Origin of the sequence: Staphylococcus sp. SB1-57 (assembly GCF_017086425.1) — a bacterium.
Lineage (GTDB): Bacteria > Bacillota > Bacilli > Staphylococcales > Staphylococcaceae > Staphylococcus > Staphylococcus warneri_A.
In genome coordinates this window covers 807,399-1,038,084 of record NZ_CP070964.1, presented here as the reverse complement: position 1 = coordinate 1,038,084, position 230,686 = coordinate 807,399, and the positions used below count along the sequence as shown (strand labels likewise).

Annotated in this window: 205 protein-coding genes, 37 tRNA genes, 3 rRNA genes, 6 pseudogenes and 2 riboswitches (2 of these 253 only partly in view); of the genes and pseudogenes, 60 read left to right on the top strand and 191 right to left on the bottom strand. The window is 32.4% G+C overall.

The features are described 5' to 3' along the window. The 3 genes from JX000_RS05190 to tyrS all read right to left on the bottom strand — a co-directional run. Window positions 1-795: the 5' portion of a DHA2 family efflux MFS transporter permease subunit gene (locus JX000_RS05190; RefSeq protein ID WP_124227854.1), read on the bottom strand. 630 nt of this gene lie to the left of the window's left edge; 795 of the gene's 1,425 nt are visible here — the first part of the coding sequence; it begins with the start codon at window positions 793-795; its stop codon lies beyond the left edge, outside the window. A gap of 122 nt (window positions 796-917) precedes the next feature. Beyond that, window positions 918-1,382, bottom strand: a complete 465-nt coding sequence (locus JX000_RS05185; RefSeq protein ID WP_075778990.1) for a MarR family winged helix-turn-helix transcriptional regulator — start codon at window positions 1,380-1,382, stop codon at window positions 918-920. 33 nt (window positions 1,383-1,415) lie between these two features. Then, window positions 1,416-2,678, bottom strand: coding sequence for a tyrosine--tRNA ligase (gene tyrS, locus JX000_RS05180; protein ID WP_124227855.1), 1,263 nt, complete (start codon window positions 2,676-2,678; stop codon window positions 1,416-1,418). A gap of 460 nt (window positions 2,679-3,138) precedes the next feature. Here tyrS and JX000_RS05175 point away from each other — a divergent pair, with 460 nt between their 5' ends. After that, on the top strand, window positions 3,139-4,050 hold the full coding sequence (locus JX000_RS05175; RefSeq protein WP_002452180.1) for a biosynthetic peptidoglycan transglycosylase: 912 nt from the start codon (window positions 3,139-3,141) through the stop codon (window positions 4,048-4,050). A gap of 51 nt (window positions 4,051-4,101) precedes the next feature. On the opposite strand, the gene JX000_RS05170 is transcribed toward JX000_RS05175, so the two are convergent. Then, window positions 4,102-5,769, bottom strand: a complete 1,668-nt coding sequence (locus JX000_RS05170) for a formate--tetrahydrofolate ligase (protein WP_206140960.1) — start codon at window positions 5,767-5,769, stop codon at window positions 4,102-4,104. Between the two features lie 263 nt (window positions 5,770-6,032). Here JX000_RS05170 and JX000_RS05165 point away from each other — a divergent pair, with 263 nt between their 5' ends. Beyond that, window positions 6,033-6,707: an IS6-like element IS257 family transposase gene (locus tag JX000_RS05165; RefSeq protein WP_001106022.1), complete on the top strand. Its 675-nt coding sequence runs from the start codon at window positions 6,033-6,035 to the stop codon at window positions 6,705-6,707. A gap of 118 nt (window positions 6,708-6,825) precedes the next feature. On the opposite strand, the gene acsA is transcribed toward JX000_RS05165, so the two are convergent. Beyond that, on the bottom strand, window positions 6,826-8,535 hold the full coding sequence (acsA, locus tag JX000_RS05160; protein WP_124227856.1) for an acetate--CoA ligase: 1,710 nt from the start codon (window positions 8,533-8,535) through the stop codon (window positions 6,826-6,828). Window positions 8,536-8,707: 172 nt separating this feature from the next. Between acsA and JX000_RS05155 the strand changes: the two genes are divergently transcribed. Together JX000_RS05155 and JX000_RS05150 are read left to right on the top strand one after the other, a co-directional pair. Continuing rightward, window positions 8,708-9,340: a GNAT family N-acetyltransferase gene (locus JX000_RS05155; RefSeq protein ID WP_002452177.1), complete on the top strand. Its 633-nt coding sequence runs from the start codon at window positions 8,708-8,710 to the stop codon at window positions 9,338-9,340. 21 nt (window positions 9,341-9,361) lie between these two features. After that, complete coding sequence (locus JX000_RS05150) at window positions 9,362-10,522, top strand: acetoin utilization protein AcuC (protein WP_124227857.1); 1,161 nt, start codon at window positions 9,362-9,364, stop codon at window positions 10,520-10,522. Window positions 10,523-10,557: 35 nt separating this feature from the next. Here JX000_RS05150 and ccpA read toward each other — a convergent pair whose 3' ends face one another. The 10 genes from ccpA to JX000_RS05100 all read right to left on the bottom strand — a co-directional run bounded on the left by ccpA (window position 10,558) and on the right by JX000_RS05100 (window position 23,568). Then, window positions 10,558-11,547: a catabolite control protein A gene (gene ccpA / locus JX000_RS05145; protein WP_206140959.1), complete on the bottom strand. Its 990-nt coding sequence runs from the start codon at window positions 11,545-11,547 to the stop codon at window positions 10,558-10,560. A gap of 305 nt (window positions 11,548-11,852) precedes the next feature. Next, on the bottom strand, window positions 11,853-12,944 hold the full coding sequence (locus JX000_RS05140; protein WP_206140958.1) for a bifunctional 3-deoxy-7-phosphoheptulonate synthase/chorismate mutase: 1,092 nt from the start codon (window positions 12,942-12,944) through the stop codon (window positions 11,853-11,855). Between the two features lie 338 nt (window positions 12,945-13,282). Beyond that, entirely contained in the window at window positions 13,283-14,737 is a 1,455-nt protein-coding gene (locus JX000_RS05135) for a coiled-coil domain-containing protein (RefSeq protein WP_206140957.1), read from the bottom strand. 77 nt (window positions 14,738-14,814) lie between these two features. Next, the gene (locus tag JX000_RS05130; protein ID WP_002467416.1) at window positions 14,815-15,306 is read right to left on the bottom strand and encodes a DUF948 domain-containing protein; all 492 of its coding nucleotides are present in this window, start codon (window positions 15,304-15,306) and stop codon (window positions 14,815-14,817) included. Window positions 15,307-15,380: 74 nt separating this feature from the next. Continuing rightward, entirely contained in the window at window positions 15,381-16,694 is a 1,314-nt protein-coding gene (murC, locus tag JX000_RS05125) for a UDP-N-acetylmuramate--L-alanine ligase (protein WP_002452171.1), read from the bottom strand. 21 nt (window positions 16,695-16,715) lie between these two features. After that, window positions 16,716-20,564, bottom strand: coding sequence for a DNA translocase FtsK (locus tag JX000_RS05120; RefSeq protein ID WP_206140956.1), 3,849 nt, complete (start codon window positions 20,562-20,564; stop codon window positions 16,716-16,718). A gap of 20 nt (window positions 20,565-20,584) precedes the next feature. Next, window positions 20,585-21,187 carry a YtpR family tRNA-binding protein gene (gene ytpR / locus JX000_RS05115; protein WP_049425501.1) on the bottom strand — a complete coding sequence of 201 codons (603 nt, stop codon included), beginning with the start codon at window positions 21,185-21,187 and terminating at the stop codon, window positions 20,585-20,587. 14 nt (window positions 21,188-21,201) lie between these two features. Then, a complete protein-coding gene (locus tag JX000_RS05110; protein WP_124227860.1) occupies window positions 21,202-22,062 on the bottom strand; it encodes a DUF1444 domain-containing protein in 861 nt (286 codons plus the stop codon). 99 nt (window positions 22,063-22,161) lie between these two features. Then, entirely contained in the window at window positions 22,162-22,473 is a 312-nt protein-coding gene (locus JX000_RS05105; protein ID WP_037552591.1) for a thioredoxin family protein, read from the bottom strand. Between the two features lie 18 nt (window positions 22,474-22,491). Next, window positions 22,492-23,568 (bottom strand): M42 family metallopeptidase, encoded by a 1,077-nt coding sequence (locus tag JX000_RS05100; protein WP_107536082.1) that lies wholly within the window; start codon window positions 23,566-23,568, stop codon window positions 22,492-22,494. Window positions 23,569-23,653: 85 nt separating this feature from the next. Between JX000_RS05100 and JX000_RS05095 the strand changes: the two genes are divergently transcribed. Further along, window positions 23,654-23,968 (top strand): PepSY domain-containing protein, encoded by a 315-nt coding sequence (locus JX000_RS05095; RefSeq protein ID WP_124227862.1) that lies wholly within the window; start codon window positions 23,654-23,656, stop codon window positions 23,966-23,968. A gap of 92 nt (window positions 23,969-24,060) precedes the next feature. On the opposite strand, the gene JX000_RS05090 is transcribed toward JX000_RS05095, so the two are convergent. The 8 genes from JX000_RS05090 to JX000_RS05055 all read right to left on the bottom strand — a co-directional run bounded on the left by JX000_RS05090 (window position 24,061) and on the right by JX000_RS05055 (window position 32,112). Beyond that, window positions 24,061-24,897, bottom strand: coding sequence for a YtnP family quorum-quenching lactonase (locus JX000_RS05090; RefSeq protein WP_206140955.1), 837 nt, complete (start codon window positions 24,895-24,897; stop codon window positions 24,061-24,063). A gap of 175 nt (window positions 24,898-25,072) precedes the next feature. After that, window positions 25,073-25,717, bottom strand: coding sequence for a tRNA (guanosine(46)-N7)-methyltransferase TrmB (gene trmB, locus JX000_RS05085; protein ID WP_107532489.1), 645 nt, complete (start codon window positions 25,715-25,717; stop codon window positions 25,073-25,075). Between the two features lie 13 nt (window positions 25,718-25,730). Beyond that, window positions 25,731-26,522, bottom strand: coding sequence for a phosphotransferase family protein (locus JX000_RS05080; RefSeq protein WP_206141003.1), 792 nt, complete (start codon window positions 26,520-26,522; stop codon window positions 25,731-25,733). Between the two features lie 360 nt (window positions 26,523-26,882). Further along, the gene (gene dat / locus JX000_RS05075) at window positions 26,883-27,731 is read right to left on the bottom strand and encodes a D-amino-acid transaminase (RefSeq protein ID WP_107532491.1); all 849 of its coding nucleotides are present in this window, start codon (window positions 27,729-27,731) and stop codon (window positions 26,883-26,885) included. A gap of 3 nt (window positions 27,732-27,734) precedes the next feature. Further along, entirely contained in the window at window positions 27,735-29,144 is a 1,410-nt protein-coding gene (gene pepV, locus JX000_RS05070; protein WP_002452160.1) for a dipeptidase PepV, read from the bottom strand. A 170-nt stretch (window positions 29,145-29,314) separates the two neighbouring features. Beyond that, the gene (locus JX000_RS05065) at window positions 29,315-29,740 is read right to left on the bottom strand and encodes a YtxH domain-containing protein (RefSeq protein WP_002452159.1); all 426 of its coding nucleotides are present in this window, start codon (window positions 29,738-29,740) and stop codon (window positions 29,315-29,317) included. A 21-nt stretch (window positions 29,741-29,761) separates the two neighbouring features. Beyond that, window positions 29,762-30,454 carry a pseudouridine synthase gene (locus JX000_RS05060; RefSeq protein WP_124227864.1) on the bottom strand — a complete coding sequence of 231 codons (693 nt, stop codon included), beginning with the start codon at window positions 30,452-30,454 and terminating at the stop codon, window positions 29,762-29,764. Beyond that, on the bottom strand, window positions 30,451-32,112 hold the full coding sequence (locus tag JX000_RS05055; RefSeq protein ID WP_206140954.1) for a putative polysaccharide biosynthesis protein: 1,662 nt from the start codon (window positions 32,110-32,112) through the stop codon (window positions 30,451-30,453). The genes JX000_RS05060 and JX000_RS05055 overlap by 4 nt, the downstream gene beginning before the upstream one ends. A gap of 318 nt (window positions 32,113-32,430) precedes the next feature. Between JX000_RS05055 and JX000_RS05050 the strand changes: the two genes are divergently transcribed. Then, the gene (locus JX000_RS05050) at window positions 32,431-33,699 is read left to right on the top strand and encodes a BaiN/RdsA family NAD(P)/FAD-dependent oxidoreductase (protein WP_145506631.1); all 1,269 of its coding nucleotides are present in this window, start codon (window positions 32,431-32,433) and stop codon (window positions 33,697-33,699) included. A 43-nt stretch (window positions 33,700-33,742) separates the two neighbouring features. Here the strand turns inward: JX000_RS05050 and JX000_RS05045 are convergent, their stop codons facing one another. From JX000_RS05045 to JX000_RS05025, 7 genes and pseudogenes are all read right to left on the bottom strand, one after another. Next, on the bottom strand, window positions 33,743-39,292 hold the full coding sequence (locus JX000_RS05045) for a DUF1542 domain-containing protein (protein ID WP_206140953.1): 5,550 nt from the start codon (window positions 39,290-39,292) through the stop codon (window positions 33,743-33,745). A 250-nt stretch (window positions 39,293-39,542) separates the two neighbouring features. Next, window positions 39,543-43,943 (bottom strand): annotated as a pseudogene (locus tag JX000_RS12270) (DUF1542 domain-containing protein). An 18-nt stretch (window positions 43,944-43,961) separates the two neighbouring features. Further along, window positions 43,962-45,626 (bottom strand): annotated as a pseudogene (locus JX000_RS12310) (SasC/FmtB family protein); the annotation flags it as partial. A 401-nt stretch (window positions 45,627-46,027) separates the two neighbouring features. Continuing rightward, window positions 46,028-46,118: pseudogene (locus tag JX000_RS12305) on the bottom strand (YSIRK-type signal peptide-containing protein); the annotation flags it as partial. Between the two features lie 304 nt (window positions 46,119-46,422). Then, complete coding sequence (locus JX000_RS05035) at window positions 46,423-46,734, bottom strand: rhodanese-like domain-containing protein (RefSeq protein ID WP_002452153.1); 312 nt, start codon at window positions 46,732-46,734, stop codon at window positions 46,423-46,425. Window positions 46,735-46,758: 24 nt separating this feature from the next. Beyond that, complete coding sequence (gene leuS, locus JX000_RS05030) at window positions 46,759-49,173, bottom strand: leucine--tRNA ligase (protein WP_206140952.1); 2,415 nt, start codon at window positions 49,171-49,173, stop codon at window positions 46,759-46,761. A gap of 283 nt (window positions 49,174-49,456) precedes the next feature. Further along, window positions 49,457-50,647: an MDR family MFS transporter gene (locus JX000_RS05025; RefSeq protein ID WP_206140951.1), complete on the bottom strand. Its 1,191-nt coding sequence runs from the start codon at window positions 50,645-50,647 to the stop codon at window positions 49,457-49,459. 106 nt (window positions 50,648-50,753) lie between these two features. On the opposite strand from JX000_RS05025, the gene mnmL reads away from it, so the two are divergent. Beyond that, window positions 50,754-51,707: a tRNA modification radical SAM protein MnmL/YtqA gene (gene mnmL, locus JX000_RS05020; protein ID WP_002452150.1), complete on the top strand. Its 954-nt coding sequence runs from the start codon at window positions 50,754-50,756 to the stop codon at window positions 51,705-51,707. Next, window positions 51,704-52,267 carry a tRNA 5-(aminomethyl)-2-thiouridylate-methyltransferase MnmM gene (mnmM, locus tag JX000_RS05015; protein WP_049425517.1) on the top strand — a complete coding sequence of 188 codons (564 nt, stop codon included), beginning with the start codon at window positions 51,704-51,706 and terminating at the stop codon, window positions 52,265-52,267. Before mnmL ends, mnmM begins: the two co-directional genes overlap by 4 nt. Window positions 52,268-52,319: 52 nt before the next feature. Here the strand turns inward: mnmM and JX000_RS05010 are convergent, their stop codons facing one another. Together JX000_RS05010 and JX000_RS05005 are read right to left on the bottom strand one after the other, a co-directional pair. Next, window positions 52,320-52,721 (bottom strand): transcriptional regulator, SarA/Rot family, encoded by a 402-nt coding sequence (locus tag JX000_RS05010; protein WP_002452148.1) that lies wholly within the window; start codon window positions 52,719-52,721, stop codon window positions 52,320-52,322. A gap of 402 nt (window positions 52,722-53,123) precedes the next feature. After that, a complete protein-coding gene (locus JX000_RS05005) occupies window positions 53,124-53,951 on the bottom strand; it encodes an alpha/beta fold hydrolase (RefSeq protein WP_206140950.1) in 828 nt (275 codons plus the stop codon). 231 nt (window positions 53,952-54,182) lie between these two features. Between JX000_RS05005 and JX000_RS05000 the strand changes: the two genes are divergently transcribed. Continuing rightward, window positions 54,183-55,184, top strand: a complete 1,002-nt coding sequence (locus JX000_RS05000) for a proline dehydrogenase family protein (RefSeq protein ID WP_206140949.1) — start codon at window positions 54,183-54,185, stop codon at window positions 55,182-55,184. 265 nt (window positions 55,185-55,449) lie between these two features. Here JX000_RS05000 and ribH read toward each other — a convergent pair whose 3' ends face one another. The 7 genes from ribH to JX000_RS04965 all read right to left on the bottom strand — a co-directional run bounded on the left by ribH (window position 55,450) and on the right by JX000_RS04965 (window position 62,446). Further along, window positions 55,450-55,908: a 6,7-dimethyl-8-ribityllumazine synthase gene (gene ribH / locus JX000_RS04995; protein ID WP_002452145.1), complete on the bottom strand. Its 459-nt coding sequence runs from the start codon at window positions 55,906-55,908 to the stop codon at window positions 55,450-55,452. A gap of 12 nt (window positions 55,909-55,920) precedes the next feature. Further along, window positions 55,921-57,102 (bottom strand): 3,4-dihydroxy-2-butanone-4-phosphate synthase, encoded by a 1,182-nt coding sequence (ribB, locus tag JX000_RS04990; protein ID WP_124227870.1) that lies wholly within the window; start codon window positions 57,100-57,102, stop codon window positions 55,921-55,923. A gap of 14 nt (window positions 57,103-57,116) precedes the next feature. Then, window positions 57,117-57,749 (bottom strand): riboflavin synthase, encoded by a 633-nt coding sequence (ribE, locus tag JX000_RS04985; protein WP_002452143.1) that lies wholly within the window; start codon window positions 57,747-57,749, stop codon window positions 57,117-57,119. Window positions 57,750-57,755: 6 nt separating this feature from the next. After that, the gene (gene ribD, locus JX000_RS04980; RefSeq protein WP_002452142.1) at window positions 57,756-58,799 is read right to left on the bottom strand and encodes a bifunctional diaminohydroxyphosphoribosylaminopyrimidine deaminase/5-amino-6-(5-phosphoribosylamino)uracil reductase RibD; all 1,044 of its coding nucleotides are present in this window, start codon (window positions 58,797-58,799) and stop codon (window positions 57,756-57,758) included. A gap of 161 nt (window positions 58,800-58,960) precedes the next feature. Next, a riboswitch (FMN riboswitch) is annotated at window positions 58,961-59,091 on the bottom strand. Window positions 59,092-59,292: 201 nt separating this feature from the next. Beyond that, window positions 59,293-60,789, bottom strand: coding sequence for an FAD/NAD(P)-binding protein (locus JX000_RS04975; protein ID WP_206140948.1), 1,497 nt, complete (start codon window positions 60,787-60,789; stop codon window positions 59,293-59,295). A gap of 317 nt (window positions 60,790-61,106) precedes the next feature. Beyond that, on the bottom strand, window positions 61,107-61,961 hold the full coding sequence (sagB, locus tag JX000_RS04970; RefSeq protein WP_206140947.1) for a peptidoglycan release complex glucosaminidase SagB: 855 nt from the start codon (window positions 61,959-61,961) through the stop codon (window positions 61,107-61,109). Window positions 61,962-62,221: 260 nt separating this feature from the next. Beyond that, window positions 62,222-62,446, bottom strand: a complete 225-nt coding sequence (locus JX000_RS04965) for a hypothetical protein (RefSeq protein WP_002452139.1) — start codon at window positions 62,444-62,446, stop codon at window positions 62,222-62,224. Between the two features lie 192 nt (window positions 62,447-62,638). On the opposite strand from JX000_RS04965, the gene JX000_RS04960 reads away from it, so the two are divergent. Both JX000_RS04960 and JX000_RS04955 read left to right on the top strand, forming a co-directional pair. Then, a complete protein-coding gene (locus JX000_RS04960; RefSeq protein WP_002452138.1) occupies window positions 62,639-63,127 on the top strand; it encodes a sigma-70 family RNA polymerase sigma factor in 489 nt (162 codons plus the stop codon). 4 nt (window positions 63,128-63,131) lie between these two features. Beyond that, the gene (locus JX000_RS04955; protein WP_206140946.1) at window positions 63,132-63,578 is read left to right on the top strand and encodes a competence protein ComK; all 447 of its coding nucleotides are present in this window, start codon (window positions 63,132-63,134) and stop codon (window positions 63,576-63,578) included. On the opposite strand, the gene JX000_RS04950 is transcribed toward JX000_RS04955, so the two are convergent. After that, window positions 63,553-64,008, bottom strand: coding sequence for a hypothetical protein (locus JX000_RS04950; RefSeq protein ID WP_002452136.1), 456 nt, complete (start codon window positions 64,006-64,008; stop codon window positions 63,553-63,555). The genes JX000_RS04955 and JX000_RS04950 overlap by 26 nt on opposite strands. A 204-nt stretch (window positions 64,009-64,212) precedes the next feature. Then, window positions 64,213-64,926, bottom strand: a complete 714-nt coding sequence (locus tag JX000_RS04945) for a transaldolase (protein ID WP_002452135.1) — start codon at window positions 64,924-64,926, stop codon at window positions 64,213-64,215. A 255-nt stretch (window positions 64,927-65,181) separates the two neighbouring features. Between JX000_RS04945 and JX000_RS04940 the strand changes: the two genes are divergently transcribed. From JX000_RS04940 to JX000_RS04930, 3 genes are all read left to right on the top strand, one after another. Next, a complete protein-coding gene (locus tag JX000_RS04940) occupies window positions 65,182-65,487 on the top strand; it encodes a hypothetical protein (protein WP_124227873.1) in 306 nt (101 codons plus the stop codon). Between the two features lie 138 nt (window positions 65,488-65,625). Next, window positions 65,626-65,988: a fluoride efflux transporter CrcB gene (gene crcB, locus JX000_RS04935; RefSeq protein WP_075778778.1), complete on the top strand. Its 363-nt coding sequence runs from the start codon at window positions 65,626-65,628 to the stop codon at window positions 65,986-65,988. After that, on the top strand, window positions 65,988-66,344 hold the full coding sequence (locus JX000_RS04930) for a fluoride efflux transporter FluC (RefSeq protein ID WP_241005001.1): 357 nt from the start codon (window positions 65,988-65,990) through the stop codon (window positions 66,342-66,344). Before crcB ends, JX000_RS04930 begins: the two co-directional genes overlap by 1 nt. A 58-nt stretch (window positions 66,345-66,402) precedes the next feature. On the opposite strand, the gene JX000_RS04925 is transcribed toward JX000_RS04930, so the two are convergent. From JX000_RS04925 to metK, 3 genes are all read right to left on the bottom strand, one after another. Next, window positions 66,403-67,239: an aldo/keto reductase gene (locus tag JX000_RS04925; protein ID WP_124227874.1), complete on the bottom strand. Its 837-nt coding sequence runs from the start codon at window positions 67,237-67,239 to the stop codon at window positions 66,403-66,405. 151 nt (window positions 67,240-67,390) lie between these two features. After that, window positions 67,391-68,299, bottom strand: a complete 909-nt coding sequence (locus JX000_RS04920) for an NERD domain-containing protein (RefSeq protein ID WP_002452130.1) — start codon at window positions 68,297-68,299, stop codon at window positions 67,391-67,393. Between the two features lie 119 nt (window positions 68,300-68,418). Beyond that, window positions 68,419-69,618 carry a methionine adenosyltransferase gene (gene metK / locus JX000_RS04915; protein WP_206140944.1) on the bottom strand — a complete coding sequence of 400 codons (1,200 nt, stop codon included), beginning with the start codon at window positions 69,616-69,618 and terminating at the stop codon, window positions 68,419-68,421. 108 nt (window positions 69,619-69,726) lie between these two features. Continuing rightward, a riboswitch (SAM riboswitch) is annotated at window positions 69,727-69,842 on the bottom strand. A 153-nt stretch (window positions 69,843-69,995) separates the two neighbouring features. Here metK and pckA point away from each other — a divergent pair. Next, on the top strand, window positions 69,996-71,588 hold the full coding sequence (gene pckA / locus JX000_RS04910; RefSeq protein WP_075778776.1) for a phosphoenolpyruvate carboxykinase (ATP): 1,593 nt from the start codon (window positions 69,996-69,998) through the stop codon (window positions 71,586-71,588). 32 nt (window positions 71,589-71,620) lie between these two features. On the opposite strand, the gene JX000_RS04905 is transcribed toward pckA, so the two are convergent. Together JX000_RS04905 and ytkD are read right to left on the bottom strand one after the other, a co-directional pair. Next, on the bottom strand, window positions 71,621-72,370 hold the full coding sequence (locus JX000_RS04905; protein WP_185291332.1) for an alpha/beta hydrolase family protein: 750 nt from the start codon (window positions 72,368-72,370) through the stop codon (window positions 71,621-71,623). Window positions 72,371-72,380: 10 nt separating this feature from the next. After that, window positions 72,381-72,854, bottom strand: a complete 474-nt coding sequence (gene ytkD, locus JX000_RS04900) for an RNA deprotection pyrophosphohydrolase (protein ID WP_002452126.1) — start codon at window positions 72,852-72,854, stop codon at window positions 72,381-72,383. Between the two features lie 60 nt (window positions 72,855-72,914). On the opposite strand from ytkD, the gene yidD reads away from it, so the two are divergent. Then, a complete protein-coding gene (gene yidD, locus JX000_RS04895) occupies window positions 72,915-73,154 on the top strand; it encodes a membrane protein insertion efficiency factor YidD (RefSeq protein ID WP_002452125.1) in 240 nt (79 codons plus the stop codon). Here yidD and menC read toward each other — a convergent pair. Together menC and menE are read right to left on the bottom strand one after the other, a co-directional pair. Then, entirely contained in the window at window positions 73,138-74,151 is a 1,014-nt protein-coding gene (menC, locus tag JX000_RS04890; RefSeq protein ID WP_206140943.1) for an o-succinylbenzoate synthase, read from the bottom strand. The genes yidD and menC overlap by 17 nt on opposite strands. Further along, entirely contained in the window at window positions 74,138-75,550 is a 1,413-nt protein-coding gene (gene menE / locus JX000_RS04885) for an o-succinylbenzoate--CoA ligase (RefSeq protein ID WP_206140942.1), read from the bottom strand. The genes menC and menE overlap by 14 nt, the downstream gene beginning before the upstream one ends. Window positions 75,551-75,801: 251 nt before the next feature. Between menE and JX000_RS12300 the strand changes: the two genes are divergently transcribed. After that, window positions 75,802-75,870, top strand: a complete 69-nt coding sequence (locus JX000_RS12300; protein ID WP_100066984.1) for an epsilon family phenol-soluble modulin — start codon at window positions 75,802-75,804, stop codon at window positions 75,868-75,870. An 857-nt stretch (window positions 75,871-76,727) separates the two neighbouring features. Here the strand turns inward: JX000_RS12300 and JX000_RS04875 are convergent. The 12 genes from JX000_RS04875 to hemE form a co-directional block, all read right to left on the bottom strand. Next, window positions 76,728-76,816: transfer RNA gene (locus JX000_RS04875), tRNA-Ser, on the bottom strand. A 52-nt stretch (window positions 76,817-76,868) separates the two neighbouring features. Beyond that, window positions 76,869-76,940 (bottom strand) — tRNA-Glu (locus JX000_RS04870). A 1-nt stretch (window position 76,941) separates the two neighbouring features. Continuing rightward, window positions 76,942-77,016, bottom strand: a tRNA-Asn gene (locus JX000_RS04865). A gap of 7 nt (window positions 77,017-77,023) precedes the next feature. Further along, window positions 77,024-77,097 (bottom strand) — tRNA-Gly (locus JX000_RS04860). A gap of 21 nt (window positions 77,098-77,118) precedes the next feature. Beyond that, window positions 77,119-77,194 (bottom strand) — tRNA-His (locus tag JX000_RS04855). Window positions 77,195-77,207: 13 nt separating this feature from the next. Then, window positions 77,208-77,280: transfer RNA gene (locus JX000_RS04850), tRNA-Phe, on the bottom strand. 13 nt (window positions 77,281-77,293) lie between these two features. Next, window positions 77,294-77,369 (bottom strand) — tRNA-Asp (locus JX000_RS04845). A 15-nt stretch (window positions 77,370-77,384) separates the two neighbouring features. After that, window positions 77,385-77,458: transfer RNA gene (locus tag JX000_RS04840), tRNA-Met, on the bottom strand. A 440-nt stretch (window positions 77,459-77,898) separates the two neighbouring features. Further along, a complete protein-coding gene (locus tag JX000_RS04835; RefSeq protein ID WP_002452122.1) occupies window positions 77,899-78,453 on the bottom strand; it encodes an RBBP9/YdeN family alpha/beta hydrolase in 555 nt (184 codons plus the stop codon). Between the two features lie 132 nt (window positions 78,454-78,585). Next, window positions 78,586-79,983 carry a protoporphyrinogen oxidase gene (gene hemY, locus JX000_RS04830; protein WP_206141002.1) on the bottom strand — a complete coding sequence of 466 codons (1,398 nt, stop codon included), beginning with the start codon at window positions 79,981-79,983 and terminating at the stop codon, window positions 78,586-78,588. 21 nt (window positions 79,984-80,004) lie between these two features. After that, complete coding sequence (gene hemH / locus JX000_RS04825; protein ID WP_124227918.1) at window positions 80,005-80,928, bottom strand: ferrochelatase; 924 nt, start codon at window positions 80,926-80,928, stop codon at window positions 80,005-80,007. Window positions 80,929-80,989: 61 nt separating this feature from the next. Further along, window positions 80,990-82,027 carry a uroporphyrinogen decarboxylase gene (hemE, locus tag JX000_RS04820; protein WP_002452119.1) on the bottom strand — a complete coding sequence of 346 codons (1,038 nt, stop codon included), beginning with the start codon at window positions 82,025-82,027 and terminating at the stop codon, window positions 80,990-80,992. Between the two features lie 334 nt (window positions 82,028-82,361). Here hemE and traP point away from each other — a divergent pair, with 334 nt between their 5' ends. After that, window positions 82,362-82,865 carry a signal transduction protein TRAP gene (gene traP / locus JX000_RS04815; protein WP_002452118.1) on the top strand — a complete coding sequence of 168 codons (504 nt, stop codon included), beginning with the start codon at window positions 82,362-82,364 and terminating at the stop codon, window positions 82,863-82,865. A gap of 56 nt (window positions 82,866-82,921) precedes the next feature. On the opposite strand, the gene ecsB is transcribed toward traP, so the two are convergent. Beyond that, window positions 82,922-84,145, bottom strand: coding sequence for an ABC transporter permease EcsB (gene ecsB / locus JX000_RS04810; protein ID WP_124227919.1), 1,224 nt, complete (start codon window positions 84,143-84,145; stop codon window positions 82,922-82,924). Then, entirely contained in the window at window positions 84,138-84,878 is a 741-nt protein-coding gene (ecsA, locus tag JX000_RS04805; RefSeq protein WP_002452116.1) for an ABC transporter ATP-binding protein EcsA, read from the bottom strand. Before ecsA ends, ecsB begins: the two co-directional genes overlap by 8 nt. 131 nt (window positions 84,879-85,009) lie before the next feature. Here ecsA and JX000_RS04800 point away from each other — a divergent pair, with 131 nt between their 5' ends. From JX000_RS04800 to prsA, 4 genes are all read left to right on the top strand, one after another. Then, complete coding sequence (locus JX000_RS04800; protein ID WP_049424853.1) at window positions 85,010-85,435, top strand: HIT family protein; 426 nt, start codon at window positions 85,010-85,012, stop codon at window positions 85,433-85,435. A gap of 77 nt (window positions 85,436-85,512) precedes the next feature. Further along, window positions 85,513-85,884: a YtxH domain-containing protein gene (locus tag JX000_RS04795; protein WP_002452114.1), complete on the top strand. Its 372-nt coding sequence runs from the start codon at window positions 85,513-85,515 to the stop codon at window positions 85,882-85,884. A gap of 193 nt (window positions 85,885-86,077) precedes the next feature. Next, window positions 86,078-86,635 carry a DUF3267 domain-containing protein gene (locus tag JX000_RS04790; RefSeq protein WP_002452113.1) on the top strand — a complete coding sequence of 186 codons (558 nt, stop codon included), beginning with the start codon at window positions 86,078-86,080 and terminating at the stop codon, window positions 86,633-86,635. 419 nt (window positions 86,636-87,054) lie between these two features. Then, the gene (gene prsA, locus JX000_RS04785; RefSeq protein ID WP_124227921.1) at window positions 87,055-88,047 is read left to right on the top strand and encodes a peptidylprolyl isomerase PrsA; all 993 of its coding nucleotides are present in this window, start codon (window positions 87,055-87,057) and stop codon (window positions 88,045-88,047) included. A 151-nt stretch (window positions 88,048-88,198) separates the two neighbouring features. Here the strand turns inward: prsA and JX000_RS04780 are convergent, their stop codons facing one another. The 9 genes from JX000_RS04780 to JX000_RS04740 form a co-directional block, all read right to left on the bottom strand. Then, window positions 88,199-88,294 (bottom strand): type I toxin-antitoxin system Fst family toxin, encoded by a 96-nt coding sequence (locus JX000_RS04780; RefSeq protein WP_015364873.1) that lies wholly within the window; start codon window positions 88,292-88,294, stop codon window positions 88,199-88,201. 151 nt (window positions 88,295-88,445) lie between these two features. After that, window positions 88,446-89,387: a 3'-5' exoribonuclease YhaM gene (gene yhaM, locus JX000_RS04775; RefSeq protein ID WP_002452110.1), complete on the bottom strand. Its 942-nt coding sequence runs from the start codon at window positions 89,385-89,387 to the stop codon at window positions 88,446-88,448. Further along, the gene (locus JX000_RS04770; RefSeq protein ID WP_206140941.1) at window positions 89,387-92,320 is read right to left on the bottom strand and encodes an ATP-binding protein; all 2,934 of its coding nucleotides are present in this window, start codon (window positions 92,318-92,320) and stop codon (window positions 89,387-89,389) included. Before JX000_RS04770 ends, yhaM begins: the two co-directional genes overlap by 1 nt. Next, window positions 92,310-93,506 (bottom strand): metallophosphoesterase family protein, encoded by a 1,197-nt coding sequence (locus JX000_RS04765; RefSeq protein ID WP_002452108.1) that lies wholly within the window; start codon window positions 93,504-93,506, stop codon window positions 92,310-92,312. The genes JX000_RS04770 and JX000_RS04765 overlap by 11 nt, the downstream gene beginning before the upstream one ends. A 244-nt stretch (window positions 93,507-93,750) precedes the next feature. Continuing rightward, on the bottom strand, window positions 93,751-94,095 hold the full coding sequence (locus JX000_RS04760) for a YlbF/YmcA family competence regulator (protein ID WP_002452107.1): 345 nt from the start codon (window positions 94,093-94,095) through the stop codon (window positions 93,751-93,753). Between the two features lie 69 nt (window positions 94,096-94,164). Further along, window positions 94,165-95,295: a DUF445 domain-containing protein gene (locus JX000_RS04755; protein ID WP_124227923.1), complete on the bottom strand. Its 1,131-nt coding sequence runs from the start codon at window positions 95,293-95,295 to the stop codon at window positions 94,165-94,167. Window positions 95,296-95,569: 274 nt separating this feature from the next. Then, complete coding sequence (xdrA, locus tag JX000_RS04750; protein WP_002452105.1) at window positions 95,570-96,034, bottom strand: XRE family transcriptional regulator XdrA; 465 nt, start codon at window positions 96,032-96,034, stop codon at window positions 95,570-95,572. A gap of 250 nt (window positions 96,035-96,284) precedes the next feature. Further along, window positions 96,285-96,908, bottom strand: a complete 624-nt coding sequence (locus JX000_RS04745) for a response regulator (RefSeq protein ID WP_002452104.1) — start codon at window positions 96,906-96,908, stop codon at window positions 96,285-96,287. Between the two features lie 20 nt (window positions 96,909-96,928). Beyond that, window positions 96,929-98,041, bottom strand: coding sequence for a GAF domain-containing sensor histidine kinase (locus tag JX000_RS04740; protein ID WP_002452103.1), 1,113 nt, complete (start codon window positions 98,039-98,041; stop codon window positions 96,929-96,931). Between the two features lie 177 nt (window positions 98,042-98,218). Here JX000_RS04740 and JX000_RS04735 point away from each other — a divergent pair, with 177 nt between their 5' ends. Then, complete coding sequence (locus JX000_RS04735; protein ID WP_049425061.1) at window positions 98,219-99,049, top strand: RluA family pseudouridine synthase; 831 nt, start codon at window positions 98,219-98,221, stop codon at window positions 99,047-99,049. 59 nt (window positions 99,050-99,108) lie between these two features. On the opposite strand, the gene fumC is transcribed toward JX000_RS04735, so the two are convergent. From fumC to bcp, 44 genes are all read right to left on the bottom strand, one after another. Beyond that, window positions 99,109-100,494, bottom strand: coding sequence for a class II fumarate hydratase (fumC, locus tag JX000_RS04730; protein ID WP_107533114.1), 1,386 nt, complete (start codon window positions 100,492-100,494; stop codon window positions 99,109-99,111). A gap of 154 nt (window positions 100,495-100,648) precedes the next feature. After that, complete coding sequence (locus JX000_RS04725; RefSeq protein WP_002452100.1) at window positions 100,649-101,041, bottom strand: hypothetical protein; 393 nt, start codon at window positions 101,039-101,041, stop codon at window positions 100,649-100,651. A 159-nt stretch (window positions 101,042-101,200) separates the two neighbouring features. Continuing rightward, window positions 101,201-101,374 carry an SAS053 family DNA gyrase inhibitor gene (locus JX000_RS04720; protein WP_107533115.1) on the bottom strand — a complete coding sequence of 58 codons (174 nt, stop codon included), beginning with the start codon at window positions 101,372-101,374 and terminating at the stop codon, window positions 101,201-101,203. Between the two features lie 27 nt (window positions 101,375-101,401). Further along, on the bottom strand, window positions 101,402-102,001 hold the full coding sequence (locus JX000_RS04715) for a 6-phosphogluconolactonase (protein ID WP_002452098.1): 600 nt from the start codon (window positions 101,999-102,001) through the stop codon (window positions 101,402-101,404). A 180-nt stretch (window positions 102,002-102,181) separates the two neighbouring features. After that, window positions 102,182-102,652 (bottom strand): tRNA (uridine(34)/cytosine(34)/5-carboxymethylaminomethyluridine(34)-2'-O)-methyltransferase TrmL, encoded by a 471-nt coding sequence (gene trmL, locus JX000_RS04710; protein ID WP_002452097.1) that lies wholly within the window; start codon window positions 102,650-102,652, stop codon window positions 102,182-102,184. After that, the gene (gene queG / locus JX000_RS04705) at window positions 102,653-103,783 is read right to left on the bottom strand and encodes a tRNA epoxyqueuosine(34) reductase QueG (protein ID WP_124227924.1); all 1,131 of its coding nucleotides are present in this window, start codon (window positions 103,781-103,783) and stop codon (window positions 102,653-102,655) included. 257 nt (window positions 103,784-104,040) lie between these two features. Beyond that, on the bottom strand, window positions 104,041-104,763 hold the full coding sequence (locus JX000_RS04700; protein WP_206140940.1) for an amino acid ABC transporter ATP-binding protein: 723 nt from the start codon (window positions 104,761-104,763) through the stop codon (window positions 104,041-104,043). Further along, window positions 104,756-106,216, bottom strand: a complete 1,461-nt coding sequence (locus JX000_RS04695; RefSeq protein ID WP_206140939.1) for an ABC transporter substrate-binding protein/permease — start codon at window positions 106,214-106,216, stop codon at window positions 104,756-104,758. The genes JX000_RS04700 and JX000_RS04695 overlap by 8 nt, the downstream gene beginning before the upstream one ends. A gap of 117 nt (window positions 106,217-106,333) precedes the next feature. Beyond that, a complete protein-coding gene (locus JX000_RS04690; RefSeq protein ID WP_206140938.1) occupies window positions 106,334-107,398 on the bottom strand; it encodes a PTS sugar transporter subunit IIC in 1,065 nt (354 codons plus the stop codon). A gap of 172 nt (window positions 107,399-107,570) precedes the next feature. Continuing rightward, window positions 107,571-107,653: transfer RNA gene (locus JX000_RS04685), tRNA-Leu, on the bottom strand. 37 nt (window positions 107,654-107,690) lie between these two features. Further along, a tRNA-Gly gene (locus JX000_RS04680) sits at window positions 107,691-107,765 on the bottom strand. 13 nt (window positions 107,766-107,778) lie between these two features. After that, a tRNA-Gly gene (locus JX000_RS04675) sits at window positions 107,779-107,853 on the bottom strand. A gap of 14 nt (window positions 107,854-107,867) precedes the next feature. Beyond that, window positions 107,868-107,942, bottom strand: a tRNA-Gly gene (locus tag JX000_RS04670). Between the two features lie 12 nt (window positions 107,943-107,954). Next, window positions 107,955-108,028 (bottom strand) — tRNA-Cys (locus JX000_RS04665). Window positions 108,029-108,033: 5 nt separating this feature from the next. After that, window positions 108,034-108,105: transfer RNA gene (locus tag JX000_RS04660), tRNA-Gln, on the bottom strand. Window positions 108,106-108,116: 11 nt separating this feature from the next. Next, a tRNA-His gene (locus JX000_RS04655) sits at window positions 108,117-108,189 on the bottom strand. Between the two features lie 2 nt (window positions 108,190-108,191). Continuing rightward, window positions 108,192-108,265: transfer RNA gene (locus JX000_RS04650), tRNA-Trp, on the bottom strand. Between the two features lie 7 nt (window positions 108,266-108,272). After that, window positions 108,273-108,356, bottom strand: a tRNA-Tyr gene (locus JX000_RS04645). 6 nt (window positions 108,357-108,362) lie between these two features. Beyond that, window positions 108,363-108,438 (bottom strand) — tRNA-Thr (locus JX000_RS04640). An 8-nt stretch (window positions 108,439-108,446) separates the two neighbouring features. Further along, window positions 108,447-108,519: transfer RNA gene (locus tag JX000_RS04635), tRNA-Phe, on the bottom strand. A 14-nt stretch (window positions 108,520-108,533) separates the two neighbouring features. Next, window positions 108,534-108,609, bottom strand: a tRNA-Asp gene (locus tag JX000_RS04630). A gap of 9 nt (window positions 108,610-108,618) precedes the next feature. After that, window positions 108,619-108,692, bottom strand: a tRNA-Met gene (locus JX000_RS04625). A gap of 20 nt (window positions 108,693-108,712) precedes the next feature. Continuing rightward, window positions 108,713-108,802: transfer RNA gene (locus JX000_RS04620), tRNA-Ser, on the bottom strand. 32 nt (window positions 108,803-108,834) lie between these two features. Next, a tRNA-Asp gene (locus JX000_RS04615) sits at window positions 108,835-108,910 on the bottom strand. Between the two features lie 10 nt (window positions 108,911-108,920). After that, window positions 108,921-109,010: transfer RNA gene (locus tag JX000_RS04610), tRNA-Ser, on the bottom strand. A gap of 9 nt (window positions 109,011-109,019) precedes the next feature. Beyond that, window positions 109,020-109,093: transfer RNA gene (locus JX000_RS04605), tRNA-Ile, on the bottom strand. 27 nt (window positions 109,094-109,120) lie between these two features. Next, window positions 109,121-109,194 (bottom strand) — tRNA-Met (locus JX000_RS04600). 24 nt (window positions 109,195-109,218) lie between these two features. After that, window positions 109,219-109,294 (bottom strand) — tRNA-Ala (locus tag JX000_RS04595). Between the two features lie 20 nt (window positions 109,295-109,314). Then, window positions 109,315-109,388 (bottom strand) — tRNA-Pro (locus JX000_RS04590). A gap of 9 nt (window positions 109,389-109,397) precedes the next feature. After that, a tRNA-Arg gene (locus tag JX000_RS04585) sits at window positions 109,398-109,471 on the bottom strand. A gap of 15 nt (window positions 109,472-109,486) precedes the next feature. Further along, a tRNA-Leu gene (locus tag JX000_RS04580) sits at window positions 109,487-109,575 on the bottom strand. 8 nt (window positions 109,576-109,583) lie between these two features. Then, window positions 109,584-109,658 (bottom strand) — tRNA-Gly (locus tag JX000_RS04575). A gap of 3 nt (window positions 109,659-109,661) precedes the next feature. Continuing rightward, a tRNA-Leu gene (locus tag JX000_RS04570) sits at window positions 109,662-109,743 on the bottom strand. A gap of 8 nt (window positions 109,744-109,751) precedes the next feature. Next, a tRNA-Lys gene (locus JX000_RS04565) sits at window positions 109,752-109,827 on the bottom strand. Window positions 109,828-109,833: 6 nt separating this feature from the next. Then, window positions 109,834-109,909, bottom strand: a tRNA-Thr gene (locus JX000_RS04560). Window positions 109,910-109,915: 6 nt separating this feature from the next. Next, window positions 109,916-109,991: transfer RNA gene (locus JX000_RS04555), tRNA-Val, on the bottom strand. A 9-nt stretch (window positions 109,992-110,000) separates the two neighbouring features. After that, a 5S ribosomal RNA gene (gene rrf, locus JX000_RS04550) occupies window positions 110,001-110,115 on the bottom strand. A 70-nt stretch (window positions 110,116-110,185) separates the two neighbouring features. Continuing rightward, a 23S ribosomal RNA gene (locus JX000_RS04545) occupies window positions 110,186-113,107 on the bottom strand. 163 nt (window positions 113,108-113,270) lie between these two features. Continuing rightward, window positions 113,271-113,346 (bottom strand) — tRNA-Ala (locus JX000_RS04540). Window positions 113,347-113,363: 17 nt separating this feature from the next. Continuing rightward, window positions 113,364-113,440, bottom strand: a tRNA-Ile gene (locus JX000_RS04535). A 93-nt stretch (window positions 113,441-113,533) separates the two neighbouring features. Continuing rightward, a 16S ribosomal RNA gene (locus JX000_RS04530) occupies window positions 113,534-115,086 on the bottom strand. Together the 16S, 23S and 5S rRNA genes with 29 tRNA genes alongside form the textbook arrangement of a ribosomal RNA operon. Window positions 115,087-115,749: 663 nt before the next feature. Beyond that, window positions 115,750-116,202, bottom strand: a complete 453-nt coding sequence (gene perR / locus JX000_RS04525; RefSeq protein WP_002452366.1) for a peroxide-responsive transcriptional repressor PerR — start codon at window positions 116,200-116,202, stop codon at window positions 115,750-115,752. Between the two features lie 94 nt (window positions 116,203-116,296). Then, the gene (locus JX000_RS04520; protein ID WP_206140937.1) at window positions 116,297-117,247 is read right to left on the bottom strand and encodes a phosphoglycerate dehydrogenase; all 951 of its coding nucleotides are present in this window, start codon (window positions 117,245-117,247) and stop codon (window positions 116,297-116,299) included. A gap of 5 nt (window positions 117,248-117,252) precedes the next feature. Then, on the bottom strand, window positions 117,253-117,708 hold the full coding sequence (bcp, locus tag JX000_RS04515; RefSeq protein ID WP_002452364.1) for a thioredoxin-dependent thiol peroxidase: 456 nt from the start codon (window positions 117,706-117,708) through the stop codon (window positions 117,253-117,255). A gap of 79 nt (window positions 117,709-117,787) precedes the next feature. Between bcp and JX000_RS04510 the strand changes: the two genes are divergently transcribed. Together JX000_RS04510 and JX000_RS04505 are read left to right on the top strand one after the other, a co-directional pair. Then, window positions 117,788-119,077, top strand: a complete 1,290-nt coding sequence (locus tag JX000_RS04510; RefSeq protein WP_206140936.1) for a glutamate-1-semialdehyde 2,1-aminomutase — start codon at window positions 117,788-117,790, stop codon at window positions 119,075-119,077. Between the two features lie 387 nt (window positions 119,078-119,464). Beyond that, entirely contained in the window at window positions 119,465-120,559 is a 1,095-nt protein-coding gene (locus tag JX000_RS04505; protein WP_206140935.1) for an FUSC family protein, read from the top strand. Window positions 120,560-120,647: 88 nt separating this feature from the next. Here JX000_RS04505 and JX000_RS04500 read toward each other — a convergent pair whose 3' ends face one another. The 3 genes from JX000_RS04500 to mutY form a co-directional block, all read right to left on the bottom strand. After that, entirely contained in the window at window positions 120,648-122,384 is a 1,737-nt protein-coding gene (locus tag JX000_RS04500) for an ABC transporter ATP-binding protein (protein ID WP_124227738.1), read from the bottom strand. 296 nt (window positions 122,385-122,680) lie between these two features. Then, the gene (gene ntdP, locus JX000_RS04495; protein ID WP_002452360.1) at window positions 122,681-123,223 is read right to left on the bottom strand and encodes a nucleoside tri-diphosphate phosphatase; all 543 of its coding nucleotides are present in this window, start codon (window positions 123,221-123,223) and stop codon (window positions 122,681-122,683) included. Window positions 123,224-123,336: 113 nt separating this feature from the next. Further along, the gene (mutY, locus tag JX000_RS04490) at window positions 123,337-124,380 is read right to left on the bottom strand and encodes an A/G-specific adenine glycosylase (protein ID WP_124227739.1); all 1,044 of its coding nucleotides are present in this window, start codon (window positions 124,378-124,380) and stop codon (window positions 123,337-123,339) included. A 152-nt stretch (window positions 124,381-124,532) separates the two neighbouring features. Here mutY and JX000_RS04485 point away from each other — a divergent pair, with 152 nt between their 5' ends. Continuing rightward, complete coding sequence (locus JX000_RS04485; protein WP_002452358.1) at window positions 124,533-125,510, top strand: metal-dependent hydrolase; 978 nt, start codon at window positions 124,533-124,535, stop codon at window positions 125,508-125,510. Window positions 125,511-125,565: 55 nt separating this feature from the next. On the opposite strand, the gene JX000_RS04480 is transcribed toward JX000_RS04485, so the two are convergent. The 7 genes from JX000_RS04480 to JX000_RS04450 all read right to left on the bottom strand — a co-directional run bounded on the left by JX000_RS04480 (window position 125,566) and on the right by JX000_RS04450 (window position 131,090). After that, on the bottom strand, window positions 125,566-126,426 hold the full coding sequence (locus JX000_RS04480; RefSeq protein WP_107532904.1) for a hypothetical protein: 861 nt from the start codon (window positions 126,424-126,426) through the stop codon (window positions 125,566-125,568). Between the two features lie 8 nt (window positions 126,427-126,434). Next, complete coding sequence (locus JX000_RS04475) at window positions 126,435-127,943, bottom strand: ATP-binding cassette domain-containing protein (RefSeq protein WP_206140934.1); 1,509 nt, start codon at window positions 127,941-127,943, stop codon at window positions 126,435-126,437. Window positions 127,944-127,957: 14 nt separating this feature from the next. Then, on the bottom strand, window positions 127,958-128,272 hold the full coding sequence (locus JX000_RS04470; protein ID WP_015364863.1) for a YfhH family protein: 315 nt from the start codon (window positions 128,270-128,272) through the stop codon (window positions 127,958-127,960). Then, complete coding sequence (gene recX, locus JX000_RS04465; protein ID WP_206140933.1) at window positions 128,250-129,068, bottom strand: recombination regulator RecX; 819 nt, start codon at window positions 129,066-129,068, stop codon at window positions 128,250-128,252. The genes JX000_RS04470 and recX overlap by 23 nt, the downstream gene beginning before the upstream one ends. Window positions 129,069-129,237: 169 nt before the next feature. Continuing rightward, complete coding sequence (gene sgtB / locus JX000_RS04460; RefSeq protein WP_075778666.1) at window positions 129,238-130,047, bottom strand: monofunctional peptidoglycan glycosyltransferase SgtB; 810 nt, start codon at window positions 130,045-130,047, stop codon at window positions 129,238-129,240. A gap of 237 nt (window positions 130,048-130,284) precedes the next feature. Then, entirely contained in the window at window positions 130,285-130,803 is a 519-nt protein-coding gene (locus tag JX000_RS04455; RefSeq protein WP_049423323.1) for a type 1 glutamine amidotransferase domain-containing protein, read from the bottom strand. 125 nt (window positions 130,804-130,928) lie between these two features. Next, the gene (locus JX000_RS04450) at window positions 130,929-131,090 is read right to left on the bottom strand and encodes an SE1561 family protein (RefSeq protein ID WP_001830395.1); all 162 of its coding nucleotides are present in this window, start codon (window positions 131,088-131,090) and stop codon (window positions 130,929-130,931) included. A gap of 233 nt (window positions 131,091-131,323) precedes the next feature. Between JX000_RS04450 and yfkAB the strand changes: the two genes are divergently transcribed. After that, window positions 131,324-132,466 (top strand): radical SAM/CxCxxxxC motif protein YfkAB, encoded by a 1,143-nt coding sequence (gene yfkAB, locus JX000_RS04445; RefSeq protein ID WP_107541020.1) that lies wholly within the window; start codon window positions 131,324-131,326, stop codon window positions 132,464-132,466. 117 nt (window positions 132,467-132,583) lie between these two features. Here yfkAB and JX000_RS04440 read toward each other — a convergent pair whose 3' ends face one another. The 3 genes from JX000_RS04440 to JX000_RS04430 are packed head-to-tail and all read right to left on the bottom strand — an operon-like array spanning window position 132,584 to window position 134,630. Next, window positions 132,584-133,114 (bottom strand): acyl-CoA thioesterase, encoded by a 531-nt coding sequence (locus JX000_RS04440; RefSeq protein WP_002452295.1) that lies wholly within the window; start codon window positions 133,112-133,114, stop codon window positions 132,584-132,586. Between the two features lie 58 nt (window positions 133,115-133,172). Beyond that, window positions 133,173-134,414, bottom strand: coding sequence for an aminopeptidase (locus tag JX000_RS04435; protein WP_206140932.1), 1,242 nt, complete (start codon window positions 134,412-134,414; stop codon window positions 133,173-133,175). A 12-nt stretch (window positions 134,415-134,426) separates the two neighbouring features. Then, complete coding sequence (locus JX000_RS04430; RefSeq protein ID WP_002452293.1) at window positions 134,427-134,630, bottom strand: DUF1128 domain-containing protein; 204 nt, start codon at window positions 134,628-134,630, stop codon at window positions 134,427-134,429. 146 nt (window positions 134,631-134,776) lie between these two features. Here JX000_RS04430 and JX000_RS04425 point away from each other — a divergent pair, with 146 nt between their 5' ends. From JX000_RS04425 to JX000_RS04415, 3 genes are all read left to right on the top strand, one after another. Next, window positions 134,777-135,241 carry a low molecular weight protein-tyrosine-phosphatase gene (locus JX000_RS04425; protein ID WP_049423330.1) on the top strand — a complete coding sequence of 155 codons (465 nt, stop codon included), beginning with the start codon at window positions 134,777-134,779 and terminating at the stop codon, window positions 135,239-135,241. A 6-nt stretch (window positions 135,242-135,247) separates the two neighbouring features. Continuing rightward, a complete protein-coding gene (locus JX000_RS04420) occupies window positions 135,248-135,532 on the top strand; it encodes a YtxH domain-containing protein (protein ID WP_002466132.1) in 285 nt (94 codons plus the stop codon). Between the two features lie 228 nt (window positions 135,533-135,760). Further along, on the top strand, window positions 135,761-136,996 hold the full coding sequence (locus JX000_RS04415; RefSeq protein WP_107532731.1) for a YihY/virulence factor BrkB family protein: 1,236 nt from the start codon (window positions 135,761-135,763) through the stop codon (window positions 136,994-136,996). Between the two features lie 57 nt (window positions 136,997-137,053). Here the strand turns inward: JX000_RS04415 and vraR are convergent, their stop codons facing one another. The 5 genes and pseudogenes from vraR to map all read right to left on the bottom strand — a co-directional run bounded on the left by vraR (window position 137,054) and on the right by map (window position 140,714). Beyond that, entirely contained in the window at window positions 137,054-137,683 is a 630-nt protein-coding gene (gene vraR / locus JX000_RS04410) for a response regulator transcription factor VraR (RefSeq protein ID WP_002452289.1), read from the bottom strand. Continuing rightward, complete coding sequence (gene vraS, locus JX000_RS04405) at window positions 137,673-138,716, bottom strand: sensor histidine kinase VraS (protein ID WP_206140931.1); 1,044 nt, start codon at window positions 138,714-138,716, stop codon at window positions 137,673-137,675. The genes vraR and vraS overlap by 11 nt, the downstream gene beginning before the upstream one ends. After that, window positions 138,713-139,414 (bottom strand): cell wall-active antibiotics response protein VraT, encoded by a 702-nt coding sequence (gene vraT, locus JX000_RS04400; RefSeq protein ID WP_002452287.1) that lies wholly within the window; start codon window positions 139,412-139,414, stop codon window positions 138,713-138,715. Before vraT ends, vraS begins: the two co-directional genes overlap by 4 nt. Before the next feature lie 14 nt (window positions 139,415-139,428). Continuing rightward, window positions 139,429-139,815: pseudogene (locus JX000_RS04395) on the bottom strand (DUF2543 family protein). A gap of 143 nt (window positions 139,816-139,958) precedes the next feature. After that, window positions 139,959-140,714 carry a type I methionyl aminopeptidase gene (map, locus tag JX000_RS04390; RefSeq protein WP_124227744.1) on the bottom strand — a complete coding sequence of 252 codons (756 nt, stop codon included), beginning with the start codon at window positions 140,712-140,714 and terminating at the stop codon, window positions 139,959-139,961. Window positions 140,715-140,877: 163 nt separating this feature from the next. Here map and JX000_RS04385 point away from each other — a divergent pair, with 163 nt between their 5' ends. Then, window positions 140,878-141,867: an FUSC family protein gene (locus JX000_RS04385; RefSeq protein WP_171970102.1), complete on the top strand. Its 990-nt coding sequence runs from the start codon at window positions 140,878-140,880 to the stop codon at window positions 141,865-141,867. 54 nt (window positions 141,868-141,921) lie between these two features. On the opposite strand, the gene gatD is transcribed toward JX000_RS04385, so the two are convergent. Together gatD and murT are read right to left on the bottom strand one after the other, a co-directional pair. Continuing rightward, window positions 141,922-142,647 carry a lipid II isoglutaminyl synthase subunit GatD gene (gene gatD / locus JX000_RS04380; protein ID WP_206140930.1) on the bottom strand — a complete coding sequence of 242 codons (726 nt, stop codon included), beginning with the start codon at window positions 142,645-142,647 and terminating at the stop codon, window positions 141,922-141,924. Further along, window positions 142,647-143,960 (bottom strand): lipid II isoglutaminyl synthase subunit MurT, encoded by a 1,314-nt coding sequence (gene murT / locus JX000_RS04375; protein ID WP_206140929.1) that lies wholly within the window; start codon window positions 143,958-143,960, stop codon window positions 142,647-142,649. Before murT ends, gatD begins: the two co-directional genes overlap by 1 nt. A 193-nt stretch (window positions 143,961-144,153) precedes the next feature. On the opposite strand from murT, the gene ftnA reads away from it, so the two are divergent. Next, window positions 144,154-144,654: an H-type ferritin FtnA gene (gene ftnA, locus JX000_RS04370; protein WP_002452281.1), complete on the top strand. Its 501-nt coding sequence runs from the start codon at window positions 144,154-144,156 to the stop codon at window positions 144,652-144,654. Window positions 144,655-144,877: 223 nt separating this feature from the next. After that, window positions 144,878-145,432 carry a 3'-5' exonuclease gene (locus JX000_RS04365; protein ID WP_124227747.1) on the top strand — a complete coding sequence of 185 codons (555 nt, stop codon included), beginning with the start codon at window positions 144,878-144,880 and terminating at the stop codon, window positions 145,430-145,432. A gap of 32 nt (window positions 145,433-145,464) precedes the next feature. On the opposite strand, the gene dinB is transcribed toward JX000_RS04365, so the two are convergent. The 7 genes from dinB to gatC form a co-directional block, all read right to left on the bottom strand. Then, the gene (gene dinB, locus JX000_RS04360) at window positions 145,465-146,535 is read right to left on the bottom strand and encodes a DNA polymerase IV (RefSeq protein WP_206140928.1); all 1,071 of its coding nucleotides are present in this window, start codon (window positions 146,533-146,535) and stop codon (window positions 145,465-145,467) included. Between the two features lie 144 nt (window positions 146,536-146,679). Next, complete coding sequence (locus JX000_RS04355; protein ID WP_049423345.1) at window positions 146,680-147,222, bottom strand: DUF3267 domain-containing protein; 543 nt, start codon at window positions 147,220-147,222, stop codon at window positions 146,680-146,682. 155 nt (window positions 147,223-147,377) lie between these two features. Then, window positions 147,378-148,739 carry a 23S rRNA (uracil(1939)-C(5))-methyltransferase RlmD gene (gene rlmD, locus JX000_RS04350; RefSeq protein ID WP_049423347.1) on the bottom strand — a complete coding sequence of 454 codons (1,362 nt, stop codon included), beginning with the start codon at window positions 148,737-148,739 and terminating at the stop codon, window positions 147,378-147,380. Window positions 148,740-148,814: 75 nt separating this feature from the next. Further along, window positions 148,815-149,789, bottom strand: coding sequence for a diacylglycerol kinase (locus JX000_RS04345; protein ID WP_002452276.1), 975 nt, complete (start codon window positions 149,787-149,789; stop codon window positions 148,815-148,817). A 313-nt stretch (window positions 149,790-150,102) separates the two neighbouring features. Continuing rightward, window positions 150,103-151,530 (bottom strand): Asp-tRNA(Asn)/Glu-tRNA(Gln) amidotransferase subunit GatB, encoded by a 1,428-nt coding sequence (gene gatB, locus JX000_RS04340; RefSeq protein WP_124227748.1) that lies wholly within the window; start codon window positions 151,528-151,530, stop codon window positions 150,103-150,105. A 12-nt stretch (window positions 151,531-151,542) separates the two neighbouring features. Next, window positions 151,543-153,000 (bottom strand): Asp-tRNA(Asn)/Glu-tRNA(Gln) amidotransferase subunit GatA, encoded by a 1,458-nt coding sequence (gene gatA, locus JX000_RS04335; protein WP_206140927.1) that lies wholly within the window; start codon window positions 152,998-153,000, stop codon window positions 151,543-151,545. 1 nt (window position 153,001) lies between these two features. After that, window positions 153,002-153,304, bottom strand: coding sequence for an Asp-tRNA(Asn)/Glu-tRNA(Gln) amidotransferase subunit GatC (gatC, locus tag JX000_RS04330; RefSeq protein ID WP_002452273.1), 303 nt, complete (start codon window positions 153,302-153,304; stop codon window positions 153,002-153,004). A gap of 420 nt (window positions 153,305-153,724) precedes the next feature. Here gatC and putP point away from each other — a divergent pair, with 420 nt between their 5' ends. Further along, entirely contained in the window at window positions 153,725-155,263 is a 1,539-nt protein-coding gene (gene putP / locus JX000_RS04325; RefSeq protein WP_124227749.1) for a sodium/proline symporter PutP, read from the top strand. A gap of 56 nt (window positions 155,264-155,319) precedes the next feature. Here putP and JX000_RS04320 read toward each other — a convergent pair whose 3' ends face one another. The 10 genes from JX000_RS04320 to JX000_RS04275 form a co-directional block, all read right to left on the bottom strand. Next, on the bottom strand, window positions 155,320-156,522 hold the full coding sequence (locus JX000_RS04320) for a CamS family sex pheromone protein (RefSeq protein WP_124227750.1): 1,203 nt from the start codon (window positions 156,520-156,522) through the stop codon (window positions 155,320-155,322). A gap of 9 nt (window positions 156,523-156,531) precedes the next feature. Continuing rightward, window positions 156,532-158,538, bottom strand: coding sequence for an NAD-dependent DNA ligase LigA (gene ligA, locus JX000_RS04315; RefSeq protein WP_206140926.1), 2,007 nt, complete (start codon window positions 158,536-158,538; stop codon window positions 156,532-156,534). 3 nt (window positions 158,539-158,541) lie between these two features. Continuing rightward, on the bottom strand, window positions 158,542-160,734 hold the full coding sequence (gene pcrA / locus JX000_RS04310; protein ID WP_002452269.1) for a DNA helicase PcrA: 2,193 nt from the start codon (window positions 160,732-160,734) through the stop codon (window positions 158,542-158,544). Next, window positions 160,731-161,423, bottom strand: coding sequence for a heptaprenylglyceryl phosphate synthase (gene pcrB / locus JX000_RS04305; RefSeq protein WP_124227752.1), 693 nt, complete (start codon window positions 161,421-161,423; stop codon window positions 160,731-160,733). The genes pcrA and pcrB overlap by 4 nt, the downstream gene beginning before the upstream one ends. 175 nt (window positions 161,424-161,598) lie before the next feature. Continuing rightward, window positions 161,599-161,901: a YerC/YecD family TrpR-related protein gene (locus JX000_RS04300; RefSeq protein ID WP_002452267.1), complete on the bottom strand. Its 303-nt coding sequence runs from the start codon at window positions 161,899-161,901 to the stop codon at window positions 161,599-161,601. Between the two features lie 108 nt (window positions 161,902-162,009). Continuing rightward, window positions 162,010-163,305, bottom strand: a complete 1,296-nt coding sequence (purB, locus tag JX000_RS04295; RefSeq protein WP_002452266.1) for an adenylosuccinate lyase — start codon at window positions 163,303-163,305, stop codon at window positions 162,010-162,012. A 233-nt stretch (window positions 163,306-163,538) separates the two neighbouring features. After that, window positions 163,539-163,715: an NETI motif-containing protein gene (locus JX000_RS04290; RefSeq protein WP_124227753.1), complete on the bottom strand. Its 177-nt coding sequence runs from the start codon at window positions 163,713-163,715 to the stop codon at window positions 163,539-163,541. Continuing rightward, complete coding sequence (locus tag JX000_RS04285) at window positions 163,705-164,298, bottom strand: DUF2179 domain-containing protein (protein WP_002452264.1); 594 nt, start codon at window positions 164,296-164,298, stop codon at window positions 163,705-163,707. The genes JX000_RS04290 and JX000_RS04285 overlap by 11 nt, the downstream gene beginning before the upstream one ends. A 165-nt stretch (window positions 164,299-164,463) precedes the next feature. Continuing rightward, window positions 164,464-165,285, bottom strand: a complete 822-nt coding sequence (gene nadE, locus JX000_RS04280) for an ammonia-dependent NAD(+) synthetase (RefSeq protein ID WP_049423364.1) — start codon at window positions 165,283-165,285, stop codon at window positions 164,464-164,466. After that, a complete protein-coding gene (locus JX000_RS04275; protein WP_075777797.1) occupies window positions 165,278-166,747 on the bottom strand; it encodes a nicotinate phosphoribosyltransferase in 1,470 nt (489 codons plus the stop codon). The genes nadE and JX000_RS04275 overlap by 8 nt, the downstream gene beginning before the upstream one ends. A 236-nt stretch (window positions 166,748-166,983) precedes the next feature. Here JX000_RS04275 and JX000_RS04270 point away from each other — a divergent pair, with 236 nt between their 5' ends. Together JX000_RS04270 and JX000_RS04265 are read left to right on the top strand one after the other, a co-directional pair. Continuing rightward, complete coding sequence (locus tag JX000_RS04270) at window positions 166,984-168,051, top strand: nitric oxide synthase oxygenase (protein WP_206140925.1); 1,068 nt, start codon at window positions 166,984-166,986, stop codon at window positions 168,049-168,051. A 21-nt stretch (window positions 168,052-168,072) separates the two neighbouring features. After that, a complete protein-coding gene (locus JX000_RS04265; RefSeq protein ID WP_124227756.1) occupies window positions 168,073-168,879 on the top strand; it encodes a prephenate dehydratase in 807 nt (268 codons plus the stop codon). 55 nt (window positions 168,880-168,934) lie between these two features. Here JX000_RS04265 and JX000_RS04260 read toward each other — a convergent pair whose 3' ends face one another. Then, window positions 168,935-170,029, bottom strand: coding sequence for a glycosyl hydrolase family 28-related protein (locus JX000_RS04260; RefSeq protein WP_206140924.1), 1,095 nt, complete (start codon window positions 170,027-170,029; stop codon window positions 168,935-168,937). A 175-nt stretch (window positions 170,030-170,204) separates the two neighbouring features. Here JX000_RS04260 and JX000_RS04255 point away from each other — a divergent pair, with 175 nt between their 5' ends. The 3 genes from JX000_RS04255 (at window position 170,205) to JX000_RS04245 (ending at window position 173,311) form a co-directional block, all read left to right on the top strand. Further along, complete coding sequence (locus tag JX000_RS04255) at window positions 170,205-170,759, top strand: cysteine hydrolase family protein (protein ID WP_124227757.1); 555 nt, start codon at window positions 170,205-170,207, stop codon at window positions 170,757-170,759. Window positions 170,760-170,828: 69 nt separating this feature from the next. Then, window positions 170,829-171,758 (top strand): manganese-dependent inorganic pyrophosphatase, encoded by a 930-nt coding sequence (locus JX000_RS04250; RefSeq protein WP_124227758.1) that lies wholly within the window; start codon window positions 170,829-170,831, stop codon window positions 171,756-171,758. A 173-nt stretch (window positions 171,759-171,931) separates the two neighbouring features. Further along, complete coding sequence (locus JX000_RS04245) at window positions 171,932-173,311, top strand: aldehyde dehydrogenase (RefSeq protein WP_124227759.1); 1,380 nt, start codon at window positions 171,932-171,934, stop codon at window positions 173,309-173,311. 42 nt (window positions 173,312-173,353) lie between these two features. Here JX000_RS04245 and pglS read toward each other — a convergent pair whose 3' ends face one another. The 6 genes and pseudogenes from pglS to JX000_RS04215 all read right to left on the bottom strand — a co-directional run bounded on the left by pglS (window position 173,354) and on the right by JX000_RS04215 (window position 177,602). After that, a complete protein-coding gene (gene pglS, locus JX000_RS04240) occupies window positions 173,354-174,382 on the bottom strand; it encodes a 6-phosphogluconolactonase (RefSeq protein ID WP_075778954.1) in 1,029 nt (342 codons plus the stop codon). A gap of 463 nt (window positions 174,383-174,845) precedes the next feature. Continuing rightward, window positions 174,846-174,989, bottom strand: a complete 144-nt coding sequence (locus JX000_RS04235) for a hypothetical protein (protein WP_181876035.1) — start codon at window positions 174,987-174,989, stop codon at window positions 174,846-174,848. Between the two features lie 24 nt (window positions 174,990-175,013). Then, window positions 175,014-176,068, bottom strand: a pseudogene (locus tag JX000_RS04230) (methyltransferase domain-containing protein). Window positions 176,069-176,087: 19 nt separating this feature from the next. Then, window positions 176,088-176,972 carry a permease gene (locus JX000_RS04225; RefSeq protein ID WP_206140923.1) on the bottom strand — a complete coding sequence of 295 codons (885 nt, stop codon included), beginning with the start codon at window positions 176,970-176,972 and terminating at the stop codon, window positions 176,088-176,090. 88 nt (window positions 176,973-177,060) lie between these two features. After that, window positions 177,061-177,381, bottom strand: a complete 321-nt coding sequence (locus JX000_RS04220; RefSeq protein WP_206140922.1) for an ArsR/SmtB family transcription factor — start codon at window positions 177,379-177,381, stop codon at window positions 177,061-177,063. 29 nt (window positions 177,382-177,410) lie between these two features. Beyond that, entirely contained in the window at window positions 177,411-177,602 is a 192-nt protein-coding gene (locus tag JX000_RS04215) for a hypothetical protein (RefSeq protein WP_081583071.1), read from the bottom strand. Between the two features lie 148 nt (window positions 177,603-177,750). Here JX000_RS04215 and JX000_RS04210 point away from each other — a divergent pair, with 148 nt between their 5' ends. Further along, window positions 177,751-178,164, top strand: coding sequence for a YolD-like family protein (locus JX000_RS04210; RefSeq protein WP_115395586.1), 414 nt, complete (start codon window positions 177,751-177,753; stop codon window positions 178,162-178,164). Window positions 178,165-178,265: 101 nt separating this feature from the next. Here the strand turns inward: JX000_RS04210 and JX000_RS04205 are convergent, their stop codons facing one another. Genes JX000_RS04205 through JX000_RS04195 form a run of 3 tightly spaced genes read right to left on the bottom strand, consistent with a single transcriptional unit; the run spans window position 178,266 to window position 181,826 of the window. Further along, on the bottom strand, window positions 178,266-178,631 hold the full coding sequence (locus JX000_RS04205) for a DUF6262 family protein (protein ID WP_115395587.1): 366 nt from the start codon (window positions 178,629-178,631) through the stop codon (window positions 178,266-178,268). A gap of 8 nt (window positions 178,632-178,639) precedes the next feature. Next, window positions 178,640-180,712: a tyrosine-type recombinase/integrase gene (locus JX000_RS04200; RefSeq protein ID WP_206140921.1), complete on the bottom strand. Its 2,073-nt coding sequence runs from the start codon at window positions 180,710-180,712 to the stop codon at window positions 178,640-178,642. A gap of 10 nt (window positions 180,713-180,722) precedes the next feature. Continuing rightward, window positions 180,723-181,826 carry a tyrosine-type recombinase/integrase gene (locus JX000_RS04195; protein ID WP_206140920.1) on the bottom strand — a complete coding sequence of 368 codons (1,104 nt, stop codon included), beginning with the start codon at window positions 181,824-181,826 and terminating at the stop codon, window positions 180,723-180,725. 174 nt (window positions 181,827-182,000) lie between these two features. Here JX000_RS04195 and JX000_RS04190 point away from each other — a divergent pair. Beyond that, a pseudogene (locus JX000_RS04190) lies at window positions 182,001-182,303 on the top strand (YolD-like family protein); the annotation flags it as partial. An 80-nt stretch (window positions 182,304-182,383) separates the two neighbouring features. Here the strand turns inward: JX000_RS04190 and JX000_RS04185 are convergent. Further along, complete coding sequence (locus tag JX000_RS04185; RefSeq protein ID WP_002466153.1) at window positions 182,384-182,554, bottom strand: hypothetical protein; 171 nt, start codon at window positions 182,552-182,554, stop codon at window positions 182,384-182,386. A gap of 386 nt (window positions 182,555-182,940) precedes the next feature. Between JX000_RS04185 and JX000_RS04180 the strand changes: the two genes are divergently transcribed. Then, window positions 182,941-183,981, top strand: a complete 1,041-nt coding sequence (locus JX000_RS04180) for a C45 family autoproteolytic acyltransferase/hydrolase (protein ID WP_206140919.1) — start codon at window positions 182,941-182,943, stop codon at window positions 183,979-183,981. Between the two features lie 54 nt (window positions 183,982-184,035). Here JX000_RS04180 and JX000_RS04175 read toward each other — a convergent pair whose 3' ends face one another. The 3 genes from JX000_RS04175 to JX000_RS04165 all read right to left on the bottom strand — a co-directional run bounded on the left by JX000_RS04175 (window position 184,036) and on the right by JX000_RS04165 (window position 185,981). Then, a complete protein-coding gene (locus JX000_RS04175) occupies window positions 184,036-184,878 on the bottom strand; it encodes a DUF4097 family beta strand repeat-containing protein (protein ID WP_124227762.1) in 843 nt (280 codons plus the stop codon). Beyond that, window positions 184,875-185,432, bottom strand: coding sequence for an HAAS signaling domain-containing protein (locus JX000_RS04170; RefSeq protein WP_002452237.1), 558 nt, complete (start codon window positions 185,430-185,432; stop codon window positions 184,875-184,877). The genes JX000_RS04175 and JX000_RS04170 overlap by 4 nt, the downstream gene beginning before the upstream one ends. Before the next feature lie 63 nt (window positions 185,433-185,495). After that, a complete protein-coding gene (locus tag JX000_RS04165) occupies window positions 185,496-185,981 on the bottom strand; it encodes a hypothetical protein (RefSeq protein WP_002452236.1) in 486 nt (161 codons plus the stop codon). A 166-nt stretch (window positions 185,982-186,147) separates the two neighbouring features. On the opposite strand from JX000_RS04165, the gene JX000_RS04160 reads away from it, so the two are divergent. Continuing rightward, a complete protein-coding gene (locus JX000_RS04160; protein WP_206140918.1) occupies window positions 186,148-186,711 on the top strand; it encodes a thioredoxin family protein in 564 nt (187 codons plus the stop codon). A gap of 132 nt (window positions 186,712-186,843) precedes the next feature. On the opposite strand, the gene pmtD is transcribed toward JX000_RS04160, so the two are convergent. The 7 genes from pmtD to JX000_RS12100 all read right to left on the bottom strand — a co-directional run bounded on the left by pmtD (window position 186,844) and on the right by JX000_RS12100 (window position 191,050). Further along, window positions 186,844-187,578 (bottom strand): phenol-soluble modulin export ABC transporter permease subunit PmtD, encoded by a 735-nt coding sequence (pmtD, locus tag JX000_RS04155; protein WP_002452234.1) that lies wholly within the window; start codon window positions 187,576-187,578, stop codon window positions 186,844-186,846. Then, window positions 187,578-188,450 (bottom strand): phenol-soluble modulin export ABC transporter ATP-binding protein PmtC, encoded by an 873-nt coding sequence (gene pmtC / locus JX000_RS04150; RefSeq protein WP_002452233.1) that lies wholly within the window; start codon window positions 188,448-188,450, stop codon window positions 187,578-187,580. The genes pmtD and pmtC overlap by 1 nt, the downstream gene beginning before the upstream one ends. Window positions 188,451-188,462: 12 nt before the next feature. Continuing rightward, window positions 188,463-189,134: a phenol-soluble modulin export ABC transporter permease subunit PmtB gene (pmtB, locus tag JX000_RS04145; RefSeq protein WP_002452232.1), complete on the bottom strand. Its 672-nt coding sequence runs from the start codon at window positions 189,132-189,134 to the stop codon at window positions 188,463-188,465. After that, window positions 189,131-190,030, bottom strand: a complete 900-nt coding sequence (gene pmtA / locus JX000_RS04140) for a phenol-soluble modulin export ABC transporter ATP-binding protein PmtA (protein WP_124227765.1) — start codon at window positions 190,028-190,030, stop codon at window positions 189,131-189,133. The genes pmtB and pmtA overlap by 4 nt, the downstream gene beginning before the upstream one ends. Further along, on the bottom strand, window positions 190,030-190,407 hold the full coding sequence (pmtR, locus tag JX000_RS04135) for a PSM export ABC transporter transcriptional regulator PmtR (protein ID WP_002452230.1): 378 nt from the start codon (window positions 190,405-190,407) through the stop codon (window positions 190,030-190,032). Before pmtR ends, pmtA begins: the two co-directional genes overlap by 1 nt. A gap of 185 nt (window positions 190,408-190,592) precedes the next feature. After that, window positions 190,593-190,775 (bottom strand): SE1626 family protein, encoded by a 183-nt coding sequence (locus JX000_RS04130; protein WP_002452229.1) that lies wholly within the window; start codon window positions 190,773-190,775, stop codon window positions 190,593-190,595. Between the two features lie 179 nt (window positions 190,776-190,954). Next, window positions 190,955-191,050, bottom strand: coding sequence for a Trp-rich small protein (locus tag JX000_RS12100; protein ID WP_100066986.1), 96 nt, complete (start codon window positions 191,048-191,050; stop codon window positions 190,955-190,957). A gap of 199 nt (window positions 191,051-191,249) precedes the next feature. Between JX000_RS12100 and JX000_RS04125 the strand changes: the two genes are divergently transcribed. Beyond that, entirely contained in the window at window positions 191,250-192,536 is a 1,287-nt protein-coding gene (locus JX000_RS04125) for an aminotransferase class I/II-fold pyridoxal phosphate-dependent enzyme (RefSeq protein WP_206140917.1), read from the top strand. Window positions 192,537-192,604: 68 nt separating this feature from the next. On the opposite strand, the gene JX000_RS04120 is transcribed toward JX000_RS04125, so the two are convergent. The 4 genes from JX000_RS04120 to groES all read right to left on the bottom strand — a co-directional run bounded on the left by JX000_RS04120 (window position 192,605) and on the right by groES (window position 201,275). Next, window positions 192,605-192,913: a hypothetical protein gene (locus JX000_RS04120; RefSeq protein WP_124227767.1), complete on the bottom strand. Its 309-nt coding sequence runs from the start codon at window positions 192,911-192,913 to the stop codon at window positions 192,605-192,607. A gap of 70 nt (window positions 192,914-192,983) precedes the next feature. Then, the gene (locus tag JX000_RS04115; RefSeq protein ID WP_206140916.1) at window positions 192,984-198,983 is read right to left on the bottom strand and encodes a SasC/FmtB family protein; all 6,000 of its coding nucleotides are present in this window, start codon (window positions 198,981-198,983) and stop codon (window positions 192,984-192,986) included. A 327-nt stretch (window positions 198,984-199,310) separates the two neighbouring features. Next, complete coding sequence (groL, locus tag JX000_RS04110) at window positions 199,311-200,933, bottom strand: chaperonin GroEL (RefSeq protein ID WP_075778764.1); 1,623 nt, start codon at window positions 200,931-200,933, stop codon at window positions 199,311-199,313. Between the two features lie 54 nt (window positions 200,934-200,987). Then, window positions 200,988-201,275, bottom strand: coding sequence for a co-chaperone GroES (gene groES / locus JX000_RS04105; protein ID WP_002451577.1), 288 nt, complete (start codon window positions 201,273-201,275; stop codon window positions 200,988-200,990). A 174-nt stretch (window positions 201,276-201,449) separates the two neighbouring features. Here groES and mroQ point away from each other — a divergent pair, with 174 nt between their 5' ends. Next, entirely contained in the window at window positions 201,450-202,193 is a 744-nt protein-coding gene (gene mroQ, locus JX000_RS04100; protein WP_124227769.1) for an intramembrane glutamic endopeptidase MroQ, read from the top strand. A gap of 59 nt (window positions 202,194-202,252) precedes the next feature. Here mroQ and JX000_RS04095 read toward each other — a convergent pair whose 3' ends face one another. Beyond that, the gene (locus JX000_RS04095) at window positions 202,253-203,875 is read right to left on the bottom strand and encodes an SdrH family protein (protein WP_145506678.1); all 1,623 of its coding nucleotides are present in this window, start codon (window positions 203,873-203,875) and stop codon (window positions 202,253-202,255) included. A gap of 197 nt (window positions 203,876-204,072) precedes the next feature. Here JX000_RS04095 and JX000_RS04090 point away from each other — a divergent pair, with 197 nt between their 5' ends. Together JX000_RS04090 and JX000_RS04085 are read left to right on the top strand one after the other, a co-directional pair. Next, on the top strand, window positions 204,073-204,699 hold the full coding sequence (locus tag JX000_RS04090; protein ID WP_002451574.1) for a nitroreductase family protein: 627 nt from the start codon (window positions 204,073-204,075) through the stop codon (window positions 204,697-204,699). Between the two features lie 116 nt (window positions 204,700-204,815). Next, on the top strand, window positions 204,816-205,601 hold the full coding sequence (locus JX000_RS04085) for a carbon-nitrogen family hydrolase (RefSeq protein WP_002451573.1): 786 nt from the start codon (window positions 204,816-204,818) through the stop codon (window positions 205,599-205,601). A 413-nt stretch (window positions 205,602-206,014) separates the two neighbouring features. Here JX000_RS04085 and JX000_RS04080 read toward each other — a convergent pair whose 3' ends face one another. Both JX000_RS04080 and JX000_RS04075 read right to left on the bottom strand, forming a co-directional pair. Then, window positions 206,015-206,092: a delta-lysin family phenol-soluble modulin gene (locus tag JX000_RS04080; protein ID WP_015364841.1), complete on the bottom strand. Its 78-nt coding sequence runs from the start codon at window positions 206,090-206,092 to the stop codon at window positions 206,015-206,017. A gap of 66 nt (window positions 206,093-206,158) precedes the next feature. Further along, the gene (locus JX000_RS04075; protein ID WP_015364840.1) at window positions 206,159-206,236 is read right to left on the bottom strand and encodes a delta-lysin family phenol-soluble modulin; all 78 of its coding nucleotides are present in this window, start codon (window positions 206,234-206,236) and stop codon (window positions 206,159-206,161) included. Between the two features lie 316 nt (window positions 206,237-206,552). Here JX000_RS04075 and JX000_RS04070 point away from each other — a divergent pair, with 316 nt between their 5' ends. From JX000_RS04070 to agrA, 4 genes are read left to right on the top strand one after another with little or no spacing between them, the layout of a single operon-like run. Next, complete coding sequence (locus tag JX000_RS04070; RefSeq protein ID WP_002451572.1) at window positions 206,553-207,116, top strand: accessory gene regulator AgrB; 564 nt, start codon at window positions 206,553-206,555, stop codon at window positions 207,114-207,116. Between the two features lie 4 nt (window positions 207,117-207,120). Further along, complete coding sequence (gene agrD / locus JX000_RS04065) at window positions 207,121-207,261, top strand: cyclic lactone autoinducer peptide AgrD (protein ID WP_124227772.1); 141 nt, start codon at window positions 207,121-207,123, stop codon at window positions 207,259-207,261. Window positions 207,262-207,283: 22 nt separating this feature from the next. Then, window positions 207,284-208,573 (top strand): quorum-sensing sensor histidine kinase AgrC, encoded by a 1,290-nt coding sequence (gene agrC, locus JX000_RS04060; protein ID WP_145506672.1) that lies wholly within the window; start codon window positions 207,284-207,286, stop codon window positions 208,571-208,573. A gap of 12 nt (window positions 208,574-208,585) precedes the next feature. Next, on the top strand, window positions 208,586-209,302 hold the full coding sequence (agrA, locus tag JX000_RS04055; protein ID WP_002466277.1) for a quorum-sensing response regulator AgrA: 717 nt from the start codon (window positions 208,586-208,588) through the stop codon (window positions 209,300-209,302). Window positions 209,303-209,360: 58 nt separating this feature from the next. Here the strand turns inward: agrA and JX000_RS04050 are convergent, their stop codons facing one another. From JX000_RS04050 to JX000_RS04020, 7 genes are all read right to left on the bottom strand, one after another. Continuing rightward, window positions 209,361-210,317 carry a carbohydrate kinase family protein gene (locus JX000_RS04050; RefSeq protein WP_206140915.1) on the bottom strand — a complete coding sequence of 319 codons (957 nt, stop codon included), beginning with the start codon at window positions 210,315-210,317 and terminating at the stop codon, window positions 209,361-209,363. Next, complete coding sequence (locus JX000_RS04045; protein WP_002452010.1) at window positions 210,314-211,798, bottom strand: sucrose-6-phosphate hydrolase; 1,485 nt, start codon at window positions 211,796-211,798, stop codon at window positions 210,314-210,316. The genes JX000_RS04050 and JX000_RS04045 overlap by 4 nt, the downstream gene beginning before the upstream one ends. A 301-nt stretch (window positions 211,799-212,099) precedes the next feature. Continuing rightward, window positions 212,100-213,050 carry a LacI family DNA-binding transcriptional regulator gene (locus JX000_RS04040; RefSeq protein ID WP_206140914.1) on the bottom strand — a complete coding sequence of 317 codons (951 nt, stop codon included), beginning with the start codon at window positions 213,048-213,050 and terminating at the stop codon, window positions 212,100-212,102. Between the two features lie 139 nt (window positions 213,051-213,189). Further along, window positions 213,190-213,414 (bottom strand): sulfurtransferase TusA family protein, encoded by a 225-nt coding sequence (locus JX000_RS04035; RefSeq protein ID WP_002452012.1) that lies wholly within the window; start codon window positions 213,412-213,414, stop codon window positions 213,190-213,192. Window positions 213,415-213,426: 12 nt separating this feature from the next. Further along, complete coding sequence (locus JX000_RS04030; protein WP_002452013.1) at window positions 213,427-214,515, bottom strand: YeeE/YedE family protein; 1,089 nt, start codon at window positions 214,513-214,515, stop codon at window positions 213,427-213,429. Window positions 214,516-214,687: 172 nt separating this feature from the next. After that, complete coding sequence (locus JX000_RS04025; RefSeq protein WP_002452014.1) at window positions 214,688-214,993, bottom strand: hypothetical protein; 306 nt, start codon at window positions 214,991-214,993, stop codon at window positions 214,688-214,690. Between the two features lie 27 nt (window positions 214,994-215,020). Beyond that, window positions 215,021-215,665 (bottom strand): redox-sensing transcriptional repressor Rex, encoded by a 645-nt coding sequence (locus JX000_RS04020; RefSeq protein WP_002452015.1) that lies wholly within the window; start codon window positions 215,663-215,665, stop codon window positions 215,021-215,023. A gap of 252 nt (window positions 215,666-215,917) precedes the next feature. Here JX000_RS04020 and JX000_RS04015 point away from each other — a divergent pair, with 252 nt between their 5' ends. After that, entirely contained in the window at window positions 215,918-217,852 is a 1,935-nt protein-coding gene (locus tag JX000_RS04015; RefSeq protein ID WP_206140913.1) for an ABC-F family ATP-binding cassette domain-containing protein, read from the top strand. A 350-nt stretch (window positions 217,853-218,202) separates the two neighbouring features. Next, window positions 218,203-219,825: a MutS-related protein gene (locus JX000_RS04010; RefSeq protein WP_075777905.1), complete on the top strand. Its 1,623-nt coding sequence runs from the start codon at window positions 218,203-218,205 to the stop codon at window positions 219,823-219,825. Window positions 219,826-219,878: 53 nt separating this feature from the next. On the opposite strand, the gene tsaD is transcribed toward JX000_RS04010, so the two are convergent. Genes tsaD through tsaE form a run of 4 tightly spaced genes read right to left on the bottom strand, consistent with a single transcriptional unit; the run spans window position 219,879 to window position 222,451 of the window. Next, a complete protein-coding gene (gene tsaD / locus JX000_RS04005; protein ID WP_075777904.1) occupies window positions 219,879-220,916 on the bottom strand; it encodes a tRNA (adenosine(37)-N6)-threonylcarbamoyltransferase complex transferase subunit TsaD in 1,038 nt (345 codons plus the stop codon). Then, a complete protein-coding gene (gene rimI / locus JX000_RS04000) occupies window positions 220,909-221,373 on the bottom strand; it encodes a ribosomal protein S18-alanine N-acetyltransferase (protein ID WP_002452019.1) in 465 nt (154 codons plus the stop codon). The genes tsaD and rimI overlap by 8 nt, the downstream gene beginning before the upstream one ends. Further along, window positions 221,346-222,008, bottom strand: a complete 663-nt coding sequence (tsaB, locus tag JX000_RS03995) for a tRNA (adenosine(37)-N6)-threonylcarbamoyltransferase complex dimerization subunit type 1 TsaB (protein WP_002452020.1) — start codon at window positions 222,006-222,008, stop codon at window positions 221,346-221,348. The genes rimI and tsaB overlap by 28 nt, the downstream gene beginning before the upstream one ends. Continuing rightward, on the bottom strand, window positions 222,005-222,451 hold the full coding sequence (gene tsaE, locus JX000_RS03990; RefSeq protein WP_206140912.1) for a tRNA (adenosine(37)-N6)-threonylcarbamoyltransferase complex ATPase subunit type 1 TsaE: 447 nt from the start codon (window positions 222,449-222,451) through the stop codon (window positions 222,005-222,007). Before tsaE ends, tsaB begins: the two co-directional genes overlap by 4 nt. Before the next feature lie 441 nt (window positions 222,452-222,892). Here tsaE and ilvD point away from each other — a divergent pair, with 441 nt between their 5' ends. The 7 genes from ilvD to leuC form a co-directional block, all read left to right on the top strand. Then, window positions 222,893-224,581 (top strand): dihydroxy-acid dehydratase, encoded by a 1,689-nt coding sequence (gene ilvD / locus JX000_RS03985; protein WP_206140911.1) that lies wholly within the window; start codon window positions 222,893-222,895, stop codon window positions 224,579-224,581. An 82-nt stretch (window positions 224,582-224,663) separates the two neighbouring features. Next, window positions 224,664-226,394: a biosynthetic-type acetolactate synthase large subunit gene (ilvB, locus tag JX000_RS03980; RefSeq protein ID WP_454368270.1), complete on the top strand. Its 1,731-nt coding sequence runs from the start codon at window positions 224,664-224,666 to the stop codon at window positions 226,392-226,394. Next, window positions 226,394-226,636: an ACT domain-containing protein gene (locus JX000_RS03975; RefSeq protein ID WP_206140909.1), complete on the top strand. Its 243-nt coding sequence runs from the start codon at window positions 226,394-226,396 to the stop codon at window positions 226,634-226,636. Before ilvB ends, JX000_RS03975 begins: the two co-directional genes overlap by 1 nt. 136 nt (window positions 226,637-226,772) lie before the next feature. Next, a complete protein-coding gene (gene ilvC / locus JX000_RS03970; protein ID WP_002452025.1) occupies window positions 226,773-227,777 on the top strand; it encodes a ketol-acid reductoisomerase in 1,005 nt (334 codons plus the stop codon). Between the two features lie 27 nt (window positions 227,778-227,804). Continuing rightward, complete coding sequence (locus JX000_RS03965) at window positions 227,805-229,340, top strand: 2-isopropylmalate synthase (RefSeq protein ID WP_124227783.1); 1,536 nt, start codon at window positions 227,805-227,807, stop codon at window positions 229,338-229,340. Next, on the top strand, window positions 229,337-230,380 hold the full coding sequence (gene leuB / locus JX000_RS03960; RefSeq protein WP_075777899.1) for a 3-isopropylmalate dehydrogenase: 1,044 nt from the start codon (window positions 229,337-229,339) through the stop codon (window positions 230,378-230,380). The genes JX000_RS03965 and leuB overlap by 4 nt, the downstream gene beginning before the upstream one ends. Window positions 230,381-230,395: 15 nt before the next feature. Beyond that, window positions 230,396-230,686, top strand: partial view of a 3-isopropylmalate dehydratase large subunit gene (gene leuC / locus JX000_RS03955; RefSeq protein ID WP_206140908.1) — the start only. 1,080 nt of this gene lie beyond the right edge of the window; only the first 291 of its 1,371 coding nucleotides appear in the window; it begins with the start codon at window positions 230,396-230,398; its stop codon lies beyond the right edge, outside the window.

Genomic DNA, 230,686 nt, shown 5'->3' with positions numbered 1-230,686 from the left:
TAAAGGTAGTACCGTATTAAAATCGCATAGTTTGTTATAAAAAATATAAGCAACAATAGCTGCAACTCCAATGAATATAAATGTCATAACTTTACTATCTATAAATGAACCTATAGTACCAGCTAGACTGATACCATAGATCACTGTTGCACTCGTAATGCATAATAAAAGAATGCCCCATATATCTAACTTTTTATGCTTTTCAAATGGTTTGAATGATGGTACATATTTCATCATGAGTGGTACAGAAATGAGTGAAACTACTATATTAATAAAAAACATCCAACGCCATGAGGCAAAATGAATTATAAATCCACCTAATGTTGGGCCGAGAATTGGTCCAAAGATCATAGGTGTACTGACGATAGCCATTACCCTTCCTATATGATCTTGTCCAGCAGTCTTTACCAGTAAAGTGAACATAAGTGATGTAATAACTCCCGCACTAAATCCTTGAAAGATTCTAAATAGAATAAATATACTCACTGTCGGACTGATTCCTACAAATAATGAAGTAATACCAAAAACTAGCATAGCTATAATAAAAGTATATTTACTATTAAAATGATTCATTAACCATCCAGAAAAAGGAATAGCTATAGCAAGGGCTAAAATATATCCAGTAATCCCCCATTGGACAATATCTATATTAGTATGAAATGTTTGATTAAGTTGTTGAATACCAATATTTATCATAGTTGAATCTAACATAGGTGCAATGGCTCCAATCGCTATTGCCCATGCCGCATTCATTGTATCTTTTGGAATCTGATGTTGTGTCGCTTTCTTTGACATAAAACGTCTCCTTTTTGTTTCTTCGTCAACAAACTTACACCCTTTTAGTTTCCTTGTCAACAAAATTCCGATAAAAAAAGTACTCTAAAATTAATTAGAGCACTTTTTTCGAAATATCATACTTAATGTTGTAATCTTTTATTTTTAATTTCTTTATCCAAATGTTGATTATACTTTTCTATAAAATGTTGAATGCTTTCGAACTCTTGTTGTGTTAAACTTTCAAAAACATCTTGATCTCGTGCATCAAATTTTGCATGAAGTTGTTGATGTGTGTGATAAACTTGTTGTCCTTTAGGCGTAAGTCGAAAATAAATTTCTTTTTTATTATGCTCATTTTGATAACTTTCAATTAACTTTTTAGATTGTAATCGTTTCGTTAATTTACTAATTGCACCTCTTGTCATAAATAGCTGCTCCGTTAAACTTCTAACATTTGGATTGTCTAATTCATGTATCGCTTCAATGCAATGCACTTCACTAGACTTATAATCCTTTAATGCCTCTTGCATTTCACTTTTATTTAGCCATGCTATTTTATTAAACACGTTACGTAATCCTGTCATGATGACTTCTTCTTTATTCACGCTTTACCTCCTAGACACAACATATTGCAACTACTATTTATAGTTAACCATGAAGTATTTCTTTTTACCTCTACGAATAATCGTAAACGCACCTTCGATTTTATCTTCATCAGTTAATTCGTAGTTAACATCTTGTTGGCGTACACCATTAATATAAATCGCACCATTATTAACATCTTCACGAGCTTGACGTTTAGATGATCCAATGCCTGTTTCAATCAATGCATCAATAATATTAGTTGTATCCTTAGATAATTCAACTTGAGGTACGTCTTTAAAACCTTCTTTTAATTCTTTTGCTGATAAAGATTTTAAATCACCGCTAAATAATGCTTGTGAAATTCTAATCGCATCATTCAAGGCGTCTTCACCATGGATAAAGCGTGTCACATTTTCAGCTAAAGCTTTTTGAGCTTCACGTTTGTGAGGTGCTTCTTCTTTAGACTGCTCTAACTGATCGATTTCTTCTTTACTCAAGAATGTAAAGTATTTTAAGAACTTGATAACATCTTCATCTGATTGATTAATCCAGAATTGATAAAATTCATATGGGCTTGTTTTATCAGCATCTAGCCAAACAGCACCTGATTCTGATTTACCGAATTTCTTACCATCAGATTTTGTTACTAAAGGAATTGTTAATCCATAAGCTTCAGTTTGACCATACATACGTCTCATCAATTCGATACCACTTGTAATGTTACCCCACTGGTCTGAACCACCGACTTGAATTTTACAATTTAATTCACGATTCAAGTGTCCGAAATCGATAGCCTGTAAAATAGTATACGTAAATTCAGTATATGAAATACCATGTTCTAACCGCGTTTGGATAGAATCTTTACCTAACATGTAATTGACACCGACATGCTTACCATAATCGCGTAAGAAACTAATTAACGAAATTTGGCCTAACCAGTCTTTATTATTTACTAATACTGCTCCTTTATCGGTACCAAATTCAAATAATTTATGCATTTGATTACTAATACCTTGCACATTGGCTTCTACTTGTTCTTCTGTTTGTAACACACGTTCTTCTGATTTACCTGATGGGTCCCCAATCATACCTGTTCCGCCACCAATTAAAACAATAGGACGATGCCCGTGTTCTTGGAAACGTCTTAATGTTAAGAACGGAAGCAAATGACCAATATGTAAACTATCTGCAGTTGGATCTGCACCACAATATAGCGTTACTTGCTTTTTATTTAATAATTCCTCTATACCCGCTTCATCTGTTTGTTGATAAATCAGTCCACGCCACTTTAAATCTTCAATTAATGCATTTGTCATATTTCTCTTCCTCCTATATATTATGTATTTTCATAAGTTAAGATGAACGTAAAACTTAGAATTAAAGACCAATTCTAAAAATTTGTATAAGTATGATTTATAGATTTATTTAATCAACAAAAAAAGCACCCTTACATCATATTTAAATGTAAGGGCGCAATTGCACGGTACCACCATACTTGAATTAAAGGTATATACAGATTTTATAATTAAACCCATTTATACCTCTTTTCTCTTTACTAATGATACGTTCATTAATCAAACGTCAGACTGTTATATAAGGTGTATTCACTAGTTAGATCATGTTAGTTCTCAGCAACCACTAACTCTCTAAAAATCTCTAAAAAGCTACTTGTCCTTCATCTGAAACTTATGTATTTGCCATTAATTATAGTTAACATTATTTTAAAAGTCAACTTTACGACTATGGTATAATAAGTCTACATAAAGGAGGTTTGCTATGGATAAAATCATGAAACAACAACAACAAGATAAAATGTTTCAATTTGAAAAGAAATATAAGCAGCTCAAACATATCATCGTTACCATCTTTCTAATTGGTTTGATGTTTATGATTATTATCCTGCTAGCAGCCATCATATACTTTCATCAATTGACTAAAGATGCTTCATCTATAAGTGATCATGCACTTAAACATAAGGTCATTCACTTTGCAGGAGATGACTTAATTAATTATAAAAACAATGACATTTTAGATGAATATGATCATTCTTTAAATTCATTAATTGTTGGTCCAAAACATGTTAGTCCAGACGTCATTAAAGCATTAACTTCTTCAGAAGACACCTTATTCTTTCAACATAATGGCATTTTACCTAAGGCCATTATACGAGCAATGTTTCAAGATATAATGCAAAATGATCAAAGTTCTGGTGGCAGCACGATAACACAACAATTGATTAAAAACCAAGTACTTTCTAATGAAAAAACTTATAGTCGTAAAGCTAATGAAATTATATTAGCACAAAGACTTGAACGTATACTCTCTAAAGAAGAAATTATTTATACGTATTTAAATATTGTACCTTTTGGTAGAGATTATAACGGTGCCAATATAACAGGTATCTCTTCGGCGTCTTATAGTTTATTTGGAATTCCACCTAAAGATTTAAATGTTGCACAATCAGCTTATTTAATTGGCTTATTACAAAGCCCTTACGGTTATACACCATATAAGGAAAATGGTGACTTAAAACCAGACAATCAAATAGATTATAGTATTCAGAGACAACATTATGTACTAAAACGTATGTTGGTCGAAGAAAAAATATCTAAAAAAGAGTATAAAGAAGCGTTAAAATACCATATTAAATCACATTTACTTACAAAACCTAATAAAAATGCTGGTTAAATCATAAATACCCGGTAATGATCAATACATTACCGGGTTTGTTAATTAAATTTAGAATAAGCCTACTGCATGTCCATCATCTGTAACATCCATATTTAATGCTGCTGGTTTTTTAGGTAAGCCAGGCATTGTCATAATTGCACCTGTTAATGCAACTATAAATCCTGCACCTGTTTTCGCTTCTAATTCACGAATCGTAATTTCAAAATCACTAGGTGCACCTAAGGCTGTTTGATCATCGCTAAATGAGTATTGTGTTTTAGCCATACAAATTGGATAATGGTCCCAACCATTGTCTTTAAATTGTTTTAATTGTTTTTGAGCCTTACTTGAGAATGTTACTTTTGAACCACCGTAGATTTCTTTAACGATTGTTTCAATTTTATCTTCTAAAGGTTGATTTAATTCATAAAGTGGTTTGAAGTTTTGAGGTTGATCAATGACTTCTAATACTTCATTAGCTAGATCAACGCCACCTTTACCACCTTTTTCCCAAACTTCAGTCAATGCAATTCTCACGCCATTTTCTTTGGCCCATGATTTAACAAACTCAATTTCTGCATCTGTATCGTGAATAAATGCATTGATAGCTACAACTGGTTCAACACCAAACTTCTTAATATTATTTACATGACGTTCTAAGTTAACGATACCTGCTTTAACAGCATCCACATTCTCTTCTTTTAAATTATCTTTCGCAACGCCACCATGCATTTTTAAGGCACGCACAGTTGCTACCACTACAACTGCTGATGGTTCGAAACCTGCTTCACGTGCTTTGATATCCATGAATTTTTCAGCTCCTAAATCAGAACCGAATCCTGCTTCAGTAACCACAATATCAGCTAATTCACGTGCAGTTTCTGTCGCTAAAATTGAATTACATCCGTGAGCGATATTAGCGAATGGTCCACCGTGTACAAGTGCTGGCGTTCCTTCAATTGATTGTACTAAGTTTGGCTTAATAGCATCTTTTAAAATCATTGCTAAAGCACCTTCAACTTTTAAATCAGCAACAGTCACAGGCTTACGATCACGTGTATAACCGATTGTGATTTTACTAATTTTTTCTCTTAAGTCTTTAATGCTTCGGCTAAGACATAAGATAGCCATAATTTCAGATGCAACTGTAATATTAAAGCCATCTTCACGTGGTACACCATTAGTTGGACCACCTAGTCCAACGTTAACATGACGTAAAGCACGATCGTTCATATCTAATACACGTTTCCATTCAATACGACGTTGATCAATGCCTAATTCATTACCTTGATGTAAGTGGTTATCGATAAATGCTGATAATGCATTATTCGCTGTAGTAATCGCATGGAAGTCACCGTTAAAGTGTAAATTGATATCTTCCATTGGTAATACTTGTGCATATCCACCACCAGTAGCGCCACCTTTTATACCAAATGTTGGTCCTAACGCTGGTTCACGTAATGCTACCATGACATTCTTTTTTAATTCATGAAATGCATCTGATAAACCAACTGTAACTGTCGATTTACCTTCCCCTGCTGGTGTTGGACTCATTGCTGTTACTAATACAACTTCACCCTTATTATCTTTAGGTTTTATTTGGTTAATATCAATTTTAGCTTTGTAATGTCCATATTGCTCTAAGGCTTCTGCTGGAATCCCTGCTTCTTTAGCTATTTCACTAATAGGTCTAATTTTTGATTGATTCGCAATTTCTAAATCTGATAAATGTGCCAACTTATTTCAACCCCTTGTAAATAATATAAATAGAAAAATAAGTGTAAGAATGTTTGATATGTAATGACTCTCATTCTCTTACAACTTTAATAATAACCGACTCAATCAATGATGTCGAATATTTGTTAACGTTTACATTACTATTATCAGAAATATTCAAAAAATATGATTGAGTCTAGAAAAACTAAACTCAATCATATTTATCTTGGTTCTGTTGCAAAGTTGAATTTATAGTATAATTTTAACAAAAAGGAGTCTTCTGTATGAACTATTTCAGATATAAACAATTTAACAAGGATGTTATCACTGTAGCCGTTGGCTACTATCTAAGATATGCATTGAGTTATCGTGATATATCTGAAATATTAAGGGGACGTGGTGTAAACGTTCATCATTCAACGGTCTACCGTTGGGTTCAAGAATATGCCCCAATTTTATATCAAATTTGGAAGAAAAAGCATAAAAAAGCTTATTACAAATGGCGTATTGATGAGACGTACATCAAAATAAAAGGAAAATGGAGCTATTTATATCGTGCCATTGATGCAGAGGGACATACATTAGATATTTGGTTGCGTAAGCAACGAGATAATCATTCAGCATATGCGTTTATCAAACGTCTCATTAAACAATTTGGTAAACCTCAAAAGGTAATTACAGATCAGGCACCTTCAACGAAGGTAGCAATGGTTAAAGTAATTAAAGCTTTTAAACTTAAACCTGACTGCCATTGTACATCGAAATATCTGAATAACCTCATTGAGCAAGATCACCGTCATATTAAAGTAAGAAAGACAAGGTATCAAAGTATCAATACAGCAAAGAATACTTTAAAAGGTATTGAATGTATTTACGCTCTATATAAAAAGAACCGCAGGTCTCTTCAGATCTACGGATTTTCGCCATGCCACGAAATTAGCATCATGCTAGCAAGTTAAGCGAACACTGACATGATAAATTAGTGGTTAGCTATATTTTTTACTTTGCAACAGAACCTTTATCTTAATCGTTAATGTATGGAAATAGTTATTTTGCTAATACTACTTAATCAATCATCTAATCTTCCATTGTACTTAAATCACCTGCATCTAAATCTAATTCCCAAGCTTTTAATACACGGCGCATAATTTTACCAGAACGTGTTTTAGGTAATTTGTCTTTAAATTCAATTTCACGAGGTGCTGAATGTGCTGATAATCCTTCTTTAACAAATTGCTTAATACTTTGTTTTAATTCATCTGATGGTTCATAACCTTCTCTTAAAGCTACAAAAGCTTTAATGATTTCACCTCGTACTGGATCAGGCTTACCAATAACACCTGCTTCAGCAACAGCTTCATGTTCAACTAATTTAGATTCTACTTCGAATGGACCGACACGTTCACCAGCTGTCATAATGACATCATCAACTCTACCTTGGAACCAGTAGTAACCATCTTCATCTTTATAAGCAGAGTCTCCTGAAACATACCAATCACCAATAAAGTATGAATCATATTTTTCTGGATTTTTCCAGATTGCATGCATCATTGAAGGCCATCCTTTTTTAATGGCTAGGTTACCCATACGATTTGGAGGTAACTCATTACCTTCATCATCAACAATTGCTGCTTCAATACCTGGTAGTGGTTTACCCATTGAACCTAATTTAATATCCATAGCTGGATAGTTAACAATCATGTGTCCACCTGTTTCTGTCATCCACCAAGTATCTAACACACGTTTATGGAATACATCTTTAGACCATTTAATCACTTCAGGATTTAACGGTTCACCAACAGATAAAATTGAACGCAGTGATGATAAATCATATTTATCTACAACATCATCACCAGCACTCATTAACATTCTTAATGCAGTTGGCGCTGTATACCACACTGTCACTTTAAAGTCTTGAATCATTTTATACCATTGTTCTGGAGAGAAACGTCCGCCAACAATACAATTTGTCACACCATTTAACCAAGGTGCAAAAACACCATATGACGTACCAGTTACCCAACCGGGATCTGCTGTACACCAATACACATCTTCATCTTGTAAATCTAAAACATATTTACCTGAAATATAATGTACTAACATGGCTTTTTGGACATGTAATACACCTTTAGGTTGTCCTGTAGACCCAGATGTATAATGTAAAATAAGGCCATCATCTTCATTTAACCATTCAATATCAAAATCTTCACTTGCTTCTTTAAATGAACGATTAAAATCTACATAACCTTCTTCAACATCATTATCAACAACAACAATTTTCTCTAAATGCGGTAATTTATCTTTCGGGATTCTAGGCAACAGTGCTTTATTAGTAATGATTACTTTTGCTTCACTATTTTCTAAGCGATCCGCAACAGCTTTTTCCATAAATGCTTCAAATAAAGGTCCAACGATTGCACCAATTTTTAAAATTCCTAAGAAAGCGAAATACAATTCTGGCGTTCTTGACATAAAGATAAATACTCTATCCCCTTTTTTAACATCAGCTTCATTTTTTAATACATTAGCTGCCTTATTTGAGTATTTTTTCATATCTTCGAACGTATATGATTCATGACGTTGATCGTCTTTATAATTGAGCGCAATTTTGTCTCCTTTACCTTCATCAACATGTCTATCGATACATTCATATGCCATATTGATTTTACCTGTTTTACTCCAAGAAAAGGCTTGCTCAGCGCTCTTCCAATCAAAATCTTTGTACGTTTGCTCATAATCTTGCATGTTATAATTTCCAGGTTCGCTTTGATAAACTTCAACTTTCATAAGAAAATCCCCCTTCAACTTTATGTAATCGCTTTCTTTAAAATGAATTATACATATAATTGTCACATTATTCAAAACATTTATTTATTAATCACAATATTTTTGTTATATTACAAGAAAATAAGTATAATAACAGTAAGGTTTTGAGGCTATTTGATGAGGATGTGAAAAAATGAAACATATTAAAACTTATGTTACAGACAATATCGAAATTGATGATGTTAAATACAAAATCGAAGGCCCTGTTTCACACTCTTTTTTGAAAACGCTTACTTTCGACGAAGGTCTTAATGCTTTTCGATCTTCTAAAGAACAATACGATGCATTGTTAGAAATTACTACATTACCAGAAGGTAGAGTATATGTAATACGACTAGAGCAACATATTATTGGTTACGTTACCTATCATTATCCAGATGAGCTCGAAAGATGGTCTACTGGGCATCTCCCCTATTTATTAGAACTCGGTGCAATCGAATTAAGTAAAAGTTATCGACACCTACATCTAGGTGGTCGATTAATACAACTTAGTCTCTCTGGAGACGAGTTTGAAGATTTTATTGTACTTACTACTGAATATTATTGGCATTGGGATTTGAAATATGCACAATTAGACGTATTCGAATATAAACGACTCATGCAGAAGTTAATGCAAAAAGGTGATCTAGAAGTGTTTGCTACTGATGATCCTGAAATTACCAGTCACCCCGCTAATTGTTTAATGGCAAGAATTGGTAAACGTATTACTTTGGATCAACAACATGCATTTGATGATATTAGATTTCAAAACCGCTTCTTCTATTAGTTGTTTGAAAGGGATGAGCTTATGAATACTAAAAATAGAACAGGTTATGTATATTCAGATGATATTTTAAAATATAGATTTAATAACGAGCATCCTTTCAATCAAATGCGTTTAAAATTAACGACTGAGTTGTTGTTAGATGCACAATTTTTAACAAATGAAAATATTTTAGAACCAAGAATTGCGACAGATGATGAAATTGGTTTGATTCATAAATATGATTATATACAAGCCATCAAACATGCATCTCATGGTATATTAAGTGCTGAAGAAGCCAAAAAATATGGATTTAATGAAGATACTGTACCATTTAGGCATATGCATCGACATTGTGCACGAATTGTCGGTGGTGCGCTCAATTTAGTAGATAAAATAATGGATGGTACTTATATCAATGGTTGTCATTTAGGCGGCGGCTTACACCATGCCTTAGCAGGCCGAGCAAATGGATTTTGTATTTATAACGATGTCGCTATTACAGCTCAATATCTCGTTAATCATTATAATCAACGTGTGATGATAATAGATACAGATGCACACCATGGCGATGGAACTCAATGGAGTTTTTATACTAGTAATGATGTTTTAACTTATTCTATTCATGAAACAGGTAAATTTTTATTTCCAGGATCAGGTCATTATACTGAACGTGGTGAAGATATAGGATATGGTTATACAGTCAATGTACCATTAGAACCCTATACAGAAGATAAATCATTTCTAGAATCATTCAAATCAACAGTTGAACCTGTTATTGCTGCATTCAAACCCGATATTATCTTAAGTGTTAATGGCGTGGATATCCATTATAGAGACCCATTAACACACATAAATTGTACCTTAAGTTCATTATATCAACTGCCATATATAATTAAAGATTTAGCTGAAAAGTATACAGAAAATAGAATAATTATGTTTGGTGGCGGTGGTTATAATTTATGGCGTGTTGTTCCACGCGCATGGAGCCATTTATATTTAAGTTTAATTAATGAACCGATTCAACAAGGCTATTTACCTCTAAACTGGATTAATAAATGGAAGCATTATAGCTCAGTTACATTACCTAAAAGATGGGAAGACCGTTTAAATGACTATACTTATATTCCACGCACTACTGAAATTTCAGAAAAAAATGGACGTATTTCAAAATTAGTTGCCAGTTGGTATGACCTTTCAAATTAAAAGCACACCGCATAAACGGTGTGCTCTATTTTTAACTATTTAGTTGTTCCTCTATATTCAATTCTATGTGGTAGAATCACGTTTGGTTCATCAATTTCTTCTTCGTTCATATATTTCGTTAGTAATCTCATACCAACAGCACCGATGTCATATAATGGTTGAATCACACTAGATAATTGTGGTCGAACCATTTCAACTAAACGCGTATTATTGAAACTTACAATTTGTAATTCTTCAGGTACTTTAATACCTGCATCTAGTGCACTATGTAAAATACCTATCGCTTGTTCATCACTAATTGATAAAACGGCATCAGGTAGATTATCTTTAATTTTATCAAAAACTTTCATACCTTCTTTGTAGCTTTCAGCTCCTGATAAATGAAGTGAATCATCTAATTGTAATTGATTTTTAGATAATACTTTATTTAAGCCTGAAAGTACGTCTTCTTGTGCCTTTTTAGAGTAATCGCCACCTACTAATGCAAATGACTTAGCACCTTGTTCTATAAGTTGTTGCGTAACTTCTTCAGCTGCTTTTTCAAAATCAATATTTACAGATGCAACATGGTCATCTTTACCATTTGTACCTGATACAACAACTGGAACTGAAGATTGATTGATGAGCTCTTTGATTTCCTCTGAAATTGTACCACCTAAGAAAATAATGCCATCAACTTGTTTACTTAAAAGGTTATTAAATATCTCTTTTTCTTTTTCTGAATCATTATCAGAATTTGAAATAATAGAATGATATTTGTACATCGTTGCAATATCTTCTAAGCCACGAGCAAGTTGAGAATAATAAACATTAGAAATATCTGGGATAATTACACCTACAGTTGTTGTACGTTTACTTGCTAGTCCACGTGCAACAGCATTAGGTCGATAGTTTAATTTTTTTATAACTTCGTTTACCTTATTTCTAGTTTCTGGTTTAACATTTTGATTTCCGTTAACTACACGAGAGACCGTTGCCATCGATACTCTAGCTTCTCTAGCTACATCATATATTGTTACAGTCATAGTATCCTCCTTGAAAGCGCTTTATACACTTTGGTATCATGTTTTCATATTATTTTCAAAGTTTACCATATTTAGAGATTCAGTGAAATAAATTTGTTTCGACGTTCACATTTCTGTCAGATTTTAAGTATCATTACTCATTTATTGAATTACGTCATTTCAAGGACTAGAAACACTGTCAAAACTTAATATAGTAATGATAATAATATTATACATAAAGAAGAGGTTGAGATATAATGTTTCTACTCTGGGAAACCGATTAACATCGTCCCAACAGCAAAACTATATCCCAACCTCTTTTTGCTTTATTTTAGTTTTTTATCATTATATAAGTCAGCTAAAGGTTTTAATTCTTTATAGAATTCATTGAATTCATTTAAATCCATTTGTTGGCCTGCATCACTTAAAGCCACTGAAGGATCTGGATGTACCTCAGCCATAACACCATCAGCGCCGACCGCTAATGCTGCTTTAGCTGTTGGTAACATAATATCTTTACGACCTGTACTATGTGTTACATCAACCATTACTGGTAAATGTGTCCCTTGTTTTAAAATAGGTACTGCAGAAATATCTAATGTATTTCTAGTCGCTTTTTCATATGTTCTAATACCACGTTCACACAGAATAATATTTCTATTACCTTGAGAGGCAATGTATTCTGCAGCATATGTGAATTCTTCTATCGTTGCTGATAATCCACGTTTTAAAAGAATTGGTTTATTTGTACGACCAGCTTCTTTTAATAATTCAAAGTTTTGCATGTTACGTGCACCAATTTGGAAAACATCAAGATATTCGTCAGCAATTTCAAAGTCATTTGGATTCACGATTTCACTAATGACATTTAAATTAAACTTATCTTTAACATTTTTTAAGATCTTAAGTCCTTCAACACCTAAACCTTGGAAATCGTATGGTGATGTACGAGGTTTAAATGCCCCTCCACGAATGAACTTTTCACCTTTAGCTTGCAAATCTGCTGCTACAGCATCTACTTGCTCTTGTGATTCAACTGAACATGGTCCGAATACAAAAGATTTATGTCCTTCTCCGAACATGCCACCATTGTCAAAATGAACAATTGTATCTTCAGGTTTTAATTTACGAGATACGTATAAATGCTTTTCATTTTTTGATTTTTGTAAGTCTGTAGAGGCTTTAAAAATTTCTTTAAATAATTGTTTAATGACATTGTCGTTGAATGGCCCTTTATTTTTATCTAAAAGATCATTAATCATTTCTTTTTCACGTTGTGGATCATATACTCGTGTTCCTTGCTTGATTTTTTCTTCACCAATTTTTTGTGCTAATTCGCCTCGACGGGATAGCAATTCTAAAATTTGATCGTTAAGGGAAACAATTTCTTGTCTGTACGTTTCTAATTTATTACTCATAGCTACTTCACCTCTATCTAATAGTTGCACATTTATATGTATCACTTTAAAGCGATAAATTAAATGTATTTACGAATCATTCTAACAATTAACATTTTATAGTTCAAGCTCTAATTGTTAGAATCGATTAAATTTTCTAAAAATATACTAATATTCTAAAACGATGTGACTTTAATTTTTCTAAAATAAAAAGAGCAGAACGTCATCTATCCTGATATTGAATAAATGATGGGTCCCACTCTAAAATGATACGTTTAATTTCACTTTAAAAATCAAATACTAATCAATGAGTGCTTATATTTATATCATAATATTAACTGATATTAAATACAAACCAATTAGTCATTGAAGGTACGTTTTTCAATTTTGCTAGTCGTTTTTTCTACTTTTTGTTGTTTTTTACCTTGTTGCTTTTGGTTTTTATTTTGACTAGGTGTTTTTGTTGATTGTTTAGACGATTTTGTTTGGGTCTTAGTTTTGTTATTTGATTTAGTTGATTGATTATTTTGACGTGTTACGACACCTTTGTCAAATTGTGCTTTATTTTGTTTTTTTGAAGGTTGTTGATTAGTTGTTTGACTAACATTATTACCTTTTGTTTCATTCGTTGAAGATTTAGTCACTAAGTTAGGCACTTTTGTCATTTTAGATTTTGCAATAGGTGCCTCTGCTAATAAAGCGTTTGTTAATTGTGATTCTTTAGAACCTTTAGTTAACTTCGCTTGTTTATCTTTAGCTGCTGTAGCTAATCTATTAGCGAATGAACCATCATTTGCTTTTGACGCATTATGATTTGATTGATTTAATAAGTTTGGTGTAGTTTGTTTGTTGCTTTTAGCTACGTCTTGTTCTTTAGTTAAATCGCTAGTATCTGCTAATACTTGTGAATCATTGTTCATTTTTTGTTTCTTTGTGTGAGCTGCACTAGCTAATTTATCAGCACTAGATGTTTGAGCTGCTTTATCTTTAGTTTGAGATGGATCTGATAACGATGATTCTTCTTTAATAGCAGATTGTGCCATAGCAATTTCTTTGTCAGATACATGCTTATTGTTATCAATATTAGAATCTGCTTGCTTACTTTTTGCATCTGCTTTTGCTTCTTGGATTTCTCTTGCTTGTGGTGATTGATCTGCTAATTGGTCATGATTCGATTCTGCTTGAATCGCATTCTGTTGTGCTGCAAGTTCCTTTGATGAAGGTGTTGCAGTTTGTTGATCATTACGCTTAGCTTCAACTTTTGCATCTTGAATTTCACGCGCTTGTGGTGATTGATCTGCTAATTGGTCATGATTTGTTTCAGATTTGATTGCATTTTGTTGTGCTGCTAATTCAGTTGCACTCGCACCAACTTTTGAATGATTGTCAGCTTCTAATTTTGCTTCTTGGATTTCTCTCGCTTCAGGAGATTGGTCTGCTAGATTATGATCACTTACTTCTCTTTGAATCGCTACTTTTTTAGCAGATAATTCATCAGAAGTAACACCATTATTAGATTTATTTCTAAAGTTTTCTACTCGTGTTTTAACAGTTTCAATATGATGTTCAGCTTGCGATTTATAATTTAACGCTTTTTCACGTAATTCTTTTTCTTTTGCAATAGCCTGATCTGCTTTTTCAAAGACTTTCATCTTATAGTATAAACCTAAAGCAGACCCTACAATTGCTCCTGTAATAAAGCTAACTACGAAATCTTTACGTTGTGGTGTTTGATCATTTATACGAGTATGTCGGCTGTATAAATCATTTCCAGTATTATTTCTTTCAAAATCATCACGATTATAGTGTTCCATGATTTATTCCTCCCTATAACAAATGCACTTAAACAAGTAACAACCTCATTTAAGTGCATTTAGTTCATTCTTATTAATTATTTATCAACACGAGTAGTGTAACTATGATCTGTATCATTTGCTACTGTGTTTGCTTTGTAATTTGCACTTCCTCGACGGTAGTGTCTATTTTGCCATTTGTCAGCAATTTCCATTGCTACATTTGACCATTGTACTACTTGAGAAATTTTATCTTCGTTTTGAGAAACATTGTGCGTAATTGAGTTAGTTACACGGTCAACTGAACCGTTTAATGTTTGAACTGAGTCACCGATACCTTTAACAGCATCAACTACAGAATTCAAACGATCAACTTTACCTTGAATGTCTTCAGTTAAACGGTTTACTTTGTGAAGTAAGTCCGTAGATTCTCTTGTAATACCTTGTACTTGACCTTCAACACCATCTAGTGTTTTAGCCACGTGATCTAAATTTTTCTTAACAGAAATTAACACTACAACGATACCGATACATAAAATTAAGAACGCTATCGCAGCGATAATTCCGGCAATTGGTAAAATCCAATCCATTAAAAACGCCTCCTAAATACCTAATTATAAAATTCATTAATATTTAATACCCTTGAGAAATCATTATAAACATATTAGAAATCTTTTTTTACACCAATTTTATTTAAATACGCTTTTTGCATTTTTTGAATGTCACCAGCGCCCATAAATAAGATAACTGCATTTTCAAATTTTTCTAATACATCAATACCACTTTCATCAATTAATGCTGAACCATCAATACGGTTAATTAAATCTTGTATTGTTAATTCACCAGTATTTTCTCTTATAGATCCAAAAATTTCACATAAGAAAACATGATCAGCTGCACTTAAACTCGTTGCAAATTCTTCTAAAAATGCTTGAGTTCTAGAAAATGTATGTGGTTGGAATACTGCAATAACTTCTTTTTGTGGATATTTTTTTCGAGCTGTTTCAATTGTAGCATTAATTTCTCTTGGATGGTGAGCATAATCGTCTACTAATACTTGATTTGATACTTTTGTTTCATTAAAACGACGTTTTACACCACCAAATGTTTCTAATGCCTCTTTAATATTATCAACATTCATTTTTTCAAGATAACTAATCGTAACAACCGCTAATGTATTTAAGATGTTATGGTCACCATATTGTGGTGATAGGAATTGACCATAGAATTCACCATTGATGTAAACGTCAAATTGAGAACCTTGTTCTGTAATTTGAATATTTTTAGCATATACATCGTCTGTTTCATTAAATCCATAATAATAAATAGGCACATCTGCTTCTAATTTTCTAAGGTGTTCATCGTCACCCCATGCAATGATTGCTTTTTTAACATTATGAGCCATTTCTTGGAATGCATCAAATACATCATCAACATCTTTGAAGTAATCTGGGTGGTCGAAATCAATATTCGTCATAATTGCATAGTCAGGATCATAACTTAAAAAATGTCTACGATATTCACATGCTTCAAATGCAAAATAATCACTACCAGGCAATCCCATTCCAGTACCATCACCAATTAAGAATGATGTCTTTTTATCGCCATTCATAACATGTGATAGTAAACCAGTTGTAGATGTTTTACCATGTGCACCTGTAACAGCGACAGATGTATATTGATTAATTACATGTCCAAGAAAATCATGGTATCTAATCACATCTAATTTAAGTTGATGTGCTTTAACAATTTCTTCATGACTATCAGGAAAAGCATTTCCTTGAATAATCACCATGTCTTCTTTTATATTATTCGCATCGAACGGTAGAATTGTTATGCCTTTGTTTCTTAGAGCAACTTCAGTGAATACATAAGTTTCAATATCTGAGCCTTGCACCTCATGTCCAAGATCATGCATAATTTGTGCTAATGAACTCATGCCGGAACCCTTAATACCGACAAAATGATAGTGTGTCATTATAAAACTCCTTACTAAATTTTAATCTTGATTTAAATCCGCCTCAGTAATATAAACATCTCTAGGTTTAGAACCGTTAGCTCCAGAGATATATCCCAATTGTTCTAACTGATCTACGATTCTCGCTGCTCTATTATACCCAATTTGGAAATGTCTTTGTACTAATGAAGTAGATATATGTCCTTCATTAATCATGAACTCACACACATCATCAAATAGATCGTCCTGTGCTTGAGTTTGTGTTTTCTTTAATAATTCCTTTTCTTCAAATAAATACTCTGGTTCACGTTGTTGTTTAATGAAATCTACAACGTCATCTATTTCTTCATCTGAGACAAATGTACCTTGAACACGGATTGGTTTATTCATACCGCCTCCTAGATATAGCATGTCACCATATCCTAATAGACGTTCTGCACCACCGCTATCAAGTATAGTTCTAGAATCTACACTAGATGATACCATAAATGCAATTCTAGTTGGAATATTAGCTTTTATTAATCCTGTAATGACATTTACTGATGGACGTTGAGTGGCTACTAACATGTGAATACCACATGCGCGCGCTTTCTGAGCAATTCGTGCTATGGATTGTTCAACTTCTTGTGGTGCCATCATCATTAAGTCGGCTAATTCATCTATTACAATAACAATTTTAGGCATTCTTTGTTCATAAGATGCTTTTTTATTAAATGCAGTAATATTTCTCACATGATATTGCGCAAATAATTTATATCTGCGTTCCATTTCTTCAACTGCCCATTTTAAACTTTGAGTGGCAGCTTTAACATCTGTAATAACGGGTGATACTAGATGAGGTAAATCATTATACGGTGCTAATTCCACCATTTTTGGATCAATTAATAATAGTCTCAATTCTTCTGGGTGATTTTTATACAGTAAGGACATCAAGATACTATTAATACATACAGATTTACCTGAACCAGTAGCACCTGCAATCAAGGCATGTGGCGTTTTCGCTATATCCATTAACAATGGCTCATTGTTAATTCGATATCCCATGGCAACTGTTAATTTAGATTCTGCGTTTTTAAATTGTTCTGAATCTACAATTGATCTCAAATTCACTTTAGCTGGGTTTTGATTAGGCACTTCAATACCAACAAGGCTAGTTCCTGGTATTGGTGCTTCAATACGAATATCTTTGGCAGCTAGCGCCATTTTAATATCATCTTGTAATGCAGTAATTCTTGATACTTTCACACCTTTTTCAACTGACAGTTCAAAGCGTGTCACACTTGGACCTTCAGTGACATTTTGCACTTCAGCTGGCACATTGAAGTAATATAATGCATCGTTTAATTCTTGTTTCTTATCATCGATCCATTCTTCATTGACTTCATGCGGCTCGGGTTCTTCAAGTAAATCAAAACTTGGCAGCTTAATATTAGGCCCTTTTCGAATTGTAGGCTTTTGTACTTCTGTTTCTTCTGAATGATTTGGCGTCTGTTTCTTATGATGTTCATTCATTTCAATTTGACTATTATCTTGATGATTATTTGTGAACTCACTGTCATTAGCATGTGATGAACTATTTTGTTTGTTTATCACAGAATGATTTTCATCGGAATGACTTGTTTCTGTAGTCACAGTATCTTCAGATTCAGAATGAGTAATTGGTGTTGAATGACTCGTTTGAACACTTTCAGAAGAATGACTTGCTTCCTGATTAGAAAACGGCTCCGATGTACTAGTATGATGTGACAATGATGTTGACTTAGTATCTTCGCTAGAATGAGTTGCTTGTTTCTTATCTTCTGGCGTTAATTCAGGAACATTAACTCTTTTACCTTTATTCTTATCCATCATTCGCTTTTTATCTGATGGTGTCATTACAACATTAAACGGTTTACCACCTGTAACACGCTTCTTAGGTGAACGAGATTGCTGAGCTTGTAGTGAGTTGGATTGTTTATCTGAACTACTTGTATTTTCAGAATTTGATTCAACTTGTTCTTTAGTACTAGATTGTATTGATTCAGATGTTGAATGATGTGAAAGACTGTCTAGATGACTACCATCATCTGAAGGACTCATTGACTCATATTGATGTTCTGATGAACTTACCATATCCATTGGCTTAGTTGATGACATACTTGTATTATCATTAGAAGTCTCGTCATTATTCTCAGTTGAGTCACTTTGATTTTCTGAAGCGCTATCTGGTTCTAATGATGTTTCACTTTTTATATCGGATTGACGTTTACGCTTCTTAGCATATTCAGTTTCATGATCAACACTTTGTGTAACAGCATTATGTCCGCTTCTTTGTTGCCATTGTTGCTCATTAGGTTTTTGTTGAGATTCACTCAATTCTTGTGACGATGACATTGGTTCTGAAGTTACATGATTTGATGATGGGATACTTTCATCTATTTCACGATAATCTGCATCATCAACGTTATTAAGTGATTTAGATGTGTTATCATTCGTTTCAAAATCTCTGTATCCACTGTCAAAATTTTGCGTGTTGGACTCAAATTCTTGATTCACTTTTCCATCTTCAACTGTACTATCTGTTAAAGCATACTCATCTCTACCTTGAGCTGAATCATTTTCAATATCAGAATCGTGATTGACAGCGTCAGAAACCGTAACATCATCATGATTTACTTCGTGTCTTTGAGTGATATCGCTTAAATCTATTTCTTCGTAATTATAGTGATGTTCAGATTTTTCTTGGTTATCTATGTCTAATTCAGTAGCGTCATTTGATACATTTTTATCTACATCGCTATTTATATTCTCAGTGCTATCTTTAAGTTCTTCTTGATCATCAATGTCTAATGAACTATCACCTACGTATTGCTGAGCTTGTTTAGCATACATTTCATCTATTGCTTTTTGGATACTATCTTCATTAGATTCTTGATTTTGTTGTCTCTTTTCTTGTAATGCCTTTTTAAATCGACGTTTCTGAAGGACTTTACGTTCACGTTCTCTACGAATTTCTTCGACAATTTGTGATGCATAGATATTATTAATATTTATTGTATTATCTTTTTTAGAATGATTAGGTGTAGTCGTTGTTTTTACATTTTCATCATCTGTAGATAAATCATTATTAAAAGTATTATGATTTATTTCTTGTGACTTTTGTTTTTCAGGTTGAGATTGTGTCTTATAACCGGATGAAACCTCTCTTGAATTACTATTTAACTTATCACTATCACTTCGATTATCTTCCGTTACATGTGCGCTACTTTTCTCACCATCTTTAGGCGGTATAACACCATTTTCAATTGGACGTCTTTGTTTAGTACCGAAAATAGCAGATGGTACTTCAGATGCTCTAAAATCACTTTTGTGATATGTATACTCAGATTGAGTCTTATAGTTTGATTTAAATCGCTCTGATTGTAACTTCATTCTAGGTTGCGTATTGGATGATGTTTTATGATTATTCGTACTTGAACTCCCAAGTGATGTAGGAGAAATTTGACGGTGTGTTGATGTCGTAGTATAAGGGTTGGAATCTTTTTTCTTTCTAGATTGGTAACCCTTAGATTGATAACTAGAATCAGCAATACCATCATCATTGGCATGATTTCTTCTACGACGATGTCTTTTATTGTCTTGAGTACGAAATTCCTCTATATCATGATTGACATTAGACTGGTACACATCTTGAGTAGTTGTGTTTTCAGACTCCGCATTTCCTGATTCAAAACCTTCCATAGGAAAGCGAAACTTCCCTTTTGGACGATGATAGATATCATTATTTTGTGGCAGTAATGAGTCATGATTAGTATCATTCGATTGATTTGCCTGGCGTCTTTTATTTTTATTGCGCAATATATCTTCATTTGAATCATTATCTTCGCCAAATAATTTATCAAACCAGCTCATACTTTCACTACCTTCCTTTATTATTCAAAAAATGCTTGTCCAATTTCATAACTATCATCTAATACCATGATGCCTTTTTCTTTAGGTGCGTTAGGTAAATTGAGTTCTTTCATAGAACAAATCATTCCACTAGATGCAACGCCCCTAAGTTCTGCATCTTTAATTACCATACCGCTTGGCATAACTGCACCAACTTTTGCAACAACCACTTTTTGGCCTTGTTCAACATTTGGAGCACCACAAACAATTTGTAATGTATCATTCCCCACATTGACATTTAGAACACTTAATTTGTCTGCGTCAGGATGTTTTTCCTTAGTTTCAACGTATCCAACTACAAATTTAGGTGATAAATCTGCATTCAATTCATATGTGAAACCATTATTTTTTATCATTTGTTGTAATTGTTCCACAATATCTTCAGTTAATTTGATATGACCATTACCCTCAATTTGAATGTGATTTGAAATATTGAAGAAATTATATCCAACTACTTGGTTATCATCTTCCTTAGTAATTTCTACAACATCGTTATTTTTTCTATAATTAAATTCACCTTCTGAAGGTTCAATTTGTAAGAAAGCAACGTCTCCTACACCATTGGGGTTATAAAATAAATTCATACTTTTTCTCCTTTTTATTTATTTTTATCATTAAATTTTTTACGATTTGCTTCTAATCTTTGAATCACGTTTGGGTCTCTTTTTTGTTTATTATTTTTACCTAAAATGAATATAGGTTCAAGATGACCTTTATCATAACCAAATGATAGTGACGTGATAGGCACAAGACCTTTAGTGAAAAATTCCATAGTTAAATGTGCCATAACATCATAGCCTATTTTATTACGAATGTCCGCAATAACTAATACATCTTGATGAGGCACTGCTACTAACATTTCACCTTCACATTGATCTTGAATGTCATTTAAAAATGATGTGTTTAAAATACGACTTGCATCATAGCCATCATTAGAGTTAATAAAATAAAAGATATTACCCTTAACTTCATCTGTACTATATTGATTGTTTAACTTTCTAACATTGAATAAAGACATTTCTTTCACTTGTTGCTTTGTCATATTTAATGTTTCTAACATACTCTCATCTATGAGTCGATAAGATTTACCTAAATCTAATGCATAGTAAATATTTGTTTCTGCGGTGTGATGTTCAAAAATGAAAGCATTGCCCTCTTTAGTCTTCTTGTCGAAACTTGTAGCACGGATTACTGGCATAATTTGAATATCTTTTAGTTGTTCGAGCCCTTGATCAGCCATTTGTTCAATAGCTTCGTCTATATAATAAATAATTTCATCGACTATTTTTTCTTCTTTTTCTTCATATTTTGCGACAATAGCATTTAGTTTAATTGTGACACCTTTATGATTGTCTTTTCTATAAATTCTTAATGTTTCGTCTTCACGATCAAATTTATAATTGACGTCTAAATGGTTTAAACGCTGTTTAATTTTATCTCTCATTTGAAAGACATTCATCTATAACACTCCTATTTCGCACCTCTTAATAGTTTACAATAAAACAATGAATACTAACAGAAAAAAACAGGTTTTTAAATATATTTTTCAACTAATCAATTAAATATATTGTGATAAAAATGTATCGATTTGTTCGATGGATTTTCTTTCTTTACTAATATAACTTCCTAACAATTCACCATTTCTATAAACTAAGAAACTCGGAATTCCCATAATACCATTATCAATACAAATATCTATAAATTGATCTCGATCTACTGAGACGAATTTAAACGAGGAATATTTTTCTTCTAATTGTGGTAATTCAGGTTCAATAACTTTACAATCTGGACACCAATCAGCAGTAAATTCAAATACCGTATTGTTTTGTTTTAATTCTTCAAATTGTTGTTCTGATTCTAGTTTTAACATCATCTTCACTCCTGTTAGTTAATAATATTGTAATGTTTCAATTTGTGTTTCATTTAAATTTACGATTGCTTTATTTAATAGTTGTCTTGCTGCAAAGTAATCTCTAATATCAAATACAGCATCTGTGCTATGAATGTAACGTGCACAGACACCTATAACGGCTGTAGGAATTCCTGTATTCGCTTTATGAATCTCGCCCCCATCAGTTCCGCCTGGAGACATATAATATTGATGAGGAATATCATATTGATTGACTAATTGAAGTAAATAATCTCTGAATGATGGTCTAAGAATCATTGTTCCATCTTTAATACGAATCAATGTCCCCTCCCCTAACGCACCAGACAACTGATTAGGACCTTTAATATCATTTGCTGGAGAGCAATCAACTACAAATGCAACATCTGGTTGTACAAGTTCAGCAGATGCTTTAGCACCACGTAGCCCAACTTCTTCCTGTACATTTGCCCCAACATATAAATCTACATCTAACTCGATGTCTTTCAATAATTCTAATATCTCAATCGCGATGAGACAACCATATCGATTATCCCATGCTTTAGCACTAAATCGATACTTGGATAATTGAGTGAATGTAGTATCTGGTACAATCGTATCGCCTATTTCAATACCTCTTTGTCTCACTTCATTAGCCGATGTCGCACCAATATCTAACATTAAATCACTAATTTGTGGAACAACTTCGTTTCCTGTTCTAAAATGTTTTGGGATATTAGATACAACTCCTGTAATTTCTTCGTTGTTACGATTTTTTACTTTGAGCCTTTGTCCTTGCCAAATATCATTAGCAACGCCACCAAGATTTGTAAATTGGATCATACCATTTTCAGTAATATGTGTAATCATAAAACCAACTTCATCCATATGTGCAGCTACCATTACACGTTTTGCATTCGGCTTAGCTGATTTTTTCACTCCAAAAAAACCACCCATTCTGTTTTCTATAAACTCATCCACAAATGGCGTCATTTGATCTTTCATATATGCTTTAATATCATCTTCAAAACCTGGCGCACCATGTAATTCAGTAAGATGCTGTATTCTATCTATTGTTTTACTTTCATTTATAGTCATTTAATGCTTCACTCCTTATAACTTATTATATCATCTTCATTATGGTAAACTAATAATATGAATTATGAAAAAGGGAGATACAATGATGAAGTGTTTAAATTGTAAAAATTTATCTATCATAGGTGCTTGTACGGTTGTAATCATTTCAGCTGGTGTCATTACATACCTAGCTAAGAAAAAATATTATAATCCCGATAAATTATTAAATGAAGTTAAAACATATTTTATGGACGTTAAAGGCTCTTATATCGTACATCAACCTCTTAATGATCCTAACATTAATGCTCACAAACCAGTTTATCTCGGTGGCATAACTGCAACTAAAAATGGACAACTCGTAGATTATGATTTTTATGCAGATGCCTATTCAGGTGAAGTATTAAATATTATAGAGTTATAAATTACACATTTATATAAAAATTAAAGGTTATAGTAAGTTCATGCCTCAATTTTGAGATTCTTGAACAAAGCTATAACCTTTTTTTCATTGATTTAATATTGTCTATATGCACGTTTAACTGTCTCTTTAACGTTGTGTTTATCTAAATCAAATTTAAGTGCAAAGTATTCCTCGTCATGATAAAACAAGAACCAATAATCATTAAAAATATAATAAGGAATGCATCTTTCCTTTTCTTCAATCGATGTCATAGGGTAATCATCATATGCTGTAACCCATAATGGAGTACGATGTGCTAAGGTTGGGAAAATATCAGCCATATGTACTGCTTTTTGCCCTTCGCTTTCAATAGTTATGATACAGTGTCCATTACTATGTCCACCTGTATGTATCATTCTAATACCTGGAACTGGTTCGATGTTATCTTTAAATAATATAACTTTTTCTTCGTAATCTCCTTGATTTTCCTTCCAATACGTCGCCTGACTACGTATATTCGGTGCTAAAAATTCATGCCATTCATCTTGTTGAATATAGTGTGTAGCATTTTTAAATAGTGCATGCCCATGTTCATTGGTAAGTCCCGCAGCATGGTCAAAGTGTAAATGAGTCATTAAGACCATATCTATATCATCTGGTGTCAATCCAAAATATGCTAATTCCTCTTTAATAAAACTTTCTTGTGTAACACCACTATTTCTTTTTTGCTTGTCTGTTAATTTATTATTACCAATACCTGCATCTATTAAAATATTGTAGTCTGGGTGTTGAATAAGAATTGGATGCGTAGGCGTATGAACCTGATTCTTGTCGTTTACTTTATATTTTCTTGTCCAAAGTGGTTTGGGTACAACACCAAACATCGCGCCACCATCTATATGCGTATTGCCTCCATTTATATCATCTATTGTCAATGCACCTAACCTCATCAAATCACTTCCCCATTTTAGTCTTGAAACAGTCAAACTTAATTATAATCTATAATATTTTTAGGACATTAGCAATAATTGACATTGCTCTATTATGGTTAAATACCGTGACGACTCAGAACATCTTTGATTCACACAAAAAGACAAGCACCAGTTAAGGTGCTTGTCTTTTTCATTATATATTTTTATGAAATTTAGCTTCCATTCGATAGATTCTAGAACCTTTTTCAGAAAATTTCTGTTCATATTCTGTTAAAATATTATCTTCGTCATCTTCTTCATGTAAGTTTAAATTCATCTTTGTAAAGTACATACCAAATTGAGACATACTTTCTAGACTGTACGCAAAAAGACCTCTATTATCGGTTTTAAAGTGAATTTCGCCATCTTCAATTAAAATTTGTTTATATAATGCTAAGTATGTATGATATGTAAGTCTTCTTTTAGCATGACGTTTTTTAGGCCATGGATCAGAAAAATTAAGATAAATTCTTGAAACTTCACCATTTTTAAAGTATTCGTTAAGTTCTATCGCATCATTACAAATCATTTTCAGATTAGATAAGTTTTGTTCTTTAACTTTATCTAATACCTTATACATGACGCTTTTTTCACGTTCCATTGACACGAAATTAATTTCTGGATGTTGTGCGGCAAGTGTTGTAATAAATTGCCCCATTCCTGAGCCAATTTCAATATAAATCGGTTGCTTTTGTTCAAACCATTCATCTATATGCCCAGCATGCGAACCATCCATGTCAACTAAGTCTGGATGGTCTTTCAAATAATCTTCCGCCCAAGGTTTGTAGCGAACTCTCATACTCAATTTCTCCTTATATAAATAAGTTGCTATTCATCACTTCATTTAAAAATTCAAGCCATGTATTCATATCTTTAAAACGCTTTTGTTCTTCATACCATTGAACCATACCAATAGATTGAATAACCGTATACCACTTCATACGTTTGTTTAGATTTAAACTTTCTTGAACACCATATGTTTCAAACCATTTAGACCATTTATTTTCAGGAACGTAGTTGTAAAGCAGCATACCAATATCAATAGCAGGATCTGCAATCATTGCACCTTCCCAGTCTACTAAAAATAGCTCATCACGATCTGATAAAAGCCAGTTATTATGATTGACATCACCATGTACAACAGTGAAAAATCTTGAATCTAAATTAGGTATATGCTCTTCTAAATACGTTAATGCTTTTCTAACAACATGATGTGTTAAAACTTCTCTTGAAAGAGATGCATTAATTTTATTTAGCATAATATCTGGTGTAATTGGTTCCATTTCCATTCTTTTTAGCATGGTCAATAATGGTTTAGAATTATGGATTTTTTTCAGTATTTTGGCTACTCTAGACTGTTGCATTTCGTTCGCTGTTAATTCGCGACCGTTTTTCCAATGTTGCGCCGTTACGACTTCACCAGTTTCAATTCTTTTCGTCCAAACTAACTTAGGTACAATACCCTCTGCAGATAAAGCTGCTATAAAAGGATTAGTATTTCGTTTTAAAAACAACTTCTGACCATCTTGTTCAGCCATATAAGCTTCACCAGAAGCACCGCCAGCTGAATCTAATGTCCACCCTAACTGATAAAACTGCTCCAACACGTTCACCTCACTTTCAATTAGAAAATGGCTCCAGAAATATGTTTTTCAAGAGCCATATATTCTAATTTATAGAAACCGTATAGTCATTTCTACACGCTTGTTTAAATTTATTTTACAGTTTTGTGAGTTGGCTAATTTTTATATTTTTGTCCCTAAAAATACGCTTTAAAATTGCGTCCTCATTTTTTATCACTCATAGAAGATTTTATAATTTTTACCATTATATTTCAACTAAAAATGAGAAACTAAAAGACACATTTTACTAGTCCGCTCGTTTAAAAATTATAAAACTACTTTGACTTAGATTATAACATATTTAGAGTGAGATAGTTGGAGAAATTTTGATAATTATTCAACTTATAAACTATGTGTTTTGATATATTCGTTAAATCCATCTTGAAGTTGTCTCGTAACTTCACCTACATTGCCATTTCCGACATCTTCTCCATCAATCTTAACTACAGGCATGACCTCAGCTGATGTACTAGAAATGATCACTTCATCTGCATTTTTTAGGAAATCAACAGTAAACGTTTCTTCAATAAATGGAATATTTTTATCTTCAGAAATCCATTTAATAACTTTTCTTGTAATACCATTCAAAATAAAGTTATTCACAGGATGCGTGTACACTTTTCCATCTTTGATAGCATAGACGTTACTTGAAGCACCTTCTGTAACAGTGTCACCGCGATGTTGAATTGCTTCACTAGCATTATATTTCACAGCAAATTCTTTAGCTAATACGTTCCCTAAAAGATTTAAACTTTTAATGTCACAACGTAACCAACGAATATCTTCTGTTGTAACAGCATAGACACCTTTTTCTAAATCGTCGAACGGTCTATCATAACTCTTTGTAAATGCCATCAATACAGGTTTTACCGGTGGTGTTGGAAAAGAATGTTCTCGTGGTGATGCACCACGTGTTGCTTGAATATAAATCCCACCATTTTTAACACCGTTAACCTCTAATAATTTACGCACTAATTCGATTAATTCATCGACTGTATAATTCAGATCTAATCCAATTTCATTAGCACTTCTTAAAAATCTTTCAAAATGTTCTTTAACTGTAAATAACTTACCTTCGTATGCACGAATGTATTCATATATACCGTCACCAAACACGTATCCTCTATCTTCATATGATACCTTTGCTTCTTCTTGTTCTAGGAATTCACCATTAATAAAAACTTTTGTCATAAATTATCCCTCCACACATAATGAGTATATCGCCTCGAGATAAATACTCGTTGCATTAAATAGTTGTTTTTTCGTGATGTATTCGTTTTTCTGATGCATTAAGTCTTCAGAGTCGCTAAACATAGCACCAAAAGCGACACCTTTGTCTAAGTTTCTTGCGTAAGTACCGCCACCAATTGTATACGGTTCTGTCATATCTCCAGTTTGGTTTCTGTATGCAGTCACTAATTTTTGAACAAATGGATCATTTTTATCCACATAATGAGGTTTTTGTACTTTACCCATTTCTATTCTAAATCCTAATGTTTCAATCTCTTTTGAGAAACGATCAATAGCTTCTTCAAATTCAAATCCTTGAGGATATCTCAAATTCACACCAAAGCGACCAGCATTTTCATTATCATAAGTCATCACACCAATATTTGTAGTGACATCACCCATAATATCAGTATGGAATTTCATTCCCATTTTTTCTCCAAAGTGAGATTCGTGTAAATATTGGTTGCTAAAGTCCACAAAATCTTTTGCACTTTTATTTAAATTCAACGTAGCTAAGAATTCTAAAAGATAAAGTCCTGCATTAATTCCTAAAGAAGGGTCCATGCCATGAACAGCTTTACCTTCAACAGTTAAAATAAGAATACCACTATCTACAGTGCTTTCACCTTGTAGATGATGTGTTTCTAAAAAGTATTCAAAGTTCTGTATCACATCAGTCATGTGTTCTTTGACTAATACTTTAGCTTCTGCATGATCAGGCACCATGTTATAACGTTGTCCAGAATTAAACGCTAATAATTCATAATCTGGTTCATCTACATCTTCAGCCATTTCATTTTGTACTAAGTCAAATGTCGTAATACCTTTTTCACCGTGAATCGCAGGAAATTCAGCGTCTGGCGCAAATCCTAATGCAGGCATTTCTTCAGTTTGAAAATAACGATCGGTACATTTCCAATCAGACTCTTCATCTGTACCAATAATGATATGAATACGTTTCTTCCAATCTACTTTCATATCATTTAATATCTTCACAGCATAGTAGGCCGCAATCGTAGGTCCTTTATCATCTAGTGTGCCTCTAGCAATGATAGCATTATCAGTAACTACTGGTTCGAACGGATTTGAATCCCATCCATCACCAGCCGGTACAACATCAACGTGACAAAGAATACCTAATACATCGTCACCTTGGCCTGCTTCAATTCTACCAGCTATATGATCAACATCATGTGTAGAAAAGCCGTCTCTTTCTGCAATTTGATACATATAATTTAATGCTTCTTTGGGGCCTGGACCTACTGGTGCATCATCGTTTGCTTTACTGTCATCTCTTACACTCTCTATTGATAATAATCCATTTAGGTCTTCAATGATTTGGTTTTCGTATTCTTGAACTTTTTCTTTCCACATTCGAATTCGACTTCCTTTTTTAATAAGTTATTTTCCATTTTACATGAAGTTACTGCGAAACTACAGTAAGATGTTAGAAAAATTACTAAATTTTCTAAATTTTTATTACAAAAAAACACCTATACACGATTTCTTCGAGAAATGTGTATAGGCGTTTAGCTTATTAAAAATTATTTTTTATCTTCTAAAGCATTTTTATTATTTTTTAGATCTTCTTCTGATACGACGCGTAAATTATTATTAGCTGTAGCGCCACCTTCATCATCAAATTTACCTTCTTCTAAATCATCAGCTTTATTTTCATCTAAATTTGTGAATCTAGTTTTTTCTTCCTCGAAGAATGCTTTAGGGTCATTTTTAATTCTTTCTACGTAACCTTTTGGATTACTTTTAACATCTTGAATTGTTTCATTAGCTTTAGAACTAATTTGATTTGCGAAGTCTTTAGCATTCGCTTTATATGATTCTGGGTTTTCTTTGTATTGATTATATTGATCTTTTAATTTATCTCTGCTTTCTTTACGAGATAATAGAACTGCTGCTGCTGCACCACCTAAACCTAATACTACTCTAAATAAATTTGTTCCTTTTGCCATATTCAAACACCTTCTCTTTCTTTAGTTTAAAAGTAATTTAAAATCATTTTCTGTTAATAAACGAAATTCGCCTAATTTAAGAGATGTATCCAACTCTAATTCAGCAATTTTAATACGTTTTAATTGTAATACCTCATTTTCTATCTCATGAAACATTCTTTTAACTTGATGATATTTACCTTCGTATATCGTAACACGTGATCGTCGATTTTCAATGATTTCAAATTGTGCAGGTTTTACTAACCCATCAGACAATTCTAATCCTTCTTTAAATCGCTCTACATCGCTTTGTGTTACATCATTTTTTGATACTACTTCGTAAGTTTTAGGCACGTGTTTATTTGGACTCATCAAATCATGGTTAAATTGACCATCATTAGTGATTAGTAGTAAGCCTTCTGTATCTTTGTCTAACCTACCTACAGGGAAAATCCCCAAGTGTTGATACTCAGGGATTAAATCTATAACAGTTTGATGTTTATCATCTTCAGTCGCTGATACTACACCAGATGGCTTATTTAACATGATATACACTTTATCGATATATATTATTTTTTCATCATTAACTGTAATGATATCTTCATTAGGATCAATTTGCGTTTTTGGAGACTTGATCACTTCATTGTTCACTTTAACGTAACCTTTTTTTAAACTTTGCTTTACTTCATTACGTGTACCTACGCCCATGTTAGCTAAAAATTTATCTAGTCTCATCTTAAGAAACCAACTTTACGTCTGATTTTCTCAGGAATATCACCTAAAAACTCATCTGCAAATTTAGTCTTAATTGTAATACCGCCGTATATTGCTGCACCTACAACCACACCTACAGAAATAATAATTAAATAGCCTATTTTGCTAGGAGCTAGGAATAACTTTCCAATAAAGAATACTAACTCTACACCTAGCATCATAATAAATGAGTATAAAAAGATTTTACCGAAATGAATCCAACTGTAACTAAACTTGAACTGTGCATATTTCTTCAATATGAAGAAGTTACATCCAATTGCAAAGAGTAATGCAAATGATGTACTTAGTACAGCTCCTGGTGTATGGAATAACATAATAAGTGGATAGTTAAGTATTAATTTTATAGCAACTGCACCTAAAATTACATAAACTGTTAACTTCTGTTTATCAATACCTTGTAACATTGACGCTGTAACACTTAACAGTGAAATTAGAATTGCAACAGGTGCATAGATAAACAGTAATCGACTACCATCAAAGTTAGGATCATGACCTTGAACTACTGGATCATATCCATAAAAGACTGTAAATAATGGCTGTGCCAATGCCATAATTCCAATACTAGCTGGAACTGTAATGAACATCAGTACACCAATTGACGTTCTGATTTGTCGATGCATTTCTTCAAAACGACCTTCTTCATACGTTTTGGTAATATATGGAATTAAACTTACTGCAAAACCAGCACTTAATGACGTTGGAATCATAACAATTTTATTTGTCGACATATTTAACATATTAAAGAAAATGTCTTGCAATTGTGATGAAACACCCACTACAGATAATGCACCATTGTGTGTAAATTGATCGACTAAATTAAATAATGGGAAATTTAAACTTACAATTACAAATGGGATACTATATTTTATGATTTCTTTATACATATTGCCATAAGAAACATTGATATCGGTATAATCTGACAATACCATTTTATCAATATTTTTCTTACGCTTTCTCCAGTAATACCATAAAGTAAGAATACCTGCTATAGCACCAATAGCTGCAGCAAATGTTGCGATACCATTAGCCATTAATACTGTTCCATCAAATACATTTAATACTAAATAACTACCTACTAAAATGAAAATCACTCGAGCTATTTGTTCAGTTACTTCAGATACAGCTGTTGGTCCCATTGATTTATATCCCTGGAAGATACCTCTCCAAGTTGCTAATACCGGTATGAAGATAACTACCATACTGATGATTCGAATAATCCAAGTGATATCTGCGACAGACCAGCCATTTTTATCTGACGCATTACGAGATAAAGTTAATTCTGAGATAAAAGGTGCTAGGAAATATAGAATTAAGAATCCTAATACACCTGTTATACTCATGACAATAAAACTTGATTTATAAAATTTCTGACTGACCTTATACGCACCTAAAGCATTGTATTTAGCTACATATTTTGAGGCTGCAAGTGGTACACCTGCTGTAGCTACAGCTATCGCAATATTATACGGTGCATAAGCATACGTGAACGGTGCCATATTTTCTTGTCCACCTATTAAATGGTTAAATGGAATAATAAATAGTACACCAAGAACTTTGGTAATTAAAATACTAAGTGTAATTAAAAAGGTCCCTCGAACCATTTCTTTACTTTCGCTCATTAACTATCTTCCTATCTTTAAAAGTTTATTAAACCTAGTTGAACTCATGTTGTGTTCGTTATCATTAGCTTACATTATTATAAAATATATCACAAAAAGACTAACATGGGGATTGATTTTATAATAATTTTAATTGTTTAAAAGATGATAACGAATTAATCCTTTATTATCCGTTTGAATAGATTATGTATCTAAGATACTTCAAGTTTTCTATTATAGTTATTATTTTATTCATTGTCATCTAATTATACAACTTCTATAGCATATATTTTTTGATTCATATACAATAGTGTTGAATATTCATTGGAGGAAGTTAATATGTATCAAACAATCATCATCGGTGGTGGCCCAAGTGGTTTAATGGCTGCAGTAGCTGCTAGTTCTAATAGTAATCAAGTTCTTATATTAGAAAAGAAAAAAGGTCTGGGTAGAAAATTAAAAATATCAGGTGGTGGTCGTTGTAATGTTACCAATCGCTTACCCTATGCAGAAATAATTAAAAATATACCAGGTAACGGTAAGTTTTTATATAGTCCTTTTTCAATATTTGATAATGAATCCATTATTGATTTCTTTGAAAGTCGTGGCGTTAAATTAAAAGAAGAAGACCACGGACGAATGTTTCCTGTTTCAAATAAGGCCCAAGATGTCGTTGACACGTTAGTAAGCACAATTAACAAACAACAAGTTACTGTTAAAGAAGAAACAGCAGTGACTCGTCTATCTGTAAATGACAATGGTATCTTTACGGTTGAGACATCACAACAAACATATGAAGCAAATAGTGTGATTATAGCAACAGGTGGCACGAGTGTTCCACAAACTGGTTCGACAGGTGACGGTTATCGCTTCGCAGAATCTATGGGACATACCATAACTGATTTATTCCCTACCGAAGTGCCAATCACATCCCCTGAGCGCTTTATCAAAGATAAAACTTTAAAAGGATTAAGTTTGAAAGATGTAGAATTATCCGTTTTAAAGAAAAATGGCAAAAAACGAATTAGTCACCAAATGGATATGATTTTTACACATTTTGGTGTCAGCGGTCCTGCCGCCTTAAGATGTAGTCAATTTGTATATAAAGAACAAAAGAATCAAAAGAAAAACGAAATTCTAATGTCTCTTGACGCTTTTCCAGAGTTAAATCAAGAAGAACTTACGCAACAAATTCGACGTATGTTAAAAGAACAGCCAGATAAATTCATTAAAAATAGTTTACACGGTCTGATCGAAGAACGTTATTTATTATTTATATTAGAACAAGCTAATATTGATAACGAGACAACGTCGCACCATTTATCCAATCAGCAATTGACTACAATTGTTAATTTATTAAAAGGGTTTACATTCAAGGTTAACGGTACCTTACCTATTGATAAAGCCTTTGTTACTGGTGGAGGCGTTTCATTAAAAGAAATAGAGCCTAAAACGATGATGTCTAAATTAGTTACTGGGCTATTTTTATGTGGTGAGGTGCTAGATATCCATGGTTATACTGGCGGATATAATATCACAAGCGCGTTAGTCACTGGTCATGTTGCTGGTTTAAATGCTGGCAAACATAATACTTTAAAGAACAATTAATAAAACAGAGTCTAGATTTCTCTAGACTCTGTTTATATATTATTTATTTTAATTTATCTTTCTTTTGAACCATTCTTCTACTAACTAAGGCAGCACCTGCAGCAAATGTGATACCCGCTAATGGTAATTGATTATCATGTTGTCCAGTTTCAGGTAATGTTTCTAAACTATTTTGTTTATCAACTTCTGTGTCTGTTTCAACACTTTCATCAGACTCAATTTTAGTTAATGCGTTTGATTCATCGTTACCTTCGTCATTTCCATTTGCTTCTTTAGTAGGATTAGATCCTACATCAGATTTTTGTGGACTTTGTTGTTCTGTTTCTGGAAGAATTGCTTCAATTTGTTCAATAGCTTCTTCTTTCACTTTCATAACTGCTTCATTTGTATCAGCAGCGTCTAGTTGATCAGCAATAAGTGAAGCAAGACGATCTAATTGACTTAATGCTTTATCTTTTTGTCTTTGAGAAACATCAGCATTATTGATTATTACTTTTTGCTGTTGGATATGCTTATTAATTTCTTTTTCTGTTTCATCTTTGATTGACGCTTGTGCTTCGATTTGTGAAATTTGTTGTTCAGCGTCTTTCACAATCGTTTTCACTTCAGAATCAGATGGTGTTGCTTTAATAAGTTCTATCGCATTTTGTTCGATTGGATTTAATTGTTCAATCGCTGCTTCTTTCTCTTCTTTAGTTGCTTTAGGAGTTTTATTAATTTTATCGATTTGTTTTTGAACAAGATTTGCAATTGTATTTCTTGCCTCTGGTTTTACCACCGCAACGACATTAATTGCTTTAAGTTGTTCTAAAGCACTTTCTTTTACTTTAGTAATGTCATCGTTAGTATCTTTAGCATCAATATCAGATAGACCTTGTTCTAAAATATCATTTAGTTGTTCTTCAGCTGCTAATTTTTCAGTTTCAGTAGCATCCTCATTGGAATCAATCATGTCTTGAACCTTGTCTGCTTGTTCTTTAAGCGCATTCGCAGCAATTGCTTTTTGTTCAACATTTACTACGACTGCATTTAAATCATTCATTGCATTGGCTTTGATTTGAGCAATATCAATATCAGAAGTTACATTGGCAATTTCAGTTTTAGCAGATTCTAATATATTGTCAACTTGTTGATTAGCTTCATTTAATTCGTCAACTGTTGCACCAGGTGTATTTGCAAATGTTTCTTTTAATTGATTTGCTAAATTATCAATTGAATTAATCGCGTTTGGTTTAGTTACAACTTCTGGATTAATACCATTAATTGCAGTTTCTCCGTTAGTTAAGGCATCCTCAACTTCTTGATTTGTTTCACCATTATTAATATTGATTTCAGCAATTTCTAATTGTTCATTAACATTTTGAATAGCCGCTTCTTTTTCTTGTGCTGTAGCAGTAGCATTTGCATTAATTTCATTTTCTTTAGTTGTAGCAACTTGTTTAATATGAGTGAGTGCTGACGGTTTTTTAGTGAATGTTACATCAAATTGATTCACATTTTCTATAGCATGTTCTTTTGCAGCAGTTAATCTAGCTACGTTAATGGCTTGATTAATAGATGCTTCAGCTTGAGTTTTAATTGCTGCTAAATCTGCAAGCGCAGCGTTCACTTCTTCTTGTGTTCCATCAAAGTCAGCTTCTATTTCACTTACTTTATCGTTATAAACATTAGTAAATTCTTCTAATGCAGATTGTCTAAGAGTTCCAATTGGTTGGATTGCTTTAATTTCAGATACACCATTTGCCTTAGCGTTATCTACATCTTGATCAGTTTGAGCTTGAGCAACTTGATCTTTTGCTGATGTTAATGCATTTTGAACAGCTTGTTTAGCTTCCGCTATATCTTCTTGTGTTGCATTAGGTGTTTTATCTAATTCCTCTTGTTTTAAATCAGCTGCATTATCTAGTTCTTGTGTTGCATTTGACTTTTTAACAATAGATGGTACAAATTGATTAATTTGAGTTGTACCTTCATTTTTAGCTTGATCTACATCATTATTTGTATTTGCATGATCAATATTACCTGTCACTTGATTCGCAATATCATCTAATTTATTAGATGCTAATTGTTTTTCTTCATTTGTAGCTTGAGGGTTTTGATTTACAGCATCTTTTTGTTGATTAATGATATTTTGAATATCTTGTTTTGCATTGTCTTTAACAGTTGTTTCTGGTTGAACTGATTGAATAGCTTGATCAGTTGCTTTAACAGCATTATTTACATCAACAATACTTTGAGCATTAGTCACATCTGTTAAACCTTGTTGTAACGCATCATCAACTTTTGTATTTGCAGCTTGTTTTTCTTCTTCCGTAGAACCATTATTATTAGCTATTTGTTGTTTTTTATCGTTAGCTTGATTTTGTAAATCTGTTTTAACAGCTGTTTTAATTCCTGTATCAGCAGTAATCTGACCTATACTATTAATGCCTTCATTCTTTTTAGCCTCAACATCTGCAGCATTTTCTGCATTTACAATAGCTTGATTAGCATTATTTTGTGTGCGAGCTACCAGTTGTTTAGCTGCATCTTTTTCTTCTGTTGTTGCATCTTGGTTTTGATCAATAGTGTTATTTTGATTTGTTGCTGCTTGATCAACTTCATTTTTAGCATTTGTCTTAGTTTGAGTTTCAGGAACAACATTACCAATATTTGTTTCACCATTTTGAACTGCTGTGTCAACTTGTGCATTTGTAGTTGCAGCATTAATTTCATCATTTGCAGTTGTCACTGCTTGAGTTAATGTTTGTAATGCCGCTTCTTTTTCTTCTGTTGTTGCATTAGGTTCGTTGTTAATAATATATGTTTGTTGATCTTGTTTAGTTTTAATATCAGCTAATGCTGTTTCTTTTTTAGTATTTGCAGGTATAACTTGATTAATTTCTTGAATCGTTTGATCTTTAATTTGATTTACTGCTGCGTCAGTTTTAGCTTGGTTAATTTGTTCATTTGAAGCTGCAACGAGTGCATCCACATTATTTGTTGCTGCTTCTTTTTCCTCTGTTGTTGCATTATTATCATTAGGAAATGTCGCTTTACGTTGATCTGCAGCTTGAGTAATTTCGTTTCTAGCATTAGATTTAGTTGTTACAAATGCTTGAACTTGATTAATAGTATTAATACCATCATTTTTATTACTATCAACGCTTTGTTTATTCGCAGCTTGATAAACGTTGGCACTACCTTGACCTAACATACGATCTACTGAATCATTGGCATAATCTCTTTCTTCATTAGTCATATCCGGGTCTTGTGTCAAATCGTGTTTACGTTGATTTGCTACATTTTCTAATTCAGCTATCGCATTATTTTTATAATCTTTAGATGGTGTAATGGCTGCAATTTTTGCAATTTGTTCATTCTTAACATTTTCAACATCTGCATTAGATTGTGCCGCATCTATTGCTTGGTCTGCTTCTGTTTTAGCATTTTGTAATGCTTGTTGAGCTTCATTTTGTTCTTCTGTAGTTGTACCACGCGTATTTTGGATGACACCTTCTTGGTCAGTTACTTTTTGAGCAATTTCAGCTTTTGCAGCCGGTTTAACTTGTGCTTCTTGTTGAATTTGATTGATATCATTTTGATTAGTTGTTACAGCATTGTCAACATCATCATTACTTGCTGCTTGGTCAATGTCGTTATTAGCTTTAGTAACAGCTGCATCAACATTTGCATTAGCTGCATTATGTTCTTCTGTTGTAGAGTTTGTATCTTGATTAATTAATCGTTTTTTATTGTCTGCATCTTGTGCAATTGTTGATTTCGCTTGTTGTTTCTTATCTGTTGATGGCGTTACATCATTAATTTGATTTATACCATTAGTAACCGCATTAGCAACTTCATCGTTTGTTAATGCTTGATCAATATTATTATATGCTTCATTCTTTCTAGGGTCTAAAACATTCATTGCATCATTTTTTTCTTCTGTAGTTGATTGATTTGAGTCATTAATTGCTTGTTTCTTTTGTTCATATGCATGATCAATTGTATTTCTAGCATCTGGCTTTTTAACTTCATCTGGAGCAACATTTTGTAATTCTTGAAGCGCATGATCTCTAGCTTCATTCACTTCATTTGTTGTATTTGCCGCACCTATTGCAGTATTTGCTTGATTTACAATTTGATCTACTTGATTATTGGCAACATTAATCTCTTCTGTTGTCGCATCCATATAGTTATTTGTATTATTATTTCTAATTTGTTCAGCTGACTGATTCACTTCAGCCTTTGCTTCGTCTTTAACTGTAGTAGCTGGCGTAACTGCATTAATTTGATTTATACCTAATTCTTTGGCTTGCGTTACATCCTGATTATTAGACGCGTCATTAATATTAGTAGTTGTATTTTGAACTAAGCCATTAACTTGTTCTTTTGCCACAGCTTTCTCTTCATTTGTAGCATTTTGATTTGCATCTATGTCACCATTATGTGTAGCAGCAGCTTGATTTACTTCTGCAATTGCATTTGGTTTAGCTGTTGAAGCAGGTACAACATTACCGATTGCATTAACATTTTGTGTTTGAATGCCGTTAATCTCATTTTCAGTATTAGCTGCATTAATATCTTTTAATGCTTGTTGTTCTGTTTGATGTACTTGGTTAACTGCTTCTTGTTTTTCTTCATTCGTTGCATCTGGATTATTATTAATTGTTAAAATTTGATCTGCAACTTTTTGAACTACTGCATTTCTTGCTGCATCTCTTGTACGTGCTTGTACATTTATAGCATCAATGGCTGCAATACCATTATTTTTAGCTGTTGTTACATCGTCCGTTGTGTTTGCTTGATTGATATTATTATTAGCATTAAATTGTTGATGTGCTACATCGTTTAAAGCTAATTGTTTTTCTTCTTGAGTGGCTTCTGTTGTGTTATCAATTGCTTGATTTTTATCAGTAGCTTTTTGATTAATTTCATTTGTTGCACCTTGTTTCGCATTTTCTAATGCTTCATCTTGAGCATTAACAGGTTGGTTCTGATTAGGTGCTACATTATTACCATTTTGGTCATCACCCACATCACGTTTATTACGTTTTTTAGGTGTTTGATTATTTTCAACAGTAGCAACTGGTTTGCTTTGTTTGTTTAATCCTTCATTTGATTCAATGGGTGACTCTTTATCTTGTTTTTCTTTTGGCGTTTCTTGAGCTTGCTCTTGATTAGACTGTGGTTGAGCTTGTTCTTGATTACCTTCATTTACTGGATTATCAATAACTGCATTAGGTTGATTGGCATCATTATTAGCTTCTGTTGCTTCTGGATTAGCGATTTGCTCATTATTTGTTTCAACAGCATTTTTGTTATCATTTTGTTGTTGATTTTGTTCTTGAGCTACAACATTTTGAGGTGATGTTTGTTCATTTGCAGGATTAACATTTCCAGCTTGATTTTCATTTGGTAATGTCTGATCATTGGGCTGTCCCTGATTAACGACATTATCTGTCAATGGGCCATTAACATTGACATTATCTTGTTCAGCAGCATCTGCACTATTAGGATTAACGCCTAAAAATGCTACCGTTGCTATTAATGCTGAAAAAATACCAACGTTAAACTTACGAATACTAAATTTTTGTTGCTTAAATAAATTCATAATGACTATCCTCCTAGGTGTATCAATCGTGATGTTGAGTATTAGAAATTTATTTCTATAACAAATAGATTGTACGCATATAATAAATTCATACAACCTATTTATTTATTATTGATTTTATCATCAATATATTTTTAAATCTAGTCTATTAAATAACATTTTTATTTCAAAGTTGTTACTATTATTTTAATAATTATCATTGGTGCAAACTTAATAACTCATTCATATTTCAATGAATTCATTTCAAATCTTAACTAACCTTTTTTCTTCGTTTTAAGCTACTTACAAATATACTTATACCAAATGTAAACATAATAGGAACGATTGGATGTTGATAATTAGTTATACCTGTATTAGGCAACTCTTGCACAGATTCTTCCTTAAAATCACAAGTGTTCTTTACTTCTTTTTCTATGAAAAATTTATTATCTCTAGTATTACAGAATACAACTGGTTCTATTTCTTTCTCTAAAGTAACTTCTACTTCAGGTTCCGCTATAGGTAATTGAATTGCTTTTAATTTTTCAATTGTTTCTTTAACAATTTGTGCTACTTCTTCATTTGTTTTTGCATCTTTAATTAATGCATTAGCTTCGTTTAAAATATCTTCAACTCTATTTAAAGCATTTTTTACTGCTTTTGGATTAACATTTTTAAGTTGATTTATTTTATCTTTGACTTCATTTGCAACAAGATTGATGTCATCTTTAGCACTAGGTTTCACTTCAATTACTGGTTGAATATGTTCAATGAGTTGCACTTCTTTAAGTTTTATTTGCGCTACTTCTTCATTTGTTAATGCTTTCATTACTAATATTTTGGCTATTTCCAATTCTTTATGAACCTTCGCAATGGCTTCATCTTTCTCTTCTTGTGTGGCTTCAGTTATACGATCAAAATCTTGAATAACTCGTTGAGCAATTGATGTTAATGCTTCATTTGCTTCTGGTTTCACTTTAACAATTGGCTTAATACTCTTTATTAGAATTTCCCATTCTATTTTAGCTTTAGCAACTTCCGCATTAGTTAATGATTGGTCTACTGTATCAATACTATTTTTTAAAGCTTCCTCCAATTGATTGATAGCGTCATTTTTTTCTTCTTGAGTTGCCTCATTTTTATCATTAATATGTGTTTTAATTTGACTTGATAATTCTTTTAACACTTTAACCGCAGCAGGCTTCACTTCAATATTAGGCATAATCTGTTCAATATCTTTTAACGCTTTTGAAAGTACGTCTGCAACATTTTGGTTTGTTTGTGCACTTGATACCTCTTTAGTGTATTGGTTTACTGCTTGATTTAGTTGCTGTAATGCTAATTCTTTCTCTTCAGTCGTCGCTTCATTTGTTAACTTAATTACTTGGTCTTGTTTTGTGAAAGCTTGATCAATTTCATTAATTGCTTCAGGTTTTTTTACGATATTAAGTTTTACATTATTAATATCTTCAATTGATTGAGTCTCTGTTTGATCAACTTGTTGATTAGTTTGATCTGACTGTAAAGCATTTAATGCATTTTGAAGAATTGTCTTTAATTGTTGAATCGCGTCATCTTTTTCTTCAGTTGTTGCTTCACCATTATTATTAAACAATTGATTTTTAATTGCTTCAGCATTAGTGATCGCGGCTCTTGCATCATTCTTTTTAACTACATTAACTTGAACGTCATTAATTGATTGGACACCTTGTTGCTCCGTTAGGTTAACTTGATTTGTAGTTTTATCTTGATTAATTTGTGCTAAGGCTTGATTTAATAGTTTTTCGACTAAGGCTTTCGCTATGTTGATTTCCTCATTAGTAGCATCAGGTGTTAGTGATAAAGCATTCATTTTTGTTTCTGTAGTTTGATTTAAGGCATATCTTGCATCTGTTTTCACTTTAGTAGACGGTAAAATTTGTTTAATATCATTAATTGCTTTATTTTTAGTATTTTCTACTTCAGTATCATCTGTAAATCGATTAATATCATTTTTAGCTTTATTAACAACAGTATTGACATCATTTATAGCTGCATCTTTCTCCTCTACTGTTGCATCTTTAACGCCATTGATGACCTTATCTTGATTATCCGCAGTTTGGTTTATCATTGATCTAGCATTTTCTTTGACAACAATATGAGGTAATATGTTGGGAATTATAGCATCGCTATTTGATTGGATTTGATTAACTTGTGCATTCGTGTCTGAGTTATTGATATCAGCTAATAACTGATTGTTAGCATTCTGCAATCTATCTAATGCATTATTTTTCTCCTCATCGGTTGCATCTTTGGCTTGATTAATAATTTCTTGTTGATGTTCTACAAGCTGATGTAATGCATCTCTAGCATTTTGTTTCACAGTCGGCTTGAACACAGTTTGATTAATCTTTTCTAATCCATTGTCTTTTGTATTAGCAACTTCTTGATTGGTATTATCATTAGTGATTTGTTGATTTAAATCATTTAATATATTATTCAAATTATTAATGAATGCATCTTTTTCGTCTTGCGTTGCTTCTTTATTCTCTAGTGCCTCTTGTTTTTTATTATTTATAGCATTAAGTAATGATTGTCTTGCATTTGTTTTAACAATCGTTTCTGGCACAATTTGTTGTATTTCTTGGTTTCCATTTGTTACAGCATTATTAACGTCTTGATTTGTTTGTGCTTGGTCAATATTTTGAAGAGCTTGATTTTTAGCTTGTGCCACCAATTGTTTTGCAGCATCTTTTTCTTCAAGTGTTGATTCACCATTACTATTGATTACATTATCTCGTTGATTCGCTTCTGCTTCTATATTTTTTCTGGCATTATTTTTTACGACTGTTTCAGGTAAAGTCATATTGATTTGCTCAATTGCTTGTTGTCGTCTATCTTCTACATCTTGATTGGTCTGTGCTTGATTAATTGCTTCATTCGCTTGATTAAATATTTGTTCTAACTTTTGTAAAGCTACATTTTTCTCTTCAATAGTGGCATCAGGTGTCGTATTAATCTTACGTTCTTGGTCAGTTTTGGCGTCTGCTAAAGCTTGTCTTGCTTCAGGTTTAGTTACAACATTAACTTGAACTGCGTCTATATTTTGAATCGCATGGTCTTTAGCTTGATCAACCTCTTGATTGGTTTGTGCTTGATTGATTGCTTCCAATGCTTATTGTTTATTTTGATCTAATTGTTGAATAGCCTTATTTTTCTCTTCAATAGTGGCATCAGGTGTCTGATTAATTTGAGCTAATTTATTATTATACTGTTGATTGATGTCATTTATCGCTTCAGGTTTTTTAACAACATGTGCTTGTATTTGATTAATATTATGATCACCATTTTGTTGTGCTTGATCGACTTGCGCATTTGTATCAGCTTGGTTTACTTGTTCAATAGCTTGGTTAAGTGCTTGATTCACTTGTGTAATGGCTGCCTCTTTTTCTTCAGTAGTTGCATCAGGTGTTTGATTTATATTTTGTTTTTTAGCTGTAGCATTATTATTCAATATGCCAATTGCTTCTTGCTTTTTCGTTACGTTTGGTTGTACATTACTGATATCATTAAGCGCAGTATTTTTAATTGCATCTACCATTGGTGTTGTATTAACAGTATTAATATCATTAATAGCGCGATTCAATAATTGATTCACTCTACCAACTGCCTCTTGTTTTTCTTCTCTAGTTGCACCAGGTGTTGCGTTAATATTTATAATCGCTTCATTCGCTTTATTAGTAACTGCATTTCTAGCATCCGTTTTAACTTGTGTTGAAGGTTGAACATTACCAATCTCATGCAATCCATTATTTTTCGCATCTGTTACTTGTTGATTGGTATCAGCGTTATCTATATTTTGTATAGCCGTGTTTAATGCCTGATCTAATATAAGTTGAGCTGCTTGTTGTTCTTCTACAGTTGCTTCGTTGTTATTAAAGATAATATTATGTTGTTCTTGGGCTTTTTGATTTAATGCATTTTTAGCGATTGATTTAACGATAGTTGCAGGTGTAATAGCTTGTATTTGATTTAATGCATTATTCTTAACCATATCAACATCGTTATTAGTATTAGCCTTTAATATATTATCATTTGCTGTCGTAACCGTTTGATTCACTAACTTAATAGCAGCTTCTCGTTCCTCTAAAGTCGCTTCATGATTGGCATTTATATCTGCAATCTTTTGTTGAGCATTATTAGCGATCGCCTCTCTTGCTGCTTGCTTAACAACTGGTATAGGTGAAATATCTAAGATAGCATCTAATCCTCTATCTTTAGCATGATCGACATCACTATTTGATATGCCTTGATTTATATTTTGAATCGCTTGTTCAGAAGCCTGATTAAGTTCATTCAGTGCAGTATTTCTTTCTTCTTGTGTTGCTTCATGGTTTTCATCAATTTGCTCACGTTGTTTGGCCACTGCTCGATTGATCGCTGTAATTGCGTTTGCACGATACGTATTTTCTGGCACATCAGAATTAATATCGCTCACACCATTATTTTTAGCTTCGTTTACAGCATTATTTGTATGTGCTTGATTAATATTGTTCAGTGCAGTTGTAACATGATTATCAACTTGTGCATTAGCAGCTTCTTTTTCTTCTTGTGTTGCAATACGGTCTTGTTGAATTTTTTGTTTTTGCTCATTTGCTTTTTCATTTATAGTTTGTCTTGCATTAGGTTTAATAACAGGAACAATATTAACTTGTTCAATTTTATTGATGCCCGCTTCTTTCTCTCTTGTGACACCATCGTCCGTAGTTTGATCATCTATATGATTTAATGCTTCGTTTTTCAAATTAGTAATTTGACCTCTATAAGCGTCATTTTCATCATCTGTTAAATCTTTAACATTATCTACTTCATCCGATCTATCATCTGCTTTTTGACCAAGTTCACGTGCAGCGTCTACACGAGAAATAAGTGTGTGTTGCATTTGATGTAATAATTGATCAATTGTAGCTTGAGAAACTTGTTGATTTAAAGGCACATGGTTACGATCTTCATTTAATATCGTTTGCGCTTGTTGTTTTAGACGATTATATTCTTGATATGAAGCATAAGTATAATCTGATGGTACTACGCCCCAATTATATTGAGCTTGCAAATCATCTTTGTTCATGACAATATTCACTTGATATGGAACACCATTCACTATACTTTGTGGTGGCTCTCCATTCAAATAAGTTTGTGTATAAGTTTTAGATTTAATGGCATCTGAGAAAGTCACTTCTTTTGGGTTAGCTACGTTATTAACTCTTAAATTAAATGTTACATTTAATGTTTTATTGGCTAATAAGCTAGTAGGTTCTCCTTGAGTAGGTGTCGCAGAAGTGATTCCGTTACTTGTAAAAGTGAGCGTTCTAGTTCCTTGGTCATAGTTTTCTGTTAAACGATTCATCACATCATTAGGCCCGTTTCCATCAGGAAAACTCGTTGTTATAGAATTAGGAACATATTCAATGCCTTCTGGTAATTGCATAGAATATTCAAAAGCTCCTGGTAACATAGAAGCGCCAGACTTACCATTATTAGTAATTTGTGTTGTTACAGTAAAGTTAGTATTATTTTTCACATTATTTTCTTTATTTCTTCCACTTATATATAAATGTGATCCTGAACGGATACCGACATTATCGATAAAGTCATAATATCTATAGCCATCTTGGTTCTTTTCAAGTCTTCTTACATTTCCCATGATATCGTTATTAGGTATTAATTGAATTTTGATGTTCGATACATTATCAGGCACTTTAAATAAACGAAGCATATCTCCAGCTTGTATATCACCGTTTCCAATGACAGTGTCGGTATTCGCATCTTTAATTACTAAGTTTGTACCACCTTTACCGTTACCTGCAGCCATAGTATTAAAATCAAAAATAATTTCTGAATTAGGATTTACAGTTACATCTTTTTCAATACCATTGAAATCACCATGATTATTTGGATCATTACCTTCTACTCTACCTAATGCAAGGACAGTACCTTGTGCTTGTTTATTATTTCTATCACCCGGATGGAATACTTGTGTTCTTTCTAAAACGGCATTAAGCACCCCTACTTTACCACCATTAATCAAATTAAATCCCGGTAAGCTATTTAATACAATCACTTGTGGGTTATTTCGATTATCACTAGGTTTAACGCCTACATCCTCAAAAGTAAAACGGTAATTTAATGTATTATTTCCAGTATTATTAATATTTGGATCTATCGTTGCATCATCTCTAGAATATTCCCCATTGGTACTTTGAGGTGTCCCATTTCCATTTTGTGGACCGGTACCACCAGCAACTGTAGGTGTGTTATTTACATCACGACGTTGTCTTTTCTTAGGTTTAGTTGCGGGTTCTATTACCGCATTCATGTATTGAATTTTTCCTTCAGCCTGTTGCTTAGGTTTAGCTGACATATGTTCAGATGCAGGTTTTACATGGTTTACTGTCGTATTATTATCAATCGGAGTCTTACTTTCAATCGTCGTATTCAATTCATTATTCGTTGATTGTGTCTCTTGGATAACTGTATTGTCTGTAGTTTCAATTGTTTCTATTTGAGTCTGTTGATTATTTGTATTTACAGAATCATTATTGGAATTAGCTTGGTTTGAAACATCAGAAGCCCCCACTTCGGAAAGTGTTTCTTGATTATTATTGAGTTCTCTATTGTTATCCAATTGTCCATCACTAGTTGTTTCTTGTAGTTTTTGCACATCATTTACTGGTTGTGAGTTTACTTCATCTGCCTGTGCTATATGTGTAATTGGTGATGACAAAAAAGCTACAGTAACAATTAACGTAGAAAATATACCAACTTTAAATTTTCTAATACTAAAGGTTTCTTTTCTAAATAAATTCATTAATTGTTCCTCCTTGTTGCACTTCTTGTTGTTTATAATTAATGAACATTTTTCGTGTATGTATCTTAAATGAATTAAATCTCTATTTAAACCATTCGCTCAATTAATTAATAGTTATTTTGATTTTAACACCAATATTATTCTAAATCTAGTACACAACATTAAAATAAAATAGTGTACGTTTTTATTCATAAATCGATGTATTTTAGAGATTTGAATATGTAAATATCTTTATACATAAAAAAGCTAGATTAAAGTGCTATTACTACATAGCATTTAATCTAGCTCAATTGATAAGTTCATTTTAAATATTATTAATTTCTAAACCTTCTGTACCCCACTCATTCATGCCGCCTTCTACATTAACAGCATGAATATTTGAGTCCTCTAAATATTGAACGACTCTAGCACTTCTAGCACCTGCAGCACAAATAATATAATAAGTTTGATTTGAATCAAATTCATTTAAATGGTCAGGAATTTCATTCATTGGAATTGTTTTCGCACCGGGAATGATACCCATAGCTGTTTCATCATTATTTCGTACGTCTACAATATTAATTGGATTTGAGTCCAATATTTTCTCTTTTAATTGATCTATTGTAATTGATTCCATTTTTTAAAACTCCTTTAAAATGATTTATTTAGCAACGATATTAACAAGTTTTTGCGGTACAGCAATTACTTTTTTAATCTCTTTACCTTCAATACTCATTTTAACATTTTCATTTGCTAATGCTAAATCTTGCATTTCCTCTTTAGATAAATCTTTTGGTATTTCAATCTTAGCTCTTAATTTACCATTAACTTGAACAACGATTTCAACTTCATCATCAACTAATAATGATTCATTATAAGTTGGCCATGGTTGGTACGTAATGGTATCTGAATGACCTAATCTTTCCCATAATTCTTCGCCAATATGAGGGGCAATTGGTGCTAACATTGTTACAAATCCTTCAATATACGGTTTATATATTTCATCTGCTTTATAGCAATCATTGATAAAGACCATCAATTGACTAATCGCTGTATTGAAGCCTAGTGTATCAAAATCTTCAGTTACCTTTTTAACAGTTTGGTTATAAGTTTTATCTAATGATTTATTATTAGAATCTACTATCTTATCTGATAATGAGCCATCTTCTTTTACAATTAATCGCCATACTCGATCTAAGAAACGACGTGAGCCATCAAGACCTTTATCACTCCATGCAATGGCAGCATCTAAAGGTCCCATAAACATTTCGTATAAACGAAGTGTATCAGCGCCATGTGAATTAACAATGTCATCTGGATTGATTACATTTCCTTTAGATTTACTCATTTTTTCATTTCCTTCACCTAAAATCATACCTTGATTGTATAATTTTTGGAAAGGTTCTTTAGTTGGGACTACACCTAAATCATAAAGCACTTTATGCCAGAAACGTGCATACAATAAGTGAAGTACAGCATGTTCGACACCGCCAATATATAAATCTACTGGTAACCAATGTTTTAATTTTTCTGGATCTGCAATCATTTTATCGTTATCAGGATCGATGTATCTTAGGTAATACCAACAACTACCTGCCCATTGCGGCATCGTATTTGTTTCACGACGACCTTTCATAACAGTCTTCTCATCTGTGACATTAACAAAATCATCAATGTTAGCAAGTGGTGACTCACCAGTACCTGATGGTTTAATTTCATCTGTTTCAGGTAGTAGTAAAGGTAATTCTGACTCAGGTACAGTTGACATTGATCCATCTTCCCAATGAATAATTGGAATTGGTTCTCCCCAATAACGTTGTCTACTGAACAACCAATCACGTAATTTATAATTAACTTTTTTCTCACCAGCTTGATTCACTTCTAATAACTCAATCGCTTTTGTAATGGCTTCTTCATTATATAAACCATTTAATTCGCCTGAATTCACATGTGGACCGTTACCAGTATATGCTTCTTTTTGTACGTCTCCACCTTCAATGACTTCAATTATAGGAAGATCAAACTTTTCTGCAAACTCATGATCACGTTCATCGTGTCCTGGTACTGCCATAACTGCTCCAGTACCATAAGTTGAAAGCACATAATCAGCAATCCATATTGGAAGTTGCTCACCTGAAACAGGATTGATTGCATAAGCACCTGTGAAGACACCTGTCTTACCTTTAGCTAAATCTGTTCGTTCCAAGTCAGATTTTTTTGATGCTTCAGTTTGATAAGCTTTTACTTCTTCTAATTTTTCATCACTTGTAATTTGATTTACCAATGCATGTTCTGGACTTAATACTAAGAATGATGTACCAAAAATCGTATCAGGTCTTGTTGTGAAGACTTCTACTTTTTCATCAGAATCTTTGATATTAAAAGAAACTCTAGCGCCTTCTGATCGACCAATCCAATTACGTTGCATATCTTTAATAGATTCAGGCCAATCTAATTCCTCTAAATCTTCGAGTAAACGATCTGCATATTCAGTAATTTTAAGTACCCATTGTTTCATTGGCTTTCTATATACTGGATGACCACCACGTTCTGAAACGCCGTCAACGACTTCTTCATTTGATAATACTGTACCTAATGCTGGGCACCAGTTGACTGCTACTTCATCTACATATGCTAGTCCTTTATTATAGAGTTGAATAAAAATCCATTGTGTCCATTTATAATAGTTAGGATCTGTTGTATTTACTTCTCTATCCCAATCATAACTAAACCCTAATTCTTGAATTTGACGTTTGAATGTTTGAATATTTTTTTGAGTAAATTCACGAGGATCGTTCCCAGTATCTAAAGCATATTGCTCTGCAGGTAAACCAAATGCATCCCATCCCATTGGATGTAGCACATTGTAACCTTGCATACGTTTATATCGTGAAATGATATCTGTCGCAGTATAACCTTCTGGATGACCTACATGTAGACCCGCACCTGATGGATATGGAAACATATCTAATGCGTAAAATTTCTTTTGACCTAAATTATCTTGTGTCTTAAATGTTTTGTTGTCTTCCCAATACTTTTGCCACTTTTTCTCGATTTCGTTATGATTGTAATTCAATACGTTTCCTCCTATTCAATAAAAAGACACCCCTCACTAGTGATTAAGGGACGACCATAGCCGCGTTACCACCCTTTTTCGCATTTTCTGCGCACTTCATTCAATAGTAAGAGATGTCATCATTAAATTCGTTATATGTTTGATAATGTTATTTATAGTCCTTAACACTAGTTCTCACCATACTAGTTCTCTGTAGAAAAGCGTCTAATAACACGTTATTACAAATTAATAGTATTTGATTATGCGTATGATTGCAAGAGGTTAATAACAATTTTTCATTATTCTAATTTGTTTGATGGTTTAAATATTTTTTAGCCGCCTTACTTTTCGCAAAAAGGCTTAAAATGATAATAGCTACGCCTAATAATATAATCATGGTTAAAAATATCATTCGCATATTAAATAAATCTACAAGTAAACCTCCAAACAATGGGCCTAAAGCTTTCCCAACAGTTGATGCTGAATTAACAATACCTTGATATTGCCCAACTTTTCCTTTAGGCGCTAACTGATTTGCTATGGTAGGTACTGCTGGCCAAACAAACATTTCACCAAATGTTAATATCACCATACCGATAACAAACATTGAAAATTGATGTGCAAAACTAGTTACTAAAAACGAGCTCATAAATATTAAAATTCCTACAAATATTTGCTTTTTCAAGTCACCTTTTAAAAGTATAATAACAGGTCTGATTAAAGGTTGCGCTACTAAAATCATAATACCATTAATGGTCCATAATACACTGTATTGAGACATTGATATATGAATAGATTGTGTAAATGAAGCAATTGTTGTTTCCCACTGTATATAGCCAATCCAACAAATAGCGAATACGACACAAACTAATAATAAAGAGATAAATCTACTGATATTCTCTTGATTATTTAAATCGATATTATCTTGTCTTTTAACTTTAGCATTAATTTCTAAATTAAATTGTGAGATAGCTACTATGGCGAAAAGTACATACATTACTAGATTAGCTATAAATATATAATTAAAACTTAATTCTGCAACAAACCCACCTAATGCCGCACCTAATGCAACGCCAATATTTTGTGCTAAATAAATAGCATTAAACGTTTGTCTTCCTCCATTCGGCCATACTGCTCCAGCCATTGCATAAATTGCGGGGATGATCATACCCCCACCAAATCCTAGTAATACAAGCCAAACAGCATACCAAGGCCAACCGTGAAATATATTTAATAATGTGGTACTAATTAAACAAGTAAATGTTCCGATAAGTATGGTTTTATAACCACCAAGTTTATCGAATAATACACCGCCAAGTAAATTGCCTACAACCATACCTAAAGAATTAATTAATAAAACAATACCAGCAATTGTTAAACTCTTATTAAGTTCTTCTTTCATGTAAATCGTATTTAATGGCCACAAAAAGCTGGCGCCCGTAATATTTAAAGCCATACCTATTACAAGCCACCACACTGATTTTGGTATATTCATTTCTTGAGGTCTCCTCTTTATATTTTTCTCAATCTATAATAGACACTATAACATTAAAGTATGTTAAAATCTTTATTTAGATACAAAACAGAAAGGAAAATGTCTTATGGGTAATTTCTTCCCGTATGCTTTTGAAGATAAAAGATATCACACTTGGAATTATCATTTAAAAAATAAATTCGGTCGTAAAATATTTAAAGTTGCTTTAGATGGTGGTTTCGACTGTCCAAATAGAGATGGTACTGTAGCTCATGGTGGTTGTACGTTCTGTTCAGCTGCTGGCAGTGGTGATTTTGCAGGGAATCGTGCTGATCCTATTGAAGTACAGTTCCAACAGATTAAAGAAAGAATGCATGAAAAATGGAGTGAAGGTCAATATATTGCTTACTTTCAAGCCTTTACAAATACACATGCACCTGTAGAAGTACTAAAAGAAAAATATGAACCCGTCTTGAAAGAAGAGGGTGTTGTAGGTTTATCAATAGCTACACGTCCAGACTGCTTACCTGACGATGTCGTTGAATATTTAGCAGAATTAAATCAAAGAACATATCTATGGGTAGAACTCGGATTACAAACTGTGCATCAAACTACTTCGGATTTAATTAATCGTGCACATGATATGCAAACATATTATGAAGGTGTCGCTAAATTACGTAAACATAATATTAACGTTTGCACACATATCATTAATGGATTACCAGGTGAAGATTATAATATGATGATGGAAACTGCACGCGAAGTTGCACAAATGGATGTCCAAGGTATTAAAATTCATTTATTACATCTATTAAAGGGTACGCCAATGGTGAAACAATATGAAAAAGGCATGTTAGAGTTCATGTCACAAGAGGATTATACTAATCTCGTATGTGATCAACTTGAAATTCTTCCACCTGAAATGATAATTCATCGTATTACAGGCGACGGTCCAATTGATTTGATGGTTGGTCCTATGTGGAGTGTTAATAAATGGGAAGTACTAAATGAGATAGATAACGAATTAGCACGTCGTGATTCATATCAAGGTAAAAAGTTTGAGCATAAGGTGAAATCATGAAACTTGAACGTATACTCCCCTTTTCAAAGAGTTTAATTCAAAGTCATATTACTGATTCTAGTATCGTAATCGACGCCACATGTGGTAATGGAAACGATACTTTATACTTAGCACAACATGTACCTAATGGTTTTGTATATGGTTTTGATATTCAACAATTGGCTATCGACAATACTAAAATGAAAGTATCTACCTATTCAAATGTAAAACTGATTAAAGATGGTCATGAAAATGTAAAACAATATATTACTGAGGATCATATTGGCAAAGTTGATGCTGCTATATTTAATCTCGGTTATTTACCTAAAGGCGATAAATCTATCGTGACTACACCTCAAACTACCATTAGCGCAATCCAAAATATTTTTGATATATTGAATGAAGAAGGTATCATTATATTAGTAATTTATCATGGTCATGACGAAGGTAAAATTGAACGAGATGCATTAATGGATTATTTAACGCAATTAGATCAAAATCAGGCACATGTACTACAATATCAGTTTATTAATCAAAAAAATAATGCACCATTCATTTGTGCTATCGAAAAAAGAGATTAGATTTATTAATACCAAAAAGAAGGGACCAATTAAGGCCCCTTCTTTTTTGATATTAAACAGCTAAAATTGATTTTAAGCTTGTCTGCATAGGTTCTGATTTAGATGTAATTGTTTCACCAATAAAATCTAGTAAACCAGCTTTTTGTTTTGCTAATTTTTCATTAAAATGAATAATTACCGTACGTTCATCATCTTGCGGACGCTCTTTGTATATCCACTCTAAATTAACTAAATTATTGTAAGTTCTTGTTCGTTTATACGGCTTAATTTCAACAAACTCGTCCATCTCTTTTAAAGTCATTGAACCTTTTTCCCATAGGTTTAATAAAATTAAAATTTCTTCTTTAGACATATCATATTCTTTTTGGATTGTTTCAAAAATAGAATTAACATCGGCTAACAACTTGTCTAACTGTAAAATACCATAAACTCTTTCATTTTCATTTTGATTCATAGTTAACATCTCCCAAATAACAAGTTAAATTTATCATTTTCTAAAATAACCGACTCCCAAATTTCTACCATCGGTTAATTGAAAAATTGTCAATATTGCTTGTCCATATTAACAGAACATTTGATAAATGAAATGCTTAGTTAAGACTTGTGTATTTTACTATAAATGTGACATATAAAAATATAATTTTACAAAATGGTTCAATCTCAATACACAAAGCCTTATTACATATTAAAATTATATTTTTAATCCAAACAAAATATATCAATTTTACATTAAAATTGCAACTATAAATTAAAATAGATTTTACGTATTTATCTCCACTAACCTTATAAAAAAGTTTTATCGTTTTATACTACATTTTCACAAGAAAACCAGGCTGTTTAAACAACCTGGTTCAAATCAAATATCTTCTATTTCATCTTCTTCAACAATAAATCCCATAGTATTCACGCTATTATTAAGAAACGTTAATACATAACGCATCACTTGATCTCGCTCTGGTTCGTTATGTATCTCATGATATAAACCATTCCATACTTTATAATATAACTCATTCGTTACTAATTTATCTTTAAACGTTTCAGTCGCATTGATTTCTGAAATGATATCTTTACTACCTGTCATAATTAAAGTTGGTAACGGCTTAATATCCTTGATATGCTCCATTGTCTCTTTCATCATTTCATTAATAAGGTTATACCAATGATATGTCACTTTCTTCAACATTAATCCATCATTTACTGTATCTTCAATTACTTCTTCATTACGTGTTAGGTCTTGAGCAGTGATACTAATTTTAAAGCGAGCATCTTTAGATACTTTACCAACATTAGAAAGTAATTTATTCTTTCTATCTTTACCAGATTGTTTAAATTCTAATAGTGGTGAAATAAGCATTAAACCTTCTACGGGTAATTCTACTCGCTCTAATAAGTTAATTAAAATTAAACCACCTAAACCTACACCTAGTACAAACGTTGGAATCTTATACTCGTTAGCAATTTTAATCCATTCTAATATATTCTCATGATATTCATTAAAATCTTCAATTTGACCTTTATTAGCTCTAGAAGTTTGGCCCTGTCCAGGTAAATCACCCATAATGACATGATAACCATTTCTTCTTAACATCGTAATAACATATGCATAACGACCAGTATGTTCTAATATATTATGAGCAATGACAACAACGCCTTTTGCGTCATTTTCAGTTTCCCACTTCCACATTCTTAAATTGCCCCTTTTTCAATAATCTTCAATAGCATAATTATAGCAAAACATTACAATTAATTGCCATTTTAATCTATTAACTTAAACGCTTAGTATTTTCCTATCTTCAATCGTGTAATTTTACTAAAAACATTATTAAATTCTTTATGTAAACGCTTTCTTGAAAATATGTTTCATGATACACTATTTTAAAAGTACCAATGATATTTGGTTATGGAGGTATGTACGATGGGAGTTTTCAAAAATGTATTTATAGCTTTGTCTAATAATAGTTATTTAAATAATGCTGCAAAACAAGTGGGTCCAAGACTTGGCGCCAACAAAGTAGTAGCCGGTAACACAATTCCACAATTGATAGAAACAATTGAATATTTAAACGAAAACAAAATTTCAGTTACCGTAGATAACTTAGGGGAATTTGTGACGACAGAGCAAGAAAGTCAACAAGCTAAACAAGAAATACTAGAAATTATGGAAGCCATAAACCAATACCAAGTTGATGCGCATATGTCAGTTAAATTAAGTTTATTAGGTAGTGAGTTTGACTTAGAACTTGCATATCAAAATTTGAGAGAGATTTTACTTAAAGCTAATGAATATGGCAATATGCATATCAATATAGATACCGAAAAGTATGATAGCTTACAACAAATTATTGAAGTGTTAGATCGATTAAAGGGAGAATTCAAGAATGTGGGAACAGTGATTCAAGCATATCTATATGATGCTGAAAAACTGATTGATAAATACCCTGAATTACGTTTAAGACTCGTTAAAGGTGCATATAAAGAGGGTGCCTCTATTGCGTACCAAACTAAAGAAGAGATTGACGCAAATTATATTAAAATAATTGAAAAAAGACTATTAAATGCACGTAATTTTACTTCAATTGCAACGCATGATCATAATATTATTAACCATGTGAAACAATTCATGAAAGAAAATCATATCGAAAAAGACCAAATGGAGTTCCAAATGCTATATGGTTTCCGTTCAGAATTAGCGCAATCTATTGCTAATGAGGGCTATCATTTCACAGTATATGTCCCTTATGGAGATGACTGGTTTGCATACTTTATGAGAAGATTAGCAGAACGCCCACAAAATTTATCTTTAGCAGTAAAAGAATTTGCCACACCAGAAACATTGAAAAAAGTCGGTATTTTCTCAGCTATTGGTATAAGTTTTGTTTCTCTTGTAGGGTTATCTACGAAGTACTTACGTAAATAAATTTAGCATCAAAAACTGCCCACAAAATATTAATTTTGTGGGCAGTCTATCAGTTTAGAACATAAATATATTTCAAGTTATATTCATATTTAGGCGTAGTTGACTGTAAAGTCATTCTATTTCTTTAGAGATTAGTATTTCTTATGCATGAGTTTCACTCTTGTATTCCTATTTTAAAGTACACATTAGCTGTAGCTAATGCGTAAGAACCACTACATAATAAATGATTAGTGGTTCTTTATTATTTCTGTCCCACTTCTTTTATTTAAAATTGTTTCATTAAATTAGCCATTTCAATGGCACTTACTGCTGCTTCAGAACCTTTATTACCTGCTTTAGTTCCTGCACGTTCAACTGCTTGCTCGATACTTTCCGTAGTTAAGATACCGAAGATAACAGGAACATCTGTAGATTCATTAGCTTTGGATACGCCTTTTGCAACTTCATTACATACATAATCATAATGAGACGTAGCCCCTCTTATGACACATCCTAAAGTAACTACTGCATCATATTTACCTGTTTGAGCTAACTTTCTAGCTACCATAGGAATTTCAAAAGCACCAGGTACATAAGCAACATCAATATTGTTTTCGTCAACATCGTGACGAATAAAAGTATCCTTAGCACCCTCTAACAAACGTCCAGTAATAAAATCATTAAATCTACTAACCACAATAGCGACTTTTAAATCTTTACCAACTAATTTTCCTTCAAAATTCATTTTATGATCCTCCTAAATTAAATGTCCCATTTTTTCTTTTTTGGTTGTCATATAGTCATGATTATATTGTGTTTCAGGTACAATCACTTCTATACGTTGTTGAATATTAATGCCATATTCTTTTAATCCTTCAAATTTCTTCGGATTATTACTTAATAAATTTACTTTTTCTATTTCAAAATATTTAAGAATCTGTGCAGCTATATTATAATCTCGTAAATCTTCATCGAATCCTAATGCTAAATTAGCTGTAACAGTATCATAACCTTTTTCAATTAATTCATAGGCACGTAATTTATTCATGAGTCCTATGCCACGCCCTTCTTGAGGTAAATAGATAATCATTCCACCGTGTTGTTCTATATAATTCATCGAAGCTTCTAATTGAGCACCACAATCACATCGTTGGCTGTGGAAAATATCACCCGTAAGGCATGCAGAATGGATTCGTACATTTTCATGAGATCTAATATTACCTTTAGTTATAACGACGATTTCTTCTTCACTATAATCGGTTGTAAATCCATACATATCAAAGGTACCAAAGTCTGTTGGCATTTTTACTTTTGCATTGAGTTTTACATGTGATTCGTTAACTTGACGATATTCTATTAAACTTTCAATCGTAATCATAACTAATTGATGTTTATCTTTAAATGCTTGGAGATCTTCACCTTTAGCCATAGACCCATCATCATTCATAATTTCACAAATCACACCTGCTGGTTTAGCACCTGTTAATTTAGCAAGATCTATTGCCGCTTCGGTATGACCATTTCTTTCTAACACACCATTATCTTTAGCAATTAAAGGAAATAAATGGCCTGGTCGGTTAAAATCTGAAGCTTTCGCATGTTCATCAATCAGTGCTCTAGCAGTTAGCGTTCTCTCGTTCGCACTGATACCGGTTGTTGTATTCTTATGATCGATACTTACAGTAAAATTAGTGCCAAACACATCTGAGTTATTTGATTCCATTGGATGGAGATCTAGTTGTTCACTAATGCTTGAACTGATAGGTGTACAAATTAACCCACGACCTTCTTTAGTCATGAAATTAATCGTATCGTCTTTCATCCATTCAGTTATTGCTATTAGGTCGCCTTCATTTTCTCTATCTTCATCATCAACTACAATAATACTTTCACCTTGTTTTAAAGCATCTAAGGCTAATTCAATACTGTCGAATTTCATGTTTATTGCCTCCCCTAAAAACCAAATGCTTTTAGTTTTTCTTCTGTTAAACTTGATTGATTTTGATTTAAGATATTTTCAACATATTTGAATAACACATCTGATTCTAGATGTACGTTATCGCCCACTTTTTTACTTGATAAGATTGTGGAACGTCTTGTTTCAGGAATCAAATGAATATCAAAAGCATCCGAATGAAGATCGAAAATCGTCAAACTTGTACCATCTACCGTTATCGATCCTTGCTTAACCATTTGATTAAGTAGTGTTTTGGATGCTTTTATTTGGATAATCATTGAATTGGCAGATTCATTAATTTTAGATATTGTTCCTAAATCATCAACATGACCTAACACAAAATGACCGCCAAACCTGCCGTTACCACTCATTGCTCTTTCTAAATTAACTTTCGTATGGCGTTGTACATCTGAGAGGTAGGTTTTATTTTCTGTGCCTTTAATGACTTGCACTGAAAATGTTTGGTCATCGAAATCAATGACAGTTAAACACGCACCATTTACACTAATTGAATCACCAATATGCATATCTTCTAATATTTTTTCAGCAGTAATTACTAATGTTCGAACTGAATTTTGATTACGAACTTCTTGCACCGTTCCTATTTCTTCGATGATGCCTGTAAACATTTGCAATCACTTCTTTCTCAAAACTAATTTAATATTTTGTTGAATTAACGTGGAATTAACAATTTCAAATTGAGTTGTATCTGGTAAAGACACTATCTGGTCAGTTTGGAAAAATTGATACTTACCAGAACCACCTATTATTTTCGGGGCAAAATAAAGTACAAGGTGATCTAAGTGATCAGATTGGAGAAATTCTGAAGTAATTTCGGGACCTGCTTCGACTAACAGTTTCCCGATACCTTTTTGATATAAATCTTTCAAAATAGATTTAATATCGCATTGTTCCATATAAATAATAGTTACATTACTATTGTCTACTTTTAAATTTTTATTTTCTGTATAAATCCAAATAGGAGATGCATAATCATGGAATAGTTGTTGATTAAAGTCTAATTTGCCACTCTTACTAAGTATGACTCGAATTGGATGTTTCCCATCAGCTATCCTTGTCGTGTATAATGGATCGTCAGCTTCTACTGTTTTACGTCCAGTCAATACTGCATCGTGACTATGACGTAATTGATAGACGTCTTTTTTTACTTCTTTATTAGTAATCCACTTACTCTCGCCATCATCGGTAGCTTGTTTGCCATCTAAACTAGCTGAAACTTTAACCGTTAATTCGGGAATACCATTTCTTTTTGCAGTGAAGAAATCTTGATAAAGTTGCGCTGCAACGGCATTATATTGAAATTCAACTTCGATGCCTGCATTTTTCAAAATGTCATCGCCTTTTGAAATAAGGGTAGTATCTTTAACAGCGTAGATGACTTTGTGAATACCAGCTTCAATGATTTTATCTACACATGGTGGTGTTGAACCATGGTGTGTACATGGTTCTAATGATACATAAATGGTAGCACCATTGGCTTCTGATTGTGCCATGTCTAAAGCTTGAACTTCAGCATGTTTATCACCTTTTCGTAAGTGTGCACCAATACCAACTATTCTTCCGTCTTTGACAACAACTGAACCCACTGGAGGATTAACACCTGTTTGTCCATCAACCATTTGTGCAAGTTGTATAGCATAATTCATAAATTTACTCAAAATATCACCTCTAAAATTAAAAAGCCTTACACCAATGAAATTGTATATTTCAAGGCATAAGGCGAATCATATATCTTCAAATAAGCATATTTATATCTAAAAATATAAACATACTTATTAATACACATACTTATACAAATATATGTTAATGTCGATAAACGTCATTCTTTCTCCCATCCAGACTTTAACTGTCGGCTCTAGAATTTCACTAGATCAGCCACTAACAAATGTTAGTAGGTCGCAGGCTCATATCACTGCCGGTTGGGAATTCCACCCTGCCCCGAAAGAATTTTATATGAAATTGTTAAAGGTTAATTGAGTATTGTAGTCTAATTTACTACAATTCAAATCATACTACACCTTTTTCAAAAATACAATTACTATACATTGTACTTAATTAAAGTAATACTTTTAAATTAAATCATCGGATTTTGTTTATCTTTTAAATAAAATATAGATTTAAAATACGCCTAGATATAATTACTTAACGCTTTTAGCTTTCTTCTTTGATATTTTCAAAGTCTTGTTGCGTGTCATATAATCTATCCACCGCATTAGCCACTTGGTTAACAATCATTTTAACACCGTTTCTAAGTTTATTGACGCCATTTGTCATTTGTCCAATCGCTATCACATTAGTTAAAGTACCAAACCTCGGACTAATAACTTGGTTCGTTTCAGGAATAATTTGTATACCGCCTAAAGGATGTGCTTGTACAATTTGCCTATTTTCTAAATTAAGAATTAATTGGTCATCTTCATCTAACTCAGATAAATGATTTTTAGATCCAGTTGCATTAATGACTACATTAAAATCTTCAATGTCATTCTCATTTTCATATTGTAAATGGAATAATCCGTCCTCATGATAAACATTTTTTAAATTTTTACGGATAATCAATGCCTCTTGTTCTAATAATTCAATAAGTAATTTCGCAGTTCTAGGAGGCATTGGATTAGAATTAAGTTGAATTATTTTAGTATATTTCTTTTGGAATTGTTGTTGATCTTCAAAGCTAAAGCTATTCCATATCCAATTTAAATTTTCCTTTAAATATTCAATTATACTTTGGAATATTCCCATTTCCTTTTCATGTTCTAAATCAAATTTTAAATCATTAATATGATTACCAGTTCTTCTATTGATAAGTTTTTCAAAATCTATACCGTAGTCGCTACATTCTTTTAAAAATAAATCTACTGCAACATCTAAAGGTACATTCCCATAATTTTGTGCCTGTAAATCATTAAATTTTTGTTTTGTTAAATGTGTAAATTCTATATCTACCATTTGACCTCTTACACTTGGTAAATTGGCTGATCGACTTGTCATTAAAATAGGTAATTTAGGGTGATGTGCAGTCACATATCGAATGACATCTAGACTAGCGAGACCAGTTCCAAGAATGGCAATTCTATCATCTTCATTTACATCATCTAATGAATTGTATGTAGGATAAGGTGTCGGTTTAAACCCTTTTATACCTTTTAAATGATATGGATCGTGATAGGCAAATGTACCAAATGTTAAGAATAAGTAATCGTATTCTCGCCATTCTTTCATATCATCTGAGTTACATACATAATATTTTAAATTCGTTTCATCCACTTTCGATGTTGTAAAAATCTCGTGTACTTTATGATTGATAATAGTAATATTTTCATATTGCTCATCGAATTTGGATAAGTATGATTTCATATAATGTCCAAATACAAAACGTGGTAAGTATGTAGGATTATCGAAATCAAATACTTGTTGATGTTGATACCATTTCCAAAACTCTTCATCATCATCTAAATTTAAGCTCATCTTTTTAGATGGCATATTAATGAGTAATTCACTACTATCATTTTGAAATGGAACACCCTGTCCCATATTATTGCGGTCATCATACACATCTACTTTTAATTTTTCAAAATGGTCGTGTTTGACTAGTTGACGTAAAACACTCACACCTGCTGTGCCCATTCCTATTATAGCTACTCGCATGATTAAATCATCCTCTCTCTACAATCTATTTCCGTGATGAACTTTATAAGTGTAGTCATTTTTAAGTTCGCTCATTATCAAAAATTAAATTTTCATATTTACTCATATATATCCTAATCTTGAACAATTTAATCCTTTAAAATTTGTGATAAAATCTTTCTTTGAGGTGATGAAATGAAATTAGTTTCGAAAATCATAGCACTCACTATTATAATGTTTTTATGGATAACACGTCATAATAAAGCTGAATAATAATAATGATGAATACAAAAATGCCTGCAACCGTTATTACCGTTGCAGGCATTTTTTAACATTAATTATTTCTTCAAATGGTCTTTATCATCTTTATAAACATATAATTTGAAGTATTTACCTTCCGTTTTCATATCTTTATAAAAATCTGCGATGATAGTGGCATTACTTTCAGCCCATTTAATGTCAGTTGCATATTGATGTTCACCAGGATTCTTAGGATTCCATCTCATACTGTATAGTGTATCTTGATCTTCATGTTTTAAGAAATGATTATGAATGAAATCAGCACCACCATAAATGGCTTTTTGAGGTGTGTCCCAACCATGTTTTTTAGCATATTCAGCACCTGTCTTAACAGGATCTTTGTCTAATGCACCTACACCATAAAAGTTGTAGTATTTCTTACCATCAATTTCTACACCTTTAGATAATTCACTCTTAGCAGCGCCAGTTTCTAATAACGCATGTGAAATTAAATACACTTCGTTAACATGTTTATCTTTCGCTGCTTTTGTAAAGTCATCCGTATGTTTCAGTAAAGTTGGTCGATCAACTAACATACGTTTAATTCTTTTTTCATCAATACCTTGATATTTAGATAAATCTAAAAATTGATATTTTTGTACGTCACTATCGATAAATTGACTACTATCCATAGCTGATTTTATTTCAGTTGATGATGCATCTCTCCACGCATAATTGTTTTTATTCGATACTTGTTGACTCGTATAGTTATCTATTTGTTTCTTTGCAGCTTTATCTAAAGTTACATCTAATTTCTCAATTTTCTGTTCTTCTTTTACATGTTTAAAGAAAATTTGGTCTGAAACCATTGAGAAAAAGATAATAGCACCAACTACAAAGATAATCAGCAATCCTAAAATTGCAACAATAGATCCCTTTTTGTGCTTCGTCATATTCACACCTCTTAGGTCAATGTTGTTATACTTTTGAATTGTATTACGATAATAAAGTTTAACATTATTAATTCTGATTCACAATTTAATATATACCTTGTTACAAATTCATAAATAAAAAGTAATAAAAATGAAACTTTTGAGATGAAAAAGATTTAGACAACAATATAGACACTATCTAAATAAAATGTTGCACGCATAAAAACATGCAATTTACATATGATAGTGTCAATACCATTTCTAAGTCTAAATTATTACTTTTATTTATTATGTTTTTTATATTCCATCATGATGAAACTAACAGCTTGTGATCTATTTTTATAAAAATATTGATTTAAATCAATTGTACCTTCAATTTCACCATCTCTATATTTCATTTCATTAGTAAAATTATTAATCATCACAAAATCTGAGCGATCTTTAATTCGATCTAAATCATCATTGCGTGCGAAAAAATGTTCTAAATTTAAGTGTGCGTAGTCCATACGTACCTCCTATCAAACTTTGCTCTATTTAAACAATAAGACAATGTAATTGTAAAAATTAAATACCTAGTTATTTTCTATGTTTACTATTTAACACCTATTTTTACAATTAAGCAAATGAAATTTTTTATTACATATTTTAAATTCATTTTATCCGGAAAAACACTTTATGTACATAAATAGGAGAAAACTTTGGAATTCAATAAAATTTATCAAGAGTACAACAAAATCATACATTATTTGTTAAAAAGATATCAAATCACTTATAATTATGACGAGTTTTATCAATTACTGTTAATCCAATTATGGCACTTAACTCATCATTATCAACCCTCACAATCTAGCAAACTATCCTCTTACCTATTTATTAGGTTAAACTATTACCTTATCGATATATTTCGCAAAGAAAACAAAAAAATACCTACTATCAATATCGATACACCTATCCACTCAAAAAATGAGCCCATACAGTTTTTAGATGAGGATGCATTACTTTTGCAAGACATTTATTATCTATTAAATAATCAAGAAAAACAATGGTTAGATTTAAAATTACTAGGATATAAACAATACGAAATCGCAAATATGATGCATCTTTCTATATCAACCATTAAGAAAATCAAAAAGATAACTCAATCCAAAATCATGCAGCATTTACAATACAACCTAGAAAAGGAATGACAACATGAATCAAATTACAACATCTCAATTATTATATATTCAAACAGGAATAGGTCCGAAAAGTGTTACGCAATGTCATTATCAACAATATGATATTTCACTTCCTATTACAATTAATCATACATTAATATTTCTATTAGAATTACATCAAAAATCATTACCGCTTCAAAAGAAACTCGCTAAACGATTACTTCAAATTAATAAAAAGATACCGCTTTTCATTAATGAGACGCTCATCTTATTCCCTCTTAAACATCATCGAGCTCCCATTCAAATTTACGTGAATGCATACTATATTATAGGAATACAATCACAAAGCGATGCAACACTCATACAGTTTTCTAATTTTAAATCTCTATTAGTAGACGAACCTTATACTTTTATATTAAAAAAATGGCAAGAAAGCTTACTTCTTTGCCATTTGATTACACATTCGTATTCTGCTTATTAAATTTATATTCTAATAGCTTTTTAGTAAAAAATGCAGTTACTTTCTTAATTAAGAACAGAGAAACGATCATCAATAGAATAGCCCCTACGATAATTAAAGTCACTGTCATTGTTGATAGAGTTACTTGTGGGTTAATAAAATAATTAACAGCTGTGAGACTTGTGATTAATCCAAATAGAAAGCCACCTAGTAATATCACATATGTAAAAACGATTCCCATCAATAATAATACAAGACTGAATGAACTAATCATTTTTTGTTGAAAGACATGTGTTCTTAAAAATTGATTTGAAAATTTGACAGGTTTATTTAAAACATCCGTGTCATGTTCATTCAATTGGTTCAATTCTTGATTAAGTTGATCTTTTTCTGTTTTATTTAAGAACCATAATTGCTTTTTTACTCTAGCACTAAATGTATTTTTATCCATAGCTAGAATTGCACCTCTACTCTAATTGGTTATTTATATATCATAGATGACTTTGAACCATCAATCAATTCAAAATTAAATTTATTAATAAGAAAAGCCAATCCATCGTACATTGTTATCTTAAAATAAAATTTGAAAACATGTACGGGCGATTGGCTACTTCAATATCTTATACTTCAGCTTCGATATCACTTTAATGATTGCTTATAAAATAGATAATCCTGAACTTTGAATATCTTTAGCAAAACCTTTAACAGTATCAATAGATAGTTCTTCTACATCTCTACCTAAATTATTATTGACCTTCTTAACAACATCCGCAGGACATGTAATGATATCTGCACCAATTTCATCAGCTTGAATTACATTAAATAATTCACGGCAACTAGCCCATAATAATTTAACGCCTTTTTTACTATGTGTAATTTCGACGGCTTCTTTCATTAATGGTAATGGATCTACACCAGTGTCGGCGATACGACCAGCGAATACAGATACATATGTTGGTACACCTTCTGTTACAGCTTCAGTAATTTCTTTAACTTGTTCAATCGTATAAACAGCAGTAACATTTAGTCTTACTTGTTTAGCTGATAAAGCTTTAATTAATGGAATGGTAGAAGTACCATCCGTTGTAACAATAGGAATTTTAACAAATACATTGTCACCATATTGTTTTAAGATTTCAGCTTCTTTTTCCATTGTTTCTAAATCATCTGCGAATACTTCAAATGAAATTGAAGCATCAGGAATTTCTCTCACTGCTTCTTCAGCAAATGCTTTATAATCTGTTACACCAGCTTTTGCCATTAAACTTGGATTAGTCGTAAATCCGTCTACTTGTTTATTTTTGTATGCAGCTTTCATTTCTTCGATATCTGCACCATCAGCAAATACCTCTACATTTAATTGTCTCATTACGAATTCCTCCTTAACCGATAACATTGCTTAAACATCAATGGTCACATTATTTAAGTATGTAAGCTTGATTATTTAACTTAACATCATTAATGATTTATAAATAATTTATAACATGCTTTTGAAATGTAAGCGAATTATTTGCCTATATCATAGGATTTCATATTTCACCATATTTTTTATATTAATTTATACTATTCTCATATCCTAAAAAATGGTAGTATATTGTAATGATAACCATCTAGGAGGATGCGCATGTCAAAATCTAAAATTTACTTTTATATTACATTACTACTATTAGCGATAAGCTTTTTCTTTAATACAAACAACCCATTTCTGAATAGTGTTTTAGGTTCATTCGTTAAATTGGTCATCGCATGTAGTGTGATCAATGTCATTATTTTGATTGCTTCTGTGATATTTGCAGATAAATCTATCAAACACGCGCGTGAAAAACAAGATTGGATAAGAATTGGTAGTAAGTTATTACCTATTCTTATTTTCATTGTGATTATCATTCATATTTTATCCTCATTACATACATATGGTTTCCTTTTATAAAGTATTTATGTAATGTGGACGTATATAAATCAATCTTTTCCATGAGAATTGGTTGATTTAGTTTTATATATGAAATCCAACCATTCTAGATATAGAATTATATATTTTGTGACTGACCAAATTGAAGGGATTTAAAAAATGCAATATTTATTTATTTTTATTGGTGGCGCCTTTGGTGCATTAATGAGATATCTGTTTTCTTTCTTTAATCATGGACATGACATACCTATAGGCACATTAAGTGCCAATTTAATAGGTGGCTTTTTTATGGGATTTTTGTCGGCTTTAACTATTAAGTTATTTAACAATAATCCTTTATTAAAAAAAGCTGTCACTACTGGATTCATGGGAGCATTGACTACTTTTTCTACATTTCAATTCGAACTCGTTCAAATGTTTAATCAGCAACAATGGGCGTTATTAATCTTTTATGCTTTGATTAGTTACATCCTATGTATCCTTTTATGTTTATTAGGCAAGAAATTAGGTGAGCAGATATGATAATGACAATGGTATTAGTTATGCTGGGCGGCGGTATTGGTGCGATGAGTCGTGCGTTGATATCAAATTACTTCAATCACTTTAATACCAGATTACCTGTTGGTACTTTGATAGTTAATATTGTTGGATGTATGTTAATTGGTGCCATATCAGGCTTATCACTTCACATCAAATGGATGAATCCATTCTTCATCACAGGTATTTTAGGCGGGTTAACAACATTTTCAACCTTATCTAATGAACTTGTAGGCATGGTATCACCTCAATTTAAGCCTATACCTTTTATTATTTATACGCTCTTGCAATTTGTTGGTGCCTTTGCAAGTTGCTATTTTGCATATCATTTCTTTCAATAACTAATGATATTCATTAAAACCACGTCCCCTGTTCGATTGAGGACGTGGTTTTGTCATATTATTTCCCATTAAATTCTGAAGGGTCTGGCCCAATTCTTTTATTTTGATTTAGGTCATCTAATTTTTTCATTTGGTCATCATTTAATTCAAAATCTAATATATTTAGATTTTCGTCAATACGGTGAGGTGTTACTGATTTAGGAATTGTGACTACTTGATGTTGATAGTTCCATCTAATAATCACTTGTGCTGGCGTTTGCCCAACTTCTTGTGCTACTTGATTAACTACTTCATCATCTAATATTTGCGCGTTCATTAATGGTGACCAAGATTCCATCACAATATTTTGAACATCTAAATATTGTCTCAACTCTTTTTGAGTTAAGTATGGATGGAACTCAACTTGGTTAATTACAGGCTTAATAGATACTTGAGCTAGTAACGCTTCAAAATGATCTACATTAAAGTTACTCACTCCAATATTTTTAACACGCTCTTGTTTATATAAATCTTCCATACCTTGCCATGTATCTATCATTAGGGCTTCATTCGTACCCGGCCAATGCATTAAATACAAATCTAGATAATCTAAATCTAACCTTTTCAAACTATTTTCGTAGGCTTGTTCAACATTTTCTCTACCATAATCTTCTAACCATAATTTTGAGGTAATAAATAAATCCTCACGTTTTAAGCCTGCAGATTCAAGCCCTTCTTTAATACCTTGTCCTACCTTTTCTTCATTACCATATACCATTGCTGTATCGATACTTCTATATCCATTTTCAATTGCGTATTTAACAGCTTTTGTACAATCATCATTATTTTCAACTCTAAATGTACCTAGACCAACTTTCGGCATCGTATGACCATTATAAAATTTAATATTATCCATACATTCCCACTCCTTAAATACAATTTCAATATTCTATACCCTATGAAAGTAGATAAAACTCAGATTAAACATAAGTCATATAAATTTCAATATCTGTGCTCAAAACTAAAAAAGCTAGTAGAGATAACATCCCTACTAGCTTCGCTGATATTTAATTAAATGATTCGATTTGTTCCATGATTTGTTGTAAATCATCGACATTATATTGAATACGTCCATGGAATACAAATTTGTTAAAGAATTCATCTAGTTGTTCAGGTCCAACTAATACTTTGACATTACTATTTTGAGCATAATTAGAAATAGTAACATCTCCTTCATTTTTAGGGTTAAAGTAAAGAATAGATGTTGGTGTATACTTAGTATTTAATTTACTTTGTAAGTCACCAGCTACATTCTGTATTTGTTGAATCTCATCTGAATAGTTTATAAATGATAATGATTTTTCGTCACTATTTTGATCAAGTACTAATGTTTGAGGCGTTCCTTTATCTAATTCCAACGTATTAAATACTTGTTCCATTGTTGGTAGCTCAGAAAATTGAGCGCCACTAATACCATTATATACATGACCTTTTAATAATTGAGAATCAATAATATATAATCCAGTACGTGTAAGAACGAGATGACTAATTCTTTCAATCTTATTTAATTCATTTGTCGGTAAGAAAATATTAGCCATGATATGCATATCTTCAGGACGAATACGTTTTTCATTGACTAAACGCTCACGAATACCAATTAATCGCATATCAGTTACATATTCACTATGGTTTTTAGAAAATAGCTTTAATGCATCAATTTCTCTTTCTTTACTATTTACTGTAGCTTCATAATCTTCTTTTTGTTTCGTAACTGTCTTTTTATTCTCAATACGTTCTTTTTCCAAAGCTTCTTCATGAGATGCCTTTATACTTTGTTCTTTTTGTTGGTATTCTTCTTCTGTTTGTTGCTTAATCTTTTTCTTACTATTTAATGCAATTAAAAATAGTACAAAAAAGATAATTGCAATAACTACTGCAACAATTAACCCTATACCAATAGGTGAAGATAAACTCATCACATCAACGCTCCTTTTATATGATCAATACAATTAATTATAAAACATAATCAAGACATTTTCGACATCTTGTCGCAATTTATCTTATTATATTTCAAACATCTCACATGCTATTTTGTTTAAGCCTTGTTAATCGTATCTTTTAAAACGTTGACTTTATCCAATTTTTCCCATGGTAATAATACGTCAGTACGTCCAAAATGACCGTATGCAGCAGTTTGTTTATAAATAGATTGTTTTAAATCTAACATTTTAATGATACCAGCTGGTCTTAAATCAAAGTTTGCTCTAACTGCTTCTACTAATTCAGACTCAGACACTTTACCTGTCCCGAACGTATCAATAGCTATAGATACTGGTTCAGCTACACCAATAGCATAAGCAAGTTGTACTTCACATTGTTCAGCTAATTCTGCAGCAACAATATTCTTCGCTACATATCTTGCTGCATAAGCAGCAGAACGGTCTACTTTAGTTGGATCCTTACCACTGAAGCAACCACCACCATGGCGTGCATAACCTCCGTACGTATCTACAATAATCTTACGTCCTGTTAATCCAGCATCCCCTTGTGGTCCACCGATTACAAAACGTCCTGTAGGATTAATATAGAATTTCGTCTTATCATCCATTAATGATTCTGGAACAGTTGGATAAATGACATGTTTTTTAATATCGTTTTGAATTTCTTCTAACGATTTATCTTCAGCGTGTTGTGTTGATACAACAATAGTATCAATGCGTTTAGGTTTATCATTTTCATCATATTCTACAGTGACTTGAACCTTACCATCTGGACGTAAATAATCTATAATGTCATCTTTACGTACATCTGATAGACGTTTCGCTAATTGATGAGATAAGAAAATAGGTAACGGCATATAAGTATCTGTTTCGTTTGTAGCATAGCCAAACATTAATCCTTGGTCACCTGCACCAGTTGCTTCAATTTCTTCTTCAGAAATATCATCACGGTATTCTAATGCTGTATCAACACCTTGAGCGATATCTGGTGATTGTTCATCAATTGCAGTTAAAACCGCCATTGTTTGTGAATCATAACCATATTTGGCACGTGTATAACCAATATCTTTAATTGTCTCTCTTACTACTTTTGGAATGTCAACATATGTCGTTGTTGAAATTTCACCTGAAATTAATGCCATTCCGGTTGTCACTGTTGTCTCACAAGCGACACGTGCATTAGGGTCGTCTTTAAGAATTTCGTCTAAGATTGCATCAGATACCTGATCAGCAATTTTATCTGGATGTCCTTCAGTTACTGATTCTGAAGTAAATAATCGTTTATTGTTAGTCATGTTTTGCTCCTTTTAAAATATATTACGATAATTCTCTTTTATATGAGCTAAATAAAAGAGCCTTCTACTACTACCTAGATAGAGTGAAGACTCTTATACGTCCATTCGCTCTTATCGTTCAGACATTATGTGTCTGCAAACGGTTTGGCACCTTTCTTTTTATATGTAAAAAGAGGTTGCTGGGTTTCATTGGGTCCATGTCCCTCCACCACTCAGGATAAGAGAATCCGTTAAAATTAATACTACCTAATAAGAGAATTAATGTCAATTTATGATTTAAGTTATTTTAGTAATAATTTACGGTGGATTAATTAAATTGATATGTTATACTATTGAAATGTAAAGGCTTACATTATAACTATCTGGAGGGATTAAGTATGTCGATTGATACATACTCTGAAACGTCAAAAATTAAACAATTATTAGAAAAACCATCAACGAAGTTTCAACTATCAACAACTCAACTTTACAATAAGATCTTAGATAATAATGAAGGTGAACTTACTGAATTAGGCGCTATTAACGCAAGCACTGGTAAATATACTGGTCGCTCACCAAAAGATAAGTTTATCGTTACTGAACCTTCATATAGAGATAATGTAGATTGGGGAGACGTCAATCAACCTATCGATGAAGAAACATTCTTAAAACTTTATAATAAAGTATTAGATTACTTAGGTAAAAAAGATGAACTATATGTGTTTAACGGCTACGCAGGTAGTGATAAAGATTCACGTTTAAAATTAACTGTCATTAACGAATTAGCATGGCATAATTTATTTGCACATAATATGTTCATTCGTCCTGAATCTAAAGAAGAAGCAAAATCAATCAAACCTAACTTTACGATTGTATCAGCACCACATTTTAAAGCTGATCCTGAAGTTGATGGTACGAAAACTGAAACGTTTGTCATTGTATCATTTAAGCATAAGGTTATTTTAATCGGTGGCACAGAATACGCTGGTGAAATGAAAAAAGGTATCTTCTCAGTAATGAACTACTTATTACCTATGCAAGATATTATGAGTATGCATTGCTCTGCTAACGTAGGAGAAAAAGGCGATGTCGCATTATTCTTTGGGTTATCAGGTACAGGTAAAACAACGTTATCAGCTGATCCTGAAAGAAAATTAATCGGTGACGATGAACATGGTTGGAATAAAAATGGTGTGTTCAACATTGAAGGTGGTTGCTACGCAAAAGCGATCAATCTTTCAAAAGAAAAAGAACCACAAATTTATGATGCTATTGAATACGGCACTATCCTAGAAAACACAGTCGTTAAAGAAGATGGTACTGTTGATTTCGATGATAATAAATTCACTGAAAATACAAGAGCGGCATACCCTATTCATCATATTGATAATATTGTATTACCTTCAAAAGCAGCACATCCTAATACGATTATCTTTTTAACTGCAGATGCATTTGGTGTGATTCCTCCAATTTCAAAATTAACTAAAGATCAAGCAATGTATCATTTCTTAAGTGGATTCACGTCTAAATTAGCAGGTACTGAACGTGGTGTAACTGAACCAGAACCATCATTCTCTACTTGTTTCGGCGCACCATTCTTACCACTACATCCAACTGTTTATGCAGACCTATTAGGTGAATTAATTGATAAACATGATGTTGATGTGTATTTAGTTAACACTGGATGGACTGGCGGAAAATATGGTGTTGGTAGAAGAATTAGTTTACACTATACGCGTCAAATGGTTAACCAAGCAATCTCAGGTAAATTAAAAGATGCAGAGTTTACAAAAGACTCAACATTTGGTTTAAATATTCCAGTTGAAATCGAAGATGTACCAAAAACTATTTTAAATCCTATTAATGCTTGGAGCGACGCTGAAAAATATAAAGCACAAGCAAATGATCTTATCCAACGATTCGAAGATAACTTCAAAAAATTCGGCCCTGAAGTGGAACATATTTCTGACAAAGGTGCTTTCAATAAATAAAAGTAAAGCGCGGCAGACTTAAATCTGCTGCGCTATTTTTTGTTTGTTTCTATTTGAGTCATCCATTTATGTATATACGTTAAAGTTTCTTGCAAAGCAAATGGTCGAGGTACATGTCCTTCTTCCATTTGATAACATGTATCATAAGGTGCACCAATATCTTTCAATTGTCGTTCTAGATAATAAGCTTGATGAATACCTACCTGTTTATCTTTACCACCATGTACAATTAAAATCGGTGGACTTTGCGGTGTAATATATTGTATCGCTTCTCTAACTTCATATGCTTCATGATCTTTTTTAGGATGTCCTACCATTCTTCTCAGCATCCCTCTTAAATCCACACGCTCTTCATACATTAAATGTATATCAGAAACACCACCCCAAATGATATAACTATCAACTGGTAAATCTTGAAATGTTAGCAAGCCTTGCAACCCACCACGAGAAAATCCAATCATATGTATAAACGCGTTGGGATATTTTGAATGTAATATGCGTATAAGTTCAGTGACATCATTTAAATCTCCTCGATAAAACTCATCTTTACCTTCACTACCATTATTACCTCTATAATAAGGGCCTACAACAAGTGTGTGCTCATTGGCAAATTGCATTAAACGAGCTGCTCGTACCCGACCAACTTGTCCTTTTCCGCCTCTTAAATAAACCACGATTCGATTAACTTTACTATATGGTGTCATCATTAGTGCTTTCACTTTTAGATGATCAACATCATAAGTGATTTCATCAAACTGGTGCGTAGCTATTTCAATCGGCATTCTTTTCATTTTAATAAAGTCCAAGTGAAGTCACCCTTTCAAAACAGTGTAAAATGGCGTCATCTTGTAGCAAAAAACTACGTTCACTATATGGTATGTCTTTAATAGAAGTAAAAAGACAAGGGCCATCTGTTTCTAAATAGTCAGTTCGATTGGCTAAAGATGAAACTTGAATAAAATAAACATCTTTGACGAACCTAGTGGCATCGTTAGTTTTCACAGTATATTGAGCAATATACTGCATTTCTTCTACATATGCGCCGGTTTCTTCATATAATTCTCGTTGGATAGCATCAATACTTGATTCTCCATGTTCTCTTTTGCCGCCAGGAAATTCAATACCTCTATTTTTATGTCGAGTAAATAATAACTTCCCTTGGTATACTGGTATTGCAAGAACGTGATTACCTGTTGGATTATCTGTATTCGCTTTATATGTTAACTGCACTTCTCTTTGGTCTTTATCTAAAAACTTCAAGTACATCACATTCCTTTATAATATGTTAAAATAACTGTATTCAAAATTCTGGTTGGAGGCTTTTTTATGAAAAAAATATTTCTAGCCTTGATACATTTTTATCAACGCTATATATCTCCATTAACACCACCTACTTGTCGCTTTTATCCTACATGTTCAGAATATACGCGTGAAGCGATTCAATATCATGGTGCTTTCAAAGGATTATATTTAGGCATTCGACGCATACTCAAATGCCATCCACTACATAAAGGTGGCTATGACCCAGTACCGCTTGCTAAAAATAAGTCTAAACATCACCATTAATACATTCTAATTTACTTCTATCAACTATTGGGGGGATGAATGCAATCATTCCCTCTTTTAAAATACCTTCATTTTCCACAAAATCATTTTCAAAATAATAGCCTGCTGGCGTCACATCTCCAGGATAATCACCATATTGAGATAACATCGCAGTAAAATATCGACTCAATCCATATTCGTACATACCACCTACAACAATATTAATACCCCTATTTTTTAGATAATCAATGGTTTCGATAACACGGTCAATGCCACCTAATCTAAACGGCTTGAGTACGACCGTATCAATTGGATAATGCGAAACAATAAACTGAATATCATCAATTGATGTAGCTTTTTCATCAATAGCAATAGGTAATTGAGGTTCATCATCAAACTGTTTTAAGGTATTAATATTAGCAAATGGTTCTTCTATATATAATATGTTCTGCTTAGTATTTTTATTTATTTCTTGGTATTGATTGATATCGAGTGACTCATTTGCATCGATGACAATATCAAATGGAAATTCTAATGACTTTAATTTATTAATATCAGAAATTAATTGATTTGAATATTTCACTTTTATACGTTTAGGTTGTGTTTGCTTTAACGTCGCAAATTGGGCATCACTCCATCCACTCACGGTAGCACCATATTCAACCTTAAATGCTTTAAGTTTATAATACATTTGATATAACGCCATGACAACTGTACTGCGGGCTGCCGGACAATGATTTAATGTATTCAATAATGCCTGCCATTCTTCAAACGAATGTACATCTTTATTTTTAATTGATACAAACCACTGTTCAATCTGTTGTTTAACCGATGATATGGTTTCCTTATCATACCATGGTGTTTTAAAGGCATTGCACTCACCAAAATACGTATCACCTGTATCAGTAATCAGTTCGATAACTAAACATTCTCTTTTGTCTAACGACACTTTAGGTGTCACAATAGGTGATTTAAATGCCTGACTATATAAATAAAACTTCAACTCATTTATCTTCATTTTTTGATTCCTTTGACATCACTTTATTTCTTTGTAGTTTACCTGTTGATGTATATGGTAATTCATTTACTTCATAAAAGGCTTTAGGTATTTTATATTTAGCTAAATGTGTGGAGAAATGTTGCTGTAAATCATTTTTATCAACATAGTCTTGGGCGATATAATATAGTACCGGTACTTGACCCCATGTGTCGTCATTTTGACCGATACATACGGCGTCTTCAATTTCAGGAAAATATTTAGCTACAGATTCAATTTGATATGGATAGATATTTTCTCCACCACTAATGATTAAGTCTTTACGACGATCATAAATCATAACGAAGCCATCATCGTCAATTTCAGCAATATCACCTGTTTTAAAAAAGCCATCTTCAAAGGTATCTGTTAAATTAGAAGGATATAAATAACCATTCATTACATTTTCCCCTTTTATAAGTAATTCACCGTGACCATTTTGATCAGCATCTTTAATTTTAACTTTGACATTATCACTCGGTTTTCCAACTGTATCATATCGTTGAGCCAACATATCTGGTGTCGCAGTTAAAAATTGTGAACATGTTTCAGTCATTCCAAACGAATTATAAATAGGTAAGCGATAATCTAATGCTTGTTGAATTAAATTAGAAGAAAGCTTTGCGCCACCTAACAGAATCTTTTCTAATTGATAAGGCTTTTCTAAACCGGCATCCATTAACCATTTTAATGTTTGTGGTACAAGAGACACATGAGTAATATCTTCATTTTTAATTATATCAAGCATATCTTCTGTATTATATTTCTCTAATAGTCTGACAGTAAATCCTTCCATCACACTACGTAATATCACACTCAAACCAGATATATGATAAATCGGGAGTACAGATAACCATTTAGATTGTTGACTATAACCTAAGCTCCTTTTACATCCTTTTGCACTTGCTAGATGATTCTTAAACGTTTGAGGCACAGCCTTTTGTGGACCTGTCGTACCCGACGTAAACATGATTGATGCGATATTTTCTAATTTAAAAATATTCATTTGATCTTCTATTTGATTTAAAAGCTGAATTTCCTCAATATTGTATATATTAAAACCTTCTAATTCTAAAGATGTCGTTGTGATAATTGTATTAACATCGATTGAATTCATTTGAGCAATCATTTCATTAGTCGTTAAGCGAGTATTAATCATCGCAATTTCAATATTAGCAAGCCAACATGCATGTATTAATATCAATGATTCAATTCGATTGTTAATATGTAAACCAATTCTTGACTGAGCTAATTGTATTAAATGTTGTGAAAGTACATGCGCTTCATCATATAAAGCTTTGAATGTAAGCGAGCGTTGTCCATCAGTCACAGCTATTTTGTTTTTTTTCTTGATAGATTGTTCCTTTAACCAAAAGTCCACGAGTCATTCCTCCATTTATGATTACATATTTAATTATAACGATTTTAATAGCATCTATCAGTGTTCAAATCTTAAATTTCTAATAAAGTATGTAGAAACAAATGTATATCTACACCTTCGCATTCAAGAATGTCCTTTTAAATGATAAAAACTACATCTTGGGAAAAACGTATATAAAATAAGAAAAAAAACACCAAAAAAGATTAAAAAAGATTTATATTAAAGATACAAATTATAGGAGGTGAATCACAATGCAATTTATCACAGATCTTATCAAAAAAGCAGTAGATTTCTTCAAAGGTTTATTTGGTAACAAATAATCTGCATCATGATCATCCTGGAACTCAAGTTCCATAATCCTATGGCCCTAAAGCATACCTTATCGTATCGCTTTAGGGTTTTTCTTATATGTTTGATATGTTATATATGTATAAAGTTTGAATGAAGAAAATTATATATTATAAATATTATCGTTTTTAAGATACTTAGATATGCTTTCATCTAAAACGTTTGGAATTATTAATAGCCATAAAATAATTGCAATGTTTTCAAAATCAATTGCAATTTTCAAAATCAATCGTGAAATATCTGATAAACTTAACCCCTCCTATTTTTAAAATTCCAAATTTGGTGATACTAACACTTATTATATTGTTAAACAGTGTCTCATAATCATATTGACTTATTCTTATAACTTTCATTTGATTTTATCCATAAAAAATAGAGATTGAAGTAGTACTACTTCAATCTCTATAATATAATTTTTTGTTTATTTGTAAAAATTCTCATGATGTATCATTTTAAATTTAAAAAGCAGGATAAGTATAAAACTCAATCCTGCAAAATACTATGATATTCAATTATCGCCTAGCCTCATAGTTGGCTGGCTACTGTGTTCAATGTATTTCGTTTTAATAGTCCACGCACTGTCGTTGACTTATATATATTATAACATTTTTATTTTATTTCTCAAGATATGATTCTAATGTTTTTATTTCTTTTTTAACGTTGTGTGGTTGTCTTTCTTTATGGTCTTCAATTTTTGATTGGGCAACTTTACTCACTTTTATTATAATTTAGACTTTCATTTAAATTCTTTTATCCTCAAATTAATGCCTAATTTAAAAGAAAAGAAAAATAAGCCTAGAATGGATTAAAACCATTCTAGGCACTTTTACGGAGAGTGAGGGATTCGAACCCTCGAGACGCTTGTGGCGCCTACACACTTTCCAGGCGTGCTCCTTCGGCCAGCTCGGACAACTCTCCATCATAATATGATAAATAAAAAAACAGAAGCGATATTTCACTTCTGTTTGTATGACTCCTACGGGACTCGAACCCGTGTTACCGCCGTGAAAGGGCGGTGTCTTAACCGCTTGACCAAGGAGCCATGGCTCCACAGGTAGGACTCGAACCTACGACCGATCGGTTAACAGCCGATAGCTCTACCACTGAGCTACTGTGGAATAATAATGGAGCGGGTGATGGGAATCGAACCCACAACATCAGCTTGGAAGGCTGAGGTTTTGCCATTAAACTACACCCGCATGTGAAATGTAATACGATTATGGGGCGGTTGAAGGGAATCGAACCCTCGAATGTCGGAACCACAATCCGATGCGTTAACCACTTCGCCACAACCGCCAAAAATGACGAATGGTTCAGGACAGAGTCGAACTGCCGACACATGGAGCTTCAATCCATTGCTCTACCAACTGAGCTACTGAACCATAATATTAATAATGGCGGTCTCGACGGGAATCGAACCCGCGATCTCCTGCGTGACAGGCAGGCGTGTTAACCGCTACACTACGAGACCTATTAAAACTATGTATTGCGGGAGGCGGATTTGAACCACCGACCTTCGGGTTATGAGCCCGACGAGCTACCGAACTGCTCCATCCCGCGATAATATTATTTTTGACTACTTGATTATTGTACCATCATTAGCTTAATAAAGTCAACACTTTTTTAAAACTAAATTTACATTGTTTGAATTAATAAAACAATCGATACGTTCAAGTCGCTTTAATACGCTCTCGCTTAACACTTTATTAGTATATTAAGTTTGTTACTATTAGTCAATATTAATTCCAAATTAAAATGTGTAAAAATTACTACTTGATTTCATTTTATAACAAAAGTGTCTAAATGGCCTTCTATTATATTAACTTTCATCCAATATTGATACCTTTTCTATAAAATAATCATCTTCTATTATTCATGTTTTCTGTTTTTTGTCCCTTACTGCTACTAAATGGATCACAATATCAAATGACTAACGCCATACTTATCTATTCTAAATAAGTACGGCGCATATTTTAAATTATATTATTAATTTCCCTACCCTATTGCGTCATAAATCCTTGCATACGATTTTGTAGTGATGTGAATGTAGTAAAACCATCCTCTTCCATAAAATGGCCACCATCTTCAACAACTCGCATACGTCCATCTAAGGTATCCATGAGTCGTTTCGTTTCTTTATATGAAACATGTGTATCATTTTTAGAACTCAAACCATAAAAATGATCTACTTTACTTTTAACTCGTTCATAATTAATCGTTACTCCATGTAAATCAATATTTTCATCTATGTCTACTGCATCATCTTTAAAACCAGCAATACTGAATAGCCCTTCAACATTTTGTTCTAATGTTTCTATAAATTTCAAAGTCGCTATCGTTCCAAATCCATGTGTTACAAAATATGTATCTTTCTTTCTTACATTTAATTGTTGTTGCATTTGCTTAACCCACATATCAATTTTAGCAGGAGTATTAGCTTCTAAATTAAAAAGAGAGACTTTATATCCTTCTAACGTTAAATTGTGACCTAACCATTCATACCAATGATTATGTGCATTTCCTACACTTGAATGAACAATGATGACATCTGTCATTTTTTATCAACCTCACTTCTAGATTAAGTAGCAGTCTTTATCATGAACGTATTTATCTTTATTCTATATCAAAAGCACTTTAAAAAGACATTATTATCCTTTTAAAGTGCTTTAATTAAATTATAAAACGTATTAACGTAATTCCTCTAGCATTTCATCAACCGCATTATGACCTTGTTGGATACAATCAGGTAGGCCAACCGCTTCAAATGGTGCCCCTGTAATTTTTAATCGCGGATAAGTTCGTTTAATATGTTCTTGAATTTTTCTAATTTGTTTAATGTGGCCTACATGGTATTGAGGCATACTTTTCGGTAATCGATTGACTATTGTGAATTCAGGATCACCTTTAAATGTCATCATTTGTTTTAAATCACGACGTACTATAGAAACAATTTCTTCATCTGTGTGATCATCCACAACAGTATCACCTGGTTTACCAACATAAGCTCTTATTAAAACTTTGCCTTCTGGTGTTGTAAATGGCCATTTTTTAGATGTCCATGTACATGCCGTAATATCTGTATTACTTGTTCTAGCAATAACAAAACCAGTACCATCATAAGTATTTTCAATATCTTTTTCATCAAATGCTAGGACAACAGTTGCAACTGTTGTTGAATCCATCGTATTGAAATAATCAAATGCTGGATCATGATTGAACCATTGCATAAACACTTGTTGAGGTGTAGTGACTAATACACCGTCATAAACTTCATTTTTACCATCAACAACCACTTGATAGTCTCTTTGAGATACAATAATATCTTCAACTTTAGTGTTATATTTAATGTCTACACCTTGATTTTTAACAGCTTTTTCAAGTGCTTCGATAAATGAGCTTAAACCATGCTTGAACTGTTTAAATTGTCCTTTCGGCGCACCTGGATATAATTGACGTTGTTTAATACGTTGTTCTTTTTCATCTTTCATACCTTTAATTAAGCTACCAAAGGCTTCTTCTTTTTCTTTAAAGTTAGGAAATGTACTCATTAAACTTAAGTCATCTATATTTGTACCATAGATACCACCCATCAGTGGTTCAATTAAATTTTCAAGTACTTCATCACCTAAACGCTGTCTAAAGAAATCACCTACTGAAATGTCATCTTCTATTTCGATAGGCTTTTTAAATAAATCTAATCCAGCTCTAAGTTTACCTAATGGTGAAATTAATTTAGTTTTGATAAAAGGTTTAATATCCGTTGGTATTCCCATAATAGAACCACCAGGTATCGGATATAATTTATTTTTAGCATAAATGTATGATTGACCTGTCGTATTGGTAATTAAATCATTACCTAATCCAATTTCATTAGCTATATCAGTCATAATCGTTTTTCTACCTAAATAAGACTCTGGGCCTAATTCAATCGTATAGCCATCTTTACGATATGTTTGGATTTTTCCACCTGGTCGATTGGTTGCCTCATAAATGGTTACATTTAAATGAGGATTTTGTTTTTTCATATAGTAAGCACTTGTTAAGCCGGTTATACCTGCACCGATGATTGCTACATTCTTACTCAAAATCATTCACGCTTCCTTCTATTAAAATACTGATTTAATTTCGTCTACAATTGCTCCGATAAATAATGGATGTGTATTAGGCATTTCTGGACGATAATAATTTGCACCGATGTCGTCACAAACAACTTTACATTCATAGTCATTATCATATAAAACTTCTAAATGTTCGCATACAAATCCAACTGGTGTATAGATAAAGTTTTTATAACCATGGGCTTCATATAAATCTCTAGTTAAATCTTGTACATCAGGCCCTAACCAAGGTGTACCAGTATTACCTTCTGATTGCCAACCTTCAGCAACATGGATAATATTTGATTTAACTTTTAATTGTTCTGCTGTGTCATGTAGCTCTTTAGGATATGGATCATTGTTTCTTTCAATTAATCCTTTAGGTAGACTGTGTGCTGATACAACTAATACAGTATCGTCATGTTCTTCAGATGGAATCTGTTTTAAAGTATCATTAATTTGATTAGTCCAAAACTCTAAGAATTTCGGTTGGTGATAATAATGTTTAACATGATGTAATTGAATACCATATTTTTCAGCTTCTTGATCGGCACGCTCGTCATAAGAGCCCACTGAAAAGCTTGAATAGTGTGGTGCCAAAACAACTGTTACTGCTTCAGTAATCCCATCATTATTCATAGACTCAACCGCTTCTTCTATATATGGAGAAATATGTTTTAAACCTAAATATAACTTAAATTCAACATCATCATATGCACTATTTAAGGCATCTCTTAATGCTTCTGCCTGTCTGTTTGTTGTACCTGCTAATGGTGATAAGCCACCTATAAATTCATAGCGGTTTTTTAAATCTTGTAGTTCTTCATCTGTTGGTTTTTTACCGTGTCTGATATCAGTATAATAAGGTTCAATGTCACTTTCTTTGTAAGGTGTGCCATAAGCCATTACTAATAATCCTATTGTTTTACTCATTTATAAAACCACCCTTTAATCTAATCATATTACTTACGTTATTCAAATTGAATTAATAGAACTACTGTTGAGTATAATCATGTACAAATTGACTTACTTTGCGAAGTGTTTCTGGTTGAACTTCTGGGAAAACACCATGCCCAAGGTTAAAGATGTGTTTACCTCTAGACATACCTTGGTCTAAAATGTCTTTTAATCTCTCTTCAATTACTTCCCATGGCGCTAATAATAATGAAGGGTCTAAATTGCCTTGTAATGTTTTGTTTACGCCCATTTGTTGAGCTTGCTGAATAGATGTTCTCCAATCTAAACCTAGCACATCAATTGGTAAATCATTCCATTCATTAATTAAATGACTTGCTCCAACTCCAAACAATATGACTGGAACGTGATGTTGACGCTTAATACCATTTACTAATTTATCCATACCTGGTTTAATATATTTTCTATAATCTTGAACATTTAAAGCGCCTACCCATGAGTCGAAGATTTGAATCAATTCGGCTCCTGCTTCTATTTGTGCATTAACGTAATCTATAGAAATTGCAACCAAATGATCCATTAAAGCAAACCAAGTAGCTTCATCACGATACATCATTGCTTTAGTTAAATTGTAATTTTTAGATGGTCCGCCTTCTATCATATATGAAGCTAAAGTGAATGGAGCACCAGTAAATCCAATTAACGGTACATTTAATTTTTCTTCAGTTAAAATTTTTATCGTATCTAAAACATATGGTACATCTCGTTTTGGATCAATTTGAGAAAGTTTTTCAACATCTTGTACTGATTTTATTGGATTTTGTATCACTGGTCCGATTCCAGATTTAATCTCAACATCTACACCAATAGGTTTTAACGGTGTCATAATATCTTTATATAAAATCGCAGCATCTGTGTTGTAATTATCAACTGGTAAGTGTGTGACATATGCACATAATTCAGGTTGATGCGTAATATCGAATAATGAATATTTCTCTTTTAATTTACGGTATTCTGGCTGTGACCTCCCTGCCTGACGCATAAACCAGACCGGTGTATGGGATGTCTTTTCACCTTTTATCATTTTTAAAATCGTATCATTCTTGGTATGCACCATATAGTCCCCCTAAATTAAAATCATTCTTATCTATAATATCATATTGTATGTTCGTTCGTATTTTAATGTGCTTAAATGTCATAAAAAAGACATAGTAAAATTATTTGGAAATATGAACTACTTACAAATTGTCATAATTTTTTATTTAGATATTGAAATTCAATATAATAACTCGTCATTTTATATCATGGATATAATATAATTCCATTTAATTTCAGTTTAATTTGTAATAAATCAAAACACTCTTATACATTTATTTTAAAAATCAGACTTTTAAGGTAGAAAATAAAAATTGATAATCGTATAATTAATAAAAACGAGGGAGGTAACTGTCATGAATTTATATACATCTTATGGGACTTATGGATTTTTAAATCAAATTCAACTTAATAATCCAGATCATAATTTATACCAATATTCAGCATCAGATACTTCAGTTATATTAGAAGAAACTGAAGGAAAATCTGTACTAAAACATCCAAGTGCTTATGAAGTGTTATACAGTGTGGGTGAATTTAATGAAGATCATTTTTACTGTGCACTGTTTATTCCTTCATCAGAAGATCATAAAAATCAATTAGAAAAACAATTGCTTCATTTAGGTGCACCTTTTGACACTTTCGGTGGATTCAAAAGTTATCGATTATTACGACCTTTAGAAGGCAATACTTATAAATTGTATTTTGGTTTTGCTAATCGTAGTGCATATGAAGACTTTAAGTCATCTGATTTATTCCAAGATCATTTTTCTAAAGCAGCATTAAATCAATTCTTTGGATATAGTGGCCAACATTCAAGCTACTTTGAACGTTACTTATATCCAGTTGATCATAATTAAAAAATAAGTTGTCCTATAGCGTAGATACTTCTTTCGCTATAGGACAACTTTTTCATTTAATCTCTTAATAATGTTTCTTGGTATTTTAATTTTTTAATGGTACTTCTAATTGTAAAATAACCAACTAAGAAGAATACGATTGAAAAGAAAAATAATGTTGAATTCATGATTGAAAATGTAATTGTTAATATCAAACCAATAATAATCATAAGTCTATATAAAAACTTCTCATAACCCTTGATAACAATTGTATCAGGTACTGGCCAAACCTGTGGCCATAAACCATAGGCTTGTTGAGTATAAAACTGAGACATTTGTAATAAAGTAATATACATAAACAGACTACCTATTAATATGGATACTACTGGATTTGAAAGCCATACCATTAATATCACCGCAATAAGTGTCAATCTTAATATGATGCTAAAGGCATCTCTTCCCCTTACAAAACTTCGTATAAATAAATATAAATACATTTGATTTGCATTAAACTTTTTACCTTTTGGTACCGGCAAGATAAAATCTAAATAACTACGTCTAACCGCAGATTCTCTAAGATGTTTGACATCGGTAAACATATTTACAAACTTATAATAATTAGTATAATGTCTATGTTCTACCCCAATCATTCTATCCCATGGGTATAATTGGTTGTCTGCTTTAGATTTTAAAATAACAATCAATATTAATATGACTAACGTGATAATTAACGCGAAATACGTTTGCATTCCGAGAATCAAATAATAGTTAATACTTAAAATAATAAAAAAGCCTAAATTCATTAACCAAGTTGATACACCTAATTGATAACCAATCCATCTTAGGCATAATACTAAATAGGGTAATATTAGTGCAATTACTACAAAAACAATATAGTACTGCAAATGGTGATGATTTAATTTATAAAATAATGGAAATGGTACAATGAGTAATACCAATTGCATTATTATTCTTGCAAAGTAACTATATTGAATACTTAATGACATATATCGTTTCATATACTTTTCAAACGGTAATAAAAAAATCTGATCTGCTTCTTTTAATAATGTTCTTAATGGAAATAATGAAGCAATCGCGATAATCATACTAGTTATAAGTGCATAATCGATATGCTTAGGTATATGTTTTAACCACTCTCCATACCCCATGATAAAAGCACCGAACAAGATTAAAAGAAAGACAGTAAAATGACCATTAAAAATAAATTTATTGTAGTAATTCTTTTCTTTACGTATCGCCTTTTGACGCTTTCTAAATAATGTCGTTGCCTGATTATTCATTGGCATGTCCACCTTGAGTAACATGTATATAAATATCATCAAGTGTATGATGATTTAGACCAGTTTGCGTTCTTAATTCCTCTAAATTTCCAAAGGCCACAACTTCACCTTTATCTAAAATGATAAAACGATCACAGTAGCGTTCGGCAGTGGCTAAGATATGTGTACTCATTAACACTGTACGCCCTTCATTTTTCTTTTCTACCATTAAATCAAGCATAGACTGTATACCTAATGGGTCTAAACCTAAAAATGGTTCGTCAATAATGTACAATTCAGGATTAACAATAAAAGCACATATGATCATCACTTTTTGCTTCATACCTTTTGAAAAATGGCTTGGGAAGACTTTTAATTCATCTTGTAACCTAAATATTTTTAATAATGGTTCTGCCCTTTTCATTGCTTCTTCTTGAGATAGACCATATGCCATTGCAGTCATTTCAATATGTTCTTGTAACGTTAATTCATCATAAATAACTGGTGATTCTGGAATATATGATAATTTTCGACGATATGTTTCAATATCGTCTGTTATATTAGTATTTGAAATTGATAATGAGCCTGATGTAGGTGTTAAAAGTCCTAACATATGTTTGATCGTAGTACTTTTACCAGCACCATTCAGACCAATTAATCCAACGATTTCGCCTTTTTTTAATTCAAAATTAATATCCTTAATTACAGGTCGTTTACCGTAACCACCTGTTAGATGTTCTACTTTTACTGTCATAAGGCACCTCCACGAGACCTATTGTATCAAAAATAATGAATTACACCTAAAATTAGCTATGAAGAATGACGAATTTTTGTTAGTAATGCTATAATATATTTTAAGATGAAGAGAAGAGGAGTGTAATCAACATGTCTGAAACGATTTTCAGTAAAATTATTACTGGCGAAATTCCTAGCTTTAAAATTTATGAAAATGATTATGTCTATGCCTTTTTAGATATTTCTCAAGTAACGAAAGGTCATACACTGTTAATCCCTAAAAAAGCCTCAGCAAATATCTTTGAAACAGATGAAGAAACAATGAAACATATAGGTGTTGCTCTTCCTAAAGTGGCAAATGCAATTAAAAAAGCATTTAATCCTGATGGCTTAAACATTATTCAAAATAATGGTGAATTCGCCGATCAATCTGTTTTCCATTTACATTTCCATTTAATTCCAAGATATGAAAATGACATTGATGGTTTTGGTTATAAATGGGAAACACATGAAGAAACGTTAAATGATGAAGCCAAAAAAGAAATTGCTGCTCAAATTCAAGCTCAATTTGAATAATCATGCTTAATTTGTCTTAAAATGGGTATAAGATGAATAATACAATTATCCGAGATATAAAAGTGAGGAGATTTATAATGAAAGTAACACGCGTATTGTTTGGTATTGGCGTAGGTGTTGCCGCAGGTTTCGCAGTCTCATTGCGTAATCGTGATGACCAAAGCGTTAAAAATAACACGATTGATGGCGGACAACCAACTGGCGCTCAATCAGAGTTACAACGTGAACTAGAAACAATGAAACAATCATTTAATGACATATTAAATTATAGTTCACAAATTAAAAATGAAGGAACAGAATTTGGTAGTTCAATCGGTGATGAAATCAAAACATTAATCGGTAACTTCAAGTCTGATATTAATCCTAATATTGAAAAGCTACAATCTCACATTGAGAATTTACAAAACCGTGGCGAAGAAATCAGCAATACATTTTCTAAAGAAAAATAAATGAGTCATTATTGGGTTTCCCCTATTCAAAAAGTGCAATCAATAATTGCATTTTTGAATAGGGGTTTCTAATATATTGAATCACTTTTGAATTATGGTGTTTGACTGTTTTTTACTAAAGTACCTATTGACTTCATCTCTAATTCAATAGATAATACCATACATATATTGACTAAGAAATGAGGCATGTTGCATGTTTTTATGTACAAGACAAATTGATATTCATGAAAGATTTGGTATACCTAGAATTGCATTCATGAGCATCGTTGGTACCATTATAATGTTTTTGTTTAGTTATGAAGTCATGTACTTTTTTAGTAACACGCCATTATCAGATAAACATTTTTTGATTGTGCTTGTACTTATATTTTTTATGTATCCATTGCATAAAGGGGTTCATTTATTATTTTTCTTACCCTTTTACAAATCATTTCGAATTCATAAATTAACTCGAAAGAAATGGATTCCATATTTTAATACTTATGTAAATACACCTATTCATAAAGTTTATTTTTGTATCAACTTGATATTACCTTTTATATTAATATCATCTTTATTTATTTTTTTATGTATGTATTTCCCTCAATATGGACATTATTGTATGTTTCTATTAGCACTTAATTTTGGTTTTTCTGTACTTGATTTACTTTATTTAAAAATCCTAGTGTTTTCAAACTATGGTAATTATATTGAAGAACATCAATCAGGCGTTCACATTTTAAAAAAAGAAAAATTCGTTTCTACTTTATAAGTTTAAATCTAAAGAGGTCGGGACAAAAGCGTTTAGGATTTGAGCAGAACCGAACGATGATAAAGAACTACTTCCTTATTCATAGGTTAGTAGTTCTTACAAACTCAATAGTTGAGTTTGTTCATTTGAATTGTTTTCCAAATTTTGTCGAATCGTGAGCGTTTGCCCAACATAGAGAAATTGGAATACCAATTTCTCTATGTTGGGTCCCTTCTGCCGATAATCCTGCTTTTGGGACGCCGTTAATCGGTTTCCCAGAAGCACAAAAGCTTTATGTCTCAACCTCGTTTTTTATCGTCATGGACTTTTGTCTATAAATCACCTAGTACTATAGTCCTATAGAGAGGGTTTTGAATTGGTACCTTCCCTTTTATATGTTATATTTACGTTGATTATATACATAAAGGAGCTAACAACATATGAAAGCATTTAACAAAATCATGATACCAGTGACAGCAAGTGCCCTTTTACTAGGTGCATGTGGCTCAGATTCGACAGATTCAAAAGAGAACACGCTCATATCATCTAAAGCTGGTGATGTTAAAGTTGAGGATGTTATGAAGAAAATTGGCAAAGATCAAATTGCTAGTAAATCATTCAGTATCGCTCTGGATAAAATTCTCGCTGATAAATATAAAGATAAAGTAGATACTAAAGATATTGATAAAGATATTAAAAAAGAAGAAAAGCAATATGGTGGTAAAGAACAATTTGAAAGTGTTTTAAAACAACAAGGTATGTCAATGGATGAATACAAAGATCAAAAACGTTTATCTGCTTATCAGAAAGAATTATTAAATGATAAGATTAAAGTTTCGGACAAAGAAATCAAAGATAATACTAAAAAAGCTTCTCATATCTTAATCAAAGTCAAATCTAAAGATAGTGATAAAGAAGGCTTATCAGATAAGAAAGCTAAACAAAAAGCTGAAGAAATTCAAAAAGAAGTTTCCAAAGATCCAAGTAAATTTGGAGAAATCGCCAAAAAAGAATCAATGGATAAATCTAGTGCTAAAAAAGATGGTTCCCTTGGTTATGTAACAAAAGATCAAATGATGGAAAGCTTCGACAAAGCACTATTTAAACTTAAAGAAGGTGAAGTTTCTAAAGTTGTCAAAACTGATTATGGTTACCATATCATTAAAGCTGACAAAGAAACTGACTTTAATTCAGAAAAATCAAATCTAAAATCTAAAATTTTAGAACAAAAAATTCAAAAAGATCCTAAATTACTTACCGATGCTTATAAAGAAATTCTAGATGAATATAAAGTAGATTATAAAGATAGAGATATTAAAAAAGCTGTTGATGATACAATTTTAGATCCAGACAAGATTAAACAACAAGAACAACAGTCATCACAAGGTGGCGCTAGCATGCAACAAGGTGCTCCAGGAATGACAGGCTCATAATTCAAAATTAGCATTGACGACTGTAACATTTTGCAATCCTATTTACACATGTTATAATATATATAACAAAGATTTCAGTATGGAAACACCAATCCCCTCACTATTTGCGGTAGTGAGGGGATTTTTTAGTGTAGCTACATATGTCGCCTATTTACTTATCGTTACGATGGCGTAGCCAATGCGCAAATAATGTAACGATACAACCACTAATAACAGTAGTTGCGATATGAACAAAGATTTCAGTCATGGAAGTAACACCCCCTCTCATCGTCAAAATGACGCCTGAGAGATAGGCGACGATATTATTATATCATCTCTACTCACTTTTGAAATATATAGATAATAAATTAAATTAAAAGGTGATGAATTCATATTCGAGTTCATCACCTTTTTTCATATTAATCTAATTGTATTGGATTGTAGAATTGTCTATTTTCAAGACCAAAGATTCGCTCAGTAAATTGGCCTTTTTCAGTTTTCTTAAATGCTTTTTCAAACATATTCATTTTAGCATCTATATTATCTATGAAAAATAGAATCTCGGCTTCTTTTAAATGCGGCATTTTAGGTGAACCAAACTCTAATTTACCGTGATGAGCTAAGATCATATGTCTTAATAACATCACCTCTTCACCTTCGATTCCAAGCTCTTTTGCTGCTTCAGCCACTTCATCACTTGCAATTGAAATATGCCCTAATAAATTACCTTCAACAGTATACGTTGTAGCCACAGGTCCACTAAGCTCTTTTACTTTTCCTAAATCATGTAAAATGATGGCACTATATAATAGGCTTCTATTTAATAGTGGGTATATATCACAAATAGATTTAGCAACTTTTAACATCGTTAAAACATGATAACTTAAACCACTCGCAAAATTATGATGATGTGAACTTGCAGCTGGAAATGTAAAGAAACTTTCTTGATACTTTTTAATTAAATGTCTTGTAATGCGTTGTAAATTAGCATTCTCAATATCTAACATATAATGGGAAAGTGCTTCTTGAATTTCAGTTGGAGACATAGGTGCTCCATCTACGAAATCTTGTGTATTCATGTTATCTTCAGGTGTCGCTAATCGAATTTGATTCACTTTCATTTGTTTACGACCACGATAGTTAATGACATCACCTTTTACATGTACGATTTCTTCTGGCTTCAATGTCTGCATATCTTCTTTCGTTGCAGTCCATAATTTAGCCTCAATATCTCCACTTTTGTCTTGTAAATAAAGCGTCATATAGTCTTTACCTTGAGCTGTCACACCTTGTGTTGCTCTGTGGATTAAAAAGAAGTGATTAACTGAATCACCGGGATTTAATTTTTCTACATTTCTCATTATTTCCCGCCTTTCTCTAATTTATTTAATGTAATCATTTCTTTAGTTGGAACAATATTATCATTAGTACACGTAAAGTATAGTACTTGATGATCCGTTGATAATGTTCTTAAGTAATTTAACATTCTTTCTTTACGATCTTTATCAAAGTGTACAAACGCATCATCCACAATAATTGGGAATGGATAATATGGTTTTAATACTTTAATCAAACTCAATCTAAGTGCAACATATAACAACTCTTTCGTAGATTGACTTAACTCTACAGGTTGGTACATTTGACCATTTTCATGTTTAACTTGAATAGCTTCTTCTGAATAATAAATATTAGTATAAGCACCGTTAGTAAGATTTGTGAAAATAAGAATAGCTTCATTAATCACCTGTGGTAAACGTTTATCTTTAATTTGTTTTATATGTTCATCTACTAAACTTTGTAAGTAACTTAAACTTGCCCAATCTTTAGCTATGCTATTCATTCTATTCTTCAAGCTATGATATTCATGACGTAATTGTGTTAATGTCGTATCTGTTTCCATATGCGCAATTTGAGCATTAAGATCACTCACTTCAGCTTGCATATCCAAATATTGTTCATTATATTGGTCAACTTGGTGTGCAAGTAATTGATTTTCCTCGTTTAACTGTGCTGTTGTTTTATCACTTAATTGTGAACTAGCATCATATGAGTAATTTTGATTTTCAAGATATTTTGTTAAATCATTGAAACGCGTCAATTGATTTATATATGTTTGATATTTTTCATGATGTTGATAATATTCTTCTTCCGTAGCAACACCGATATGATTAAATAATTCGTTAATCGTTTGATTATTATCCTCTAAGTGTGTTCGTAGCTGTGATAACTCATCATTTAATAATTTACTTTGTTCAGTATTTTTATGCCACTTTTCATTACTTTCTTCAGCATTTTTAAGCCATTGTTTCACATCGTGGAAGAATGACATTTTATTAAAGTAAGTAAATTGTGATTGTGTCACTGCTTCAGCATGATTATAAAATGCCTCTAAATCATTTACTATTTGATGACGTTTAGAATTTAATTCATCAATATACTGGTCATTTAATTTGATTTGGCCCATTGTACCTATACTTTCAACAATAAGGCTATCTGATATTTTTGGTGAAAGATGTAACTCTTGTTTCGCAACTTCAATATTATGATTAATATCATTTAAACGTTGTTCTGCCTTAGATAATGTATTGTTCATATAATTTGATTTTTCATCTAGAACGTCTTTATTTTTTAAAGCATGTTGCCAATGATCACGTGTACGTTGTTGCTCATCTAAATCAAAGTCTAAATCATATTGATTTTCTAAAACTTCTAATTGTTTTTCTAAATCGTCAATTTCTTGTGTGATTGTTTCGCTATAATCTACTTCCTTAGATTTCACTAGGAATATACCGATTACAAACACAACAGTTAATACAGCAAATATAATACCAAAAATCATGTTTTGCGTTAAAAATGCGAAAACGGTTAACGCTGCGCCAACTATTGCTAGTAAAATAAATACCATACGCAACATTTTTTGGCGTTTGTTTTTTCGCTCTTGTTCAATTTCAAATGTTTCTTTTAATTTTTCATAGAGATTTTCTTTCTCATTTAATTCAACAATTTGTTGTTTGTGCTCTTTTTTCTTTTCAAAAGTTTCTTCTGGAACAAGTTGATTTTCTAAGTGATCTAATTCATTGCTATTTGCGTTTTGTTCAATTTTATTATCTTCAATACTACGTTCTAATTGTTGAATATACGCGACTTGCTCTTGCTTGTTTTTAATTTGATCACTAATATGGCTCTTCATTGCCTCTGAACTATCAACATCATGATGCGTTTCATTCCAACCAATATTAGATTGCATACTTTCTTTATCACGTTGTTTATCAGAAATTTCTTTTTCTAAAGATCTTAATTCATATTCTTTTTGTTTAATTTCATTTTCTTGCTGATATAAACTATTAAAGGCATCAATATCAGACTGTTTAGCAGGTTCTAAAGATTCATTATCTTGTTTGATATGAGCCAATTGTTGTTCTCTTAAACTAATGTCTCTGAGCAAGGATTGTCTTTGCGCATTTGCAGCTTCATAACGATCAATCCCCTTTTCAGGAAAATGTAATGGTTCAACATTTAGTGCATGTTCTAATTGTTTCCATTCTTGTGTTTGATCATGTAATGCTACTTCTTTTTGCTTTTCTTCATACATTTTAGAGAGTTGATTCAAGTTCTGTTTGATATTGTCAAGACGGCGTGAAGATTTGTCTTTTTCATCAACTAATCTATGATACGTATCAAGTTTCGCTTCTTCTTCACGTATTTGTGCTTCTAATTGTTTTAACTGATCCACTTGTTGATTAATAATTGGATTTTTACCTGACTTTTTATACAATTCGTCCTTTTTCTGACTAATCGTATCTCTCATGCTTGTAAATTCAGTGGACCCTAAAGCACCCGCTTCAAGTAAATAGTCTTGTAGTTGTTTTTCATTTAAATTACGATGAATATCTTGTAAGCCTAGGACGTCAAAAGAAAATATACCTTGGTATGTCTTTTTAGATATATAATTCAATTTCTTTTGTAACCATTCTTCATCTCGAACGCTACCATCTTCTAGATATACTTTAACGTCACCTTGAGCGCTACCTTTGATACGTTCTACTTCAATGACATTTCCATCGTCTAATTGAAGCGTTAATTTACCACCATATTGATTACCTAATCTTGGTTCTAAACGTGGTTCTTTAGACTTCTTAGTTGGAAAGCCAAACAATATAGAATGGATGAAAGCTTGAATCGTTGATTTACCAGCTTCATTTTCACCAAAAATTTCTGTAAATGATTGGTTAAACTCAATATTTCGCTGAACAAATTGGCCATAGCCATATATCTCAAGTGATTTAATTATCATTTTGTTCACCTCTCATGTCTGCCTTTAATAAATCTTCAGCATGATTGACTAGCTCTGTTTTATCAAAAGTTGTATAGTCATCTAAATATTTAGAAGCACGTGGATTTAAATATAAATCCGACATTGCTTTATCGAAGACTGTTCTATCATTTAATAAATCATTTGAAAACTCATTTACTAATGGAGACTCGTCATTCGATTTATATTTTAAATTTAAATCCTCTATAAATACAAAATCTTTTTCATTTTCTTCATAGTCCGTAATCATTTCTTCGACTTGTAATATATCTTGAGGTGACATCATTGATTCACTATTGATAATGACATTTAAGCGGTAAAATGCTTTTCCTTCTTCTCGTACTTTATCTTTAAATGCTTGGATTGCTTCATACAAGCCCTGTTTAGTCGTTTCTGAAGTTTCAATAGTTGCTTCTTCAAATTTAATAGATTGTGTCGGATAGAATTGTGTAGTGAGCTTTAAATTATCCCCTTGGATAAGTAAACAGCCTTTTTCACCTTTTTCGTTAAAATGTCGACCTTGAATATTACCAGCATAATTAATAACTGGTAAGTCACTTAATTGTTGTCTTTCATGTATGTGACCTAACGCCCAATAATGGTACAATTTACTATTTAAATCTTCTAGTCTAAATTCAGTATATCTATCTTTAACAGATGACTTACTATAAGTACCATGTAGCACCCCGATATGTATACCTTGTTGTCCCTGACTAGATGGAAAGCTATCAATCTTATTCTCATAACTTGCATCATTTTGATAACTAAATCCATGTATAAAAATTGTCTCTCCATCTTTAGTAATCGCTTGATAAGTTTCTACTTGGTTTGAAAATACAGATACATTTTTAGGCCAATTTGATGATATCTTTGTTGACAATGGATCATGATTACCATGACAAATGTAAACGAAAATTTGTTCTTTTTCTAATCGTTCGAATTGCTCTTTTAAAAACACCTCAGCTCGTAATGTTCGATTTTCTTTATCGAATAAATCACCAGCAATGATGATAAAATCTACTTCTTTTTGTAATGCTAAATCAACAATATGTTGAAAACTTTCATACGCACTTTTTTGAACATCCTCAAATATATTGGGGCTCAAATGACTTTTAGATTTAAAAGGACTGTCTAAATGTAAATCCGCACAATGTATAAATTTAACCATAAGCTCTATTCTCCTTATTAAAGACACTTTATGACTGAAGTTAATTAAAATGTATTTAAAATAATAAAGATACATTTCGTATTCTAATTACCAAATAAAAATCCAGTCACAATATTCCTTTATATCTAATCATTTTACCATATGTGAAACATAACAGTCGATGTTGAACATAGTTATTCATTCATAATATAAAAAAAGCTACAGCACTTAATAAGTACTGTAGCTACGAATAAATAACTAACTATTAGTCAGCGTAAATTTCATCTAATGGTTTAACGATGATTTGGTTGATTTCTTGGAATACTTGACTCATTTTTTGTTCAGCTTGCATTAATGAAGAGATGTTTTCATCTTTTTCAATTGCTTGAGCTTGTTCTTGAGCTTTTTGTAAGTCTTCCTCAGGAATTTCTTCACCTTGCATTTGTTTTTGTTGGAAATTCATTTGAGTTTCACGGAATTCATCAAATAATTTTTTTGATTCTTCGTTATCTTTTACTTTAGCATAAGCATCTTTAATAGCTTTGTATTCATCACTATCTCTTAATGCTTGCTCTAATTGGTTTGCATAATCATATAAATTTACTGCCATTGTTCATTGCACTCCTTTGAGTTAATTTGTGTTTCAACACTCTTAATAAATGTAACACATATCATTAAGTTAGACAAAGATTGCGACTATACCTTGGAAAATTCCTATAATACCACCAAGTATAAAACCTAATGACATAATTAATTTTAATTCTTTATTAGCAATATCGATAATAATTTTTTCTATATAGTCTAAATCAAATGTGTTGATTTGATCTTCAACAAGTTGTCTTAAATTAATTTTATGCATAATAGTTGTTAAATTGCTTGATACTTGATTAATAATGATATCTGTCAGTTTGCTAGACAACTCGTTTTCTAAATAATGAATAAACTGAGGTGCCAATTCATTAATAGGTTTTCTTATTTTATCTTGTAAATTAAATTGCGTCATCATTAATGATGTTGCAGTTGTAGCAATATTTTCAAACTGTTCATTTGATACTAATTCACCTAGTTGCTTTTGTTTGAATGTTTCAAATTCATTATTGATCACTTGATCAATAATTGATTTGGCTTTCGGATGATTTGTTAAGCGAATTAATTCTTGTTGTATTCGATCAGCAATACTCTCTCGTGTCATAAACATTTGTAATAGACCTACAATTTTACCTTTTTCATTAAAGAACGTTTCTAACATATCGTTGATGTCGTGCGTACCTTTTGGTGAAGATAAATAAACACGTGCACGTTCACAAATTAAATCACCAACTTCATTCAGTCTTTCTTCAATCAACTCAATTAATTCCTGAGGTAATACATCTTTAACTGTAGATTGTTGATGAGACCTGTAATATTTCATTAGCATTGATTCTACATCTTCGTGTAGTTGATGTTCTATAAAATAATCGATATTAAAATCAACTTTTTCTGCAATATAGTGAATAGTCATATCATCTGCTTTCAGTTGTTGTATCTGTTTTAAAATAATATCGTTTATCGTACTTTTAGCTTTTCCATCATTTAATTTTTGTCTCATGAGATCTTCTGTAAGCAAATGTTCTTCAATAACTTGACCAATTTTATTTGCAATTTCATCTCTTCTTTTCGGAATTAAACCTGGTGTGAATGGAACTCTTATTTTAAAAATGTAATATGGATTGAACGGGTGAAATAACATTTTGATAGCTATGACGTTAGTTAACCCACCAATAACGGCACCAACCACCATCATAAATAAGATGATTAACAAAGCATGCATGACATAGACTCCCTTCAAAATATAAAAAATCATGATTTATTATAGCATTTAATTTCCTTAGGTTTCGTTAATTTATACTTATAAAACTTTTTTCATTTACCAACTAACTTAAAATAAGTCGTTATAAATACCCACAGTACAAATAAAAGCCTAAGTCATCATTTGTTGACGGCCTAGGCTAATATGTATAGTCAATAACTAAAACATCTTCTATGTTAATAAAAATAAGTGATTAAATCATTTTAAGATTCTACTATCACTTATTTGAGAAAAATTAAATATGAACTAGTTCTTCTTTAGCATTTCTATTGAAATAAGTTTCTGCTTCTCTCATTTTAGAAGTGCCGAAAATAGGTTGTTTTTCAGGATTTAATACACGGTAAATATTGCTAACTTTATTACTTTGTAAAATATAACCGCTTCTAGTTTCAATTGTATTCCAATAAATATCACTAGTTGTTGAGTGATTTGGATAAGCACAATGATTTCTAGATATTGTTTGGACGATTTCTAATGGATCACAACCAAACGTGCTATTCAAAACATCTGAATCTCTAAATAACGCACAAATTGAAACACATGTTGTCCAATTTGGTAATACACGTTCTTTTTCAATTTGAACTAATGTTTTTTTAGAAAGTCCAATTGTTTGAGCCATTGTATCTTGTGTATATCCTGCTTCTATACGAACCATTTTAAATTTTGTTTGAATTAAATCTGTAAAACTCTGTCTATCCATTCTATTATCTACCTTTCTTGAAGAGAATTTATATCCGGACACAAGAAATTGCAATTATACACATTTCTTGAAACACAAATTACATCTTAATATATTTTTAATGAAAATAAAAGAGTCAATTTCGTTTTAAGCTCATTTTTATTAAAGGCAAAATTATCAAAATACTTAAATTTTTAACATAATTTGTAAAAACTTAGTTATTTAACCATCATTAATTGAGCATAATTTTTACTGCTATTAACTTATTTAATTAAATCAGTTTATTTTCCATAGCATAAATTGCAGCTTGTGTACGATCGCTCACTTGCAATTTACTAAAGATATGACTGACATGTGTTTTAATTGTTTTTTCTGATACAAATAATGTATTAGCAATTTCTTTGTTTGTTTTGCCTTTTACCATTTCTTTAAGTACTTCTGTTTCTCTTTTAGATAATTTATTTGTAAAATGCGGTTTAGAACTCATAGAGTCTATAACATGTTTTGCATCTGGATGAATGATTCGCTTCCCATTAAGTACATTATGAATCGTTTCAATAAGTTTCTGTGGTTCGACGTCTTTCATTTCATAGCCATCAGCACCTTTTTCTATGGCAGAAATGACATGTTCATCATCAACATAACTTGTTAACACTAAAATTTTAATGTTAGGATAATGCTTTTTCAAATACTCAGTTATTTCAATACCATTCATATCTGGCATAACTAAATCTAATAACACAATATCCGGCTGTTCATTGTTTTCTAGGTATTCTAAAAATAGTTTACCTTCAGCAAACCCTTGTACAACCTCTATATCTTCTACAGTAGATAATAAAAATTCTAAGCCTTGTCTTACAATATGATGATCATCGACTAATATGATTTTATTCATCGTTATACTCCTTTAAATAATTAGTTCAATGGTATTTCTATTTCAATACGAGTACCTTTTAATGGCTTTGAATCGATACGTAGACGTCCTTTTAAAATATCTGTACGTTGTTGTAAATGCTTTAAACCATTCGATGTATCTGACATTTGCTTTGTATTGTCAAATCCTTTTCCCTCGTCTTGAACAATCACATAAAGTTTTTCATTTGTCTGTTTTAAAGTTAAAGTAACTTCTTTTGTTTTCGCATGCTTTCTTACATTGTTTAGACATTCTTGAACCATACGATAAACATTTTCTTCAATGACATTGGTAACATCGATCAATCCATCCACATGAACAGTTAAATTCAACTGTAACAATTCACTATAATGATTCAGTGCATGTAACATTCCTTGCTCTAATCCAACAGGTTTTAATTGCCAAATGAGTGCACGCATTTCATTAACCGCATTTTGACTTGTTTCCTCAATTGTTTTAAAGGCTTTTTTTGACATTTCTTCGTTTGAAATACCATAGGCAGCATGTGCAGTTAATTTTAATGAAAATAACATTTGATTAACCGAATCATGTAAATCTCTAGCTAACCGATTCCTTTCATTAATTCGAGCATTTTCTTTTTCTTTATCAGTTAACATTATACGCTTGATAGCTGAACCAATTTGAAAGGCCACTGATTCTAATAGTGCTAAATCTTCCTGACTATAATGGCTTTTATTTGGTGTAGCAACATTTAATAAACCAAATTGTTCTTCACCAGATCTCAGTGGCACTGTTGCATGGTGCGTAATATCGTCTGTTTCTTCATAATGCGCACGATTGGCTAAATTAATTCTTGAGCAATTAATGATATTAGACGCTTTCGTCAGTTTTTCATTTTGATAGGCACGTACACACCAACATGATCCATCAGTCATATAGTGACATTGATTTTTAGATAGTGCTCCTGGCAAGTTCACACTGGAAACTAATTCATGATGGCCAAAATCATCGATAAAGAAAATCCAACCCGTCGTAAAGTCACTTCCTTCTATCAAAGATTGAATTGCACCTTGCATCATACTATATATTTCTGTTTCTTCATTCAAAAATTCTGCAATTTCTTTAAGGAGAGCGATGCGTGTTGGTTTTTCCATAATTACCTCCAAAAATAATTTGAATATCTATTCTATTATACCGTTTCATGTAATATAAAAAAACATATCAACGTCATTATGGCGCATGACGGTGATACAAAGGGTATTATTTAACTTGATTTTATATTGCAATAATACATTTTATGATATGATTAAGAGTAACTATAGGAGGATTTTATGAAATTTACAATACCTGAAAATTATGATCAATATACATTGAGAGAGATTTTCCAAGATTTAAAGTTACCTAAAAAAGACTTACATTTATTAAATATGTCTAAAGATATTACTATTAATAAAGAAACAAGTCGTTTATCTGATAAGGTCAATTCCGGTGATGAAGTATTTATACCTACACCAGAAGAAAAAAGTAATTACTTACCAAGTTATCGTTACGCACAAGTTTACTATGAAAACGATGATTTTGCGATTGTGCTAAAACCTAAAGGTGTCAAAACACATCCAAATGATTTAAAAGAAAGTAATACTTTAATGAATCATCTTATTTATACTATTGATAGTGATTATGTAGAACCTATACATCGATTAGACCAAGAAACAGTTGGTTTATTAATTGTGGCAAAAAATCCATTAATGAAAAAGATATTAGATAGAATGCTAGAAGAAAATGATATCACCCGCATCTATAAAGCACATGTTAAAGCCTTATTACCTATCAAACCCCAAACAATTGATAAACCCATTGGTAAAGATAAGTTTCATCCAAATAAGAAACGTATATCTAATACAGGTCAACGTGCGATTACACATATTCTTTCTTCAAATATGGTTAAGGAAAATGTGTGTGAGTTAGAAATTAAATTAGATACAGGACGTACACACCAAATTCGTGTACATCTAGCAGACATCGGACACCCTGTCATTGGAGATCCATTATACGGTGATTCAACATTAAGACAATTAGAATTACACAGTTATAAAATCGAATTAGAACATCCTTTAACTAAAGAATGGATTTCAGTTAGTTTAGATGATGAGATTTCATAAAAAAAGCTAGGAAGATTATATTTATTTAATCTTCCTAGCTTTTAATTATTATATTAGCACTAGTGCGGGTCTACCATATCTTCTGGTTTAATCCATTCTTCAAATTGTTCTTCAGTAACATAACCTGATTGAATAGCTGATTCTTTAAGTGTTAAGCCCTCTTTATGTGCTTTTTTAGCTATTTGTGCAGCTTTCTCATATCCAATATGTGGATTTAAAGCAGTCACTAACATTAATGATTGATTTAAGTAATTATCAATATTTTCCTCAATAGGTTCAATACCTACGGCACAGTTATTATTAAATGTTTCCATACCATCTGCTAATAAGTAAATTGATTGTAATGTATTGTGTAAAATGACCGGTTTAAATACATTTAATTCAAAGTTACCTTGTGAACTTGCGATACCTACTGCAGTGTCATTACCCATCACTTGTACTGCTACCATTGTTAACATTTCACATTGTGTTGGATTAACTTTACCTGGCATAATTGAAGAACCTGGTTCATTTTCAGGAATTGAAATTTCAGCTAAACCTGCTCTTGGACCTGAAGCTAACCATCTTACATCATTAGCAATTTTCATTAAATCGCCAGCTAGTGCTTTTAATGTACCATGCAATTGAACAACTTCATCATGTGCCGTTAATGCATGGAATTTGTTTTCTGATGATACAAATGCATAACCTGTGTTTTCAGAGATAAATTTCGCAACTTTGTCTCCAAACTCTGGATGTGCATTGATTCCTGTACCTACGGCAGTACCACCAATTGCTAAGTTTAGTATATGCTTTTTAGATTCATTTAATAATGTTTCACATCTATCTAACATATAACGCCAACCACTAATTTCTTGTCCTAATTTAATTGGTGTCGCATCTTGTAAATGTGTACGACCAATTTTAATAATAGATTCAAATTCATCTTCTTTTTGTTTGAAAGTTTGGCGTAAATGTTTTAACGCTGGTTCTAATTTAGTTTCAACTTCGTGATATAGTGCAACGTGCATCGCTGTTGGAAATGTGTCGTTAGAGCTTTGAGATTTATTTACATCATCATTCGGATGGATTGATTCATCACTTTGATGTTCTTTTAAATATTCATTAGCTACATAACTAACTACTTCATTCACATTCATATTACTTTGTGTACCGCTTCCTGTTTGCCAAACTACTAATGGGAAATGTTCGTCTAATTCACCATTTAGAATTTTATCACAAGCATAGACGATAGCATCTTTTTTAGCATCACTTAATTTCCCTAACTCGTTGTTAGCTAATGCAGCACCTCTTTTAAGTTGAGCAAATCCGTATACAACTTCAATAGGCATTTTCTCTTTACCTACTGGGAAGTTTCGTTTACTTCTTTCTGTTTGAGCACCCCAATATTTATCTGCAGGTACTTCAATTTCTCCAAATGTATCATGTTCAATACGTACTGACATTTTTTTCTCCCCTTATTATCATTGTTAATCCTAGTATATCACTATTTAATTTGTCATATCAATTTAGAAGTAAAACGTTTACATATATTTTTCAAATACAAAAACTCTAGTTTCTAATAGCAATTCACTACAAAAACTAGAGTTAAAATGTAAATTATTGAAATTTTTGTTTTGTTGCTTGAACCGTTGCAATTGCAGTTAAAATATATAGAATCGCACTAATTATAATTGTAAATGGACTTACTTTAATTAAAATACTTAAAATACCTGTTAAGCTATTATAGAAATCATCTAATGTATACATTAAAATACCAGTAATAGCCAAACAACAAATGACACTGATGATAATGCCAGATTGATTACTTTTAATAAATGTTTGCGCACTGACCTCATCAATTAAACCATTCGAAAGATTTAACTGTAATTGTACTATTTTAAATAAAACCGGTAAGTATAATGCGCCTAGTGCTAATGGAAATGCCTTGATTGAAATTAAACTTACAATAACAGTTGCGATCATTAAATATTTCCAATACTTCCCTAGCATATGTAATCTCCTTTTAAACATGATTCTTCAATATCATACCATAATGCAGGATTTGATGGATGACGTCAATTTGAATTAATTATATAAAAGTTCTTTGATCAATACATAAAAATACTCTTGCAATAGAACTTTCACTATTACAAGAGTTAATATTTATTCTTAATCTAAATCAGAACGCACTTCTGAATCATGAGATTGATTTAATTTATCTTCATCATTTTCTTCAGAAATTTGTTCCATTTCTTTACCTAAATCTTTTAAATCATCTAAATCAGTTACCATTGCATTTTCTTCTTCGTGGTAATTCGTTCTAGAATCTTTATTTTGAGTCATATAGATAACCTCTTTCTCACTTATTCGTTATGCAAAGCGAGCTGTGAAGTATTCTTTTACGTCTTCAGGTAATCCAGCTGCTGCTTCTTTATCTAAAATAACGTTAACCATACGGTGCGCTTTTAAGTCTGCTGGTTCAAAATTAGATTTTCCATTTTCATTATATAATTTTTCAACTACTTCACGTTTATTACTACCAGTAACAACTAAGAAGATTTCACGTGCTTCTAATAAACCTTGTCTAACACTTACGTCTAAATTACCGCTTTCATCAATTGAAACCACTTGTAATACTAATTTACCTTTATTTTCTTTGGTTTTAATTTTATCTGAAATAAAGTCATTAGCATCTTGATTGTATGATAATGAATAAATTTGACTTTGTGGTACACCTAACGCTTCATAATATGATTGATTTTCATCATAATCTAAAATGTTAATTTGACTGAAGTCAACTGCATGTAAATCAACATTCTTTTTTAATTCATCTAATACAGGTGCATGATCTTTTGTTAAATGAACACCTGCGATAGTCATTGGGTTGTTATTAAATTGTTTTCTCAAAATATCCGCTGTATATTCAGCTACTCTTTGCTTATCTTCAAATACTTTAAAGTTCATTGCCATTTTAAAATACACTCCTCTTGGTTTGCTTTACATAGAATAGTATGGTTAATATTAATTCATTTATACCCTAATTATTTATCGTTCAAACTAACCTATGATTATAGAATACTATTTTCTTATCATTAAATATAACATGTAGTCAACTTATTGTTCATTTACTTTGAATTTCAATCATCTTTATTAAGATAAGCCCGGAAATGATTGTTGTCTTAAAGCTTCGTAAATCAATAATGCTGCTGTATTCGAGAGATTTAATGAACGAATTTTATCACTCATCGGGATTCTTAATGCAGTGTCTTGATACTTGTCTTTGACCCAATCCGGTAATCCAGTTGTTTCCCTACCAAAAATAAAATAATGATTATTTTGTGTATCAGAAAAATCAAAATCACTATATGTTTGCTTACCAAATTTTGTTAACAAATAATATTCACCATCTGTTGATTCAAAAAATGATTCTATATTTTCGTGATATGTAATATTAACATGCTCCCAGTAATCTAATCCTGCTCTTTTTAACATCTTATCATCTGTACTAAAGCCAAGCGGTTTAATCAAATGTAAGTGTGTATTGGTACCAGCACAAGTTCTAGCTATATTACCAGTATTTGCAGGGATTTCAGGTTGAAATAATACAATGTGGTTTGTCATTTATTTTTCTCTCCTCATTTCCAAGCCTTTTAACATTTCAACTTGGACTTCTTTAATTTCATTTTCATAATGTGTATGAATAAATTCACGCGCATTTTCCCCTTCAATTTGACCAATTGCCCAATATGCAGTGCCTCTTATCATAGGTCTAGGGTCATGTAATGCAACTTCTTTTAACTCAGGTATAGCACTTGTTTCATTAAAATGAGCTAACGCTAATATCGCATTTCGTTGTATAGGTTTTTTACCTCTCCATGCACCCGCTAAATGACCATAAGTATTTTTAAATTCTTTATTACTCATTTGCAATAATGGAACTAATCTAGGTTTCAAAATTTCAGGTTCTAATATAATATCGTCACGTTCTGTATTGATGCCTTTATTTTTAGGACAAACTTGTTGGCATGTGTCACAACCATATAATCGATTGCCAATTTTATATCTGTACTCATCATCTAAATAACCTTTAGTTTGAGTTAAAAAGCTAATACATTTTTGACTATTTAATTGGCCATTGCCTACTAAAGCACCTGTAGGACATCTATCAACACAAATTGTACAATCTCCACAACTATCTAAAATAGGATCATCTGGTTCAAACGGTATACTTACGAGCATTTCACCTAGATATGTCCATGTACCTAAATCAGGATTAATAATAAAACCATTTCGTCCTGCAAATCCTAGTCCTGCACGTTCCGCTACAGCTCTATCTGATAATACTCCAGTGTCCACCATCGATTTAATTTCAACATCAGGTACAATTGATTGGATATATGTTGCCAATTGATCCAATCGTTTTCTCATTATTGTATGATAATCTTGGCCCCATGAAGCACGTGCAAACATACCGCGTCTATCACCACGTACACTTTTAGGTGCCCCTTTAAGTTTATTGGGATATCCAACTGCTATAGCAATAATAGATCTCGCTGTCGGTAAGCTTAATTTAGGTTCAGTTCTTAATGCAATATCAGATTCTTCAAATCCTGAAGCATATCCTTTTGAGTGATAATCTTCTAACTTTTGTTTCAATTCATCAAATGGATCGGCAGTCGTAAAACCAATACTGTCAATACCAATTGTATGTGCGTAATCAATGATATCTTTTTTTAACTGCTTTACATCCAAGATTTTGCCCCCACATTATAAAAATATACTCTTGTTATTTTAACATATGAATAAATAGTGATGTATGATTATTGATTAAAAGTATATAAGACATAGACTTTAATCCATCATTTATTTTTATTCGATTTAATCGTTTTATTTTTATAACGTTTGTCTTGTCGTATCGTTAGCAGTTGAGTGTAGACATAACAAAAATGAATGCCTGAGAAATTGTCATCTCTCAGGCATTCACAATTAAATTTTGAATTGTTTTACACTTATAATACTCTAGATAAGAAATTTTTAGTTCTTTCATGTTGTGGTTTTTCAAATATTTCCTGTGGTGTACCTGATTCAACAACAACGCCATCTGCCATAAATATTACTTTATCACTGACATCTTTTGCGAAGCCCATTTCATGTGTAACGACCACCATTGTCATTCCCTCTTTAGCTAAATCCTTCATAATCTTCAAAACGTCCCCAACTACTTCAGGGTCAAGTGCAGATGTTGGTTCGTCAAATAAAATAACATCTGGTTGCATAGCTAATGCTCTTGCTATCGCAACTCTCTGCTTTTGTCCACCAGAAAGTTGATTAGGATAAACGTCTGCTTTATCTTTTAATCCTACCTTATCTAGTAATTCAATCGCTTGCTCATTAAGAGTTGAATGATCATTCTTTTTTAACAATTTAGGCGCTAACATAATATTTTCCTTAACCTTTTTATGAGGAAATAAATTAAAGTTTTGAAACACCATGCCCATTTTTTGTCGTAATTGTTCTAAATGAACACCTTTTTTTGTTAAATCGTTACCTTCAAATATAACATGTCCTTTTGTAGGCGTTTCTAATAAATTCATACATCTTAATAACGTGCTTTTTCCACTACCCGATGGACCAATGATAGCTACGGCTTCACCTTTATTAATATCTAAATTAATATCTTTTAATACTTCATTGTTACCAAATTTTTTATTTAAATTTTGAATTTTAATCACTGGCTTTCATTCTCCCTTCTATAAAATTCATGATGCGTGATAATGCAAAGGTTAGAATAAAGTACATTCCTGCTGCGACCAATAATGGTGTAAAAGGATCAAATGAAATACCTTGAACCACTTGTGCATTAAACATAATTTCTCCAACACCTATTGTTGATACTATAGATGATTCTTTAATTAAAGTAACAAATTCATTACCTAGTGCTGGTAAAATATTCTTAATAGCCTGTGGCATAACGACTGATTTCATCGTTTGATTGTAACTCAAACCTAAACTGCGTGCAGCTTCTGTTTGTCCTTTATCGATGGAATTAATACCCGCACGAAATATCTCTGCAATATATGCTGATGAGTTAATAACTAATGCAATTGTTCCGCAAATCAAAGCAGAAATATCTAGTCCAAGTGCTGCAGTAGTAACAAAAAATACTATGAAAACTTGTACTAATAATGGTGTACCTCTTAAGAATTCTATATAAATAGAAGCAATCCATGATAATGGTTTAAATTTACTTAATTTCATTAGCGCTATAAACGCTCCTAGAATTGCTCCAAAAACTACACCAACAAATGAAATTAAAATTGTGTTTTGTAATCCTTTGATAAAAAAGCTTTTATATTTTGTATAAAAATTACCATCATCCTGCATATCATTTGCTGCTTTAGTCATATAATGATCTATTAAATTTTTATCATTAACTTCATTGATTGTCTGATTTAATTTTTTTAATAAAATTGGTGAATTTTTAGGTACTGCAATACAAGTTGGTTTCTTTTCTTCATTAAATTTCACATCTGAAAATGCAAGTTCAGGGTTTTGTTTTATGTATGCCTCTGCTACAGGCTTTTCAAGAATTGCTCCTACAGCTTTACCACTTTTCACAGATAAAATAGTTTCTGGTAATTTATTTAATGAAGTAACATCTGCATTTTCAATTTCAGTCTTAGCTATTTTTTCTTGATCTGTTCCTTTTTGAACAGCTATTTTCTTATCTTTAAAATCGCTAATAGATTTTAAATGATTTTTTTCATTTTTCTTAACTAACATAATATTATTAGTCATCATATATGGTTTAGTAAAGCTTACCTCTTTTTCACGTTCAGGTGTCGTTGTCATTCCAGAAATAATAATATCAATTTTGCCAGTTTTGAGCGCACCTAGTAAACTATCAAATTGCATATTAATAATTTTCAGTTTGAGATGATTATCTTTAGCTATCTTCTTAGCTAACTCTATATCAACACCAGCATATTCAGTTTTTCCATTTGCATTCTTTTCAAATTCCATCGGTGCATAATCAGCTGATAAGCCAACACGAAGTTCTCCACTATCTTTAATTTTTTGCCAGTTTGTATCCTTCTCTTCAGCATTAATATTGGGTTGTTTCGTTGTTAATGTTGAACCTACTATGATTAAAAATACCAAAAATACTTTAATAAAATATTTCATTAAAGCAACCCTCCTTTATAATATTCATTATTATACAAATCATTACATTAATATGCAATATCATTTTTTAAATATAATAAAAAAAGTGCAGCCATAGCGGCTACACTGGGAATTCGTTTATTCTTTAGGAATTTCAAATTTATAAATTTCGTCATTATATGAATGTATAAACTTTTTACATAACTCATGTACGACAAATGCACTGATAAATGGAATAATAAAGTACCCCGCAACTAACATAATTATATTAGTCATTTGGTCTCCCGCCATACGATTTAAAGCATTTATAGGTCCAACAAGTCCTGTATATCCAAATCCAGCAGATAAAGGAGTACCTTTGATGCCTATAAAGTAAGCAATAATACCAGCAATAGCACCATTTATAATTAGTGGTATAGCTATAATTAAATGTTTTAAATATACCGGTATCATCATTTTAGCTGCTCCAATAAGTAATACCAAATTGACTCCAATAGAATTGACTCTTAGAGATCCAAATAAAAATGTAACACATGCAGCAACAATACCCATATTTGCCGCACCACTACCTAATCCAGTTAAACCTATAGCAGTAGCAATTGCTACCAATGAAATTGGTGTAACCATAAGTAAAGAGAAAGTCACACTTATTAAAATAGACATCGTTAAAGGATTAAGGTCAGTAAATGAATTAATCACTTTACCAATTGTATGTGTTACAACTTGAACATATGGTAAAGTCATAAGGCCAATAGTTCCACTCATAACAGGAATTAAAACTGGTAAAATAATCATTTCAAATGAGCCCAATTTTCCTTGGAATAATAAATATAAAAAACAGGCAATCATCACGACTAAAATGATATTGATAATATCCCCTATTCCTTTAATCATAATACCTTGATTATTAAATATAATTGCGCCTGAGCCTAACATTGCTGAAGAACCAACAATAGCTGCACCTGATCCATTAAATTTGAACTGATGAGCTGCTAAAACACCCACTATGAAAGCCATAAAAGACTGTATAACTGTGACAAGACGAAAGATAGTTTCCAAGAGCTCATTACCATCTTTAAAAAATTTAAGTAATTCTCCTAATAAAGCATTGGGTAATAAGGCAATAACTACCCCTGCTCCAACCGCATTTAGAATATTACTAAAGAAAACTTTACCACCCATTTTTGTACTATTCTTACTCATAATGCACCTCCAAAGCATAATGAAATGATCATATATTATATTTTAAATAGAAAGAAATGAAAATATGATCCAGATAATCTAACTTCAAACCTGTAATAAAATTTAGTTGATATAAAAAAAGTGGTAAATGTGTTTACACAAATACCACTTTCCTTAGACATTATATATTTTATACCGGCGGTCGGGATCGAACCGACACTCCAAAAAGGAACGGGATTTTGAGTCCCGCGCGTCTGCCAATTCCGCCACGCCGGCCCAATATAAAGAAAAAACTTCCACTTGGAAGTAATAATGGAGCGGAAGATAGGATTTGCACCTATACCTCGTTCCGGGAAGGAACGTGTTCTAAAAGTTGAACTACTCCCGCTTAATATAAAATTTGGAGCGGAAGATAGGACTTACACCTATACCTCGTTCCGGGAAAGAACGTGTTCTGAGAGTTGAACTACTCCCGCTTAATATAAAAATTTGGAGCGGAAGATAGGATTTGCACCTATACCTCGTTCCGGGAAGGAACGTGTTCTAAGAGTTGAACTACTCCCGCTTAATAAAAACCTGGAGGCGGCAACCGGATTTGAACCGGTGATAAAGGTTTTGCAGACCTCTGCCTTACCACTTGGCTATGCCGCCAATAACTGGGCTAGCTGGATTCGAACCAGCGCGTGACGGAGTCAAAGTCCGTTGCCTTACCGCTTGGCTATAGCCCATTAATAATAAGGGCGGTTGAAGGGAATCGAACCCTCGAATGTCGGAACCACAATCCGATGCGTTAACCACTTCGCCACAACCGCCATGGCAGGGGCAGTAGGAATCGAACCCACATCAAAGGTTTTGGAGACCTCTATTCTACCGTTGAACTATGCCCCTATTCAGATGGTGGAGGGGGGCAGATTCGAACTGCCGAACCCGAAGGAGCGGATTTACAGTCCGCCGCGTTTAACCACTTCGCTACCCCTCCAAGAGATGGTGCCGGCCAGAGGACTTGAACCCCCAACCTACTGATTACAAGTCAGTTGCTCTACCAATTGAGCTAGGCCGGCTTGTGAAATGGTTCAGGACAGAGTCGAACTGCCGACACATGGAGCTTCAATCCATTGCTCTACCAACTGAGCTACTGAACCATAATAAAATGTAATGGCGGTCTCGACGGGAATCGAACCCGCGATCTCCTGCGTGACAGGCAGGCGTGTTAACCGCTACACTACGAGACCAAATATGTATTGCGGGAGGCGGATTTGAACCACCGACCTTCGGGTTATGAGCCCGACGAGCTACCGAACTGCTCCATCCCGCGGTAATAATAAATAATAAAAACGGAGGAAGAGGGATTCGAACCCCCGCGGCCCGTTAAGGCCCTGTCGGTTTTCAAGACCGATCCCTTCAGCCGGACTTGGGTATTCCTCCATGATTATAGGTAAATTGCTATTAAATTAAAATGGCGGTCTCGACGGGAATCGAACCCGCGATCTCCTGCGTGACAGGCAGGCGTGTTAACCGCTACACTACAAGACCAAATATAAAACGGAGGAAGAGGGATTCGAACCCCCGCGGCCCGTTAAGGCCCTGTCGGTTTTCAAGACCGATCCCTTCAGCCGGACTTGGGTATTCCTCCAAAATTATATGGACCTTGCAGGACTCGAACCTGCGACCGAACGGTTATGAGCCGTTAGCTCTAACCAACTGAGCTAAAGGTCCTAAATATAATCTTACAACTAATAGTAGTGGCGGTGGAGGGGATCGAACCCCCGACCTCACGGGTATGAACCGTACGCTCTAGCCAGCTGAGCTACACCGCCGTTATCTAGTTTGTAAATTTAATATGGTGGAGACTAGCGGGATCGAACCGCTGACCTCCTGCGTGCAAAGCAGGCGCTCTCCCAGCTGAGCTAAGCCCCCATATTTAATAATTGTTGCTATCGGGAAGACAGGATTCGAACCTACGACCCCTTGGTCCCAAACCAAGTGCTCTACCAAGCTGAGCTACTTCCCGTAGAATAAGCGCGCCCGATAGGAGTCGAACCCATAACCTCTTGATCCGTAGTCAAACGCTCTATCCAATTGAGCTACGGGCGCATATTTATAATAAGATGGTGCCGAGGACCGGAATCGAACCGGTACGGTGATCTCTCACCGCAGGATTTTAAGTCCTGTGCGTCTGCCAGTTCCGCCACCCCGGCACTTATAATGGAGCAGAAGACGGGATTCGAACCCGCGACCCCAACCTTGGCAAGGTTGTATTCTACCGCTGAACTACTTCTGCATATGCGGGTGAAGGGAGTCGAACCCCCACGCCGTAAGGCGCTAGATCCTAAGTCTAGTGCGTCTGCCAATTCCGCCACACCCGCTATTAAAATGGTGAGCCATAGAGGATTCGAACCTCTGACCCTCTGATTAAAAGTCAGATGCTCTACCAACTGAGCTAATGGCTCTAAAGATGGTGCCGGCCAGAGGACTTGAACCCCCAACCTACTGATTACAAGTCAGTTGCTCTACCAATTGAGCTAGGCCGGCTATAAATGGTGGAGAATGACGGGTTCGAACCGCCGACCCTCTGCTTGTAAGGCAGATGCTCTCCCAGCTGAGCTAATTCTCCAATATATTTGCCTGGCAACGTCCTACTCTAGCGGAACGTTAGTCCGACTACCATCGGCGCTAAGGAGCTTAACTTCTGTGTTCGGCATGGGAACAGGTGTGACCTCCTTGCCATTGTCACCAGACAAATGGAATGTATTATACATTCAAAACTAGATAGTAAGTAAAATGATTTTGCGTCGCAAAACATAAATTTTGATTAAGTCTTCGATCGATTAGTATTCGTCAGCTCCACGTGTCACCACGCTTCCACCTCGAACCTATTAACCTCATCATCTTTGAGGGATCTTATAACCGAAGTTGGGAAATCTCATCTTGAGGGGGGCTTCATGCTTAGATGCTTTCAGCACTTATCCCGTCCATACATAGCTACCCAGCTATGCCGTTGGCACGACAACTGGTACACCAGAGGTATGTCCATCCCGGTCCTCTCGTACTAAGGACAGCTCCTCTCAAATTTCCTACGCCCACGACGGATAGGGACCGAACTGTCTCACGACGTTCTGAACCCAGCTCGCGTACCGCTTTAATGGGCGAACAGCCCAACCCTTGGGACCGACTACAGCCCCAGGATGCGATGAGCCGACATCGAGGTGCCAAACCTCCCCGTCGATGTGAACTCTTGGGGGAGATAAGCCTGTTATCCCCGGGGTAGCTTTTATCCGTTGAGCGATGGCCCTTCCATGCGGAACCACCGGATCACTAAGTCCGTCTTTCGACCCTGCTCGACTTGTAAGTCTCGCAGTCAAGCTCCCTTATGCCTTTACACTCTATGAATGATTTCCAACCATTCTGAGGGAACCTTTGAGCGCCTCCGTTACCTTTTAGGAGGCGACCGCCCCAGTCAAACTGCCCACCTGACACTGTCTCCCACCACGATAAGTGGTGCGGGTTAGAAAGCCAACACAGCTAGGGTAGTATCCCACCAATGCCTCCACGTAAGCTAGCGCTCACGTTTCAAAGGCTCCTACCTATCCTGTACAAGCTGTGCCGAATTTCAATATCAGGCTACAGTAAAGCTCCACGGGGTCTTTCCGTCCTGTCGCGGGTAACCTGCATCTTCACAGGTACTATGATTTCACCGAGTCTCTCGTTGAGACAGTGCCCAAATCGTTACGCCTTTCGTGCGGGTCGGAACTTACCCGACAAGGAATTTCGCTACCTTAGGACCGTTATAGTTACGGCCGCCGTTTACTGGGGCTTCGATTCGTAGCTTCGCAGAAGCTAACTACTCCTCTTAACCTTCCAGCACCGGGCAGGCGTCAGCCCCTATACATCACCTTACGGTTTAGCAGAGACCTGTGTTTTTGATAAACAGTCGCTTGGGCCTATTCACTGCGGCTCTTCTGGGCGTTAACCCTAAAGAGCACCCCTTCTCCCGAAGTTACGGGGTCATTTTGCCGAGTTCCTTAACGAGAGTTCGCTCGCTCACCTTAGAATTCTCATCTTGACTACCTGTGTCGGTTTGCGGTACGGGCACCTGTTATCTATCTAGAGGCTTTTCTTGGCAGTGTGAAATCAACGACTCGAGGAAACAATTTCCTCTCCCCATCACAGCTTGACCTTATGAGTGCCGGATTTGCCTAACACTCAGTCTTACTGCTTGGACGTGCAATCCAATAGCACGCTTCGCCTATCCTACTGCGTCCCCCCATCGATTAAAACGATACTAGGTGGTACAGGAATATCAACCTGTTATCCATCGCCTACGCCTGTCGGCCTCAGCTTAGGACCCGACTAACCCAGAGCGGACGAGCCTTCCTCTGGAAACCTTAGTCAATCGGTGGACGGGATTCTCACCCGTCTTTCGCTACTCACACCGGCATTCTCACTTCTAAGCGCTCCACATGTCCTTGCGATCATGCTTCGACGCCCTTAGAACGCTCTCCTACCATTGTCCTACGGACAATCCACAGCTTCGGTAATATGTTTAGCCCCGGTACATTTTCGGCGCAGTGTCACTCGACTAGTGAGCTATTACGCACTCTTTAAATGATGGCTGCTTCTAAGCCAACATCCTAGTTGTCTGGGCAACGCCACATCCTTTTCCACTTAACATATATTTTGGGACCTTAGCTGGTGGTCTGGGCTGTTTCCCTTTCGAACACGGACCTTATCACCCATGTTCTGACTCCCAAGTTAAATTGATTGGCATTCGGAGTTTGTCTGAATTCGGTAACCCGAGAAGGGCCCCTCGTCCAAACAGTGCTCTACCTCCAATAATCATCACTTGAGGCTAGCCCTAAAGCTATTTCGGAGAGAACCAGCTATCTCCAAGTTCGATTGGAATTTCTCCGCTACCCTCAGTTCATCCGCTCACTTTTCAACGTAAGTCGGTTCGGTCCTCCATTCAGTGTTACCTGAACTTCAACCTGACCAAGGGTAGATCACCTGGTTTCGGGTCTACGACCAAATACTAAACGCCCTATTCAGACTCGCTTTCGCTACGGCTCCACATTAGCTGCTTAACCTTGCATCAAATCGTAACTCGCCGGTTCATTCTACAAAAGGCACGCCATCACCCATTAACGGGCTCTGACTACTTGTAAGCACACGGTTTCAAGTTCTCTTTCACTCCCCTTCCGGGGTACTTTTCACCTTTCCCTCACGGTACTGGTTCACTATCGGTCACTAGAGAGTATTTAGCCTTAGGAGATGGTCCTCCCAGATTCCGACGGAATTTCACGTGCTCCGTCGTACTCAGGATCCACTCAAGAGAGTATATATTTTCGACTACAGGATTATTACCTTCTTTGATTCAACTTTCCATATGATTCGTCTAATATATACTTTTGTAACTCCGTATAGAGTGTCCTACAACCCCAACAAGCAAGCTTGTTGGTTTGGGCTCTTCCCGTTTCGCTCGCCGCTACTCAGGGAATCGATTTTTCTTTCTCTTCCTCCGGGTACTAAGATGTTTCAGTTCTCCGGGTCTGCCTTCTGATATGCTATGTATTCACATATCGATAACATGACATAACTCATGTTGGGTTTCCCCATTCGGAAATCTCTGGATCAACGCTTACTTACAGCTCCCCAAAGCATATCGTCGTTAGTAACGTCCTTCATCGGCTTCTAGTTCCAAGGCATCCACCGTGCGCCCTTAATAACTTAATCTATGTTTCCATCCTACAGGAAACGCGTTATTAATCTTGTGAGTGTTCTTTCGAACACTAGCGATTATTTCTTATGAATTCAAGCTTTAAAACTCTAATTCACTCGGTTTTGCTTGGTAAAATCTATTTTACTTACTTATCTAGTTTTCAATGTACAAATATAATGGTGGAGACTAGCGGGATCGAACCGCTGACCTCCTGCGTGCAAAGCAGGCGCTCTCCCAGCTGAGCTAAGCCCCCATATGAATATTAATTAATGGTGGGCCTAAGTGGACTCGAACCACCGACCTCACGCTTATCAGGCGTGCGCTCTAACCAGCTGAGCTATAGGCCCATTAATTATTTGTAAAACAAACAATCAAAACTGAATACAATATGTCAATATTATTCCTCATCTTCTACGAAGATGTTCCGAATATATCCTTAGAAAGGAGGTGATCCAGCCGCACCTTCCGATACGGCTACCTTGTTACGACTTCACCCCAATCATTTGTCCCACCTTCGACGGCTAGCTCCATAAATGGTTACTCCACCGGCTTCGGGTGTTACAAACTCTCGTGGTGTGACGGGCGGTGTGTACAAGACCCGGGAACGTATTCACCGTAGCATGCTGATCTACGATTACTAGCGATTCCAGCTTCATGTAGTCGAGTTGCAGACTACAATCCGAACTGAGAACAACTTTATGGGATTTGCTTGACCTCGCGGTTTAGCTGCCCTTTGTATTGTCCATTGTAGCACGTGTGTAGCCCAAATCATAAGGGGCATGATGATTTGACGTCATCCCCACCTTCCTCCGGTTTGTCACCGGCAGTCAACTTAGAGTGCCCAACTTAATGATGGCAACTAAGCTTAAGGGTTGCGCTCGTTGCGGGACTTAACCCAACATCTCACGACACGAGCTGACGACAACCATGCACCACCTGTCACTTTGTCCCCCGAAGGGGAAAACTCTATCTCTAGAGCGGTCAAAGGATGTCAAGATTTGGTAAGGTTCTTCGCGTTGCTTCGAATTAAACCACATGCTCCACCGCTTGTGCGGGTCCCCGTCAATTCCTTTGAGTTTCAACCTTGCGGTCGTACTCCCCAGGCGGAGTGCTTAATGCGTTAGCTGCAGCACTAAGGGGCGGAAACCCCCTAACACTTAGCACTCATCGTTTACGGCGTGGACTACCAGGGTATCTAATCCTGTTTGATCCCCACGCTTTCGCACATCAGCGTCAGTTACAGACCAGAAAGTCGCCTTCGCCACTGGTGTTCCTCCATATCTCTGCGCATTTCACCGCTACACATGGAATTCCACTTTCCTCTTCTGCACTCAAGTTTTCCAGTTTCCAATGACCCTCCACGGTTGAGCCGTGGGCTTTCACATCAGACTTAAAAAACCGCCTACGCGCGCTTTACGCCCAATAATTCCGGATAACGCTTGCCACCTACGTATTACCGCGGCTGCTGGCACGTAGTTAGCCGTGGCTTTCTGATCAGGTACCGTCAAGATGTGCACAGTTACTTACACATTTGTTCTTCCCTGATAACAGAGTTTTACGATCCGAAGACCTTCATCACTCACGCGGCGTTGCTCCGTCAGGCTTTCGCCCATTGCGGAAGATTCCCTACTGCTGCCTCCCGTAGGAGTCTGGACCGTGTCTCAGTTCCAGTGTGGCCGATCACCCTCTCAGGTCGGCTACGTATCGTTGCCTTGGTAAGCCGTTACCTTACCAACTAGCTAATACGGCGCGGATCCATCTATAAGTGACAGCAAAGCCGCCTTTCACTATTGAACCATGCGGTTCAATATGTTATCCGGTATTAGCTCCGGTTTCCCGAAGTTATCCCAGTCTTATAGGTAGGTTATCCACGTGTTACTCACCCGTCCGCCGCTAACGTCAAAGGAGCAAGCTCCTTATCTGTTCGCTCGACTTGCATGTATTAGGCACGCCGCCAGCGTTCATCCTGAGCCAGGATCAAACTCTCCATAAAAAATTATGATGTTTGATTAGCTCATAAAACTAAATTAATTGTTGTAACTTTCGTTACATTATTGGAATTAACGTTGACATATTGTCATTCAGTTTTCAATGTTCGTTTTTTCGCTTACAATATCTTATTATATCGCGTTTGTTTAATGAAGTCAACAATAAATTTAAATTCTTTTTTAAGAAATATGTTATTAATGACTCAACAAAATCTATAATATAATGTTTGGATTGAAAGTTCAATAGTCAAAATTACACTTTATCAACATTTGCTTTAAAAAGTTAATGAAATCTTTTCAAATAGTTAATATCGTTTTGACGACTTTTATATATTACCAAGTAATCATTTTTACGTCAACGTATTTCAACTATTTAATTTGTATAAATTTACTCAAAGTATAGTTAATTTTTATATTAAGTGAACAATAGTTTATAAAGTGTAATCCGCGTCTCAGGATTTATCATTCATCTACCCTTTATGTTGTCTCTGAAATAACTTCGCTATTCTTAATTAATAGTTACTATTCTTTGAATAGGATATAAAGGTGTTCATATGATTAAGTTGATCACATTACTCCATACTAAAAAAATAAACCATGTTTGACAATTATTGAATCAAACATGGTTTTGTTTATTGTTAACTTTTATCTTGATGAGTAAATGATGCCTATTCTTCTTTATCTTTGCATTCTTTACAAATTCCATAAATTTCCATTCGATGATGTGTTACGTCAAATTCAGTAACATGTTGTGCTAGCTGTTCCACTTCGTCTAACTGTGGATAATGGAAGTCAACTATTTTACCGCATTTTTCACAAATAATATGGTAATGATTGTGAGTATTGAAATCAAATCGACTTGATGCATCACCGTATGTGAGCTCTTTTACAATGCCAATATCTTTGAATACTCTTAAATTATTATATATTGTCGCAACACTTATATTAGGAAAATCTGGTGAAAGTGCTTGATAAATTTCGTCGGCACTAGGATGTGTTTTTGAAGAAATCATGAATTTCAAAATTGCTTGTCTTTGTGGCGTTATACGTATACCAGCTTTTCTTAAAGACGCAATTGATTCTTCAAGTTCATGTTCTATTGATTCTAATTCCGCGCTCATTTTTTTCACCATCTTTCTAGTTAATAATGATTATTACTTAATACTAATATAACTGTTACAATTTACTAATGTCAATAAAACAGTTGTATTTTCATTAATATCCTTTTATTGGGTCTACTTCATTCTCAATTAGATTTCCATAATTGAGAAAATGTTTTAAGTTTTTGATGAATATTTCTGTAACGTCATGATTAATACCATGATCGTTGCCTGTAATATGTGCTGTTATAGTTACGTTGTCTAGATCATATAATGCGTTATCTGATGTTAATGGCTCTTTTTCAAATACATCTAAGTAGGCATGTCTTATTTCATTATTACTTAATGCTTTAATCAGTGTATCTTCCTCAACTACAGTACCTCTACCAACATTAATAAACATTGCACTTTCTTTCATGTTCTCAAAGTCTTTGTATTTGATTAAATGAATCGTTTCGTCTGTTTCCGGTAAACTATTGATTACTATGTCTCCTTTTCCTAATAAGTCACTTAGATTATCAATTGTTTGTACCTCATCAAACCATTCTTTATGTTCACCTGATTTACTTACACCTATTACCTTCATATCAAAAGCTTTCGCTAACTTTGCTGTTCGTTGTGCGATTGCTCCTGTGCCTAAAAATAATATACAATCACCATTTAACCTTCTGCCAGTCATTTTCGAATCATATATCCTATTTTGTTGATTAATAAATGATGTTTTCATTTTCTTATAATCATCTAATATAAAAGCAATGATGAATTCAGAAAGTTGTTTTGCCTGTACACCTCTACTATTGGTTAATTTAATATTTCGTTCATTAATATAGTTTAATGGTAATGAATTAACACCAGTAGCATACCAAGCAATCCATTTAAGATTAGGGCAGTCCTCTAAAAATGTTTCATCTAGACTTCCATCATATCCAATTAAGATATCTAGTGATTGTCTGTCTTCATTTGGTATATTTTTAGCTTTTTTAATAAATTTAAACTCCACCTGTGGAAATGTCTCTTTTAATTTATCTTCTAACTCTCCCAATCTGAACAGACTAACTACTTTCATCTATATCACTCCAAAATGTTTTTTAGCTCTTCAATATGGGTCTTAACTTTAACTTTTTCAATAACATCTTTAACTATGCCTTGCTCATCTATAACAAACGTTGTTCGAACTATACCCATACTTTCTTTACCAAATGATTTTTTTAATTGATATACACCAACTTCATTTGAAAGCTGATAGTCTTGGTCTACGAGTAAATCAAAGTTAAGCTCATGTTTCTCTATAAAATTTTGATGTTTTTTCTTAGAATCCCCACTTACTCCATAGATATTGACATTCAAATCATTAAACATTTCAATATTATCTCGAAAATCACAAGCTTCTGTCGTACAAGTTGGCGTATTATCTCTAGGATAGAAATATAATATTGTCACTTGCCCTTTAATCGTTTCATTAGTAATAAGTTCTCCATTTTGATTTTCTAGTGAAAATTCTGGAAATTGATCACCTTTTTTTAACATTTAATCACCTGTTTCTTCATTAAGTTAATTTTATGATACGATAATAAGCGACAATATTAAATTAAAAGAGGTTGATAGTATGAACTTTACTGAAAGTGAACGACTTCAGGAATTATCAAATGAATATATTTTAGGTGGTGTAAATTCTCCATCACGTTCTTATAAAGCAGTTGGTGGTGGCGCACCTGTAGTAATGAAGGAAGGTAAAGGCGCTTATTTATATGATGTAGATGGCAATAAATTTATAGATTATTTACAAGCATATGGCCCTATCATTACGGGTCACGCACATCCTCATATTACGAAAGCTATTCAAGAACAAGCAGCCAAAGGTGTACTATATGGAACGCCTACTGAATTAGAAATTGAATTTAGTAAGAAATTACGAGAAGCTATTCCTTCTCTAGAAAAAATTAGATTCGTAAACTCTGGTACTGAAGCTGTCATGACTACTATAAGAGTTGCACGCGCTTATACTAAACGAAATAAAATCATTAAATTTGCTGGTTCATATCATGGCCATTCTGATTTAGTACTAGTTGCTGCTGGTAGTGGTCCTTCTCAACTTGGTTCTCCTGATTCTGCAGGTGTCCCAGAAAGTGTTGCTAAGGAAGTAATTACTGTGCCATTTAACGATATTGAATCATATAAAGAAGCAATTAAACATTGGGGTGACGACGTTGCTGCCGTTTTAGTAGAGCCAATTGTAGGTAACTTTGGTATGGTAATGCCCGAACCAGGATTTTTAGAAGAAGTTAATCGTATTACACATGAAAATAACAGTTTAGTCATTTATGATGAAGTGATTACAGCGTTTAGATTTCACTATGTTGCTGCCCAAGATTTACTTGGTGTTATACCTGATTTAACTGCTTTTGGTAAAATTGTTGGGGGCGGCTTACCAATCGGTGGTTATGGTGGCCGTCAAGATATAATGGAACATGTAGCGCCACTTGGACCAGCCTATCAAGCAGGAACTATGGCCGGTAACCCATTATCTATGAAAGCTGGTATTGCATTACTTGAAGTTCTAGAACAAGACGGTGTCTATGAAAAATTAGATAAGCTAGGTAAACGATTAGAAGATGGTCTTTTACAACTAATTGATAAACATCAAATCACTGCCACAATTAATCGTATTTATGGCTCTCTCACATTGTACTTTACTAATGAAAAGATCACTCATTACGAACAAGTAGAAAATTCTGATGGTGAGGCATTTGCTAAATTCTTTAAATTAATGCTTAATCAAGGTATTAATTTAGCTCCTTCTAAATTCGAAGCTTGGTTCTTAACTACAGAACATACTGAAGAAGACATTGATCAAACACTTAAAGCAGCTGATTATGCGTTTAGTCAAATGAAATAATTTTTGGTTATTCAAGCGGCTATGATAAAAGAGTCTTTACCTATAATCCTGCTTTGGGGATGCCGTTAATTAATCCAAGACATAAACTTTGTCTTGGATTTTATTTATTTAAAATGATTTAATTCTGGTTTAATAGACTATATCTAATTGAAAATAAATCACCTTTTCTACTTATAAAATTGTACATTTATATCATGTTAAGTACTGGCTACCTTCTTTCTTATAATTAAACTATTCTCATTATTAAATTTAAGACCATAGTTAATGCAATTTTAAAGTCATCTATAATGGTTATATTCACTTGAAATTTATTGTCAGTCAGTGTATAACAATAGTGAATACGAATTTAATATTATATTCAATAAATCATAAAAGGAGCGCTATTTTTTGAGACTTGGAGCTCGGATTTTAAAAACTGGTATAGCAATTATATTAGCTATGTCTATCGCTTCTTTACTACCTGATGATGTTGGTCTTAAATCATTAGCTGGCGTCAGTGCTGTTGTTGCTATGCAACCCAGTGTCTATAAGTCGATAAAAACAGTTTCAGACCAAGCTATAGGTAACATCATTGGTGCGTTATTGGCTGTCACTATGGTGACGATCTTTAGTGATAATTTCATTATCATGGGTGTCACAGTTATATTATTAATTACAATTTTATTCAGATTTAACTTAGCCCATGTTGCTACTTTAGCAAGTGTAACTGCATTAATCATTATGGGACAACATACAGGGTCTTTCTATGTTGCCGCTTTCTTTAGATTTGTTCTAGTCATGATTGGTGTACTAAGTTCTTCAATTGTGAACTTGTTATTCTTGCCTCCTAAATTTGAAACGAAAATCTATTATAATTCTGCTAACATTTCATCTGATATATTTGTATGGTTTAAACTCGTACTAAATGATACATCCGAATTTCATAATATTAAACAAGATGGCAATCAGTTAAATACTAGGATTAATAAATTAGAGCAGATTTATAATTTTTATCACGAAGAAAGACCACTATTTAAAAAGCATATCCACGCACAATATCGAAAGAAAATTTTATTCAAAGAAGTAGTAAGAACGACTAGATTAGCATATGAAGTATTAAATAGAATGTCACGTTATCAAAATGATTTACATCAACTAAATAATCAATTACTATTACAGATTAAATTAGAATTGGATTCACTTATTGCTTTTCATGAACAAATTTTAAAAAGTTTATCTAAAAAAGCAAAATATAATGTGGCTCAATTTCAATATGAAGTTGATAATCCTCAAAAGAAAGATTTAATGGATGCCTTTCAAAATGAATTGATCCATAATCCATATCAAACACATTATTCTTATGCTAATATTATGCAAATCATCGCAGCTATTGAAGAATATCGATATCATTTGGAACATTTAGATCGTTTACGAATTAGTTTCTTCACCTATCATCGTTCAGATTCTGATATTGATATCGCTGATGAAGATTTTGATTTATAATACCGAATATTTGTTAGCAATAAATATCCAACTCCAAATTAAAGAAGAGCTTAAGGCACTAAATGCCTTAAGCTCTTCTTTGTCTTATTTATAAATTTTGAATACTGTACAAGTGTTCGTATGCACCTTTTTTATCGATTAATTCTTGATGTGTACCCGTTTCGACAATTTGTCCATTTTGCATCACTACTATCTTATCTGCATGTGTGATCGTTGATAATCGATGTGCCACGATTAAAGTAGTACGGTCCTTACTTAACACATCAAGTGCTTCTTGTATGATTGCTTCACTTTCTAAATCTAATGCACTTGTTGCTTCATCTAAGATTAGTATTGGTGGATTGTTTAAGAAAATACGTGCTATTGATAGTCTTTGTTTTTGACCACCTGATAATTTGACACCACGTTCCCCTACTTCAGTGTCATATCCATCTTGCAAATTCATAATAAAATCATGAGCATTAGCCATCTTAGCCGCTTCAACGACTTCTTCGTCTGTTGCATCAGGTCGACCTAATAAAATATTTTCTTTCACAGTATCAGAAAATAGGATATTATCTTGTTGAACTAAGCCAATTTGATTTCTCAGGCTACCTGTTAAGAAGTCTTTAATATTATGTTGGTCAATCAATATTTCACCATCAGTTACGTCATAAAATCTTGGTATTAAATTGATTAAGGTAGATTTTCCTCCACCACTCATTCCTACAAAAGCAACTGTGTCTCCTTTATTTATTGTCAGATTAATATCTTTCAAAACTTCTTGTTCATTTTCATTATATTTGAAACTTACATGTTTTAATTCAATTTGTCCTTGTTCAATCTCAATAGGTTGTGCACCTACACCATTTTTAATGTCATAATCTTCATCAATTAATTGAAAAACACGATCCATTGAAGCAAAACTTTGTGTAAGTGTAGTAAATGATGAAACTAAACGTCTTAAAGGTCCAAACAATTGTTCAAGATATCCAACAAATGCTGCTAAGGTACCGACTGTAATTGAGCCACTTATAGCTAGATATGCACCTACACCTATAACAATAATTGGTCCAATATCCGTTACGGTGTTTATCGCTGCAAATGAATATGCGTTCCATCTTGTATGTTTGAAAGCTTTTTGTAAAAAGTTTTGATTTCGATTATCAAAATTTTGAGCTTCATTGTCTTCAATAGCAAAGCTTTTAATAACTGACATACCTTGAACGCGTTCATGTAAAAATCCTTGAACTTCCGCTAATGCTTGAGATCTAACCCTAGTTAACTTTCTTAATCTTCCAAAGAAGAAATATACAGTTAAAATATAAAATGGGAATATAAATATCGCTGCAAATGTTAATTTTACATCAAGGAAGAACATGATCGTTAATGCAATTATAATTGTAATACAATCTAACCAAATGTTCATAAGACCTGTTAAGATAAAATCTTTAGTTTGTTCAACGTCATTAATTACTCGTGAAATCACTTGACCAACTTGATTGTTGGCATAAAAGCGAGCACTTAATGCTTGTAAATGATTGTATAACTGTTTACGAATATCATATAAAATTTTGTTACTTGTCCATTGTGCTAAATATTGTCTTATAAATTCAATTGGTGGTCTTACTATTAAAAAGATAAATAAAGCTATACCTATGGCAATTGCTAAATGTGAATACTTTTCACTAGCGCTTAGGGAGTGATTATTAATAACACCATCAATCGCATATTTTATAAGTAATGGAATTAACATCGGTATACCGAATTTAATAATACCAACAATAATTGTAGCAATGATTCGATATTTGTACGGTTTTACGAATTCTAAATATCGTCTAATCATTTGTTGTAATCCCCCCACATTTTATTTGATATTGATTTATTTAAAATGGAACAGAGGTTGGATACGGTAAATACATCATGAATAACGATTCACTTCAACTATCTCTTTAAATTAGAGAAATAGTTAATAGGTGTTATTCTTCGGTAATTTACTTACATATCTCAACCTCTGAATGATATGATTATCAAGTTTAGCTATATTGATAGAGATTGGTTCATATCTAATAATCGTTTTAAATAATCCAATGCAATATTAAATAATATAAACCATCTTTATATGTTTTACATCTTATTTGCTTAATAATCTCTAATTTTCTTATATCGTTCTTTCCATACTTTAATAAAGTCTGGTGCGAACGGGCCTTTTTTCTGTTCAATCCATTGTTGTAAAATATCAACACTACGTCTCAATATAACATCAATATCATGAGGGTAGTTCATTTGATTCATATGTTGTTCATACTCATCTTCATCTAACAAATGATATTTACCATTTGGATAAACTTTAATATCAAGATCATAGTCTATATATTTTAAAGCTTCCTCATCACATACAAATGGTGAAGACAAGTTGCAATAATAGTAGACACCATCTTCACGGAACATACAAATGACATTAAACCAATACTCTGAATGAAAGTAGACAATAGCTGGTTCTCTCGTAATCCATGTACGACCATCACTTTCTGTTACTAGCGTATGATCGTTACCACCGATAATGACATGATCAGTTCCTTTTAAAATAGTTGTTTCAGACCATACACGATGGATATTACCATCATGTTTATAACTTTGAATCTTTATATCTTGTCCTTCTTTAGGTATGGATTCTTTTACCATACTCCACACCACCTTTATACTTTTTAACCAATTAGATTATATCATATTTATAAAGTACTTCTGAACTTTGATGCAATTAAATTGATACTTTTAATACATTTATTTCCTTACTGTTATCCTTCAATAAATTGATAAATTTTAGCCATAGGTACTGGAAAAGTAAAATGATCTCGTTGTTCTAAATCAAACCATATCATATTCTCAGGTAAAGACGACGCTTCAATCTCAAGTTCCTCTGGTACGCTATACACCTTAATATGCCATGTTAAATGTGTGAATTGATGCTTTAATTTAAAAATCGGTTCAGATAAAGGTTCAATCTGGTGGTTTAATTGCTTTGATATTTGGTCAATTGCATGAGATGTTTCAAACATCGGGAATTCCCACATACCACTTAATAATCTTTCTTGTCGTTTTTCTAATAGATATTCACCACGTTTATTACGAATGAGAAAAACACTTTGATCAATCGCTTTCTTTTTAACATTCTTAGTTTTAACAGGTAAATCTAATACAGTACCTTTATCGTATGCCTCGCAGTTTTCTTGTACTGGACAAAACATGCAGAGTGGATTTTTAGGTGTACAAATTAATGCACCAAGTTCCATCATAGATTGGTTAAATGTACCAGCTTCTTCACGCACGTATGGTAATAATTCTTGTTCATAAGCTTTACGTGTGGATTGTAGTTTTATATCTCTACTGTCATTATTAAGTCTAGACCAAACTCTAAATACATTACCGTCAACAGTAGGTAGCGGATGATCAAATGCAATACTCATAACTGCCGCTTGTGTATATGGCCCAACACCTTTTAAGGCTTTAAAATTCTCAGGATCTGACGGCACAATACCTTGATACTCATGTTGAACTTCTTTGATTGCATGATGAAAATTTCGTGCACGACTATAATATCCTAGCCCTTCCCAATATTTAAGTACTTCATCTTCATGCGCCTCACTTAAATCCGCAATAGTAGGGAATCGTTGTATAAATCTGTCATAATAATCAATAACTGTTTTAACTTGTGTTTGTTGCAACATAACTTCGCTTAACCATATATAATATGGATTCGTCGTTTCACGCCAAGGCATAGAACGTTGATTTTGATTAAACCATTGCATTATATTTTTTTTAAAATTGTCTTCTAAATACATATATTTCCCTTTCTTCAACGTGTTTTGATGTTTTAAATTAAGCACAAAGGCTATTTTACATACATGTTATATAAATTAATGTGAGTTGATTTTTTTATTCCAACTTTTAGATTATAATATATTATAAATTAAGACGAAATGAGTGAACATATATGGATACAGCCACGCATATCGTGATTGGTGTTGGCCTTACAGCACTTGCAACACAAGATCCTGCTATGTCAGATACATTTGCAGCAACCGCTACAACACTAATTGCAGGATCACTTATACCTGACGGAGATACAGTTTTAAAACTAAAAGATAATTCAACGTATATTTCACATCATAGAGGTATTACACACTCTATTCCTTTTACAATCTTATGGCCTATTTTAATCACGTTTTTAATTTTTGTCATATTCAACCATACGAACCCTTTACATGTATGGATGTGGGCGCAATTAGCTGTGTTCTTGCATGTATTTGTTGATATCTTTAATTCCTATGGTACACAAGCTTTAAGACCTATTACAAATAAGTGGATTCAACTTGGTGTAATTAATACGTTCGACCCAATAATATTTATTATTCTATGTATTGGCGTGGCATTGTGGGCATTTGGTGTACATCCTTACTTAGCCTTTTTCCCGATTATCGGGGTTCTCGTAATATACTATATTGTCCGCTTTAAAATGCAATCATTCTTGAGAAAACAAGCATTGAAACAAATTAAACAAGAACATAATCCTGTTAAAGTTTTCGTGATTCCTACTTTAAAATTTATGGAATGGCGTATAGCAATTCAAACTGATGAACATGATTATGTAGGTAGATCATTTGGTAGAAACATTGTTTTTAGTGATAAGGTCAAACGTCAACATTTATCAATTGATTCATTATTATGGAAAGTTAAAAATAATAAAGATATTAGGACATTTTTAAATTTTTCATCGATTTATCGTTGGCAAACAACACCATTAGAAGATGGTACTACTGAAATTAGATTAATGGACTTGAGATATTTAAATAATGATCATTATGCATTTGTTGCAATTGCTCATTTAACTCAACAAGATGAAATCGACCACTCATATATTGGATGGGTATTTAGCGAAGATAAACTTCAGCGTAAATTATTCGCCAAATAAAATAGCCGAGGCACTTGGATAACTTCATTCTCCAAGTCCTTGGCTATTTTTCTTATTATTTCTTTTGCTCATTTTCTACTTTTTCATTATTATTTATTTCATTCAAGCTATTTTTTTCATCATTAGATTGAATTACTTTTTGTAGTTTTATATTTTGATTTCTATATTTCGCATGTGCTACATAACGTGACAATGCAAAATTGATAATAGAAATGATTGCAATAAAACATAACATGTATAGATGATATGGAAGATTAGCTACACTCACGTTTCCAAATAACACTGATTGCGCCAATCCATTAACTATATAATATAAAGGGTTTAACATTAATAGGTGTTCGATAAGCGTCAAGTGTGTCTTTGGCATATAAATTATAGGCAATATCAAAAATTCTACTACACAAAAGATATAGAAATATTTATCAATTTTGTAATTTAGTATTTTCAAAAGACCGAATGTTACTGACAATAAACTTATCAACACTATAGAAACAAATAAAAAGAATAACGTCGCTAATAATGAACTTTCATAGTTTATGGGTTTTAATAATGCAATGATAGTCATTAGTATAAATATCACTACACTTCCAACAATCGTGGTAATTACAGTAGGTGTTACTGGTGTAATATGAAAAGATTTCGTAATTAAATAATCTTTAGCATATAATCTATAACATCCATACAAAGTTAGCATGATAAAGATAAATGCAAATAGTGTTATTAGTCTATATAACCAAATACCATGGATAACTTCTGTAGCATTTGTAAATTTAAAAAATAGTTCTGCGATTAAAATAAACACTAAGCCAACTATAAAACTTAAGGTGAACCACTTCCATAAACTTTTAATTCTTTTTAACGTGTATGTTAAAAGATGTGGTAAGTTTTTAAAATATAATATTATATTATCAATCATGTTTACACCTACAATTCAATATATATCCATTTATTATCTTTTAAATCAGCAATAAAGTAACCATCTCCTGATTTACAAATCCAAATATCCTTCTTGATATTAAACTTATCTTTCAGCTCGCTTTTATTCTCAATCGGCATCACAAAACCATTTAATTGATTCTCATCGTTAAATATCATTTTAATCGGCTGAGATGTTATATCAGCAACAAAACGATTATCATCTTCAGGTACTAGTGACTTTTTCACAGAACTATGTTCTTTATGTAAATGGCTATTGAAGTAATCCACATATTTACTGTAGTTGGATTTAATATATGGAGATAGTGTTTTAAAACTATGTTTTTCATATAAACCTGCTGGATTAAAGTATTCTAATTGATTCTTTGCTATAGTATAACGATTACCACTTACATCAATACGATAATTTTTACTGTTTTCACCATCAATAGTCACAACACTATATTTGGGCAAAGTTAAATTACTTGAACCTGAAAGTTTACTACTGCCCTTTAAGGCTATACCGTATGCCAATTTATCCTCATATGTATCTTTAGCTTGTGTTTGAAGTGTGGCTTGGTTATTTTCAGGTACGTTAACTATGCCTAAATTATTGAATATAAATATACCCATCAGTGCTAAACCTAAAATAAAGCTAACCATCAATGTCCAAAATCTTACCAAGAATACTGGTGGTTTAGCATGATTATATCGTTCTATTCGTTTAAAATTATAAGTCATCTCTGGCATTCTTGTTCTACTTTTTTCCCAATCCAGGTCAAATGACGCAAGTGCTTCTTTAGATTCAATACTTTTTCGATCTTTTTCATGCTCTATAAAGGTAGGAATAACTTGGTTTACAGAGCCCTCCATACGAATTTGACCATGAGAAACCCATGTAATATAGTTACTTACTTGTTCGATTTTATCAATATCGTCATCGATAAAGACCATTGTTTGATTATTATCTATGTATTCATTAGATAGTTCTGTAGCTCTATTCATAAATGTTTCATCTAAATATTGAAGCACATGATTTAAAATGATGATGTTAGATTGGCAAGATCTCGCTATACTTAATAACAATTGCGCAAACTCTTGTTTTGACAATTTAGAAATCACTTGTTGCTCATCTACATGGGCATATTGTATCACTTGATCAGCTTTATGATTTGATATTTGATAAGGAAATAATTCAACGATATGAGTGACATAATCCTTAACAGTTCGATGAATCATACGTCTATCTTCAATATCTCCATAATATATATGATCAAGTTGAACTAATTTCCCCTTGTCAGGTTCGATAGATCCGGATAACAACCTTCCTATTAACCTTTTTGATGAACCTGGTTCTCCAATAATACCTAAAGATTCTCCTTGGTATATATGTAGTGAAATATTATTTAAATCAATGTCATCTGCGCCGTAACCAAAAGGTAAGTACCATTTTTTAGTTTTTTTGTTTCTATAATAATGAGTGACTTTCAGTAACTTTAAAACGATTGAACTTCCCATTTTATTTCATCCTTCTACAATTTTAATAATGCAATTGGTAATCCTTCTTCGGGTTCACTACTTTTAATTCGGAATCCCCAAGCAAATATACCTTTCAGTCTTTCAACTTTAAAATATTGATCACTACCATCATTTAATTGATAAATACGACCTAATTCAATTTGGTTACGATCAACAAGGTAGCTTTCTGCTACAATGACTTTACTTTGGTAAACGTCATATTCATTTAAAATACCGTTCATTTCTGCTTTTCTCATTTTTTCTTTATATGTTTGAATTTCATGTCTTAATTCTTGTTCAGACATCTCACTCAATTTCTTCTGTTCCATGTTCGATACCACTTTCTTCTAATTTAGATTTAATTTTATCATATTTATAGCCTTTTCTCATAAGTGTTTCTATCGTTTTTCTTATAACTTGTTGACCTTCATATTTACGTTGTTGCTTGTTATAAACTTTTTCTAAATCTGTTTGTAACATATGGTCCAATTGATCTTCATCTTCTGAAAAGTCTAATTCATCCATAGCATCTTTAATTCTTTCCATCGTATACCCTTTTTGCATCAATGATTGCATGACTTTTTGTTTTACCTTAGACGTCGGTCCTTTCTTAGTTCTAATTACTTTCTGCGCAACTTTAACTATATCCTCTAGTGGCTGTTGCTCTATATATATTTCTGTATACTGGTCGATAATATTAGGCTCTACGCCAGCTTGATACAACTTTTGTTTATATATTTCAGGGCCTTTATCAGTTGTATTAATCATTGTGTTTTTTAAACTTTCTGCATAATCATCATGGTCTATTAATTTTTCTTGATAACAATAATCTATAACTTGTTGAATTGCACCTTCAGAAACTTCATTTTTTGATAAATGCTGTCTAACTTCTTTTTCAGTACGTTTTCGATATGACAGAAATTGAATTGCATCATTTAAACCTCTACGATAATGATCATGTTTTTGTATCTGTTCCATATCTGAGGGTTCTAATACTTGACCTTTTTTTAAATTGAATTTAACTAAAGTATCAATATCAATTCCCATTTCAAATTCATTATCAAGATATAGGTTAAACCGCTCTTTATTTGTCTTTTGAACTTCTAATTTAGTGATTTTAGGCATCATGCACCTCCACTTGCGTATTGTATATTACTTATTATGACATAGTTTGATAATTATCTAAAAACCATTGCTTTACAAAAATAAATACCCTATCAGCTACCCAATATTAGGACTTCAGTTACACATAACTGTAATTAAGTCTTTCATATTGCATATGATAGGGTAAGTTTTAGTTACCTAATTGTGCCATTGCTTCTTCATATTGTTCATCTGAAATATAATGAAGTTGTTTCATCTTTTCTAAATTTGTTTTAACTCTATTTATAAAATTATCAGACATATCTTCAATATTATAAACACTTGGTGCATTGACTTTACTAGCTAAAATAGCACTTTGCAAAACACTAATTTGCTTTAAGTTTTGATTATCTTTATTAGTAGTTGCACCGAAATAATGATTGGCTGCACCTTCTACCGTATATTGATTGTCACCAAAATATATATTGTTTAAATAAAAACTTAGTATTTGGTTTTTATCATATTGTTTCTCAACTTTATGTGCTACAAATAATTCTTTTAATTTTCTTGTAAATGAACGTTCGTTATCATAATAATAATTTTTAACAACTTGTTGTGTAATCGTGCTACCACCTTGAACATCATGATCACTTAATGTTGAAAACAATGCACGCGATGTACCCTTAAAATCAAATCCATGATGTTTATAAAATCGTTCATCTTCTAACGAAATAAATGCACCTCTTACATATTCAGGCATTTGATCAGCAGCAACGTAATCATTTTTATTTTCTATCGATTTTAAATCATCCACGTTAGCTCTAGAAGACATAAAGTACATTAATCCTAAAAACAGAACTATGATAATTGTTAATATGATTAAAATTCTCAAAAAAATACGTTTGCTTTTTTTCTTTTTAGGTGGTTTTCCTACTGGTTGGTAATAAGTATTATAGTGAGGTTCACGCATATCTCGTTGATACGTATCATTCGATTGTGCAAATCTATCGCTTCTTTTCATGCATTTGCTCCTTTACTTAAACTCACTGTTATAATGTGAGTTTACCAGTACTTACGTGGTTTAGCTATAGTTAATCATAAAAATCAGTCCCAGGGTGTACGTGATCACAAATGGTATTAACTATATTTTGTTGAAAATTTATAGTTACATTATATCCATTTATATATCAATTAATATAAAAATAGCCTGTTGAAATTAATCAACAGGCTCTATATCAGTGCTTAATTAATGCTTAAATTAATTTTCTAATTGTTTAACAATTTCTCTGTTAAAGTCATCTAAATCATCTGGTGTACGACTAGTTACAATGTTGTTATCTACAACTACTGATTCGTCAACAACATGAGCACCAGCATTAGATAGGTCTTTTCGAACATTTAATACTGCTGTTAATGTTCTACCATTTAAATCATCAGTATCAATTAACACTTGAGGACCATGGCAAATTGCGAAAGCAGGTACATTATTTGTTGTGAAATATTTAGCGAAAGTACCGTATCTACCCTCTGCATCACCACGTAAATGGTCAGGTGCAAATCCACCTGGTATTAATAAACCATCGTAATCTTCTGGTTTAGCATCAGCAATACTTACTTGAACGGTTGCTTTTTCTCCATGTTTACCTACAACCTCTTGGTTTTCATTATCTCCAACGATAACTGTTTCAAAACCAGCATTTTCTAATGCTTCTTTAGGGCTTGTTAACTCTATATCTTCAAATTCATCTGCTAAAATAATAGCTACTTTTTTACTCATAATATAATCACCTTTCTATTGTACGATTATATTTATTACTTTCACTCTTTTACATAATTTTAAACATCTTCTAACAAATGAAAACTAATTGTCACTAAAGTGTCACTAATAATGATAACCTATGATTATTTTGAAACTTGTTTCACTTTTTCTTCTAATTGATCTAATAATCCAATCCACTCATCAATGTCTTCAACGCGTACTTCATCAGGGTTTACGTGATCAATATCTTCAATAAATTTGTTTAATCGTGTTTTAATTTGGTCAATCGTTTGTTGTTCACTCATATTAAATAAGCGCTCCTTTAGTTTGTTTTTTGATAATATCATCCTAACAGAATTTGACAAAAAGCGATATAATCTTAATAATGTTTACTGTACTTTTTACAAAATTTAAAGAGAAAGACTCGGTAAAAGTTAGATTTAACTATATTTTGTTATGAATCAATTCATATTAATGATTTACTTCATTTACATATCTAATTTTATACTAACGTCCCCCTCTTTTAGGAGTAATTTTCATGTTAACAACTAATAAAAAACCTATTTCAATACATAATGATCCTTGGGAAGCCTATAATGACATCATTGATAATGGTCAACTTACTTTAAGTAATATAGAGTTTACGACTACTAATTTATGTAATATGAGATGTAGTCATTGCGCGGTTGGTTATACACTTCAAACTCAAGACCCAGAACCTTTACCAATGGACATTATTTACCGTCGACTAGATGAAATACCTCATTTACGTACGTTATCAATTACGGGCGGCGAACCCATGTTTTCAAAAAAATCTATCAAGAATGTTGTTAAACCATTATTAAAATATGCATATCAACGTGGTATTTATGTTCAAATGAATTCTAATTTAACATTGCCACAAGATAGATATTTAGATATCGCTGAGTATATCGATGTCATGCACATTTCTCATAACTGGGGTACAATCCAAGAATTTACAGATGTGGGCTTCGGTGCTATGAAAAAGCAACCACCTTTGAAAGCGAAACTCAAATTATATGAACAAATGCTTGATAACGCAAGCACGCTCTCTGACCAAGGTATGTTCGTTTCTGCAGAAACAATGTTGAATCAAAGTACTTTACCCTATTTAAATAAAATTCATAAAGAAATTGTAAATGATATGAAATGTAGTCGTCATGAAGTACATCCAATGTACCCTGCTGACTTTGCTAGTACATTAAATGTATTGTCATTAAAAGAAATGAAAGAAGCAATTCATCATTTATTAGACATTAGAGATGAAGATACTTGGATGTTGTTTGGTACGTTACCTATATATCCATGTATTAATGATGAAAATGATCAACATTTATTACAACGTTTAAGACATGCTAAAAACGTTACAATGCGAAATGATCCAGATGGCCGCAGTCGTTTAAATGTAAATGTCTTTACAGGTAATGTCATCGTAACTGATTTTGGTGATGAAAATGGGACTATCTCAAATATTCAAAATGATAAACTGACAGATGTTTTTAAGCAATGGCTTAATTCAGATTTAGCACAATCACTCAACTGTCATTGTGCTGAATATCAGTGTTTAGGACCAAATGTTTTAGTGAAAAATATGTACTACCCTAATACAGATTTCAAAGAAAATGAAAAAGCGATGCATGCTAAGCGTATTTTCTCTTAAAGTCTTTATTATGTAGCATTTGAATTGAATCATTATTTTAATAAGTATTAAAATAGGCCCTTATATCAATACGTTTAACGCATTGATATAAGGGCCTTTATTTAGGTAATTAGAGTATTATCTTTCTATATGCTGAATTTTAGATAAATACTCAATTGTATTTTTGCTTTCATCACGACGTTCTTTGCGACGAGCAACACGTTGTGGTGCAGTTTCATGGAACCATTTTTCAACTTTATCTTCTGGATATACTTGAGGTACTTGTGTTGGTTTACCACTTTGATCTAACGCAACGAAAGTTAAAAAGCTAAGAGCTGCTAATTTTCGTTCACCTTCGAACACATCTTCAATAATAATTTGCACACATACTTCCATCGAACTACTACCAGTGTACGAAACCATCGCTTCATATGACAAAATATCACCATTTTTAATTGGCAATAAAAAATCAACAGAATCCGTTGATGCTGTAACAACAGAGTTACCTGCATGTTTCATGGCAGTAATAGCTGCAATTTCATCAACGTTAGCCATTAAAGTACCACCAAACATCGTATGATGATGATTTGTATCTTGTGGATAGACTTGTCTAGATTTCAAACTTTTAGATTCTGACATTGCTTTTTTAGTCACTTGTTGTTTTGCCATTCATATCTCCCTATCTCTTAATGAATTTTGACTCCTCATCTGTTCTATAACATGATATTTAATTTGCCCAATTACCATTTTCAAATACGAGTTCTTTAGTACCATCTTCTAATATGCCATAGATAGTTAAATCTGCACTGCCAATCATAAAGTCTTCATGCACATTTGAATCATTTAAACCACTTGCTATTTTTTCTTCCGTAGTCATTTCTGTTCCACCTTCAATGTTGAAGCCGTATGCTGAACCTATAGCTAAATGACAGGATGCATTTTCATCAAATAACGTATTATAAAAGATGGTATTACGATTTGAGATTGGTGAATCATCCGGTACTAACGCAACTTCACCTAATCGTCTAGCACCTTCATCGGTATCCAATAAATCTCTTAACACGTCTTCACCTTTATCTGCTTTAAAATCAACAATTACACCATCTTTAAATGTTAAGGTAAAGCCATCAATAATATTTCCATTAAAACTCAATGGCAATTTATTAGTCACATAACCGTTAACATTGTTTCTATCTGGTGCAGTGAAAACTTCTTCTGTAGGTATATTAGCAATAAAGGCTTGTTGATCACCATTGACATAACTTGTCGCATCTTCCCAAATGTGACCTTTAGGTAAGCCAACAACTAAGTCTGTTCCTTCAGATAGATAGTGTAATGCTTTGTATTGTTTTTTCTGTAATTTATCAGCATGCACACTTAAATTTTTTACGTGAGATTTCCAATTTTGAATTGGATCGTTACCATCAACTCTTACAATATCAAATACTTCATCTATAAAAGTTGAGTACGCATCTTCTACTGATTTACTAGGATATACACGTTGCGCCCAAGCTTTAGATGGGAATGCTGCTACGACCCATGGGAATTGATTCTTTTGACTTGCTTCCATATAACCCTTATACGCTTTTGAATATTGTAATTGATAGGCTTTTAATTTACTTGCATCGATGCCACTTAATAAGTCTGGATCTTCAGTTAATATTGCAAGATTCGCAGCCCCTCTTTTCACAAAGTCCATTCTAGCTTCTACATCATATGACTTAACGTCGTTATTTTCAAAGTGATCTAATGATTCATATTCAAATTTTAATCGTTTTAAACGTGGATCAGCATACTCAACTCTAACATCTGAAGCACCCGCAATGTAGGCCTCTTCAACGACTAAATGAGTGAGTTCCAATGCCTCAACTGATGATCGAATAAATACTGGTTGCTTATCTTGAACATTCATCCCTACTCTAACTAATAGTTGTGCATATTGTCTTAACTTGTCTTGATAGTTACTCATTTAGGTTCCCCCTTATTGTCGTAATTGTCCTAGTGCATCTGCAATTGCAGTGACCTCACTAGGTGAAAATGAATCCTTTGAAGTAACAAATTGATGAATTTCACTAATCTCATCATGATTTGCCTCTTTAAATTTATCTGGATCGATGAGTGCTTTATTGACGATATTTAATTTTTGTCTAATCTCAGTAATCATCTCTTCATTAGTTAATGCCACACGTCTCACCTCTTTATCTAAGTAATCATATTCTATCAAACTAACATACTTTATGGAACTTTAATAGAAATTGAAAAAATTTGCTTTCTAATTGTTTGAAGAACCATTAAAATGGGGATATAATTACATGGTTTGGAGGAATCAATATGGTAGACGTTGCTTTTGTATGTCTTGGAAACATTTGCCGTTCTCCAATGGCTGAAGCTATCATGAGACAAAGACTTCAAGACAGAGGCATTAAAGATGTTCGGGTACACTCTCGTGGTACTGGTAAATGGAATTTAGGAGAACCACCACATGAAGGTACTCAAAAGATTCTTAAAGAACATCAAATTCCTTTTGATGGTATGATTAGTGAGCTATTTGAACCGACAGATGATTTTGACTATATTATTGCTATGGATCAAAGTAATATAGAAAATATCAAAGCAATTAATCCTAACATTCAAGGACAATTGTTCAAACTATTAGAATTTAGTAATATGGAAGAAAGTGATGTACCAGATCCATACTACACAAACAATTTTGAAGGTGTATATAAAATGGTACAATCATCTTGTGATCATTTAATTGACTACATCGTAAAAGATGCAAATTTGAAAGAGGGGTAAAATATTATGGAAAACAAATTCATTCCTGGTGTATTATTAGGCGCTGTTATCGGTGGCGCAGCAACATTAGCTGATAAATCAACTCGTAATTCATTAAAACAATCATTCTCTAATGTTAAAGAAGGCAAAAAATCTCAAAAACCTTCTAAAGTTAGTAGCATTAAAGATGAAGTAATGTATTGGAAAGATGTTATCGAAGAAATTCGTCGTAACAATCCAGAATTAGAACGTTCTATTAAAGATGCTAAAGACACATTTGTTAATAGAAAAAATGAACGTATTGGTAAGTAATGGAATGCCAAATGGACAATTTAATTGAATGTTGGCTTATCGCCAATACGTAATCTAGCTATTTTAAATAGTGAAACACTTCTATTATAATTGTCCCACTCCATTAATACGGGGGTGAGTTTAAGAATTCATTTCCAAATGAGTTCTTTCTCACTCCCTTTCTTTACAACTAATATTAAAATAAAATTGCATTTAAAATTCCATGTCAAAGGACTAAAGGAGATTGTTATGTCAAAGAAAGAAAAAACAAGTTCCAAATTCCTTAACTCTGCTAAAGAATATGAAGAGCATAAGGATGACAAAAATAGTGATAATAAAATTAAAGTAGACCGTACATATATTGAACCACAAGAATTTCAATCTAAGGAACCTAAGAAAGATAACCAAGTTTTCTTCTTATCAAGATTGAACAAACCTGCTAAATATACAAAGAATTCAAATTTCTTTTCTTATTTAGTTTATAGAATTGGCAAAGATGATGCTTCAGGATTAGCAGCACAAATGACTTATCATTTCGTTCTTGCAATGTTCCCTATGTTAATTTTCTTATTAACATTGTTACCATTCTTTAATATTGAACAAAGCCAAATTACTAATATGTTAAGCAGTGCACCTTCTGAAACATCATCAATCATAAAAGGTGTCATTGGCGATGTAACGAAGAACTCAAGTGGTGGCTTACTATCTGTCGGTTTGATCTTAGCAATTTGGTCAGCTTCAAATGGTATGACAGCAATTATGAACTCATTCAATGTTGCTTACGATGTTGAAGATAGTCGTAACGGCATTTTACTAAAACTTCTAAGCGTTGTATTTACAGTTGTGATGGGCGTTGTTTTTGCTATCGCAATGGCATTACCAACGTTAGGTTCTGCTATAAGTCATTACTTATTCGGACCTTTAGGCTTAGATTCTGAAGTAAAATGGGTATTCAATTTAATAAGAGTGGTATTACCACTTATCATCATTTTAGTTTTATTTATCGTGTTATATTCAGTAGCACCTAATGTTAAAACAAAAATTCTATCTGTATTACCAGGTGCTATCTTTACTTCTATCATTTGGTTACTAGGATCATTTGCATTTGGTTGGTATATTTCTAACTTTGGTAATTATTCTAAAACATATGGTAGTATCGCAGGTATCATTATTTTACTAATTTGGTTATACTTAACAAGTTTCATCATCATTATAGGTGCTGAAATCAATGCGATTATTCACCAACGTCATGTGATTAAAGGTGAAACGCCAGAAGAAGCTGCATTGAAACATGATGATAATAACCAAAACCATTACAACGAAGATACAACATATGAATATAATGATCATCGTGAAATAGGTAAAGATGAAGATTATAATATTGATAAAAATGCTAAAGACAAGTATCAAGAAGATCAAAGTACGATGAAAGATAAAATCGTTAATAAAATTAAAAATAATGATTCTGAAGATAAACATTCTTAATCATTAAATTAAAGGCCAAGTGGAATTGATATATCATCCACCTGGCCTTTTTTATAATTATTGAATTAAGTTATGTTGGAATGCATAAATGACTGCCTGTGTTCTATCTTGAACTTCTAATTTACTTAGAATATTACTTACATGAGTTTTTACTGTTTTTATTGTAATATGAGATGCACTAGCAATCTCTTGATTAGAATAACCTTTAGCAATTAACAATAAAATTTCCATTTCTCTATCTGTTAACATTTCGTATAGCTCAGCACGTTTTTTCATTCTGTTACGCATTTTAACTAATACTTCTGGTTCAAATACCGATTCACCATGATATGTTTTACGAACCGCTTCTGCGATATCACTAGCACTTGTGGTCTTTAAGATATAACTATCTACACCAGCATCTAGAGCTCGATACACTTCTTTATCTTCAATGAAACTTGTAAGCATCACAACTTTAATGTGTGGTAAATCCTTTTTAATTTCTGTTGTCGCTTCTACACCATCCATATCATCCATAAGTAAATCCATTAGAATCAAATCTGGTTGTAACTCATGTGCCTTTGCAATTGCATCTTTCCCAGACTCACCTTCTCCCACTACTTCAATGTCAGATTGTGTTGATAAGTAACTTGAAATACCTATTCTAACCATCTCATGGTCGTCTACAAACAATACTTTAATCGCCATACGAATCCTCCTTGTTTAATGGTGCTTTAACTTCAATACGTGTACCAGAATCTGGTAATGAAACGATATGGAAAGTAGCACCAATTTCTAGTGCACGTTCACGCATATTCTTTAATCCATAACTTTGCTCAAGTTTCTCGTCTACATTAAAACCTTTACCATTATCTTGTATACGTAACAATAAATAATCTTGTTTATTAAATAATTCAACCGTTACTCTTGTACCATTAGAATGTCTCAAAGTATTTGAAATTGCTTCTTGTGTAATTCTGAATAAATGATCCTCTATTCCTTTTGGTACTTTAAATTCTTGAATCTCATGTACTACTTTCATTGGAACTTTCTTTTGAAGGTCAATGACTAAATCTTTAATTCCTTCACCTAATGATTTATCTTTTAATCCTAGCGGTCTTAAATGAAGTAACAACGCTCTCATTTCAAGTTGAGAATCTTGAATCATTTTTTCGAGTACAGGTATTTGTTGATCTAATGGTGGTTCTAACTGTGTTTCTTTAATTGCTGATAACATCATACTTGCAGCGAATAGTTGTTGACTTACAGAATCGTGTAATTCTCTTGCTAAACGTTGTCGCTCGTCTTCAATAATTTTTTTAACTTTAACATCATTCATATTGTAATTTTCGTTAGTTAAATTTTGTGTTTTCATTCTTAATCGATGTAACTCTTGATTTAATGGAACGAGTGTATGATATATTTCTAAAGTCTCACTATACAATTCAATATTTTGGTCATTAATACCAACTGTTTTCCCTTCAATTGATCGCTCAATTTGAGTTTTAATCCAATCATTCTGTTGATTAATTTTATATGCTAGAACTGATCCGACTATAATACATAATAATATAACTATAATATTTAAGAATAAGAACACTGGAATACCGAAAATTTGTGTATAAAACATGCCTTGAAAGTAAATGATGTTAACAAAAACTTTATCAATAAATAAGAATGCCGTTAACATACTATATATCAATATCAGCATTGACCCAATGGCTCTTATATAGTGATTCATCTATATATCACCTCTACGTCGCCAATAAATGTTGATACATAGACATTAACTGTATAATTTTCTTCTTTTGTCTTTTCTTCAACATGAATATTATTATTCTCTATCTTGTATGATTTTTCATTAATATATGCGGAACCATAAAATGCCGTCGCATGGATATTAATATTATAATTTAATGGCACAATCACTTGTACTTTACCTAATATATGTCTAACAACAATTGTGTTGTTATCTTTAATATTTGCAGCTTTAGTTAAATCAATATGAATATCCCCGATTCCATGTTGGATTTGAACATCTTCCCACTTATATACATATACTGGTGTACGTTGTTCACCAAACCATTTCTGCTTAATAAATGCTGGCGACGTAACTTCTTCTTCAGTTGCTGTTACTTTTAATGGTTTAAATTTATAAATTAAGTACCTTACAATTAATATTAATAAAAATATAAACAATATGATAATTGTATATTTATTAGAAAGTAAGGTGAATGCAATTAACAAAGTACCAATCCAAAAGGATAACAACCCTCGTACTTTATGAAAATAAATATATCCTACATAGACTAATACGCACCCTAAAAGTAAAACGAGTAAAAAGCCTATTTTTTCAAAGAATATATAATAAAAATTAGCAATAATCATTAATGCTGTAAAAACTATCAACAATTCTGTTGATATATATTTATGTGTCATGATTCGCCACCTTTCTATGCCACAGCACTCATATATTGAATTAAATGACATTCTTTTTCGATAGTCATTTTCTCTTTTGCTTGTTCACTTATTTTAGTTTCAATTTGAGCACAATACGCTTCAATTTGATTTAAATGATTTCTTAATGATGCAATTTCATTATCATGTACTTCTTATGCACATCTAATATTATATAAATCTGCTATATCTATATATTTATTCTCTAATGCTAATGAAAGACTGTCAATTAGCTTTTTAAGTTGCATTCGCTTTTCATTTAAATAAGCGATATAATCTTCAATACTTTTCAATTTTTTGTCTAATTTCATTTTATAATCATCAATGTTGTATTGTAATGATGTTTTAAATATTTTATTTAAGTAAATCTCCATGTAATTCATAGAACCACCTCACCCTTGATTAGGTTCTATTATAAAACAATTCCGAAACCATCAGTAATAGGCTCCGGAACCATATCTTGTTAGTCCTTTAGTCCTAGTCTATGTAAAATGAATGACTATACGATCTAAAGGATGATAATACTTTAATCTTCAATTTTAGTTGTTAATAAAGGGCCTTCTTTTGTGACAATGACAGTATGTTCTATTTGTGCAACGTAACTTTTATCTCTTGTTTCAAATGCCCATTCATTTTTACCTTCAGTCACAAATGTTGCTTTAGAAGAAATAAATGGTTCAACTGCAATCACAAGTCCTTCTTTTAAAAGTGTTTTATCTTTAGGATCATAATAGTTCATGACATGATTAGGCGCTTCATGTAATGATTGACCAACGCCATGACCTGTTAGGTTCTTAATAACTGTTAAATCATTTTGACGTGCTGTTGCGTGTACAGCTTTACCAATATTACTCAACTTTGTACCTGGTTTTACTTTAGCCATTGCATTCTCAAATGCCATTGTAGCAACATCACACACTTTTTGTTTCATAGGATCACTTGCTTCTCCTACCACAAATGAAATACCTGTGTCGGCATAATAGCCATTTTTCAATGCAGAAACGTCAATATTAACTAAGTCACCTTCACGAATCACACGTTTTCCAGGTATACCATGTGCTACTTCTTCGTTGACACTGATACATGTATGTCCTGGAAAATTCTCATCATGAATTGGCGCTGAAATTGCACCATGTTCTTCGAATAACACTTTAGCAATATTGTCTAACTCTTTTGTCGTAACACCTGGTTTAGTCTCGGCTTGCATTGTGTCTCTAACTTTTGCACAAATATAGCCAATCTCTTTTAAAGCTTGTAATTCCTCATCTGTTTTTACAATCATTTTTATCCCGTTCCTTTTTATTTATTATTCTATCTTATTATAGCAAAAATTTTTTGATATACTAAACATGAATGCATTGAAATGACTTTATTTTGTTTGATTAAGAAAGAGAATTTGTAAAACCGTAAATCGTTTTAAAAATTCCCTTTTCAAGGGGGACAACATGTTGAATGAAAAATGGTATAAAAATCTTATTGGTGCTCGCACTATCAAGACAGGTTTAGCTACATTTTTTACGACTGTCTTTTGTATGTTATTAAATCTTACACCAATATTTGCCATATTAACTGCAATTGTAACAATTGAACCTACTGCTAAGGCCTCAATTAAAAAAGGGTATCGCCGTTTACCTGCTACAGTTATTGGCGCATTATTTGCAGTTGTATTTACTTTTATATTTGGGGATCAGTCACCATTTGCTTATGCATTAAGTGCAACATTGACAATTTTAGCCTGTACTAAACTGAATTTACAGGTAGGTACAACGGTCGCTGTATTAACGTCAGTTGCAATGATACCAGGTATACATGAAGCGTATGTATTTAACTTCTTTTCACGTTTACTAACCGCCTTAATTGGTTTAGTGACAGCAGGTCTAGTCAATTTTATGATTTTACCACCTAAATATTATAATCAGTTAGAAGATCATCTTTACGATTCTGAAGAAAAAATGTACGCACTATTTAATCAACGGTGTCATGAATTGTTGCTTGGTCGCTTTCAATCGGATAAAAGTAATAAAAAGATTATCCGAATCAGTAATTTAAACCAAAAAATTGATATGCTAACTGGCTATCAACGTGATGAACTTACTTATCATCAGAACAAGGCAGACGATTGGAAAAAACTAAATAAATTAACTAATAGAGCTTATACTAATCGATTACTGATGACCCATTTAGCAAACATTATATATTTACCTAAAGATGCACACGTATTCTTTACACCTGAAGAAAAAATGGCAATTCTAAAAATCAGTACAAGTATTAGCCAAATCCTATGTGATGGTACATTTAGACGTGAGCGACAATCCGCTTCAACACTAAAATCTTCAGTTAAACAACTAGAAGAATTTGACCAAAATCAAATTAAAAGTCATCTTATATACGAAATATTGTTAATCTATAAAATATTAGACCATCGTTATGCATAATAAAATAGAAAGAGGTTGCGACTCGTTACAAAAGTCACAACCTCTTCTTTTATGTTATTTACTTTTATTTGCACGATCTATTAAAACTTGTTTGGCTGCTTCTTCTTCAGTATTATCTAATTCTTTGGGTTCAAACGGAATACCTTTTCTTTCACAAGCTTTCTCTAATAAATAATCAGTTACTTCATGGTTTTTAGGTAAAATAGGACCATGTAAATAAGTTCCTAGTAAATTCTTATAATGAATACCCTCTTTACGATCCGTATCATTATTACCATAACCATGTGTCACTCGACCTAGAGTACCAAATTGATGATAAGTTCTTCCCCCGTGATTTTCAAAGCCAACAATAGTTCCAAATGTATCACTTTCGATAATGATATCACCTGTTAATCGGTCTTCTCTAGATTCAGTATAAAAATCTAAAATACCTAAACCTTCTAACTCTGTACCATCTGGTGTAATATATTTAGTTCCTAGAAATTGATATCCACCACATATAGTTAATCCAGGCATACCATCCTCAATTGCTTCTTTTAATGGGGTTTTAATTTTACTCAATTGTTTTGTAGCTAGTGATTGTTCACGGTCACTTCCCCCGCCAATAAAGAAGATGTCACAATCATCAAAGGTTACACCCTCTGTTTCATTAATTTCTACAACATTCACTTTAATATTTCTTTTTTTGGCTCTTATTTTTAATGAAATAATATTGCCAATATCGCTATATAAATTTAATTTATCGGACATAAAATGATAAATCGTTAATTCGTGATTCATTATGATTGTCCTCCTTCAAAAGAACGATTCAATTGTTCTAGCATCGGTGATAATGAAGTATAGTTAGGAATCGCTACTGTAAACCCTGTAAAGTCCATTGTTTTAGCAGTTGCTTTATATATATCCCTTTCAAGGATAACAGGTACATCCACTTCAGCTAATTTTAATCTTAATTGTAATTCTTCAGCACGATTACCTGTAACGATAATCGTTTCAATATCTTGATTACTTAGTTTTTCAAAGTCCGCATCATAAATCCATGACGTATCTCTACCATCCGCAGCATTATCATTTAAACTGATAACATATACTTTACGTCCTTTTAATTGTTCGCCGACTGATAAACTTGCATTCATTCCAGCTGGATTTTTAGCTAAGTTAATCATCGCTTCTTTTTGATTTAATGAAAAATACTGCATACGACCATTGTCAGATGTATATGTTTCAAATCCTTTTTGAATAGATGTATCATTTAATCCTAATTCTCTTAACACAGTATATGCTGCAAGTGCATTATATGCATTAAAATCACCAGCAATCTTCATATTAAACGTTGCCTCTCCTATATTTAATTTAAGGAATGGTGACGTTTCGAAAGAAGATACTTCATATTTAGGTTGTTCACGTTTAAAGCCGCATTCACAATGATAATGACCAATTTGATTATAATGTATGTAATCATATTTAAGTAAACGGCCACAGTTAGGACAATATCTACTTTCATTCATTGTACTTTGTTCAAATTCATGAGCATGTGCTTTCATACCATAATAAACTCGAGTCTCACTTGCAATCTTAAGTCGGCTAACGAATGGATCATCCGCATTTAATAATAATTTGATACCTTTATCACTAATTGATTTAGCGATATTATTGACCATGATGTCTATTTCACCAAAACGGTCCATCTGATCTCTGAAGAAGTTTGTAAATACCATCATAGATGGTGTTACTTCTTTAAGTACTCTCGGTATAGAGCCTTCGTCTATTTCAATAATTGCAATTTTAGTTTGCTTTGTTGTTTGCATAATAAAGGCAGACGTAATACCTGCTGCCATATTGGCACCTTCATTGTTATGAATAATATCAATTTGGTTGGCCTTTAATGTATGTCCAATTAAGTTAGATGTTGTTGTTTTACCGTTTGTACCACTTATGAAGACAATATCATCAACTTGTTCTGATAATTTTCTTAATATATTTTGGTCCACTCTACGTGCGATTTGACCTGGTAAGTCAGTTCCATTTTTACCCACGGCTCTACTGGCCTTGCGCGCTACCTTCGCTAAATGGGTTGCAGTCCATTGTCTCATTTGTTTCCTCCCTATTACTATTCACTCGCATAATTATAACATGCAGAGGGTATAACTAAAAAGATTCTCAATTAAAAAGATAAAAATGCACTCCAGATTATAATAATTATTATTTACGAATGAGAATAAGTTTGTTATACTCATTTTAGTCAACAGAGAAAGAAAATGAAAATTTTCATATGAGGTGAATACTATGTTAAATAAAGAATTATTAGAAGCATTAAATGAACAAATGAATCACGAGTATTTTGCTGCTCACGCATATATGGCAATGGCATCTTATTGCGATTCTCAATCATACGAAGGATTTGCAAACTTCTACATTCAACAAGCTAAAGAAGAAAGATTCCATGGTAAAAAAATCTATGATTATATTAATGACCGTGGTGGCCATGCGAAATTCACAGCATTACCAGCACCAAAAGTAGACTTTAATTCTATTTTAGAAACATTCAAAGACGGTCTAGCTCAAGAACAAGATGTAACAAAACGTTTCTACAATCTATCAGAAATCGCACATAAAGATAAAGATTACGCAACAATCTCTTTCTTAAATTGGTTCTTAGATGAACAAGTTGAGGAAGAATCAATGTTCGAAACTCATATCGATTACCTAAACCGTATTGGTGATGACTGCAATACGCTATATTTATATGAAAAAGAATTAGCTACTCGTACATTTGACGAAGAATAATTCAATATATAATTAGATAAGTCATTTATCATTTATAGAAGAGCTGTCAATTAACGTTTAAAGTTGATTGGCAGTTTTTTTATTGAATTTCAACAATGACTTCCACATATACGCGCCTTAAAATGAATGTTTTATAAATGTTAAGTCTTTCCCTTTTACTATCCATTATAGCTTTGATATATTAAAATATATTTTATGATTATTGATAGAAAGGAGTGGCACAATGAGTGAGAATGCATTTGTTGCACTAGACTTTGAAACTGCTAACGGTAAACGTACTAGCATTTGTTCAGTAGGTATGGTTAAAGTAATAGATAGCCAAATTACAGAAACCTTTCATACTTTGGTCAATCCGAATGATTATTTCTCTGAACAAAATATTAATGTGCATGGTATATACCCAGAAGATGTGGCATCTTCTCCAAATTTTTCATATGTATTTCCCTATATGATGCAGTTTATCGATCAACTTCCAGTCGTTGCACATAATGCTGCATTTGATATGAATGTACTCCATCAAAGTATTCAAGACATTGGACTTGAAACTCCTCATCTAACATATTTTTGTTCATATCAATTGGCTAAGCGAACAGTTCAATCACATCGCTATGGCTTAAAACATATGATGGACTTTTATCAACTTGATTTTCATGGGCATCATGACGCACTAAATGATGCGAAAGCTTGTGCAATGATCACATATAGATTATTAAAACATTATGATGATTTACATAGCATGTTAAATATCTATGGCAAAGATTTAAAAGATAAAGGCTAATAATGTATTAAATATCATACATTACTAGCCCGTTATATAAAGTCATATATAGTCATATTGCGGTATGCTGATTGTTCTAGGTTACCTACTGTAACACCTATTAATCGTATAGGCACTTCAGGATTTTTCAAATCAGTATAAAGTGAGTAGGCAATATTATAAATATCTGTTTCTGAATTAACTGGATCTCTTAAACTGGTTTGCTTTGATAACGTCTCAAATTGATACGTCTTAATTTTAACAGTAACCGTTTTACCTGATTTTTGTAATTTATTTAATCTTTCAGCCGTTTTTCCAGATAATTCCCAAACCTTTCTTAATATCTCGTCATCATCATTTACATCTGTCGCAAAAGTACGTTCTGTTCCTACAGATTTACGTATACGGGTCGATTTTACCTCATTATGATCGATACCTCTTGCTTTATTGTATAAACCCCTACCCCTTTTTCCAAACAAACGTATTAACTCAAATTCATCCTTATTATATAAATCTTGACCGTTAAAAATTTGATTATCATGCATGACTTTTTCAGATGCTTTTCCAACACCTGGAAATTCACCAATATCCAAACCCATTAAAATGTCATGCACATTATTATAATCTATCACTGTAAGGCCATTAGGTTTATTCATACCGCTCGCTAATTTGGCTAAAAATTTATTATAAGACACTCCTGCAGAGGCTGTTAATTCAGTTTGTTCTAATATATCTCTTCGAATAAAATTGGCTATTTTAGAAGCTGGTAAATCAGGTCTTACTAAATGTGTAATATCTAAATAAGCTTCGTCTAAAGATAAAGGTTCTACAATTTCAGTATAACTCCGAAATATATCCATAATTTTTTGAGAAGCTTCTCTATAAGCATCAAATCGGCTCGTTACGTAATAACCATTAGGACATAATTTATGTGCTTGCGACATAGGCATGGCTGAATGCACACCATACTTTCTAGCTTCATAAGATGCCGTTGATACGACACCCCTGTTACTTGCCTTTCCTCCAACAATAACCGGCTTTCCTTTTAGTTTCGGATTATCTCTCATTTCCACTTGCGCAAAAAAGTAATCCATGTCAATGTGAATAATTCTTCTTTCTTCCATTATTTCACCACACTTTCATTTTTAGTTTAATCATACTTTTATTATAAAATGTATGACAAATATTCACGAATTTCATGCTCTTAAATTAAGGCATTAAAATAAGCCATCTCCACTTTTAAGAAAGATGACTTATTTGTTGAACTATTATTCATGATTCATTTGACTTGGCTTTTGTTGATATAAATATAATCCTTCATCATATTTTTGAATATATTTAAAATTACTAGCAAGTGCTAAAGACACTAATAAAATATCAAGCACACAATAACCAATATGAATACTAAACATAAATATCAACGATGAATATGCAAAAGTTTTGATTAGTACAAGTAAAAGCGAACTTATTAATACAAGAGGCGCTAACATGATTGTGCTAAATTGCCATCTGTTAAAGCAAGTTTCAGTAAATTGTAGTAACATTGTTCCCTTTTTATATTTCATTTTAGGCTTTTCACCTTTAGAAAATAATATAAATAATACTCGATGTATCATCTCATGGAGAATTAATAAAACTAAAAATCCAGCGAAACCATAAACTAAGTTCAATATAATATTTTGTTCGATAATATGTGTCACCGTGTAAGCCCATTTATATGTAAATAATATGACAAACATAATTAAAACAATCTGCATTAATACAAAGCGACGAATATTAATTTTATGAGGAAACAAATTAATTTTATGCACAACCAACCCTCCATTTATCTCTAAAATCAACTTTAGTATACATTGTTTATGATTGATACTAAAGGCATTTTCAAGAAAGTAAGTTGCTTGTAATATAATTTTAATAATCGTCTTGTTTTAGCAATCAACTTCTTCAAATTTCTCATCAAATGACATTATTTTCTTTCAAATAATGCCACAGTTTCGATATGCGTTGTTTGCGGGAACATATCAACAGGCGTAATTTCTTTTAATTCATATTGACGACTAAGTATATGTGCGTCACGTTGTTGTGTAGACGGATTACATGATATATATACAATACGTTTTGGATTAAGTTCTAATATTGTTTCTAAGAACGTTTCATCGCAACCCTTTCTTGGCGGATCGACCATGACAACATCTGGTCTTATTCCTTCTGATTTCCATTCTAGAATAACTTCTTCAGCTTTCCCACAGACAAAAGTCGTATTTTCGAATTGGTTTATAGTCGCATTTTGTTTTGCGTCTTTAATCGCAGAAGGAACTACTTCGACACCATAAACGTGTTTCGCATTTTCAGCCATATACAAACCTATTGTACCGATACCACAATATGTATCAAGAACAATTTCATTGCCTGTTAATTGAGCATAATCTAATGCTTGTTGATATAATTTTTCTGTTTGATGTGAATTGATTTGATAGAATGATTGATCGCTAATATTGAAGGTGACTTCATTTAGTTGATCTTTGATTTCTTCTTCACCATAAAGCGTGATAGATTGATGACCCATAATCACATTTGAATGTGCATCATTAATATTTTGTTTAATACTAGTGACATTAGGATATTTTCGAACTAGTGCATCAACCATAACTTGAGCTTGTTTGAATGCCTTTCCATTCGTCACAAGTATAATCATTAATTGATTCGTATAGTGACCTGTTCTCACTACTAAATGACGAAGTAGTCCTTTTTTAGTTTTTTCATTATAAACGCTTATATTTAAATCTGATATAAGTTGTTTAACATCGTTCATCACTTGTTGATGTTGTTGATCTTGAATTAAACAACTATCCATATCTATGATGTCGTGGCTTCGTTGACGATAAAATCCCATGATTGGTAACTGATCCTTACTTAAACCAACGGGAATTTGTGATTTATTTCTATATCTCCATGGCTCTTCCATGCCAACAGTATCTTTAATTACTGTATTGGTAAAATTGGATTTTCTATGAAATAAATTAACCACCTGTTCTTTTTTCATATTGAGTTGTGCTTGATAAGACATATGCTGTAGTTGGCATCCACCACATTTATAATAATATATGCATGGCGGCTCCACTCGTTCATCACTTTCAGTAATCACTTTTATTAATTTTCCAATCGCAAAGTTCTTTTTTACTTTAATAACTTTATATTCAATCGTCTCATCTATTAACGCATTTGGGATAAATATTGGATATCTATCAATTTTCACAACAGCATGGCCTTCATGTGTTAAGTCTACGACTTGTCCTGTTAGTACATCATTTTTCTTCAATGTTTCCACTTTATTTCCCCCACATATAAAAAGGTTAGGACATAAACGCTTGCCTATCCTAACCTTGTGTTCTGTAAATATTTATTATACTTCGTCTGAATTTTGTTGATAATCCTCAGCCTTCATCTGTGGTGTTACTGTTGGTTGGTCAAGTAATTCTTCATTATGAATATCATGAGGTGTAAATACATCGATATGTCTTTCTAAATTCAAGAAATTAGCTGGTAATTTACCGCCATATTCACCATCAACATTTAATTGCATTTCTGTATATGATGAAATATTAATAGATTTTGCTTTTTCATATATCACTTTTGGATGCTTAGTATGTTCGCCTCTCGAAGCTAATGTCATGATATGACCTAATTCTGCTAAGTTAGCTTTTTCTACTATTATTAATGTATAGTAACCATCATCTAACTTTGCGTCTGGTACTAATTTTTCAAAACCTGCCATAGAATTAGTTAATCCTAGTAAGAATAGCAATGCTTCTCCTTGAAAGACTTTGTCATCATATTCGATTCTCAAATCAACAGCCTTCATTTGCGGCAACATTTCAAATCCTTTAATGTAATATGCAAATGATCCGACGATAGATTTTAGTTTACTTGGTGTTTCATATGAGACTTGTGTCAATTGACCGCCCGCAGCTAAGTTAATGAAGTAACGATTGTTCATTTTACCAATATCAACTTTAGTACTGTGTCCTTCAATAATCACATCCAGCGCACCCATAATATCATTTGGTAAATGCAACGCACGTCCAAAGTCATTAACAGTACCCATTGGAATAACACCTAATTTCGGTCGATTAGGTTGCTCAGCAATCCCATTGACTACTTCATTTAGCGTACCGTCGCCACCCGCTACGATTAAGATATCATATTGTTGTTTAAGTGCTCGCTCTGCTTCTAGCGTAGCATCACCTTCACGCTCTGTAGCATACGCACTTGTTTCATATCCAGCTTTTTCTAGTTTAATTAAAACATCAGGTAACATTCGTTTAAAAAGCTCTTTACCAGATGTCGGGTTATAAATAATTCTTGCTCGTTTTCTCATATCATATCCCTCGACTTCATATACTCATATTTAATATTAAATGATTTACACTCGAGTTGAAAGTATTTTTTAGAACTTGTTAATAATTTATTGATTAGCATCTCTGATAAATTTCCGTAACTGAGGCATCAATATATTATCTTATTAAAGTGCTTCGTTTAACTAATACATAAATGACTTTTTCATTCTTTTTTCAATTCATTGTCTCACTCATAGATAGCTCTAACCATTTTTCGTGAAAACGAATGATATTCAAAAAACTCCTACAACGAATAGTTTACACTAAACGTTATAGGAGTGAAAATCAAACTATTTATCTTTTATCTAGTTCTTGTTTTAGTAATTGGTTTACTTTTTGAGGGTTTGCTTGTCCTTTAGAAGCTTTCATAATTTGACCAACTAGGAAGCCCATTGCTTTACCCTTACCATTTTTATAATCTTCAACGGATTGTGGATTGTTATCTAATGCTTCATTAACAAATTTTAATAATGTAGCTTCGTCTGAAATTTGAACTAAGCCTTTATCTTCCATAATTTGTTTTGCATCTCCACCATTTTCTGCTAATTCAGGGAAGACTTTTTTAGCAATCTTACTGCTCATTGTACCGTCTTCGATTAATTTAATCATACCTGCTAAGTTTTCTGGTGTTAATTTAGTATCTTGTAATTCTACTTGATTTTTATTCAAGTATTCATTTACGCCACCCATTAACCAGTTAGAAGCTAATTTCACGTCAGCACCATGTTCGATGGCACCTTCGAAGAAATCAGACATTTCTTTAGTAAGTGTTAAAACATGTGCATCGTATTCAGGTAATCCTAGATCATTGACATATTTCGCTTTACGTTCATCTGGTAATTCTGGGATAGTTTGACGAACACGTTCTTTCCATTCGTCATCTACATATAAAGGTACAATATCTGGCTCAGGGAAATAACGATAGTCGTCAGACCCTTCTTTAACACGCATTAAGATTGTTTTACCTGTTGATTCATCAAAACGACGTGTTTCTTGGCCAATCTCTCCACCATTTAATAATTCTTCTTCTTGGCGTTTTTCTTCGTATTCTAAGCCTTTACGAACATAGTTAAATGAGTTTAAGTTTTTCAATTCAGCTTTTGTACCGAATTCTTCTTGACCGTATGGACGTAATGAAATATTGGCATCACAACGTAATGAGCCTTCTTCCATTTTACAATCTGAAACGCCTGTATATTGGATGATTGAGCGTAATTTTTCTAAATAAGCATACGCTTCTTGAGGTGAACGAATATCTGGTTCAGATACGATTTCAATTAAAGGTGTACCTTGACGGTTTAAGTCAACTAAAGAATATCCATCTTTATGCGTTGATTTTCCGGCATCTTCTTCCATGTGTAAACGAGTTATACCAATACGTTTTGTTTTGCCGTCTACTTCGATATCAATATATCCGTTTTCACCGATTGGTTCATCAAATTGAGAAATTTGATAAGCTTTTGGATTATCTGGATAAAAGTAGTTTTTACGGTCAAATTTAGAATTTGTAGCGATATCCATATTTAAAGCCATTGACGCACGCATTGCCCAGTCTACTGCTCTTTTATTAACAACAGGTAAAACGCCAGGATACGCAAGGTCAATTACGTTTGTATTTGAGTTAGGTTCTGCTCCAAAATGTGCAGGTGATGGAGAGAACATTTTTGAGTCTGTTTTTAGCTCAACATGAACTTCAAGTCCGATAACTGTTTCAAAATGCATTATTTCCACTCCTTATAATTTTTCATAAGCGTCATGTAGGTTGAATTGTGTTTCATATTGATATGCAACACGATATAACGTCTTTTCATCGAACGGTTTACCAATAAATTGTAATCCAATTGGGCGTCCGTTTGATTGTCCACAAGGAACAGAAATACCTGGTAAACCTGCTAAGTTAACTGGTGTAGTTAATAAGTCATTGGCATACATAGTCAATGGATCATCAATCTCATCACCTAAATCAAATGCAGTTGTGGGTGCAGTTGGACCTACAACTATGTCATATTTTTCAAAGATTTTATCAAAGTCATTTTTGATTAAAGTTCTAACTTTTTGTGATTTTTTATAAAAAGCATCATAATAACCTGAACTTAAAGCGAATGTTCCTAAGAAGATACGGCGCTTAACTTCATCACCGAAACCTTCTGATCTAGACATTTTATAAAGTTCCTCAAGTGATTGTGCTTCTTTAGAATGATAACCATAACGGATACCATCAAAACGAGCTAAGTTTGCTGATGCTTCTGATGAAGCAATAACATAATATGATGGAATACCATATTTCGTATTAGGTAATGATACCTCTTCTACTTCTGCACCTAATGATTTTAATGTTTCGACCGCATTTTTTACTGATGCATTAACATCTTCGCTAACACCTTCACCTAAATATTCTTTAGGAAGTGCTACTTTTAAGCCTTTAATATCTTTCCCAATATCAGAAGTAAAGTCAACATCATCCACTGGAGCACTTGTTGAATCATTAGGATCTATACCAGAAATAGCTTCTAACACTAATGCATTATCTTTAACATTACGAGTTAAAGGTCCAATTTGGTCTAATGATGAAGCGAATGCTACTAAGCCAAAACGTGACACACGGCCATATGTTGGTTTCATACCTACGATACCACAATAAGATGCAGGTTGACGGATAGAGCCACCAGTATCTGATCCTAGACTAAATGGTACTAAACCTGCTGCTACAGCGGCAGCCGAACCACCTGAAGAACCACCTGGGACTGCAGTATGATCAAATGGATTCACTGTTTTCTTAAAGTAAGATGTTTCAGTAGAACCACCCATTGCAAATTCGTCCATGTTTAATTTACCAATTAAGACTGCGTTTTCATTATGCAATTTATTCATAACAGTTGATTCATAGATAGGTACGAAACCTTCCAACATTTTACTTGCACATGTTGTTTCTAAATCTTTTGTTATGATATTATCTTTAATTCCCATTGGGATACCAAACAATTTGCCTTCCATTTGGTCTTTTGCTTGTAATTCATCTAATTCTTGTGCTTTTTTCATCGCATTTTCTTTATCTAATGCTAAGAAAGATTTGATTGTAGGATCAGTTTCTTCAATAGCATCATAAATATCACTTACAATTTGTGATGGTTTAATTTCTTTATTTTTAATTAAAGTTAATAAATTCTCAACAGACTCATAGCGAATACTCATCTTAAGCGTCCTCCTCATTCATGATGGCTGGAACTTTAAATTGTCCATTTTCAGTTTCTTTTGCATTTTTTAATGCTAATTCTTGAGGAATGCCCTCGATAGCTTTATCTTCACGTAATACATTTTGTAAATCTAAAACGTGATATGTTGGTTCAACACCTTCAGTGTCTGCACTATCATTTTGTTTAGCAAAATCTAAAATACTCTCTAACGTATTGGCCATTTCATCCGTTTCTTCAGGAGAAATTTGAAGTCTGGCTAAATTAGCTATATGTTCAACTTCTTCGCGTGTTACTTTAGTCATTAAATAAAAGCCTCCTTATTACTCATTCATCACTAAATTGTATCAAATATTCATTTAAAAATCTAAGTATTTATTGAGTGATAACAATTTAAATCACTGTTTCCACTTTTTCGAACGTGTTTTTAGACATTTACATTACGAAATCCGATTATCAATGATTGATTCATTTGGGTGTAACTTATTTATATGTATTTATCATATATTTCTATTAAAATACAAGATCTTATATTAATCATTTATGATTATGCAATATTTATAAGTGGCAATATTAATTAAAATTTGTAATGTAAGCGCTACATCACAGTTTTGTCAGTTATTTAAAAATAAAATTTTATTTTTTCACTTTTCTAAACATTTAACTATAATGTATAATATTACATGTGACACAAATTAATACATTGATAAGAGGGAGTGGTTAATATGCTATATTTGGGGACTGCACTAAATCAACAAGTTGATACAAATTGGCAAACTTACATCATGATTGCCATTTACTTTATTATTTTGCTCATTATAGGGTTTTATGGCTATAAGCAAGCAACTGGTAATTTAAGTGAATTCATGTTGGGTGGTCGTAATATAGGACCTTACATAACTGCACTATCCGCAGGAGCTTCTGATATGAGTGGTTGGATGATTATGGGACTACCAGGTTCTGTTTATAGTACTGGATTATCAGCTATTTGGATAACCATCGGTCTAACACTTGGGGCTTATATTAATTATTGGGTTGTAGCGCCTAGGCTAAGAGTTTATACAGAAATTGCAGGAGATGCCATTACACTCCCTGATTTCTTTAAGAACAGATTAAATGACCAACGAAATATTATTAAAATTATTTCAGGCTTAATTATCGTTATATTCTTCACTTTATACACACATTCTGGTTTTGTTTCTGGAGGTAAGTTATTTGAGAGTGCCTTTGGATTAGACTATCACTTTGGATTAATTCTCGTCGCCGTTATTGTTATTTTTTATACATTTTTTGGTGGATATTTAGCTGTATCCATTACAGACTTTTTCCAAGGTGTCATTATGTTAATCGCCATGGTTATGGTACCTATTGTAGCTATGATGCAATTAAATGGTTTAGATACTTTTAGTGAAGTAGCAGCAATGAAACCAACAAATATGGATTTATTTAGAGGCACGACATTAATTGGTATTATTTCTCTATTTTCGTGGGGACTCGGGTATTTCGGTCAACCTCATATTATTGTTAGGTTTATGTCTATTAAATCTCATAAATTATTGCCAAAAGCTAGACGCTTAGGAATTAGCTGGATGACAATAGGCTTACTTGGTGCTGTTTGTGTAGGATTAACAGGTATTGCCTTTATATCTGAACGTCATATTAAAATGGAAGATCCAGAAACATTATTTATTATTATGAGTCAAATTTTATTCCACCCACTAGTTGGCGGATTTTTACTTGCAGCGATTCTAGCTGCTATTATGAGCACAATTTCATCTCAACTTTTAGTTACTTCAAGCTCATTAACTGAAGATTTTTATAAACTGATTCGTGGAGAAGAAAAGGCAGCAACACATCAAAAAGAATTTGTAATGGTAGGACGGTTATCTGTTTTAGTTGTGGCTATCGTAGCCATCGCAATTGCTTGGCATCCAAATGATACGATTCTCAATTTAGTTGGTAATGCTTGGGCAGGTTTTGGTGCCTCTTTTAGCCCATTAGTATTGTTCTCATTATATTGGAAAGGTTTGACGAGAGCTGGTGCTATTAGCGGTATGATTAGTGGCGCTTTAGTCGTGATTATATGGATAGCTTGGATTAAACCACTAGCTTCTATTAATGAATTATTCGGTATGTATGAAATCATTCCAGGTTTTCTTGTGAGTGTTATCGTGACATATATTGTAAGTAAATTAACAGCTTCACCTGGAGACTTTGTAATTCAAGACTTAGCTAAAGTAAAACAAATTGTCAAAGAAAAATAAAAAAATGCGCGTAGCAAAGGTCAATTCTTTGCTACGCGCATTTTTATTTTTAGTAATTAATTATGATAAATATGAACCTGTGGTTCTTTATCATCTTTATTTTTACTAATTAATGCTCTCGGATTATTACCATCTTTAATTCTGATTTCATACTCGTCAATATTATCAAAGTATTTATTAGCTTGTTCAGTCACATATTGTGTGATACCAATCGTTTCAGCTTGACCATAATAATCAATTGGTAAATCTACTGTTAATTGTTTTGCTTTTTTATCTACGAATTTTACTTTACCTACTGCTTGTGTGAAGTTAGAGAAATAAGATTGTAAGTTATCATTAAATTGTTTAAAGTTATTATTTAATGATTCGTCATATTTACCTGCTGTAGATGAAGGTAACAATGCAGTTGTCTCGTTAATTGTTTTCCAATCATTGATTTTCGTTTGCCCATCATCAGCAGTTGCACCAGCAATAAATTCCCCCGGTGTAATAGATTCTTGTCTACTTTGTTTATATATAGCAAAGTGAATTGGAATATCTTTTAAATCACTATTTTCTCTTAATCTAGATAATATTTCACTCGCCATTGCTTTACCTTGCTTCTCTATTTCTTTGTCATTTAACTTCTTACTATACGTTTCACCATCTTTTTCTTTTTGGTAATAATATTCACTATTCATAGCTAAACCTATGGTCATACCTTTAATATTCTTACCTTTAGTATCACTATTACCATAGAAATCCTGTTCTAAAATATTAGATAAATACGCTGGTGACTTTTCAGCTATTTTTGTTGGATTGGTTTCTCCTTGGTGAGAAGGATTAAGACCTAAATTTTCATTAGCCTTTTTATCTTTCTTATCTTTTTCACTCATTTTTTCAATTTCTTTTTTAGTATATTTAGGGTCAAGATATGCATTGATTGTCTTTTTATCTAAAAATTGTCCATCTTGATATAAATATTTATCTGTAGGAAAGACTTCTTTACTAAGTTCTAACAGACCACTCTCAAAGCCTTCACTGTTATAGCTATTTGCCATATTATCTTGTAATAACCCACGTGATTGACTTTCTTTAAATGGTAAAATCGTACGATAATTATCGCCTTGTACGTTTTTATCTGTTGCCACCTGTTTAACTTGAGATGAATGACTTCCTTTAGTATGATCTGCTTCTTGGTCAGATGATTTATCTTTATCGTTACTGCATGCGGCTAAAATAAAAATTGTCGAGATAAGTAAAATAATTGTTCGCTTCATCGACGTACCTCACTCATTGTTTATTTCATTTTGTTTTGTTGCAAATTCTTCTTCAGTCCATATTTCCGTGCCAAACTTTTCTGCTTTGGTCAATTTAGAGCCTGCATCAGCTCCAGCAATTAGTATGTCTGTACTCTTAGTGACACTATTCGTCACTTTTGCACCTTGCATTTGTAACCACTGTGAAGCCTCATTACGTGTCATTTGCTCTAATTTACCAGTCAATACAATTGTCTTTCCACTAAAATCTGGATGTCCTTCAATTTCAGTAGTTTTAACACCTTTATATATCATATTAACATCTTTATCTTTTAATTTTTGAATTAATGCACGAATGTCATCATTTTCTAAATAAGTGACTACTGATTGTGCTAATTTACCACCAATATCATGAATAGCAATTAATTCTTCTTCAGTTACTGTTAAAAGTCGGTCCATTGTTTCATATTTTTCAGCTAGAACACGACTTGCTTTTACACCTAAATGACGAATACCTAAACCAAACAATAAATGTTCTAACGACTGTGATTTAGCTTGTTTTATAGCTTCTAATAAATTTTCAACTTTTTTACTTCCCATACGTTCTAGAGGTAATAAATCCTCTTCTTCTAAATAAAAGATATCGGCAACATCTTTGATTAAATCATTTTCATATAACTGTTGAATAATTTTTGTACCTAAACCATCAATATTCATTGCCTGACGTGAAACAAAGTGAATAAGACCTTCGATTAACTGCGCTTGGCATTTTGGATTAATACATCTTAAGGCCACTTCACCTTCAATCCTTACTAACTCATGTCCACAACTTGGACAATGTGTCGGCATGTGATATGTTTCAGCATCTTCTGGTCGACGATCAATAATACTTCTCACAACTTCTGGGATAATATCACCTGCTTTTTTGACAACGACACTATCACCAATTCTGATATCTCTTTCATGTATTAAATCCTCGTTATGTAATGAAGCCCTTGATACAGTCGTACCTGCTACTCTCACTGGTTCAAGTATTGCCGTAGGTGTAACAACGCCTGTACGTCCTATACTTAATTCAATATCTAATAGTTCTGTAACGACTTCTTCTGCTGGAAACTTATAGGCAATTGCCCATCGAGGTGATTTTTGAGTGAATCCCATTTCATCTTGTTGTTCTAAATCATTAACTTTGATAACAATGCCATCTATATCATAAGGTAACATTTCTCTTTCAGCTGTCCATTTTTCAATATATTTAAGCACGCCGTCTATATCAGATACTCTTTCTCGTTCATGATTTGTCTTAAAACCTAATTCATCTAATTCATCTAAAGCACCACTTTGAGTCGTAGCTTCAAAGTCAGTAAAATCGTTAATACTATATAAGAAAATACTTAACTTTCTTTTAGCAGCTAGTTTAGAATCAAGTTGACGTAATGATCCCGCTGCTGCATTTCGAGGATTTGCAAAAGGTTGCTCGCCATTCTTTTCTTTTTCTTCATTTAAATTCATAAATGATTTTCTAGGCATATATGCTTCTCCACGAACTTCAAAATTAAGTGGTTCTTTAATTTTTAATGGAATGGCATGAATCGTTCTTAAATTTTCAGTTATATCTTCACCCGTCGTACCATCACCACGAGTTAATCCTTGTACGAAACGGCCGTTTTCATATTTTAAAGAGACCGCTAAACCATCTATTTTAAGTTCACACATATATTCTACTTTGCCAATATTTTCTCGTATACGTTGATCAAACTTTCTTAAATCTTCTTCATTAAACGCATTACCTAAACTCAACATAGGTGTATCATGATTCACTTTTTCAAAGGATGATTGCGCTTCGCCACCTACTCTAACTGTAGGTGAATCTGGTGTCTTAAATTCAGGATGTTCTGCTTCAATATGAATGAGTTCATGTAATAATTTATCATATTCACTATCTGGCACTGATGGATTATCTTGAACATAGTATTCATAGCTATATTGGTTTAATAAATCATGCAATTCATTCACACGATTTTGTAATTCACTCATTCACTAATCCTCCTTTTTCTCAATTGGTGCAAATTGTGCAAGTAAACGTTTAGGTCCTTCTGATTTAAAGATAATATCTAATTCAACAGAACCATTCTTTTCGTTAACGTTACTTACCATGCCTTCTCCCCATGCTTTATGTGTTACTTTGTCTCCAACCTTCCAATCTGAAGATGTGACTTGTTTCTTAGATGATGTTGTACGTTTACTAAATCCACGTTTTTGAGTTGGTTTTGCTTTAGGCTGAATCGTTTGTCGTTTACTACCAGAATGACTTTCCATTAAATCTTCAGGTATTTCTTTTAAAAATCGTGATGGCATATTGGATTGAGAACGACCAAATAACATACGCGTTGTTGCATTTGTAATATATAACGTTTCCTCTGCTCGTGTGATTGCCACATAACAAATACGTCGTTCTTCTTCCATTTCATGATCATCATCACTTTTTATTGCTCTTATATGAGGGAACAATGACTCTTCCATACCCATGATAAACACAATTGGAAATTCTAGACCTTTCGCAGAGTGCATAGTCATTAATGTAACACCTGATTCGGTATCCGCTTCGTCAATGTCTGCTACGAGTGATAAATCTGTTAAGAAATTAATTAATGATTGTTCTTCTAATGGTGTATTCTCTTCATAATCTTTTGGGACTGACATAAATTCATCTAAGTTTTCAAGACGACTACGTGATTCTAAAGTTTGTTCTCTATCAAGCATGTCTCTATATCCAGATTTAACTAATACTTCTTCTACGATTTCACTAATTTCAAGAAACTCTTGCTCTTTAATAAGATTTTGAATCATTTCATAAAAAGCGATACATTCTTGAGTTACCTTTTTAGATAATCCAATAAAATCAACTTCGCCTAATGCATCAAACATACTGATATTATTTTGCACTGCATAAGTTTGAATTTTTTCAACAGAAGACGGCCCTACACCTCGTTTAGGTACGTTAATAATACGTTGTAAACTAATATCATCATTACTATTGGCAATGACTCTTAAGTAACTTAATAAATCTTTAATTTCTTTACGATCATAGAACTTTTGTCCGCCAACCATTGTATATGGAATGTTTGATTTCATAAATGTTTCTTCAAGTACACGTGATTGTGCATTGGTTCTATATAATATAGCCATATCACTATACTTTTTACCATTACGTTGATGCTTCATAATTTCACGAACAACATATTCTGCTTCATCACGTTCCGTTGTTGCTTCGTAATAATTTATTTTATCTCCGCCTGTATTGGCAGTCCATAGCCCTTTAGGCTTTCTTTCAGTATTGTTTTTAATGACTTCATTAGCCGCATTTAAGATTGTTTTAGTTGAACGATAGTTTTGTTCTAAGAAGATTGTTTTCGCGTCTGGATAGTCTTCTTCGAATGATAAAATATTTTGGATATCCGCACCACGCCAACCATAGATAGATTGATCTGAATCACCTACAACACATAAATTTTTAAACTTGTTTGCTAACAATTTAATGAGTGTGTATTGTGCTTTGTTTGTATCTTGATACTCATCAACATGAATATATTGGAATTTGTTTTGATAATATTCTAAAGCTTCTGGCACTCTTTCAAATAAATTAATCGTTGTCATAATTAAATCATCAAAGTCCAACGCTTCATTTCTTGAAAGTTGACGTTGATAGCCTTTATAGACAGTAGCAACCATTTGTGAATGAAAATCATTAGCTTCTTTTTGAGCATCTTCTGGCGTTTTTAATTCATTCTTTAAATTACTAATCGCACCAATAAACATTCGTGGTTCAAAACGTTTACTATCGATATTTTCATTTTTTAAAACGTCTTTAATTACAGATTTTTGGTCAGTTGGATCAATAATTGTGAAATTGCGTTCTATCCCAATTCGATCTGCATCACGACGTAATATACGAACGCACATTGAGTGGAATGTAGACATCCATATTACTTGTGCTTCTTCGCCTACTAATTGTTCTACTCTTGCTTTCATTTCTTTAGCAGCTTTATTCGTAAATGTTATGGCTAAAATATTGTAAGGTGATACATCCTTCTCGTCTAATAAATAAGCGATTCTATGTGTTAACACACGTGTTTTACCAGATCCTGCACCTGCCATTATCAATAGTGGGCCTTCTGTTGTTCTGACAGCTTCACTTTGCTCTGCATTCATATTCTTTACTAATGAATTCATTTACTAGACTCCTTTATCTTAACTGTTTTCAATGCTTTCTTTATATCTCGATATACAATATCACCAACGACGATTGTATCAGCAAACTCAGCCATTTCTTGTGCTTGTGATAATGATGTTATACCGCCACCATAAAATAATTGTGTTGTCGTTAGTGTGTTTGCTACCGACTTAACTTTCTCTACATCCCCATATTCTCCACTATATTCGAGGTACATTATTGGGAAACGATATAATTCATTGGTCATTAATGCATATGCATCTACATCATCTATATCTAACTGCGTCTTTGCTTCTGTTTGATGTGCAACTTTACTATCCTCATTCATTACTAAATAACCTTCAAAGACGACTTCTTCAAAATTAATCACATGTCCAAATTCCTTTAAGGCTTCTAGTAGCATTCCATTATGATACTTTACATTGTTACTATTTAAGACTGTAGGCACAAAGTAAAAATCAAAACCTGGCATAACGCTCTCTAAGTTAGAAATTTCAAGAACAAGTGGTAATGGATAACGTCGTACTCTACTCATTAAATGAATGACGTTATCTTCAGTTACATTATCAGTACCCCCGATGATGATTGCATCAGTATTTGACATACCAATCGCATCTAAATCATCATCTGAAATAGACTTTGCAGGGTCTAATTTAAATACATGACGCCATTGTTTAATATCATACATTACGTGAAACTCCTTTTTTTAACATACCTTAAATTATATCATTTTTAACATGCTAGTTCTAAACAGTTAACGTGAAATTGTACAACTTATTTTTTACTTTTGACACTAAAAAAGAAACGATCGTTCACATATTATAGCCGTTAAACTTTAATAGTTACGATCGTTTCGTATTATTTTATTCTTTTGTATCGATATTAAGGCGATCTAATATCATTGTGTAGGCATCATTGCCCCATTGCAAAGAACGCTTCACTCGAGAAATTGTTGCCGTTGACGCGCCTGATTCTTGTTCAATTGTTGCATATGTGTATCCTTGTTTAATCATTTTAGCAACTTGTAGTCGTTGAGAAAGTGATTGAATTTCGTTCACTGTGCATAAATCATCGAAAAACTGATAACATTCTTCTCTATTCTCTAATGTAAGAATTGCATCAAATAATTCATTTAATGCATCCCCACGTAATTTTTCAATTTGCATCATAACAGCTCCTATATGCATATTCTTTTTACTATTTTAACTTACTAACAAGTTAAAGTGTAGTAGTTTTAATTGAATTTGTATAGGATTTCAATTTAATTTCTAAAGTTATTCTAAGCCTGCTCTTTTAAAAATAGTGTCGACTTGATTTAAATGATGTTTAGGATTGAAGCATTCATCCAATTCTTTTTTAGATAAAACATCTGTAATCTTACTGTCTTGTTCTATTAAATCTCTGAAAGGTGTTTTCGTTTCCCAAGATTTCATAGCTTTTGGTTGCACTGTATCATACGCTTCTTCGCGTACCATACCTTTATTGATTAGAGAAAGTAATACGCGTTGTGAATAAATTAAACCAAATGTTTTATCGATATTCGCTTGCATATTATCCTCATATACTGTTAAACGATCTACGATATTTGTAAATCTATTTAAGGCATAGTCTAAGGCAATTGTTACGTCTGGTAACATGATACGTTCTGCAGATGAATGTGAAATATCTCGTTCATGCCATAACGGTATATTTTCATAAGCAGTAGTAATATAACCACGAATCACACGAGAAATACCTGTAATATTTTCAGAACCAATTGGATTACGTTTATGTGGCATTGCTGAAGATCCCTTTTGACCTTTAGCAAAAGCTTCTTCAACTTCACGTGTTTCAGTTTTTTGTAGATTTCTAATTTCAACTGCAAATTTTTCTAATGAAGTGGCTATAAGTGCTAATGTTGCGATATAGTAAGCGTGACGATCACGTTGTAAAGTTTGAGTTGAAACAGGTGCTGCACCTAATCCTAAATGTTTACAAACATAACTTTCAATTTCTGGTGGAATGTTAGCAAAAGTACCTACCGCACCGCTCATTTTTCCTACCTCTATTTCTTCACGTACATCTTTAAAACGTTTTAAATTACGTTTCATTTCTGTGTACCATAATGCCATTTTGACACCGAACGTCGTTGGTTCAGCATGTACACCATGTGTTCTACCCATCATTAACGTATATTTGTAATTTTTAGCTTTTTCTTCTAAAACCTTGATGAATCTTTCTAAGTCTTTTTCGATGATATCATTTGCTTGTTTAATAACATAACTAAGTGCTGTATCAACAACATCAGTAGAAGTTAAACCATAATGAACCCATTTTCTTTCGTCACCTAATGTTTCTGAAACCTGTCTAGTAAATGCGACGACATCATGTCTAGTTTCTAATTCTATTTCTTTAGCACGTTCCACATCTACTTTTGCATTTTGGCGAATTTTTTGAACATCTTCTTTTGGAATATATCCTAGTTCACTCCATGCTTCAGATGCTAAAATTTCTACTTCAAGCCAAGCTTCATATCGGTTTTGGTCTGTCCAAATAGACGACATTTCTTCTCTAGAATAACGTTCAATCATTTTTTAAACTCCTATCGTATGTATATTCATATTTTAAATCACAAAATCTGTACATTAACTGCAAAATAAACTTAAAAGTTCGTCTTTGACGATTTACTTTAATTCTAACAGAATACTTATCGATTGTATAATTCTAATTAGCTTACATTCCTATTTTATTTCATATTTTAGTCAAACACAATTCCAAAATAAAAACCACTCAAAACAACTTATTGAGTGGTCTCTGTCATATTTTATTCAGTTATCTTCTTACCAATAAAAATGATATCTTGTTTTAAAACTTCTAAGCTTCCATCTTTATTTTCTTTATAAATTGGTTTTTCAATGCGTCTTGTAGGCATATAACCATCGGCTTTCATTCTTTGTAGGCAATCAGAAATCGTCTCATTATCATTTACTTTATACTTCATGTTCAACAACACTTTCTAATTCTTCTGGTTCGTACGCTTTAAGTTTACGTTTACGTACGCCTTTAACCCAGAAACCACCGTGAATATTTCTTGGTTCATAAGCAATGATAAAGGCTTTTGGATCTAAGTTTTTTATGGTATCCATTAACTTTAATTCATATTTTCTTGGTGTGAGAATTTGCATAACCATGCGGCTTCCATCTCGTCCAAACGCTTCATAATGTGTAACACCATACCCTAAGTTACGAAGTTCATTGGGTAAATCTAACTCGTATTCTGAAGATGTCACATTAACGACAGTGTATCCAAGCGCCAATTTCTCTTCGATTTTCATACCTACAATAATACCAATAGAAAAGCCAAATGCATATGCGACAATATTTTGAATTTGATCTAAACTAGACATTACTAATCCTAGACCTACGACATAAATCAATACTTCAACAAAACTTACAATCGCAGCCACATAACGGTAACCTTTTAAAGTTAAAATGGTTCTCATTGTTAAACATGTGACGTAACACACATTGATTACAAAGATAGCAAACACCATCAACCAAGGGTTTTGAGCAATCGCTGACATATTATTCCTCTTTTCTTACTTGAAATTCAAATTATTTTAACAGGCATTTTTAGCTTTGTCACGTCAAATTTTAACTTTAGTATTATAAAATAATTAATAGCATCATTAATTGTAAAATTGATTAAAAAGTATGTTCTACATTTCGATTCGTTTATAGCTTACTTTCTAATTTTTAGGCCAAGAATAACGTGTATAAGCGAGTTCACGTTTATGTGCATTTTTAACATAATGATTTTCAATCGTTTCTTTCGCTTCGCTTGAAACCTCTTTGCCTTCTAAATAGTCATCTATATCATTATAAGTTACGCCTAAAGCTTCTTCATCAGGTAATTGTGGTTTATCCTCTTCTAAATCTGCTGTAGGTGTTTTTTTATATAAATGTGCTGGCGCATCTAAATATTTTAGTAAAGCTCGACCTTGACGTTTATTCAGTCCAAATAATGGCGCGATATCAGCTGCACCATCACCATATTTAGTATAAAACCCAGTGATATTTTCTGCAGAATGATCCGTTCCCACAACAATACCTGATTGATTGGAAGCAATTGAAAATTGTACTTTCATACGCTCTCTTGCCTTTTCATTTCCTTTTTGGAAATCTGTTAATTGAATCCCTGCTTCTTGTAGTGATTTTACACTTGTATCTACTGCAGGTTTAATATTGACGGTAATCGTTTGGTCAGGGTTAATGAAGGCTAGCGCGTCTTCTACTTCATCTGCGTCTGACTGGACACCATAAGGTAGTTTTACAGCTATAAATTGACATTCTCTACCTTCTTCACGTAATTCATTAACAGCTAATTGAACAAGGCGACCAGCTAATGTTGAATCTTGACCACCAGAAATACCCAGCACTAATGATTTGATAAATGAATGAGATTGTACATAACTCTTTACAAATTGTTTAATCTCTTGTACTTCTTTTTCAACATCAATTTGAGGTTTTACCTTCATCTCTCTTACTACGATATCTTGTAAATTACTCATGGTCTTCCTCCATTTCTTTAACATGCTCAGCCACTTCAAAGATGCGTTTATGTTTATTTTCCCAACAAGCAGTACTTAAATCAACTGGATACTCTTGTGGATTTAAATAACGTTTATTTTCGTCCCAAAATGTTTTAAGTCCTTCTGTTAAATAAGCTTGGGCATCATGAACATTTGGCAAATCATAAACGAGTTGACCATTTTCAAAAATAGCATGATGTAAATCAATAGCTTCAAATGATTTAATAAATTTCATTTTAAATGTATGGACTGGATGGAATAATTTTAAAGGTTTTTCTTTAGTTGGATCTTCACCATGTAAAGTAATATAATCCCCTTCAGCTTTACCAGTTTTCTTATTAATGATTCGATATACATTTTTCTTACCAGGTGTCGTAACTTTTTCTGCATTATTAGATAATTTGATACGGTCACTGTATTCCCCATCACTATTTTCAATAGCAACTAATTTGTATACAGCACCTAATGCTGGTTGGTCGAAGCCAGTTATAAGTTTCGTACCTACACCCCATGAATCTACTTTAGCACCTTGTGCTTTCAGACTTGTTATTGTTTCCTCATCTAAATCATTGGACGCGATTATTTTGGCATCTTTAAATCCTGCTTCATCTAACATACGACGTGCTTCTTTAGAAAGATATGCGATGTCCCCTGAATCCAAACGTATACCTATAAAATTGATTTTATCACCTAATTCTTTGGCAACTTTAATAGCTGTAGGTACACCTGATTTTAAAGTGTGGAAGGTATCTACTAAAAATACACAATCTTTATGGCGTTCTGCATATTTTTTAAATGCAATGTATTCATCACCGTAAGTTTGTACGAGTGCATGCGCATGTGTACCTGATACAGGTATTCCAAATAATTTTCCTGCTCGTACATTACTTGTCGAATTAAAACCACCAATATAAGCAGCTCTAGCACCCCATAATGCTGCATCTAACTCTTGACCACGACGTGTCCCAAATTCCATAAGAATATCGTCATTCGCTATTTGACGAATACGACTTGCTTTCGTAGCAATGAGCGTGTGGAAGTTAATAATGTTTAATAATACTGTTTCCAGCAATTGAGCTTGAATTAATGGGGCTTCTACTCTCATCAACGGTTCATTTCCAAAACATATTTCTCCTTCTTGCATTGAATGAATATGTCCTGTAAATTTTAAATTTTTCAGATAATCTAAAAAGTCATCTTGATAACCAATTGATCTTAAATATTCAATATCTGTTTCTGAGAAACCAAAATTATCCATAAAATCTATAACACGTTTAAGTCCATTAAAAACAGCATAACCACCATTAAATGGCATACTTCTAAAGTATAAATCAAATACAGCCATTCTTTCATGAATACCATCATTCCAATAACTTTCAGCCATATTAATTTGATATAAATCATTTTGTAACATCAAACTGTCGTCTTCAAATTGGTACACTCGTATCTCTCCATTTCGACCATTCTTTTATTAGTATTTTATCATAATTCAATTTAACTAGGTAACAACTGAATTGCTTTTACGCCCCTCATATAAATGAATGCTATCAAAATTTACTTTCAAGTATCATATGACTTTGCCCATATATCTTAGACGTTGCGACAAATTCGTGACAATTATCATTATTGAATGTGTAAATCAATCGTGTCGATTATAATACTAATGAGGTGTTTGAAATGTTAATAGATAAAGCAACAACATTTATCCAAACGATGTATTCTGAATTAAATTATACGCAAGATGAAATCGATAATAGAATTAAAGAAATTAATCATGAGATTCTAAAAACAGGTACCTACACGCATACATTAGAAGAATTAACTTACGGTGCCAAAATGGCTTGGAGACATTCAAATCGCTGTATCGGTAGATTTTTTTGGGAGTCACTTAATGTCAAAGATGCTAGAGATATTAATGATGAAACACATTTTTTAGAAGCTATTGAAGACCATATTATCAAGGGAACTAACGACGGAAAGATTAAACCTTATATAACGATTTTCAGTCCTGACGAACCTCCTAAGATCTACAATAATCAATTAATACGTTATGCAGGTTATGAGAATTGTGGTGACCCATCTGAACGTGATGTAACGACGCTAGCACAGCATTTGGGATGGCAAGGAAATGGTGGAGACTTCGACGTATTACCCCTCATTTATCAAATCAATGACGGACCAATTAAATATTATGAATATCCTAAATCCATAATCAAAGAAGTCATAATCGAGCATGACCGATACCCTAAATTGAAAGATTTAAATTTAAAATGGTATGCAGTACCTATCATTTCGAATATGGACTTACAAATTGGCGGCATTACCTATCCTACTGCACCATTTAATGGCTGGTACATGGTTACTGAAATCGCAGTTAGGAATTTTACTGATAGCTATCGTTATGATTTATTAGAAAAAGTTGCAGAAGTGTTCGAGTTTGATACACTTAAAAATAATTCTTTTAATAAGGATAGAGCACTTATCGAACTTAATTACGCTGTTTATCATTCATTTAAATCACAAGGTGTATCAATTGTGGATCATTTAACAGCTTCTAAACAATTTGAAATGTTTGAAAAGAACGAAACAAAGCATCAGAGAGAAGTAACAGGTAAATGGTCATGGTTAGCACCACCTATTTCACCGACGCTGACTAATAATTATCATCATGGTTATGATAATACGATGCGAGATCCAAACTTTTTCTATAAACAATCAAGTGAGACAAAGTGCCCCTTCCATTAACACATCAATAGAGGTGAAGGCATGCAAATATATTATTTAGGTCCAAAAGGTACATTTTCCTATTTAGCTTCTCAAAAGTTTGTTAATCAAAATCAAATACAACATTATGACTTTATACCCAAAGCCAATTTATACGAAGTGATTAAATATGTTTCTCAAGATACTGCTTCAATAGGCATTGTGCCAATTGAAAATTCAATCGAAGGAACAATTAATATCGTTGCTGATTCACTTGCACAGCAAAATGTTTACGCACATGGTGAATTACATTTAGATATTGATTTTGCTTTATACGGTAAAGCTGGTAGTCAAATAAGTGATATCAAGAAAGTTTATTCTATAGCACCAGCCATTAGTCAAACCTCAAATTATATTATGAAACATCAATTTGATTACGATTATGTTGATAGCACTGTTAAAGGTTTGGATATGATTAATGACCATATTGGGGCTATTGCTCCACTAGCTAGCGGAAATGATTATGATTTTGAAATTTTAGATACACATATCCAAGATTTTGCTCACAATGCTACACGATTTTTAATCATTAAAAACCATGATAATTTCGATAGCAATACGAATACGTCAATGTTTTTAATCACACCAAAATACGATAAACCCGGCCTTTTAGCGAGTATATTAAATACATTTGCTTTATTTAATATTAATTTATCATGGATTGAATCACGACCACTTAAGACTAAGCTCGGCCAATATCACTTTTTTGTTCAAGCAGATGCTCCTATATCACAAGATGTCAAAAAAGTCATAACTATCCTTAATACACTTGATTTTGAAACTAAACTTATTGGTTCATTTTATAAATAAGATAATAAAGAACGCTTCTCCCATACTTTAAGATCTAGGGAAAAGCGTTTTTGTATTATTTTATGTTTTCTACATTCTTTTTTTCTATAGACACTAAATGATCATCTTGATTCAATGTTAAATCATCGATATCTTCGAGATGTATTTTTTGAGATTTATCATTAAATGTATTGCCTGCAATAAATATTTGCGTATGTTTCACATTATTATAACTTCTAATGTGTATAGCATCCTTTTCCATTTTCCCAATAAATTCGTTGCCAATCACATTAAAATTAGAACCTGCTTGTGTCCCCATGTCTTTACCAGTATAAGGATCCGCTGCGTTTTTACCATCTTTGACACCTAAAAAACGTATGCCCCCTACACAATTTATGAACTTGTTTTTAGATATAAATGTATTTTGAGATTTTAGTGGCGTTAGTGCATATTCTTGAATGTGATCAAACACATTGTCTCTGATATGAATATTTTCATAATATCGATGATATCGACTCGCATGTGATCCCATCGCCCTATTCCAAGGTTTCATGTTAGGATCATCTGACGGTCCAAAATAACAATTTTCTATAATGGCATTTTTAGTTATCGTCCCATCGGTGGTACCAAACTTCGGAAATGCACCTGGCACTTGGATATCCAATTGTACTGCTTCCGAAAAGAATCTATCACCATCAATATCTAAGAAACCTTCAAAAGAACAATTCGCTATCCTTAATCCATTTAAGCCACACGCATCTATGGCATGCCCACCTACAATATTTTTAAAAGTCACTCCTATAAATTGAATGTCTTCTGCATGTCCCATGCATATAGCTGTATTGTTATATGGAAAATTAGAGCCATTCATATCAAATGTACCACCTTTAATATGTATATGACTATTTCCTCTATATTCATGATAGAAAATATAGGGTTTTCCATTCTTTAACAGTGCATCTTTGCTATATCTCAATAATACTGTTTCATCATCTAAAAGCAGTGTTGTAGAATCATAAATCACTAACGCTTTGCCAATATGATACGTCCCTTTTGGGATATACACCGTATGTTCACCATTTTTTGCTTTGTTCAATGCTTTTTGAATTGCTTTAGTATCTTTTACTTTATTTTGACCTTCTGCGCCAAAATCTTTCACATTTATGAACATCCAATTTCTCCTTTGTTTCATATTTAATTGTAGTCCTCTTGATAAATATATATACTATGATTAATCTTATAAAACATTTTTTAAGCATATTAGATGAATTTTTAATTAACTTAATGAAATTGAATGACAGGATTGTAAACAATAGTTATGTTTATGTTGGGAAGGATGTTATTGAATGGAGAAAAAGGCTTTAATTGTAGTAGATTACTCAGTGGACTTTATTGCACCTGACGGAAAGTTATCTTGCGGAGAACCTGGACAAAAATTAGAAACATTTATAACAGATCGCATCCATCGCTATATTGAAAATAATGACAATATCTTTTTTATGATGGATTTACATTACGAAAATGATAATTATCACCCAGAATCTAAGCTATTTCCACCCCATAATATTGCAGGTACCTCAGGACGACAACTCTATGGTACTGTGGGAGAAATTTATGAAGCGAATAAACATCAAAGCAATATGCATTACTTAGATAAAACACGTTATGATTCATTTTACGGTACACCTCTAGATAGTTTATTACGCGAAAGAACAATTAACACATTAGAAATCGTTGGTGTTTGTACTGATATATGTGTGTTACACACTGCTATTTCTGCATATAATTTAGGTTATAAGATACATGTACCGAAGAATGGCGTCGCTTCCTTTAATCCATCTGGACATGAATGGGCATTAGATCATTTTCAAAACTCATTGGGCGCAGAGGTAGAAGAATAAGCTATAGTCATGCTAAAATAACTATATAATATCAATAAAATAACTAATGAATAAGGGAGACATTTATCCATGGCAAACACTTACATTTTTGGACACAAAAACCCAGATACTGACGCAATTTCATCAGCTATTATTATGGCTGACTTTGAACAATTAACAGAAAATGCAGGCGCTAAAGCCTATCGCTTAGGTGAAGTTGGGGCTGAAACTCAATATGCATTAGATCACTTTAAAGTAGATGCACCAGAATTATTAGAAGATAATTTAGATGGTCAAGATGTTATTTTAGTTGACCATAACGAATTCCAACAAAGTGCTGATACAATTGCCGATGCCACAATTAAACATGTTGTAGATCATCACAGAATTGCAAACTTTGAAACAGCTAGCCCTCTTTATTACAGAGCAGAGCCAGTTGGTTGTACAGCAACAATTCTATACAAAATGTACAAAGAACGTGGATTTGAAATTAAACCTGAAATTGCTGGACTTATGATTTCTGCAATTATTTCAGATAGTTTATTATTTAAATCTCCTACTTGCACTGATGAAGATGTCAATGCAGCTAAAGCTTTAAAAGATATAGCAAACGTCGACTTAGATGCTTATGGTTTAGACATGCTTAAAGCAGGCGCTTCTACTACTGATAAATCTGCTGATGTATTATTAGATATGGATGCTAAATCATTTACTATGGGAGATTACGTAACACGTATTGCTCAAGTTAACACAGTTGATATTGATGAAGTATTAGATCGTAAAGAAGAATTAGAAAAATCTATGCTAGAATCAAGCGCTGAAGAAAAATATGATTTATTCGTTTTAGTTGTAACTGATATCATTAATAGCGATTCTAAAATTTTAGTTGTAGGTGCTGAAAAAGATAAAGTTGGCGAAGCATTCAACGTTAAATTAGAAGACGATATGGCATTCTTAACAGGTGTTGTATCTCGTAAAAAACAAGTTGTACCTCAAATTACTGAAGCTTTAACTAAATAATTTTATTAGTAATAAATGTATTTGATTGTATTGAGCCTGGGACATGATTTAATGTCTCAGGTTAATTTTTTATATTAAAATTAATTATTTTTGTGGTAATCGGGTAAAGATATGTTAAGCATTTTTTCTTGAGAATATTGTTATCTCAAATCCAACTTAAGGAGGTTCAACTTTTGAATTCAATTGATCAACTATTTGAAAATAGCAAAGCTTTTTTCAAAACACATCAAACTAAAGATATTAAATTTAGAAAACAACAATTAAAGTTGTTAAGCAAGAGTATTAAACATCATGAAAACGAGATACTTGAAGCTTTACAAAAAGATTTAGGTAAAAGTAATGTTGAAGCATATGCTACTGAAATTGGTATATTGTTAAAAAGTATTAAATTAGCCCGTAAAGAGCTTAAAAATTGGTCTAAAACAAAACAAGTAGATACACCACTTTATCTTTTCCCTACAAAAAGTTATATCAAAAAAGACCCTTATGGCACTGTTCTTATTATCGGTCCCTTTAATTACCCAGTACAATTAACATTTGAACCATTAATCGGTGCGATTGCAGCTGGCAACACAGCGATTATTAAACCATCAGAACTAACGCCTCATGTATCTTCAGTCATTCGTAAAATTGTTGAAGATGTTTATAAACCTGACTATATTGCTGTAGTTGAAGGTGGTATTGAAGAAACAGACCACCTTATTCACTTACCGTTCGATTATATGTTCTTCACTGGTAGTGATAAAGTAGGTAAAATTGTTTATCAAGCTGCAAGTGAAAACCTCGTTCCTGTAACACTTGAATTAGGTGGTAAATCTCCTGTAATTATCGATGAAACAGCTAATTTAAAAGTAGCTAGTGAGAGAATTGCTTTTGGTAAATTTACAAATGCAGGTCAAACATGTGTTGCTCCAGATTATATTTTAGTAGATCGAAAAGTAAAAGATGATTTTATCAAAGCATTAAAACAAACCTTAAATGAATTTTATGGAAAAAGCATTCAATCTAGTCCAGATTTTGGCAGAATTGTAAATCAAAAGCATTTTAATCGCTTAAACGAATTACTACAACAACATAAAAGCAATATCATTTTTGGTGGTCATAGTGATGAATCTGATTTATTCATCGAACCCACTATTATTGATGATATTCAAACTTCAGATTTAATTATGCAAGAAGAAATATTTGGTCCATTATTACCAATCATCAGTTATGATCAATTTGATGAAGCTTTTGAGATAATCCAGTCTCGTCCTAAACCTTTAAGCCTTTATTTATTTAGTGAAGATGAAAATTCAACGCATCGTGTACTTAATGAACTTGCCTTTGGTGGCGGCGCAATTAACGATACATTGATGCACTTAGCAAATCCCAATTTACCATTCGGCGGCGTAGGTCTATCGGGTATTGGAAACTATCACGGCAAATACTCATTTGATACATTTTCTCATGATAAATCATATACTTTTAAATCGACACGTTTAGAGTCGAGCCTATTTTTCCCACCTTATAAAGGCAAATTTAAGTATATTAAAGCATTTTTCAAAAATTAAAAAGTAGATCCCATAAGCGATATCGCTTATGGGATCTATTTTTTAGAACATGACACAAACGCCTTCTGGTGCCTGAGTTGATTGATCTTTTAAAGTTAATGTACCTGTTTCTTTATCTCTTTCGAATACCGTTAATTTAGAAAGGCCTTCTTGATGTGCACAAATTAAATAATCATCTGATTCTGTGATATTAAAATCTCGTGGGAATGCATCGCCACTTTTGACAATATCAACCAATTCAAGTTTAGCTCCGTTTTCTAACACTTTGTAAATTGCAATGCTATCATGACCGCGATTACTTACATATAAGAACTGTTGGTCATGAGATAAATGTACTGCTGCAAGTTTAGTTGCACCATCAAAATGTTCTGGAATTGTTAAATGACGTTCTAATTCTTCAAAACGCCCATCTTCATATTGAGTCACGCTAACAACATTTGATAATTCATGTACGACATATGCATATTTTCCATTTTCATGGAATGCAATATGACGCGTACCATCAGCTGCATTGAATTCTGAAACAGCATGTTCTTTCAAACCATTTTCACTAAATGTGTATGACACAAGTCGATCTGTACCTAAATCAGCTGCTACTACATATTGACCATCTGGTGTCTCGTTTAAAAAATGCACATGAGGATGTTCTTGTCTTTCATGAGGTCCAAGTGGATAGTCATGCGCTAGTTCTTGAATTAAGCTCTCTATTTCACCAGTAGTTGGATTTAATTGATAAATTCGAGCTAACCCTGCACCATAAACCGCTTCAAATAAAAACTCACCATTTGTCGATACTTGAACATAACATCCTGTGCCATTTTGAGAATCCAAACATTTATTGATTAATGTTAATTCACCATCTTCCGCTATTTTAAAACTTGCGACACCACAATTGTCTCCTTCTTTTGTAATAGCATATAGAAAAAGATTATTTCTCGTTACATATGTTGATGCTTCTAGTTGATAACCAGTCGCTACTTCAACTATTTGTCCCTTTTTTTCATCTAATTCAAATTGATAAATCCCTTTCCCATTCTTCTTCGTATATGAACCAATATAACCTTTAGTCATTTCGTCAACGCCTCCTTATCACTTATCTCTATTCTATTAAAATTATATATATAAAGACAAACGTTTGGGCATGATTTTAGTCATAAACCTCTATACTTAAATTTTATTTGTTGATAACCACACATGATTCTATCGAAATACCACTTGCAAAACAGAACGTACGTTCGTATAATAGAAGTATAAATATTGAGGTGATTGAAAGATGATTACGGATTTAAATAATAATCAATTGGACTATCGACATATTCCACGCAATCAATTGGATAGAAATATCCCGAAAGGCCGCAGCATGGTTAAATGGGCACCTTTTGTTATATGTACTAATTTATAACAAATGCTTACTTTATAGTCCTTTTTACGTATTAGTCATATATAATATGTAAAATCTTTTTATAATAAAATCGTGTTTTATAATAAAATCGTGAAAGAATTTTGATATTCTCTCACGATTTAATGACTCAACTTAACAGCATCCATCATTTTTATGCTGATTTTTTTCTTTATTTTCTTCTGTTTTCTCTTTTTTTTCTTCAATTTCTACAGAACAACAAGCTTGTTCTTTTGGTTTTAATTTAGAAATTGCTTTTTTAAATGCATTCTTTTCCATTGTAACACCTCCTTTAATTATTATTTAACATCCACATGATGTATCGCAACATTCACTTTTATTAATTATTTCTTCGTTTTCATCTATAAATTCAAAAACATCTTTATATGGTTCTTGGTTTAATATATTAAAGGTTTTTTCACATACAAAGGTTCTTTCGCCTCGTTCAAAAATATGGTCATCATCATCTTCAATATGTTTAAATGGACCTTTGTATATAACAGATTGTCCTTTATCAATACATGGACCTTCTTTACCTTTGTGAGCTATAATCGTCATACTTCTAAAATCAATACCTTCAATAGTAGTCCATGTCTTTTCGCGTTTATCAATTTCTACACCATAAATCCTACTTTTTCAAAAGCCTCTACAAATGATTTTTCTTCAATGGCTCCTGAATAACAACCACTCCATAAGTTTTCGTCTTGTCTCAACTTTTCAAGTACTTCTACATTAGAAACGATATCTGAGATTACTGCTTTACCACCATCTTTTAAAACACGATAAATTTCTCTGAATAGTGCTTCTTTTTCATCTGTTGAAACTAGGTTTAGAACACAATTTGATATAACCACATCTATACTATTATCCTTTATCATAGTCATTTCATTTTCTAAGTAATTAATATATTGTTTAATAGATTGATAAGTATCTAAGTTGTTAGCAGGATGTTCTTGTATATATTTATCGAGTTCTTCTAAATCTAATTTTAAGTTTTGAATTTTTCCTTTATGAAAAATAACATTATCATAACCAATTCTTTCAATCATTTGATTCTGATATTTTTTAGCTAGATTTAACATATCATCGTTCATGTCTATGCCAATAACTTTGCCTGTTTCACCAACAATTTGAGAAACTATATAAGGAACTTTGCCACCACCAGAACCTAAATCTAATACTGTATCTCCTTCTTTGATTTTACCTAAAGGATCTCCACAACCATAGTCTTTCTCTATGATTTCATCTGGTATAATCTTTAAGTACTTTGTATCATATTCTACTGGGCAACATAAATTTTCTTCATGTTTTTTAGCAGCATTTCCATATCTATTGATTACTGAAGTTTCTTGATTCATTAATTTATCCTCCTTAAACTTAAACAATCGTATTAACTATTAATCCTGTAGCAATAGCTACAACTAAAATTGCGATTACGAATGAGACTACAAATTTTTTCTTGAATAATTTAGATAATAATACTACTTCTGGAATACTTGCACCGGCACCACCTATTATCAACGCAACTACTGTTCCTAAAGACATCCCTTTTGATACTAATGCCTCAGCTATAGGTAACATTGTTTCAGGTCTGATATACATTGGAATGCCTATAACAGATCCAATGAATACGGATATAATGCCATCTCCACTTGCGTATTTTGTAATAAATGTTTCGGGTACAAATCCATATATGAATGCTCCAATAAATACACCAATAAATAGGTAAGGAAGCATTGGATATAAAAATGCCCACGCATCATTTAATGCTTGTTTAAAACGAGATCCCGTTTTATTGGCAAAAAATCCATCTCCTTTAACATTTACGCCTTTATAACTTTCAGCCAAATTCATTTTTGAAAACACAAGACCTGTAAAGATACTAAATATTGCTAGTACAATAAAATAAACTATTGCAACTTTCCAGCCCAATAAAACCCATAGCATAAACACCATTAATGGATTCATTAATGGTGAAGCAATTAAGAAACTCATCGCTGGACCAAAAGGTACTTTAGAATTTAATAGACCTGCAAGTATTGGAATAGTTGAACAAGAACAAAAGGGAGTAATCGCACCAAATATCATCCCAAAAAAATAATTGATTCCTTGGTTAGGCTTACTTAACATGTTTTTGATTTTATCTTCCGAAATTACTTGTTGGATTAGACTTACAATAAAACTTACGATTATGAACAGTATTAATAATTCAAAAAATAGCATTAAAAATGTTTTTATAAATTCTATAATTGATTCTAACATCAGTATAATGCCTCCGGATTTCTTTAATCAACTTTTTTTGATTAATTAATCAAAAAAAATTGATCTTTTTTGTATTAAAAGAAGATACTCATAGTATCTTACAGCAAGTATCTTTATTTAAAACTACCTGTATTTGTCGCTCATTAATTTTATAATAGTTCCATGTACCATACTTTTCAGCAATAAGAATATTCGCATCTACTAATTTTTTTAGATGATAAGAAAGTTTAGATTGCTTTAATTCTAATAATTCTTCCAAATCACAGACACACAAAGATTTTGTATCACTCTGACGTATTGAATGTAAAATTTTAAGTCTAATTTTATCAGCAAGTGCTTCAAACACCTTTTCATAAAAGTTTAATTGTTCTTCTTCATCTGCATCTGGATTGACCTTGATTATTTCCATTTAATCACTTCCATTCTGTTATCAAATAGTTATTTAAGTTCTTGAATTGCTTGTTTAAAGTTATGTGCTGTTATTTCACCGTATGCTTCAATATTATCTTTGAAGAAAGAACTTTTCATATATGCTACAGCTTCATTTAAATATATGTCTTTTGAAGTCATAACTAACTTTAAATAACCAATAAAATAATCTACAGATAAATTACCTGCATGATTTACCACCAAAGTTTTCCCTCCAATATTCCAAATAATAAATCAACTTTTTTTGATATATTAAACTTAACACTTTTTTAGAATAATTTCAAATCCAAATGAGTAAAACCCTTGCTAAAATAGAACATACGTTCTATTATAATATTGAGGTGCTTTTATGTTACTCAATTCTAACATTCCAGATGAATATAAATATGAAACGGACTATAGAAAAATCCCAAGAGAATATTTGAATCCCAAAATCCCTCAAGGTCGTGGAAACATCAAATGGAGAGCTTTTGCCACTTTGCCTGAACAATACGAAATATTAAATGAAGTGATGCAAGGTCAAAACAAAATTGCAAATCCCTTATTATCTGATGATGCTTTGAACCAATTAGATTATATAGTTAATCAAAAACTTCAATCCAATGAACCTTGTACAATTGAATATTGGAGTAACGGTTATATAAAAACTTATACTGGATTCATTTTGAAATTCAATGTATTAGAAAAATCCTTTTCATTTTTCAATACTTCCAATAATAAATACTATACTTTATATAGAGAATATATTAACAACATATTTTAAAGTAACCATACAAATAGTAATTAACTAAAATAAGAAGGGGATATTCATAGTATTTTTATGTTTCACTTTTTATTTTTTAAATAATAGCGTATATTGAATTTTTACAGGTTTTCATACATTTTATTATATAAAACGTTAACTTCATTCTTTAATGCTTTATTCTCTTTTTCTAATTTTTTAATTTTTCTTTTCAAGGATTCAATAATTGCATTTTTCCCATCATTTTTGGCTTGAATTACATTTGATTGAGTGTTGTGTTTACGCAATTCTTCAATTTTATTTCGGATTTCTTTATGATTATACAAAGTAGCTTTTGAAACATTTGCATATTTAGAAACAACATTAAAGTTAATCTCTATATTTTCTTTTAAGAGCCTTTCTATTGCAGAATTTACTTTTATTTCTGTATTAGCTTTTTTTCTTTTATGTATTTCTTTCATTTGTTTTTTTCTATCATAATTCCCCATAAGTCCTCCTATGTTTTCATCCTATTATTTCTACCAAAAATAATATTTCCATCTTTTATATTTTTTAATATGTCTTCATATTTTTCTAATAAATTGACATGCTTTTCTACCATATCATCTCTATTAAAATTTTTAGCTACCTCTATAGAATTAATGGTAGATTTAACAAGCAATTCATACTTTTCTACATCTAAATTTGAAAATCCTATTGCTAAATCTTTGCATGGTTTACCTGAATTACAAGTTAAACATGGTGGTGCTTCCATATATGGGCAGTTACCTTTTAACCTTGCATGGCACGTACCATATGGATTGTCCATAGCATTTAATTTATGCTCTTGCCATAAAGAGTTCAATGCATCCTCAGAAAGTTTACTGCTATGTTTAATATTTTTTACTTTACCATCAATATCAAAGGTAAATGCCCCTTGATCAATAACTGATTCAAATGCTTTTCTTTTAGTATCATCAAGAAGTTTTGCATATCTAAGAGTCATTTCAGGAGAGGCATGAGCTAACAGTTCTTGAATTGTTAGAATATCAACTCCACCATTAAGCAACTTAACAGCATATGTATGCCTAAACTGATGTGTTTTAAAGTGAAAAATCTCTCCCTTTTCATCAACAATATTTTTAGTTTTAGCTAAATGATTTAGATGAGAACGAATTAAGTGTTGCGTATATGGCATTCCTTTTCTCTTACCTTTGTATGTAACAAATATATAATTATTAGGATTATTGTCCTTAGTACTTTGTCTTTTAGAATTTGCAATTAAAACTGCTAATATATTAGCTAATTGTTCATCTATAGGTATTCTATGTCCTTTTACAAAAGTTTTTGCAATATCAGTAACTAAAGAATATTTACCATTAATTTTAGTAAGACAGTTATCTTTTAAAGTTAATACATCTGATATACGTAAACCCGTTTTAAATGCTATCCAAATGATAGGTATGATTTCTTCAGGTAAGGAATTTATATTTTCAAATAATTGATCTAATACAAAATCAGGAATATAATCAATTTGATTTTTTTCGATTTTTTCATGTTTAGGCAGGTCTTGTGGCAAAAATAGAAATCTTATATCTTCTATTGGTGCTATGCTATATTTTTCCATAATTATATCATTCAAAAACCTTCTAACTAATTTGAGTTCTTCCCGCACAAAATTTTTTACACTTCGTACGTTTTTACTTTTTGCATATTTAAAAATAGAATCTATATACACTTCCATATGGTTTCTTTCTAAATTATTCAAGTCATTCCAATTAGGTTCTTGATTATGTACACTGTTAAAAAATCTACTTAAAACCCTGACGTACACTCTACCTGTCGCAAAATTTAGATTTCCTGTTATTAATCGTTGTTTCAAATATCGTTTCACGGAATTTCTTATATTAAATGAGCCTATACTTTTGAAATTTAAATAGTTACCAGTAAGTGTTTTATTATAAGCCAAACCATATATTTCTAAATTTCTTATATCCCATATGTCTTTATCCCACTCTTCTCTGTCGTCAACCATTTTTGAAAACTGCCTATAAAACTTTTTTAAGCTTGCAGCTAAAGGCGCTTTTACTTTGTAATTTCCAAAAACAACACTTTTCGACCTTTTCCAAGTTGGTGCATTTCGATTTTCCAACCATTTAATCCATTCTTTTTCTAAACTACTAAATTCGTAGTCAAGCAAGGAATTTAAATCAGGGAATATTTCATTACAAAAAGAAGCAATTTTATTAATATGTACTGCACCACTATTGAATAAAGAGTTTAAAGACCAATACTCAGTAACAATAAATTTAAGACAAATATATTTAAATTCTAGATTTAAGTTCTTATTTTTGAAATTAAAAAACACATTTTTCCTTTTACCACTATATCTTTTTAAATCATCATGAAATTGATTGAAAATCTTAAAATTAGAAACATGCCATACATCATTTTTATAAAAATAGTCACTATAAATATCCGTGTAAGTGATATTCCCCTCAGAATTTATACTTTTACTTTTTAAAAAGCAAAGTTCCTTTTTAAATTTACTTTGAAAAAATTCATTTGTATTTTGAACGCTATTATTCATGTCAATCTCCCTATTCAAATATTTGGAACGAATCTTTCACTTTCTCCCAATTCTCACGTATAAGCTGATCGTCATTGTGTATATACAAATCCATAGTCGTTTGTATATTACTGTGACCAAGCCGTTCTTGAACTTGTTTTATATTTTTACTTTTATTGTAAAAAATAGTAGCATGAGTATGCCTTAACAGATGAGGATGAACATTTATTCCAGTTTTCTTTCTTAAACGTTTAAATATCGAATTTACGTCATTATAATCTAAGGGATCTCCAACATGCTTACCTCTAATTTTAATAAACAAAAATTCAGAACTAGTTGAAACTTCATCCAATACTTCATACAGATAATCATCATATAAATCAATCAAAGATTGTGAAATATATATTTTACGTTCTCCACTTTTTAATCTAGCTCCATTTTTATTTCTTCTAGTTTTCAAAATAATTTGATGTCCGTTAGTCAAATCATATTTGATATCATCTATGTAAAGTGACAACAATTCCCCAATACGCAATCCCGTTTCATATAATAATTGAACCATAAATTTATCTCTTAGGTTTTTTGATGCATTTATTAACTCTTTTATTTCACTGGTACTCAATATTTTCATTTTTTCTCTTGGCTCTTTGACTTTCAATGTGTTTGTAAATAACAAATTATTAGTATTTACATGATCTAAAAAGCTTTTATATGAAGATTTACGATTACTTTCTTTTAAAACTGATTTAGCAATATCTACATTAATTTTTTTAGTTCTAAATAAGTAATCGTAAAAATTAGTAACTACAGTAATAGTTAAGTTTATAGTTCTAGCACTTTTACTATTTAGTAGTCTATCTTTATATATAACTTTTTTATATCTCTTAGGTGTCTTTAACCACATTACAAAATCTACTAAGTCATCAAAAGTTGCATCATTATGATTTTTGTCTATTAACTCAAGGTACATAAAATATCTTTTTAAACAATAAGCATATGTCTTTAAAGTATTCTCACTTTTATCAACACTCTCTAAATACTTTAAATAATAGGTAACATCTTCAACTGGATTTAAATTACTGTCAATTATCATAAAGTTCTTTCCACTGTTAGAATTCACATTTACTATTTTCATAATATAATCCCTTTCCTAAATTTATTTCAATAATACACTAATTCAATAACTTTTCATATTATACATATAATACATAATAAAATTGATATAGATAAAGATTAATTTGTTAAACAGCAGATAATTTTATTTATACATATTATACAAAATAAACTCTAAATTTTTAGATACATATAACCATTTGCTACCTTACCTGAACAATTTGAAACGATTCATCAATATATCATAGATCAAAATAAGGTTGATCGCCCTGTACTTTCTGATGATCAATTATCTGATTTGAATTTTCGTTTACATCAGTCCTTGCAGTTAAATCAGCCAGTAGTTGTACAGTATTATGATGACGGATACTTTAAATCTATCGAACTTAATATTGAACGTATTGATGCTATAACTTTTGAAGTTGAAGGCTATCCATCTCATTCTTCTGATAAATTCAAACTTTCTTTATTAGACATCGTGCGTATTTCCCCTACTTAATTTCTTTTCAAACTCAAGCAAATAAAAAAGCCACTGATGACAATTTCATCAGTGACGCTTTCATTAATTTAATCTTTAAATTAATTATTATTTTCGATATCTGAAACGATTTCTTTAGTTTTTCTTTCGATATCTTCAAAGTCTTTTTTGAAAATATAAGCAAATGCAACTACACCTACACCTACAACAACTGTAGTGATAGCTACTAAACTAAATACAAATTTAAATAAACCTTTAATAAAGTTCCACATTAAAATTCACCTCTACATTTTATATGCATATCTACAATACATTATGATAGCATATTTATCGTTATCAATAAATACATACCCTTTTTACTATTTTTATAAGCTCTCTTTATAAAAATTTTTATGATAAGATATAACTATAAAAAAGACGACTGATTTATTCATCAGCCGTCAGTGCAATATTATAATTATTTATGCCACCAATTATAAATTGCGCCTTTTATATAATCATATTTGCTACGCATGATATCACCCCAAAATAAATTATTTCTCAATGCTATCAGTAACTAATTACAATTTTATTATATATATAATTACATAAAATAACAATTAATGTAACATTAACATTATATTACAAAGTGTAAATTTTGATTAAGGAGTACTTTCATATGCAAAGCGTTCAATCTGAAATTATGAGCTATAGAGGTTCACATTATGATTTAGGCGTACAAACCGCCAAATGGTTAAAACAAACTGACCTCTTGAAAAATAGAGAAAAAGAATGGAAAAAGCGAATTCCTAGATTTGATATAGATATTAACGAAACACATTCTATTTTTCAAACGTATGCACCTAAAATTTGGGAAGAACTCATGGGTATGCAGGATGTATTAAAGTTACCAACACGTCAAATGATTTTAAACTTTGCACATTATCGTTTTACTGATTTAAAAGAAAGTGGTTGTACCGTATTTAACGGGGCGGATTATTTAGTAAGAAATTATGATTATCATCCTGCTACTTATGATGGCAGATATTTATTATACCAACCAAATGATGGCGGATTAGCACAAATTGGTCCAACATCAAGAGTAACTGGACGTATGGACGGTATGAATGAAGCTGGTTTAATAATGGCATATAATTTTATGCATCGTAAAAAACCAGCAAATGGATTCGTTTGTTATATGGTAGGTAGATTAATATTAGAACTCTGTAAAAATGTCGACGAAGCGATTCAACTGTTAAAAGAGATACCACACCGTAGTTCTTTTAGTTATATTTTAATGGACCAATCTTTAAATCATGCCATCGTAGAAATTACACCACGAGATATCAATGTTAGATATGATACTATTTGTACAAATCATTTTGAATTACTAACGCATGAAAATAGAAATTATACTAAAGAATCTAAAGAACGATTAGCACGCGTCATTAATCAAACACATACACAACTTGATAAGCATCAAGCATTCAAATTATTTAATGATCCACAATACGACATATATAGCAAACTTTTCAACAGTTGGTCTGGTACCATTCATACATCGATGTACGAACCACAATCACTTACCGCATGGATGTCTTTAGGTGAGAATCAGATACCTTCAAGTATAGATTTTAATGCTTGGCTTAAAGGCGAAGAGCTCACGCAAAGAACATTTGAAGGCGTCATTGATACAGATTTAACTTTTGCCACACATTAAAAAAGTACAAAACGAGAACAATTAAACTTGTCTCGTTTTGTACTTTATCTTCCTTTATTTTATAACTATATCCCCATCAACTGTATAGAATTCAAGAATATTGTCACTCTTACCTACTTTACTTTCATGAAAATGTTTATTCTCAATTAAAGCCTTTCCTTTACCTGGTTGTAATTTCAACAAAGTATTTTCTGGTTTATCTTTATAAGAATAATGAATATCACCTTTTTTAGTAGAAGCCTTGATATCGCTTCTTGGTGACATACTATTAAAATAAATATCTCCTTCTCCTAATAGAAAAATAGAATCGCTAATATTACTATCATAAACATTTATAAACCCACTATTTAGATTTACATTATTATTTTTTAAAGTAGATTTTTTAATTAAAAATTGTGAGCTATTAGCCTTAATATCTGAATCATTAACATTTAGATTTTTAAATTTCACATAACAATTGGTACTCAGTAAATTTAAATGATTAGTAGTAATATTATCTACGTTCAAATGACCACCTTTAGATACATAAGAAAAAGCATTTAATTTTCCATTTGGCACTTCGATAACAATTTGATTGTCATCTTTTCTAAACGGATTTAAATTAATAGCGTAGCCTCTATCAACATTTTTCACTTCTGAAATTTTCAGTGTTTTATTCTTGTTAACTAAGTTTACTTTATTATCCCCATTATATTTCACTTTAAATTTAGAGCCTTTAACCACCTTAACATTAGTATATTCTGTGTTTATTGATATATTTTTAAAATTAGAGTTAGGATAGGATTTATTAATTTTCGTTTCTTCATAATTCTGTTTTTCAAAGGTGAACCAGCAAACTGTAGCACCTATAAAGAAAACAAGAAAAATGATAAGACCTGAAAACATTATCTTTCTCATCTTCGAACGCTTCCTTTAACTGTTTTAATATACCATCTCAAATATTTTAGAATGAGTCTATATATCGTTTCTAATACTTTAAATGTTATAACAATCAACATTAATCCGAGTCCTGTATAGGCTATTGAAAAAAGAATATTACTTACTGAATCATGTATACCTTTATATAAAGACGATAAGACTAAAATTAAAGGTGCACAAATTAATAACACGGAAACAATAAACAAAATAACGAATATCATACATATGAAAAACACTGGAATTAATACTAAAAATACTGATAGCAAACCTAAACTTAATGAAGCCGTAACAGCTCGTAACGTATTATGAAATGTTGGTTTATATTCAGCATATTCAATCGCGCTATGCGCTTTGACCTGTTTAGCTATATCATTAGGCTCTTTTAACGCTTTAACTATTTCCGCTTCAGATTTACCTTTCAGTTCCTCTTCATAAAAGTAATGTTCATAATCATACATTTTTTTATCTTTTTCTTTGCGAGGTAGTTCGTCTAATGAGACTTCTAATTCATTCAAAAATGTAATTTTATCCATAGTATTGTCACTCTTTCTATCTATTTTTTCAATTAGTTGCAATACTAATGTTCAACTATTTAGTTACTTACTAAAGAATTCAATCCGCTTCACGATATCATCTTTATATAAAATACTTAATTTCATATGATGTTCACGATCTCGATAAGTTATTGATTGATAGTTCTTACCTATTTTACTTTTTTGATAATTACTACCTAAATCATTAATAACTTCATCAATATGACTCCCAATTCTAACACCAAAATTTGTATGTATCTCTTTATCTTTAACAAGTACAATGCCTTTAACAACGTGTTTCTTTTTATGTACTTTAACTGTTAAATCATCATACTTTTTATGATTATAAAATGTGTAACGATCTACTTTAATATTTTTATTTACATTAAAATCCTTTTTATGAAATTGTTCATTTAAATGTATCCCATTTATTGATGCACTTGATAAATCAACGGTTTTTATATTTTTATAAAATGAAAGACCTATCAGAAGTAAAATGGCTAATATTAAGAATAGCGTACTAATTATCCATCGATTCTGTATGCGCAAAGATGTTCACCACTTTCAACTTATTATAATAAATATAGCATAAGGTGTATTTAGTTTCATCTCACGGTAGGTATTTGCTAAAATGAGAGAATTTTTAAAATATTTTAATTTATTTACATTATAAAAATTGGTATAATATATAAAATGATTAAAGGAGGTTTTTTCGATGACCAATTTAGAAACATATTTTAAAAACAGTCAAGACATCGGACCTTATATTGAGCAGATGCAAGACAATAAAGACAATCTCGTTTCAATTTATGATTCCTTTAAGTTACCTGAAGATGATGAAAGATTACAGAAATTAAAATCATCTAACTATTCTAAAGTATTGGTAATTACCGAAGGCTGGTGTGGCGATGCCATGATGAATCTTCCAATACTTAAACATATTGCTGAAGCCCTAGAATTAGAAGTCAAAGTGTTCCATAGAGATGATGATACACATCTTATAGACCAATATTTAACAAATGGAAAATCACGTTCAATTCCTATTTTTGTATTTTTAAATGATAATTATGAACAAGAAACAGTTTGGGGTCCACGTGCTAAAGAAGTTCAATCATTTGTTACGAATTTACGTGAAGATACTTTACCAAGTAAAGATCACCCGGATTATGAAGATAAAGTTAAAGAAACACATTTAATTATTTCAAATCGATATAAAACAGATTCCACATTCTGGAAAGCAGTTTACAATTCAATTATTGATCAAATGCTTTATAAATAACACCTATATATAACGAAGCTATTTGAGTAAGATAGCTTCGTTTTCTTTTGAAATCTCCCGTTTTAACGCCTTATTCTCTCTTAAATTAAAATATTAAAAACCGGGACTATCAAGCCCCGGTAATCACTTATTCTAAATATCTCTTTTAGCTGCATATAATACATTAACAATAAATAGCACTACGATTGATGCTATAGAAATAAACCATTGCCAATGTGTAAATGAAACATCGGACTCAGTCATTTTTTGAGTTAAATATGTGAATGGAATGTATTTAAATGACTTATGAATGTCATCACCGATGTTTGGAATTAAACCTACTAGCGGTTGGATAAATGGCACAATTAATAATAAGAAAATGCCTAACGTAAATATAACAGCTGGTTTTTCAACTGCTAATGTAATTAAAAATAAAAATAATCCAAAGAATAGGAAAAAGATAAGATAGAACCAAATGTTAGTTAAAAAGTTATCTCCGTCAATACTTTTACCTTTAGTTGTAGATTCAATTACAATAATCACTATATATTGAACAAGTGTAAATAAAAATGAAATTAGAATCATTGAAATTGTTTTAGCAACAATATAGCCAATTCTACTACTCATTTTGTTCATATATAATTGAATTGTTCCTTGTGAGTAATCTCGAGTAATTGTTTTGATAATAAATAATAAACCTGCAAATAAGAATAACCAATTGGCCATGATAAATACCATTGTATAGTCCACTTTGTGTCCAGGACTATAATTTGCCATCATGACAGCTTGAAAGACAGTTAAACCAATGACAAGTATAAACGCAATGTACGTGAGCGGACTTTTAAAAATACTAATTAAATCATGTTTTACTAATTGTAAAGATCTCATTATTTATCACCTCTTTGATTAATATTAAAGTAAGTATCACGTAATGAACTTTTACGTGTTTCAATATATTTAGGATAAATATTGAGTTTTGCTAATGCTTCAAGTACATCTTTATAATTTTTTTGCGCTTTGATTATGATTTCTCCATTTTCTTTATTAGACTGTTGAACATGGAATTTTTCTGTTAACATTTCTAATGCATTTTGATAGTCTTCTGTATCGATTGAAATAATCGTACTATCTTTTGGTCCACCATCTTTCATATTGACATCTTGTACGAATGTACCATCTCTTAAGAATACAGCTCTATCACAAATGAGTTCAATGTCCTCTAATTTATGACTAGAAATCAATATTTTCATTTCTAACTGTTTAACCAATGATTGAATCGTCTTCAATACGTCAATCGAACCATCTGGATCCATACCATTTGTAGGTTCATCTAAAATAAGGTATTTTGGTTTATTCATTAATGAAACTGCTATAGCTAATTTTTGCTTCATACCCATTGAATATTTTTTCACTTTTTTCTTGATATAAGGTCTCATACCGAATGCATCAATGATGTGATCCGCATATTCTTTATCGAATCCTTTACCTAATACTTGTGCAAATAATTTTAAATTATATAAACCTGTTTTATTATCATATAGTTTAGGATGCTCAATTAAATAACCAACATTTTCATTATTAGGTAAATTAACTTTCCCCTCATAATTAATAATATTCCCATTCATTACTTTCATTAGTGTTGTTTTACCTACACCATTTTTACCGATTAATCCTACGATTTGACTGTTTCCAAAATCAAAATCAATATGATCTATAACAGTATTTTGGCCATATTTTTTTGTTATTTGTTCTAACTTCATTGTAGACCTCCTTTAAAGTGTATGTTTCTTAATTTTATTTAGTTGTAAAACGTAATTAATGATTAAAACTATAATACTTAATAGTACAAATCCATAATTTAAAAAATAAGAGTAAAATTGTGGAATTTGACTATGATTTAAAAATATATAATTAATTAAAATCAAGGTGACGGATAATAGAAATGGTAATGCGAACATAATCAAAATGATATAAGCAATATATGATACTCCCTCAGTTTTATACTCAGTACTTTTTCTAAAAGCTACTGGTATCGATAAGAAGTTCGCTACAATATAGGCATATGTAGTTGAGAAATATATTGCATTGGTTTGAATAGAATCTGATTCATAACCGTATAAAGTAATCACAATTGCACCAAATAAAGTAAAGAAGATACATGTTAAATAATTGGCGTTTAACATATCCTTCTTGGATACTGGTAAACTTCCAAAAAATAAGTTTGATCGATTCCCACCTAATCGTCGATGAAATCTAAACAAATGACCAGCATCGAGTATAGACATTATCATTAAAATTAATCCAAGCGGTATTGCCATAACAGAATTCATGAGCGGATTAGGTTTCATTATGAAGCTATATATTGGATAAAATACAATCAATGCTATATACAAAATAAGAGTCCAGTATCTTAATTTAATATTTCTAATTAATAATTGCTTCATTTTTTATCCTCACTTTCTAAAGTAAGGGGCTCATATGATTTACTCTTAAATTTTTCTAAATAAATCATTAATTCTTCTATACTCGGATTTTGAACTTCAATATCATTTCCGAATATTTCTTTAAATGTTTGTGCATGTCGTGTTAAAGCTGTATATCCAGTTTTCCTAGTTTCTCTGTAGATTAATAATTCTTCCAATTCTTCATCTAAATCATTATGATTACCTTTAATAATTTGAAATTTACTCATTAACGATTCAATTGAATCATTTAATATCATTTCACCGTCTCTGATATATACTAAATAATCAGCAATCTTTTCCAAATCTGAAATAATATGTGTAGAAATGAAAACTGTCTTATCTTCATCAATTAGTTCTTGTTGAATAATTTCTAATACTTCATTTCTTACAATTGGGTCCAAACCCGAAGTAGGCTCATCCAAAATAAATAACTCAGCATGATGGCTAAATGCAATAGCCAGTGACAATTTCATCTTCATACCATTAGAAAATTGATTGATTTTCTGATTATACGGTAAATCAAATCTACTTAAATAATCATTAAACAAATAACTATCCCAATCTTGATAAAAAGGAGAAATGATATTTTCTAACTTTTTTATAGTCCATTTTTCATTAAAGTATGTTTCTGAATAAACAAAGCCTATTTTATTTTTTATCTTAATAGGATTCGTTAACATACTGTCACCTAAAATTGAAATGCTTCCACTATCGTATTGTAATAAATCCATAATTAATCGTATGACTGTCGTTTTCCCTGCACCATTAGCACCAATAAATCCTGTAACAAATCCTTGAGGCACATTGAATGATACGTCCTTCAATTTAAAGTTCCGTCTAGAATAATTAACATGGTTCAATTCTATAGCATTCATTATTCTTCCTCCTCATAAATTAAGGAAAGAATTTCTTGTAGTTCTTCTAAAGACATGCCAATTGTCTTTGCTTCTTTCGTCATTGATTTTGCTAAATTTTCAATCACAAAGAACTGCTTTTCCTTTAGAATTGAGTTATCCTGTTCTTTCACAAACGTTCCCTTACCTCTAATCGTAGTAACAAAACCATCTTTTTCCAAATCTTCATATGCGCGTTTGGTTGTAATTAAACTAACTTGTAAGTCTTTTGCTAATTCACGCATAGATGGTAAATGTTCACCAGAAGAAACGTATCCTTTCAAAATGTTCTCTTTAATTTGTTGTTTGATTTGTTCATAAATGGGATATTCACTGGTGTTCTTCAAAATAATTTTCATTGATGTCCCCCTTTTCTTCTGTATATAATCAATATACACACTATATACAAATTTGTAAAGTATATATATGATTCTCCTTTATACATATGGTTGGACGATAACAAATTATATATAAACAATATATACAGATTAAAAAAACAGCATGTAAACTACACACTGTTTCCAACAATTCATTTCTAAATTGATTACTTTTTATGATTATTTTTACGTCGATCATTATTTCTACTTATAAATGCGCATATTATGAACATAATAGCAGCAAGCAGTAATTTTATTCCTGAAGATTCATTTCCTGTAGCTTGCAAATAATAACCTATAATGAATAATATGATTGCTAACACTACAAATATTTTAGTCATATGCTTCATTGAATTCACCTCATTATTTTAAATTATATCAAACTATCAGTTTTTACTAAAATTCATTCAAACGTTATATTGATTGCGATATATATATCGCGATGTTACTATATAATTGTATCCACAAATTATACTACACAACCCCAAGTCTGGTACCAGCAGGCTTAGGGTATTTTGTGTATGGTCATCTATTTATCTTTCCAATTAATTTCTAACCAAACTCGAAAGATAACAAGTAGGCCACCTGTTAATAAAGTTATAATTCCATCTTGCCACCACGTCATTATACTACACCTCCCAAATGCAAAGTGTCATAAATGTCGATGACCTATACTTATCTTAACATAAAACAGAACACATGTTCGTATATTTTGCTGAATAATTAATATTAATTAAATCTTTAATAACAATACTTTATCTTTGGACAATTTCAAGATACTATAAGGATAATGACTTTAATTTAAAAAAGAGAGGTTATCCAATATGAACCCATTAGCCCAAAATTTAAACGAACAACTAAAACAGTCAAATCCTGAAATCTTTTCTATGCTTTCAGATTTAGGGCAAAATATGTTTTATCCAAAAGGTATTCTTTCTCAATCTGCTGAAGCAAAGAGCACAAAGTATAATGCAACAATTGGTATGGCAACCAATGACAACGGTAAAATGTATGCCAATGCTCTAAATCAAATGTTTAATGAACTGTCACCAGATGAAATCTTCCCATATGCACCACCTCAAGGTATTGAAGAATTGCGTGATTTATGGCAAGAAAAAATGTTAAAAGATAGTCCTGATTTAACTAAAGAAGTCATGACAAGACCCATTGTTACCAATGCACTTACGCATGGACTTTCACTTGTAGCCGACCTATTCATCAATTCAAGTGATACTATTTTATTACCAGAGCATAACTGGGGAAACTATAAATTAGTATTTAACACACGACACAATGCAAACATCGACACATATCCAATCTTTGATGAAAATGGTCACTATACTACGAAATCATTAGTTAAATCTTTAAAAGCTTATAATAAAGATAAAGTCATAATGATTCTTAATTATCCGAATAACCCTACTGGTTACACACCTAATAATGAAGAGGTACAAACCATTGTCAATGCAATTAAATCATTAGCAGAAAAAGGAACACAGGTGGTAGCTGTGATTGACGATGCGTACTATGGATTGTTTTACGAAGATGTCTATACTCAATCTTTATTCACTGCATTAACAAATATTCAATCTAAAAATGTACTTCCAGTGAGATTAGATGGTGCAACTAAAGAATTCTTTGCATGGGGATTCCGTGTAGGATTTATTACATTTGGTGTAGAAGACGCATCTACTAAAGATGTATTAGAAGCCAAAACTAAAGGATTAATACGTAGCAATATTTCAAGTGGCCCACTACCATCTCAAAGTGCTGTTAAACATGTACTTAAAAATAATGTTCAATTTAATAAAGAAATTGAACAAAATATAACGACATTACGAGAACGATATGAAATAACAAAAACAGTCGTATATGCGGATCAATATCAATCTCATTGGCAAGCATATGATTTTAATTCTGGTTACTTTATGGCAATTAAAGTTAAAGATGTAAATCCTGAAACATTACGTCAGCATTTAATTGAGAAATATTCAATTGGTGTCATCGCATTAAATGAAACTGATATTAGAATCGCATTTAGTTGTGTAGAAAAAGATGATATTCCACATGTATTTGATTCAATCGCAAAAGCAATTGATGATTTGAGATAATATAACAAAAAGGTTAGACCAACTCAATTTGTGGTCTAACCTTTTTTCATCTTATTCAATAAATATATCTAAATAAAAATCAATAAAATAAATCCTACAATTGCTAATGAAAATGGTCCATAAGCTTTTAAGTTATCTTTAATTTTTAATCCTATAAAACCATCTATTAATTGGATTAAAGCCATTAAAAATGTCATAGCAAATAAAAATAGATGATTTATAAAGAATAGTGTTGCGACGCACAATAATGCAATTGAAAAACTTCTAGCAAACGCATAAAGTGCATTCACTTGTTTAGTTTTAATGCATGCATCGATTGCATAAAATAAACTTACTAACGAACTAATACTTGTAAAGATTGCGATAACAAAATACATAATAACTCCTCAAATTCTCTATTTTATAGTCAACATGTTATTAATATAATTTATTATATACTCTTTTAAGCTATAAGTCTTTTCTTTTCAATTTTAATTTACAAAGTATGAATCCCAATAGCAGTAAAACAATACTAGTGTTTCCTTTTTCATTCGTTTGTTTCTTTCCTGTATTTGGTAATTCTATTTTGTCTTTTTGTATCTCTTTCTTAATTACATAATGTGTTTTTACATTTTCAATTTCACTTTCATTAAGTAATTTTTCTTGTTTATTATTATACAAATCATACACTGTTCCTTTAAATTTCGGAATTATAAAATGAATACTTTCACTTTCATCACTATTACCAAATGTACTACTTACTAGCAATTCTTTATAATTTTGGACTATTTGATAATCAATGGTAACTATACCAGTTTCACTATCTATTTGAATCCCACTTATTTTGTGATTAAGGTTCCATTGATAATCAGCTTTTGTCGCAATAATTTCAATATTACTATTATGGGATGAACTTATAAATTGTATTCTCATTTTATCTGTTTTCCCATTTGGTTTAATAGAAATTGAACCTTTCTCTTTATCCCATATAATTATAGGTAGCATAGGTTTACTTTGTTTCACAGGAACATTAGCAACAATTTTTTCACTCGGATCACTGTTACCGAGGGTTTCACTTGCTACGACTTCACTGCCATTTTGAACACCTTGATAGCCCACTGTTAATGCGCCGTTTGCGGTGTCTATACTAATACCTACAGGCTTTTCATTTAACGCCCACTGATTGCCTATTTTTGTAGCTATGACAACTTTCGGATCGCCATTAGGATCTACATAATGGACTATCATCTTATCCGCATTACCTTGTGGTGTTACTGTTACACTAGCGTTCGCTTCATTTGATGTAATGACTGGCGCCATCGGTGTAGCTTCTTTTACAGGGACATTCGCTCTAGTTTCGGTACTTACATCACTATTACCGTGACTCTCATTAGCTGTGACTTCGCTACCATTTTGAACACCCTGGTATCCTACTGTCACTGCGCCACTTGTATTATCTATACTAATACCGGTTGGTGTTTCATTTAATGTCCATTGATCTCCTGTTTTTGTTGCGACAACTTCTTTTGGATCTCCGTTCGGTGCGACATAGTGTACTGTCATCTTATCTGAACCACCTTGTGGTGTTACCGTTACACTCGCATTTGCTTCATCTGATATAATGACTGGCGTCATCGGCCTCGCTTCTTTCACAGGGACATTCGCTCTAGACTCTGTACTTGCGTCACTATTTCCATGCGTTTCACTCGCACTGACTTCGCTACCATTTTGAATACCTTGATATCCTACTGTCACTGCGCCACTTGTATTGTCTATACTAATACCGGTTGGTGTTTCATTTAATGTCCATTGATCTCCTGTTTTTGTTGCGACAACTTCTTTTGGATCTCCGTTCGGTGCGACATAGTGCACTGTCATCTTATCTGCATCACCTTGTGGTGTTACTGTTACACTCGGATTCCCTTCATCTGATGTAATGACTGGCGCCATCGGCGTCGCTTCTTTCACAGGGGCATTCGCTCTAGACTCTGTACTTGTGTCACTATTTCCATGCGTTTCACTCGCACTGACTTCGCTACCATTTTGAATACCTTGATAACTGACTGTCACTGCGCCACTTGTATTATCTATACTAATACCTGTTGGTGTCTCGTTTAATGCCCACTGATCACCTACTTTTGTAGCGATCACTTCTTTTGCATCTCCGTTTGGCGCGACATAGTGAACTGTCATCTTATCTGCATCACCTTGCGGTGTTAACGTTACACTTGCATTTGCTTCATCTGATGTAATGACTGGCGCCGTTGGCGTCGCTTCTTTTACAGGGACATTCGCTCGTGATTCTAAACTTGTATCACTATTCCCATGTGTCTCACTTGCGCTTACTTCACTACCATTTCGAACACCTTGATAGCCCACTGTCACCGCTCCACTTGTATTATCTATACTGATACCTGTTGGTGTCTCGTTTAATGTCCATTGATTGCCTGTTTTTGTCGCAATTACTTCTTTCGCATCTCCATTCGGTGCAACATAGTGCACTATCATCTTATCTGCATCACCTTGTGGTGTTACCGTTACACTCGCATTCGCTTCATTTGATGTAATGACTGGCGCCGTTGGCGTTGCTTCTTTCACAGGCACATTTGCTCTCGCTTCTGCACTTGCATCACTATTACCGTGACTTTCATTTGCTGTGACTTCGCTACCATTTTGAACACCTTGATAGCCTACTGTCACTGCCCCACTTGTATTGTCTATACTGATGCCTGTTGGTGTTTCATTTAATGTCCATTGCGTTCCAACTTTAGTTGCAATAACCTCTTTTGGATCGCCGTTTGGCGCGACATAGTGTACTGTCATCTTATCTGAACCACCTTGCGGTGTTACTGTTACACTTGCATTTGTTTCATCTGATGTAATGACTGGCGCCGTTGGCGTCGCTTCTTTTACAGGGACATTCGCTCTAGACTCTGTACTTGCGTCACTATTTCCATGCGTTTCGCTCGCGCTGACTTCGCTACCATTTTGAATGCCTTGATAGCCTACTGTCACTGCACCACTTGTATTATCTATACTAATACCGGTTGGTGTTTCATTTAATGTCCATTGCGTTCCGACTTTAGTTGCGACAACTTCTTTTACATCGCCATTCGGTGCGACATAGTGCACTGTCATCTTATCTGAATCACCTTGCGGTATAACTGTTACACTCGCATTTGCTTCATCTGATGTTATCACTGGCGCTACCGGTGTTGCTTCTTTTAATGGCACATTCGCTCTAGACTCTGTGCTTGCGTCACTATTTCCATGCGTTTCATTCGCACTGACTTCACTTCCATTTTGAACACCTTGGTATCCTACTGTCACTGCACCACTTGTATTATCTATACTAATACCGGTTGGTATTTCATTTAATGTCCACTGATTGCCTACTTTTGTGGCAATCACTTCTTTTGGATCGCCGTTTGGCGCGACATAATGGACTATCATCTTATCCGCATTACCTTGTGGTGTTACTGTTACACTCGCGTTCGCTTCATTTGATGTTATCACTGGCGCCATTGGTGTTGCTTCTTTTAATGGTACATTCGCTCTAGTTTCGGTACTTACATCACTATTACCGTGACTCTCATTAGCTATGACTTCGCTACCTTTTTGGACACCTTGGTGATTGATTGTTACCGCACCATTTGTATTATCTATACTAATACCTGTTGGCGTTTCATTTAATGCCCATTGACCTCCTGTTTTTGTCGCAATTACTTCTTTCGCATCGCCATTCGGTGCTACATAGTGCACTATCATTTTATCTGCATCACCTTGTGGTGTTACCGTTACACTCGCATTTCCTTCATCTGATGTTATCACTGGCGCCGTTGGCGTCGCTTCTTTTACAGGGACATTTGCTCTAGCTTCTGCACTTGCATCACTATTACCGTGACTCTCATTTGCTGTGACTTCGCTACCATTTTGAACACCTTGGTACCCTACTGTCACTGCACCACTTGTATTATCTATACTAATACCGGTTGGTGTTTCATTTAATGTCCATTGATCTCCTGTTTTTGTTGCGACAACTTCTTTTACATCGCCATTCGGTGCAACATAGTGCACTGCCATTTTATCTACATCACCTTGCGGTGTTACTGTTACACTCGCATTCGCTTCATCTGATGTAATGACTGGCGCCATCGGTGTCGCTTCTTTCACAGGCACATTCGCTCTAGTTTCGGTACTTACATCACTATTTCCGTGACTCTCATTTGCTGTGACTTCACTTCCATTTTGAATGCCTTGATAACTGACTGTCACTGCCCCACTTGTATTATCTATACTGATACCTGTTGGCGTTTCATTTAATGCCCATTGACCTCCTGTTTTTGTCGCAATTACTTCTTTCGCATCGCCATTCGGTGCGACATAGTGCACTGTCATTTTATCAGTGTCTCCTTGTGGAGTAACTGTTAAGCTTGCATTTTCTTCATTAGTTGTCATTACAGGTATTGAAGGTGTAAGGCGCTTAAGTTTGATTTTTTCATGTTCTATTTGAGTAGTAATTTGATTGATAAAATCTTGGTTTTTTCTATCTGCCATTGGCACATTATTATTGGCTTCATCTAAAATAGCTTTGGCTTCATCCAATTTTAATTTTAAATTATTGACTGAAACTGTTGTATAATCCGCTTCATTGATTGAATCCAAATATTGTTTCGTATCATTATATTTATTTCTTAAGTCTTCCTTATACATTAATATTGCAACTTGTTGTTGTTCTACTTTATCTATACCAGATTTTTGTCTATCATTTCCTCGGAATGACGCATCAGTTCTATAGGTTACATTTCCATCTAAATCTACAATACTTGGTTTAACGGCAGGGAAATCAACAGTATACGTTATCGTCTTAGTAGTTCCAGCAGCTACTTTTCCAGCATTGAGTGTTAATAAACCCGTTGCCTCATTATAGTTCGTACTCGCATTTGTTGCAGAAACAAATTTTGTTCCTTGTGGTAACGTTACTCGATAAATGGTTTCATTTGAACTTGTGTGTCCTTTATTTTCAAGGATTACTGAAATTGTACCACGTGCATAATTAGAAGTTGATGAATCACTTGTAAAGTCGTAATTGATTTCAGTTACTCTAGATACAACATAAGCACCACTATTTACATTAACTCTACTAACAGCACCACCGTACATGTAATTTGGATTATCTCCAAAACCATAAGCACTATTTGTTTGGTTAGAGGTTAATGTGTACGAATTTGAAATTGGAATAAAGGATAACCTTACTCTATCAACATCACTTGGAACATTGACCATGAGATTCAGTTTTCCAGTTGGATATTTACCCATACCATTTATCTGTTTATCAAATAATACTCGATTACCGTCTGGTGTTGTTATTTTGGCTTTTACACCTGGCCAAGCATTAATTGTTGCTAAAGCTGAAGATATAAAATCTACGACTAATTCTGAATTAGGTGCAACATCAATATCTTGATAAATACCGGCTACTCTAGGGTCAGGCACACGTCTGTCAAATCCATCTGTTGTTCTGGCTAATACGACGCCATAAGGTGCTGAACTATCACTCATAAATGTTGGATAATTTCTTACTTTAGTAGTCATTACTATAGGAAATTCTTTATCTGGATCTGTAGATACACTCGTCCATCCAATGACATCTTTAACAACCGTTAGACTTGTTTTTTGATTTGGTAAATTTCCTCCAGAAACTTGATCAAAGTGTCCGTTAATCACACCGGTATTAGTTTCATTGTATTTTAAAGGGTCATTATTATTTTGATTTGGTACTGCCCTAAATGATGCACCTTCTGATTGTCGCACTACTTGAGAATGTTGATTATTACTTGATGGTTCTGTGTTTGTTGCAGGTATACCTTTATTACCATTTTGTTCTTTTGTAATTTGAACTTCATTGTTATTCTTTTTTCTTTTTAATTTAGCAGCACTGTTAATGAAATTTCTGTAATATCCATCAATTTCTGCTTGAGTAGATTCTTTTTGTAAAAATTTTTCAGCATTAGTAATATCATAGTTAAATTCTTTTATTGATTCATCTGTCTTATCATTTAAATTTATTTTTTTATATTGTTGAATTAATTGTTTTAATTGCTCATTATTTCCACTATTTGATTGTTCAGAAGTCACCTGCTTATTATCCATTACTGGCGTTGCTTCGTTGTTCGTATTATTTGGAGTTGTTTCGTTGTTTGTATTATTTGTAGTTGCCTTTAATATTTCAGTATTTTGGTTAAGTTTTTTCTCATCTTGCTTATCTTCAATCACTGTACTATTTGTATAGCTGTTATCTATTTCAGTAGGTTGATTGAATTCTGCTGCATTTGCCATGTTAGTATGTCCAAATATTAAATACAATGAAGCTACAGTAATACTAGTCACGCCATACCCTTTTAACTTTCTAATGGAAAAATAGTTTATTTTTTTATTTTCTTGGTTGTCTTTTCTAGGGTGTTTCAATTATGACTTCCTCCTTATTATTTAATTGTCAAAATGAATAATGCGTTAATTCAAATCAACATGTCGTTCCTGAATTAAAACATTTCTTTATAAAAATCACAATAAATAATATAACATTTGTGGATTGGTACCTCAACTATTTTATTCTATAAAATATTTTGCTATTTTAATTGAATAAGTTGTCATTATTTATGATAAATAGCTTAAAAACGCATCAATTTCAATAAATAAAAAACTTTCTAGCGAAATGGATCACTAGAAAGTTTTAATTATCTTTATGTCTAATTTATGAAGTTTTTATCAATTGTCCAATGCGATGGCGTGAACTTACATCATACCAGGCATGCCGCCACCCATTCCAGCTTGTTCTGATTGATCTTTTTCTGGAATTGTTGCTACAACTGCCTCTGTTGTCAAGAACATTGCAGCTACACTTGCTGCATGTTGTAATGCTGAACGTGTTACTTTAGTAGGGTCTACAATACCTTCTTCAAGCATATTAACCCATTCATTTGTTGCAGCGTTGAATCCAACACCTGCATCTGCATTTTTAAGACGTTCTACAATAATAGAACCTTCCAATCCAGCATTTTCTGCAATTTGTCTAACTGGTGCTTGCAATGCTTTTAAGACAATATTAACGCCTGTTTCAACATCGCCAGTTGCTTCAATATCACTTACTTTTTTATAAATATTTACTAATGCTGTTCCACCACCAGCAACGATACCTTCTTCAACAGCTGCTCTAGTTGAGTTTAAAGCATCTTCAATACGTAATTTACGTTCTTTTAATTCAGTTTCACTAGCAGCACCTACTTTGATTACTGCAACACCTCCGGCTAATTTAGCAAGACGTTCTTGTAGTTTTTCTCTATCGAAGTCAGAATCAGTTTCTTCAATTTGTGCTTTGATTTGGCTAACTCGTGCATCGATATTATTTTCATCACCGTCTCCATCAACAACTGTTGTATTATCTTTAGTAACTTCAACCTTATTAGCACTACCTAACATATCAATAGAAGCATCTTTTAATTCTAATCCTAAATCATCTGTAATGACTTGTGCACCTGTTAAGATTGCTAAGTCTTCTAACATTGCTTTGCGACGATCACCAAATCCTGGTGCTTTAACTGCTACTGCTGTAAATGTACCTCTCATACGGTTTAATACAATATTAGTTAATGCATCGCCTTCCACTTCATCCGCTACAATTAAAATTGGACGATTAGATTGAACCACTTGTTCTAATAAAGGTAAAATATCTTGGAAAGAAGAAATTTTCTTATCGGTAACTAAAATGTATGGTCGTTCTAATTCTGCAATCATTTTATCTGAGTCAGTAACCATATATGGTGATTGGTATCCTCTATCAAATTGCATACCTTCTACAACTTCTAATTCAGTATTGAAACCATTAGATTCTTCTATAGTAATAACACCATCGTTGCCCACTTTTTCCATAGCTTCTGAAATATATTTACCAATTTCTTCATCCGCTGCAGAAATGGCACCTACTTGAGCAATTTCATTTTTATTTTCTACTTTTTGAGAAATTTCATGTAAAGCTTCAACTGCTACTTGAACTGCTTTATCAATACCTTGTCTTAAACCTACAGGGTTTGCACCGCTAGTCACATTTTTAAGTCCTTCTTGAATCATTGCTTGTGCTAGTACTGTTGCAGTGGTAGTACCATCACCAGCAATTTCATTTGTTTTGTTAGCTACTTCTTGAACTAATTTGGCACCCATATTTTCATATGGATCTTCTAACTCAATTTCTTTTGCAATTGTGACCCCATCATTTGTAATTAATGGCGCTGTATATTCTTTATCTAATACAACATTGCGTCCTTTTGGTCCAATTGTCACTTTCACGGCATTTGCCAATTTATCTACACCACGTAACATTGCTTGACGTGCGTCTTCTGAGAATTTTAAATCTTTAGCCATTATGTCTAACCTCCAGTATTGTCAATCTTCTTACTTTTTTATAATACGTTTATTTTATGCTTCAATAATTGCTAAAATGTCGTCTTCATTTAATACGATGTATGTTTCATCGCCACGTTTAACTTCTGTTCCTGCATATTGTTGGAATACAATTGTATCCCCTTCTTTTACTTCAGGAGCAACTCTAGAACCATCATCTAATAAGCGCCCTTTTCCGACTGCTTTAACGATGCCTTCATTTGATTTTTCTTTAGCACTATCTGTTAATACGATACCACTTTTAGTTGTTTGTTCTTGTTCTTTTCTTTCAATAATCACACGATTTCCTAATGGTTTAAGCATGATTGTTCCTCCTTGTTGAGTACGAATTTTAGCACTTAAACTTTTAGAGTGCTAAACTACTTTTATAATAATCAAATTTGGTCAATATTTCAAGCAGGACGTCTTTGAATTTATTTTGTACATAATGATTTTTTACGATAAAATAAACTATAAACAGAAAATCGGAGGTCCAATATGAAAAGATTTTGGGTGTCATTATTAACAGTATTAATTTATGCCTTAGCTCAATTTTTACCAGGCATGTTATTACGAAGTGGATTAATCCAACCAGAAAAAGGTATGGAAACAACTCAATTTATGATATATACACAAGTATCATTATTTATAGTCGCAGCTATATTAATCATATTAATTAACTTATATATTAAAAATCCTACTCGTCTCGAAGCAGGTGTTAAAGAATCCAAACGCTACATCATCAGTTGGGCATTACTTGGATTTTGTATCGTCATGGTATATCAAGTTGTTGTGAGTTTAATTTACACACTTGTTTTAGGACAACAACAACAAAGTCCTAATACTGAGCGATTAATGGCTATTGCTAAACAAATGCCAGTCTTTATTATATTAATTTCAGTTGTTGGTCCAATTTTAGAAGAGTTTGTATTTAGAAAGGTGTTATTTGGTGAATTATACAACGCCATCAAAGGTAATCGTATCGTTGCCTTTTTAATAGCTTCCATTGTGAGCTCACTTCTTTTTGCATTAGCACATAATGATATTAAATTTTTACCTATGTATTTCGGTATGGGAATGTTATTCTCATTAGCTTATACATATACACATAGAATCGCTATACCAATCGGCATTCACATGTTACAAAACGGTACTGTTGTCATTATGCAAGTCTTCGGTGGTGAAGCACTTAAAAAAGTACAAGAACAAGCCAACTTTATCATCCATCTTATATTGAATTAAATATAAATTAATAGAGCCAGTCACATTTTCAGTGATTGGCTCTATTTTTTAATATCATTTTATTGTGCACCTTCATCTTGCTTTCGTCGTTTTAACAGAAATGCAATGATTACACCAATGAAAATGGCAATAATACTTGTACCTAACGTCATTAATAAACGATTTGTTTTCTGCTCTTTTTGATAACTTTCTTTCTGTTGATTTGATGTACTTATTTTATCATCGCTATGATTTTCAAAAGAACTTTTATCACTCGATTCTTTATCTTCAGGTTTCTTTAAATCAGGCATTGATCCTATATCGCCTGTTATTAAAGCTAGAACTTGATCATCTAAGTTTTTATAGTACTTCTTTGAATCCAATGGGTTAAAATACTGAAATCTAAAATAATTAGATGATTGTTGTAATGAATTTAAATATTGATTTCCACTAAACGTTTCTTTTCTAAAAATATTGTAAATATCCCTATCTGAAATAACACCATTAGAATTATCAAGTTGATGAATTTGATTAATCACAAATGGGTTATATTTGTATGAACCTTCTGCTAAAGAATTAAACCTTCTTATTAGCGACTGCTGATTTGATGTACGCTCAAAGCCTTTTTGATTGTTGAAAATTGATTCCGGTCTTTGCCACATAAAACGATTACTATCATAATTAGATGTATTAGATTGTGACTGATCGTATGAATTTGATTTCCGCACTGGTCCTAAAACTTGATTTTGAGAGTCGTATCGAGGCATTAATTGCACAGAATTATGATTAGAATTCTGATATTGGCTATTGCTCACGTTATTGTTATTTGCATTTTGCCAATGATTGGGTCTTTGATTATTTGATTGACCATGATGAGTCGAACCTGTTCCATTGGCTTGATGATTTGAATTATTTTCACCGGGATATTGTGAGTTTCCATCTTGAGATGACTGCTGACCTTGATTTATAGGTGGTTGCTGATTGCTTGGTTTTTGATGTTGATGATGAGTTTGTCCTGAACCTGGTTGCGTGCTTGGTTTATCATTGTTTTGATTAGAATCTGGTTTGTCTTGATTGTTAGATCCATTGGGTTTGTCTTGACCATTTTGGTTAGACCCTGGTTTATCTGGATTAGTTTGTCCATTTTGATTGGAATTAGAACCATCATCTTTATCATTTGGCTTGTCATCTGGCTTAGTACTTGGATTATCTTGATTTGAGTTTGAATCTTGATTACTATCTGATCCATCATTTTGGTCATCATTTGGTTTATCTTGATTATTATCAGGATTATCATTATTATCTTGATTCCCAGGCTTATCATTATTATCAGAAGTACCATTGTTTGAATCAGTGTTATCATTTGAATTTGACCCATCATTTTGTCCCGAATTTGGGGTGTCATCTTTACTACCATCAGATGTATTACTACTATTATCAGGATTAGTTTGATCTTGGTCAGATTGATTTGAGTCACTTTGATTAGAATCAGAAGATTGAGATGTATCCTTTTTATCATCAGTTGATGGTTCAGCATTATTTTTATCATTGTTGTTCTGATTTGAATCATTTGTTTGAGTTGTATCTGATTGAGGTGGCTTATTTGAATTTTCAGCCGCAAAAACCGGCGGACTTAGAAATGATGTGCTTAATATTAATGCAAATCCAGGTAACATTAATTTATGTTTTAACTTTTTCTGCATCAAAAGTCACCTCCTATTATTATTTCTTTACTAAATCAAGTATATATAAAGTAACCAAATAATGCATTGATATATGTTTATTGATAAAAAATATTAATATTTTTGAAATTTTCCAGTAATTATTAGTTTACTTTATCGAGTATAATATTTATACTAAAGATACAAATAGTTATTAACTATAACAAAGGAGATTGAATATGGGTTTATTTAATAAAAAGAACAATGACGTTTCATTTAACGATGCTATGGAGCAAAGACGTACAATATACAATTTAGAAAGTACTATTTCAATTGAAGATTCAGAGTTAGAAGAGTTAATTGCACATGCAGTTAAACATGTACCTTCAGCATTCAATTCTCAATCTACTCGTATCGTTTTATTATTAAATGATAAAAATGAAAAATTCTGGGAAAACACGAAAGCTATTTTAAAAGAAACAATGGGTCCAGATCGTGATTTTGAACCTACACGTCAAAAAATTGATAACTTCAAACATTCATATGGAACTATTCTTTACTATGAAGATCAAGATGTTATTACAGGATTACAAGAAAAAATGCCAAACTTCTATGACAATTTTGAAATTTGGTCTAATCAAACAAATGCAATGCATCAATATGCCATTTGGACTGCATTAGCTACTAAAGGTATTGGCGCTTCATTACAACATTATAATCCAATCGTTGACGAAGCAACTGCAAATGAATTTGGCATTCCAAAAACATGGAAATTAGTAGCTCAAATGCCTTTTGGTAATGTTCGTGAGCAAGCTGGTGAAAAAGATATTAAACCAGTTGAACCTCGTTTCCTTATTAAAAAATAATTGATTGAATTTAACACTGAGTGGGCGTAAATTTCTTACAGAAATTATCCCACTTTTTTGCTATCTAGATATAATTTTAGTATCTTATAATTAATCAATTAAGAGGAGTGATATATATGAAAGTTCAACTATTTCAAATATATATCGAATATGGTCAATCTGAGAAAAATATGGCAAAAATTGAACAATGGTTTGAAGATAAATTAGAAAACGACACAGACGTTGTAGTAATCCCTGAAATGTGGAACAACGGCTATGCATTAGAGAAATTAAATGATCTAGCGGATGTTAACTTAAAAATTAGTTTGCCATTTATTACAAATCTAGCACAAAGGTATCAAGTTGATATTGTTGCTGGCTCTGTATCAAATAAAGTTGATCAATCTATTTATAATACAGCATTTACAGTATTATCTAATGGTAATTGTATAAATGAATATAATAAAATCCATTTAGTTCCAATGTTAAGAGAACCCGATTTCATGTCACCAGGTGTGAATGTTCCTGAACCCTTTGCTTTATCTGATGGCACTTTGGCTACTCAAATTATATGCTATGATCTTAGATTTCCAGAATTACTGCGATACCCCGCTCGTAGTGGTGCAAAAGTAGCATTTTATGTTGCACAGTGGCCAACAGTAAGATTAAATCATTGGCTCGCTTTATTAAAAGCACGCGCAATTGAAAATGACATGTTCATTATCGGTACAAATAGTTGTGGCAATGATGGTCAAACAGATTATGCTGGGCATTCAATTGTCATCAATCCTAATGGCGAAATTATTGGAAGTTTAGATAGCGAAGAGGATTCTTTAAGTGTAAATATAGATATTAATGAAGCTATAGAACAACGACAATCAATTCCAGTGTTTGATAATCTTAAACTTGATTTATATAAATAGAAATTGAATCTTTCCCACTCGATGCAATTTAATTGAGTGGGTTTTGTTGTATATAAGAATAAGCCGTGAGCTTGGGAGGGGCTCACGGCTTTTGATAACTTATTATTAAGGGAATGTTTTTACAGTTATTTTTTCAATCTATTTTTTGGGGATGTTATTAATTATGAAAAAATTTTAGTGAATTTATCTCTTTTTATAATGATAAATTGAATGTTGTTTTACGATAGCTTACATGTTAGAAAAATACCTAGTTAAAGGTAGCTAAGAATAATACGTAACACTGAGTCCAAGGAAAACTACAGTCATATTAGTAAATGTTTGGTCACCTACTAATGTTGTAAGTTATTAAGTTGGGATGGCTTAATAACTCACCTATTATACGAAGAAAACAAAGTTACAATGAATTTCTACTATTATTTAGTGAATTTTTTTACTGTATCTAAAATCCATTTTACAAAATCACCAATTGTTGAAATGATATCTGCAGTCATTGAAATCACTCCTTCCATTTGAATTATTGTAAATCCTAAATACTCATCTTAACTAACTTGAAAAAATTATTTTTGGAATTTTTTCACAGTGTTAATGATTAATTTTACTAAATCACCGATTGTTGAAATGATATCTGCTGCCATTGAAATCACTCCTTCCTTCTAGTAATGGAACTAGAATTACTTTGACAAATAATTCTAATAAGTAGATTAAGCAAATTTTCAACTCTATTTCCATCACATCTCTGTGATATGAGTCTATTAAAACATGGTTATACCTCTTTGACTTAAAAAATTCCTAACTCGCAATATTTTATACTAAACTGTAAGCCTTTTTATGATAAAATACTTTTTAGAAAGTACATTATACAGTTAAGTATTTATTTTTGACAGTTAGGCATAAAACACAAAATAAGTTGCACAAAATTGTATAATGATACTTAAGGAGAGTAGTGAACAAGTGAAAATAATAGATACAAAAATTGATCAATTTGCCAACTACTTACAACGTAGAAATAACTTGGATCGCATACAATTTCTAAAAGTTCGTTTAGGTATGCAAGTTGTAGTAAGTAACATAGCGAAATTTATAGTAACATATGGGTTAGCGATAATATTTCATATTTTCTGGTATACGTTAACTATGCATTTAGCATATATGATTTTAAGGTTTTACGCGCATGGCGCACATGCTAAATCATCTTTACTATGTCATATTCAAAACATCATTATTTTTCTATTGATGCCATGGCTTATCGTATATTTATCAATTGGTAAATTTGAAATGCTTATCTTTGCATTAATTGGTTACTTAATAGTAATTATCTATGCACCTGCTGCAACAAAGAAACAACCTATACCTAAACGCTTAGTGAAAAAGAAAAGAATACTCTCCATTGCAGTTTACATGTTATTAGTCATAATATCGTTTATAATTAAAGAACCATATTCACAATTAATTCTATTTGGAATTATTGTTGAATCAATTACATTATTACCTATCTTTTTCCCTAAGGAGGATTAACATTATGGAATTTTTAGTCAATTTATTTTTTAAATTTTTCACTTCAATCATGGAATTCGTTGGTTTTGTAGCTGGAGCAAATCCATGTTCTGCTTATTTTGACGAGCCTGAAGTACCTAAGGAATTAACTCAACAATTCGAATAAATCTAAGGAAAGTGTGCTCTGTATGGATGCAATAAACTTTATACCTGCTGCAGCTTTGCAAGTCGCTTTACTATTTTTAGTATCTAAAATTATTATAAATATAAAATTTTATTTGAGGGATTATTTAATCATTATTGGGATTATAATCCCTTCAGTATTTATATACTACTTTTTTGACAGAGCTGGTTTAATTTTTATAGTGATTGCAATGATAGTTTTTTACTATTTTAAAGTGAAGTTATATTCAGTAATCATTGTTCTTATTAGTAATTTAATTATGTACTTAACTAACTTTATTTCTGTTAGCTTTTATTTAACTTTAGTTAAATATTATCCTGACAGTTATTTGCTAATCATTTTGCACTTTATATTATTCTATTCAATAGCACTGTTACTAGCTTTTTTCATAAAAGCATTACTAAAAAAACTAAAAGAATCATATTTATCTTTGAATAAAACGTATATAACTATAATATCAGTGGTATTATCTATTTCATTTATGTTCTTTTACATAATTTCTCAAACAGATATGAGTGCACCAAATAGTTTGAGATTATATGCTATTATTTTTGTTGGTTTAATTATCTTTTTAAGTATTATTGTTTTCATTCTTTCAATGTTCACTTTACGTGAAATGCGTTATAAACGTAATCTTCAAGAGATTGAAACGTATTACGAATATACTTTAAAAATTGAATCTATTAATAATGAAATGCGTAAGTTTCGACATGACTATGTCAATATTCTATCAACGATGTCTGAATTTATTCGTGAAGACGATATGCCAGGCTTACGTCAGTACTTCAACGAACAAATTGTACCGATGAAAGATAACTTAGAAACACGTTCACTTAAACTTAACGGTATTGAGAAGCTCAAGGTGCGTGAAATCAAAGGGCTTATTACGACGAAGATTCTTCAAGCTCAAGAAAAAGAAATCGCGATTAGTATTGAAGTCCCTGATGTGATTGAACGTATTGATATGAATACGATAGAACTAAGTCGTATTATTGGTATTACGTTGGATAATGCGATTGAAGCATCAGAATCATTAGAAGATGCCCTTATTCGTATCGCCTTTTTCAAAGAGGATGAATCTGTAACGCTTATTATCATGAATAAATGTAAAGATAGTATTCCTCGTGTTCATGAACTGTTTGAAGAAGGATTTTCTACAAAAGGTGATAATCGAGGTTTAGGGTTATCTACACTTAAAGAAATCACTGATAATAATGATAATGTATTATTAGATACAGTCATTGAAAATGGCTTTTTTGTTCAAAAAATTGAAATTATCGATAAAGAATCATAAGGATGTGAAATCATGAAAATATTCATTTGCGAAGATGATCCAAAACAACGAGAAAATATGGCTTCCATTATTAAAAATTACATTATGATTGAAGAGAAGCCTATGGAGCTTGCTCTCGCAACTGATGATCCTTATGAAGTGCTTGAGCAATCCAAAAATATGAATGACATCGGTTGTTATTTCTTAGATATACAACTTGAAGCAGATATAAATGGTATTAAATTAGGTAGTGAAATTCGAAAACATGATCCTGTAGGTAACATCATTTTTGTAACAAGCCATAGTGAATTAACGTATCTCACTTTCGTTTATAAAGTCGCTGCAATGGATTTTATATTCAAAGATGATCCTGCAGAACTGAAAACACGTATTATCGATTGTTTAGAAACAGCTCACACAAGACTCAAATTATTATCCAAAGAAAGTAATGTAGAAACAATTGAGTTGAAACGTGGTAGTAATTCAGTTTATGTACAATATGACGATATCATGTTTTTTGAATCATCTAGTAAATCACATCGTTTAATTGCACATTTAGATAATAGACAAATCGAATTTTATGGTAACCTCAAAGAATTAAGTCAATTAGATGACCGTTTCTTTAGATGTCATAATAGCTTTGTGATTAATCGGAGAAATATTGAATCCATTGATTCTAAAGAGCGTATTGTCTATTTTAAAAATAAAGAACACTGTTATGCATCTGTTCGTAATGTCAAAAAGATATAATTCCATTATTAATATAAATAAACAACCATCCGTTAGTCTTAAACGGATGGTTGTTCTATTATGCATGATCAATTTCATCTAAAGTAGGAATACTGTCAATGGCACCATATTTTGTCGTTACTTTTGCTGCTACAAGATTACTGAAATGTAAGATTGCTTCACCTTGTTGTTTAAACAATCGCTCTATAGACATATCTTGATGAGTTAATATTTGACTTATCACGGCTCCTATAAAGGCGTCTCCAGCACCAGTCGTATCGATGGCTTTGACTTTAAAGCCTTCATGATGTTTTACTGTCCCATCTTTTAAATAAATTGAGGCACCTTTAGCACCTTGCGTATAAATTACCGCTTCAACATGATCTACAAATAGCGATGCAATCGCTTTAGATTCATCATGCTCTCCCGTAATAAATTCAAGCTCTTCATCTGAAACTTTTATAACATGTGCTTTAGGTATAAATGTCAGTATAGCGTTACGACAATCCTCTTCATTATCCCATAAAGGCAATCGGACATTAGGATCAAAAACAATAGTTCCTTGTTGCTGTTCAAATTTCTCAACCATTGCTAAATGTGCTTGTTTCATTGGGCTATCTACTAAATCAACAGAGCAAAAATGTAAAATATCACCCTTACCCATGTCTATATCTTCAATATTTTGAGCTTCATATAACATATCTGCAGATGGTTTTCGATAAAATGAAAAATCTCTTTGCCCATCTGCCTTTAAACTTACAAAAGCAAGTGCTGTATTCGCCTCATTTGTTCTTTTAATATAACCAGTACCAACACCAATATTTTGTAGTGTTTCAACGATAATATCTCCAAATGCATCATTGCCAAGTTGCGTAATCATTTCAGCTTGTGCACCTAACTTTTGTACTGTACAAGCAACGTTACAAGGTGCACCACCTACTTGACGTGAAAATTGTTCCACGTCTTTAAGTGCAGTATCAGTTACTGTTGGCATAAAATCGATTAGCGCTTCACCAATTGCGAATAAACGTCTCATGAAAGATCACCTTTCAAATTATATTTCGTAAATTGTAAATAAACTTGTCCTGATTCAGTAGAAGTTTTAATACCGGTTGCTTCTTCCGCAGGGAATATTCTTGAAGTTAATACACGTTCACCATCATTACAGAAAATTTCTATACTTGATGTATCTACAAATATGCGTAACTGAGTTAGTGTTGAATCCAATTTTGTACTACGTGTAGTACCTTCCACATTACCTGGTAACAAACCACTATCAGTTCGATCAAGCGTCACTTTATTGTCACGCTTATTATAAGAAATCATTGTCGATTGATATCTTGATGTTCTTAACTCAAAATAAACTTCAGAAGCATCATTTTCTAAAATATCAATGATTAATTCATACTGTTTACCCTCATAAGGATGTAACTTCGTTGTAAATTTATTAGCGTAACCTAAAGCAGTTTCTTTGTTATATCTTAATTTTTCTAGACTTTGAATAGGTCTTTGTTTCAACTTACCATTTTCAACAGTTAATACTCTTGGAATAGTTAAACAATGTGCCCAACCTTCTTCATCTGTAGGATATGTTGTTTCTGGTAATCCCATCCAACCAATTAAGATACGTTGACCATTTTTATCGAGAAATGTTTGTGGAGCATAAAAATCAAAACCTCTGTCTAATTCTAAAAATGATTGATGATCAAACTCTAAAGTATCTAGATTTAAATCACCCATGATATAGCCAGATTGATAAATATTACGATATTTATCTTCCTCACTATCAATGCCTTGTGGACAGAACATAATGATATCATGGCCATCCAGTTCAAAATAGTCAGGACACTCCCACATATAACCAAATTGGTTTAATGATGTTTTAATTTCTCCTTGGAAATGCCAATTCACAATATCTTTCGAACTATATAATAATAATCTACCAAATTCATCCATAGTTTGGGCACCCAAAATCGCATAATATTGGTCCTCAATTTGAAATACTTTTGGATCTCTAAAATGACTTGTATAGCCTTCAGGTTGTTGGCTAATAACAGGTTTAGGAAACTTCTCTACTGAACCGTCAGCTTTCATTCTAGCTATCATTTGTGATGAATGTCTTTGCCAATTATGATCACGGTGATTTCCAGTGTACATATAATATAAATGACCTTGAAATTCAAAAGCACTTCCACTATAAACACCATGACTATCAAATTTAGTATCTGGACTTAGTATGACTCCTTGAGGTTCGAAGTGAACCAAGTCGTCACTCGTATAATTAAACCAATATTTCAAACCATGTACTGCGCCTAATGGGAACCATTGATGTGAGACATAATACTTTCCATTAAAATAAATTAAACCATTGGGATCATTTAATAAACCCGTTTCTGGTTGAATATGGAAAGTTTGTCTATACGGAGATAATTGTACTTGTTGTTTTAAATTTAATAATTTATCGCTATCAACCTCTTCTATTCGTTGATAACGTTCTTCTTTAGTCCATTCAGTCATTCATATCCCCCTATTTTATAATAATCGTTTAAGTAAATGGGGTTAAGTTTATAAATAATAAAGAACCCTTGATACATATACTTATGTTTAAGCATGATGTTTGCACCTAAGATCGAAACTTTATGCTATATCAAACACGTTCATGTAAATGTATGTCTTTATACTTGTTCTCCCCAACTTGCATTGTCTATAGAATTTGTTTTCTAAATTCTATAGACATGGGTCACTTGACCTAGTAAGTATGATGTTTATATTTTATCATTTATACTGGTATCGGTTCCATATAAATTGAATATATTCTTTATAATTTCACTGGTATCACGATGGATTCTTCAATAGATTCTCCCTTAATCAATTGTCTAACTTCAAGCATCGCACGTTGTCCCGCTTCATAATAATTAAACTGTATTGTTCGAATAATTGGAGAAACAATTTGTGTCATAGGATCTCCACCAAATCCATGAATTATTGTTGGTTTTAATAATTGATCTGAATTAAAACGATATTTATGAATTGCCAACGCAATGGCATCAGTCGCACCAATAATGACGTCAGCATCATTAATCTTTGTTAACGTTTGCTTAATATCTTTTAATGCTTCTTCATATTTAAATGAGGTTTCAAATATATCTGGTTTAATTTGATATTTTGATAAGCCATCGATTAAACCACTTTTCCTATGTACACCTACCGCAATATCTTTCTCAGTAACACTAAAAAATACAACACGTCGCGGTTGTCTTTGACCTACCCACTCACCCACTTTTAATCCTGCTTGATAATCATCATGCGTGATGCTATGTAAACCAGGATATGCTTGTCCAACAATAATGACAGGTACATTAGCTTTATCAATCACTTCCAAATGTTTATCAGTAATATCAGTTGCCATTAAAATAATTGCATCTACTTTACTACGAGATAACGTTTCAATGGCTTCAATTTCTGCTTCTATATGTAATCCAGTATAGTTAAGTAACAGTTGATAGTTATGTTGTTGACATTGATTTACGATACCCTTCACTGTTTCATCAACAGCATAAGAGTTCATCCTTGGAATGATAGCACCTATAATACGTGTTTGAGTTGCTCTTAAACTTTGCGCGAATTGATTCGGTTGGTAGTCATGTTCATTAATGATCCTACTTAGTTTCAAACGTGTCTTTGGACTGACAGATCCATTATTTAAATACCTAGAAACCGTACTCTTTGATACTCCTGCTAATTTTGCGATATCCGATATATTTTTCATAAAAGTTACTCACCCATCATATTTTGGAAAACTTATATCTATTCTATCATAAATGTAATCGCTTAAAATACTAATTTCTAGTTGAATAAATAGAAAAAGAGCACCCATGATGGATGCTCTATCTATATTTATCATTATTTTACGCCTTTTGTACAGTAATTGTCCAAGACGCATCACCAAGTTGTTCATAATTAGTAACAGGGTAACCATTTTCTGCCGCCCAATTAGGGATTGCCTCAGTCGCCTGTGTACAATCAAAATCAATTTTTAATTCATCACCAGAATCTAATTCAGTCATTTTCTTTTGAGCTTCTATTAAAGGGAAAGGACAAACCATCCCAACTGTGCCTAATTCATATACCATAATAACTCCTCCTTAAGTCGTTTGTGTTTGTTGTTTAACTGTTGTTTGTTGTTTTTTAGTCGATTGTTGTAGTTGTTTCATTGGCTTAATAAAAATAAAGTAACTCATAAACCATACACCTAGAATCATTGAACCTAGACCAATCCAGCCTTGCCAACTCATTGTCGCCGTTTCAACTAAGCCATTACCGATTGAACAACCACCTGCAACAGAGGCTCCAAAGCCCATTAAAATGCCACCAATTGCACTATTTCTAATTGTTTTCTTATCTGGTAAACGCCATTTAAATTCTTTTGATCCTTTAGCAGCAATGTAAGAACCTAGGAATATACCTATAACTAAAAATGCGCCCCAATCAATGAGTTGTGTATTTCCAGTAATTAAGAAATTAACAATATTTGCTGAAGGTGTCGTAATTCCTAATCCATAATCTCTACCAGTAGAACTACTCATTGGCCAAGCTAATAAAGCGATTAAACCAACTGCAATAGCCGCTACAAACGGATGATATCTTCTTTCAAATAAATAATGTCTTACGCCTGAATACTTCTGTTTTAATTTAGGGACTGCTACTTTAGGCTTTTTAAGTGTTTTTGTCACTAATATTAAAGTAATTAACGTTATTAGTATTACTAAAATCCAATTGGGAATATGCAATGTATCTGCCATACTTGCATTGACATTTGTAGGTTGATTAATTACTTTTAGGACTGGTGACAAAACACCTGTCTTAGTAATTGCACTTGTTAATGCATATAAAATGAGTGCAACCCAACTACCTATTAAACCTTCTCCTGCTCTATAATATGTTCCAGTAGCACAACCACCTGCTAATACAATACCTATGCCAAAGACAAAAGAACCAATGATTGTACCAACAATTGGAAATGTGTGTGCTGGAACATTTACTATACCTAAACTTGTTAATATTAATAAACCAATACTTTGAACTGTAATAGCAACAAGCAATGCATAGAACATTTTATTACTTTTTTGAACATACATATCTCTAAAACCGCCTGCTAAGCAAAAGCGTGTTCGTTGCATTACAAATCCTAATAGTACGCCGACGATCAAACCGCTTATAATCATCCAAACCACGTTATCACCCTTTTCCGATATAAATACTAAGTTATTTTACAGGATAAAGTGTTATATTTCAAGTTCACTATCATAATATGTTTCTTAATTCTACACATTTATCAATGAAATGCTTTATTTAAAATAAAAAAAGAGTACATCTCGATAAGATGTACTCTTGCTCATCACTTTTTTAATGTGCTTGTATTTCATCGATATAATGAACTAATGCTTGCAATTCATTTGCTTTAAAATGACTAAATTTATACCAAGTTTGGTTATAGTAAATCAATAATTTATGTCCCAGTAACCCCTTACGTATTTGGTAACGAATAATTTTTTTAACATCAATTTCTAAATTTAGAGGATTATGATTTGTATAATAGGACTTGAACACTAATGTATGACCGTTCAATACCAATTGTCCTGGAATGTATATTAATGTAGGTAAATGTGCTTTATACATACACCCTATTTGAATCAATACTTTATCATTCATAAAAAGTCCCTCCAAATGATCAATATGCTATTTCATTGATTCATCATAATTTCTCATAAAGAAAAGTAAGGACTGTAATTCAATACCTAAATCAATATGATGTACTTGTACATCAGTTGGCGTACTCACTCTCGCTGGTGTAAAATTCATAATACCTTTAATACCAGATTCAACCAGCTCATCTGTAACACTTTGGGCAACCTGTTCAGGTGTTGTAAGAATGACTACATCAATATCTTGATTTGATAACGTATGTTTTAAAGTCTTGCTATCTTTTACAACAACACGGCCTACTCGTTCGCCGATGACATCTTGATTTACATCAAATGCTTCTGTAATGGTCATTTCATCGTGAATTGAGAAGTTATATGTTAATAATGCTCGACCTAAGTTACCCACACCAACAATTGCAATTTTAATATCATTGCTACCACTAATTTCAGCTTTGAAAAATTCAATTAAACTATCTATATTATAGCCATATCCTTTTTTACCTAATTCGCCAAAATATGAAAAATCTCTACGAATCGTAGCTGAATCTATTTGTAATGCTTCGCTAATAGCTTTAGAATTAACACGGTCAATACCTTTAGATTTTAGATTACTCACAAATCTATAATATAACGGTAAACGTTTTAAAGTTGCTCGAGGAATTTTAACGTTACTTGCCATTTTATTTGTCTCCCTTCGACGCTAAACGGTTTTAATTTTATGTATATATTTGCAACAATAAAAATCCAAATAATTGTTCACAATGAATACTTGCTAATTATACATTAATAAAATTTAAAAATAAATATCCTAGTTTCAAGACACAGCTTAATACTGTAAAATAAATATTAATATGATAAACAAAAAATTTAAACATATCAAACTATATGTATAGTTTATAATGATATCGCATATTTAGAAAGGTGAAGTCGGATGATACTTTTACAACTTAATGACATCTCTAAATCGTTCGATGGTGAAGATATCTTTACTAACGTTGATTTTGAAGTGAAAACAGGTGAACGAATAGGCGTTGTTGGACGAAATGGTGCCGGTAAATCAACACTTATGAAAATCATTGCTGGCGTTGAAGATTATGATAGTGGTCACATTTCAAAGATTAAAAATCTTAAGATGGGCTATTTAACACAACAAATGACGTTGGACTCTAACGCCACTGTGTTCGAGGAAATGTCAAAACCATTTGAACATATTAAAAATATGGAACTATTAATCAAACGTGAAACAGATTGGTTAGCTGCCCATGCAAATGAGTATGATACACCTACTTATCAATCACATATGGAAAAATATGAATCTTTATCAAATCAATTTGAGCAATTAGAAGGTTATCAATATGACAGTAAAATTAAAACAGTTCTTCATGGATTGAATTTTAATGAAGATGACTTTAATAAGCCCATTAATGACTTTAGTGGTGGTCAAAAAACACGATTATCACTTGCACAAATGTTGTTAAATGAACCAGATCTATTATTACTTGATGAACCTACCAACCATCTCGATTTAGAAACTACAAAATGGTTAGAAGATTATTTGCGTTACTTTAAAGGGGCAATTGTCATTATAAGTCATGATAGATATTTCTTAGACAAAATCGTTACACAAGTTTATGACGTCGCTTTAGGTAGTGTTAAACGATATATTGGTAATTATGAACAATTTATTCAACAGCGAGATAAATATTATGAAAAACGTATGCAAGAATATGAAAAACAACAAGAAGAAATTAAACGGTTAGAAACATTTGTAGAAAAAAATATCACAAGAGCTTCTACAAGTGGAATGGCAAAGAGCCGTCGTAAAACATTAGAAAAAATTCAGCGTATTGATAAACCAATGATTGATGCAAGAAGTGCTAACATTCAATTTGGATTTGATAGAAATACCGGAAATGACGTCATGCATATCAAACAATTAGAAATTGGTTATGATGATACACCTATTACTAAACCTATTAATTTGGAAGTATCCAAAGGTGATCACATCGCTATTATTGGGCCAAATGGTGTCGGTAAAACCACTTTAATTAAAACCATTGCTCAAAGACAACGTCCACTCGGTGGCGAAGTCACATTTGGTGCTAATTTACAAATAGGTTACTATGACCAAAAACAAGCTGAATTCAAATCAAATAAAACCATTTTAGATTATGTTTGGGACCAGTATCCAAATATGAACGAAAAAGATATTCGAGCAGTATTAGGCCGTTTTTTATTCGTACAAGACGACGTCAAAAAAATTATCAATGATTTATCTGGTGGCGAAAAGGCAAGATTACAATTAGCCTTGTTAATGTTGCAACGTGATAATGTACTTATTTTAGATGAACCTACCAATCACCTCGATATAGATTCGAAAGAAATGTTAGAACAAGCTTTAGAACATTTTGCAGGTACTATTATCTTTGTATCCCATGATAGATACTTCATCAATCAATTAGCCAATAAAGTATTTGACCTAGATCATGATGGTGGAAAAATGTATCTTGGTGATTATCAATATTATATTGAAAAAACAGAAGAAGCTGCAGCCTTAAAAGCTAAAGCAGAGAGTGAAATTGAGTCTGCAAATCACTCAAATACTAAACAGACTACAGCGTCATCATATGAAAACCAAAAGCAGCGTCGTCGCGAACAACGCAAAATAGAACGTGAAATCGAGCAACGTGAAGCCATCATCGAATCATGTGAAGCAAAGATCGAAGACATTGATCATCAACTTACACAACCCGACGTTTATAGCGACCCTGTAAAATCCAATGAACTAGCTGAATTAAAATCGAATACCGAACAAGAATTAGAACAAGCAATGCTTGAATGGGAAGAATTACAAGAAAAATTATAAATAACTATTATTTTTCCAGACACTAGAAAGTAGATTTTCTACTTTTTAGTGTCTTTTTTCTGATTTTTAATTGATTATTATTAACATTCATTTTCGCCTATCTGATAGCTATCCACAGAGTTATCCTAGTTATCCACAGGTAATATGTAACTAAATTTTAGAGTTATTCAGATAAAAATTTGCTATATCCACAAAAATTAACACCACTTATCCACAAGTTGTGCACTTATTGTTGATAAGTACGCATGTTCCCTATTGACATATCTTCTGACTTCTCATTTTTATCATTGATTGTTTCAAATTAAATGATATGAAATAATTAAAAAAACAATACATTAAGGAGTTTTTAAATGAATGACCCACAGTTATTTTTATTATTTGTTTTAGGCGTTATTATATTAACCACAGTCGTTAGTATCATTACTTCTATCATTAATAGACGACAGTTCATTAATAAAATTAACGGCTTATGGTCTAATCAAGAAAAGTTAGAAAAATTTATCAGGCCAAATGCGAAATATGATTATCAATTTCAAACCTATTTTGATAACTATGATGATCGTCAACTAATTGATAACAAGACATGGTCTGACTTAAATATGGATGCATTATTTCAAAGTATGAATTTCAATTTCACAGCACTTGGGGAGATGCGTTTATATGCAACATTACGTAGAATGTTTAAAATGAACAATAAAATATTACTCAATCGTTTTAAAGAAGATACTTCTTTTAGGAATCAGGTTTCATTACGGTTAGGTCTAGTTGGTAAAAGTGTCTATCCACATTTTCCCGATCAACTCACACCTATTAAATGTCAAAAAATATTTATGCTAGCCCCCTTATTACCAATAATCGCTTTAATTTATACGTGCTTTGATGCGTCAAATGGTATTCTGTTATTCATCATGGCATGTGTGATTAATATCATTTTATCGGTCAGTTTAAAACGAACTTATGAACAAGATTTAAAAACCATTTTTTATACTGCTAATATTTTAAAGCAGTGTAAAAATCTTACTGATATAGAGGGAACACCGCAAATAGACGTTAATTTCAATCACTTTAAAACTGCAAGATATTTAAGTGGCATATTAGCTAAAGTCGAAAGCGTTGACTTTGCATCAGCCTTTGTTTTATTAATTAAAACTATATTTATGTTAGATTATCTTATTTTTCACACGATTCAACATAGTTACTATAAATATTTAGATGAAGTATTAAAATGCTACGATTATATTGGCCAATTAGATAATCATTATGCAATTGCCTTATACCAAGAGACATTAGAAGCATACTGCGAACCTGAAATAATTCAAAATAGTAATACTCAACAGCAATTATGTGAGTTTAATCAACTTGTACATCCATTAATTAACAATGCTGTTCCAAATGATTTAAATCTCAATCGAAATATTTTATTAACCGGTTCGAATGCATCTGGTAAATCAACCTTCATGAAGACTGTTGCGCTTAATCTTATCTTGGCTCAAACAATTAACACTGCAACAGCCACTCAATTTAAATATGTACCTGGATTAGTCTACACGTCTATGGCTAATGCAGATGATGTCTTATCAGGAGATAGCTATTTTATGGCTGAATTGAAATCCATTCGCCGTTTATTCAATATTTCAACGGATAATCAAGTATACTGTTTCATTGATGAAATCTTTAAAGGAACCAATACTACAGAACGTATTGCCGCTTCTGAATCAGTATTAACTTATTTATCTCACTTGCCAAATTACTATGTATTAGCTGCAACACATGATATTGAATTATCAAATTTATTAAATATATCTTATACAAATTATCACTTTAATGAATCAATTAAAGATGATTCCATTGCGTTTGACTTTAAAATCAAACCAGGTAAAGCAAATACAAGAAATGCAATCGAATTGCTAAGATTGACACAATTCCCTACTGATATTTATGAACGTGCCAAACAACAAGTTAAGGATATATAATAAAAAGTCAGTAGTGTGAGATTCTATTTAATCTCGCATTACTGACTTTATAATTATGATAAAGATTCAATTGAAAAATCTTCAATATCGATATTATTTTGTCCATTCATTGCCATATCCCCACGAATGCCTGCTAAATACAAGAAATGACCTGCTGCACCAATCATCGCTGCATTGTCAGTACATAATTTTGGTGTAGGAATGGTTAATTGGATTTGATTATTTTCACACTGTTTAGAAATACTTTCTCTTAGTCCACGATTACTTGCTACACCACCAGCAACAATTAATCGCTTAACGTTATACGCTTTGCAAGCATGTATCGCTTTAGTTGTTAACACTTCAACAACACTATTTTGGAAGCTAGTTGCCACATTTTCTGGCACAATGTCTTGCCCTTTTTGACGTTGATTATGCAATTGATTAATAACTGCACTTTTTAGTCCACTAAAACTGAAATCATAACTTTCTTTTTCTAACCAAACTCTAGGAAATTGATACGTATCTTCACCTATAGCTGCTAATTGATCTATTTGAGGTCCACCTGGATATGGCAAGTCAATTGTACGTGCTACTTTATCATATGCTTCACCTACAGCATCATCTCTTGTTTCACCTATCACTTTAAAATGGAGATGATCTTTCATATAAACCAATTCTGTATGACCTCCTGAAACGATTAATGCCATTAATGGAAATGTTAAAGGCGTTTCTAAATGATTCGCATAGATATGTCCTGCAATATGGTGAACGGGTATTAATGGTATATCATATGCAAATGCAAGTGCTTTCGCTGCATTAATACCTATGAGTAACGCACCTATAAGTCCAGGTCCTTGCGTTACAGCGATAGCATTAATATCATTCATAGTCACATTTGCAGTTTGTAAAGCAGTGTCTATAGTCGTTGTGATTCCTTCGACATGATGACGACTAGCAATTTCAGGTACAACACCACCAAAGCGCTTATGACTTTCAATTTGGCTTAACACTGTATTGGACAATATTTCCGTACCATTTTTAATAATACTTACACTTGTTTCATCACAACTTGTCTCTATTGCTAAAATTAATGTCTGTTGATTATTCACGTAAATTCACCCACATGACTAATGCATCCTGCCCTTCTCCATAATAATTTTTTCGTTTTCCACCATATTGAAAACCTAAATTTTGATAAACATGTTGAGCCACTGTATTATCCACTCTAACTTCTAAACTCATCACTTCACATCGATGTCTCGCATAATTCATGACATATTTTAATAATAATTGTCCTAAACCATATCCTCTAAATTGCTCTGCAATCGCAACTGTGGTTATTTGTGCTTGATCAATGACAACCCATAATCCTAAATATCCAATAATCGTATGGTTAAATTCTATGACGAAATAATTAGCAAACTCATTCTTTTCAATTTCATGATAAAATGCATCGATTGACCATGAACTATCATTAAAACTAGATCTTTCAATGTCAAAGACTGCTGGAACATCATCTTTACTCATTTTTCTAATATTTAATTGTTCTTCTGTTGGTCTATCCAATTTCTTTCCGCCTCAGTTATTTTATGATATTTAGGAACAAAACTATGGATTTCAGTTGGCTGGCTAATTAAATTTTTCATGACTGATGCTTGTGGTAATTGATTAATGCCCTTAGCATCTAGCAAATGTTCTAATTTAACCGTATCTTCACCTATAAATACATGTGGTTGATCAAGTTCATGTAATTTCAGTTTCAAGTCGTTAATTGAAATATATTGATCGTCTAATACAGTTTCTAATATTCCATTTTTTCTTTGGTAAATTCCTGCATAAACCGCTTCACGTCGGGCGTCAAAAATGGGTACTAAAAGTTTGTTTTTTTCGCTAACAGTTGCTGCCAAAGCTTTTAATGAAGAAACGCCATACAATTTACAATTTAATGCATAGGCAAGTGTTTTAGCAGTCGTCACACCAATTCTTAATCCAGTATATGAACCTGGGCCTTCAGCAACTACGATGCCATCGAGATCATTTTTTGAGATACTACTTTCTTTAAATAAACGTTCAATCTCAGGCATTAATTGTACTGAATGATTCGTCTTTGAATTATTGGTTATTTCAGCTAAAACATCATTGCCATCTGTTAATGCGACAGATAAAGGCTGATTGGACGTATCTATCAATAATAATTTCATTGTTCTAACGCCTCCTTCATTGCTTCATAATGTTCGCCTTTAGCTTCTATCGTAATGTGTCGACTCATTTCATCAATAACTTCAATATTTATTATCAGTGATTCATCAGGTAGTAAATCCTCAATAAATTGGCTCCATTCAATCACTGTTAAGCCATTATCTTCAAAGTATTCATCAAATCCTAAATCTTCTTCTGAATCTTCTAGTCTATAGCAATCCATATGATGTAACTTTAAATGTGTACCTTTGTAAGATTTAATAATATTAAATGTTGGTGAATTGATTGTTCTCTTAACACCTAAAGCTTCACCTATAAATTGCGTGAATGTTGTTTTACCTGCACCTAAATCTCCATTCAGTAAAACTAAATCCCCAGCTTGGACTAATGCCACTAATCTAGCCGCAAATTGTTTCATCTCGTTTTTATCTTTAATACTAATCATAGGTCATTCTCCTATTTACTTTTTAACTACACAATAAATATATTAACTTAATAAGTGTAACAAATTTTGTCTTATATTTCTTCGTAAATATTTTCAACAAAATAGATTTGTAATTGTTAGAAAATTCTAAAATATTATTGACATCATTTTCACCTTATAGTAAATTAGGTTTATAAATTTTAAAACAATTCAAACTATTTAGAATAAATAACCATTCAACGAAGGGAGTATAAATAAAATGAGACATTATACAACACAACATTCAACGACAACTTCAAATATTATTATTTTATTATACTCTCAAGGGCTCGAACTTTAGTAATTTTTTCATTTACTAAATGTTTAAGTCCTATTTGTAATTGAATGGGACTTATTGAACGTCCCAATAACCATTGGGACGTTTTTTATTTTCTTATAGTAAAAAATACGGGGGAATTTATTATGCGAAGCGACATGATCAAAAAAGGAGATCAACAAGCTCCAGCAAGAAGTCTTTTACATGCTACGGGCGCACTTCAAAATCCAACAGATATGAACAAACCTTTCGTAGCTATTTGTAATTCATATATTGATATTGTTCCTGGACATGTTCATTTAAGAGAATTAGCTGATATAGCAAAAGAAGCGATTCGTGAGGCAGGTGCCATTCCATTTGAGTTTAATACAATTGGTGTAGATGACGGTATTGCGATGGGTCATATTGGAATGAGATATTCTTTACCTTCTAGAGAAATTATTGCTGATGCTGCAGAAACTGTAATTAATGCCCACTGGTTTGACGGTGTATTTTATATTCCAAACTGCGACAAGATTACACCAGGCATGTTACTAGCAGCTGTTAGAACTAATGTACCTGCAATTTTTTGTTCAGGTGGTCCGATGAAAGCTGGATTATCTGCTCAAGGTAAAGCTTTAACATTATCTTCTATGTTTGAAGCCGTTGGTGCTTTTAAAGAAGGTTCTATTTCTAAAGATGAATTCTTAGATATGGAACAAAATGCCTGCCCTACTTGTGGTTCATGTGCAGGTATGTTCACTGCCAATTCAATGAACTGTCTCATGGAAGTACTTGGTTTAGCATTACCATACAATGGTACAGCATTAGCAGTTAGTGACCAACGTCGTGAAATGATTCGTCAAGCTGCCTTTAGATTAGTAGAAAATATCAAAAATGATATTAAACCTAGAGATATTGTTACCAAAGAAGCGATTGATGATGCCTTTGCACTGGATATGGCTATGGGAGGTTCTACAAATACAGTATTACACACATTAGCAATTGCTAACGAAGCTGGTATTGAATATAATTTGGAACGTATTAATGAAGTCGCTAAAAAAACACCTTACTTATCTAAAATTGCTCCAAGTTCTTCATACTCAATGCATGATGTTCACGAAGCAGGTGGCGTTCCAGCAATTATCAATGAATTAATGAAAAAAGAAGGTACCTTACATCCAGATAGAATCACAGTCACTGGAAAAACTTTACGAGAAAATAATGAAGGTAAAGAAATTAAAAACTTTGATGTTATCCATTCGCTAGAGAAGCCATATGATAAAGAAGGCGGTTTATCTATCTTATTTGGTAACCTGGCTCCTAAAGGTGCAGTTATCAAAGTTGGTGGTGTAGATCCTTCAATTAAAACATTCACTGGTAAAGCGATTTGCTTTAATTCACATGATGAAGCAGTTGAAACCATTGATAATCATACAGTACGAGAAGGACATGTGGTCGTTATCAGATATGAAGGACCTAAAGGCGGCCCAGGTATGCCTGAAATGTTAGCCCCTACTTCTTCTATTGTCGGTAGAGGATTAGGTAAAGATGTAGCATTAATTACAGATGGTCGTTTTTCAGGTGCAACACGAGGCATTGCAGTAGGACATATTTCTCCTGAAGCAGCATCTGGTGGGCCAATCGGACTTATTCGAGACGGTGATGAAATCACCATCGATTTAACAAATCGTACACTTAATGTTGATCAACCTGAAGAGGAATTATATCGTCGTAGAGAACAATTAGAACCATTTAAAGCAAAGGTTAAGACTGGTTATCTTGCACGTTATACATCATTAGTCACAAGTGCCAATACTGGTGGCATCATGCAAGTACCTGAGAATCTTATCTAAATAATAGGAGTTGATTTTAATGACTAAACTTAGTGATATGTCAGAACATAATACAGCAACGTCGAACCAACCTGTAGATACCATGAAAGTTGCTGAATCTAGCAAACCTGAATATATGAAGAGTCAGACTATAAATGAGATGCGTCCTGGTTCTGAAATATTAGTTGAAGCACTTCAAAATGAAGATGTCGATTTTATCTTTGGTTATCCAGGTGGTGCCGTATTACCTCTATATGACACATTTTATGATGGTAAAATTAAACATATTTTAGCAAGACATGAGCAAGGTGCAACACACGCTGCTGAAGGATATGCACGAATTTCTGGTAAAACTGGTGTGGTTGTTGTAACAAGTGGTCCTGGAGCTACAAATGCTATTACAGGTATTACTGACGCTCATAGTGATTCATTACCATTAGTAGTCTTTACAGGACAAGTAGCGACACCAGGTATCGGTAAAGATGCTTTCCAAGAAGCAGATTTATTATCAATGACCGCTCCTATTACTAAACAAAATTATCAAGTAAAAAAAGTTGAAGATATTCCTAGAATCGTTCACGAAGCTTTCCACGTAGCTAATTCTGGTAGAAAAGGTCCGGTAGTCGTAGACTTCCCTAAGGATATGGGCGTATTATCTACCAATGTGGGTCTATCTGACCATATCGATTTACCAGGTTATCAAGTTAATACTGTAGCTAAATCAAATGATATTAACACGTTAGTTAAATATTTAAATCATTCTAAAAAGCCTTTAATTTTAGCAGGTGCTGGTGTCAATCATTCAAAATCTAATGAATTACTGACTCAATTTGTTACTCAACATCAAATTCCAACTGTCACAACACTGTTAGGGCTCGGGGCTATTCCATACGAACATCCCCTATTCTTAGGTATGGGAGGTATGCATGGTTCATACGCAAGTAATATGGCATTAACCGAGTGTGATTTATTAATTAACTTAGGTAGTCGTTTTGATGATCGACTCGCCAGTAAACCAGATGATTTTGCACCTAATGCTAAAGTGGTTCATGTAGATATTGACCCATCAGAAATCAATAAAATCATAGCCACTGATTTAGGTATCGTTGCAGATTGTAAAAATGTATTAGAACAACTTGAAGCTTCTCAAATTAATGTTCCATCACACGATGAATGGTTACAATACTGTCAATCAAACAAATCCAATCACCCATTTAAATATGAAAAAGATGATAAAGACATCTTTTGTAAGCCACAAGAGGCTATTGAATATATTGGTAAAATCACAAATGGTGATGCTATTGTCACAACAGATGTGGGTCAACATCAAATGTGGGCAGCTCAATTCTATCCATTCAAAAGTCACAGTCAATGGGTTACTAGTGGAGGTCTTGGTACGATGGGATTCGGTATTCCATCTGCGATTGGTGCACAACTCGCTTCACCAGATAAAACAGTTGTTTGTTTTGTCGGAGATGGCGGATTCCAAATGACGAATCAAGAGATGGCACTTTTACCAGAATATGGCTTAAACATTAAAATTGTCCTCATTAATAACGGTACATTAGGCATGGTTAAACAGTGGCAAGATAAGTTCTTTAATCAACGTTTTTCACATTCAGTATTTAATGATCAACCCGATTTCATAAAAATGGCTGAAGCATATGGCGTCAAAGGATTCTTAATTGATCAACCAAATCAACTTAAATCTAAACTTGATGAAGCATTTAATTATGAAGGACCTGCCCTTATTGAAGTTCGTATCTCTCCAATTGAGCCAGTTAATCCAATGATTCCTAGTGGCAAAGCTAATAACGAGATGGAGGGATATTAATGAAAAGACATTTAAAATTTGAAGTTATGAATCAAGTAAGTACTCTAAATAGAATTACAAGTGCATTCGTCAGATTGCAATATAATATTGAAGAATTACATGTCAAAAAACGTGACGATAATCCTAATATTTCATATATGGAACTTATTGTTAATATTGAAGATGAAGACGTATTAAATATTTTATTAAATAAATTACAACAACAAATAAACGTTTTAAATGTAGAACAATACTCTGCTTAATATAAATTATGATTAAAACATCGATGCGCTAGTGTTCTATAAAAGCATACTTACCGAACAGCTATCATCCTTTGTTTATCACACACTTTAATTTTCGGAATATTGCTAATTTTTAATTATTTTGGAGGAATGTATTATGACAACAGTTTATTATGATGAATCAGTAAAAACAGACGCTTTAGAAGGTAAAAAAATTGCTGTGATTGGATATGGTTCACAAGGCCATGCTCACGCACAAAACTTAAAAGATAACGGATATGATGTTGTTATCGGTATCCGTCCAGGACGCTCTTTTGATAAAGCTAAGGAAAATGGTTTCGATGTATATCCTGTGGCAGAAGCAACGAAACAAGCTGACGTTATCATGGTTTTAATTCCAGATGAAATCCAAGGTGATGTATATAAAAATGAAATTGAACCTAATTTAGAAGCTGGTAACGCACTTGCATTTGCTCATGGTTTCAATATTCACTTTGGTGTTATTCAACCCCCTGCAGATGTCGATGTTTTCTTAGTTGCACCAAAAGGACCAGGTCACTTAGTTAGACGTACATTTGAAGAAGGTAGTGCAGTGCCATCTTTATTTGGTGTTCAACAAGATGCTACAGGTCATGCAAGAGATATTGCATTAAGTTATGCAAAAGGTATCGGATCTACAAGAGCTGGTGTAATTGAAACAACATTTAAAGAAGAAACAGAAACGGATTTATTTGGTGAACAAGCTGTACTATGTGGCGGTATCCATAAATTAATTCAAAGTGGATTTGAAACATTAGTTGAAGCTGGTTACCAACCAGAATTAGCCTATTTTGAAGTATTACATGAAATGAAATTAATCGTTGATTTAATGTATGAAGGCGGTATGGATAATGTCCGTTATTCAATTTCTAATACTGCAGAGTATGGTGACTATGTATCTGGACGTCGTATCATCACTCCAGATGTCAAAGACAATATGAAAGCTGTATTAACAGATATTCAAAACGGTAAATTTGCTAATAGTTTTGTTGAAGATAATAAAAATGGATTTAAAGAATTCTATAAAATGCGTGAAGAACAAGCTGGTCATCCAATTGAAAAAGTGGGCCGTAAATTACGTGATATGATGCCATTTATTAAATCAAAAAGCATTGAAAAGTAATAGTAATGGATTAAGGAGTTGATTAAAATGAGTAGCCATATTCAAATATTTGATACCACTCTTAGAGATGGTGAACAAACACCAGGCGTGAATTTTACATTCGATGAACGTTTAAAAATAGCACAACAACTTGAAAGATGGGGTGTAGATGTTATCGAAGCTGGCTTCCCTGCTTCTAGTACAGGGAGTTTCAAATCAGTGGAAGCTATTTCTAAAGCCTTAACAACAACTGCTGTTTGTGGTTTAGCTAGATGTATTAAGTCTGATATAGATGCAGTTTACGAAGCAACAAAGCATGCAGCTAAGCCTCTAGTACATGTTTTTATTGCGACATCCCCTATTCATCTAGAACATAAATTGAAAATGTCTCAAGAAGAAGTTTTAGATTCTATAAAAGAACATGTTACTTATGCTAAACAATTGTTTGATATCGTTCAGTTCTCACCTGAAGATGCAACACGTACAGATATGGACTTTTTAATAAAAAGTGTACAAACAGCTGTTGATGCTGGTGCAACTATTATTAATATTCCTGACACTGTAGGCTTTAGTTACCCAAATGAATATGGACAAATTTTTAAAACTTTAACTGAATCCGTGCAATCTGATAATGAAATTATATATAGTTCACATTGTCACGATGACCTAGGAATGGCGGTTGCAAATAGTCTAGCTGCTATTGAAGGTGGTGCGAGACGAATAGAAGGTACTGTTAACGGTATAGGCGAGCGAGCTGGTAATGCAGCACTAGAAGAAGTCGCTTTGGCACTGTATGTTCGTAAAGATCATTATGGCATAGAGTCACAAATTGATTTAAAAGAAACTAAGAAGACTTCTGCCTTAATTTCTCGCTATGCAGGTATTCGTGTACCAAGAAATAAAGCGATCGTAGGACAAAATGCATTCAGTCATGAATCTGGTATACATCAAGATGGTATTCTTAAACACCGTGAAACATATGAAATTATTACCCCTCAATTAGTTGGTGTTAGTACTACTGAATTACCTTTAGGAAAACTTTCAGGTAAACATGCCTTTGCTGAAAAATTAAAAGCACTGGGCTATGACATTTCTCCTGATGATCAAATTAATTTATTTAAACAATTTAAATCTATTGCTGATAAGAAAAAATCAGTCTCTGATCGCGATATCCATGCTTTAATTCAAGGATCAGAACATGAACAAAGTGCGATTTATCAACTAGAAGCATTACAACTTCAATTCGTTTCTAATGGTCTTCAAAGTGCAGTCGTTGTGATTAAAGATAAAGATGGCAATATTTATCAAGACTCAAGTATTGGTACAGGATCCATTGTTGCAATTTATAATGCTGTTGACCGTATCTTTAAACGTGAAACAGAATTAATCGATTATCGTATTGATTCTGTTACAGAAGGTACAGATGCTCAAGCAGAAGTACATGTTAATCTTGTTATAGATAATAAAGAAGTTAATGGTATTGGTATTGATCACGATATTTTAAAAGCTTCTTGTAAAGCTTATATTGAAGCACATGCAAAATACGTTGCAGACGCTAAAGAGAAAGAAGGTATCCAATCATGACCTATAACATCGTCGCTTTACCTGGAGATGGCATAGGCCCAGAAATACTAAATGGGAGTTTAGAAGTTTTAGAAAAAATCAGTGAGAAATATCATTTTGAGTATCAAGTAGATACACATCATTTTGGAGGAGCTGCCATAGATGCCTATGGCACGCCTCTAACTGATGAAACATTAAAGGCTTGTCAAAATGCTGATGCGATATTGCTAGGTGCTATTGGAGGTCCGAAATGGACAGATCCTAAAGTACGTCCAGAACAAGGTTTATTAAAATTAAGAAAATCACTTAATTTATATGCTAATATTCGCCCTACTATAGTGACTGATGGTACAAGTCATCTTTCACCTCTTAAACAAGATAGAGTTGAAGGTACAGATTTAGTCATAGTTAGAGAATTAACAGGAGGTTTGTATTTTGGTGAACCACGTGAGTTAACTGATCATCATGCATTAGATTCTTTAACTTACACGCGTGCTGAAATTGAACAAATTGTTAGAGTCGCATTTGAAATAGCACAACAACGACATAAAAAGTTAACGTCTGTCGATAAAGAAAATGTACTTGCTTCAAGTAAACTTTGGAGAAAAACGGTTGAGGAAGTCAGTCATGACTATCCAGATGTAGAAGTAGAATATTTACTCGTTGATGCCTGCAGTATGCATTTGATAACACGTCCAACACAATTCGACGTCATCGTCACTGAAAATTTATTTGGAGACATCTTAAGTGATGAAGCTTCTGTCATTCCAGGTTCTTTAGGATTATCTCCATCAGCTAGCTTTGGCAAAGATGGAACAAGATTATATGAACCTATTCATGGCTCAGCACCTGATATTGCGGGCCAAGATAAAGCCAATCCTTTTGGAATGATATTATCATTAGCAATGTGTTTACGTGAAAGTTTCAAAGAAATTGAGGCAGCTAATGAATTAGAGAACAATGTTTATCAACTCATTAGAGATGGAAAATGTACAGCTGATTTAGGCGGAACGTATACTACATCACAAATTATTAAATTTTTAAAAGAATTTTATACTTAAGGGAGGCGTCATCTTATGGGACAAACACTATTTGACAAAGTATGGGATAAACATGTCTTACATGGAAATGTAGGTGACCCTCAATTATTATATATAGATTTACATTTGATACATGAAGTAACATCACCGCAAGCGTTTGAAGGATTGAGAATTCAAAATAGACGCTTACGTCGTCCCGATTTAACATTTGCTACATTAGATCATAATATCCCAACAATAGATATATTTAATATCAAAGATGAAATAGCAAATAAGCAAATTACAACGTTACAAAAGAATGCAAAAGACTTCGGTATACACATATTT

Excerpts from the sequence above, each read along its gene's own strand:
- tyrS (WP_124227855.1), bottom strand. The coding sequence starts at position 2,678 with ATGACAAATGCATTAATTGAAGATTTAAAGTGGCGTGGACTGATTTAT.
- JX000_RS05175 (WP_002452180.1), top strand. The coding sequence starts at position 3,139 with ATGGATAAAATCATGAAACAACAACAACAAGATAAAATGTTTCAATTT.
- JX000_RS05165 (WP_001106022.1), top strand. The coding sequence starts at position 6,033 with ATGAACTATTTCAGATATAAACAATTTAACAAGGATGTTATCACTGTA.
- acsA (WP_124227856.1), bottom strand. The coding sequence starts at position 8,535 with ATGAAAGTTGAAGTTTATCAAAGCGAACCTGGAAATTATAACATGCAA.
- JX000_RS05155 (WP_002452177.1), top strand. The coding sequence starts at position 8,708 with ATGAAACATATTAAAACTTATGTTACAGACAATATCGAAATTGATGAT.
- JX000_RS05150 (WP_124227857.1), top strand. The coding sequence starts at position 9,362 with ATGAATACTAAAAATAGAACAGGTTATGTATATTCAGATGATATTTTA.
- ccpA (WP_206140959.1), bottom strand. The coding sequence starts at position 11,547 with ATGACTGTAACAATATATGATGTAGCTAGAGAAGCTAGAGTATCGATG.
- JX000_RS05140 (WP_206140958.1), bottom strand. The coding sequence starts at position 12,944 with ATGAGTAATAAATTAGAAACGTACAGACAAGAAATTGTTTCCCTTAAC.
- JX000_RS05135 (WP_206140957.1), bottom strand. The coding sequence starts at position 14,737 with ATGGAACACTATAATCGTGATGATTTTGAAAGAAATAATACTGGAAAT.
- JX000_RS05130 (WP_002467416.1), bottom strand. The coding sequence starts at position 15,306 with ATGGATTGGATTTTACCAATTGCCGGAATTATCGCTGCGATAGCGTTC.
- murC (WP_002452171.1), bottom strand. The coding sequence starts at position 16,694 with ATGACACACTATCATTTTGTCGGTATTAAGGGTTCCGGCATGAGTTCA.
- JX000_RS05120 (WP_206140956.1), bottom strand. The coding sequence starts at position 20,564 with ATGAGCTGGTTTGATAAATTATTTGGCGAAGATAATGATTCAAATGAA.
- ytpR (WP_049425501.1), bottom strand. The coding sequence starts at position 21,187 with ATGAATTTATTTTATAACCCCAATGGTGTAGGAGACGTTGCTTTCTTA.
- JX000_RS05110 (WP_124227860.1), bottom strand. The coding sequence starts at position 22,062 with ATGAATGTCTTTCAAATGAGAGATAAAATTAAACAGCGTTTAAACCAT.
- JX000_RS05105 (WP_037552591.1), bottom strand. The coding sequence starts at position 22,473 with ATGTTAAAACTAGAATCAGAACAACAATTTGAAGAATTAAAACAAAAC.
- JX000_RS05100 (WP_107536082.1), bottom strand. The coding sequence starts at position 23,568 with ATGACTATAAATGAAAGTAAAACAATAGATAGAATACAGCATCTTACT.
- JX000_RS05095 (WP_124227862.1), top strand. The coding sequence starts at position 23,654 with ATGAAGTGTTTAAATTGTAAAAATTTATCTATCATAGGTGCTTGTACG.
- JX000_RS05090 (WP_206140955.1), bottom strand. The coding sequence starts at position 24,897 with ATGAGGTTAGGTGCATTGACAATAGATGATATAAATGGAGGCAATACG.
- trmB (WP_107532489.1), bottom strand. The coding sequence starts at position 25,717 with ATGAGAGTTCGCTACAAACCTTGGGCGGAAGATTATTTGAAAGACCAT.
- dat (WP_107532491.1), bottom strand. The coding sequence starts at position 27,731 with ATGACAAAAGTTTTTATTAATGGTGAATTCCTAGAACAAGAAGAAGCA.
- pepV (WP_002452160.1), bottom strand. The coding sequence starts at position 29,144 with ATGTGGAAAGAAAAAGTTCAAGAATACGAAAACCAAATCATTGAAGAC.
- JX000_RS05065 (WP_002452159.1), bottom strand. The coding sequence starts at position 29,740 with ATGGCAAAAGGAACAAATTTATTTAGAGTAGTATTAGGTTTAGGTGGT.
- JX000_RS05060 (WP_124227864.1), bottom strand. The coding sequence starts at position 30,454 with ATGAGACTAGATAAATTTTTAGCTAACATGGGCGTAGGTACACGTAAT.
- JX000_RS05055 (WP_206140954.1), bottom strand. The coding sequence starts at position 32,112 with ATGAGCGAAAGTAAAGAAATGGTTCGAGGGACCTTTTTAATTACACTT.
- JX000_RS05050 (WP_145506631.1), top strand. The coding sequence starts at position 32,431 with ATGTATCAAACAATCATCATCGGTGGTGGCCCAAGTGGTTTAATGGCT.
- JX000_RS05045 (WP_206140953.1), bottom strand. The coding sequence starts at position 39,292 with ATGAATTTATTTAAGCAACAAAAATTTAGTATTCGTAAGTTTAACGTT.
- JX000_RS05035 (WP_002452153.1), bottom strand. The coding sequence starts at position 46,734 with ATGGAATCAATTACAATAGATCAATTAAAAGAGAAAATATTGGACTCA.
- JX000_RS05025 (WP_206140951.1), bottom strand. The coding sequence starts at position 50,647 with ATGAATATACCAAAATCAGTGTGGTGGCTTGTAATAGGTATGGCTTTA.
- mnmL (WP_002452150.1), top strand. The coding sequence starts at position 50,754 with ATGGGTAATTTCTTCCCGTATGCTTTTGAAGATAAAAGATATCACACT.
- mnmM (WP_049425517.1), top strand. The coding sequence starts at position 51,704 with ATGAAACTTGAACGTATACTCCCCTTTTCAAAGAGTTTAATTCAAAGT.
- JX000_RS05010 (WP_002452148.1), bottom strand. The coding sequence starts at position 52,721 with ATGAATCAAAATGAAAATGAAAGAGTTTATGGTATTTTACAGTTAGAC.
- JX000_RS05005 (WP_206140950.1), bottom strand. The coding sequence starts at position 53,951 with ATGTGGAAGTGGGAAACTGAAAATGACGCAAAAGGCGTTGTTGTCATT.
- JX000_RS05000 (WP_206140949.1), top strand. The coding sequence starts at position 54,183 with ATGGGAGTTTTCAAAAATGTATTTATAGCTTTGTCTAATAATAGTTAT.
- ribH (WP_002452145.1), bottom strand. The coding sequence starts at position 55,908 with ATGAATTTTGAAGGAAAATTAGTTGGTAAAGATTTAAAAGTCGCTATT.
- ribB (WP_124227870.1), bottom strand. The coding sequence starts at position 57,102 with ATGAAATTCGACAGTATTGAATTAGCCTTAGATGCTTTAAAACAAGGT.
- ribE (WP_002452143.1), bottom strand. The coding sequence starts at position 57,749 with ATGTTTACAGGCATCATCGAAGAAATAGGAACGGTGCAAGAAGTTCGT.
- JX000_RS04975 (WP_206140948.1), bottom strand. The coding sequence starts at position 60,789 with ATGCGAGTAGCTATAATAGGAATGGGCACAGCAGGTGTGAGTGTTTTA.
- sagB (WP_206140947.1), bottom strand. The coding sequence starts at position 61,961 with ATGACGAAGCACAAAAAGGGATCTATTGTTGCAATTTTAGGATTGCTG.
- JX000_RS04965 (WP_002452139.1), bottom strand. The coding sequence starts at position 62,446 with ATGGACTACGCACACTTAAATTTAGAACATTTTTTCGCACGCAATGAT.
- JX000_RS04955 (WP_206140946.1), top strand. The coding sequence starts at position 63,132 with ATGAATCAAATTACAACATCTCAATTATTATATATTCAAACAGGAATA.
- JX000_RS04950 (WP_002452136.1), bottom strand. The coding sequence starts at position 64,008 with ATGGATAAAAATACATTTAGTGCTAGAGTAAAAAAGCAATTATGGTTC.
- JX000_RS04945 (WP_002452135.1), bottom strand. The coding sequence starts at position 64,926 with ATGAGACAATTAAATGTAGAGGTATTTGCTGATGGTGCAGATATCGAA.
- JX000_RS04940 (WP_124227873.1), top strand. The coding sequence starts at position 65,182 with ATGTCAAAATCTAAAATTTACTTTTATATTACATTACTACTATTAGCG.
- crcB (WP_075778778.1), top strand. The coding sequence starts at position 65,626 with ATGCAATATTTATTTATTTTTATTGGTGGCGCCTTTGGTGCATTAATG.
- JX000_RS04925 (WP_124227874.1), bottom strand. The coding sequence starts at position 67,239 with ATGGATAATATTAAATTTTATAATGGTCATACGATGCCGAAAGTTGGT.
- JX000_RS04920 (WP_002452130.1), bottom strand. The coding sequence starts at position 68,299 with ATGAGTTTATCTTCACCTATTGGTATAGGGTTAATTGTTGCAGTAGTT.
- metK (WP_206140944.1), bottom strand. The coding sequence starts at position 69,618 with ATGACTAACAATAAACGATTATTTACTTCAGAATCAGTAACTGAAGGA.
- pckA (WP_075778776.1), top strand. The coding sequence starts at position 69,996 with ATGTCGATTGATACATACTCTGAAACGTCAAAAATTAAACAATTATTA.
- JX000_RS04905 (WP_185291332.1), bottom strand. The coding sequence starts at position 72,370 with ATGCCGATTGAAATAGCTACGCACCAGTTTGATGAAATCACTTATGAT.
- ytkD (WP_002452126.1), bottom strand. The coding sequence starts at position 72,854 with ATGTACTTGAAGTTTTTAGATAAAGACCAAAGAGAAGTGCAGTTAACA.
- yidD (WP_002452125.1), top strand. The coding sequence starts at position 72,915 with ATGAAAAAAATATTTCTAGCCTTGATACATTTTTATCAACGCTATATA.
- menC (WP_206140943.1), bottom strand. The coding sequence starts at position 74,151 with ATGAAGATAAATGAGTTGAAGTTTTATTTATATAGTCAGGCATTTAAA.
- JX000_RS04835 (WP_002452122.1), bottom strand. The coding sequence starts at position 78,453 with ATGACAGATGTCATCATTGTTCATTCAAGTGTAGGAAATGCACATAAT.
- hemH (WP_124227918.1), bottom strand. The coding sequence starts at position 80,928 with ATGAGTAAAACAATAGGATTATTAGTAATGGCTTATGGCACACCTTAC.
- hemE (WP_002452119.1), bottom strand. The coding sequence starts at position 82,027 with ATGGTGCATACCAAGAATGATACGATTTTAAAAATGATAAAAGGTGAA.
- traP (WP_002452118.1), top strand. The coding sequence starts at position 82,362 with ATGAATTTATATACATCTTATGGGACTTATGGATTTTTAAATCAAATT.
- ecsB (WP_124227919.1), bottom strand. The coding sequence starts at position 84,145 with ATGAATAATCAGGCAACGACATTATTTAGAAAGCGTCAAAAGGCGATA.
- ecsA (WP_002452116.1), bottom strand. The coding sequence starts at position 84,878 with ATGACAGTAAAAGTAGAACATCTAACAGGTGGTTACGGTAAACGACCT.
- JX000_RS04800 (WP_049424853.1), top strand. The coding sequence starts at position 85,010 with ATGTCTGAAACGATTTTCAGTAAAATTATTACTGGCGAAATTCCTAGC.
- JX000_RS04795 (WP_002452114.1), top strand. The coding sequence starts at position 85,513 with ATGAAAGTAACACGCGTATTGTTTGGTATTGGCGTAGGTGTTGCCGCA.
- JX000_RS04790 (WP_002452113.1), top strand. The coding sequence starts at position 86,078 with ATGTTTTTATGTACAAGACAAATTGATATTCATGAAAGATTTGGTATA.
- prsA (WP_124227921.1), top strand. The coding sequence starts at position 87,055 with ATGAAAGCATTTAACAAAATCATGATACCAGTGACAGCAAGTGCCCTT.
- JX000_RS04780 (WP_015364873.1), bottom strand. The coding sequence starts at position 88,294 with ATGACTGAAATCTTTGTTCATATCGCAACTACTGTTATTAGTGGTTGT.
- yhaM (WP_002452110.1), bottom strand. The coding sequence starts at position 89,387 with ATGAGAAATGTAGAAAAATTAAATCCCGGTGATTCAGTTAATCACTTC.
- JX000_RS04770 (WP_206140941.1), bottom strand. The coding sequence starts at position 92,320 with ATGATAATTAAATCACTTGAGATATATGGCTATGGCCAATTTGTTCAG.
- JX000_RS04765 (WP_002452108.1), bottom strand. The coding sequence starts at position 93,506 with ATGGTTAAATTTATACATTGTGCGGATTTACATTTAGACAGTCCTTTT.
- JX000_RS04760 (WP_002452107.1), bottom strand. The coding sequence starts at position 94,095 with ATGGCAGTAAATTTATATGATTATGCAAACCAATTAGAGCAAGCATTA.
- JX000_RS04755 (WP_124227923.1), bottom strand. The coding sequence starts at position 95,295 with ATGCATGCTTTGTTAATCATCTTATTTATGATGGTGGTTGGTGCCGTT.
- xdrA (WP_002452105.1), bottom strand. The coding sequence starts at position 96,034 with ATGGATAGACAGAGTTTTACAGATTTAATTCAAACAAAATTTAAAATG.
- JX000_RS04745 (WP_002452104.1), bottom strand. The coding sequence starts at position 96,908 with ATGAATAAAATCATATTAGTCGATGATCATCATATTGTAAGACAAGGC.
- JX000_RS04740 (WP_002452103.1), bottom strand. The coding sequence starts at position 98,041 with ATGGAAAAACCAACACGCATCGCTCTCCTTAAAGAAATTGCAGAATTT.
- JX000_RS04735 (WP_049425061.1), top strand. The coding sequence starts at position 98,219 with ATGAAATTTACAATACCTGAAAATTATGATCAATATACATTGAGAGAG.
- fumC (WP_107533114.1), bottom strand. The coding sequence starts at position 100,494 with ATGTCAGTACGTATTGAACATGATACATTTGGAGAAATTGAAGTACCT.
- JX000_RS04725 (WP_002452100.1), bottom strand. The coding sequence starts at position 101,041 with ATGCTAGGGAAGTATTGGAAATATTTAATGATCGCAACTGTTATTGTA.
- JX000_RS04720 (WP_107533115.1), bottom strand. The coding sequence starts at position 101,374 with ATGACTCAAAATAAAGATTCTAGAACGAATTACCACGAAGAAGAAAAT.
- JX000_RS04715 (WP_002452098.1), bottom strand. The coding sequence starts at position 102,001 with ATGGCAATGAACTTTAAAGTATTTGAAGATAAGCAAAGAGTAGCTGAA.
- trmL (WP_002452097.1), bottom strand. The coding sequence starts at position 102,652 with ATGACAAACCACATTGTATTATTTCAACCTGAAATCCCTGCAAATACT.
- JX000_RS04695 (WP_206140939.1), bottom strand. The coding sequence starts at position 106,216 with ATGAAATATTTTATTAAAGTATTTTTGGTATTTTTAATCATAGTAGGT.
- JX000_RS04690 (WP_206140938.1), bottom strand. The coding sequence starts at position 107,398 with ATGAGTAAGAATAGTACAAAAATGGGTGGTAAAGTTTTCTTTAGTAAT.
- perR (WP_002452366.1), bottom strand. The coding sequence starts at position 116,202 with ATGAGCGCGGAATTAGAATCAATAGAACATGAACTTGAAGAATCAATT.
- JX000_RS04520 (WP_206140937.1), bottom strand. The coding sequence starts at position 117,247 with ATGAAAGTAGTTAGTCTGTTCAGATTGGGAGAGTTAGAAGATAAATTA.
- bcp (WP_002452364.1), bottom strand. The coding sequence starts at position 117,708 with ATGTTAAAAAAAGGTGATCAATTTCCAGAATTTTCACTAGAAAATCAA.
- JX000_RS04510 (WP_206140936.1), top strand. The coding sequence starts at position 117,788 with ATGAACTTTACTGAAAGTGAACGACTTCAGGAATTATCAAATGAATAT.
- JX000_RS04500 (WP_124227738.1), bottom strand. The coding sequence starts at position 122,384 with ATGATTAGACGATATTTAGAATTCGTAAAACCGTACAAATATCGAATC.
- ntdP (WP_002452360.1), bottom strand. The coding sequence starts at position 123,223 with ATGGTAAAAGAATCCATACCTAAAGAAGGACAAGATATAAAGATTCAA.
- mutY (WP_124227739.1), bottom strand. The coding sequence starts at position 124,380 with ATGTATTTAGAAGACAATTTTAAAAAAAATATAATGCAATGGTTTAAT.
- JX000_RS04485 (WP_002452358.1), top strand. The coding sequence starts at position 124,533 with ATGGATACAGCCACGCATATCGTGATTGGTGTTGGCCTTACAGCACTT.
- JX000_RS04480 (WP_107532904.1), bottom strand. The coding sequence starts at position 126,426 with ATGATTGATAATATAATATTATATTTTAAAAACTTACCACATCTTTTA.
- JX000_RS04475 (WP_206140934.1), bottom strand. The coding sequence starts at position 127,943 with ATGGGAAGTTCAATCGTTTTAAAGTTACTGAAAGTCACTCATTATTAT.
- JX000_RS04470 (WP_015364863.1), bottom strand. The coding sequence starts at position 128,272 with ATGGAACAGAAGAAATTGAGTGAGATGTCTGAACAAGAATTAAGACAT.
- recX (WP_206140933.1), bottom strand. The coding sequence starts at position 129,068 with ATGCCTAAAATCACTAAATTAGAAGTTCAAAAGACAAATAAAGAGCGG.
- sgtB (WP_075778666.1), bottom strand. The coding sequence starts at position 130,047 with ATGAAAAGAAGCGATAGATTTGCACAATCGAATGATACGTATCAACGA.
- JX000_RS04455 (WP_049423323.1), bottom strand. The coding sequence starts at position 130,803 with ATGAGTAAAAAAGTAGCTATTATTTTAGCAGATGAATTTGAAGATATA.
- JX000_RS04450 (WP_001830395.1), bottom strand. The coding sequence starts at position 131,090 with ATGAGTGAACAACAAACGATTGACCAAATTAAAACACGATTAAACAAA.
- yfkAB (WP_107541020.1), top strand. The coding sequence starts at position 131,324 with ATGTTAACAACTAATAAAAAACCTATTTCAATACATAATGATCCTTGG.
- JX000_RS04440 (WP_002452295.1), bottom strand. The coding sequence starts at position 133,114 with ATGGCAAAACAACAAGTGACTAAAAAAGCAATGTCAGAATCTAAAAGT.
- JX000_RS04435 (WP_206140932.1), bottom strand. The coding sequence starts at position 134,414 with ATGAGTAACTATCAAGACAAGTTAAGACAATATGCACAACTATTAGTT.
- JX000_RS04425 (WP_049423330.1), top strand. The coding sequence starts at position 134,777 with ATGGTAGACGTTGCTTTTGTATGTCTTGGAAACATTTGCCGTTCTCCA.
- JX000_RS04420 (WP_002466132.1), top strand. The coding sequence starts at position 135,248 with ATGGAAAACAAATTCATTCCTGGTGTATTATTAGGCGCTGTTATCGGT.
- JX000_RS04415 (WP_107532731.1), top strand. The coding sequence starts at position 135,761 with ATGTCAAAGAAAGAAAAAACAAGTTCCAAATTCCTTAACTCTGCTAAA.
- vraR (WP_002452289.1), bottom strand. The coding sequence starts at position 137,683 with ATGGCGATTAAAGTATTGTTTGTAGACGACCATGAGATGGTTAGAATA.
- vraS (WP_206140931.1), bottom strand. The coding sequence starts at position 138,716 with ATGAATCACTATATAAGAGCCATTGGGTCAATGCTGATATTGATATAT.
- vraT (WP_002452287.1), bottom strand. The coding sequence starts at position 139,414 with ATGACACATAAATATATATCAACAGAATTGTTGATAGTTTTTACAGCA.
- map (WP_124227744.1), bottom strand. The coding sequence starts at position 140,714 with ATGATTGTAAAAACAGATGAGGAATTACAAGCTTTAAAAGAGATTGGC.
- JX000_RS04385 (WP_171970102.1), top strand. The coding sequence starts at position 140,878 with ATGTTGAATGAAAAATGGTATAAAAATCTTATTGGTGCTCGCACTATC.
- gatD (WP_206140930.1), bottom strand. The coding sequence starts at position 142,647 with ATGAATCACGAATTAACGATTTATCATTTTATGTCCGATAAATTAAAT.
- murT (WP_206140929.1), bottom strand. The coding sequence starts at position 143,960 with ATGAGACAATGGACTGCAACCCATTTAGCGAAGGTAGCGCGCAAGGCC.
- ftnA (WP_002452281.1), top strand. The coding sequence starts at position 144,154 with ATGTTAAATAAAGAATTATTAGAAGCATTAAATGAACAAATGAATCAC.
- JX000_RS04365 (WP_124227747.1), top strand. The coding sequence starts at position 144,878 with ATGAGTGAGAATGCATTTGTTGCACTAGACTTTGAAACTGCTAACGGT.
- dinB (WP_206140928.1), bottom strand. The coding sequence starts at position 146,535 with ATGGAAGAAAGAAGAATTATTCACATTGACATGGATTACTTTTTTGCG.
- JX000_RS04345 (WP_002452276.1), bottom strand. The coding sequence starts at position 149,789 with ATGAGAAAACGAGCAAGAATTATTTATAACCCGACATCTGGTAAAGAG.
- gatB (WP_124227748.1), bottom strand. The coding sequence starts at position 151,530 with ATGCATTTTGAAACAGTTATCGGACTTGAAGTTCATGTTGAGCTAAAA.
- gatA (WP_206140927.1), bottom strand. The coding sequence starts at position 153,000 with ATGAGTATTCGCTATGAGTCTGTTGAGAATTTATTAACTTTAATTAAA.
- gatC (WP_002452273.1), bottom strand. The coding sequence starts at position 153,304 with ATGACTAAAGTAACACGCGAAGAAGTTGAACATATAGCTAATTTAGCC.
- putP (WP_124227749.1), top strand. The coding sequence starts at position 153,725 with ATGCTATATTTGGGGACTGCACTAAATCAACAAGTTGATACAAATTGG.
- JX000_RS04320 (WP_124227750.1), bottom strand. The coding sequence starts at position 156,522 with ATGAAGCGAACAATTATTTTACTTATCTCGACAATTTTTATTTTAGCC.
- ligA (WP_206140926.1), bottom strand. The coding sequence starts at position 158,538 with ATGAGTGAATTACAAAATCGTGTGAATGAATTGCATGATTTATTAAAC.
- pcrA (WP_002452269.1), bottom strand. The coding sequence starts at position 160,734 with ATGAATTCATTAGTAAAGAATATGAATGCAGAGCAAAGTGAAGCTGTC.
- pcrB (WP_124227752.1), bottom strand. The coding sequence starts at position 161,423 with ATGTATGATATTAAACAATGGCGTCATGTATTTAAATTAGACCCTGCA.
- JX000_RS04300 (WP_002452267.1), bottom strand. The coding sequence starts at position 161,901 with ATGCAAATTGAAAAATTACGTGGGGATGCATTAAATGAATTATTTGAT.
- purB (WP_002452266.1), bottom strand. The coding sequence starts at position 163,305 with ATGATTGAACGTTATTCTAGAGAAGAAATGTCGTCTATTTGGACAGAC.
- JX000_RS04290 (WP_124227753.1), bottom strand. The coding sequence starts at position 163,715 with ATGAAGTATAAAGTAAATGATAATGAGACGATTTCTGATTGCCTACAA.
- JX000_RS04285 (WP_002452264.1), bottom strand. The coding sequence starts at position 164,298 with ATGTCAGCGATTGCTCAAAACCCTTGGTTGATGGTGTTTGCTATCTTT.
- nadE (WP_049423364.1), bottom strand. The coding sequence starts at position 165,285 with ATGAGTAATTTACAAGATATCGTAGTAAGAGAGATGAAGGTAAAACCT.
- JX000_RS04270 (WP_206140925.1), top strand. The coding sequence starts at position 166,984 with ATGTTAATAGATAAAGCAACAACATTTATCCAAACGATGTATTCTGAA.
- JX000_RS04265 (WP_124227756.1), top strand. The coding sequence starts at position 168,073 with ATGCAAATATATTATTTAGGTCCAAAAGGTACATTTTCCTATTTAGCT.
- JX000_RS04260 (WP_206140924.1), bottom strand. The coding sequence starts at position 170,029 with ATGTTCATAAATGTGAAAGATTTTGGCGCAGAAGGTCAAAATAAAGTA.
- JX000_RS04255 (WP_124227757.1), top strand. The coding sequence starts at position 170,205 with ATGGAGAAAAAGGCTTTAATTGTAGTAGATTACTCAGTGGACTTTATT.
- JX000_RS04250 (WP_124227758.1), top strand. The coding sequence starts at position 170,829 with ATGGCAAACACTTACATTTTTGGACACAAAAACCCAGATACTGACGCA.
- pglS (WP_075778954.1), bottom strand. The coding sequence starts at position 174,382 with ATGACTAAAGGTTATATTGGTTCATATACGAAGAAGAATGGGAAAGGG.
- JX000_RS04235 (WP_181876035.1), bottom strand. The coding sequence starts at position 174,989 with ATGGAAAAGAATGCATTTAAAAAAGCAATTTCTAAATTAAAACCAAAA.
- JX000_RS04225 (WP_206140923.1), bottom strand. The coding sequence starts at position 176,972 with ATGTTAGAATCAATTATAGAATTTATAAAAACATTTTTAATGCTATTT.
- JX000_RS04220 (WP_206140922.1), bottom strand. The coding sequence starts at position 177,381 with ATGGAAATAATCAAGGTCAATCCAGATGCAGATGAAGAAGAACAATTA.
- JX000_RS04210 (WP_115395586.1), top strand. The coding sequence starts at position 177,751 with ATGTTACTCAATTCTAACATTCCAGATGAATATAAATATGAAACGGAC.
- JX000_RS04205 (WP_115395587.1), bottom strand. The coding sequence starts at position 178,631 with ATGGGGAATTATGATAGAAAAAAACAAATGAAAGAAATACATAAAAGA.
- JX000_RS04200 (WP_206140921.1), bottom strand. The coding sequence starts at position 180,712 with ATGAATAATAGCGTTCAAAATACAAATGAATTTTTTCAAAGTAAATTT.
- JX000_RS04195 (WP_206140920.1), bottom strand. The coding sequence starts at position 181,826 with ATGAAAATAGTAAATGTGAATTCTAACAGTGGAAAGAACTTTATGATA.
- JX000_RS04185 (WP_002466153.1), bottom strand. The coding sequence starts at position 182,554 with ATGTGGAACTTTATTAAAGGTTTATTTAAATTTGTATTTAGTTTAGTA.
- JX000_RS04180 (WP_206140919.1), top strand. The coding sequence starts at position 182,941 with ATGCAAAGCGTTCAATCTGAAATTATGAGCTATAGAGGTTCACATTAT.
- JX000_RS04175 (WP_124227762.1), bottom strand. The coding sequence starts at position 184,878 with ATGAGAAAGATAATGTTTTCAGGTCTTATCATTTTTCTTGTTTTCTTT.
- JX000_RS04170 (WP_002452237.1), bottom strand. The coding sequence starts at position 185,432 with ATGGATAAAATTACATTTTTGAATGAATTAGAAGTCTCATTAGACGAA.
- JX000_RS04160 (WP_206140918.1), top strand. The coding sequence starts at position 186,148 with ATGACCAATTTAGAAACATATTTTAAAAACAGTCAAGACATCGGACCT.
- pmtD (WP_002452234.1), bottom strand. The coding sequence starts at position 187,578 with ATGAGATCTTTACAATTAGTAAAACATGATTTAATTAGTATTTTTAAA.
- pmtC (WP_002452233.1), bottom strand. The coding sequence starts at position 188,450 with ATGAAGTTAGAACAAATAACAAAAAAATATGGCCAAAATACTGTTATA.
- pmtB (WP_002452232.1), bottom strand. The coding sequence starts at position 189,134 with ATGAAGCAATTATTAATTAGAAATATTAAATTAAGATACTGGACTCTT.
- pmtA (WP_124227765.1), bottom strand. The coding sequence starts at position 190,030 with ATGAATGCTATAGAATTGAACCATGTTAATTATTCTAGACGGAACTTT.
- pmtR (WP_002452230.1), bottom strand. The coding sequence starts at position 190,407 with ATGAAAATTATTTTGAAGAACACCAGTGAATATCCCATTTATGAACAA.
- JX000_RS04130 (WP_002452229.1), bottom strand. The coding sequence starts at position 190,775 with ATGAAGCATATGACTAAAATATTTGTAGTGTTAGCAATCATATTATTC.
- JX000_RS12100 (WP_100066986.1), bottom strand. The coding sequence starts at position 191,050 with ATGACGTGGTGGCAAGATGGAATTATAACTTTATTAACAGGTGGCCTA.
- JX000_RS04125 (WP_206140917.1), top strand. The coding sequence starts at position 191,250 with ATGAACCCATTAGCCCAAAATTTAAACGAACAACTAAAACAGTCAAAT.
- JX000_RS04120 (WP_124227767.1), bottom strand. The coding sequence starts at position 192,913 with ATGTATTTTGTTATCGCAATCTTTACAAGTATTAGTTCGTTAGTAAGT.
- groL (WP_075778764.1), bottom strand. The coding sequence starts at position 200,933 with ATGGCTAAAGATTTAAAATTCTCAGAAGACGCACGTCAAGCAATGTTA.
- groES (WP_002451577.1), bottom strand. The coding sequence starts at position 201,275 with ATGCTTAAACCATTAGGAAATCGTGTGATTATTGAAAGAAAAGAACAA.
- mroQ (WP_124227769.1), top strand. The coding sequence starts at position 201,450 with ATGAAAAGATTTTGGGTGTCATTATTAACAGTATTAATTTATGCCTTA.
- JX000_RS04095 (WP_145506678.1), bottom strand. The coding sequence starts at position 203,875 with ATGCAGAAAAAGTTAAAACATAAATTAATGTTACCTGGATTTGCATTA.
- JX000_RS04090 (WP_002451574.1), top strand. The coding sequence starts at position 204,073 with ATGGGTTTATTTAATAAAAAGAACAATGACGTTTCATTTAACGATGCT.
- JX000_RS04085 (WP_002451573.1), top strand. The coding sequence starts at position 204,816 with ATGAAAGTTCAACTATTTCAAATATATATCGAATATGGTCAATCTGAG.
- JX000_RS04080 (WP_015364841.1), bottom strand. The coding sequence starts at position 206,092 with ATGACTGCAGATATCATTTCAACAATTGGTGATTTTGTAAAATGGATT.
- JX000_RS04075 (WP_015364840.1), bottom strand. The coding sequence starts at position 206,236 with ATGGCAGCAGATATCATTTCAACAATCGGTGATTTAGTAAAATTAATC.
- agrD (WP_124227772.1), top strand. The coding sequence starts at position 207,121 with ATGGAATTTTTAGTCAATTTATTTTTTAAATTTTTCACTTCAATCATG.
- agrC (WP_145506672.1), top strand. The coding sequence starts at position 207,284 with ATGGATGCAATAAACTTTATACCTGCTGCAGCTTTGCAAGTCGCTTTA.
- agrA (WP_002466277.1), top strand. The coding sequence starts at position 208,586 with ATGAAAATATTCATTTGCGAAGATGATCCAAAACAACGAGAAAATATG.
- JX000_RS04050 (WP_206140915.1), bottom strand. The coding sequence starts at position 210,317 with ATGAGACGTTTATTCGCAATTGGTGAAGCGCTAATCGATTTTATGCCA.
- JX000_RS04045 (WP_002452010.1), bottom strand. The coding sequence starts at position 211,798 with ATGACTGAATGGACTAAAGAAGAACGTTATCAACGAATAGAAGAGGTT.
- JX000_RS04040 (WP_206140914.1), bottom strand. The coding sequence starts at position 213,050 with ATGAAAAATATATCGGATATCGCAAAATTAGCAGGAGTATCAAAGAGT.
- JX000_RS04035 (WP_002452012.1), bottom strand. The coding sequence starts at position 213,414 with ATGGTATATGAATTAGGCACAGTTGGGATGGTTTGTCCTTTCCCTTTA.
- JX000_RS04025 (WP_002452014.1), bottom strand. The coding sequence starts at position 214,993 with ATGAATGATAAAGTATTGATTCAAATAGGGTGTATGTATAAAGCACAT.
- JX000_RS04020 (WP_002452015.1), bottom strand. The coding sequence starts at position 215,665 with ATGGCAAGTAACGTTAAAATTCCTCGAGCAACTTTAAAACGTTTACCG.
- JX000_RS04015 (WP_206140913.1), top strand. The coding sequence starts at position 215,918 with ATGATACTTTTACAACTTAATGACATCTCTAAATCGTTCGATGGTGAA.
- JX000_RS04010 (WP_075777905.1), top strand. The coding sequence starts at position 218,203 with ATGAATGACCCACAGTTATTTTTATTATTTGTTTTAGGCGTTATTATA.
- tsaB (WP_002452020.1), bottom strand. The coding sequence starts at position 222,008 with ATGAAATTATTATTGATAGATACGTCCAATCAGCCTTTATCTGTCGCA.
- tsaE (WP_206140912.1), bottom strand. The coding sequence starts at position 222,451 with ATGATTAGTATTAAAGATAAAAACGAGATGAAACAATTTGCGGCTAGA.
- ilvD (WP_206140911.1), top strand. The coding sequence starts at position 222,893 with ATGCGAAGCGACATGATCAAAAAAGGAGATCAACAAGCTCCAGCAAGA.
- ilvB (WP_454368270.1), top strand. The coding sequence starts at position 224,664 with ATGAAAGTTGCTGAATCTAGCAAACCTGAATATATGAAGAGTCAGACT.
- JX000_RS03975 (WP_206140909.1), top strand. The coding sequence starts at position 226,394 with ATGAAAAGACATTTAAAATTTGAAGTTATGAATCAAGTAAGTACTCTA.
- ilvC (WP_002452025.1), top strand. The coding sequence starts at position 226,773 with ATGACAACAGTTTATTATGATGAATCAGTAAAAACAGACGCTTTAGAA.
- JX000_RS03965 (WP_124227783.1), top strand. The coding sequence starts at position 227,805 with ATGAGTAGCCATATTCAAATATTTGATACCACTCTTAGAGATGGTGAA.
- leuB (WP_075777899.1), top strand. The coding sequence starts at position 229,337 with ATGACCTATAACATCGTCGCTTTACCTGGAGATGGCATAGGCCCAGAA.